The sequence below is a fragment of the Streptomyces sp. NPDC015242 genome (assembly GCF_043079125.1).
Classification (GTDB): domain Bacteria; phylum Actinomycetota; class Actinomycetes; order Streptomycetales; family Streptomycetaceae; genus Streptomyces.
The window spans coordinates 368,979-568,237 of the sequence record NZ_JBIBUF010000007.1 but is presented as its reverse complement, the minus strand read 5'-3'; the positions used below and the strand labels follow the sequence as shown (position 1 = coordinate 568,237).

190 protein-coding genes, 1 tRNA gene and 3 pseudogenes are annotated in these 199,259 nt (G+C 72.5%); 89 read left to right on the top strand and 105 right to left on the bottom strand.

What is annotated here, in order from left to right; translation table 11 throughout:
* Window positions 1–438 precede the first annotated feature (438 nt).
* The 5 genes from ACF07N_RS25525 to ACF07N_RS25505 all read right to left on the bottom strand — a co-directional run bounded on the left by ACF07N_RS25525 (window position 439) and on the right by ACF07N_RS25505 (window position 10,725).
* Window positions 439–2,865, bottom strand: a complete 2,427-nt coding sequence (locus ACF07N_RS25525) for a Helicase associated domain protein (protein ID WP_392117011.1) — start codon at window positions 2,863–2,865, stop codon at window positions 439–441.
* A 182-nt stretch (window positions 2,866–3,047) separates the two neighbouring features.
* Window positions 3,048–3,725, bottom strand: coding sequence for a restriction endonuclease (locus ACF07N_RS25520; protein ID WP_392117008.1), 678 nt, complete (start codon window positions 3,723–3,725; stop codon window positions 3,048–3,050).
* Between the two features lie 750 nt (window positions 3,726–4,475).
* Window positions 4,476–7,490 carry an AAA family ATPase gene (locus tag ACF07N_RS25515; protein ID WP_392117005.1) on the bottom strand — a complete coding sequence of 1,005 codons (3,015 nt, stop codon included), beginning with the start codon at window positions 7,488–7,490 and terminating at the stop codon, window positions 4,476–4,478.
* Window position 7,491: 1 nt separating this feature from the next.
* Window positions 7,492–8,661: an exonuclease SbcCD subunit D gene (locus ACF07N_RS25510; RefSeq protein WP_030229525.1), complete on the bottom strand. Its 1,170-nt coding sequence runs from the start codon at window positions 8,659–8,661 to the stop codon at window positions 7,492–7,494.
* A 375-nt stretch (window positions 8,662–9,036) separates the two neighbouring features.
* Window positions 9,037–10,725: an ATP-dependent endonuclease gene (locus ACF07N_RS25505; protein WP_392117002.1), complete on the bottom strand. Its 1,689-nt coding sequence runs from the start codon at window positions 10,723–10,725 to the stop codon at window positions 9,037–9,039.
* Between the two features lie 443 nt (window positions 10,726–11,168).
* Here ACF07N_RS25505 and ACF07N_RS25500 point away from each other — a divergent pair, with 443 nt between their 5' ends.
* The gene (locus ACF07N_RS25500; protein ID WP_392116999.1) at window positions 11,169–12,188 is read left to right on the top strand and encodes an HNH endonuclease; all 1,020 of its coding nucleotides are present in this window, start codon (window positions 11,169–11,171) and stop codon (window positions 12,186–12,188) included.
* Window positions 12,189–12,615: 427 nt separating this feature from the next.
* Here the strand turns inward: ACF07N_RS25500 and ACF07N_RS25495 are convergent.
* The 9 genes from ACF07N_RS25495 to ACF07N_RS25455 form a co-directional block, all read right to left on the bottom strand.
* Window positions 12,616–12,689: transfer RNA gene (locus ACF07N_RS25495), tRNA-Met, on the bottom strand.
* 61 nt (window positions 12,690–12,750) lie between these two features.
* Complete coding sequence (locus tag ACF07N_RS25490; RefSeq protein WP_102638545.1) at window positions 12,751–13,323, bottom strand: transcriptional regulator; 573 nt, start codon at window positions 13,321–13,323, stop codon at window positions 12,751–12,753.
* Window positions 13,323–14,891, bottom strand: coding sequence for a helix-turn-helix domain-containing protein (locus ACF07N_RS25485; RefSeq protein ID WP_392116996.1), 1,569 nt, complete (start codon window positions 14,889–14,891; stop codon window positions 13,323–13,325). Before ACF07N_RS25485 ends, ACF07N_RS25490 begins: the two co-directional genes overlap by 1 nt.
* Window positions 14,888–15,175, bottom strand: coding sequence for a helix-turn-helix domain-containing protein (locus tag ACF07N_RS25480; protein ID WP_073729847.1), 288 nt, complete (start codon window positions 15,173–15,175; stop codon window positions 14,888–14,890). The genes ACF07N_RS25485 and ACF07N_RS25480 overlap by 4 nt, the downstream gene beginning before the upstream one ends.
* 118 nt (window positions 15,176–15,293) lie before the next feature.
* Window positions 15,294–15,695, bottom strand: a complete 402-nt coding sequence (locus tag ACF07N_RS25475) for a hypothetical protein (protein WP_073729848.1) — start codon at window positions 15,693–15,695, stop codon at window positions 15,294–15,296.
* 169 nt (window positions 15,696–15,864) lie between these two features.
* A complete protein-coding gene (locus ACF07N_RS25470) occupies window positions 15,865–17,343 on the bottom strand; it encodes a UvrD-helicase domain-containing protein (protein ID WP_392117052.1) in 1,479 nt (492 codons plus the stop codon).
* The gene (locus tag ACF07N_RS25465; RefSeq protein WP_392116991.1) at window positions 17,340–17,816 is read right to left on the bottom strand and encodes a hypothetical protein; all 477 of its coding nucleotides are present in this window, start codon (window positions 17,814–17,816) and stop codon (window positions 17,340–17,342) included. Before ACF07N_RS25465 ends, ACF07N_RS25470 begins: the two co-directional genes overlap by 4 nt.
* A gap of 2 nt (window positions 17,817–17,818) precedes the next feature.
* Complete coding sequence (locus ACF07N_RS25460; protein WP_392116988.1) at window positions 17,819–18,670, bottom strand: DUF6083 domain-containing protein; 852 nt, start codon at window positions 18,668–18,670, stop codon at window positions 17,819–17,821.
* A gap of 171 nt (window positions 18,671–18,841) precedes the next feature.
* Window positions 18,842–19,105 carry a helix-turn-helix transcriptional regulator gene (locus ACF07N_RS25455; RefSeq protein WP_385167294.1) on the bottom strand — a complete coding sequence of 88 codons (264 nt, stop codon included), beginning with the start codon at window positions 19,103–19,105 and terminating at the stop codon, window positions 18,842–18,844.
* A gap of 170 nt (window positions 19,106–19,275) precedes the next feature.
* Here ACF07N_RS25455 and ACF07N_RS25450 point away from each other — a divergent pair, with 170 nt between their 5' ends.
* From ACF07N_RS25450 to ACF07N_RS25440, 3 genes are all read left to right on the top strand, one after another.
* Window positions 19,276–20,307: a hypothetical protein gene (locus ACF07N_RS25450; protein ID WP_392116985.1), complete on the top strand. Its 1,032-nt coding sequence runs from the start codon at window positions 19,276–19,278 to the stop codon at window positions 20,305–20,307.
* A gap of 331 nt (window positions 20,308–20,638) precedes the next feature.
* Window positions 20,639–21,112 (top strand): hypothetical protein, encoded by a 474-nt coding sequence (locus tag ACF07N_RS25445; RefSeq protein ID WP_385167297.1) that lies wholly within the window; start codon window positions 20,639–20,641, stop codon window positions 21,110–21,112.
* 499 nt (window positions 21,113–21,611) lie between these two features.
* Complete coding sequence (locus ACF07N_RS25440) at window positions 21,612–22,172, top strand: hypothetical protein (RefSeq protein WP_392116982.1); 561 nt, start codon at window positions 21,612–21,614, stop codon at window positions 22,170–22,172.
* Between the two features lie 33 nt (window positions 22,173–22,205).
* On the opposite strand, the gene ACF07N_RS25435 is transcribed toward ACF07N_RS25440, so the two are convergent.
* Window positions 22,206–24,557: a Helicase associated domain protein gene (locus tag ACF07N_RS25435; protein WP_392116979.1), complete on the bottom strand. Its 2,352-nt coding sequence runs from the start codon at window positions 24,555–24,557 to the stop codon at window positions 22,206–22,208.
* Window positions 24,558–24,823: 266 nt separating this feature from the next.
* Here ACF07N_RS25435 and ACF07N_RS25430 point away from each other — a divergent pair, with 266 nt between their 5' ends.
* From ACF07N_RS25430 to ACF07N_RS25415, 4 genes are all read left to right on the top strand, one after another.
* Entirely contained in the window at window positions 24,824–25,846 is a 1,023-nt protein-coding gene (locus tag ACF07N_RS25430; protein ID WP_392116976.1) for a TniQ family protein, read from the top strand.
* A gap of 209 nt (window positions 25,847–26,055) precedes the next feature.
* Window positions 26,056–26,763: a hypothetical protein gene (locus tag ACF07N_RS25425; RefSeq protein WP_392116973.1), complete on the top strand. Its 708-nt coding sequence runs from the start codon at window positions 26,056–26,058 to the stop codon at window positions 26,761–26,763.
* Window positions 26,760–29,144: a Mu transposase C-terminal domain-containing protein gene (locus ACF07N_RS25420; protein ID WP_392116970.1), complete on the top strand. Its 2,385-nt coding sequence runs from the start codon at window positions 26,760–26,762 to the stop codon at window positions 29,142–29,144. Before ACF07N_RS25425 ends, ACF07N_RS25420 begins: the two co-directional genes overlap by 4 nt.
* Before the next feature lie 101 nt (window positions 29,145–29,245).
* Window positions 29,246–30,211 (top strand): ATP/GTP-binding protein, encoded by a 966-nt coding sequence (locus ACF07N_RS25415; RefSeq protein ID WP_392116967.1) that lies wholly within the window; start codon window positions 29,246–29,248, stop codon window positions 30,209–30,211.
* A gap of 267 nt (window positions 30,212–30,478) precedes the next feature.
* On the opposite strand, the gene ACF07N_RS25410 is transcribed toward ACF07N_RS25415, so the two are convergent.
* Genes ACF07N_RS25410 through ACF07N_RS25395 form a run of 4 tightly spaced genes read right to left on the bottom strand, consistent with a single transcriptional unit; the run spans window position 30,479 to window position 33,784 of the window.
* Window positions 30,479–30,955 carry a Mov34/MPN/PAD-1 family protein gene (locus ACF07N_RS25410; protein ID WP_392116964.1) on the bottom strand — a complete coding sequence of 159 codons (477 nt, stop codon included), beginning with the start codon at window positions 30,953–30,955 and terminating at the stop codon, window positions 30,479–30,481.
* Window positions 30,952–32,232, bottom strand: a complete 1,281-nt coding sequence (locus ACF07N_RS25405; protein ID WP_358853997.1) for a ThiF family adenylyltransferase — start codon at window positions 32,230–32,232, stop codon at window positions 30,952–30,954. Before ACF07N_RS25405 ends, ACF07N_RS25410 begins: the two co-directional genes overlap by 4 nt.
* The gene (locus ACF07N_RS25400) at window positions 32,226–32,810 is read right to left on the bottom strand and encodes a hypothetical protein (protein WP_392116961.1); all 585 of its coding nucleotides are present in this window, start codon (window positions 32,808–32,810) and stop codon (window positions 32,226–32,228) included. Before ACF07N_RS25400 ends, ACF07N_RS25405 begins: the two co-directional genes overlap by 7 nt.
* Window positions 32,807–33,784, bottom strand: coding sequence for a hypothetical protein (locus ACF07N_RS25395; protein ID WP_392116958.1), 978 nt, complete (start codon window positions 33,782–33,784; stop codon window positions 32,807–32,809). Before ACF07N_RS25395 ends, ACF07N_RS25400 begins: the two co-directional genes overlap by 4 nt.
* 401 nt (window positions 33,785–34,185) lie before the next feature.
* Between ACF07N_RS25395 and ACF07N_RS25390 the strand changes: the two genes are divergently transcribed.
* On the top strand, window positions 34,186–34,329 hold the full coding sequence (locus ACF07N_RS25390) for a hypothetical protein (protein ID WP_358484752.1): 144 nt from the start codon (window positions 34,186–34,188) through the stop codon (window positions 34,327–34,329).
* Window positions 34,330–34,344: 15 nt separating this feature from the next.
* Here the strand turns inward: ACF07N_RS25390 and ACF07N_RS25385 are convergent, their stop codons facing one another.
* Complete coding sequence (locus ACF07N_RS25385) at window positions 34,345–35,814, bottom strand: SAVED domain-containing protein (RefSeq protein WP_392116955.1); 1,470 nt, start codon at window positions 35,812–35,814, stop codon at window positions 34,345–34,347.
* A gap of 388 nt (window positions 35,815–36,202) precedes the next feature.
* Between ACF07N_RS25385 and ACF07N_RS25380 the strand changes: the two genes are divergently transcribed.
* The 15 genes from ACF07N_RS25380 (at window position 36,203) to ACF07N_RS25310 (ending at window position 46,632) form a co-directional block, all read left to right on the top strand.
* Window positions 36,203–36,544 carry a hypothetical protein gene (locus tag ACF07N_RS25380; RefSeq protein ID WP_392116952.1) on the top strand — a complete coding sequence of 114 codons (342 nt, stop codon included), beginning with the start codon at window positions 36,203–36,205 and terminating at the stop codon, window positions 36,542–36,544.
* 153 nt (window positions 36,545–36,697) lie between these two features.
* Window positions 36,698–37,879: a DUF932 domain-containing protein gene (locus ACF07N_RS25375; protein ID WP_392116949.1), complete on the top strand. Its 1,182-nt coding sequence runs from the start codon at window positions 36,698–36,700 to the stop codon at window positions 37,877–37,879.
* A gap of 307 nt (window positions 37,880–38,186) precedes the next feature.
* A complete protein-coding gene (locus tag ACF07N_RS25370) occupies window positions 38,187–38,675 on the top strand; it encodes a hypothetical protein (protein WP_392116946.1) in 489 nt (162 codons plus the stop codon).
* A gap of 47 nt (window positions 38,676–38,722) precedes the next feature.
* Window positions 38,723–39,136, top strand: a complete 414-nt coding sequence (locus ACF07N_RS25365; RefSeq protein WP_392116943.1) for an SsgA family sporulation/cell division regulator — start codon at window positions 38,723–38,725, stop codon at window positions 39,134–39,136.
* A gap of 148 nt (window positions 39,137–39,284) precedes the next feature.
* Window positions 39,285–40,352 (top strand): hypothetical protein, encoded by a 1,068-nt coding sequence (locus tag ACF07N_RS25360; protein ID WP_392116940.1) that lies wholly within the window; start codon window positions 39,285–39,287, stop codon window positions 40,350–40,352.
* Window positions 40,353–40,438: 86 nt separating this feature from the next.
* A complete protein-coding gene (locus ACF07N_RS25355; RefSeq protein WP_392116937.1) occupies window positions 40,439–40,798 on the top strand; it encodes a hypothetical protein in 360 nt (119 codons plus the stop codon).
* 16 nt (window positions 40,799–40,814) lie between these two features.
* Window positions 40,815–41,009 carry a hypothetical protein gene (locus ACF07N_RS25350; protein WP_392116934.1) on the top strand — a complete coding sequence of 65 codons (195 nt, stop codon included), beginning with the start codon at window positions 40,815–40,817 and terminating at the stop codon, window positions 41,007–41,009.
* A gap of 21 nt (window positions 41,010–41,030) precedes the next feature.
* Window positions 41,031–41,636, top strand: a complete 606-nt coding sequence (locus ACF07N_RS25345) for a hypothetical protein (RefSeq protein ID WP_392116931.1) — start codon at window positions 41,031–41,033, stop codon at window positions 41,634–41,636.
* Window positions 41,637–41,789: 153 nt separating this feature from the next.
* Entirely contained in the window at window positions 41,790–42,134 is a 345-nt protein-coding gene (locus ACF07N_RS25340) for a hypothetical protein (RefSeq protein ID WP_392116928.1), read from the top strand.
* 58 nt (window positions 42,135–42,192) lie between these two features.
* Window positions 42,193–42,432 carry a hypothetical protein gene (locus ACF07N_RS25335; RefSeq protein ID WP_392116925.1) on the top strand — a complete coding sequence of 80 codons (240 nt, stop codon included), beginning with the start codon at window positions 42,193–42,195 and terminating at the stop codon, window positions 42,430–42,432.
* Window positions 42,433–42,494: 62 nt separating this feature from the next.
* Window positions 42,495–43,184: a hypothetical protein gene (locus ACF07N_RS25330; protein WP_392116922.1), complete on the top strand. Its 690-nt coding sequence runs from the start codon at window positions 42,495–42,497 to the stop codon at window positions 43,182–43,184.
* A 126-nt stretch (window positions 43,185–43,310) separates the two neighbouring features.
* Complete coding sequence (locus tag ACF07N_RS25325) at window positions 43,311–43,799, top strand: hypothetical protein (protein WP_392116919.1); 489 nt, start codon at window positions 43,311–43,313, stop codon at window positions 43,797–43,799.
* A gap of 145 nt (window positions 43,800–43,944) precedes the next feature.
* Entirely contained in the window at window positions 43,945–45,456 is a 1,512-nt protein-coding gene (locus ACF07N_RS25320; protein ID WP_392116917.1) for a ParB N-terminal domain-containing protein, read from the top strand.
* A gap of 85 nt (window positions 45,457–45,541) precedes the next feature.
* Window positions 45,542–45,916: a hypothetical protein gene (locus ACF07N_RS25315; RefSeq protein ID WP_392116914.1), complete on the top strand. Its 375-nt coding sequence runs from the start codon at window positions 45,542–45,544 to the stop codon at window positions 45,914–45,916.
* Window positions 45,917–46,035: 119 nt separating this feature from the next.
* Window positions 46,036–46,632, top strand: a complete 597-nt coding sequence (locus tag ACF07N_RS25310) for a hypothetical protein (RefSeq protein ID WP_392116911.1) — start codon at window positions 46,036–46,038, stop codon at window positions 46,630–46,632.
* Between the two features lie 151 nt (window positions 46,633–46,783).
* Here the strand turns inward: ACF07N_RS25310 and ACF07N_RS25305 are convergent, their stop codons facing one another.
* From ACF07N_RS25305 to ACF07N_RS25295, 3 genes are all read right to left on the bottom strand, one after another.
* A complete protein-coding gene (locus ACF07N_RS25305) occupies window positions 46,784–47,035 on the bottom strand; it encodes a hypothetical protein (protein ID WP_392116908.1) in 252 nt (83 codons plus the stop codon).
* Between the two features lie 183 nt (window positions 47,036–47,218).
* On the bottom strand, window positions 47,219–47,374 hold the full coding sequence (locus tag ACF07N_RS25300; RefSeq protein WP_383334803.1) for a DUF6131 family protein: 156 nt from the start codon (window positions 47,372–47,374) through the stop codon (window positions 47,219–47,221).
* A gap of 93 nt (window positions 47,375–47,467) precedes the next feature.
* Complete coding sequence (locus ACF07N_RS25295; protein ID WP_392116905.1) at window positions 47,468–47,950, bottom strand: ATP-binding protein; 483 nt, start codon at window positions 47,948–47,950, stop codon at window positions 47,468–47,470.
* A gap of 174 nt (window positions 47,951–48,124) precedes the next feature.
* On the opposite strand from ACF07N_RS25295, the gene ACF07N_RS25290 reads away from it, so the two are divergent.
* The 11 genes from ACF07N_RS25290 (at window position 48,125) to ACF07N_RS25240 (ending at window position 60,333) form a co-directional block, all read left to right on the top strand.
* Window positions 48,125–48,490: an STAS domain-containing protein gene (locus ACF07N_RS25290; RefSeq protein WP_383588037.1), complete on the top strand. Its 366-nt coding sequence runs from the start codon at window positions 48,125–48,127 to the stop codon at window positions 48,488–48,490.
* An 866-nt stretch (window positions 48,491–49,356) separates the two neighbouring features.
* Window positions 49,357–49,884: a hypothetical protein gene (locus ACF07N_RS25285; protein WP_392116902.1), complete on the top strand. Its 528-nt coding sequence runs from the start codon at window positions 49,357–49,359 to the stop codon at window positions 49,882–49,884.
* 405 nt (window positions 49,885–50,289) lie between these two features.
* Window positions 50,290–52,419 (top strand): hypothetical protein, encoded by a 2,130-nt coding sequence (locus tag ACF07N_RS25280; protein ID WP_392116899.1) that lies wholly within the window; start codon window positions 50,290–50,292, stop codon window positions 52,417–52,419.
* 102 nt (window positions 52,420–52,521) lie between these two features.
* Window positions 52,522–54,042, top strand: coding sequence for a GT4 family glycosyltransferase PelF (gene pelF, locus ACF07N_RS25275; RefSeq protein ID WP_392116896.1), 1,521 nt, complete (start codon window positions 52,522–52,524; stop codon window positions 54,040–54,042).
* Window positions 54,039–55,451 (top strand): hypothetical protein, encoded by a 1,413-nt coding sequence (locus ACF07N_RS25270; protein ID WP_392116893.1) that lies wholly within the window; start codon window positions 54,039–54,041, stop codon window positions 55,449–55,451. Before pelF ends, ACF07N_RS25270 begins: the two co-directional genes overlap by 4 nt.
* Window positions 55,452–55,495: 44 nt before the next feature.
* Window positions 55,496–56,497, top strand: a complete 1,002-nt coding sequence (locus ACF07N_RS25265; RefSeq protein WP_392116890.1) for a GDP-mannose 4,6-dehydratase — start codon at window positions 55,496–55,498, stop codon at window positions 56,495–56,497.
* Between the two features lie 33 nt (window positions 56,498–56,530).
* Window positions 56,531–57,244, top strand: coding sequence for an NDP-sugar synthase (locus ACF07N_RS25260; RefSeq protein ID WP_383334787.1), 714 nt, complete (start codon window positions 56,531–56,533; stop codon window positions 57,242–57,244).
* Window positions 57,245–57,251: 7 nt separating this feature from the next.
* On the top strand, window positions 57,252–58,145 hold the full coding sequence (locus ACF07N_RS25255) for an NAD-dependent epimerase/dehydratase family protein (protein ID WP_392116887.1): 894 nt from the start codon (window positions 57,252–57,254) through the stop codon (window positions 58,143–58,145).
* Entirely contained in the window at window positions 58,142–58,804 is a 663-nt protein-coding gene (locus ACF07N_RS25250; protein WP_383334783.1) for a spherulation-specific family 4 protein, read from the top strand. The genes ACF07N_RS25255 and ACF07N_RS25250 overlap by 4 nt, the downstream gene beginning before the upstream one ends.
* Window positions 58,801–59,595: an endo alpha-1,4 polygalactosaminidase gene (locus ACF07N_RS25245; RefSeq protein WP_392116884.1), complete on the top strand. Its 795-nt coding sequence runs from the start codon at window positions 58,801–58,803 to the stop codon at window positions 59,593–59,595. Before ACF07N_RS25250 ends, ACF07N_RS25245 begins: the two co-directional genes overlap by 4 nt.
* Before the next feature lie 39 nt (window positions 59,596–59,634).
* Window positions 59,635–60,333, top strand: a complete 699-nt coding sequence (locus ACF07N_RS25240) for a 2-phosphosulfolactate phosphatase (protein WP_392116881.1) — start codon at window positions 59,635–59,637, stop codon at window positions 60,331–60,333.
* Window positions 60,334–60,378: 45 nt separating this feature from the next.
* On the opposite strand, the gene ACF07N_RS25235 is transcribed toward ACF07N_RS25240, so the two are convergent.
* A complete protein-coding gene (locus tag ACF07N_RS25235) occupies window positions 60,379–61,905 on the bottom strand; it encodes a substrate-binding domain-containing protein (RefSeq protein WP_392116878.1) in 1,527 nt (508 codons plus the stop codon).
* Between the two features lie 192 nt (window positions 61,906–62,097).
* Window positions 62,098–62,415 (bottom strand): helix-turn-helix transcriptional regulator, encoded by a 318-nt coding sequence (locus ACF07N_RS25230; RefSeq protein WP_392116875.1) that lies wholly within the window; start codon window positions 62,413–62,415, stop codon window positions 62,098–62,100.
* An 84-nt stretch (window positions 62,416–62,499) separates the two neighbouring features.
* Between ACF07N_RS25230 and ACF07N_RS25225 the strand changes: the two genes are divergently transcribed.
* On the top strand, window positions 62,500–63,261 hold the full coding sequence (locus tag ACF07N_RS25225) for a ZIP family metal transporter (protein WP_392116872.1): 762 nt from the start codon (window positions 62,500–62,502) through the stop codon (window positions 63,259–63,261).
* Window positions 63,262–63,447: 186 nt separating this feature from the next.
* Window positions 63,448–64,014: a hypothetical protein gene (locus ACF07N_RS25220; RefSeq protein ID WP_392116869.1), complete on the top strand. Its 567-nt coding sequence runs from the start codon at window positions 63,448–63,450 to the stop codon at window positions 64,012–64,014.
* Window positions 64,015–64,044: 30 nt separating this feature from the next.
* Here ACF07N_RS25220 and ACF07N_RS25215 read toward each other — a convergent pair whose 3' ends face one another.
* Window positions 64,045–64,635 (bottom strand): TetR/AcrR family transcriptional regulator, encoded by a 591-nt coding sequence (locus ACF07N_RS25215; RefSeq protein WP_383587286.1) that lies wholly within the window; start codon window positions 64,633–64,635, stop codon window positions 64,045–64,047.
* Window positions 64,636–64,812: 177 nt separating this feature from the next.
* Here ACF07N_RS25215 and ACF07N_RS25210 point away from each other — a divergent pair, with 177 nt between their 5' ends.
* Window positions 64,813–65,763, top strand: coding sequence for an alpha/beta hydrolase family protein (locus ACF07N_RS25210; protein WP_392116865.1), 951 nt, complete (start codon window positions 64,813–64,815; stop codon window positions 65,761–65,763).
* Between the two features lie 22 nt (window positions 65,764–65,785).
* On the opposite strand, the gene ACF07N_RS25205 is transcribed toward ACF07N_RS25210, so the two are convergent.
* From ACF07N_RS25205 to ACF07N_RS25195, 3 genes are read right to left on the bottom strand one after another with little or no spacing between them, the layout of a single operon-like run.
* Window positions 65,786–66,622 carry a MerR family transcriptional regulator gene (locus ACF07N_RS25205; RefSeq protein WP_392116862.1) on the bottom strand — a complete coding sequence of 279 codons (837 nt, stop codon included), beginning with the start codon at window positions 66,620–66,622 and terminating at the stop codon, window positions 65,786–65,788.
* A gap of 58 nt (window positions 66,623–66,680) precedes the next feature.
* Window positions 66,681–67,007, bottom strand: a complete 327-nt coding sequence (locus ACF07N_RS25200) for a nuclear transport factor 2 family protein (RefSeq protein ID WP_392116859.1) — start codon at window positions 67,005–67,007, stop codon at window positions 66,681–66,683.
* A gap of 16 nt (window positions 67,008–67,023) precedes the next feature.
* Window positions 67,024–67,797, bottom strand: a complete 774-nt coding sequence (locus tag ACF07N_RS25195; protein WP_392116856.1) for an SDR family oxidoreductase — start codon at window positions 67,795–67,797, stop codon at window positions 67,024–67,026.
* Window positions 67,798–68,013: 216 nt separating this feature from the next.
* Here ACF07N_RS25195 and ACF07N_RS25190 point away from each other — a divergent pair, with 216 nt between their 5' ends.
* The 6 genes from ACF07N_RS25190 to ACF07N_RS25165 all read left to right on the top strand — a co-directional run bounded on the left by ACF07N_RS25190 (window position 68,014) and on the right by ACF07N_RS25165 (window position 74,985).
* Window positions 68,014–69,663: a glycoside hydrolase 43 family protein gene (locus ACF07N_RS25190; RefSeq protein WP_392116853.1), complete on the top strand. Its 1,650-nt coding sequence runs from the start codon at window positions 68,014–68,016 to the stop codon at window positions 69,661–69,663.
* Between the two features lie 64 nt (window positions 69,664–69,727).
* Window positions 69,728–70,693: a glycoside hydrolase family 6 protein gene (locus ACF07N_RS25185; RefSeq protein WP_392116850.1), complete on the top strand. Its 966-nt coding sequence runs from the start codon at window positions 69,728–69,730 to the stop codon at window positions 70,691–70,693.
* A gap of 585 nt (window positions 70,694–71,278) precedes the next feature.
* Window positions 71,279–72,145, top strand: coding sequence for an ABC transporter permease (locus ACF07N_RS25180; RefSeq protein WP_383334753.1), 867 nt, complete (start codon window positions 71,279–71,281; stop codon window positions 72,143–72,145).
* Between the two features lie 62 nt (window positions 72,146–72,207).
* Entirely contained in the window at window positions 72,208–73,260 is a 1,053-nt protein-coding gene (locus ACF07N_RS25175; RefSeq protein ID WP_392116846.1) for an ABC transporter substrate-binding protein, read from the top strand.
* A complete protein-coding gene (locus ACF07N_RS25170) occupies window positions 73,247–74,065 on the top strand; it encodes an ABC transporter ATP-binding protein (RefSeq protein WP_392116843.1) in 819 nt (272 codons plus the stop codon). Before ACF07N_RS25175 ends, ACF07N_RS25170 begins: the two co-directional genes overlap by 14 nt.
* A 35-nt stretch (window positions 74,066–74,100) precedes the next feature.
* Window positions 74,101–74,985, top strand: coding sequence for a TauD/TfdA dioxygenase family protein (locus ACF07N_RS25165; RefSeq protein ID WP_392116840.1), 885 nt, complete (start codon window positions 74,101–74,103; stop codon window positions 74,983–74,985).
* A 73-nt stretch (window positions 74,986–75,058) separates the two neighbouring features.
* Here the strand turns inward: ACF07N_RS25165 and ACF07N_RS25160 are convergent, their stop codons facing one another.
* From ACF07N_RS25160 to sfnG, 10 genes are all read right to left on the bottom strand, one after another.
* Window positions 75,059–75,517 (bottom strand): SPW repeat protein, encoded by a 459-nt coding sequence (locus ACF07N_RS25160; RefSeq protein WP_392116837.1) that lies wholly within the window; start codon window positions 75,515–75,517, stop codon window positions 75,059–75,061.
* A 171-nt stretch (window positions 75,518–75,688) separates the two neighbouring features.
* On the bottom strand, window positions 75,689–76,372 hold the full coding sequence (locus ACF07N_RS25155; protein WP_392116834.1) for a DUF3618 domain-containing protein: 684 nt from the start codon (window positions 76,370–76,372) through the stop codon (window positions 75,689–75,691).
* Window positions 76,348–76,782, bottom strand: coding sequence for a phage holin family protein (locus ACF07N_RS25150; protein ID WP_392116831.1), 435 nt, complete (start codon window positions 76,780–76,782; stop codon window positions 76,348–76,350). Before ACF07N_RS25150 ends, ACF07N_RS25155 begins: the two co-directional genes overlap by 25 nt.
* 1 nt (window position 76,783) lies before the next feature.
* Window positions 76,784–77,380: a hypothetical protein gene (locus ACF07N_RS25145; RefSeq protein WP_392116828.1), complete on the bottom strand. Its 597-nt coding sequence runs from the start codon at window positions 77,378–77,380 to the stop codon at window positions 76,784–76,786.
* A gap of 131 nt (window positions 77,381–77,511) precedes the next feature.
* On the bottom strand, window positions 77,512–78,753 hold the full coding sequence (locus ACF07N_RS25140; protein WP_392116826.1) for a vanadium-dependent haloperoxidase: 1,242 nt from the start codon (window positions 78,751–78,753) through the stop codon (window positions 77,512–77,514).
* A 44-nt stretch (window positions 78,754–78,797) separates the two neighbouring features.
* Window positions 78,798–79,955: an LLM class flavin-dependent oxidoreductase gene (locus ACF07N_RS25135; RefSeq protein ID WP_383346192.1), complete on the bottom strand. Its 1,158-nt coding sequence runs from the start codon at window positions 79,953–79,955 to the stop codon at window positions 78,798–78,800.
* A gap of 33 nt (window positions 79,956–79,988) precedes the next feature.
* A complete protein-coding gene (locus ACF07N_RS25130; protein ID WP_383346195.1) occupies window positions 79,989–81,185 on the bottom strand; it encodes an SfnB family sulfur acquisition oxidoreductase in 1,197 nt (398 codons plus the stop codon).
* Window positions 81,182–81,739, bottom strand: coding sequence for an NADPH-dependent FMN reductase (ssuE, locus tag ACF07N_RS25125; protein ID WP_383346198.1), 558 nt, complete (start codon window positions 81,737–81,739; stop codon window positions 81,182–81,184). The genes ACF07N_RS25130 and ssuE overlap by 4 nt, the downstream gene beginning before the upstream one ends.
* A gap of 12 nt (window positions 81,740–81,751) precedes the next feature.
* Window positions 81,752–82,969, bottom strand: a complete 1,218-nt coding sequence (locus ACF07N_RS25120; protein WP_392116821.1) for an acyl-CoA dehydrogenase family protein — start codon at window positions 82,967–82,969, stop codon at window positions 81,752–81,754.
* 36 nt (window positions 82,970–83,005) lie between these two features.
* Window positions 83,006–84,133, bottom strand: a complete 1,128-nt coding sequence (sfnG, locus tag ACF07N_RS25115; RefSeq protein WP_392116818.1) for a dimethylsulfone monooxygenase SfnG — start codon at window positions 84,131–84,133, stop codon at window positions 83,006–83,008.
* 394 nt (window positions 84,134–84,527) lie between these two features.
* On the opposite strand from sfnG, the gene ACF07N_RS25110 reads away from it, so the two are divergent.
* Complete coding sequence (locus ACF07N_RS25110; protein ID WP_383334726.1) at window positions 84,528–85,442, top strand: LysR family transcriptional regulator; 915 nt, start codon at window positions 84,528–84,530, stop codon at window positions 85,440–85,442.
* Between the two features lie 27 nt (window positions 85,443–85,469).
* Here ACF07N_RS25110 and ACF07N_RS25105 read toward each other — a convergent pair whose 3' ends face one another.
* Genes ACF07N_RS25105 through ACF07N_RS25060 form a run of 10 tightly spaced genes read right to left on the bottom strand, consistent with a single transcriptional unit; the run spans window position 85,470 to window position 95,816 of the window.
* Window positions 85,470–86,660 (bottom strand): LLM class flavin-dependent oxidoreductase, encoded by a 1,191-nt coding sequence (locus tag ACF07N_RS25105; RefSeq protein ID WP_392116815.1) that lies wholly within the window; start codon window positions 86,658–86,660, stop codon window positions 85,470–85,472.
* Window positions 86,653–87,753 (bottom strand): LLM class flavin-dependent oxidoreductase, encoded by a 1,101-nt coding sequence (locus ACF07N_RS25100; protein WP_392116813.1) that lies wholly within the window; start codon window positions 87,751–87,753, stop codon window positions 86,653–86,655. The genes ACF07N_RS25105 and ACF07N_RS25100 overlap by 8 nt, the downstream gene beginning before the upstream one ends.
* Entirely contained in the window at window positions 87,750–89,123 is a 1,374-nt protein-coding gene (locus tag ACF07N_RS25095; protein WP_392116810.1) for an NtaA/DmoA family FMN-dependent monooxygenase, read from the bottom strand. The genes ACF07N_RS25100 and ACF07N_RS25095 overlap by 4 nt, the downstream gene beginning before the upstream one ends.
* Before the next feature lie 21 nt (window positions 89,124–89,144).
* Window positions 89,145–90,347 carry an LLM class flavin-dependent oxidoreductase gene (locus tag ACF07N_RS25090; protein ID WP_392116807.1) on the bottom strand — a complete coding sequence of 401 codons (1,203 nt, stop codon included), beginning with the start codon at window positions 90,345–90,347 and terminating at the stop codon, window positions 89,145–89,147.
* Window positions 90,348–90,371: 24 nt separating this feature from the next.
* Entirely contained in the window at window positions 90,372–91,364 is a 993-nt protein-coding gene (locus ACF07N_RS25085; protein WP_392116804.1) for an ABC transporter substrate-binding protein, read from the bottom strand.
* Window positions 91,365–91,402: 38 nt separating this feature from the next.
* Window positions 91,403–92,167 carry an amino acid ABC transporter ATP-binding protein gene (locus ACF07N_RS25080; RefSeq protein WP_383334714.1) on the bottom strand — a complete coding sequence of 255 codons (765 nt, stop codon included), beginning with the start codon at window positions 92,165–92,167 and terminating at the stop codon, window positions 91,403–91,405.
* Window positions 92,164–93,183, bottom strand: coding sequence for an amino acid ABC transporter permease (locus ACF07N_RS25075; RefSeq protein ID WP_392116801.1), 1,020 nt, complete (start codon window positions 93,181–93,183; stop codon window positions 92,164–92,166). Before ACF07N_RS25075 ends, ACF07N_RS25080 begins: the two co-directional genes overlap by 4 nt.
* Window positions 93,184–93,205: 22 nt before the next feature.
* Window positions 93,206–94,159 carry an ABC transporter substrate-binding protein gene (locus tag ACF07N_RS25070; RefSeq protein ID WP_392116798.1) on the bottom strand — a complete coding sequence of 318 codons (954 nt, stop codon included), beginning with the start codon at window positions 94,157–94,159 and terminating at the stop codon, window positions 93,206–93,208.
* Window positions 94,156–94,692, bottom strand: coding sequence for a GNAT family N-acetyltransferase (locus ACF07N_RS25065; protein WP_392116795.1), 537 nt, complete (start codon window positions 94,690–94,692; stop codon window positions 94,156–94,158). Before ACF07N_RS25065 ends, ACF07N_RS25070 begins: the two co-directional genes overlap by 4 nt.
* The gene (locus ACF07N_RS25060; RefSeq protein WP_383586339.1) at window positions 94,689–95,816 is read right to left on the bottom strand and encodes an LLM class flavin-dependent oxidoreductase; all 1,128 of its coding nucleotides are present in this window, start codon (window positions 95,814–95,816) and stop codon (window positions 94,689–94,691) included. The genes ACF07N_RS25065 and ACF07N_RS25060 overlap by 4 nt, the downstream gene beginning before the upstream one ends.
* A 593-nt stretch (window positions 95,817–96,409) precedes the next feature.
* Between ACF07N_RS25060 and ACF07N_RS25055 the strand changes: the two genes are divergently transcribed.
* The 4 genes from ACF07N_RS25055 to ACF07N_RS25040 all read left to right on the top strand — a co-directional run bounded on the left by ACF07N_RS25055 (window position 96,410) and on the right by ACF07N_RS25040 (window position 98,998).
* Complete coding sequence (locus ACF07N_RS25055; RefSeq protein WP_392116792.1) at window positions 96,410–97,429, top strand: amino acid ABC transporter permease; 1,020 nt, start codon at window positions 96,410–96,412, stop codon at window positions 97,427–97,429.
* 236 nt (window positions 97,430–97,665) lie between these two features.
* Window positions 97,666–97,842, top strand: coding sequence for a hypothetical protein (locus ACF07N_RS25050; protein WP_392116790.1), 177 nt, complete (start codon window positions 97,666–97,668; stop codon window positions 97,840–97,842).
* Window positions 97,843–97,981: 139 nt separating this feature from the next.
* Window positions 97,982–98,326, top strand: a complete 345-nt coding sequence (locus ACF07N_RS25045) for a class F sortase (protein ID WP_392116787.1) — start codon at window positions 97,982–97,984, stop codon at window positions 98,324–98,326.
* A gap of 270 nt (window positions 98,327–98,596) precedes the next feature.
* Window positions 98,597–98,998, top strand: coding sequence for an STAS domain-containing protein (locus ACF07N_RS25040; protein WP_392116784.1), 402 nt, complete (start codon window positions 98,597–98,599; stop codon window positions 98,996–98,998).
* A 10-nt stretch (window positions 98,999–99,008) separates the two neighbouring features.
* Here the strand turns inward: ACF07N_RS25040 and ACF07N_RS25035 are convergent, their stop codons facing one another.
* Together ACF07N_RS25035 and ACF07N_RS25030 are read right to left on the bottom strand one after the other, a co-directional pair.
* Window positions 99,009–99,392, bottom strand: coding sequence for a VOC family protein (locus ACF07N_RS25035; protein WP_392116781.1), 384 nt, complete (start codon window positions 99,390–99,392; stop codon window positions 99,009–99,011).
* A 51-nt stretch (window positions 99,393–99,443) separates the two neighbouring features.
* Entirely contained in the window at window positions 99,444–100,415 is a 972-nt protein-coding gene (locus tag ACF07N_RS25030; protein ID WP_392116778.1) for a helix-turn-helix domain-containing protein, read from the bottom strand.
* A gap of 110 nt (window positions 100,416–100,525) precedes the next feature.
* Here ACF07N_RS25030 and ACF07N_RS25025 point away from each other — a divergent pair, with 110 nt between their 5' ends.
* A complete protein-coding gene (locus ACF07N_RS25025) occupies window positions 100,526–101,554 on the top strand; it encodes a saccharopine dehydrogenase family protein (protein WP_392116775.1) in 1,029 nt (342 codons plus the stop codon).
* 69 nt (window positions 101,555–101,623) lie between these two features.
* On the opposite strand, the gene ACF07N_RS25020 is transcribed toward ACF07N_RS25025, so the two are convergent.
* Complete coding sequence (locus tag ACF07N_RS25020) at window positions 101,624–101,992, bottom strand: hypothetical protein (RefSeq protein ID WP_392116772.1); 369 nt, start codon at window positions 101,990–101,992, stop codon at window positions 101,624–101,626.
* A 473-nt stretch (window positions 101,993–102,465) separates the two neighbouring features.
* On the opposite strand from ACF07N_RS25020, the gene ACF07N_RS25015 reads away from it, so the two are divergent.
* A complete protein-coding gene (locus tag ACF07N_RS25015; RefSeq protein ID WP_392116769.1) occupies window positions 102,466–103,515 on the top strand; it encodes a hypothetical protein in 1,050 nt (349 codons plus the stop codon).
* A gap of 1 nt (window position 103,516) precedes the next feature.
* Window positions 103,517–104,629: a hypothetical protein gene (locus ACF07N_RS25010; protein WP_392116766.1), complete on the top strand. Its 1,113-nt coding sequence runs from the start codon at window positions 103,517–103,519 to the stop codon at window positions 104,627–104,629.
* 232 nt (window positions 104,630–104,861) lie between these two features.
* Here the strand turns inward: ACF07N_RS25010 and ACF07N_RS25005 are convergent, their stop codons facing one another.
* The 3 genes from ACF07N_RS25005 to ACF07N_RS24995 form a co-directional block, all read right to left on the bottom strand.
* Window positions 104,862–105,323, bottom strand: a complete 462-nt coding sequence (locus ACF07N_RS25005) for a LuxR C-terminal-related transcriptional regulator (protein ID WP_392116763.1) — start codon at window positions 105,321–105,323, stop codon at window positions 104,862–104,864.
* A gap of 421 nt (window positions 105,324–105,744) precedes the next feature.
* Entirely contained in the window at window positions 105,745–106,077 is a 333-nt protein-coding gene (locus tag ACF07N_RS25000) for an AzlD domain-containing protein (protein WP_383334682.1), read from the bottom strand.
* Window positions 106,074–106,763, bottom strand: coding sequence for an AzlC family ABC transporter permease (locus ACF07N_RS24995; protein WP_383346240.1), 690 nt, complete (start codon window positions 106,761–106,763; stop codon window positions 106,074–106,076). Before ACF07N_RS24995 ends, ACF07N_RS25000 begins: the two co-directional genes overlap by 4 nt.
* Window positions 106,764–106,809: 46 nt before the next feature.
* Between ACF07N_RS24995 and ACF07N_RS24990 the strand changes: the two genes are divergently transcribed.
* Window positions 106,810–107,403 carry a helix-turn-helix domain-containing protein gene (locus ACF07N_RS24990; RefSeq protein WP_392116759.1) on the top strand — a complete coding sequence of 198 codons (594 nt, stop codon included), beginning with the start codon at window positions 106,810–106,812 and terminating at the stop codon, window positions 107,401–107,403.
* A gap of 29 nt (window positions 107,404–107,432) precedes the next feature.
* Here the strand turns inward: ACF07N_RS24990 and fabG are convergent, their stop codons facing one another.
* From fabG to ACF07N_RS24945, 9 genes are all read right to left on the bottom strand, one after another.
* Window positions 107,433–108,152, bottom strand: a complete 720-nt coding sequence (gene fabG / locus ACF07N_RS24985; protein ID WP_392116756.1) for a 3-oxoacyl-[acyl-carrier-protein] reductase — start codon at window positions 108,150–108,152, stop codon at window positions 107,433–107,435.
* 50 nt (window positions 108,153–108,202) lie between these two features.
* Window positions 108,203–109,285 (bottom strand): branched-chain amino acid aminotransferase, encoded by a 1,083-nt coding sequence (locus ACF07N_RS24980; RefSeq protein WP_392116753.1) that lies wholly within the window; start codon window positions 109,283–109,285, stop codon window positions 108,203–108,205.
* 28 nt (window positions 109,286–109,313) lie between these two features.
* Window positions 109,314–110,903, bottom strand: a complete 1,590-nt coding sequence (locus tag ACF07N_RS24975; RefSeq protein WP_392116750.1) for an acyl-CoA carboxylase subunit beta — start codon at window positions 110,901–110,903, stop codon at window positions 109,314–109,316.
* Complete coding sequence (locus ACF07N_RS24970; protein ID WP_392116747.1) at window positions 110,900–111,835, bottom strand: fumarylacetoacetate hydrolase family protein; 936 nt, start codon at window positions 111,833–111,835, stop codon at window positions 110,900–110,902. Before ACF07N_RS24970 ends, ACF07N_RS24975 begins: the two co-directional genes overlap by 4 nt.
* A gap of 1 nt (window position 111,836) precedes the next feature.
* A complete protein-coding gene (locus ACF07N_RS24965) occupies window positions 111,837–112,259 on the bottom strand; it encodes an acyl-CoA thioesterase (protein ID WP_383334668.1) in 423 nt (140 codons plus the stop codon).
* 7 nt (window positions 112,260–112,266) lie between these two features.
* Window positions 112,267–114,099 (bottom strand): acyl-CoA dehydrogenase, encoded by a 1,833-nt coding sequence (locus ACF07N_RS24960; RefSeq protein WP_392116744.1) that lies wholly within the window; start codon window positions 114,097–114,099, stop codon window positions 112,267–112,269.
* A gap of 56 nt (window positions 114,100–114,155) precedes the next feature.
* The gene (locus ACF07N_RS24955) at window positions 114,156–115,379 is read right to left on the bottom strand and encodes a beta-ketoacyl-[acyl-carrier-protein] synthase family protein (protein WP_392116741.1); all 1,224 of its coding nucleotides are present in this window, start codon (window positions 115,377–115,379) and stop codon (window positions 114,156–114,158) included.
* The gene (locus ACF07N_RS24950; RefSeq protein WP_392116738.1) at window positions 115,376–115,618 is read right to left on the bottom strand and encodes an acyl carrier protein; all 243 of its coding nucleotides are present in this window, start codon (window positions 115,616–115,618) and stop codon (window positions 115,376–115,378) included. Before ACF07N_RS24950 ends, ACF07N_RS24955 begins: the two co-directional genes overlap by 4 nt.
* A gap of 95 nt (window positions 115,619–115,713) precedes the next feature.
* A complete protein-coding gene (locus ACF07N_RS24945; RefSeq protein WP_392116735.1) occupies window positions 115,714–116,733 on the bottom strand; it encodes a beta-ketoacyl-ACP synthase III in 1,020 nt (339 codons plus the stop codon).
* A gap of 235 nt (window positions 116,734–116,968) precedes the next feature.
* Here ACF07N_RS24945 and ACF07N_RS24940 point away from each other — a divergent pair, with 235 nt between their 5' ends.
* On the top strand, window positions 116,969–118,276 hold the full coding sequence (locus ACF07N_RS24940; RefSeq protein ID WP_392117049.1) for an FAD-binding oxidoreductase: 1,308 nt from the start codon (window positions 116,969–116,971) through the stop codon (window positions 118,274–118,276).
* A gap of 25 nt (window positions 118,277–118,301) precedes the next feature.
* Here the strand turns inward: ACF07N_RS24940 and ACF07N_RS24935 are convergent, their stop codons facing one another.
* Complete coding sequence (locus tag ACF07N_RS24935) at window positions 118,302–119,267, bottom strand: NAD(P)-dependent alcohol dehydrogenase (RefSeq protein ID WP_392116732.1); 966 nt, start codon at window positions 119,265–119,267, stop codon at window positions 118,302–118,304.
* A 98-nt stretch (window positions 119,268–119,365) separates the two neighbouring features.
* Here ACF07N_RS24935 and ACF07N_RS24930 point away from each other — a divergent pair, with 98 nt between their 5' ends.
* The gene (locus ACF07N_RS24930) at window positions 119,366–120,049 is read left to right on the top strand and encodes a TetR/AcrR family transcriptional regulator (protein ID WP_392116729.1); all 684 of its coding nucleotides are present in this window, start codon (window positions 119,366–119,368) and stop codon (window positions 120,047–120,049) included.
* A gap of 12 nt (window positions 120,050–120,061) precedes the next feature.
* Here ACF07N_RS24930 and ACF07N_RS24925 read toward each other — a convergent pair whose 3' ends face one another.
* The 13 genes and pseudogenes from ACF07N_RS24925 to ACF07N_RS24865 all read right to left on the bottom strand — a co-directional run bounded on the left by ACF07N_RS24925 (window position 120,062) and on the right by ACF07N_RS24865 (window position 134,743).
* A complete protein-coding gene (locus ACF07N_RS24925; protein WP_392116726.1) occupies window positions 120,062–121,075 on the bottom strand; it encodes a hypothetical protein in 1,014 nt (337 codons plus the stop codon).
* A gap of 111 nt (window positions 121,076–121,186) precedes the next feature.
* Window positions 121,187–122,350: an oxygenase MpaB family protein gene (locus ACF07N_RS24920; RefSeq protein WP_392116723.1), complete on the bottom strand. Its 1,164-nt coding sequence runs from the start codon at window positions 122,348–122,350 to the stop codon at window positions 121,187–121,189.
* Window positions 122,351–122,455: 105 nt separating this feature from the next.
* Window positions 122,456–123,508: a polyprenyl synthetase family protein gene (locus tag ACF07N_RS24915; protein WP_383334650.1), complete on the bottom strand. Its 1,053-nt coding sequence runs from the start codon at window positions 123,506–123,508 to the stop codon at window positions 122,456–122,458.
* Window positions 123,501–123,779 carry a polyprenyl synthetase gene (locus ACF07N_RS24910; RefSeq protein ID WP_392116719.1) on the bottom strand — a complete coding sequence of 93 codons (279 nt, stop codon included), beginning with the start codon at window positions 123,777–123,779 and terminating at the stop codon, window positions 123,501–123,503. The genes ACF07N_RS24915 and ACF07N_RS24910 overlap by 8 nt, the downstream gene beginning before the upstream one ends.
* Window positions 123,780–123,993: 214 nt before the next feature.
* Window positions 123,994–124,683, bottom strand: coding sequence for a GAF and ANTAR domain-containing protein (locus ACF07N_RS24905; protein ID WP_392117046.1), 690 nt, complete (start codon window positions 124,681–124,683; stop codon window positions 123,994–123,996).
* 266 nt (window positions 124,684–124,949) lie between these two features.
* On the bottom strand, window positions 124,950–126,236 hold the full coding sequence (locus tag ACF07N_RS24900; RefSeq protein ID WP_383334646.1) for an ABC transporter substrate-binding protein: 1,287 nt from the start codon (window positions 126,234–126,236) through the stop codon (window positions 124,950–124,952).
* Window positions 126,233–127,378: a branched-chain amino acid ABC transporter permease gene (locus ACF07N_RS24895; protein WP_392116716.1), complete on the bottom strand. Its 1,146-nt coding sequence runs from the start codon at window positions 127,376–127,378 to the stop codon at window positions 126,233–126,235. Before ACF07N_RS24895 ends, ACF07N_RS24900 begins: the two co-directional genes overlap by 4 nt.
* Window positions 127,371–128,270 (bottom strand): branched-chain amino acid ABC transporter permease, encoded by a 900-nt coding sequence (locus tag ACF07N_RS24890; RefSeq protein WP_383346279.1) that lies wholly within the window; start codon window positions 128,268–128,270, stop codon window positions 127,371–127,373. The genes ACF07N_RS24895 and ACF07N_RS24890 overlap by 8 nt, the downstream gene beginning before the upstream one ends.
* Window positions 128,267–129,070: an ABC transporter ATP-binding protein gene (locus ACF07N_RS24885; protein WP_392116713.1), complete on the bottom strand. Its 804-nt coding sequence runs from the start codon at window positions 129,068–129,070 to the stop codon at window positions 128,267–128,269. The genes ACF07N_RS24890 and ACF07N_RS24885 overlap by 4 nt, the downstream gene beginning before the upstream one ends.
* Window positions 129,067–129,918 carry an ABC transporter ATP-binding protein gene (locus ACF07N_RS24880; RefSeq protein ID WP_392116710.1) on the bottom strand — a complete coding sequence of 284 codons (852 nt, stop codon included), beginning with the start codon at window positions 129,916–129,918 and terminating at the stop codon, window positions 129,067–129,069. Before ACF07N_RS24880 ends, ACF07N_RS24885 begins: the two co-directional genes overlap by 4 nt.
* A gap of 414 nt (window positions 129,919–130,332) precedes the next feature.
* Window positions 130,333–131,628, bottom strand: a complete 1,296-nt coding sequence (locus ACF07N_RS24875; protein ID WP_383346285.1) for a PucR family transcriptional regulator — start codon at window positions 131,626–131,628, stop codon at window positions 130,333–130,335.
* A 175-nt stretch (window positions 131,629–131,803) separates the two neighbouring features.
* A pseudogene (locus tag ACF07N_RS24870) lies at window positions 131,804–133,411 on the bottom strand (LuxR C-terminal-related transcriptional regulator); the annotation flags it as partial.
* A gap of 387 nt (window positions 133,412–133,798) precedes the next feature.
* Window positions 133,799–134,743, bottom strand: a complete 945-nt coding sequence (locus ACF07N_RS24865) for an alpha/beta hydrolase (protein WP_383346288.1) — start codon at window positions 134,741–134,743, stop codon at window positions 133,799–133,801.
* A gap of 592 nt (window positions 134,744–135,335) precedes the next feature.
* On the opposite strand from ACF07N_RS24865, the gene ACF07N_RS24860 reads away from it, so the two are divergent.
* Both ACF07N_RS24860 and ACF07N_RS24855 read left to right on the top strand, forming a co-directional pair.
* On the top strand, window positions 135,336–136,307 hold the full coding sequence (locus ACF07N_RS24860; RefSeq protein ID WP_392116706.1) for an alpha/beta hydrolase: 972 nt from the start codon (window positions 135,336–135,338) through the stop codon (window positions 136,305–136,307).
* 38 nt (window positions 136,308–136,345) lie between these two features.
* Window positions 136,346–137,062, top strand: a complete 717-nt coding sequence (locus ACF07N_RS24855) for an alpha/beta fold hydrolase (protein ID WP_383346291.1) — start codon at window positions 136,346–136,348, stop codon at window positions 137,060–137,062.
* Window positions 137,063–137,099: 37 nt separating this feature from the next.
* Here ACF07N_RS24855 and ACF07N_RS24850 read toward each other — a convergent pair whose 3' ends face one another.
* Window positions 137,100–139,163, bottom strand: a complete 2,064-nt coding sequence (locus ACF07N_RS24850) for a discoidin domain-containing protein (protein WP_392116703.1) — start codon at window positions 139,161–139,163, stop codon at window positions 137,100–137,102.
* A gap of 358 nt (window positions 139,164–139,521) precedes the next feature.
* On the opposite strand from ACF07N_RS24850, the gene ACF07N_RS24845 reads away from it, so the two are divergent.
* Window positions 139,522–140,550 (top strand): AI-2E family transporter, encoded by a 1,029-nt coding sequence (locus tag ACF07N_RS24845; RefSeq protein ID WP_383346303.1) that lies wholly within the window; start codon window positions 139,522–139,524, stop codon window positions 140,548–140,550.
* Between the two features lie 145 nt (window positions 140,551–140,695).
* Window positions 140,696–141,370, top strand: a complete 675-nt coding sequence (locus ACF07N_RS24840; RefSeq protein WP_392116701.1) for a pyridoxamine 5'-phosphate oxidase family protein — start codon at window positions 140,696–140,698, stop codon at window positions 141,368–141,370.
* Window positions 141,371–141,512: 142 nt separating this feature from the next.
* On the opposite strand, the gene ACF07N_RS24835 is transcribed toward ACF07N_RS24840, so the two are convergent.
* Window positions 141,513–142,127: a DUF998 domain-containing protein gene (locus tag ACF07N_RS24835; protein ID WP_392116699.1), complete on the bottom strand. Its 615-nt coding sequence runs from the start codon at window positions 142,125–142,127 to the stop codon at window positions 141,513–141,515.
* 134 nt (window positions 142,128–142,261) lie between these two features.
* On the opposite strand from ACF07N_RS24835, the gene ACF07N_RS24830 reads away from it, so the two are divergent.
* From ACF07N_RS24830 to ACF07N_RS24805, 6 genes are all read left to right on the top strand, one after another.
* The gene (locus ACF07N_RS24830) at window positions 142,262–143,260 is read left to right on the top strand and encodes an anion permease (protein ID WP_383334616.1); all 999 of its coding nucleotides are present in this window, start codon (window positions 142,262–142,264) and stop codon (window positions 143,258–143,260) included.
* Window positions 143,261–143,278: 18 nt separating this feature from the next.
* Window positions 143,279–143,878, top strand: coding sequence for a hypothetical protein (locus ACF07N_RS24825; RefSeq protein WP_392116696.1), 600 nt, complete (start codon window positions 143,279–143,281; stop codon window positions 143,876–143,878).
* A 28-nt stretch (window positions 143,879–143,906) separates the two neighbouring features.
* Window positions 143,907–144,722, top strand: a complete 816-nt coding sequence (locus ACF07N_RS24820) for a DUF817 domain-containing protein (RefSeq protein WP_392116693.1) — start codon at window positions 143,907–143,909, stop codon at window positions 144,720–144,722.
* Window positions 144,723–144,802: 80 nt separating this feature from the next.
* On the top strand, window positions 144,803–145,660 hold the full coding sequence (locus tag ACF07N_RS24815) for a PP2C family protein-serine/threonine phosphatase (protein WP_392116690.1): 858 nt from the start codon (window positions 144,803–144,805) through the stop codon (window positions 145,658–145,660).
* 59 nt (window positions 145,661–145,719) lie between these two features.
* Window positions 145,720–146,721 carry an MASE1 domain-containing protein gene (locus ACF07N_RS24810; protein WP_392116687.1) on the top strand — a complete coding sequence of 334 codons (1,002 nt, stop codon included), beginning with the start codon at window positions 145,720–145,722 and terminating at the stop codon, window positions 146,719–146,721.
* A 42-nt stretch (window positions 146,722–146,763) separates the two neighbouring features.
* The gene (locus ACF07N_RS24805; RefSeq protein ID WP_392116684.1) at window positions 146,764–147,261 is read left to right on the top strand and encodes a molybdenum cofactor biosysynthesis protein; all 498 of its coding nucleotides are present in this window, start codon (window positions 146,764–146,766) and stop codon (window positions 147,259–147,261) included.
* A gap of 10 nt (window positions 147,262–147,271) precedes the next feature.
* Here ACF07N_RS24805 and ACF07N_RS24800 read toward each other — a convergent pair whose 3' ends face one another.
* From ACF07N_RS24800 to ACF07N_RS24790, 3 genes are all read right to left on the bottom strand, one after another.
* Entirely contained in the window at window positions 147,272–147,934 is a 663-nt protein-coding gene (locus tag ACF07N_RS24800) for a YceI family protein (RefSeq protein ID WP_392116681.1), read from the bottom strand.
* A gap of 173 nt (window positions 147,935–148,107) precedes the next feature.
* Window positions 148,108–148,935 carry a transferase gene (locus ACF07N_RS24795; RefSeq protein WP_392116678.1) on the bottom strand — a complete coding sequence of 276 codons (828 nt, stop codon included), beginning with the start codon at window positions 148,933–148,935 and terminating at the stop codon, window positions 148,108–148,110.
* Complete coding sequence (locus tag ACF07N_RS24790; protein ID WP_383346325.1) at window positions 148,932–150,194, bottom strand: glycosyltransferase; 1,263 nt, start codon at window positions 150,192–150,194, stop codon at window positions 148,932–148,934. The genes ACF07N_RS24795 and ACF07N_RS24790 overlap by 4 nt, the downstream gene beginning before the upstream one ends.
* A gap of 218 nt (window positions 150,195–150,412) precedes the next feature.
* On the opposite strand from ACF07N_RS24790, the gene ACF07N_RS24785 reads away from it, so the two are divergent.
* Both ACF07N_RS24785 and ACF07N_RS24780 read left to right on the top strand, forming a co-directional pair.
* On the top strand, window positions 150,413–152,125 hold the full coding sequence (locus ACF07N_RS24785; protein ID WP_392116675.1) for a VanW family protein: 1,713 nt from the start codon (window positions 150,413–150,415) through the stop codon (window positions 152,123–152,125).
* Between the two features lie 126 nt (window positions 152,126–152,251).
* A complete protein-coding gene (locus ACF07N_RS24780) occupies window positions 152,252–153,643 on the top strand; it encodes a Tat pathway signal sequence domain protein (RefSeq protein WP_392116672.1) in 1,392 nt (463 codons plus the stop codon).
* A gap of 46 nt (window positions 153,644–153,689) precedes the next feature.
* Here ACF07N_RS24780 and ACF07N_RS24775 read toward each other — a convergent pair whose 3' ends face one another.
* From ACF07N_RS24775 to ACF07N_RS24760, 4 genes are all read right to left on the bottom strand, one after another.
* Window positions 153,690–154,472, bottom strand: a complete 783-nt coding sequence (locus ACF07N_RS24775) for a carbonic anhydrase (protein WP_392116669.1) — start codon at window positions 154,470–154,472, stop codon at window positions 153,690–153,692.
* 176 nt (window positions 154,473–154,648) lie between these two features.
* Complete coding sequence (gene katG / locus ACF07N_RS24770) at window positions 154,649–156,874, bottom strand: catalase/peroxidase HPI (protein WP_392116666.1); 2,226 nt, start codon at window positions 156,872–156,874, stop codon at window positions 154,649–154,651.
* Window positions 156,875–156,924: 50 nt separating this feature from the next.
* Complete coding sequence (locus ACF07N_RS24765) at window positions 156,925–157,362, bottom strand: Fur family transcriptional regulator (protein ID WP_383334590.1); 438 nt, start codon at window positions 157,360–157,362, stop codon at window positions 156,925–156,927.
* A 161-nt stretch (window positions 157,363–157,523) separates the two neighbouring features.
* Window positions 157,524–158,486, bottom strand: a complete 963-nt coding sequence (locus tag ACF07N_RS24760; RefSeq protein ID WP_392116663.1) for a hypothetical protein — start codon at window positions 158,484–158,486, stop codon at window positions 157,524–157,526.
* A 159-nt stretch (window positions 158,487–158,645) separates the two neighbouring features.
* Between ACF07N_RS24760 and ACF07N_RS24755 the strand changes: the two genes are divergently transcribed.
* Complete coding sequence (locus ACF07N_RS24755) at window positions 158,646–160,091, top strand: glyceraldehyde-3-phosphate dehydrogenase (RefSeq protein ID WP_383334586.1); 1,446 nt, start codon at window positions 158,646–158,648, stop codon at window positions 160,089–160,091.
* Between the two features lie 187 nt (window positions 160,092–160,278).
* Here the strand turns inward: ACF07N_RS24755 and ACF07N_RS24750 are convergent, their stop codons facing one another.
* Window positions 160,279–160,452, bottom strand: coding sequence for a CsbD family protein (locus tag ACF07N_RS24750; RefSeq protein ID WP_383336325.1), 174 nt, complete (start codon window positions 160,450–160,452; stop codon window positions 160,279–160,281).
* Between the two features lie 214 nt (window positions 160,453–160,666).
* On the opposite strand from ACF07N_RS24750, the gene ACF07N_RS24745 reads away from it, so the two are divergent.
* Both ACF07N_RS24745 and ACF07N_RS24740 read left to right on the top strand, forming a co-directional pair.
* The gene (locus ACF07N_RS24745; protein ID WP_392116660.1) at window positions 160,667–161,725 is read left to right on the top strand and encodes a methyltransferase domain-containing protein; all 1,059 of its coding nucleotides are present in this window, start codon (window positions 160,667–160,669) and stop codon (window positions 161,723–161,725) included.
* A gap of 85 nt (window positions 161,726–161,810) precedes the next feature.
* The gene (locus ACF07N_RS24740; protein ID WP_392116657.1) at window positions 161,811–162,455 is read left to right on the top strand and encodes a hypothetical protein; all 645 of its coding nucleotides are present in this window, start codon (window positions 161,811–161,813) and stop codon (window positions 162,453–162,455) included.
* A gap of 10 nt (window positions 162,456–162,465) precedes the next feature.
* Here the strand turns inward: ACF07N_RS24740 and ACF07N_RS24735 are convergent, their stop codons facing one another.
* Window positions 162,466–164,139: a hypothetical protein gene (locus ACF07N_RS24735; protein WP_392116654.1), complete on the bottom strand. Its 1,674-nt coding sequence runs from the start codon at window positions 164,137–164,139 to the stop codon at window positions 162,466–162,468.
* Between the two features lie 276 nt (window positions 164,140–164,415).
* Between ACF07N_RS24735 and ACF07N_RS24730 the strand changes: the two genes are divergently transcribed.
* Window positions 164,416–165,240 carry an SAM-dependent methyltransferase gene (locus ACF07N_RS24730; RefSeq protein WP_392116651.1) on the top strand — a complete coding sequence of 275 codons (825 nt, stop codon included), beginning with the start codon at window positions 164,416–164,418 and terminating at the stop codon, window positions 165,238–165,240.
* Between the two features lie 57 nt (window positions 165,241–165,297).
* Here the strand turns inward: ACF07N_RS24730 and ACF07N_RS24725 are convergent, their stop codons facing one another.
* The gene (locus ACF07N_RS24725; RefSeq protein WP_383336330.1) at window positions 165,298–166,212 is read right to left on the bottom strand and encodes a helix-turn-helix domain-containing protein; all 915 of its coding nucleotides are present in this window, start codon (window positions 166,210–166,212) and stop codon (window positions 165,298–165,300) included.
* A 142-nt stretch (window positions 166,213–166,354) separates the two neighbouring features.
* Entirely contained in the window at window positions 166,355–166,585 is a 231-nt protein-coding gene (locus tag ACF07N_RS24720; protein ID WP_383336364.1) for a DUF397 domain-containing protein, read from the bottom strand.
* A gap of 272 nt (window positions 166,586–166,857) precedes the next feature.
* On the opposite strand from ACF07N_RS24720, the gene ACF07N_RS24715 reads away from it, so the two are divergent.
* From ACF07N_RS24715 to ACF07N_RS24695, 5 genes are all read left to right on the top strand, one after another.
* Complete coding sequence (locus tag ACF07N_RS24715) at window positions 166,858–167,331, top strand: ATP-binding protein (RefSeq protein ID WP_392117043.1); 474 nt, start codon at window positions 166,858–166,860, stop codon at window positions 167,329–167,331.
* A gap of 28 nt (window positions 167,332–167,359) precedes the next feature.
* Window positions 167,360–167,905 carry a hypothetical protein gene (locus ACF07N_RS24710; protein ID WP_383336332.1) on the top strand — a complete coding sequence of 182 codons (546 nt, stop codon included), beginning with the start codon at window positions 167,360–167,362 and terminating at the stop codon, window positions 167,903–167,905.
* 144 nt (window positions 167,906–168,049) lie between these two features.
* Window positions 168,050–170,785, top strand: coding sequence for a SpoIIE family protein phosphatase (locus ACF07N_RS24705; protein WP_392116647.1), 2,736 nt, complete (start codon window positions 168,050–168,052; stop codon window positions 170,783–170,785).
* Between the two features lie 147 nt (window positions 170,786–170,932).
* On the top strand, window positions 170,933–172,297 hold the full coding sequence (locus ACF07N_RS24700; protein ID WP_392116645.1) for an FAD-dependent oxidoreductase: 1,365 nt from the start codon (window positions 170,933–170,935) through the stop codon (window positions 172,295–172,297).
* Between the two features lie 154 nt (window positions 172,298–172,451).
* Window positions 172,452–172,955: a lamin tail domain-containing protein gene (locus ACF07N_RS24695; RefSeq protein ID WP_392116642.1), complete on the top strand. Its 504-nt coding sequence runs from the start codon at window positions 172,452–172,454 to the stop codon at window positions 172,953–172,955.
* 21 nt (window positions 172,956–172,976) lie between these two features.
* Here the strand turns inward: ACF07N_RS24695 and ACF07N_RS24690 are convergent, their stop codons facing one another.
* Window positions 172,977–173,576 (bottom strand): TetR family transcriptional regulator, encoded by a 600-nt coding sequence (locus ACF07N_RS24690; RefSeq protein ID WP_392116639.1) that lies wholly within the window; start codon window positions 173,574–173,576, stop codon window positions 172,977–172,979.
* A 115-nt stretch (window positions 173,577–173,691) separates the two neighbouring features.
* On the opposite strand from ACF07N_RS24690, the pseudogene ACF07N_RS24685 reads away from it, so the two are divergent.
* A pseudogene (locus tag ACF07N_RS24685) lies at window positions 173,692–175,136 on the top strand (FAD-dependent monooxygenase).
* 293 nt (window positions 175,137–175,429) lie between these two features.
* Here ACF07N_RS24685 and ACF07N_RS24680 read toward each other — a convergent pair.
* The 5 genes from ACF07N_RS24680 to msrA form a co-directional block, all read right to left on the bottom strand.
* Window positions 175,430–175,804 (bottom strand): hypothetical protein, encoded by a 375-nt coding sequence (locus tag ACF07N_RS24680; protein ID WP_383336339.1) that lies wholly within the window; start codon window positions 175,802–175,804, stop codon window positions 175,430–175,432.
* 179 nt (window positions 175,805–175,983) lie between these two features.
* Entirely contained in the window at window positions 175,984–176,550 is a 567-nt protein-coding gene (locus ACF07N_RS24675; RefSeq protein WP_392116636.1) for a roadblock/LC7 domain-containing protein, read from the bottom strand.
* Between the two features lie 38 nt (window positions 176,551–176,588).
* Entirely contained in the window at window positions 176,589–177,467 is an 879-nt protein-coding gene (locus ACF07N_RS24670; RefSeq protein WP_383336341.1) for a hypothetical protein, read from the bottom strand.
* A complete protein-coding gene (locus ACF07N_RS24665) occupies window positions 177,464–177,868 on the bottom strand; it encodes a hypothetical protein (RefSeq protein WP_383336342.1) in 405 nt (134 codons plus the stop codon). The genes ACF07N_RS24670 and ACF07N_RS24665 overlap by 4 nt, the downstream gene beginning before the upstream one ends.
* 250 nt (window positions 177,869–178,118) lie before the next feature.
* Entirely contained in the window at window positions 178,119–178,634 is a 516-nt protein-coding gene (msrA, locus tag ACF07N_RS24660; protein ID WP_383349515.1) for a peptide-methionine (S)-S-oxide reductase MsrA, read from the bottom strand.
* 454 nt (window positions 178,635–179,088) lie between these two features.
* On the opposite strand from msrA, the gene ACF07N_RS24655 reads away from it, so the two are divergent.
* From ACF07N_RS24655 to ACF07N_RS24640, 4 genes are all read left to right on the top strand, one after another.
* On the top strand, window positions 179,089–180,231 hold the full coding sequence (locus ACF07N_RS24655; protein ID WP_392116632.1) for a hypothetical protein: 1,143 nt from the start codon (window positions 179,089–179,091) through the stop codon (window positions 180,229–180,231).
* Between the two features lie 91 nt (window positions 180,232–180,322).
* Window positions 180,323–180,853 carry a (2Fe-2S)-binding protein gene (locus ACF07N_RS24650; RefSeq protein ID WP_383336345.1) on the top strand — a complete coding sequence of 177 codons (531 nt, stop codon included), beginning with the start codon at window positions 180,323–180,325 and terminating at the stop codon, window positions 180,851–180,853.
* Complete coding sequence (locus ACF07N_RS24645; protein WP_392116628.1) at window positions 180,850–181,854, top strand: FAD binding domain-containing protein; 1,005 nt, start codon at window positions 180,850–180,852, stop codon at window positions 181,852–181,854. Before ACF07N_RS24650 ends, ACF07N_RS24645 begins: the two co-directional genes overlap by 4 nt.
* On the top strand, window positions 181,851–183,953 hold the full coding sequence (locus tag ACF07N_RS24640) for a xanthine dehydrogenase family protein molybdopterin-binding subunit (RefSeq protein WP_392116625.1): 2,103 nt from the start codon (window positions 181,851–181,853) through the stop codon (window positions 183,951–183,953). The genes ACF07N_RS24645 and ACF07N_RS24640 overlap by 4 nt, the downstream gene beginning before the upstream one ends.
* Before the next feature lie 60 nt (window positions 183,954–184,013).
* On the opposite strand, the gene ACF07N_RS24635 is transcribed toward ACF07N_RS24640, so the two are convergent.
* On the bottom strand, window positions 184,014–185,789 hold the full coding sequence (locus ACF07N_RS24635) for a hypothetical protein (protein ID WP_392116622.1): 1,776 nt from the start codon (window positions 185,787–185,789) through the stop codon (window positions 184,014–184,016).
* Window positions 185,790–186,034: 245 nt separating this feature from the next.
* Here ACF07N_RS24635 and ACF07N_RS24630 point away from each other — a divergent pair, with 245 nt between their 5' ends.
* The 3 genes from ACF07N_RS24630 (at window position 186,035) to tgmB (ending at window position 187,673) form a co-directional block, all read left to right on the top strand.
* Complete coding sequence (locus tag ACF07N_RS24630; protein ID WP_392116619.1) at window positions 186,035–186,346, top strand: YkvA family protein; 312 nt, start codon at window positions 186,035–186,037, stop codon at window positions 186,344–186,346.
* A gap of 132 nt (window positions 186,347–186,478) precedes the next feature.
* On the top strand, window positions 186,479–186,670 hold the full coding sequence (gene tgmA / locus ACF07N_RS24625) for a putative ATP-grasp-modified RiPP (RefSeq protein WP_383336350.1): 192 nt from the start codon (window positions 186,479–186,481) through the stop codon (window positions 186,668–186,670).
* Between the two features lie 16 nt (window positions 186,671–186,686).
* A complete protein-coding gene (gene tgmB, locus ACF07N_RS24620) occupies window positions 186,687–187,673 on the top strand; it encodes an ATP-grasp ribosomal peptide maturase (protein WP_392116614.1) in 987 nt (328 codons plus the stop codon).
* Window positions 187,674–187,760: 87 nt separating this feature from the next.
* On the opposite strand, the gene ACF07N_RS24615 is transcribed toward tgmB, so the two are convergent.
* Complete coding sequence (locus ACF07N_RS24615) at window positions 187,761–187,964, bottom strand: hypothetical protein (protein WP_383336352.1); 204 nt, start codon at window positions 187,962–187,964, stop codon at window positions 187,761–187,763.
* 139 nt (window positions 187,965–188,103) lie between these two features.
* Window positions 188,104–188,577, bottom strand: a complete 474-nt coding sequence (locus ACF07N_RS24610; protein ID WP_392116611.1) for a hypothetical protein — start codon at window positions 188,575–188,577, stop codon at window positions 188,104–188,106.
* A 183-nt stretch (window positions 188,578–188,760) separates the two neighbouring features.
* On the opposite strand from ACF07N_RS24610, the gene ACF07N_RS24605 reads away from it, so the two are divergent.
* Complete coding sequence (locus ACF07N_RS24605; RefSeq protein WP_392116608.1) at window positions 188,761–189,759, top strand: GlxA family transcriptional regulator; 999 nt, start codon at window positions 188,761–188,763, stop codon at window positions 189,757–189,759.
* Window positions 189,760–189,761: 2 nt separating this feature from the next.
* Here the strand turns inward: ACF07N_RS24605 and ACF07N_RS24600 are convergent, their stop codons facing one another.
* The 3 genes and pseudogenes from ACF07N_RS24600 to ACF07N_RS24590 form a co-directional block, all read right to left on the bottom strand.
* Entirely contained in the window at window positions 189,762–190,013 is a 252-nt protein-coding gene (locus tag ACF07N_RS24600) for a DUF5133 domain-containing protein (RefSeq protein WP_383336355.1), read from the bottom strand.
* A 114-nt stretch (window positions 190,014–190,127) separates the two neighbouring features.
* Window positions 190,128–190,554, bottom strand: a pseudogene (locus ACF07N_RS24595) (ATP-binding cassette domain-containing protein); the annotation flags it as partial.
* A gap of 147 nt (window positions 190,555–190,701) precedes the next feature.
* A complete protein-coding gene (locus ACF07N_RS24590) occupies window positions 190,702–191,559 on the bottom strand; it encodes an aldo/keto reductase (RefSeq protein WP_383349490.1) in 858 nt (285 codons plus the stop codon).
* Between the two features lie 261 nt (window positions 191,560–191,820).
* Here ACF07N_RS24590 and ACF07N_RS24585 point away from each other — a divergent pair, with 261 nt between their 5' ends.
* Window positions 191,821–192,051, top strand: coding sequence for a hypothetical protein (locus tag ACF07N_RS24585; protein ID WP_392116605.1), 231 nt, complete (start codon window positions 191,821–191,823; stop codon window positions 192,049–192,051).
* A gap of 122 nt (window positions 192,052–192,173) precedes the next feature.
* Here ACF07N_RS24585 and helR read toward each other — a convergent pair whose 3' ends face one another.
* Window positions 192,174–194,333 (bottom strand): RNA polymerase recycling motor ATPase HelR, encoded by a 2,160-nt coding sequence (gene helR / locus ACF07N_RS24580; RefSeq protein WP_392116602.1) that lies wholly within the window; start codon window positions 194,331–194,333, stop codon window positions 192,174–192,176.
* A gap of 203 nt (window positions 194,334–194,536) precedes the next feature.
* On the opposite strand from helR, the gene ACF07N_RS24575 reads away from it, so the two are divergent.
* Window positions 194,537–195,430, top strand: coding sequence for a Gfo/Idh/MocA family protein (locus ACF07N_RS24575; RefSeq protein ID WP_392116599.1), 894 nt, complete (start codon window positions 194,537–194,539; stop codon window positions 195,428–195,430).
* 17 nt (window positions 195,431–195,447) lie between these two features.
* Here the strand turns inward: ACF07N_RS24575 and ACF07N_RS24570 are convergent, their stop codons facing one another.
* Window positions 195,448–196,353 carry a GNAT family N-acetyltransferase gene (locus tag ACF07N_RS24570; protein WP_392116596.1) on the bottom strand — a complete coding sequence of 302 codons (906 nt, stop codon included), beginning with the start codon at window positions 196,351–196,353 and terminating at the stop codon, window positions 195,448–195,450.
* Window positions 196,354–196,727: 374 nt separating this feature from the next.
* Here ACF07N_RS24570 and ACF07N_RS24565 point away from each other — a divergent pair, with 374 nt between their 5' ends.
* Both ACF07N_RS24565 and ACF07N_RS24560 read left to right on the top strand, forming a co-directional pair.
* A complete protein-coding gene (locus ACF07N_RS24565; protein ID WP_392116593.1) occupies window positions 196,728–197,924 on the top strand; it encodes a glycoside hydrolase family 64 protein in 1,197 nt (398 codons plus the stop codon).
* An 82-nt stretch (window positions 197,925–198,006) separates the two neighbouring features.
* The gene (locus tag ACF07N_RS24560; protein ID WP_392116590.1) at window positions 198,007–199,116 is read left to right on the top strand and encodes a PP2C family protein-serine/threonine phosphatase; all 1,110 of its coding nucleotides are present in this window, start codon (window positions 198,007–198,009) and stop codon (window positions 199,114–199,116) included.
* Window positions 199,117–199,259 lie beyond the last annotated feature (143 nt).

Here is a 199,259-nt window from a genome sequence, read left to right as displayed (position 1 = left end):
CGCGCGTCCTGCTCCGCAGGAACGACGCGCCGACGCTACGCGTCGGTTCAGCACCCGCTCCGCGGGTGCTGGGCTCGGTCCCTCCGGGACCGGATCCGCTCCGCGGATCGAGTTGGGTCGTCGGTGCGGTGTCCCGATCGCTCCGCGATCGTGCCTCCTCCCCGACTCGCCTTCGCTTTTCAAGTCCAACATGACTGGGGTGCAGGTTAATTCAGCTAGCAGCAGGGGGCGGCGGGCGTTGACCTACCCGACTGGGTGCTTGGTGACGGCTCGTCAGTTACGACTAGAACGTCGAGCCGTGCCAATCCTGTGTGCCGCTGCTTCCTTGTCTCCAAAACTTTGGAGTATTCGAGTTCTGCCACTCCCCCGCTCACTGGAGAATGGGACCCTGGAGCGGGCGAACGCGTCTGCTGTCGCACTGAGCTCAGCGGCCAAACCTCAGCCGCTTGATGGTCCGATGGTCCCAGGAGCACGGACCAGATCGATGCCGTGCTCGGCAAGGGTAGCGGACACCAACTCTTCTTGCTCTGAGGGGAGTTGATCATTGGTCAGCTTGGTGCGGACCTTGGCGAGCCAGGGACCGATCATGACACGGTCGCCGTCCACCTCGATCCACTCCCGGGCGCCGGGGGTGCGTCCCCACCGTGCCACGAAGAGCCCGAGGATCTCGGTGGTTTGCGCGAACGTGCGCCGCCGCGATGTGCTCGGCCTGCCCGCGGCGTGTTTCTGTTCCAGGAGGGCGCGGTCGGGGGTGATTCCCATGCGGGCGAGCAGGTCGCGCTGGCCGGGGTCGAGGTCGGGCCAGTTGGTGAGCTGGCGGTGTAGCCAGCTGCCCGCCTTCACTCCGTGGATGACCGTGTCGCGGCGCAGCGTGCTGGGGTGGTTGCCGGCTTCCAGGTGGCGGCGCAGCAGATGGTACTTGCGATGCCAGTCGGGGCCGTAGGGGAGTTTCCAGTCTGGGTCGAGGGCTGTGAGCTGGTTGTCGCGGTCGAGGGTGAGGCGGTCCTTTCGGGCTAGGGCGCGCTGGTCGGCAAGGAACTGGCCGCCGGGTAGTTGGGTGGGGATGGCAAGGTGGCCGTGTTCGGCGTGGAAGGCCTCGACGGTGGCCAGGTGGCCTTGCCAGGTGGCCTCGTGGTCGTCCCAGATCATGCCGAGATCCTCGAGCTCGGCGATCCATGCCGGATCGAGGGCGCCTGCCTGGTAGGCGGAGCGTTGGCCGGTGATGAATTGCCCCAGCCGGTAGCCGTAAGCGTCCTCGTAGTCGGCGCTCACGCGCAGGTGGCTGTGTTCGCTTTGGTAGCGGATGGCGGCGGCTAGGCCAGCGCGGCGGGGAGCAGACAGGACGGCGCCGCTGGCGGGCCACACCACCAGGTCGAGGGCGCGGGCGATCGCGGTGGGGTCGAGGGTGTGGTCGAAGCGGAAGCGGCGGGTGATGTAGGTGTGGGAGTCGCGGGCGGGATGCTGGTTCTTGGCCCGGGGGGCGCGGGCGGCGATGGTCTGGTCGTGGTGGCGCAGGGCGGCGGTGACCAGCCAGAGGGCTTCGTAGGGGGTGCCGAGGAGGTCGGTGGGGTCGGTGCCGGGCGGGATGTAGGCGGGGATGACGAGGCTGGCTGTCTTCGTCTTGAGGGTGGGTGGTTTGCGCAGGGCGCGGCCGAGCGCTTGGACGATGCGGCGGACGCTGGCGGTGCGGTCGGCGAAGACGACGGCGTCGACGGCCGGCAGGTCGACGCCTTCGCCTAGGACCTTGGCGTTGGCCAGCACGCCTCGCTCGGCGTTGCTGAAGCGGGAGATGGTGTCGGCGCGCCGGTGGGGGCTGTGGGTGCCGTCGATGGACTGCACGACGACGTCGTCCGCCCAGTCGGGGCGCAGTTCGTTGGGGAGGGTGCGCAGGGTGTGGGCGAACTGGCGGGCGAAGTCGGCGGCGTCGGCGATCTGCTGGAAGTAGACGAACACGTGCCGCAGGTCCTGCTCGCGCATGGCTTTGAGGATGGCCAAGTGCAGGGCGGTGGTGCGGCGCGCGGTGGGCCCGGCTTCAAGATCGGTGAGCGCGTTGTGCAGTTCAGTGTCGGTGACGGTGGGGACGACGAGCTGGTAGTCGGCGAGGACACCGTCATCGATGGCGTCGGCGTGGGAGTAGGTGTGCAGGCGGGGGCCGAAGATCTGCGGCTGGTCCATGGTCGCCAGCAGGGCTGGGTCGTCCCAGGCGGGTGCGGTGGCGGTGGTGCGCTTGGGTTGCGCTCTGGTGGTGGGCGGCTCGGTCAGGCGGGGGGCGTCCCACACATAGGGGGTGGCGGTGAGGTAGAGGCGGCGCTCGGCAGGGATGCGCTCGTTGTCGTGCAGCGCAGTCCAGTTCTTCTCCCAGGTGCCAGCCGTGGCGTGGGCTTCGTCCACGACCAGCAGGCCGAAGAGGGGGGCGGGGAAGATCGCGGAGTGCTGGGCCTCTTCGATCTTGGACAGCGAGTCGTAGGTGAAGAAGACCGTCGCTTTGGGGTGGCGGCCGAGCCAGTAGGCCAGGTACTCCCCCGCGTTGGCCGAGTCGACCTCGGCCTCGGCGAGCAACGGGTGGGAGGCGGCGCGTAGCGAGGAGACGGTGATCATCGGCTCGCGGCGGCCGTCTGCGCGGGCGGCCGCTGCCCACTGTGCGACCAGGTCCAGGCTGGGCACCGCCACTGCCAGGTGCCGCACGCCGAGTTCCTCGGCTACGCGCAGTGCGAAGAGGGTCTTGCCGGTGCCGCAGGCCGAGACGGCGTGCCCGCGGGTGCGCGGGCGGCGCAGGTGGCGAACCGTGTTGGCGAGGCCCTCCTGCTGGTCTGTGCGCAGGACCAGACGCCCGGGGTGTTCTGTTGCGGTGGGACTGGCGGTCATCGCGCGTTTCCTCGGCATGCAGGAGGGGCTGACTCGCGTTCATTCTCGCGTACAGCAGGGGTGCGGCGCAGTGTCTCTGCTCTGGCGGGGGCGCGCTGCGAGCCCATGCGCGCCCCATAATCAGTGTTGTCGGATGCGGATAGGGGGCGACGGCTCGGGGCTCGGGCTTTCTCCGCTTGGTTTCAGGCAGCCCGGCGGAAGGCTGTCTTGCGTGGCGTGGGCAGGCGCAGAAGGTCTTGCAGGGGCGTGCCGTGTTCGGCCCACCGGCGCAGGCGGTCCCGGTCGATCCAGTGCACTTGGTGGCGTTCGCCCCATGTTTTGGCGTCCCGGGTGAAGGAGCCGTTGGTGACCACGACTGCGATATCAGCTCCGTGCGCGGGGCCTGCGGTGCCTTTGACCTGGTACATCACTGGGGAGCCGACCTTGCCGGCGACGGTCGTGTGCTTGGCCTGCAGGACGATTCTGCCGCGTTGGCGGTCTTCGCCGATGACGTCTGCGGCCTGGTCTCCTTGTCGGCCGACCTGCCGTGCGTTCCAGCCGTCCCGGAGGAGCAGGTCACGTAGGGCGAACTCGAAGGCCCGGTCGTCCATGGCGTCGAGTTGCGCGAGCGTGATCCGGAGCCGGGCCAGCGTCTGGGCCCGCACCTTCCGGGCCTGCAGTTCACGGATGAACCGCCAGGCTGCGTAGCCGAGGGCGAGAGCCGCGAGGACGGCGAGCCATGGCCAGATGCGGACGGCTGCCTGCCATGTGGCTATGGCGATCTTGGCCAGCAGCCAGAGTGCGGCGCAGGCGACGGCCGCGGCGGCGGCCTGCTCCCTGCCGCCGCGGGGTGGGCGTAGCCGGGGCGCGCGGCGGGGCATCAGTGGCCCACGCTCGCTGACACTGATGGTGTAGGGGTTTGCGGTGTTGTCGGGGAGGCCTCTCCGAAGCCGATGAACTGGCTCCATAGCCACACCACCGCGATCAGCCCTGCGATCGACCAGCCGCTCAGTTTCTTCGCGCTGGGGCGGGGTTTGCGTCGGTAATGACTTCGCACCTTGTAGTAGCCCTCGGGCGGCTTCGCCACTGCTTCCTCCTCCGTGTCGTCAGGCCGCCAACTGCGGTCTGATCTCTGGGAATTGGTGTAGCAGCGGGCACTGACAAATCCGCCGGTTTGATCAGCGGAGGCCTTGGCAGTGCCTCGAAAACGCGCCGTGACGCGGTCACGGGTCCGGCGGTGTTCGAACATGCGGGACAGTGGTTCTCGGATCTGCGGAAACTCCTGTCATGCGGACTGGACTGGCGTGTTCTGGTACGGCTGCGGTGGCCGATGCAGGTGCTCATGCACCGCAGTGCTCTGTTTCCGTCACTTCGATCACATGCAGAAATGGCATGAAGCAGTACGTGTTCGATGCGCTCCTTCTGGGAGGCAGGTCGGATGCCTTCAGGGATGGGCGGCTTTCGACGCGGGAGCGCTGTGGGGCTGCCTTTCTCGGCGGGCCGAGAGGGGTACAGGCAGCCCCGGCGGTTGTGGCTACGCCTTGGGCCGACCGCAGGTTGAAGATCAGTGAGTGTGCGCGCCTGGGGCTTGCGTTTCGTCGGCGAGGGCGGGTCCGGCGTCCGTCGTGGGGTCATTCGGCCGCTTCGGTCAGGTGGGTGAGGGTGGAGCCGTCGATGTTCTTGGAGATGTGCAGGCGTTGGGTGATGCGGCGGCGGAGTTCGGGGACGTGGCTGATGAGTCCGACGGTGCGGTCGTGGGCGCGTAGGGAGTCCAGGACGTCGAGGACTTGGTGGAGGGTGTCTTCGTCGAGGGTGCCGAAGCCTTCGTCGATGAAGAGGGTGTCCAGTGCCTGGCCGCCGGCTTCGGCGGTGACGATGTCGGCCAGGCCCAGGGCGAGGGCCAGGGAGACGTAGAAGGATTCGCCCCCGGAGAGGGTGTCCGTGTGGCGTTTGTGTCCGCTCCAGGCGTCGAGGACCTTGAGGTCCAGGCCCGATTTGGCGCCTCGGGCAGCTCTGTCGTCGGAGTGGACGAGGGTGAAGCGGTGGTGGGACATGCGTGACAGGCGGGTGTTGGCGGCGTCGACGACGTCTTCGAGACGGGCTGCCAGGACGTAGGACTCCAGTTGCATGCGGAGCTGGTTGCTGGGGGAGCTGCCGCTGATGAGGCCGTGGAGGTGATCGACGATGCGGTAGGCGTCCTCGAGGGGTTCCAGGCGCTGGATCTGGGTGTCCAGCTGAGCGGTGAGGGCGGCCAGGGTGGTTGTCCGGTCGGCGGCCTGGGTGGCGAGGGCTGCCGTGCGGGTGTGGGTTGTGGTGGCGGTGTTCAGTTCGGTGACGGCGTGCTCGAGGTCGGCGGGTGGCTGGGTGATGGCTGCCTGCAGTTCGGGTTCGGCGAGCCGGGCGGTCAGTACGAGGCGCTGTTCACGCCAGTGGGTGATCTCTTTGTCGATCGCGGTGAGTTCGTCGTCGGGCAGGCGGGCGGCCGAGGCTTCGGCCGGGGAGGTGAAGCCTGCCGCGTGGGCTGCCTGCTCGGCGAGAGCGGCGGCGCTGTAGCGGTCTGTGGCGGTTGTTGTCACGGTGGCGGCGCACGCGGCGGCGGCCTCGAGGCGGCTGGCGTGCTGGGTGAGGGCGGTGATGCGGTCGGCGACTGTGGCGTGCCCGTTGAGGGCGGTGGCGAGGCGGTGGGTGAGCTCTTCGCGCTGCGTGTGCAGGCTGTCGTAGGTTGCGTCGGCGGCGCCCAGGCGTGCGGTGGCGGTGTTGCGGGTGTGCTCGGTTTCGGCCTGTTCCTTTTCCAGAAGGGCGAGTTGTTCGCTGGCCGGTCCGGCGTCGGATGCCTGGGAGAGGGCGTCGGCGAGGTGTTGTTCGAGGGCGGTGCGGTGGGCGGTGAGGTCGGCGAGGGGGGTGTCGCCGCCGGCTTCACCGCGTGCCGTGGCGGCCTGTTCGTTCAGGTGGGCCAGGGCCTCTTTGGCGTTGTTCTCACTCTGCTGGGCGCGGGTGTGGGCTGCTTCGGCGGCCTGTTCGTCGGCGGCGGTGGGCTGGCCTGGCTGGGCAGTGGCGGGTGCGGGGTGGGTGGGGGAACCGCATACGGGGCAGTCTTCGCCGTCGACGAGCCGGTCGGCGAGTTCGGCGACGATGCCGTCCGTGCGGCGGCGTCGGATGTCGATGTACGTTTTCGCGGCTTGCTCGGAGTCCTTCTCGGCCTGGCTGAGGACTTTGTGGGCGACGCTGATCTGCTGGTCGAGGGCGTCACGGCGCCTGGCGGCTTCCAGCTGCTTTTCAACGAGGTTGAGGGTGGGGGTGAGTTCGCGGCTGGTTTCCTGCGCGCTGCGGGCGGCTTCCAGACGTGCGGCAAGGTCGGCGCGGCGTTGTGGAAGGGCGTTGAGCCATTGCTGGGCGTCGGTGAGGGTTTCGGTGAGCTGCTGGCGCTCGCGGTCGAGTGCGGCCAGTTCTGCCGTGTGGCGCTGGAGGGTGGCCTCGTCGGGCAGCAGCGCCTGGACAGCGCCGGTGTCGGCGTGCAGCTGCTGCGCGGCGTGAGTGAGGCCAGCGGCGTCGAGGGATGTGTGTTCGGGCGGCAGCAGGGCGCGGGCGCGGCTGTCCTCGTCCAGGGCACGGGTGTGCTCGCGGTCGGCGGTGTGCGCGGTCTCCAGGACGGATTGCAGTTGCTGGGCTTTCACAGCGCGGTCGCGGCGTTCGGCAAGGAGGTCGTGGCGGGTGGCCTCCTCGTGGAGCAGGTCGAGCTCGTGTGCGGTGGTGCGGTGGGCCTGCTGGAGACGGTGGAGGTCGCGGACGGCCTGTTCTGTCAGGCGGGCTTGCGCCAGCTGCTGCTCGGCGGTCTCGGTGGCGGCGTCGGCGGCGTACTGGCGGGTGAGGGCTTGGTGGTGCAGGGCGCTGGCCCACGCGCGGGCGGGTGCGGTGAGGGTGGCGGGGTCGTCGGCCCGGGGGGCGTTCTGGGCGGGTTCGAGGTCGTCGCCGGCTGCCTGCTTGATGCGTTCGGCCAGGCGCAGGACGTCGGCGCGGGCCTCGTCGCGCGTCTTCGCGGTGAGGGTTTTGCGGTTGGCGAGGAATTCTTCGATGAGGCCGAAGCGGCGGGTGCCGAAGAGGGTGCCAAGCAGGATGCGGCGTTCAGATGCGTCGGCACGCAGGAACTTGGTGAACTCGTTCTGCGGGAGTAGGACGACCTGGCAGAACTGCTGCCGGGTCAGGCGCAGGAGGGACTTGATCTCTTCTGCGGCTTCCCTGTGGGACTTGATGACGCCTTCCCACCGGCCGTGTCCGTGTTCGTCGAGGACCCACTGGTGCAGGTGGGTTTCGGCCTTCTGGTCGACGAGTTCTGCGCTGTTGCGCAGGTGGGGTCGCTTCTGGGCGGGGATCCTGCGGATCTGCAGGCGCTTGCCGGCCAGGGTTAATTCCAGGGTCACTTCGGTCAGCAGGTCCGCGGGAGCGTGATCGCTGCGCAGCCGCATGTTGCGTTCGTGAGGCGGCAGGCCATACAGGGCGAAGCAGATGGCGGCGAACAGGGTGCTCTTGCCGGCGCCGGTGTCGCCGTGCAGGAGGAACAGGCCGTCGGCGGACAGGGCGTCGAAGTCGACGGTGTGCCGGCGGGCGAAGGGGCCGAAGGCCTGCAGGCGCAGGGAGTGCAGACGCATGTCAGACGGTTTCCTTCTCCTGGGCGCGCACGCGCATGTCGTCGACGGCCTCTTGCAGGAGGCCTGCCTCTGCGGTGGTGGGTGGGGTGCCGCGCACGGCGGTGATGAAGTCGTGGGCGATGTCGAGGTCGCCGCGGCCGCGTACCCGTTCGCGGTAGGTGGGGCTGTCGGTGGCCTGTGCCGGGATGCCAGCGGGTACGTGCCGCATGTCCAGCGTCTTGGAGAAGCGCTGTCTGAGTCGTGCCATCGCCTCGTACGGCAGGGCGGTGTCGGTGAGGGTGACCTGCAGCCAGGCTTCGCTGAGAGCTTCGTGCGCGGGGTCGGTCAGCAGATCCTCGATGCGGCCGGTCAACCGGGCCAGCGGCAGATGGAGGTCGGCCGGGATGTTGTGGCGGGTGATCGTGGGGGCTCCGGCGGCCGGCAGGTCGGCCAGGGTGATCGATTTGGTGTGGTTGGCCTCGGAGAAGGAGTAGGCCAGTGGGGAGCCGCTGTAGTGGATGCGGTCGTTGACGCTCTGCGGGCGGTGCAGATGGCCCAGGGCGGTGTAGTCGATGCCGTCGAAGAGGTCGGCGCCGGCGTGGGCGACTCCGCCGACGCTGATGTCGCGTTCGCTTTTGCTGGTGGTGGCACCGGTAATGAAGGCGTGGGCGAGGACGACGGAGCGGGCGCCCGGACGGGTGGCGAGGTCAGTCCGGATGCGGTCCAGTGCCGAGGTGAGAACGGCCTGGTGGGAGGCTGTCTCTGCGTCCAACTGTGTGCGTACCAGGGCGGGCTCGAGGTAGGGCACTCCGTAGACGGCGACGGGACCGTGCTCGTCGTCGAGGAGGACGGGGCGGGCAGCGTCGGCGGGGTCGGTGCGCAGGTGAACGCCGGATTTGGCGTACAGGCCGGAGCCAGTACCGAGACGGTGGGCCGAGTCGTGGTTCCCGCTGATCATGACGGTGGGGATACCAAGGTCGGCAAGCTGGTGCAGAGCCCGGTCGAACAGACGTACCGCGTCCAGGCTCGGAATGGCACGGTCGTAGATGTCGCCCGCGATCAGCAGGGCGTCCACCTTCTGGGTGCGGGCGGTGGCGCAGATGTGGTCCAGGACCTTGCGCTGGTGGTCGATCAGATCTTCCCCGTGGAACCGGCAGCCGAGATGCCAGTCCGAGGTATGCAGGAACCTCATGGGCCCAGACCGTAACCAGAGTGGTGGGAGCTACGGGCGGTTTTCCCGATAAACGGTCTTGTTTCGGGGGCTTGGGGCACGTAAGGGAAAGGTTTCTTCGTATGCGCCGCCGGGTGGCGGAGCCGGACGCGGCTCGCAGAGTGATTGTCAGTGGCAGGAGGCAAGATAAGCAGTGGGGGAAGGAGGATGTGATGTCGTTATCGCGTTCTGCCAGGACCGAGCACACTGTGGCGCCCGGGGGCTGCCGGTGGTGCGGAATCGAAGCCCGCGCGCACGCGCGGCAATGGACTGCGGAGGCCGGATGGCACGCCTGGACGGCGCCGACCACTGAGCAGCGCAAGGAGCGCATGCTGCAGCGGCGAACGCAGCAGCAGGTCAGCAGGCGAGGGCCTGCACCTCGGTGAAGATGTCCCGTAGCTGCTGGGGGACCTCTTCGGGGGTGGTAAGCATGGACACCAGTGCGTAGAGCATGTCGGCCTTGCCGTTGGGGCTGCTCTCTGCGGCCTGCTGTTTGATCATGTAGAGGATGCGCTCGCTGAACTTGCCGCCCCGGTGCTCGCTGAAGTCGTCGGCGCTCCAGGGCTGGCCCTCGGGGCGGGGCCAGTGGGCGTTGGCGGCGGCTGCCCACTGGAGGTCGCTGAAGAGCTCTTCCAGTTCGTTGTAGCCCTGGCTCTCGCCGACGTACGAGACCTGCTTGGTGAGGTCGAGACCGGCTTTGATGAGTTTCTCGGTTTTGAAGTGCTTATTTGCGCGGCTGTCGGCGTCGACCATCAGCATGACGGTGCGATGGTGCTTGACGAGGTAGCCCGCGAGGTGGAGTGCTCCCTCGTTGTTGTCGCAGGCCCACAGGGCGATGCCGGCCGCCTGCAGGGGCAGTCCCTGCGAGAGGCGGAAGAGCAGGGGCACGCACTGCTGCTCGGTGGGGCCTTCGACTGCCAGGAAGCAGCGTTCGTGCAGCAGGACGGAGTTGCGCAGTCCCACCGCGGCGGCGATCTGTCCGAGGTGGAAGTCGCTGCCGTCGTGGGTGTCGCCGTCGAGGCGCTCGACGAGGGTGCGGCCGCTGTCGCTGAGCTTGAGGTGGACGACGTCGGCGATGTCGACGCCGTCGATGAGGTTCATCGAGTGGGTGGCGACGATGACGCTGACGTGGGGCAGGGCGCACTGCTTGCGGATGATGTCCATGACGGTGCGCTGGTGGCGGTAGTCGAGGTGGGTGTCGGGCTCGTCGTAGACGACGATGGTCTGGGTGGGCTGCGGCTCGTCCTGCTCCCCCGTCGCGGCGAGTTCACTGCTTTCGAGGAGGCTGCTGGTCCACTCCCACACGGCGAGGGCGATGCGCCGGGTGCTGCCCTGGCCCGAGCGGGTCAGATCCACAGGCTCGCCGTCGGCCTTGGAGACCTCCAGCGGCGCTCTCTTGAAGCCGCCCTTGAAGGAGACCTCGGGCTTGACCTCCACGCCGACGAACTCACGGCAGTGCTGGCGGATGTGCCGGCACAGGGAGTCCGCTTCCTTCTCCAGCCGCTGCGTGATCTCCTTCTCGATCTCCCGGACCTGTCCCTGGAGGGTCTCGTCCTCCAGGTGGGTCTCGTAGCAGCTGCTCAGCGCGGTGCGCACCGCGTCGTCCGGGCTCTCGTCCTTGCCGCCGAACGCCAGCAGCCGCGGCAGCCGTGCCTCGAGGTCTTTCGGCAGCGGCTGCCACTGCTCGGTCTGCGGGACGGTCGCGGCGTGTGCGGTGAGCGCGGCCAGCAGGTCTTCCTTCAGCGTGCCCGACGGGGCGAGTCCGAACTCGGCGACCAGTTCGGTCAGGTCCTTCTTCATCAGCCGACCCAGGCCCTGCAGACGGCTGTCGGCGGGCTGCGATCCGAAGAACTCCCAGCACGCCGCCTCACCGGCCCGTGAGCGGCGCCGGATGCGGAGCTCCGCCGGTAAGGGGGCGGCGGCCTGCTCGACGGTGTCCAAGCGGAAGACGCCCTCCACCCATGTCTCCGCGCAGCGCTGTCCCTTGACGCCCTCGTCCTGCTGGTAGGTGCGGTCCTCGTCCGTCAGACGGTGCTCGCCCAGCAAGGAAGGCCAGCGCGGCCAGGACCGCGCTCTTGCCGCCGTCGTTGCGGCCGGCCAGGATCGTCGGGCTGCTGACCGGGATGTCCTGCACATGGGTCAGCGAGCGGAACCCGCACGCGGAGAAGCGGATGAGGTGCACGGTCGAGCTGCTCCGTATCTCCCCGCTCCGCCGGGCGACGGGCAGGGGCGTGGCGTGCGGGCGTTACGCGTGCGGATGAGGCACCTGAGCACTCATCGCGGGCAGTCATCCTAGAGGGATACAAAGCAACAGCTCCCCCTTTTGCGCCAGTTAGCGTCTCCCTGCTGTGAGGCTCACGGTCGGGTGATCACTGTGCGTACAGGCCGGGCGCATGCCACACGGTGGTCATCTCACAGGACAAGTCATCAGGACCACACCGTACGGCTGGACGGGCGTGACCTATGGTGGCCGAGGGAGAGGGGGCCAGGTGGGGAACGACAACGCCTACTGGGACTGGCGCGATGAGCAACTGAAGGCCGGCGAGCGCGCCAAGGGCGGAGAACCGTGTCAAGTCTGCGGGGAGCCGGTCCCGGCCAGGGCGCACTGGAAGCACCGCGACCGGCACGTGTGCTCGCCCCGCTGCAATCTGACTCTCAATCGGCGCTTCAACCGCCGCATCGAGCGCGGGGAAATCACCCGGCCGCCCGTGTTCTCGCCCGATCCTCAAGGCGCCCGGCCTGCGCGGGCGTTTCGCACTCTGCCTGCTGGCTCGCTCTTTCCGTATGAGATCCAGGGCTACTCGCCCAAGCCGGGCGACGTGGTGGAACGGCACGGTTCCGTCATCGCCGTCCACCGCGCCGTCGATCTGCCGGATTACGCCATCCCCTGGCAGGTGAGACCGCACAGCGGCAGCAGCTGGCAACTGGAGCAGGTGGCGCTGTCCGTCCACATGCAGACCGGCGCGGCGTTCTACTACCTGACTGACCATACGTGGACTCCGACGTCTTTGATCCTGGGAGCCTTCCTGGGCCTGAAGCCACTGGATGACACCTTCGGGCCCTTCGAGGCAGAGGGCGGGACGTGGCGGTGGTACACGGAAATCATCCGTGATGTGGACGAGACGGACCAGGAGTACACCTGGACAGCCTTCGTATGCGGCAAGGAGTCCGTGCCTCGGCTGTGGACACCCGCCTACGCAGCCCGGTCCGAGCGCCTGCAGCGCGTGTCGCGTGCGGCCGGCAGCTACGCCGCCCGGATGCGCGAGCTGGGCCTGGAGGCCACCGTCGAGCGTCTGGATCCTCTCGCGGTGTACGAACGCGACGGCTGGATCTGCCAGATATGCAAGACGGCCGTCGAGCGTGAACGGGCCTGGCCCGACATGTGGTGCGCAACCCTTGATCACCGCATCCCGCTCACCGCAGGGGGCGAGCACACGCTGCTCAACGTCCAGCTCTCCCACTGGATCTGCAATCTCCACAAAGGCGACTACTTTCCAGTGGACTTGTAGTCCGTCCGTCTGCCGGACGGCAGTCGGCCGGGCACGGCCAAGGAGGCCGACCAGTTCGCCTGGCGGCGACCGGAGCGGATCGCGTACCAACGTCGTTCGCAGAGGTCCGAACTGTACGACAATTCAGTGCCGGGCCTCTCGTGCAGCCCATCGAGTTGCGGACGGCGCGGGGGTCGTGCCGACGCTCAGTCCGCGCACCTGCCACCCCCGGTCCCCGAAGCAGCCACGCCGACCACACCCCACCACCTTCTTCACTGTGTGCAGGGCTGAGCGGCCGCTGAGGGAATGTCATGGCCCCGACACGCCCGCGTATCCATGGTGACCTGTGCCGACGCGGCGGCGCCAGGCGGGAGAAAACAGATGGCGCGAGGATCGTCCAGGGAACGCGAAAGAGCCCGGATCGTGTAGATCCGGGCTTCTTCGGCAGTAGCGGGGACAGGATTTGAACCTGCGACCTCTGGGTTATGAGCCCAGCGAGCTACCGAGCTGCTCCACCCCGCGTCGGTGTCCCCCACCGTACGCCATCCCAGCAGGCGCCGAAGACCACGTTTCGGCGCCGGCTCTATGCGGCGAAGCCGACGTTGGTGACGTACTCGTACTGGCCCCACTGCGAGCCGAGGTCGACGATCGTGTCCTGCCACGCTGCGTCGAGGCTCTGGTGGTCGCCGGCCGCCCAGGAGCCGACGATGCGGTCCCAGCGGCGCACGTTCATCGTCCGGTACTCCACCACGCGCTGCAGCTGCTGCGGCACCTGGGACTGGTTGAGCGGGTGGATCTCCACCCGGGTGCCGCGTCCGTCGCGGTTGAGGCGCCTGAGGAGGTGGCGGGCGACGTTGTGACGGCGCACCGTCCGATATGCCTGCTCGATGCGTTCCAGGCTGGTCTTGGAGGGGCGGCGTTTGCCCTCCAGCCAGGCCTTCAGCGTCCGGTGGGTCACGGTGAGTCCGGCGTCCTGCGCGGCCTTCAGGGTCGGGGTCGACTTCGTCAGGTAGTGCAGGCGCGCCATCCAGCCGCGCTTGGCGGTCACGGGAGTGGCGATGCCGCCCGCGAGTTCGTCGAGTTTGCGAGCGACGGCGTCGCTGCCCTTGATGCCCCGGGCGCCGAACCGTCCGAAGTCGATGTTCTTCCCTGGCACTACTCCCCCTCGTCTGCGTGCTCAGCGACGTCGCTTCCGGCGGTGTACGTGTCCTTGACCTTGACCTCGGTAACAGCTCGGCCTTCGGCGAAGACACGGCGCCAGTCACCAATGACATGGAGTTCGTCGGTGCCCATCGCCCGGACGACGGCCAGGCCCTCGTCATGGGCCTTGAGCGCCTTGAGCCACAGATTGGCGAAGGCCTGGCTGCGGATGAGGTGCATCCAGTCCGGCCGGTAGAGCTCCCGGTTGTAGTTCGACTCCCCCATCGTGGAGACGAACTTCGAGTACATCGCCTTCACGTACTCCAGCGTCACCGTGTCGCCCTGCTCGATCGCCGTGTCGCGGGCGTCCTTCAGGGCGATGCGGAACTTCTCCAGCAGGTTCTCCGTGGCCCCGGAGGTGTACGACTCGTGGATCTGAGGAGGGTCGCACAGCTGGTGCTTGGGGCCAGACAGGCGCAGCAAGAGGCGGAGCGTCGGCTCGGTGACCCACAGGGGACCGGGCTCGTCCCGCTGGCCGATCGGGTTGGGCAGCACCGCCTCGTGCTCCCACTCGGGCGGGGTGATCAGGTGGACTCCGGAGCGGCGGCGGTCGTGGGCGAGGCCGGTGGAGTGCTCGAGCTGGCCCAGGGGGAGGTGCGTCTTAAGGGCGGAGAGGTAGGCGCCGTTGATGTCGAGCGCGGTCACCTGATGCCGGCCGGGCGGGAGTTCGTGACGGGTCCACTTGGGGCGGGCTTCCCAGATCTGGTCCGCGCCGCGCGCGGTCTGCTTCTTGAGGATGTCGGGGATCCAGGGGTGCGCGATCATGTCGTATCGGGCGCCCTTACGGGTCTCGTCCAGCAGTCGCATCGCGTCCGGGATGGCCCGCTTCACCAGCGCCGCCGTGGCTGCGTCGACGTCGCCCTGGTGCTCGGCGAGCGCGCCCTGCACGGCCTCGCGGATCAGGTCGACCGGGCCGGACGTCTCCTGGAACGCGTGGCGGGCCGGGCCCTTGGAACGCTCCGTCGCACGCGCCGGACGTGTCGTGCGCAGCGGCGCCTTCGAGGTGTGCGCGGTGGGCTGTCCGGCTAGCGGGGCAGCTGGGGCCCCGGTGGCGGTGGGCTGGCAGTCGGCCGGGGTCAGGTGCTGAGCGAACCCCGCCACGCGTTGTCCGGCGGGACGGTCGCACAGCACACAGGGCTCAGGGGCGACGAGCAGCTCCACGTCGTCCCCTTCCTCGTCCTGGCCGAGGTCGAGCGAAGACAAAGGGGTGACAGTCGCGGCCGTGCCTGACGTGACGGGCTGCTCCGCAGCCGGCGCCGCCTCGGTCTCGGTCTCGCTCTCGGTGGCGAGCTTGGCGTTCAGCCCGTCCAGCAGGTAGGCGTATTTGGTGCGGATCTCGCCGGCCGGGTCCCGGCCGCTTTCCCATCCGCTGAGGGTTGAGGGGCTCACGCCGAGCGCGCGTGCCACCTGTGCCTTGGACAGCCGAGCCCGCTCCCGCAGCTCGCGGCGCACGTGGCAGGGCGGGAGTTCGGCCTGGGGGCCGACGGCGTCAAGTAGCGAGTCGATCGCGTCGAAGTCGCTCACCGGCCCGTCCCCCTTGCTTCGGTCCGCGCGGTACGGCGCCTGTCGGCGGGCAGCGCCTCGCACGCTCTGGTCGGACCCGCCAGGAGATCCAGCGCGCCGATGCCGTAGTGCTCGGCCAGGACGTCGACGTCGCGCAGGCTCCAGGAGATGGTGCCCGACTGCCGGCGCGACACCTGTGTCTGCGTCAGTCCCAGCACCCCTGCGACCGACCGCTGCGATTCACCCGTTACCTGCATCAACGCGGCCACCGTCAGCCGCAGCGACTCCTCCAAGCGCAATCCCATGCCACCATCTTACCTGAATCCATGCAACTTCCGCATCTGCATCAGCTTTTCACTATCATCAATGCAGAAAAGCTTTCAGCGTTCTGAGGGAGCTGAAAGTTCTCGGGCACCCGGTGTGTCAGCGATCCATGCCGCCGGGATCACGCGGAAGCCGTCGGGCCGCGCGCCGGGCTTCCCGATTCGCCTGGCGCGCCTGTTCCACCGCACGATCGGACAGGCACCGCGGGCACACGAGGTCCACGACACGGCGGTGCAGGGCCCGGCGCAGCCGGAGCCCGGGCGGTGGCGGCCACCCACGGCAGTGGCGGCGCACCGTACGCACTCCAGTGCCCAAGAGCGCGGCGACCAGGGAGGCGTTGCCGGCGTAGTTGGCCAGGAGGAACGCCATCTGCGCCTGGTGGCCGGCCGGGAACCGGGCCGCGAACTCGCTGAGCTCCTCGGCCTGGAGGAGGGTGTCGTGGCGTTCGCAGCGCGGCGTCTTCTTGTTGTTCCGGGCGATGCCCGGCGAGCTGATGTCCATAGCTCAAGAAGCCTGCCGGGGGCTGTCTGTGGACAGCGGGCTGCCATTGAGGGCTTCTCGCCTGCGCCGTCACCGACAGAGGCAGCCGCCCGTCCCTTGCAATCCGTAACGCTGCTCCCCGTGCATCTTCCCGGCGGAGGCTCCAAAGGCCCGGAACCCGCCCTGGGCATCACCGCGGTGGCTGAGGACCGGCCGATGTTTCTTGCGGATGCTCGTTGATCCAGGACAGGCCGCCGATGTCGAGGCGGTGCCGGGTACGGGTGACGGCTACGTAGGCCAAGCAGGCCTCCTTGTCGTCGATCCGGCGGACGGTTCCCTGCCCCGTGTCGTGCGGCGGCCCGTCGGAGGGTGGGGTGAAGTCGTCGGCGATCTTCACCTGCGCCCATTCCCGGCCTTTGGCCTTGTGCGCGGTGGAGACGGTCACCTCGGCCTGGTCTTCGGGCGCGAGATGGGCCACGGCGGCCAGGATGGCGTCCGCGCCGTGGGTGTCGACCAGGTCGACCAGGGGTTGCAGATCGCGGCCGGCGGGGTCGTAGGCGGCGTAGTCCTGCAGATCGCCCCAGGTGGTGAACAGAACCAGTTCGGGGTGGGTGGTGCGGCGTCCTTCTTTGAGGTCGCGGGCTGCCAGGGCCAGAGCACGCAGGCTGTCTCCTCCCCCGGCCAGCGCGACCCGGTGTCCGTCGGACAGCAGCTCCATGACCTGGGCCATGGCGCCGACGTTGGTACGGCACAGGACCGCGTCAGGCCGGGTGACGGGGCCGAGTTCGGTGGGCACGGTGTCGGCGCCGGTGAGACGGATGGGGGCGTCGGCCAGGTACAGCCAGCGGTTGGCTTCCTCGGCGAGGCGGGGGCCGAAGCGGAAGGACCGGGAAAGGGCAAGCTGGGTGCCGTCGAAGCCGGCCATGACGTCTTTGGCGCCGCGCCAGTGGTAGATGGCCTGAGCGGAGTCGCCGACCATGACCAGCTGGGCGTGGTCGCGTTGGGCAAGGAAGATCTTCTCGACGACGGGGTTGGTGTCCTGGGCCTCGTCGAGGAGCAGGAAGTCGGCGTCGATCTTCGGCTGGGTGAAGGCCCAGATCTTGAGGTAGTGGTCGTGGTCGAAGCGGACGGCGCCGTCGTCGGGGTGTTGCAGGTCCAGCCATGCCTTGCGGGCGAACGGGACGAGGTGCGCGGCGAGTTGCGCGTGCAGGCCGGGCTCTTCCAGGCCGCGCAGCTGGGGGATGTGGTGGCGGGTGATCGTCGCGTCGGCGGTGTGGCAGAAGCGGGCCACGGTGCGCAGGGTGACATAGGAGAGGGTCTTTTGGGACAGGTCGCGTTCTCCGACGCGGATGGCTTTGGTGATGCCGAGCGCTTGGCCGGTCTGCCAGGCGGGGCGGCGGGGGGCGCCCAGGCGGCTGGCGTAGCGGTGACCGACGGCGGCGTAGGCCAGGGCGTGGGCGGTCTTGCACAGGACGCTTTTGGGGAAGCGCCTGGTGGCGTCCTGGGCGATGGCCCGGTTGTAGGCGAGGTAGCGGCCGCGGCGCTGGGTGGCGTGGGCGAGCTGGGTCAGGGTGGTGGTCTTGCCGGTGCCCGCGCCGGCTTGCAGGGCCAGGTGTTCGCCGGCGTGGAAGGCGTCGGCCTCGGCAGCCTGTTCGTCGGTCGGGTTCAGCACGGCGCGGCTCCGGAGGTGCGGGTCAGGCAGTGCCCGACGGCCGCGAGGAGATGGGCTGGGGTGGTGTGGGCGAGCAGGTGCGGCAGGGCTCGTTCGAGGCGGTCGGCCTCGGCGTCGGCGTGCTGGGCTAGTGCCCGGTGAATGGCCAGCTCCAGGAAGCGCTGAGGTGTTTGTGCTGCTTGGTCGGCCGCTGCCCTGAGGGCGGTGTGTGCGGCGGGCGCGAAGGCGACGTTGAGGAGGACCTTGCCGCTTCGGTCGGGGTAGTGCGTGGTGAGGACGTCGACGGGCAGCCGTGTGCCGATCTGGCGACGCAGTCCGGTGAGGGCTTTTCCCGGGGTCTTGGCGCGCACGACGGTCATGAGCCGGGTGGCGTCGCGGTTGGGGGCGAGCGGCATCGTGCGGGCGGCGTGGTGGAGCTCGGCTGCGGTGAGGGGCCGGGTCAGGGTGATTTCCAGGGCATGGTGCGCCATCGTCACGCCTGGTCGCCGGGGGCGTGCGGGAGGCGGGTGCGGATGTGGGCTGCGTGCAGGAGGGGGTCGAAGACCTGCCATCCGTCCAGGGCGAGGTCGGCGGCGTTCGGCGCTGCGGCATGGGCGGGGCAGTGCTGGGTGCGCCAGCGCAGCTGCTCGCCGTACGGCATGCGGCTGAGGTCGTAGACGGCCATCGGTCCGGTGGGCATGGTGAGTTGGCCTCGCTGGGGGCCGGCGGGCAGGAGCTTCCAGACTCCTTTGGGGGTGCCGGGAGCCAGTACAGGCAGCGGACAGCGGCGACGGTGCCGGGTCTGGGCCACACACCGAATGTCCTCGATCGGACGGTCGGCGAGATAGCGGCCCAGCAGCAGTTGTACGACGGGACGGGCAGGCCGGGCGCTGCTGGCTTCCGGCTCGGGCGGGGGCAGCGCGGCCGGGGCGAAAACCCCTGAGTCGATCAGGCGGCGGGACCGGACACCGAGTTGGCGGCGCATCTCCTCGACGTGGGAGGTCAGGCGGAGCGTCGGGATGCGGGCCGGGCAGAGCACGGCGTGCGGGATGCGGCACCATGCGCTGCCGTCACCGTGCGGGTGGGCGATGCCGCAGCTCAGGTGCCAGCGGCAGGGAACGGGGACGAGGGCAGCGGCCAGTTCGGCGGGGTGCAGGGCGATGGGGCGCTGGTCTGCGCGCTGGTAGAAGTCGATGGGGCTGCCGCACGCGCGGCAGCGGCTGCTCTGGCCGGTGCGTAGCAGGCGGCTGGGGCTGGTGGCGGCCACGCGCAGCGGGCGTCGGGGCCGGGTGTCGCGGGGGCTGCCGTCCCAGCGGCATGCGGTGGAGGTGGAGTTGGGGCACATGGCGGTGAAGGTGCCAGGCGGCGCGCCGCCGCACCGGGACAGCTGCTCACAGTGTCCTGCGGATGGCGCAAGCCCAGGGAACACCCGCACGAGTGAGCGAACCTGTGATCGAGGACGGGTCGCCTGTTCAGGTGATGTCGCACCGGGCGAAGGAGGTGCCCGACGGGCGGTTCACAGTTGCGTCGGGCCGGGTGGGGTGTGGTCTGCGCAGAGGGAGCCGAGGAGCTCGTCGATGGGGACGCCGAGGGCGTGGGCGAGGGCGTGCCAAGTGGTGACGCTGCCGGTGGTGCGGCCGTGTTCCAGGTCGATGAGGGTGCGCCGGGCCAGACCGCTGCGGCGGGCGAGTTCGTCGAAGGTCCAGTTGCGCTCGACCCTCAGGCGCGCGAGCGTCACCCGCAGCGCGGCGAGGTCGGGGTCGGGCGGCAAGATCGTCATCCCACCATCCGACGGTGCAGAACCCTGCCCTGTCAGTGCAGACCTCTGCACTATTTGCTAGGGAAGGGGTGACAGTGGCGGTGCGGGGATCGCCGCTGCGAGGCGCTCCCCTCCCGTCTTCCGGGACGCGCCCGTTCGACGGCCCGCAGATCGGAGGGACAGCGAGCCCGATGAGGCTCCCCACGCACGAAACGGTGCAGCGCATCTGGACGGTTCAGTTGCACCCGCAGCCGGGCGGGCCGGTGCTGACCTGCCCTCAATGCACGCTGCACGGCTACCGGCTGCAGGCCGCCTCGGCCCGCTCCGTCGCCCTGACGCACCTGGCCCGCCACGCCCGGCGCGATGTGCTGCCCGGGCACTTGCGGACCTGCCAGTGCCGGGCGCGCAACTGCTCCTGGCATCCGCGCCACCGCGGCTGCGCCGGCCCCGTTCTCCTGGCGCTGACCTGCGACCGCAGCGGGCGCTGGTGGCGCCTCGCGGACGCATGCGCCGCCTGCGCGGCCGCCACCACCAACACCGCCGTCGTACCCGACACCCTGCCGGCCTCCGCACGACCACGGCCGGCCGGTGCAGCCGCCAAGCGCACTCGTTCCCCGCACGGACCGGGCGAACGGTTGCGCGTGCGGGAAATGCTCACCTACCTTGGGGTGGCGCTGCCCCGCTTCTCCTCCCCCGCCGCCCGGCTGCTGGCCCTGCAATGCGCCCTGCGCGCCGACGGCCGAGGCCGCGTCCGGCTCCCCAGAGGTCTTCTGCGCAGCATGCGGCTGCACGACCGTGCCGAGCTCTGGGCCGAGCTGGAACATGCCGGGTGGCTGCGCTGTTCCCTCCCGCGACGTGCCCACGTGGAAGCGCATCTGCTCGATGCGGACATGCAGACCCAGACATCCGGTCGTCGCGTCCGCGCCCGCGCATCCCACTGGGCCCTGCGCCCCATCCCGCTGGTCGCGCCGCGCGGGATGTCCCCCACGGTGCAGCTCACCGCTCTGGTCCTGGCAGCCCACACGTCCGACGGCTTCGGAAGCGCGGAAGTCGACGTCCTTGCCCGGCTCGGCGGTCAGTCCCCGCAGCAGGTGGAGGATCTCCTCGACCAACTGGTCCGCTGCCGTCTCCTGGCTTCCTGGCAGCACCTCAGGGAACACGACGAGATCTGCTGGCGCCTGCCCGAACGCTGCGCACCGAGCAATGCCACGCCAGGAAGGTGATCACCTGGCAGCCCTCGTCTCCCGCCGAAACGGCGCGGAAGGCAGCACGTTGAAGCCCCGTCCCGCCACGGTGAGACGAGAGACGCACGGCAGGTGGGCCGCAGCTCCCGGCCTACGGCGGCAGGAGTCAGATCCGGTCATGTTGTTTCGAGGCAGAGTGAGACACCCTGAGACGCGGGGAGACACCGGCGGACACCCATGAACGCCACTGAACGACAACGACCGCCAACACCCCTGGCCAGGAGTGTCCGAGACGGGACACCGGGTTGTTTCGACCTTGAGGAGGAGAGCAACACTTGCCGTTATGCCGAGCTTTCAGCAAAGGAAGGCCGTGGGCGACGCGCACGAAAAACGTGTCGCTGAGGAACTCGCCCTGCGCGGATGGGACGTCAGCCCCTGGGGCCAGGGCGTGCTGACCGAAGCGGTGCGAGTCGCCCTGCGGGGCACCGGGAGTTCGCTGCGGTGGACACCCGATCTGGTGGCCGCCAAGGACCGGCAGGTGTTTCTGATCGACTGCAAGAGCCGCATGACCAGCCGCATCACCCAGCGCCATGCGGTGGAACGGGCCGCCGTCATGGCGCACCTCCAGCTCGCCGCATGGACCCAGCTGCCGATCTGCTACGTCTTCGACAACCTCGACGTCCTCACTCCCCTGGACGTCCTGATGCTGGGCCGCACAGGTCCGCAACCTGCCGCAGGCTCAGGCTCCCCCTACCACCTGGTGCCCACGAGACGCTCCCTCGCATTCGACGAGGTGTTCGGAACCACGCAGCAGCTACACACCCCCGAACTCGGCGCCGCCTGACCCGGTCGGCATGCAGCTGCCAGCCAGGGCGCCCCGGTCTCCTGCGCCGTGCCCATCACACCCGAGCGGTTCACCACTCGGCCCGCCGCAGCAGACCAGATGGATCAGGCCGGCGAAGGCAGTGGGCCGCCTGGTGGTCAGGGAACGGCACGGGGCGGCAGTACCCAGCAGTTCCCAGCCCGGCCTGAGGTCCCCTCGCAGCTGGACGGCCCCTTGCCTTGCTCTCCGCTCTCACCCACAAGGATTCGCGTGGTTCACGTGTCCAGAGGCGCGACAGGCTGGTCCCTGCTGTTGCTTGCACACACCGTGCCGGTCCACCGGCTCACCGCTCGCGCGGCTCATGGGAAATGTGGAACCAGTCGCATAATGACGACAATTGACCACGTGCGCACATGGTCGGGTAAAGATCGGTCCCTTCTCGTTCACAGTCGCCGGGCAGCGCCGTGCGGACGCTAACGTCCACCGGAGTGCGCACTGCTGCGGGAGGCTGGCCGTCATAGTGGAAGCGACCCCGGAACTTCTCACCCTCAGAACGAACTACGCGGCCAAGATCGATGCCGACCTGGAGCTCGTCGAAAAAGACCGCGAGCGTGTCCGTACGGAAATCGACGCGTTGCAGGATCAGCTGCACACCCTGGAGGACAACCACGCCCTGCTGCTGAGCATACGGGAGGCCCTGTCCGGTCATTCCCCCGCCGCCTGCCCCGAACCAGGGCCGGACCGTGCAGCCACGACCGGCAGCGGTCCTGCCGCTGCGCCCGTGTCCGACGGTGCCGCTCCTGGTGGTCGCCGGGATGCCGGGGCACCGGATGAAACGCCGGCGGCCGCGCAGCAGGCACCGACGCTGCGGGATCTGGTGGCCGATGAGCTGAAACGGCGGGGCGAGCCCTGCTCGTCGCACGATGTCGCCACCGCGCTGGCCCGGGCGCACCCCGGCCGAAGGATCAAGGAGCCTGCGATGCGTCACGCGCTGGAGGCGCTGGTCGAGCAGGGGCGGGCGGCGCGGTCCAAGCGCGGCTCGCGCGTCTTCTACTTCGCGGCCGGCACGGGTAAAGGCTGACCTCCGGCCGCCCGGCGGAGCGTGGTCGCTGGTTCAGGCAGCTGCGTCGCGAAATGGCTGTGCGGGCGGCAGGAAGATGGGCATCGTCTCGAAGCCGAGAGCCGCCAGGCCCGCTTGCTGGCGGGGGGTCATCTGGGCGCTGTCCCTGCGCCGCCGCGCCAGCCAGGCACCGAGGTGCACGGGGTAGTCGCCGAAAACCTCTTCGGTGTGGTCCTTGGGCATGTCGAGGTGCCCGTGGCGTTGGTGGTACTGGCGTGCCGCGCGCAGGCCGCGGTTGAAGGCCCGCTCGCGCAGGCCGGTGGGACGGGTCAGCAGCATGGCGTGGGGGTGGGCGTCGGGGCAGGCGCCGGCCAGGGCGGCCAGGAGATGCCTCTGCTGGGGATCGAGCAGGTGGAAGTGGGTGATCTGGCGGTCCAGCCAGCTGTCCCAGGCGGAGTCACGGCTGTCGTGGCGGTGGTAGGTGCACCGCCAGGTGGTGGTGGTCAGACGGCGTCTGATCTGCGCGTAGGTGTACTGCCAGCGCAGGCTCCAGGGCGGGTTCCAGAAGGGGTCGACGGCGTTGAGGGAGGCGATGCGGGCAGGGGCGAGCTGGCCGGTGTCGGCGCGGCGGCGCATGGTCTCCAGCCAGGCGGCCAGGCGGCGGTCGCCGCCGTGGGCGTTCTTGCCCAGGGCGAGGGTGCCGTGGCGGGCGGCGCAGGCGGTGATCTGGGCCAGGTGGTGTTCGAAGCTTTCGGGGGGATGCGGCCAGGACAGTCCCATGCTGGTGAGGGCGGCGATGCGGTCGGCCGGCAGGGCGTCTGCGGCGTAGAGAGAGCGTTGCTGGCCGATCCACTGGCCCAGGGCCAAGCCGTCGCTGGTGACGTGTTCGCTGGGGATGTTCAGGTGATGGTGGCGGGTGCGGAAGGCCTGGGCTGCCTGCAGGCCGTCGTTCCAGAAGGCGTTGTTGGGGGCTTTGTGGGTGCGCAGTTTCAGGGTGCGGGTGATCTCGCGGGCACGGTGCGGGCGAGGTGCAAGGGGTTGTGGCCGCGCTTTCAAAAAGGGGCCGAAGCGCTGGTACGCCTTGGTGTCGTAGACGGCGAGGCCGTTGAAGAAGCGCCAGAAGTCCGAGAAGGAGGAGGATTCCATGGCCTGCCGGGTGGACTGGCCGGGTGCGATGTAGACGGGGATGAAGATGGAGGCGCACTTGGCCTGGCCCGGGGGTTTGCGCAGGGCCCGGCCGATGCTCTGGGCGATGTGGTTGGGGCTGCGGCGCGGATCGGCGATCAGGATGCCGTCGGTGTCGGGGGCGTCGACGCCTTCGCTCAGCACGCGGACGCTGGCGAGTACGGCGCAGTCGTGGCTGCCGGCGGTGCTCCCTGGGGTGTGGGCGGAGAAGTGCTCGAACTCGTGGAAGATCTGCTGGCGTCGCCAGGGCGCCTGGTGGCAGTGCAGGGCGTGTGCCCAGGGGTTGCGGATGCCGGTGCGGTCGGCGAGCACGTCGGCGGTCTCGGGCAGAGAGGCGACGAAGCCGCGGGCGGCGGCGATCCGGCCGTGGAAGGACAGTACCCGGCGCGCGTCGTGCTCGGCCATGGACATCAGCAGGGCCGCCTGCATCGCGGCCAGACGTAGCCCGTCCTGATGGGGGGTGGGCAGGGGGTCGTGGAGGATGTCGCGCAGCATCCTGTCGTGGACTTCCGGCACGATGAGCTGGTAGTCGGCGAGGATGCCGCGTTCGATCGCCTCGGCCAGGTCCAGGCGGTAGACGACGGGGCCGTAGATGGTGGGGTCGTCCATCGAGGCGAGTCGTTCGATCCGGGTGCGCGCCTTCGGGTTGGGTGTGGTGCGCCAGTTGCGGGGCGTGGCGGTCATGTAGAGGCGGTGCGCGGCCGGGATGGCGCGGTCGTCGTGGATGAGCGCCCAGCGCTTGTCCCAGTCGCCGCTGGTGCGGTGGGCTTCGTCGGCCAGGGCGAAGGCCCAGGGCGGCAGGCGTTCGCCGCGGTGGGCCTCGGCGATGGTGGGCAGGGAGGCGTAGGTGGCGAAGACGGCGATGCGTCCTCCCTCGGCGACGCGGCGGGCCAGGACCCGGGCGTCTGCGGTGAGCAGCAGACGGCCGCGCAGGCTGCGGTCGTGAACGCCGGGCAGTGAGCACACGCCGATGAGCTGGTCGAAGCCGCCGTCGGCCAGCCAGCGGGCCGCCGTCTGGGTCAGGAGTTCAAGAGTCGGGACGAGGACGAGGACGGGGCCCCGCGCAGCGAAGTGCTCGGCGACGCGCTTGCCGATGAGGGTCTTGCCGGTGCCGCAGGCGGCGATGATGGTCGCGGCCGCGTGTCGCGTGCCGCCCAGGGCGTCCACTCCCGCAGCGACGGCTTCTCTTTGGTGGGGGCGCAGCTGAACACGGCCGGACATGTGACGCGCTGACTCCCTTGCCGCGGAACTCCGTGCCCGCAGGGCACCTTCACCAGCCTTTTTGCAGTGGAGAGCCTGGCAGCTTTCCAGCAAGGTCCGGCCGACGCTGATCGAAGCTGCTCGTTGTTTTCTTCGCGTGTGCGTAAGGGGTCGCCTCTGGGACCGGGTGTAGGCCAGGTGGGACCATTTCGTGAGCCTGGGCTGCCTGCCGGGTGCGGCGGCAGTTAGATGAAGCCGCAGCCGGACATCCCGGAAGGAGCGCCGTCGTGGCGGAGAAGCGGGACCAATGGCTCGGGCGGCGCCGGATGCATCTGCGGCTGCGGTTCCTGCAGGGCGAGTCCACCGGCTCGTACGTGACGCGGCTGGCTGCCCGTAACAACCGCCCTACGGAAGAGGTGCTGCGGAGCATGGGCACTGGCCCGGTGCCCGTCGATCCCCAGTACACCGAGATGTATGTCAGCCGCTACGCGCGCGAGCGGCTGGCCACCCTGGCCGGCCACACCGTCGCCGAGATGCAGGAGCGTCTGATCGGGCTGCGCGACGAATTCCTCATGCCCAAGAACGCCAAGGACGACTGGGAATGGCCCTGGGACGCGCGGGCTGGCTACATCGTGCAGGCCTGCTCCCTGTGTGCGGCGCGCCGCGGCACCCGCTCGCCCGCCTGGCTGATCCTTCCCGACCCTTGGCAGGTGTGCCTGCGCCACCAGCGCTGGACGGACAACTCCCGCAGCACCGATCCCCCCTACGTCGATCTGAGCGAGCTCGCGGAGGTCGTGCGCGCGCAGCAGCGCTTGAACCGGGTGCGCAAACGCCTGGGCCCTGCCGGACGGTGGGTGTTCGCGGACGCCTGTTCCATCCTCGTGCGCTCCGGGTATCTAGAGGATCCCGCGCAGACGAAGCAGTGGGGTGTCCTTGCGGCGCAGCTGGGCGAGCAGCGGGTGCGGCCCCTGGCGCAGTTCAGCCGGCTTTCGCTGCTGACCCGGGACCTGGCCTGGCTCGAGGTGCGCCGCCTGAACGGCGTACTGTGCAGCACCGAGTACCAGGACTGGCTGCCGCGGACAACGCACCGGCACGGCTACCGGTTTATCGAGCCACTGACCGTCTGGCACCGTCAGCACCGGCCTCTGCAGCGGGGCATTCCGCAGCTTTCCAACGGGGAAGTGCCCGCAAGCGTCGACGTCCGAAGGGCGACAGGTCATGCCCTGCCCTCCCCTTTGGCGCCGGTGGAGGAACTGACATGCTTGCCGTGGGTGCGCATGCCCAACTCGATGGACCGGCTGTTTCTGTAGTCGTCCACGCCGCGTACGCCTGCTGTGGCATTGCCTGATCAGCGCCCAGCGGCTATCCAGCAGCAGGCAAACGCCGTCAAGGAAGCAAGGGCATCTGCATCCTTTCGGGTGAACCCCTGCGGCTGTGTCCCACGAGGCCGCAGGAGGCCCGGAGCCTGGTGGACATCTGCCGCGCAGCACGGCACGGCGCGGCACGAGGGGAGCAGCTCGTGGACTTACAGGTGCGCTACCGCGACGACATGGGCCGCGAGCGCCTCAGCATTCCACGGGCGCTGCGCGGACTTCCGGTGGAGGAATGGCCGGTGCTGCACGAGCAGCGCGCCTACCGGGGACGGAAGTCGAAGGTGCGCCAATGGTGGTCGTCCACCACAAAGAAGGACGTCAGCTGCCGGTCCCGGGAACACGCGTATGCGGCCATGTTCCTCGACCGCGATCCGTGCATCGTCTACCTGGCTGCACCGTCGCTGCAGGTCGAATGGCGCGAGGGTGAGCGTGCGGGGGTGGTGAACCCGGCGTTCATGGCACGCACCGTCGAGGGGCAGCAGATCATCTATCTGCACTCCCCCGACAGGAGGGAGCCGGACGATCAGGAATGGTCGGTGGCCCAGGCAGCCGCCGCGCAGGCGGGATGGCAGGTGGATGTCGCCCGCGCCCCGGGCGGCCAGCTGCGCCGCAATGTGTACATCGTCTCGCAGTTCCGTCACGACGAGTTCGCCGACGCCAGCGCCAGGGCCGTCCTGCTGGAGGCATTCGCCCGCCCTCTGCCGCTGAGCAGGGGCGCCGACGCGGTGGATCTTCCTCCGGGACAGGGCCGTGCCAGCAGCTGGAACTTGCTGTGGACGCAGGACCTGACGACGCACTGGGATGAGCCCCTGACCCCCGACAGCCTGGTGTGGGCGGCCGGAGCGGCAGCATGAGCGCCGTCCTTTCCCTGCCAGTCGACGCCCCGGACGCGCCAGCCGGGACGCTCCGGCCGGGAATGACGGTCCAATGGAAGACAGGCCGCTATCTGGTGGGCGCCTTGCAGGGTTCCACCGTGCACCTGGCGGCGATGGACGACGGCGGCCAGGACGCGCTGGTGGTGGTCTGCGTCCTTGTATCCGCCCCGGACTTCGCCGTGTTGAAGGCCGACGGGATGGCGCAGGAGCCGGGAGCGGTGCCGGACCTGTCCGTACTGGAGCGGCTGGATGAAGAACAGCTGAAGGACGTGCGCCGCTGGGAGGAGCACGTCCGGGAGGTGCTGACCGGCCGCCCTGTCGGCGCCCGGGACGGCGCCTTCACTGCGCGGCGCGGCTACGATCTGGCGACCACCACCCGCACCGCCCGCTACGCCCTGAAGGCGGCCGAGCTGAAGGCGGCCGGCCTGACCGGGTCGGTCGCTACCGTGCAGCGCAAATGCCTGGCCTACGAAGCACACGGGCTGCTCGGTCTGGTCGACAAGCGGTGGCTGCGCACGAGCACCGTCCACGGCAACGTCGACGAGCGGGTGGTGGCGCTGATCCAGCAGGAGGACAAAGCCCAGCGCGGCGCGTCGGCGGGCACCTTCTCCCGGCTGTACAAACGGGTGCGCGCGACGCTGCGACGCGCGCATCCGGATGAGTACCGCGACCTGATGCCGGCCCGTACCACCTTCTACGACCTGCTCAAGCGGCTGGGGATCTCGGCGGAGTCGCTGAAGGCGGCGCCCGGGCGGGGCAGTGATGCCACCGCCCCGCCCGAGCCTCCCTACCATCCGGCGCCGGTGTCGTTGCTGGGCGAGCGCGTGGAGATCGACGGCACCGGGCTGGACGTCCTGGCGCTCGGCGACGACGGGCGTCCCGTGGCAGTGGAGTTGACCTATGCCTTGGACGTTCTGAGCCGCAGCTTCATCGCCGGGATGATCGTTCCCAAGGCTTCGGGCCGGAAGAAGGGGCCGGGCAGCCGGCGCCGCGGCGGCCGCGGCACCAAGTCGCTGGATGCCGCGCTGCTGCTGGGGCAGGCGATGGCGCCGCTCGCGGCGCGCCCCGGTTGGTCGCCGCAGGCGCTGGCCGCCAACTCGGACCTGCCCTACGCCAAGATGCTGGCCGGCGATCCGCGGATGGCCGGTGCCGCGGCGCGGCCGGTGATCCGCCCGAAGACGGTGGTCGTCGACAACGCCAAGATCTTCAAGGCCCGGCACTTCAAGGACGTGTGCAGCATGCTGGGCATCGAGGTGGAGTCCGCCCGGGAGCGCACCCCCACCGACAAGGCGGTCATCGAACGCACCAACGCCTCGGTCAAGAGCATGTTCTCCCAGTTCGTTGCCGGCTACACCGGCAACAGCCTGGCCACGCGCGGCGACGACGTCGACAAGGAGCGGTTGTGGACGCTGAACGAGCTGCAGGATTTGTGGCACGAGTGGGTGGTCACCGAATGGCAGCGGCGGCCGCACGAAGGACTGCGCTCCCCCTTCCTTCCTTCTCTGGTCCTCACCCCGAACCAGATGTATGCGGCGGCGGTCGCCGTGGAAGGCGCCGTGCCGCGGCCGGTCACACCGGATGAGAGCCGCAAGCTGCTCCTCCAGGCGAAGCGGACCGTGACCCGCGACGGCATCAAGATCGGCAACCGTACGTATGTCAGCCATCGCATCCGGGAGTTCAAGAACCGGCACACCGGCATCAAGGGACAGGGCCGGCGCTGGCCGGTCTACTACAACCCCTACGAGCCCAGCCGGGTGTGGCTGTACGACCACACGGTCGAAAAGGACCCCGCCCGCAGTCCGTGGGTGCCCTTCGATTTCAAGTGCCAGCACCTGATCCGCGACTCGTGGACCCAGTACCTGTGGGAGAAGGCCGCCGACCTCGTCGCCGGTCTCGTCGGCCGGGAAGGCGGCGAGGAAGAAATCGCCCGGGCCGTGGACGATCTCCTGACCCGCGCACGGCGCGGCCCCTCCCCCACCTCCACCTCCGTCAAGCCGGTGGCCGCGTTCGTTCCGCAGCCCCTGGAGATCGCCGAAACACCGGCCAACCCGTATGCAGGGATCACCCGGGCCGAACCCGGCAGCGTGACGCCCGCACCGTCCCTCAACGTCGATGCCAAGGACCTCTTCCCGGGCCGCCGTGCCGCGCTGCCGGCCGCTGTGCCCGAACCCGCCGCCCCGCCGACGTCGCCGGGCCGGCCCCGGCCCCCGCGGCGCCGTCCCGCTCCGGCGGGAGCGCACAGCCTGGGCGGATCAGCCGGCGACATCTTCCGGGAACTGGCAGCGGATCCGTCCGAGCGGCCTGCGCCGCGGCCCCATCAGGACCCGCCCCCGCCCAGCCAAGACCCGCAGGAGACGTGATGGACGCTGCGCGCACCGCCCCGAAACCAGCCGCCCCCGCAGCTCTCGCTGCACGGTGGTCGCCGCTGGATCCCGAACTGCTCACAGTGCGGGAGGGGTTCATGGACTTCGTGCACCGCAAACTCGAGCCGCCGGACTTGCAGGACTGCGCCCCCAAAGGCACGAAGGTCACCGACACCGACCCGCGGATGATCTACCACGGAGAGATGATCCCCGTCTCCACCCCCGATGTGACCCAGGGGCTGAAGGACGCGCGGCGCACCCTGCGTACCAACCGATTCCGCCCCACCGGAAAACGCATGAGCATGATCATCGATGGATGTGCCGGCAAGACCACGCTGCTGCTCCAGATCGGCCGCGCCTACCAGGGACTACTGGAAACCGAGCGCAGGCCGGACAGCGAGTGGACCCCCGTCGTCTACATCAACGTCCCTCCGCGCCATGAAAGCAACATGGACTGGTCCCTGCCGCTCGCGGACTTCTTCGGCATGGACCACACCGTCAACATCGACAAGCGGACCTACCGCAGCACCGACATGACCGAACCGGTCATCCACGCCATGCGCGAAAGCCGTACCTCCCTGCTCCTCATCGACGGACTCGACCGCATCCACGACAGCGACCTGGCCGGTGCCTTCGACTACTTCGACTGCCTCCAGGCCCGCCTGCGCCTCTCGGTCATCTACAGCGGTCGCGGCGCCACCGACATCGTCAACGAGGGCCTGCACAACCGCCGCCGCACCGAACGGCCCCGCACCTCCGAGCAGTTCCGCAGCAGCCTGCCTGTCATACGGATCAACCCCATCCCCTTCCACGCGGGGCAGGAGGAGGGATGGCGCACCGTGCTGCGGGCCTACGACTCCAACCTCCGGCTCTATGACCACGAGCCCGGCTCGCTCCTGGACCTCGAGGAAGAACTCCACGAGCGCACCGGCGGCTACATGGACACCCTCGACCAGCTCATCTGCCAGACCGCCCAGCAAGCCATCGAAGACGAGACCGAAGCCATCACCAAAGAAACCCTCGACGACATGTTCGTCGGCCGCAACGACCCCGACGACGACTGACACCGCGCCGGTAAGGCGCGCCGTCCTGTGCAGCGTGCACGACCAGCCCGGCTGCCGCGGGCAGCCTGCTGCTTCGGCGTCGAACCATCGGGGGTGTTCGGCGGCCCCGCATCCGTGGCGCCGCCGACGGCCGGGACGCCGACGGTGAGAGCCCTGCCGCAGAGGCAGCCGTCGCCTGAGAGCTCTACGGTGCGGCTGGCCAGCCACCGGTGAACGGTGACGTGCTCTGCCGCCCCCGTTCTGAGCACCCGAGCTTCTTTCGGCGTCTCATCCGACAGAGCGGGAGAGCTGCAGTTGCACCGGCTCGATGCGGCCGAGGCGGCATGCCCAGGCTGCGCCCTCCCAACGGCCTGCCCGGGGAGCGAAGATCACCGCGATGACGCTGTGGAAGCCCAGTACCGGATCGTTGAGAAGTTTCCTGTAGGTGGCGGCGTCGCGAGCGCTCGGGATGGGGCGGCTGGTGGGGTGGGTGTGCCATTCGCCGACCCAGACGCTGCCGTCGCTCGCGAATGCCTCGTCGGCCAGTGCCTGGGCGTGTGCCAGGTCGCGGAGGAAGTAGGTAGGGGTGCGCACGGCGGCAGGTCCGGGGGTTCCGGCGTGGTGGACAGTGACGGTGTCGTGAGTGTGGTGTCCCAGCAAGATGCCTCCGGTCTCCGTGCTGTGGTCGGCCGTGCGCAGTTCGGTGGTGACGATCCGGGAGGCCTGTGCGGTGAGGTGCACGGTGGTGACGGGCTGCTGGGTCATGGGGCTTCGCAGGTGGGGCAGCCGGATCTCGGTGGTGTGGCGGGCAGCCAGCGCAGCTCGGCGGTGTGGCCGAGGTCGAAGGGTGGGGCCCAGTCGGGTTGGCGACGCAGGCCGAGCAGGGCATGCTCTCCCGGCAGTCGCTGGTCGGGGTGTCCGGCACGTTGGAGGACGGTGGCGACGGCGGTTTTGGCTGCGAGCTGGGCCACCAGGTGCAGGTCGGAGCCGACGGCGGTCATCGGCCGGTGGCGGGTGCCGGTGCCGTACCCGGCGTCCAGGGCGGGCTCGGGGTCGAGGCCGCCTGCCTCGGCGAGGGTCCGTCGTCTGCAGGTGAGGCAGCCGTGCTGGGGCCAGGGGCGCAGTCGCAGGATTTCGCCGAGGGCGCCGTCCTGCAGGACGCACGCGAACACTGCGGTGAGGCCGGCGCGGCGGGCCAAGTGGCCGGTGACGCGGCGCGGGGCTACTCCGTCTGCCGTGCATACGACGAGGTGGGTGTCCGCGAGGAGGGCCCGGATGTGGTCGGCGTGCTCGATGACATCGAGGGCCAGAGCGCTGACGGTGGTGTCGGGGCGCAGTGCGGCGAGTTCCTCGGCGAGGGCGGTGACTTTGTGCCGGCCGATGTGTCGGCGGGCGCTGGTGTGCCGGACGAGGTTGTGCCAGTCGAGGCGGTCGGGGTCGACGAGGGTGAGATGGCCGACGCCGTAGCCGGCCAGAGCGTGGGCGGTGGCCGAGCCGATGCTCCCCGCTCCGACCAGCATGATGCGGGTGTTCTGCAGTTCCTTTACGGGCCAGTGACCGCCGAGTTGCCGAATCCCGGTGGTTTCGGGCTCAGCCGACGCCTCGATGGGCTGGAAGCCCGCGCGGGTGACGTGCCAGGCGACGAGGTCGGGCAGACCGCTTTCGGGGAAGGCGTCCTTCACGCCGGGGGCGTGGGTGATGGCCACATAGCCGCCTTCTCCCGGCGTCTTGAAACCGCTGGGCACCGCGTCCTTGAACGCGTCCAGCTTCATGGACGTGCCCCGCCGTGCCCGCAGGAGGTACCAGAGCGCGTGCAGTTCACTCTTGGCCTGGTACCAGTAGCCAGTAGGACGGGAGTCGCAGCCAGCGAGCAGGCGAGGGGCAGGGGGCGGCGGGTCGACCGAGATGATGGAGCCGCCGCCCTCGGAGATGCCGCCCACCACCGCTAGGTCGTCCGGATGGCTGATACGCAACGACAGTCGGCCCCACGCGCCCGAGGCGCGGAGTGTGGTCGCGGCGTCCTGCGGGATGAGGATCAGCACGAGCAATCGTCCTGTCCGCCGGTGTCCAGCTCAGGGTGGTCAGTGGTGTCCTCGGGTGACGGGGGCTGGGCCAGGAAGTGGTCGAGGCGATCGTCGGTTACGATGCCGCTGCCGGTCATCTGCTCGATCGCCTGATGTTTCATCAACGCATACTCGATCCGCCAGCCGGCGGCCTTCAGCAACAGATCGACAACCGACTCGCGGCCCGTCCATACGTCGTCCCGCAGAAGGCACAGGCTGGCGTCGCCGTTGACGTGCCAGCGGTGCTGGGTCCATTCAAACGGTTCGGGCAGTGGATCCACGGGAACGAGCCGGGGCGCCACCATGGGGTAGGCCTGGCTGTACTCCAGACGCACAAGGAGCCCTTCCTCGCCGATCCAGGCGGTGAGATGCTCGGGCTCGGGCCTCTCGAAAGGCCAGCGGGGCAGCCTGCCCTCCCAACTCCCTGCTCCGGCCTCGTTCCAGAGGAGGCCGGGGAACTGAGCGGTGATCTCCTCATGGTCACGGTGCAGTCGGCGCGGTTCGCACGCCCACCAGGTGTGGTGGGTGCGGCCGTTGGGCGTGTGTGCGGTCGTCATCCCTGGGGTGCATCCTTGATGGGCCGCGGAGTGATGAGCGCGGGGGTCCCGGTGATCAGTGAGGCTGGCTTGGCCGGCGCGGCAGGGGCCGGGAAGTCGCCGCCGAAGATCCTCTGCCACAGCCGCAGCGCGTTGTCGGTGTCTCCCTCGGCAGCAGCAACGCAGGCCCGCTCCGCGAGGTCTGCGGCGTCGGCGAAAGCATCAGACAGACCTGCATGGTCCAGGTCCGGCTGGATCTGACCACACAGCCCCGCCGGGTCCCACACGCCCTCGTGGACGCGGACCGCGGCGGCGGTGAAGAACGTCCTCAGTGCCTGGGAGCGGTTGCCGGACCTGGGCATGCAGTTGAGGGCGAGGACCTCCATGACGAGAGACTTGATGCCTCCCTGGACCGGGGCGGTGAGCCGCCACTGTTTGAGGACCCTGACCAGAGGCCGGAAGTGCGGCCAGTCCCGCTGGTGATCGGCGACTTGGCCGATGAGGTATTCCGGGTTGGCCGGCACCCACCGGGTGTTCAGCTTTTCGGGGATGAGCAGCGAGCCGTCCTCCTGGCGCAGGGCGGCCATGACGTCGACGGTGAAGGCCTCCGGGTCCTCGGGGTCGTCCAGGAAGCACTTGACTGCGTGATTGCGCACGAGAGTGTGCCGGACCTCGTTGGCGTGGGTGCCGTTGGTCTGGCTCAGCAGCCGGTTGACCTGGGTGCGGACGTGCTCGAGAGCGTCCTGGGCGCTCGGGCCGTCGTTCCCCCACTCGGGGTGCTCGTCGGGGTCGTAGACGATCACGACATCGACGTCGTGGATGGGCTTGAGCTGCGTGCTGCGGCTCAGAGAACCCGAGCCGAACGTCTCCAGGACGTCCGGCTCGCTCAACAGCGCGGTTTTGAACAGGTCCCTGCGCTCGCGGGCCAGTCTGGTTTTGTCTATGTCTTCGTTGACGGTCTTCTGGAACGCGTCGAATGCGTCGTCGATCCCCATGCGGTGTGCCTCCTCGGGCGCGTCGTCCAGCCCGGGTGCACGCCGCGGCCGCCGACCCCGGGCTGGGGCACGGCGGCCACAAACAGGCATCTATGGCTGCTCGTTCACCACAGTAAGACCCACCACTGACAAACCCTCCTGCACCAGGACTAGTTGATCATTTACGGCAGCGGCCATCCGCATCGGAGCCGCGTGCTTGATGCAGGTGAGAGGGACCGTCTGAGCTGCTGCCTCGCATCGAGGACCCGCCGGGCCGGGCCCAGGCCCGATGCAAACCTCGGCTAACGGCAGGGGGACGAGACAGCCGGCCAGGGAAGACACACTCCTCGCATCTCCGGCGGGCATACCCCGAAGGGACAGCCCGGGGAGAGGGGGCTCAGCGTCTGGGCGGGACCGCTGCGGTGGAGGGGCTGTTGTTCTTCCACGGCCCGCTGCCGGTCGCCGTCGCGCTGGGCTGGCTCACGGCCCGCGACCGCCTCGCCCGGCTCCACCATGACATGCGCTTGGCACGCGGCACCACGACGCCTCCGGCGGCGGGACCGTAGGGGCTTAACGAGCCCTCATGCGTCGATGACGAAGGCCTTCTCATACACCTGCTGTGCGTTGACGTCCTCGTACACGGTGGTGGGGCGCAGCCGGTTCCACCGGTTGCCCAGCAGCAGGGCCAGGCCCATGGGGCCGGCCTGGAAGAGGTGGATCGCGGGATGTGCGCGGCAGGCACGGCGCAGCAGGTCCCGGATACCGACGGCCAACGCGCTGGCCGTCGCGGCATCCGGGATGGAGTTGTCCTTCGCCCCTCCGGGCGGGCGCAAGACCAGCAGCCGGGAGACGGGCACCCGATGCTCGCGCAAAAAGTCCAGCACGTCCTGCGTGGGGTCCGTGGCGACCGCGACGGCCACGGCGAGATCCGTTCCAAGGTCAAGGGTGTGCTCATCGACGGCTGGCGTCAGCGGAGAGTCGTACGCTGCGGTGGATGACCACAGCTGTTCACGCTGAGCCACGGCAAGGTCGGAGCCGGCCACCATGCGGAAGGCAGCACCGACCACGAAAGCGGGTGCCAGACGCAGGCTGCCGGTGACAGCGACCGTGGTGGTGCCCGGCGGCATCCGGTACGGCGCGGCCTCAATGTCCGCCTGCAACTGCGCCCAGGTGGCCGGGGCCAGCGGACGCCGCTTCACATACGGTGAGGCTCCCTCGAAGCGATCCACCCAGTCCAATGCGTAATCGGCGTCCTCCGCCATGGGATCCGGCTTCAGGGTGGCGATGGACAGCACCGGACGCGATGAGCCGGTTTCCAGGCCCAAGGCCCGGATCGCCTCCCTGATATCCGCCAGGGACAGGCGGCGCTGCCCGTCGGCGACTTGACGGGCCACCCAGTCCGCGCCGGAGTGCATGGCCTCCTCGCTGAACCGCAGCCCTGCGGCGAACATCAGCATCTGCAAGTGCTCATGCAGGTGCATCACGTCTCGTGCCAGGTCGAAGCGCAGCACCTTCAGCAAGTCCAGCAGCCTGTCCTCACTCAGCCCGGCACCGTCGGCCCAACGCCTGCGTGCCTCACCCTTCTTGGAGCCCGGGCCCTGCTGCGCCGCCTTCGGAACCAGAAGCTGAGTGCGGGAGTCCCTCAGCGAGATCAGCGGGTCTTCCGCATCCGGGGACCGGTTGCTCAGCAACGCGAGATCGACCGGAGTGCCGCCCTCGGTGAGCTTCTCCCAGGCTTGCGCCATCTTCCGCAGGATCGACGGGCCGCCGCGATCGCTGAGCTTGAGCAGGTAGTCACCGTTGACCGGGGTAGAGCTGTCCGCGGCGTACTTGACCTGCATGTAGGTGTGCGGCGGCACCTGCCGGTACAAGACGACATCGTCCAAGTTCCCCGCGTCGTCGACCTCGACGCCCACCGCCACCACCGGGTTGGACGCACGCAGCGCCGCATCCCGGACAGCGGCGACACACCCCTGCCACGCAGCCAGCCACTGATAGCGGTCACCAGCAATACGGACACCCGTCGAGCTCGGGGCAGGCAGGTCTCGCACTGAAACGATCTCCCAGGCGTCGGGCCGCCGCGCTTACGGCCATCGGCATGCTCAGCCGATCATCGCCGCAAGCAAGGCCAAGTGGGAAGCCCTCGCACCCACCGGCAGTCGGGCGGGGCCACAGGCTCTCGCCCGCTCACCGGCACACCGCCCAGGACCCCGAAAGCCTTCTCGGTCGCTGCTCCGCGTCCGAGAGCAGTTGATGTGTGTCCGGATCAAGTTGCGGCGTGCCAGGTCAGAGGACCTCGAATCAGAGAAGCAGCAGGTCAGACGTTTCAGAGAGTCGTCCGGCCCTAGTCGAGATCCCGCAGGCCAGAGGCTCTCAAGTCGTCGACGCAGGCCTCACCTCTGGCTGGTCGTGACACGCACCGGGCATACGGGCCCGGCGATGGCCGACGTGCCGGTCGACCGGGAGACGGTCGCGCGCGCGTTCGGGTTCCTGCTGATGGCCGAGCGGATGGCCGACCCGGTGCTTATCGCCGTGGCGCGGAGTCTGGACCCGCATCGCTCGGCTCCGGTGCTGTGGCAGAAGGTGGACTATCACGGCAGTGTGACCAGTCGTCACGGTAGCTACTGGGTGTGCGCGATTCACGCGCACGCCGACCCGTTCAGTGAGGTACCCGAACTCCGCTACGACCTGTGCGAGTTGCGCGGCATCATGGCCGTGGCGGTCAGGAACGTGCGTCGGGTGAGCATCACCCCCCTGTCTGAGTACCACAGGATGGAGTGAAAGGCCCAGGTCAGATGGGGATTCACACACCTCAGGAAAGGTCTATTATTTGATGTGTTGAGGGGCGGTGGCCCCGCCCCTCGGCTCCGCAGAAGTCAACGCAGCGTCCCGGGGGCGGTGGCCCCGCCCTCGTGACGCAACGAAGGGGAGAGCATGACTCAGCAGTTCGCCGAGCGCGCCGTGAACGTCGCCGCCCCGACCGGGGCCCGGAACGCGAACCTGGCCGATCTGGCCCGCATCCTGGAGGACCAGAACCGCCGCAAGCTGGACGTGATCGCTCCGGCCGCCGCGCTGCGCTTCCGTGAGGGCAACCTGCACGTTGAGGGTGTGGAGTCGCTGATCACCGAGGACGGCGTGACGGACGTGGACGGCGTCTACCGGCCCACCGCCGTCGCCGACGAGGGCATCGCCGACAAGCTGAAGATCCCGCTCGCCTACCTGCGCCGCATGCGCGCCGACAACGTCCCGCTGCTGGACGAGAACGTCAACGCGTGGCTGCGCACCGCCCCCGAGCGGCGTTTCATGCTCCGTGCGTTCCGGGGTGAGCACGGCCCCGGGATGCGGCCGGCCGAGGGCGTGGCCCGTGCGCTGCTGTCCGACAGCTACAAGTTGATGGACAACCTGGACATGCTGTTGGCCGCGCTGGACGGGGTGAAGCAGTCCGGGCACCCCACCCAGGTCACCGGCTGCGACCTGACCGACCGGCGCATGTACGTGCGGGTGGAGTCCGAAGCGGTCGCCGTCCAGGCCCGCACGCTGCTGCGCGGCTACCGCTCGCCGTTCGACGATCGCAGCGGTGACGAGCTGCCGATGATTTCGGCCGGGTTCGTCATCACCAACAGCGAAGTCGGGGGCGGGGCGTACACGATCACCCCGCGCGCGGTGGTCCAGGTCTGCCGCAACGGTATGACGATGGCCAAGGACGTCATGCGCGCCGTCCACCTGGGGGGCAGGCAGGATGAGGGCGTGGTGTCCTGGTCCGGGCAGACCCAGCGTAAGACGCTGGAGCTGATCACGTCCAAGACCGCCGACGCCGTGCGCACGTTTCTGTCGCGGGAGTACGTCGAGGCGAAGGTGCGTGAGATGGAGGACGCGGCCGGTAAGCCGCTGGCCGACCCGACGAAGACGATCGAGCACGTCACCAAGACGCTCAGCATCGGCGCCGAGGCCAAGGAGACCATCCTGGCGCACTTCATCCGGGGCGGGCAGATCACGGCCGGGGGTGTCATGCAGGCCGTCACGTCGACCGCGCAGACCCTCACCGACGCCGACCAGGCCGCCGCCCTCGAAGCGCTCGCGCTCCCGGCCCTCACGGCCGCCGCCGCACACGGCTAACCCACCAAGCCCCCGCGCGGGCCGGGGCATCCCCCCGCCCTCCCCTCCCCGGCCCGCGCGGGCCCAGCGCGCAGCGCCCCACCCGAGCTAGGGGCGCGCAGCGCGCCCGCCCCCTCCCTGCCGCACCAGGCGGCTGCGCAGCAGCCCGCCCGCCGGTCCCCGAAGCGCAGCGCAGGGGACCCCACCCCCGGCGAGCGCAGCGAGCCGCCCCCACTGCCCCGGGGCGCAGCCCCGGGGCCACCCGCTGCGCGGGGAGAGAGAAGCCGTTGTTGCGCCCCGGCCCATCACCCTTCAGGAGTGACACGCCATGTCTGCCCGCCCGGAGCTTGTCCGTCCCGACGACGCGGCCATCGAGGCCGCCACGGACCGCGCGATGACCGCCCTTGCCGCCGTGTTCGAGGCACTCGGCGACGGCATGCACACGCTCAACTTCGCAGTCGAGCGCACCGACAACGCGTTCGTCACGGGCCGCGCCGACCTCAGTCTGAACACCGACCCGGCCCGTCTGGCCGTGGTCGACGACGCCGAGTTCTACGCCCTCAGTGCGCTGTTGGTGTTCGCGCTGGAGGGCAGCACGGTGCGCCGTGCCGTCCTGGTGGCCACCACGGCCGCCGAGCCGCGCCCCCGGGCGTGCGGCTGGACCGTGCGTGACGGATGGCTGCACCCCATGAACACGGACGACGTCCGCCGCGCCGTCACCCCCTGCCCGGGCGTCAACGCCGTCCAGCGCGAGGTCTACCCGGCCCCGCCCCTGCCCCAGATCACCGACACCGGCGAGGAGAGCCACCACGGCTGAGAAGCCTGCCGTCACCAGCGCACACCGAGCGAAAGGCCCTGCCGCTCATGGACACCACCGTCAGCCGCGAACTGCACCTGCGGCTCATTCTGGCCGGTGACTCTTCCCTACCTGTCCGGACCGGTCTGCGATATGACACGGCCGACCCTTACGCCGTGCACGCCACCTTCCACCTCGGAGCCGAGGAGACCGTCACGTGGGTGTTCGCTCGCGAACTCCTCGCCGAGGGACTTCACCGCCCCACGGGCACCGGGGACGTCCGCGTCTGGCCGTCGCGCAGTCACGGTCTGGGCATCGTGTGCATCGCCCTGAGCACACCGGAGGGTGAAGCCCTGCTGGAGGCCCCGGTGAGGGCCCTGGAGTCCTTCGTGAAGCGCACCGACGCCGTTGTGTCACCCGGTACGGAACGCGACCACCTGTGTCTCGACGAGCAGCTCACGCGTCTTCTGGCGGAGAGCTGAGGCAAGACGCCCGCCCGTGCCGTCGCCGCAGGGTGACGGCACGGGCCGCGCAACAGCACGCCAGCGCCCCCGCCCTCTCTGCACCGGGCCCCGGCTCTGCTCGGGGCCGTCCAGGAAGCCAACCCCGGAACGACAGGAGACAGCGCCCATGACCGGTCCGAGCCTGACCGTAGAGACGCCCGCCGGCCGCGTGCACGCCACCGCCGGTCCCGTCCAGGACGACGCCGTCGTGTTCGAGCTGGGCGGGGCGATGCGCGGCAGCGTGTACGTCACCGGCACTCACGACCCCCACTACTGGGACCGGTTCACCGCCGTGCGTGCGTGTCTGGGTCCGGTGAACTCATTCCGGGCCACCGCCCCGGCCGAGGACGTGCCGCGGCTTGCCCGCAGCCGCACGGGCCACCGGGGCAGCCTGACCCTCTACCGCGACGACTTGGACCACCCGCAGGTGACGGTGTATCCGATGGAGTCCGCCGCCGGGCACGAGCCGTCACCGAAGACCGAGGCGACGCTCACCGCCGTCCTGCGCGGCTGCGCCGAGCACGTCGCCCAGCGCGAGGACCTGTTCGTGATCCTCGAGGGCGCCCGGCGCCGGGACACTCCGGCCCTGCTGCGCTTCCTGACGTGGTCGGTCGCCCACCACCAGGCCGAGGCGGCCCGTCTGGAGCGTGAGGCCCGCGCCGCCATGCCCGCGTGTCGGGCCGCCGTGGCCGCGTGGTGGACCGCAGCGCGCTGGTTCATCGCATGCCCGCACCCGGTACTGCTGCTGGTGCTGGGTGACTACCCCGGGTCGCTGTCCCGCGCTGTGGCCGTGGAGCAGTGGCGGGGTCCGTACTGCCGCACCGCGGCCGTGCGCGAGCGCGAGTACGCCCGCCGTGCTCAGGCCGAGGCCGACTCGCTGCGCGCCGCTCAGGCCCAGTCCCGCAGCCGCCGACCGGCTCCGCACGGTGCCGCGCCCGAAGGGGCGGAGCGCGCCTACTTCGTGGTCGGTCAGTGGAAGGGCTGCGGAGAGGTCGACGTGTGGCACGTGGAGGAGGCCCCGGACGATCCTGCCGCCCGGGCCGAGGCCCACGACCGGCATGCGTGCGACGCCGAAGACTCCTTCGGCAGCGTCGACGTCGTCTACGCCACCAGCCCTCAGGCCGCCGCCGAGCAGGCCCGCCGCGAGGCACGCCAGACCAGCGAGCGCATCCACCGCGACCTCACCCGCCCCTGACCTTCCCTGGGGGTGGCCCCACGCCGGGCCACTCCCGGCATCCCCGGCACGCATCGATGAGAGAGGTTCTGATCATGGGTTGGCTGATGAGTCTGGGCGAACGTACCCGCCCCGACGTCCCCCGGTTCGCCGAGTGCCCCGCTCCCGACGAGGCCCGCGCGCTGGCCCTGGCCGACGACTTCGGCCAGCTGCTGTTCATCCTGCGCCAGTGGCGCCAGGTCTACGGCGAGGAACTGACCGCGTGGGCAACCCGGGTGGAGGCCGACGACCTCAGCACCCTTCCCGCCGACCTGCTCGCCACATGGGAGTGGCAGCACGACTTCATCCGGCTGGACACCGAACCCGGCGGCTACGTGCGCGTGTCCGACTACCGGGACGTGCCGGCAACCCCACGCATCACCGCCCGCACCCACACCGGCCTTCAGGTGTGGACCACCGCCTCCTGAACCGAGAGGTGAAGCCGTGACCGGCCAGCCGCGCCCGTGGCGCCCCGAGGACTTCGACGAGCACTGCGAAACGTGCGGCGCCGCACCGGGCGAGCTCTGCAAGCCGTGGTGCGACACCGGCTACACCGCCGACGACTACCGCCGCGACGCCCAGCGCCGCGAGGGGAACGCCCCCGCCCACCGCCCCGCTGCGGGTCGACCACCCGCCTGAGGACGTAGAGGAGCCGCCGCCATGGCGCAGCAGTTGACCACGCAGAACGAGATGGACGCGTTCGCCGAGCAGGTGGCGCGCGAACTGGGCACGCACTGCCGCACCCGCCCCGGCTATCCGCACAAGATGGGACGGATCATCATTGACGACGAGAACCGGGGCCTGCGCCTCTACCAGTACGACCCCCGGCGCCCCGACCGGCTGCAGATCTACGCCGGACTGCCGGACGAGACCCAGGTTCAGGCGCCGTCCATCAAGGTAACGGCCATCAGCCCGGCCCACGTGGCACGCGAGATCACCCGGCGGCTGTACCCCCTGCACGCCCAGGCACTGGCGCAGGCCGCCGAACTCACCGCCCGCCAACACGCCGAAGCACGCGCCCGCCGCGCCGTCGCTGAGACCCTCGCCACCGCGCTCCCCGGCGCCCGCATCGAGGAGCAGCACCGGCGCAGCCGAATCATCTGGCAGCACACGCCCGAGCCCACCGGACAGCACCACCCCGCCCCGGTCGACAGTCTGTCCGTCACGGTCGGCCCCTCCGGGGAGCGAGTCCAGGTCGAGGCCGGCGGCCCACCCGACGCGGTACTCCCCATGCTCGCCGCCTTCACCCGAGCGCCCCAGGAGTAAAACAGCAGGTCAGGGGCGGGTTCACACCAACCAGCGAAGCACTATTATTATAAATGCGAGAGGGGGAAGCCCTCGGCCCCCTCTCGCACCCTCACGACGGCGGCACCCGCCCTCCCCTCTTGCTGCTTCAGCCCTCCCTCCTCAGGAGTTGCCATGCTGCGATCAGTGCGCCGCGCCCTGCGACCGGCCCGTCTGCGCATCCCCACCCGCCGCTTCGACGCCGGGATCGCCGCCCTGCCGCCCACCGCCCGCGAAGCGTTCGGCACCACCGTGAGCGCGGAGGAGGCCGTCGCCTACAACCGCAGCCGGGTCGCCACTGCCACCGCCGTCGCCCTCTACCGCAGCGGCTACCGACTGCCGATGCCGGACGAGCACCTGAACGACGCCGTGCGCGCCCTGGAGTTCCAGTACTCGGTGCCCAGCCCGGAGACCCGTGCCGCGATCCGCGCCGCGCTCGCCGTCCTCGACGCTGACTACACCGTCACCGTCACCCGCTGACAGGCCACCGCCATCGGGCCGCCCCAGGCGGGCGGCCCGCAGTTCCCGAAGGAGACCCGTGTTCCTGGTCGTACCGGACCCCGCTCACGGGCTTGTCGCCGCCCCTGAGTCTCCCTGTGACCTCACACCCGTCACCACGCAATTCCTCACCGGCCAGGGGTTCGCCTGGAACGGCGACATCGAGGCGTACACCCGTCGGACCGACCAGAGCCCCGCAGCCGTAGACCGCATCGCGGGCGTGCTGCGCGACCTCGGTCACTACGTCTTCTGCGCCCACCGGCCGCTGCCCACCCGCTGAGCGCGGCGCTCGCCCCAGTCAGGCAACTACCCCTGCTTCGACTGCACCGACGGAGGTCCGCCATGTCCCGGCACCACCGCCCCAAGTCGCCCGTCCGGTACGCCGCCGCCGAGCACGCGGGAGCGCACCAAGTCGTGGACCAGCTCCACGGGTACGCGCTCAGCAGCCACACCACCCGCGAGGCCGCCGAGGCCGCGGCGCGCGAGCTGGCCGCCGACCCCGCCGCCGCCATCGCGGCCGTGGAGGCACTCGACGCCGCCCAGAGCGGTCCCGCGGCCGCGGAGCGGCGCATCCTGCGCCGGTACGGCTACGCCTGGAGCGTGCGCCAAGACGAGATGCTGGATCTGATGCGGGAGTTCAGCTACCGCCGGCTGGAGACTCTCGTCTGCGCCGGCCATCTGGCTCTGGTGTTCAGCCCGGCCGGGCAGCCGTACTACACCACGCCCGAGCGCTTCGAGCAGCTGTCGCCGCGCTGGATCCGCGACGGGCAGGAGTCCTTCCCGGCCGCCGAACTGAGCCGCCTGGAACGCCCCCGCCCCGCACGGCAGGCCCTACCCCCGCGCGAGCGCTACGCACCATGCGAGCTGCACGGCATCACCCTGTGGCGATGCATGCTGTGCGGGCCACGCGAAAACTTCGAGTGCCAGTGGGGCGCCTGCACCGCCAACCGCATCACCGCCTACTGCGAGCAGTGCGCGCGACTCGACCCCCGGCGCCGCTTCACCCTGCCGCCGCTCCGCGACCACGACTAGCGGCAAAAGAGCAGTTCAGGGGATGGGTTCACACCAGACAGAAAAGGTCTATTATTTTAGTTGGGGCGAAGTGAAAGCCCGTCCGGCGTGTCTCGCCACCACCTCACATCAGGAGGGATGCCACCCATGAAGCCTCTGGAATTGGCCGGACTGCTGGCCGCACCGACCAAGCAGCCGATGCGTGACGCACTCCGCCACCTGCCACCCAGGCAGCTGGATGCACTGATCATCGAAGCTCTGGCAGTCACCGAGGAGGCATGGCGTCAGGTCGTGGTCGATCGAGTCGCGGTATTTGCGGCCGGGCAGGAGGGAGACCGTCCGGCGGTGGCTGCCTACTTCACGCCCATCGAGAGGGCGGAAGACGGCATGCGCGTCAGGTGGAGTCCGTTCATCGCAGCACTCACCAGCAGTGAGAACATCCCCGACCTACGGCACGCCACCACCACGGCCACCTTCGTACCGGTGGGCGAGGCGTCAATGGCCGAGGAGATGTTCGCCGACCCGGAATTGACCACCGCACTCAACCGACTCTCGGCACTGGACCCTCCGGGGAGCGAAGACATCCTGCGCGTCCACCTGCCCACCCGGCAGGTCGTCCGCCTGACCTCGACCTGACCTCACTCGCCTCATTACCCACGCTTCCGCAGCTCAATGGGTATCTAGCCCTCACAGCAAGAAGACCTAGTATTTGATTTAGGTCGGGAGGGAATCCCTCCCGACCGCGCTCATTCGCCACTACGGCAGGGAGAAGGAGAGCCTCATGGCTACCGCCGTCTCGACCCCGACCGAATCGCCCGCTCCTCCCGAGGAGAACACCACGCAGGTGGTGTGGCTGGACGCCGCACTGCTGGTGCGTGACGAGTGCAACGCCCGTGAGCACGACACCGAGCCGGACGAGAAGCTGATCGCTTCCGTGAAGGAGATCGGCGTCGAGGAGCCCATCAGCGTCCGACCCAAGCCCGACGGCACCTATGCCGTGTTCAAGGGCTGGCGGCGCGCGCAGGCCCAGCAGGCCGCCAACGCCACCGCCGAGGCGGAGAACCGCCCCGTGCGGCCCGTGAAGGCGTACGTGCGCGAGGACCTGGTGGGCCGCGACGGCTGGACGCGGTTCCTGTCCCTGGTGGAGAACGACCACCGCGAGGGCATGAGCGAGCGCGACACCCTCAAGGCGAAGGAACTGGCGCTGATCGGCATGGACGAGGTCGACCGGCGCAGGGCCGCCAAGGCGCTGGGGGTCGGGAAGAACGCGGCCAAGCAGGCGAAAGCGGCGCAGAAGCTGGACGACGCCGCGCTGCGGCGGGCGGCGGCCGGTGGGATGGATCTGGAGCAGACCGCTCAGCTGGCCGAGGTCCAGGACGTGGCGAACGCGGAGCGGCGGCTGCTGCGGGCGCTGGAGCGCGACCAGGCGGAGGGCAGCGGCGGGCGCGGTCACTGGGATCAGGAAATGGCCCTGCTGAAGGCCGAGCAGGCCGACGCCGCGAAGCGTGCCAAGGTGCTGGCGGAGCTGGAGGAGGCGGGCATCCCGCTGCTGACGCGGCCGTCCTACGGTCAGAAGGACCCCTCCCATCCCCTGTCGGAGCTCACCACCGGTCTGGGCAACCCGCTCACCGAGGACAACCACAAGGGCTGCCCCGGCCACAGTGCCCGGCTGGACGACGAGCACCGGCCCGTGTGGCACTGCTCCGACCCGGCCCAGTACGGCCACAAGGTCCGCCCCAAGCCGAAGAAGCCGCGCACCGAGCAGGACGAGAAGGCGGCTGAGGAGCGCCGGAAGGTCATCGCCTGCAACCGGGCGTGGAAGGCCGCTGTCGGGCCGCGCCAGGACTTCGTCACCCGGCTGGTGCGCATGAAGACCCTGCCGGACGCCGCGCGCGTCTTCGCGCAGGAAGTGCTGCTCACGCTGCCCTACTACTACAGCTCCTGGACCGACAAGCAGGAGTCGCAGACCCTCGCGCGGTTCCTGGGCATCAAGGAGCCCGAGAAGGCCGACCTGGCCGAGACGGCGGCGCAGCTTCCCAAGGCCCGCCTGGCCAACGCCCTGTTCGCGCAGGTCGCCGCCGCCTGCGAGTACGGCATCCGCGAGCCCAAGACCTGGTCCCACCTCGCCACCTGGCAGGCCCGCTACCTGCTCCTGCTGGAGTCCCTGGGCAAGGCCGACAACGGCAGCTACCAGCTCTCCGAGGTCGAGCAGCAGGCCGTGGCCAGCCACCGGCCCACCCCCGACAGCGCCTCCAGCGTCGAGGCCAACAGCGACGCCAGCGTCGACGCCTGACGCTCCCTCACCTGCCCGAAGAATCCGGCCGGGCACGCCCGGTGCCCGGCCGGTCGTCCCCTCCCCTCAGAGAGGAAGAACCACCATGTCCATCGGTATCGACGACGTGCGCACCTTCATCCGGCAGCTGCCGGATGCGGCCGCCGTCGCGCAGGTTCAGGAGGCCGCCGCCCGGCGGCTCGGCGAGATCGACAAGGCCGCCTACAGCGGCATCGTGGCCGGTCGCCGCGCCCGCATCAACGACTCGCTGCGCCCCGCCTTCCTGCGCCGCCTGACCGGCACGGTTCAGGAGCGCAACCGCACCGGCAGCCGGGCGGGCTTCCTGCTGGACGAGGAGTCCACCCGGCTGCTGCGCACCGACCCGCGCAACAACCGCTACCGCATCCCGGAGGGGACGACGCGCTACCGGCTGCCCGGCAGCGGCATCCCGGTCTCCTGCCTGGACCTGATCGAGGACTGACCGTCCCCGCGCTCGCCGGGCAGGGCAGGGCCCACGGCCCTGTCCTGCCCGGCGGCCCCGACAGCCGCCGGAGCGCGGCCGTTCCTTCCCTCAGACGTATGAGAAGCCGGAGAGCGACCATGGCCATCTCCTTGCGCACCGTTGCAGCCGCCCGGGCCTACGCCCGCGAGATGAGGGGCGCGCCCGTGCCCGAGCCGCCGAGCAGCGAGGCGGACGACGGCCCGCTGAAGCCGGCACACGAAGCGGCCTACTACCTGGCAGTGGCCGAGACGTTCCGCATCCACACCCGGCCCGGCGAGCCCGCCAGGCCGGACACCAAAGAGCTGCGTGCGGCCGTGCGGACCACCCCCGGCGGGGGCGCGTGGTACCGCCGCGGTGACGAGGCGGCCCGGCGGATCATCGCCTCCGACGACCGCATCCGCCAATTGCCTCAGGACCCCGACCAGCTGTGGGCGCTGCTGGCCGACGTGCTTCAAGCCCTGGACCAGCTCGGCCAGGCGCCGCAACTGGACGGCAGCAACCTGCGCCGTGACCACCTGCCCGGCCACCATGCAGCGATCCGCCGCACCTGTCCGATCGGCGGCTGGGGCCCGGTGCGGGTGACGTGGAATCCGAACGGCGCCCGCCGCTGGACCGACCTCCACCACGGCACCTGGCAGTGGCCCGTCCCGACAACCGAACCGGCCGCGCCCACACCGGCGACACCCCGCCCCTGACCGCCTGGTCAGCTCCGCACGGCCTGCGGGACCGCATCTCCGGCAACGCCGTCCGCGCCCGCCCTGGTGCTCTACCCGCTCAGCTGACCTCGTCGACGAGCACGGCACGTCCCGCAGAAGGCTGACCACGGCCCGGCGGCTGTGGCTGTTGCTACTCCCAGCCCATGTTCCGGGCGACGATCTCCCGGGCCCGTTCCAGGTCGCTCTCCGTCGTTCCAAGCGCCCACTCGTCGAGCTGTGCCAACAGATCGGTCAACGCCTGCTTTTCCGCTTTGTGGTTGACCGGCAGCCGGTCGAAGTCCAACTCCATGAGCCAGTGGAAGAGCACCACCACATCGGGCGCCCAGAGGCTGATATCGACATGAGAGTCAAGGTCCAGCGGGCCGGTCGCATCGTCGGTCATGACCGAACCATACGGCCGGCCGCGCCAACCACGATCTGCCTTTGCGGGGGGGCGGGGGGGGCGGCGCGCGGCCCGCGGGGGGCGCCGGGCGGCGCCGGGGGTGGGCGCGGGGGGGGGGGGGGGGCGGCCGGGGGGCGCCCCCCCCCCCGGCCCCCCCCCCGCCGCCGTGGATCACGGAGCAGTTCACCAATAGTGACGGCGGCCGGCGACGGCATGTCCCATGGAGCCCATGATCCACAGGATGGCGCCGATGACCGCGAGGATGATCCCGATCGTCCACAGGATGGACACGCCGGTGACGAAACCGATGACCAGCAGGATGATGCCGAGGAGGAGCATGATCGCCTCCGATGCCGAACGGTGTTGACTTCACTGTGTACCCCGGTTCGGCGCCGGGGAAGTGTCGGCGGGCACCTATTTACGGAGCGGCGGTCACCTTGAGGTGGTGCGGGCGGCGGCGCCGCTGCGGCTGGGCTCCGACAGGGCGATCCGCGCCGTGATGCGTTTGCCGACCGGCTCCTGCTCCATGAGGAGTTCCTCGGTGACCGCCTTGACGATCTCCAGGCCGTGCTGGCCGATTCTGCCGGGGTCGGCCGTCCGCGCGGCGGGGACCGTGGGGTCGCTGTCCCAGACGACGATCTCCACGGCCCGGGAGGTGAGCCGCAGTTCCATCAGGACCGGGCCGGGCGCGTACTTGCGGGCGTTGGTGACGAGCTCGCTGACCACCAGCTGGGTGAGGTCCCTCGCCCGGGCCGGGACGGGCAGGTGATGGTCACCGCCGGCCCGGTCCAGGAACGCGGCGGCGTGATGGCGGGCGTCCGCGATGCAGTGATCATCCTCACCCAGGGCGTACCCGGCGCGCATCACCTGCTTCTCCGGACCCGTACAGTCGTCACCGTCGGCATCAGATCCCATTGGCCTCGTCCTCGTTCCCCGTCATGGGCGCGCCAGTACCCCTCTGCCGTCGTGGCATGCAGCACGGATGGAGCGCTAATCGGTCACGTGGGTGCATCCGACCCCGTCCGTGGGGCAGAATCACCCGCGCGACCTGCCCCGAGGGGGCAAGCCTAGATTGCAGTCGAGGAGACCGTGGCCCACACCGAGCAAGCTGACCGGCCGAGCCGGCTCTCTACGGACCATCGCGTGGTCGAGGGGGTCCGTGTCGTCACCCTGCGGGGTGAGATCGACCACGACGTCCAGGACGTCCTCAGGGGCGCCCTGCTGGGTGAGGACGGCACGGGGCCGGCACGGATCGTCGCCGACCTCAGCGGTGTGACCTTCATGGACTCCAGCGGCATCAACGTCTTCGTGGCCGCTCACCAGCAGGTGAGCGGCGAGGACGGGTGGGTGCGCATCGCCGGCGCGCAGCAGTCCGTGCTGCGGGTGCTGCAGCTGGTCGGCGTCGACACGCTCATCCCCTGCCACCCCACCACGGAGCAGGCCCTGACCGCCTGACCACTCCTGGGCCGCGCGGCGTACCGCCCGAACGCCCCGGCTCCGGCGGCACCCGGAGTGGGTCATGTCCTGCGCCACTGGTCGATGACGGGCCCGAGGCAGTCCGTCGGAGGGGTGCGGGGACCTGCCACCCGTGGCGGACGTGGCCGAGTGCGGTCCCGTCGATCAGGGGGTACCCGTCGGGCCGTTCCAGGCTGTCCGTGACGAACTGCGGATCCGCGGCGGAACCCGGACGGGCTCCGCCGCGCCGCGTGCAGGTCGGCGACGCTCTCCGCGTTCGCCTCGTAGCCGGGTTCCCTGTCCCGGTCCTCCTCGGCGAACCGCCGGAACGTCATGGAGCAGCCGTCCCGCTGCACGGGCCCGGGCGGCACGAGCGGGCTCGGTGCGATCACCGGGACCGCCTCGCTCGTCGAGTCAGCGAGTGACGTCCGGTTCGCCCTGCCGGCGGCGGGCGAGGACTCGCCTCCACCCGTGGCCCGGCTCCGGCCATGACTCCCCCGCACGCGATCGCCGCCGGCGCGCCCGTCCGGCGTGCTCACGCCCGCGCGCGCCGCCGCGCAGCCGAAGGTCCCCGCGACCGGAACGCGGCGGACGGCCGAGAATCCCCGTGCGCTCACGGGCAGCGCCGGCGCCCGCCTGATCCGATCCACGCCAATGTCGTCCGCGCACCCGGCCCGAACGGCCGGCGGCACCCGCCCCGCGTGACCGCCCCGGCCCACCCGGCCCGCCTGGGCCGACGCGCCCCCGCCGCACCTCCACGTATCCATTACGTCACCTTCACGTGAGGAGCACTTCCAGCCGAGGTGCCGGCGGGGCCCGCGTCCCGGGGCAGACGCCCCGGGTGCCCGGTGCCTAGCCTCCCGGCCATGCGATCACCCCTGATGAGACGCCTCGGCCTCGGTGCCGTCCTCGCCCTCTTCCTCGCCGTGTTCGGCCTGGCCCCGGGCGCGAGCGCGGCCGACCCGGCCCGGGCCGAGCTGAGCTTCGCCACCGACAGCGCCACGACCACACCGGGCGGCACGGTCAGCCTGTCGATGACCCTCACCAACCACCACACGCACGACGTCTGGTTCGTGTACCAGACGATCGAGCCGACCTGGCTCACCACACAGCGCCCCGACCTCAAGTACGGCTTCTCCGGGTGCAGTCTGGCCACCGCGAACGGCGCCACGCCCTGTACCGGGACCGGCCCGGCCAACCTCGGCGCCAACTACGGCGCCACGATCCCGCCCGGCCAGAGCCGTACGGTCACCCTGCAGCTGGACATCGCCGCGGACTCCGGCTGCAACGGCAACATCGGCTTCTACTCCTACTTCTACGCCGAGTTCAGCGACTCCACGAACGTCAGTGGCGGCCCGGTCTACACCCCCGTGACCCGCGTGCTGTGCGCGTGACGCCGCCCGGCGGCCCGGCGGCACGGTGGCCGTGACCTGAAAGACGCTGCGCCCGGACATCCGGTCCGGTCTGGACCACTGGCATGACGACCGGCGGGCCCCGGGGGCCCGCCGGTGCGCCGCACAGGGCCCGGACCAGCGCCGGGATCCCGCGCAGGCATCGCAACCGGCTCTGGCCGGCGACCGGGAACGGGGCATCTCGCTTCCGGAAGCACCCGGTTCGACACCTGCGCTTTTTCGTCATGTTGCGCAACATGACCGCGAAATCTCCACACAGACATCACTATGTGACGCGAACGGATGCGTGACGAACCGGCTTCTGAGGGGGACGCCGGCGGCACGCAAGGGGGTGCGTCCGCTCCACGGGAGCCGTGCTCATCCCTGCCCGGGAGGGGACTTCACCGCATGAAGCGGACCTTACGCACCACCGTGCTCACGGTGGGCGCGCTCATCGCCGCACTGGGCCTGCCGGCCGGCCCGGCACAGGCCGACCCCACACCTCGCGTCGACCTCCGGGTGCTGGTGGTGAGCGACGGCGGCCCGCCCACCGACGCGATCGCCGCCGAACTGGCCGCGGCCGGCACGCCGTACACCCGGATCGACCTCACGCAGTCCGGCCGGACCGTGATCGACGCCGGCTTCCTCGCGGACACCGTCGACGGCCGGCCGCGCGCCAGGTTCCAGGCCGTGGTGCTGCCCAACGACAACCCCTTCCCGGCCGGTTCGGCCGAGATGGCGGCCCTCGCGGCGTACGAGCGCACCTACGGCATCCCCCAGGTCGACGCCTACACCTACGCGCGCCCCGAAGCCGGCCTGCAGTACCCGGTCCACGGCGGCTACTCCGGCAGCGTCGACGGCGGGCGGGCGGAGGTGACCGCCGCGGGCAGGGCGGGGCCCTTCGGGTACCTCGACGGGCCGGTGCCCTTCGAGGACAACGACCCGGCGATCGGCGAGAGTTACGCCTACCTGTCCCAGCCCGTGGCGGGAGCGGACTTCACCCCGTACGTCGAGGCGGCGATCCCCGGGCGGTCCGCCAAGGGCACGCTGGTGGGCGAGTACCGGCACGACGGGCGGCGCGAGCTGGTCGTCACCTTCGTCTACAACCGGTACCAGCAGCAGTTCCGGCTCCTGGCCCGCGGCATCGTGGAATGGATGACCGGCGGCGTGCACCTGGGCGCCTCCCGGAACTACTTCTCCGTCCACGTGGACGACGTCTTCGCGGCCGACGACCGGTGGAACAGCGCGCTCGACTGCACGCCGGGCGACGTCGACTGCACGGACCCGAACGCCACGCCCGACCCGATCCGGATGACGCCGGCCGACGTCGACCACGCCGTCGGCTGGCAGAACGACAAGGACTTCACCCTCGACTTCGCCTACAACGGCGCCGGCAGCGTCGACCACCGGCAGGACAACGGCGGCGCCGACCCGCTCGCCGACCGGCTGATCGCCCGGCGCGGCGAGTTCCGGTGGATCAACCACACCTACTCGCACCCCTTCCTGGGCTGCGTGCAGGACACCACCGTGGTGCCCTGGAAGTGCGCCGTGAACGCCGACGGCAGCACCCGGTGGATGAGCCGCGACGCGATATCCGACGAGATCGCCACCAACCGGGTCTGGGGCCGCGGCGCCGGACTGCCGCTGGACGACGGCGAGTTGGTCACCGGCGAGCACTCCGGCATGAAGGTGCTGCCGCAGCAGCCCGAGGACAACCCCAACCTGGCGCTCGCCCTCGCCGACAACGACATCGCCTGGCTCGGCTCCGACAACTCCCGTGAGCCCGGCCAGCGCCGGGTCGGCCCGGCCACGACCGTCCCCCGCTACCCGGTGAACGTCTTCTACAACGCCGGGCGGGCGGCCGAGCAGGTCGACGAGTACAACTGGATCTACACCAGCCGCGCCCAGGGAGGCAGCGGCATCTGCGAGGACCACCCGGACACCACCACCTGCCTGCCCGCGCCCCTGGACACCGCCACCGGCTACGCCGCCCACATCGTGCCGGTGGAGACGCGCATCGCGCTCGGGCACGTCCTGGCCAACGACCCCAAGCCGCACTTCATCCACCAGTCGAACCTGGCCGAGGACCGCATCGCGTACCCGGTGCTCGACGGCGTCCTGGACGGCTACGCGGCGCTGTTCGCCGCGAACACGCCTCTGGTGAACCCGCGGATGAAGGACATCGGCGCCGAGCTCGAGCGCCGGGCCGAGTGGCAGGACGCGCTCCGCGCCGGGCAGGTCACCGCCTACCGCGTCGGCGGCACGGTGACCGTCGAGGCGCCGGACGGGCTGGCGGTCACCGCGACCCTGCCCACCGGCACCACCCTGGCCGGCGCCGCGTACGGCGAGGCGTACGCGGGAGCCGTGTCCGGGTGGACGCCCTCCACGGGCACGCCGCTCACCCTCACGCTGCCCGCGTCCGCCACGGCTCCCGCCGCCGGCGGCACCGCCGGGCCCGCTTCCGCCACCGGCCCCGCGCCCCGCACCCGGGTCCCCGCGGGCGTCACCGATCCGGTGGGCCACTCCACGGACGGCTGAGCGGACGGCGCCTGCGCGCCCCGCCCGACCGGACGTCCCGGCCGCCCCGCGGCGGCCGGGACCGGCCCGAACCACCCCACACCTCAGCCGTGGAGCACAACGATGCCCGTTCCCCACGGCGCGCGACGCACCGCGACGACGCGCGTCACCCTGCTCACCGAAGGCACCTACCCGCACAGTCACGGCGGTGTCAGCGTCTGGTGCGACCAGCTCGTCCAGGGCATGCCGGACCTGTCCTTCGACGTCGTCGCCGTCACCGGCACCGGACGCGAGCCGGTCGTATGGGACCTGCCCGCACACGTCACGAGCGTGCGGTCCGTGCCCATGTGGGGCGCCCCGCCCGAGGGCCGCCCGCCCCGCGGCCGGGCCCGCAACCGGCTCGCCGCCGCCTACGAGCGGTTCGTCGCGGCCCTGCTCGACCCACGCGCCGAGGACGGCTTCGCGCCCGCCCTGTACGCGCTGGCCGGTGCGGCCCGGGACGGCGCCCTGAGTGCCTTCCTGCGCGGGGACCGGGCCATCGGCATCCTGACGGCGCTGTGGAACCGACCCGGTCTCGCCGTCCGCGAGGCGCGGCCGACCCTGCACGACGCGCTGACCGCCACCGCCCTGCTGGAGCACGCCCTGCGCCCGCTGGCCGCGCAGCCGCCCGACAGCGGGGTCGCGCACGCGGTCAGCGGCGGCGTCGCCGTCCTGCCGGGACTCGCCGCCCTCCAGGACCACGGGGTGCCCCTGCTGCTGACCGAGCACGGCGTCTACCTGCGCGAGCGCTACCTCGGCTACCGCACCGCGCCCTACCGCTGGCCGGTGAAGGCCGTGATCCTCGGGTTCTTCCGGCTGCTCGCGCGGGAGAGCTACCGCCGGGCGGCCCTGATCACCCCGGGCAACCGCTACAACCGGCTCTGGGAGGAGGAGGGCGGCGCCGACCCGGAGTCGATCCGCACGGTCTACAACGGCGTCGATCCCGCCGCCTTCCCGGCGGCCGGGCCCGAACCGGACACGCCCACGCTCAGCTGGGCGGGCCGCGTCGACCCCATCAAGGACCTGGAGACCCTCATCCGCGCCTTCGCCCTCGTCCGGGCCCGGATCCCGCAGGCGCGGCTGCGGCTGTTCGGCGGGACACCGCGCGGCGGAGAGGCCTACCGGGAGCGCTGTGAGGCCCTGGCCGCCGAACTCGGGCACGCGGACGCCGTCACCTTCGAGGGGCGCGTCGACGACATCAAGGACGCCTACGCCGCCGGCAGCGTCGTGATGCTCTCCAGCATCAGCGAGGGCTTCCCGTTCACGCTGATCGAGGCGATGTCCTGCGGACGGGCGACCGTCTCCACCGACGTGGGCGGGGTGCGCGAGGCCGTCGGCGACACCGGGCTCGTGGTGCCTCCGCGCGATCCGCGGGCGATGGCCGCGGCCGCCCTGGAACTGCTGGACGACCCCGGGCGGCGCCGGGCGATGGGCGAGGCGGCCCGGCTGCGGGTCATCGAGCAGTTCACGCTCCGGCAGACCGTCGACACCTTCCGCTCGGTCTACCGGGAACTGGCCGGACCGCAGCGGGAGCCTGCGGTCGCGCCCCCGCGGGTCACGGTGGCCGCCCCGGCCGCCGACGGCGCCGGAAGCCTCGCGCTGTGAGCGGGCCGATGTCCCTCGAACCCGCAGGCTCCGAACAGGACACGCTGGCCATCCGCCTGGCCGGCACCCGCCCGCCGCGCCGCCGCCCGCGCTGGGCCCTCGACGAGGCCACACTCGCCATCCGGCTCCCCCGGCGCGGCCCCGACGAGGAGGCCGTCAGCGAACTGGCCGCCGAACTCGCCGACCGCATCGGCCCCGCCGTCCACCCCTACGAGGTGGCCGCCCTGCTGGAGGCGGAGGGCCTGTCCGCCTCCGTGATCCACCAGCGGTACGGACACCCGAACCTGTTCTCTCTCGCCTCCGCGCTGTACGAACGCGTGCCGCGCACGTTCCCCGAACCCGCTCCGGCGGCCGACCCGTGGCGCCCCGACACCGTGCGCTGCCTGCTGCGCGGGGTGCTGTTCGCCCTGCCGGGGCTCGCCTACCTGCTCCTCGCGCCGCTGGGGGACGCCACCGGGTACGCCCCCGCGTTGATCGTGGCCGGACTCGTCTCCTGGGCGTGGGGGCAGGCGCTCGGCCACCGCGCCCACCTGCAACTGGCGACCGGACGCCGGGAGGCGGGCCGGACGCTCCTGGCGGGCGCGCCCGCGGGGGCGGCTCTGGCCACGGCGGTCGCCGCGCTCACCGGCGGCGGAGCGGTGACGCCGGCCGCGGCCGCGCAGTCCGTGTACCTGGCGGCCGCCGGCGTCCTGCTGGTGCTGGGCCGGGAGCGGCTGCTGCTGGCCGCGCTCAGCCCGCTCGCGGGGGCCGCCGTGCTGCCGTGGTGGGAGCCCGGCCCCGCGCTGCGGATCACTCTGCCCCTGCTGGCGCTGGCCGCCACGCTCACCGTCACCGGCCGGGTCCTGCGCGGCGCCCTCGCCGTCCCGGCCGTGGCCGGCGCGACCCGGCCGCGCCTGCTGGGGTCCCTGCCGTACGGCCTGTTCGGGCTGGCCGCCGGGGTGCTGGTGCTGCTGGAGGGGCGCGAGGAGCCGTACGCGGTGATGGTGCTGACCCTCAGCATGGGGCCGGCGGAGTGGCTGCTGTACCGCTACCGCGGGCTGTCGGTCGCCGCGCTGCGCGCCACCGCCACACCGGCCGGCTTCCTGCTGCGCTCGGCCGGCGTCCTCGGCCTGTGTCTGCTGGCCTATCTCGCCCCGCTGCTGCCCGCGGCCCTGCTCACGGGCGCCGACCCGGCCGCCCTGCTGCCGCTCGCGGCCGTGCTGTGGACCGCGCTGCTGCTCCAGGCGTTCGGGGCGGCGTGGCCGTCGGCCCTGATCTGCCTGACGGCGGCCGGCGGGGCCGGAGCCGTCGTCCTGTTCCGGCTGCCGCCGGGCACCGCCCCGGCCCTGCCGCTCGTCTGCGGCGCCGCCGCCCTGTGTCTGACGGCGTGCGCGCTGCGGCTGCTCGGCCGGCCCGCCCCGCACGCCTGACCCCGCACCCACCGACCGCCCGACCTCATGGAAGGACACCGCAGTTGACCTCCGCACCGCTCGCCGCCGTCACCGGAGCCGAGGGCTTCATCGGCTCGCATCTCACCGAGGCCCTGGTCGCCTCCGGGCACCGCGTGCGCGCCATGGCCCAGTACAACTCCTTCTCGTCCTACGGCTGGCTGGAGACCCTGCACCCGGACGTGCTGGACCAGGTGGAGATCGTCCTGGGCGACGTCCGGGACCCCGGCTCCGTCCGTGGTCTCCTCGAAGGCGCCGGCACCGCCTACCACCTGGCGGCCCTCATCGCGATCCCGTACTCCTACCAGGCCCCGCACAGCTACGTGGACACCAACGTCACCGGCACCCTCAACGTGCTGGAGGCGGTGCGCGCCCTCGGCACGCCCCGGCTGGTGCACACCTCGACCAGCGAGACGTACGGCACCGCCCGGACCGTGCCCATCACCGAGGACCACCCGATCAACACGCAGTCCCCGTACGCCGCTTCGAAGGCGGGCGGGGACCGGCTGGCCGACAGCTACCACGCCAGCTTCGACACCCCGGTCGTCACGCTGCGGCCCTTCAACACCTTCGGGCCGCGTCAGTCGATGCGGGCGGTCATCCCCACCGTCATCGGGCAGGTCGCGGCGGGGGAACGCACCATCACCCTCGGGGACCTGCGACCCACCCGGGACTTCACCTTCGTCAAGGACACCGCCCAGGCCTTCCTCGCCGTCGGCACCGCGCCCGCCGAACGGGTCGTGGGCCGCACCTTCAACGCCGGTACGGGCGGGGAGATCTCGGTCGGCGACCTGGTCGCGCTGATCGGCAAGGTGATGGACACGCCGCTGGACGTGCGCGAGGACGAGGCGCGCATCCGCCCCGCCAACTCGGAGGTCATGCGCCTCGTGGCCGACGCGAGCCGGCTCGCCGCCGCCACCGGCTGGCGGCCCGCGCACTCCCTGGAGGAGGGCCTCGCCCAGACCGTGGCGTTCTTCCGCGAGCCGGCCAACCTCGCCCGCTACAAGACCGGCATCTACAACATCTGACCCCGGCGGACCCCGTCACGAAGGAGGAGCCCCATGCACGCAGTGATCCTCGCGGGAGGCAAGGGCGTCCGGCTGCGGCCGTACACCACGGCGCTGCCGAAGCCGCTCGTCCCCATCGGCGACCAGCACGCGATCCTGGAGATCGTGCTGCGCCAGCTCTCCGCGGCCGGCTTCACCAGCTGCACCCTCGCGATCGGCCACCTGGGCGAGATCATCCGCGCCTATGTGGGCGACGGCTCCCAGTGGGGCCTGGCCGTCGACTACGCCACCGAGGAGAGCCCGCTGGGCACCATGGGCCCGCTGCTGGCCCTGCGCGACCGGCTGCCCGAGACGTTCCTGGTGATGAACGGCGACGTCCTGACCGACCTCGACTACGCCGACGTCCTGCGGCGGCACCGGGACTCCGGCGCGCCGCTGACCATCGCCACGTACGCCCGCAAGGTGCACATCGACTTCGGGGTGCTGACCACCGACGCCAGCAGGGTCGTGGCGTTCACCGAGAAGCCGAGCATGGACTACCGCGTCTCGATGGGTGTCTACGGCCTGTCCCGCGCCACGCTGGAGGGTTACACGCCCGGACTGCCGCTGGGATTCGACGAGTTGGTGCTGGACCTGCTGAGAGCGCGGAACCAGCCGCACGCCTACGAGTTCGACGGCTACTGGCTGGACATCGGCCGCCCGGACGACTACGACCAGGCGAACGCCGAGTTCACCACCCGCAAGTCGCTGCTGCTCAAGGGAGCCTGAGCACACCATGCGCATCCTCGTCCTGGGCCACACCGGCTATCTCGGGGCTCATGTCGCCGGACGGCTGCGCGCCCTGCCGGGCGCGCTGGTGCTCGGCGGCGGCCGGTCGCCGGACGCCGACCTCGACGTCGACCTCGCCGGTGTCCGCCCGGAGCAGCTGGCGAAGGCCCTCGCGGCGGCCGCGCCCGACACCGTGATCAACTGCGCGGGCGCCACCGGGGGTGACGCCGTCACCCTCGCCGAGGTCAACGCCCGCGGCCCCGCCGTCCTGTGCGCCGCGCTGCGCGAGGCGGCGCCGTCGGCCCGCCTGGTGCATCTGGGGTCGGCCGCCGAGTACGGTCCCGGTGTCCCGGGCGTCCCGGTGACGGAGTCGGCGCCCACCCGCCCGGTCGGCCCGTACGGTGCGACCAAGCTCGCGGGCACGGTCGCGGTGACCTCGTCCGGCCTGGACGCGGTGGTGCTGCGGGTGGGCAATCCGGTGGGCGCCGGAGCGCCGTCCACCGGTCTGCCCGGGCGGATCGCCGTGCTGCTGCGTGAGGCCGGCCAGGACCCGGAGGCGGTGCTGCGGCTCGGCGACCTGTCCGCCCACCGGGACTTCGTCGACGCGCGTGACGTGGCGCGGGCGGCGGTCCTCGCGGCGACGGCCCCCGGCCCGCTGCCGCCGGTCCTCAACATCGGCGGGGGCCGGGCCGTCCCGGTGCGCGACCTGGTGCGGGAGCTGTGCGAACGGGCCGGGTTCCGCGGCCGGATCGAGGAGAACACCGGGGGTTCGGTCCGTTCGGCGCCGGTGTCCTGGCAGTGTTCCGACATCACCGCCGCCGAGGAGGCGCTGGGCTGGCGCCCGGCTCGCACGCTCGACGACGCGCTGGGCGCACTGTGGGAAGGCGGGCGCACACCGTGAGCCTGCTGATTCCGCTGTACGTCCATCCGGCCGAGGACCCGGGCGCCTGGCACCGGCTGATCACCGCCGCGGCCCGCACCTACGGTGTGGTCCTCAACCCGGCGAGCGGCCCGGGCGAGGCGCCCGATCCGGCGTTCACCGCCGCCGCCGGTGCGCTGCGGGCGGCGGGGGCGCGGCTGCTGGGGTACGTCGACACCGACTACGGGGTCCGCGACCCGGCGGGCATCGCGGAGGACGTGCGCCGTCACCGGGAGTGGTACGCCGCCGACGGCTGCTTCCTCGACCGGGTGACGGCGACCGCGGACGGGCTCGCGGCCTGCCGGCGGCTGGTGCGGACGGTGCGCCGGCTGGGCGCCGGGACGGTCGTCCTCAACCCCGGGGTGCATCCGGCGCCGGGGTACGCCAGGCTGGCCGACCTGACCGTCACCTTCGAGGGTCACTGGTCGACGTACGTCTCCGCCTTCAGCCGCCCCGCGTGGACGGCGCGCCACCCGCCCGGGCGGCTGTGCCACCTCGTCTACGGCGTGCCCGGCGCGCTCGTTCCCCTGGCCGTGCGCACCGCGCACGAGCGCGGTGCGGCGGTGTGCGGCCCGGTCACGGGCGAACCGCCCAATCCCTGGGCGCGGTTGACACCGGCCCTCACCGGGGCGGAGCGGTGATCAGGAGTCTTCTGCGCCGCGTGGTCTGGCTGACCGTGCCGGCGGCCGTGGCGCTGACGAGCTGTTCGGGCGGCGGCCCCGGCCCGGCCGGGCCGCGCTGGACGCCCCGTCCGGGTCTCGCCTGGCAGTGGCAACTCGACGGCAGGGTCGACCCCTCGGCCGACGTGCCGGTCTACGACATCGACGGCTTCGAGAACTCCGCGGCGGACGTGGCCCGGCTGCACCGCGCGGGCCGGAAGGTCATCTGCTACGTCAACGTGGGCGCGTGGGAGGACTTCCGGCCGGACCGGGACGCCTTCCCGCGCTCGGTGCTCGGCGAGCCCAACGGGTGGAAGGGCGAACGGTGGCTGGACATTCGCCGGCTGGACGTGCTGCGGCCGATCATGGAGCGCCGCTTCGACATGTGCCGCGACAAGGGCTTCGACGCGGTGGAGCCGGATCTGGTGGAGGGATACGGCAACGACACCGGCTTCCCGCTCACCGCACGCGACCAGCTCGCGTACAACCGCACGATCGCGGCGATCGCCCACGAGCGGGGGCTCTCGGTCGGCCTGAAGAACGACCTTCCCCAGATCCCCCAGCTGGTGTCCCACTTCGACTTCGCGGTCAACGAGGAGTGCGCCCAGTACGACGAGTGCGACGCGCTGTCCCCGTTCATCGAGGCGGGCAAGGCGGTCTTCCACGTGGAGTACGCGGAGCCGCGGAGCGGTTTCTGCGCCGACTCCCGCCGGCTGGGTCTGTCGTCGATGCGGAAGAAGCCGGAACTCGGGGTGTGGCGAAGCCCGTGCTGAGGCGGTGACGGTCGCCTCCCCGTGCCGGAGACTGGTGTGATGGAGCATCAGTTCGTCGGCATACCGGAGTTGACCGCCGTTCCGCGTGTCGCGGTCGTCATCGACGTGATGCGCGCCTTCACCGTGGCGGCCTGGGCCTTCTCGCGTGGCGCCGAGCGCATCGTCCTGGCCTCGACGGTGGAGGAGGCACTCGCCCTGAAGGAGAGCGGTCCGGGCCGGCTGGCGCTGAAGGACGGGGCTCCGGCTGCGGGCTTCGACGCGGTCAACTCGCCCGCCCTGCTCCGGTCACGTGACTTCACGGGGCGCACGCTGGTGCAGAAGACGACGGCGGGGACCGTCGGCGCGCTGGCCGTCGCCGGGGCGCCGCTCGCCCTGTGCGCGAGTTTCGTGGTGGCCGGGCCGACCGCGCGGTTGCTCCGGGCGCGGGGGTGCGGGCCGGTGACGTTCGTCGTCACCGGCGAGGACGGCCGGGCGGAAGAGGACCTGGCCTGCGCCGAGTACATCGGCCACCTCGTGGCCGGGACCGACGTCGAGGCGGCCCCCTACGTCCATCGCGCGCGGACGTCCCGGGCGGCGGCGGAGCTCGCCGGCGCCCTGCGCGCGGGGAGCCACCCGGACGACGTCGCTCTCTGCCTGGAGACCGACAGGTTCCCGTTCGCGATGACGATCGGCCGGGAGGGCCCGCTGACGGTGGTCCGTCCGGTCACGGTGCCCGGCTCGGCCCCGGCCGGCGGGTAGGGAGGGGGATCGGGAGGCCCGCCCGCCGGCGGGACGCGTGTGCGGTCACCGGCACTGCCGCGGTTCGCGCAGGCACGGCAGGTGGCCCTTGCCGCGGATGGCGTTCTGGCTCGTCGACTCGTCGAGGTAGGCCAGGAAACCGGCGGCGAGGGAACCGGCGGGAGCGGGGCCGTAGGTGTAGGCGTACTCGATGTCCTTGTACGGGTAGTGGCCGGCGCCGAGGTCGATCCGTTCCTCGTGCGGCCAGTCGCCGTCCAGGGGCACCGGGCGCACCTTCCCGCCCCGCGCCCTGGCGAGTCCGACCTCGCTGTAGCCGATGGCGCCGGGCTGTTCGGCGACCTTGTCCAGCACGGCCCGGGTGGAGCCGAGTTCGCAGCGCGTGACGGTGTCAGCGGCGGCCCGGGCGGGCGGTACGCAGTCCAGGGACGTGCTCGGCGCCCGCTCCCAGCCCTTGAGCACCCGGTCCTGGAAGATCTGCCGCGTCCCCGACTCGTCCCCGCGGCTGACCAGGACGATCGGCAGGCCCGCGAGTTCCTTCCGGCCGGGGACGACCTCGCCCCAGCTCTGGTACTCGCCCGCGTAGATGTCCCGTACCTGCTGGGGGGTCAGCCCGCGCGGACCGAGGTCGACACCCCGGTGGACGACGAGGGTGAAGAACGACAGCGCGACCTCGCTGCCCGTGAGGTTCCAGCGCTCGCCCATCGGCCCGTCCGAGAAGGCGATCACGGACCGGGCGGCGCCCGGCGAACGCTCCCCCAGCTCCGCGAGCCCGGACACGCCGTCCTCGCTGCCCCGCGCCTCGACGGAGATGTCGGCGCCGGCGCACTTGTTCTCGTACTGGTCGGCGATCGTCCGGACGACGGGCTCGAAGGCGGTCGAGCCCGTCAGGGTCAGCTCGCCCTGCTCGCACCCGATCGGGTTGCCGTCCCGCAGCACGATGATCCCGGCGAGGGCGAGCACGGCGAGGGCCAGGGCGCCGCTGAGCAGCCGGGCGGGGAGGCTGAACGTGCGCTGCTTCTCGTCCGGCTTGGGCGCGCTGTTGCGGTGGACCCGGCCGTCCCTGAGGCCGCCGATCAGCTTGACCTCGCCCTCGGCCGGACCGCCGGAGAGCAGCACCAGCAGCTTGAAGTGGTCGCCCGGGTTGAGCGGGACGCGTGGGATGGTCACCGTGCCGCCGACGTGCTCGAAGCCGTTGGCGCTCGTGAAGTGACTGTTCAGGTGCTCGATGCCGGACGGCTGGGTGACCGCGACGGCCTGGACCGTGCGGCCGGTGAACTCGGCGGTCAGGCCGTGCACTTCGGAGGAGGTGTAGTCGTTGTCGGCGACGCTCTGCGAACCGTCGTTCTCGATGCGCAGCAGGACGAGCGACGCGTCGGCCATGTTGGGCACGTCGAAGTCACCGAGGCGGGGGTTGGACGACCCGTCGCCTATGGGGCTGTCCATCTGCACGCGGTAGCCGATCAGCTTGCGGCGTGGCACCCGGCGGTCGTAGAGGAACATCGCGACGGGCACGAGGAGACCGAGGACGGACGTGCCGACGGCGATGACGTTCTCGGTGTTCAGCCACTCCACTGGTGGTCCCCCGCCACTCCCAGAGCTCCGATGGTGGGGTCACCGTATGTGTGTCCGAACAGCCCGTCACGGCAGTGACGCCAGTGTTCGCTTGACGTTCAACTTCACCGGCGGGCTGGCCGGTGCGGGCCGCCGCGAGGACGGCGCCGTGCTCGCGCCGCGGGCGGTCGCGGCGTTCGAGGCGCCGGCGCGTCAGCCCGTCTCCTCGCCGGGCCGGCGAGGTTCCGGCGCCGCCGCCGTGTGAGCGCGGCGGAAGCTGCCCGGGGCGGTGCCGAACTCGCGCTTGCAGGCGTTGGCGAAGGCGGACTCGGAGCCGTAGCCCACCGGCCGGGCGACTGCGGCGAGCGGCGCCGCGGTCTCCCGGAGGAGCCGTGCCGCGGTGCTGAGGCGCCACCAGGTGAGGTAGGCCGCCGGCGCGCGGCCGACGTACGTCCGGAAGCGGGCCGCGAACGCCGTGCTCTCTGGGACGCCCCCGGCTGCCAGCCCCTCAAGGCGCTGCGGCGCAGGCACTCCACGGTGAAGGTGGTCGTGGCCCGGCCCCGCTGATCGGCGGTACCGGGTGGGAGGGGCCGCTGCCGGGGTAGACGAGGCAGCATGCCTGAAGTGATCCAAGCGGGCGGCTGGGGCGCCGTGGCCGGTTCCGCCCTGCTGCTGGGAGCGGTGCTCGGCTACCGGCTGCGCGTCCCGCAGAAGGTCATCGCACTGGTGATGGCCTTCGGCGCGGGCGTGCTGCTCTCGGCCGTCTCCTTCGAACTGGTCGGTGAGGCCTACGAGGAGGGAGGGCTGGCCCCGGCTGCCCTCGGAACGCTGGGCGGGGCCCTGGCCTACACGGCCGGCAACCTGTGGCTGGCCCGCCGCGGCGCCCGGCACCGCAAGCGTTCCGGCCACCACCCCGGGCAGGCGCAGCCCTCCGAGGCGGAGAACAAGGGCTCGGGGCTGGCCCTGGCGCTGGGCGCGTTGCTCGACGGCGTCCCCGAGTCCGCGGTCATCGGGGTGGGTCTGCTGCACGGAGGTTCCGTCAGCGCGGTCACCGTGACCGCGGTGTTCATCAGCAACATCCCCGAAGGGCTGTCCAGTGCGGCCGGGATGAAGAGGGCCGGACGCGGCAAGGGCTACGTCTTCGGCGTGTGGGGGGTGATCGCCGGGGCCGCCGCGCTCTCCGCCGTCCTCGGGTACGCCGTGGTCGGGGGCTTCTCCACGGCCGTGGTGGCGGCGGTGACCGCCGTGGCGGCGGGCGCGATCCTGGCCATGGTCGCCGACACGATGATCCCCGAGGCGTTCGAGGAAGCCCACCTGGCGATCGGGCTGGCCACCGTCAGCGGCTTCCTGGTCTCGTTCGCCCTGTCCCACGCGTGAGCCTTCACCTTCAGTCATTGCAATGCACAGCGCGCCCGCGTCATTGCGTTACCGATGCTCCCATTGCAACGAATCACCCGCCTCCACCTGCCCCTCTAGCCCAGAAACGCAATAATTGCTTTGCGGGATCCCTGAATGCAACGTAGCGTTTCGCAATGTAGAAACGAGGCCGCCAGGGGGGACATCATGGAGACAGCGCAGGCCGGGCACCAGGCGCCGCCCGGTACCCTCACGGCCTTCGCCCGCTTCGTGCTGTGCGGCGGCGGGGTGGGACTCGCCGCCGGCGTCGCCGTGGCCGCCCTCGCGTCCTGGATGCCCTGGATGCTGGCCAACGCCCTGGTCACCACCGTCTCCACGCTCCTCGCCACCGAGTTGCACGCCCGCTTCACCTTCGGTGCGGGCGGGCACGCGACCTGGCCTCAGCATGTGCAGTCGGCCGGGTCGGCGGCGGCCGCCTACGCGGTGACCTGCGCGGCGATGCTGGCCCTGCACCGACTGACCGCGGCGCCCGGCGCGCTGCTCGAACAGGCCGTCTACCTGTCCGCCTCGGGCGCCGCGGGAGTCGCCCGGTTCGCCGTCCTGCGCCTGGTCGTCTTCGCCCGGCGGCAGGCGCGGAGCGCGGCAGGCGGCCGCGCCGCCGTCCCGTGCTCGCCGGTGGCCCGCGGCAGGACGTCGGCCGTCCCGGCGCCGGCCGCGACGGCTCCGGTCGGGACGGCTCCGGTCGGCCCCGCCGCGCTCTGCCGCATCGCCTGAGCGGCGGGGCGGCGGCGTGCGGCTCGTCGCTCAGTGCGCCCGGCGCAGCCCCGCGACGAGGAACGCGACCATCCGGCGGGCGTCGTAGCGGGTGTCGCTGTCGGCCCCGATGCACAAGTTGCCGATGCCGCGCATGAGTGGGTAGGCGTCGAGGCCGGGGTGGATCTCGCCGGAGGCGGCCGCGGCGTCGAGGAGCCGGGCGCACACCGGCAGCAGACGGTCGAGGAAGTAGGCGTGCAGGGTCTCGAAGCCGGCACTGTCCCCCTGCATCGCGGCGGCCAGACCGTGCTTGGTGACCAGGAAGTCGACGAAGAGGCCGACCCATCGCTCCAGGGCGGCGTACGGTGTCGGACCGGCCGCGAGCAGGGCCGGACCGGCTTCGGCGCAGGCGTCGACCTGGTGGCGGTAGACGGCGATGACGAGGTCCGCCCGGGTGGGGAAGTGACGGTAGATCGTGCCCGTTCCGACACCGGCCTCGGCCGCGATGTCGCGCACCGGCGCCTCGACGCCCGAGACGGCGAAGACCGCCGCGGCCGCCTCCAGCAGTGTCCGCTGGTTGCGCCGGGCGTCCTTGCGCTTCGGCTTCGCCGGGCTCACCGCGCGCCCCTCGCTCTCGTCCACGACGGCTCCTTCCTCGCTCCTTGAAAAACGGAACGACGTTCCGTATCGTAAGTGGAACAACGTTCCGCTTCTCTCATCATGACAGAGCCGGACGCGGTTCGCCCATGCCGCCGCGGCGGCACTCCCGGACGCCCCGACGAGCGTCCGTCGCCACCCCTTCCGAGAGCAGGCACTCCCATGCCCGAATCCCGCCTCACGCACCCCCGCACGGCACCCGACGCGCCCGGCGCGCCCGCGACGGTGCTGTCCGCGAAACCCGTCGTCCTGCCCGCGCCCGGCCGCGGCGAGGACCTCCGGGTCCGCGTCTCCGCTCCCGCCACCGGTGACGGCCTGCCCGTCATCGTCTTCTCGCACGGCTTCGGCTCGTCGCTGGACGGCTACGGGCCGCTGGCGGACTTCTGGGCCGCCCACGGCTTCGTCGTCGTGCAGCCCACCCACCTCGACTCCCGCACGCTCGGTCTCGCGCCCGACGATCCCCGCACGCCGCGCATCTGGCGCTTCCGCATGGAAGACCTCACACGCGCGCTGGACGGACTCGACACGCTGGAGGCCTCCGTGCCGGGTCTCGCCGGACGCGTCGACCGCGACCGTGTCGCCGTGGCGGGGCACTCCTGGGGAGCGCAGTCGGCCAGCGCGCTGCTGGGCGCGCGCGTCCTCGACTCCGCCGGCGTCCCGGGCGAGGATCTGTCCGACCCGCGCGTGCGGGCCGGTGTGCTGTTCGCCCTGACCGGCCTGGGCGACAGCCTGACGCCCTTCGCCGCCGAGCACTTCCCCTTCATGAGGCCGGACTTCGCCACCATGGCCGCACCGGCCCTGATCGTCGCCGGGGACAGCGACCAGTCCCGGCTGTCCACGCGCGGACCCGACTGGTTCACCGACCCCTACACCCACAGCCCGGGCCCCAAGAGCCTGCTGACCCTGTTCGGGGCCGAGCATTCACTCGGCGGGATCTCCGGCTACGAGGCCGCCGAGACGACCGACGAGAGTCCCGCACGTGTCGCTCTCCTCCAGCGGCTCACCACGGCCTACCTGCGCGCCGCCCTCGGCCTGGAGGACACCGGCTGGAAGGCGGCGGCCACGGCCCTGGAGGAGGACCCCGAGCCGCTGGGGAAGCTGCGGAGCAAGTAGGCGGCACCCGGGCAGGGAGACGTCAGGCCGGTTCCGCTGCCGGCGCGACCAGCCAGGCCACCAGCGTGCGCCAGTGGTCCGGACGGTCGGTGTCGCGCGGGCCGATGAGGTACACCTCCTCGACCAGTTCCTGCGAGGCCAGGCCCGTCCGCCGGGCGTAGGAGCCCGCGGCGGCGTAGGCGAGGTCGAGGTTGTCGTGCGGGCCCGTGTGGGTGGTGACGACGGCCGTCCGCTCCGGCAGCCGCAGCTCCCTCACCCGGCCCGGCGCGCCCGGTGGCAGCGGTGTATCCGCGGGCAGGTAGACGGTGGCGCGGCCGTGGCCCTCGGTGAAGAGGGTGTGCTGGTAACGGCCGCCCGGCGGGAGGACCGGACGGGGGCCGGCCACCGCGTCCAGTTCCCGCATGGCCTCGTCGTACCAGTCCAGCCCGGCGCCGGGCGCGACGTCGAGGGACACGGCGAGGACACGCCGGGCCGGCAGGACGTCGAGGCCGACGGTCCGCGCGGCCTCCGGGTCGAGCAGTTCGCGCAGGGCTTCCACTGCCCGCTGCGTGCGGCCGAGCCGGTCCTCGAGGCGCCGCAGGTGGCCGGCGACGATGTCCTGCGCGCTGCGGCCGCCGGGCTCCCCGCCGGCGGACGCGGCTCGCAGGTAGCTCCGGAGATCCGCCAGCGGGAGGTCGAGCTCCCTGAAGCGCCGGATGGTCAGCGCCGGTCCGACCTGGGCGAGCGCGTAGTAGCGGTAGCCGGTGACGGGATCCACCTCGGCCGGCACGAGGAGGTCCTGCTCGTGGTAGCGCCGCAGCGCCCGGACGCTGAGGTGCGTGAGGCGGGAGAACTCCCCGATGGTCAGTCGCCGGTCCACGCCGGTCTCCTCCTCGTCGGTGTCCGGATCCGGTCGGGCCGGATCCGGACACCTCATGTCAGGGTGCGGGTTCGATGTCGAGCAGGGTGATCTTCCCCCGGGCATCGCGCTCGAAGGCGAACCGGAGGGTCACCGGGCTGCCGGGGAAGTCCCCGGAGACCGCGGCCACGGCCCGGCAGGCACCGGCGGTGCCGGTGACCTCGCGCAGGTCGTACGCCACCGCCGGAACCTCACCGCGCCAGCGGCGCACGGCCGCGAGCCCCCGGTGGGTGCGGCCGTCGTCGCGGACGACGGCGTCGTCGGCGAAGAGGGCGGCGTAACGCTCCTGATCGCCGTCCGCCGCCGCGGCGAAGTAGCGTGCGGCGACATCGCGTGCGTCGTTCATCTGTCACTCCTCGGGCTCACAGGGTCCGGACGGTGCCGCCGTCGACCACGACTTCGCTGCCGGTGACGGAACTCGCCCGGTCGGACACCAGGAAGGCGATGGCCTCGGCCACCTCCTCCGGCTCGGCGGGCCGACCCAGCGGAATGCCGCCGAGGACGCGCATGAGGTCGGCCAGCGCCGCCTCGCGGGTGATGCCGGCCTCGCTCATGCGACGGCTCAGCAGGCGCTCGGCACCGTCGGTGCGGATGAAGCCGGGGGCGACGGTGTTGACCCGGAGGCCGGCCGGCGCGACCTCGTTGGCCAGCCCTTTGCTGTAGGCGGCCAGGGCGCTCTTGGCGGCGGCGTACGCAAGGGTCGACTCGTGCAGCGGCATACGGCGCTGGATCGACGTCACGTGCACCACGGCGCCCGTGCCGCGAGCCGCCATGGCGGGCACCAGCGCGCGGTCCAGCCGCACCGCGGACAGCAGGTTGAGCGCGAGTTCCTCGCTCCAGGTGGCGTCGTCGAGCGCCGCGTAGCCCCCGGCGGGGGCGCGTGACCCGCCGACCAGGTGGACGAGGACGTCCGGCGCGCCGACGAGCCGGTCCACGGCCCGGGCGGCCGTCTCGGCACCCTCCGGGGTGCCGAGGTCGGCCTGGACCGACCGGACGTCCGGCTCCTCCACCGGGGTGCGGGCGATGGCCACGACCCGCGCCCCCGCGGCCCGGAGCCGGCGGACCGTGGCGAGACCGGCCCCCTTGCTGCCGCCCGCCACCACCGCGGTGCGACCGTCGAGTTCTGTGCTGTTCATGCGAGCGACCTTGGACTCTCCCCCGGGGAGAGGGTCAAGGACGACGCTGCGTGCCGAAAAGTTTCGCAGGGCATGCCGAATATTGCGAGGGCCCTTGACGCCGCCGGTCGGCCTCCTATGATCCAGGATGCTCGACGCGCCGATCGGTGTTCGTAATGTCGAACAGACCTGAGCCACCACCCCGGACAGCGGCACCCCCACCCTGAGGAGACGGACATGTCATGCCCTCGTCATCCTGTGAGCCGCCGGCACGCACTCACCGCCGCCACCGGCCTGGTCACCGGAGCCATGCTCCCGTTCGCCGCGGCCCCCCGGGCCTCCGCCGCCCCGGCATCCCCCCAGGCCCTCGATCCGGCGGCCGCCGCCACCTACACCAACCCGGTGATCTGGCAGGACTTCGCGGACCTGGACGTCATCCGCGTCGGCGACACGTTCTACGCCTCCGCCTCGACCATGCACTACTCGCCGGGCGCACCCGTGCTGCGGTCGTACGACCTCGTCAACTGGGAGATCGCGGGACACTCGGTGCCCGTCCTGGACTTCGGGGCCAAGTACGACCTGAACGGCGCGCGCGGCTACGTCCGCGGCATCTGGGCGTCCACGCTCGCCTACCGCCCGGGCAACCGCACCTTCTACTGGCTCGGCCAGATCGACTTCGCCCGCACCTACGTGTACACGGCGACCGCAGCCGAGGGCCCGTGGAGCCGGCTCACGACCATCGGCACGCCCTACTACGACGCCGGACTGCTCGTCGACAGCGACGACACCCTGTACGTGGCCTACGGCAACACCACCATCCACGTGGCCCAGCTCTCGCCCGACGGCCGCAGCCAGGTCAGGTCGCAGCAGGTGTTCTCGACGCCGTCGAGCATCGGCACGCTCGAGGGCGCCCGCTTCTACAAGATCAACGGGCAGTACTACATCTTCCTCACCCGCCCCGCCAACGGTCAGTACATCCTCAAGTCGTCGAGCGGCCCCTTCGGTCCGTACACCTTGCGGCAGGTCCTGCTCGACCTGCGCGGACCGATCCCCGGCGGTGGTGTGCCGCACCAGGGCGGGCTGGTGAGCACGCAGAGCGGCGCCTGGTACTACCTGGCCTTCGTCGACGCCTACCCCGGCGGCCGGATGCCCGCCCTGGCGCCGATCACCTGGACCGCGGACGGCTGGCCGGTCGTCCAGCTGGTCGACGGCGCCTGGGGCACGTCGTACCCGAGCCCGGCCGTGCCCGCCCCACCCCGTCAGGTCGCTCCCCTGACCGGCCCCGACACCTTCGACCGCGCCGCGCTCGGCCCGCGGTGGGAGTGGAACCACAACCCGGACAACACCAAGTGGTCGGCCGGCAACGGCCTGACGCTGCGGACCGCCACCGTCACCCACGACCTGTACGGGGCCCGCAACACCCTCACGCACCGCATCCAGGGCCCGACGTCCACCGCCACGGTCCAGCTCGACCACACCGGCATGCGGGACGGCGACCGGGCCGGGCTCGCGCTGCTGCGCAACTCCTCCGCGTGGATCGGCCTGAAACGTGACGGCGGCACGACGCGCCTGGTGATGGTCGACGGGCTGACCATGGACGGCAACTGGAACACCACGGGCACCGGCATCGAACGCGCGAGCGCGCCCCTGCCCGCTGGTGGCCGGATCTGGCTGCGCGCCCACGCGGACATCCGCCCCGGCTCGGCCCGCCCCGGCACCTTCTCCTACAGCACCGACGGCACGACCTTCACCCGCCTCGGCCCGGTCTTCTCCCTGGGCAACGACTGGCGCTTCTTCATGGGCTACCGATTCGCCCTCTTCAACCACGCCACCCAGGCGCTCGGCGGCGCGGTCCGCGTCACGCGGTTCGACCTGTCCACGCCCTGAGCGACGCGTGGAGCGCACCACCGCTCTCGCCCCACCCCCCCCCACCAGAAATCGAGGTTCCGTCTTGCGCCGCACACTCGTCGCCCTGGCCGCGGCCGTCTCCGCCGTGCCGCTGGCCCTCGCCGCCGCGCCCTCCGCGCACGCGGCCGACCCCACCACCCTGACCAACGGGTTCTATGTGGACCCCGACTCCAGCGCGAAGAGGTGGGTGGCCGCCAACCCCGGTGACGGCCGCGCCGCCGCGATCAACGCCTCCATCGCCAACACCCCGACGGCCCGCTGGTTCGGCTCCTGGAGCGGCACCATCGGCACCGCCACGGGCGCCTACGTGGGCGCGGCGGACCGCGTCGACAAACTGCCGCTCCTGGTCGCCTACAACGTCTACCACCGCGACTACTGCGGCGGGCACTCCGCGGGCGGGGCCGCCTCACCGGCGGCCTACGCCGACTGGATCGCCCAGTTCGCCGGCGGGATCGGCAACCGCCCGGCCCTCGTCATCCTCGAACCGGACTCCCTCGGGGACTACGGCTGCATGACCCAGGCGCAGATCGACGAACGCGAGGCCATGCTCAGCGGTGCCCTCACCCAGTTCAGCCGCCAGGCCCCCAACACCTGGGTGTACATGGACGCCGGCAACCCGCGCTGGGCCGACGCGGCCACCATGGCCCGGCGCCTGCACGAGGCCGGACTCCGGCAGGCGCACGGTTTCTCGCTCAACATCTCCAACTACATCCCCACCGCCGAGAACACCGCCTACGGCAACGCCGTCAACCGCGAACTGAGCTCCCGCTACGGCTACACCAAGCCGTTCGTCGTCGACACCAGCCGCAACGGCAACGGCTCCGACGGCCAGTGGTGCAACCCGGCGGGCCGCCGCATCGGCACCCCCACCCGGCTCGGCGGAGGCGCCGAGATGCTCCTGTGGATCAAGGTGCCCGGTGAGTCGGACGGCAACTGCGGTGTGGGGCAGGGCTCCACGGCCGGACAGTTCCTGCCCGAGGTCGCGTACAAGATGATCTACGGCTACTGAGAGCCCGGATCAGCCGCCCGGTGTGAACCGCCGGGCCACCGCCCTTTCCTGCCGGCGCCCCGGGCGCCGGCAGGCCCGTGTCGCCGTCCCACGGGCCGTGACCTGCGGGACGCCAAGGGAAAGGGCCGCTTCGACCTCCCCAGGTGTCGCGGCCCTTCCCGTCCAGCGGCAGGCGAATACCCCGCCGCGCGGGTTTCACGCCTCCCCGGCAGAAACCATTCTGCTGCGGGACGGCCCCCTTGCCCGGGATCCGCCGACGACATGACGGGCCGCCGTTCCGAGGAGTGGACGCCTGTTGGTGCCGGGCCGCCCCTGCGGTAGAAATATGCCTCATGAATTCCGAGTCCTTGGTGCGACGCCTGGTCATCGACCTGTGCCGGCGCCCGGGCTCGTGTTGTCGCTGACGCCGCTCAGCTGACGCGCCCCACCGTGCGGTGACACCACCCGCACCGGGGCGGTCCCCGCGCCCTGTCGCGCGACCGCGCGCTCGCTCCCCTTCGTTCGGCATGACTCTCCCCCGGGGCCCGGCCACCCGTGCCCGCAGGGGGCAGCCGCTCATGTCCCGGCGCCCCTGGAGGACGCCTCGTGTCCACAACTCCCGCTCTCCGCAAGCCCGCCGGCCCAGCCGGTGCACCGCCCGGTCCGAGCGCTCCGGCGCGCGCCGTACGGGCACGGGTGCGCCGGGCCGCGCTGCCGCTCGGCTCGCTTCTGCTCTTCCTCGTCCTGTGGCACCTGCTCGCCGCGAGCGGGACGTGGAGCGAGACCCTCGTCCCCCCGCCGACGACGGTCTGGGACGCGTTCGTCGACGTCTCGACCACCCACGACGGCGTGCGGGGCTACAACGGCACCACACTCGTCGAGCACCTGGGCATCAGCCTGCGGCGCATCGCGCTGGGCGCCGGTGCCGGCATCCTCGCCGGCGTGCTCCTCGGACTGCTGATGGGCACCGTCGGCTGGATGCGCTCACTGTTCGAGCCGTGGATCACGTTCCTGCGGACGCTGCCGCCGCTGGCGTACTTCTCGCTGCTGATCATCTGGCTGGGCATCGACGAGGAACCCAAGATCACGCTGCTGGCCGTGGCGGCCTTCCCGCCCGTGGCGGTGTCCACGACCGCGGCCGTCACCGCCGTGCCGAAGCACCTGGTCGAGGCCGCCCGCGCGCTCGGCGCCTCCCGCCGGGACGTGGTCCGGGACGTGGTCGTCCCGTCCGCCCTTCCGGAGACGCTCACGGGAGTGCGGCTCGCCGTGGGCGTGGCCTACTCGTCGCTGGTCGCGGCCGAGCTGGTCAACGGCCTGCCCGGCATCGGCGGCATGGTGAAGGACGCGGCGAACTACAACAACACGCCGGTGGTGCTCGTCGGCATCATCGCCATCGGGGTCTCCGGCCTGATCATCGACGGTCTGCTGCTACGGCTCGAACGCGTGGCCGTCCCCTGGCGCGGTCGCGCGTAACGCCCTCCCTGTCTCTTCCCTCCGCACCTCACCCCTCCCCTTCGCACAGAAACGGCTCCGCCATGTCCCCTGCCCCGTACGGCCCGTCCCGACGGCTCCTCCTCGCCGGCGCCCTGGCGGCGGTCTCCGCCGCCGTCACCGGCTGCTCCTCCGGCAGCGAGGCGTCCGCGTCCGGCGGCTCCCGGCGGCTGCGCATCGGCTACTTCGCCTTCCCCAGCGGCGACCTGCTCGTGAAGCACAGAAAGCTGCTGGAGAAGGCGCTGCCGGACCATGAGATCACCTGGATCAAGTTCGACTCCGGCGCGAGCGTCAACCAGGCCTTCCTCGGCGGGTCCCTCGACATCGCCGCGCTCGGCTCCAGTCCCTTCGCCCGCGGGGTGTCCGGCAGTTCACCCATCCCGTACAAGGTCGCGTGGATCCTGGACGTCGCGGGCGAGAACGAGGCGCTCGTGGCGCGCAAGGCCACCGGCGTCACCGACGTGGCCGGGCTCAAGGGGAGGAAGATCGCCACTCCCTTCGCCTCCACCTCCCACTACAGCCTGCTCGCGGCGCTGGAGACGGCCGGGCTGGAACCGTCCGACGTCGAACTCGTCGACCTGCAGCCGCAGCCCCTCCTCGCCGCCTGGCAGCGCGGCGACATCGACGCCGCCTACGTCTGGCTGCCGACCCTGGACGAACTGCGCGAGACCGGCACCCAGCTCACCAGCAGCAAGGAGATCGGCGCGGCGGGCAAACCGACCCTCGATCTGGCCGTGGTCTCGGACGACCTCATCGCCAGGGACCCCGGGGCGATCGACGCCTGGCGCGCGGCGGAGGCCGAGGCGCTGCGTCTGATCAGGTCCGACCGCGACGGCACGGTCGAGGCCGTCGCCGCCGAACTCGGCATCAGCCGCGAGGACGCCGAAGCCCAGCTGGCGCAGGGCGTGTTCCTCACCCCCGAGCAAGTGGTCTCCGCCGACTGGCTGGGCGTGGACGGCAGCCCCGGCAAGCTGCTCACCTACATCACCGACACCGGCGCGTTCCTGGCCGATCAGCGGCAGATCCCCGCCGCGCCGCCCGAGGACGTGGTGCGCAAGGCCTTCTACCTGAAGGGGCTGCCCGATGTCCTCAAGTGAGACGACCGTGGCCGCGGCCGGGGCGGACACCGCTGGTACCGGATCCGTCCGCCTGGACCGCGTCACCCACCGCTACGGCCGGGGCGGCGCCGCCTTCACCGCCGTGGGACCGGTCGATCTGACCGTGCCGGCCGGGGAGTTCCTGGTGCTGGTCGGCGCCTCCGGCTGCGGCAAGAGCACGCTGCTGCGGCTGATCGCCGGTTTCGAACGGCCCACGCACGGCTCGGTGCGGGTCTCCGGCGCCGAGCCGCAGCCCGGCCGGGCGGCCGGTGTGGTGTTCCAGACACCGCGCCTGTTCCCGTGGCGGACCGTACGGGGCAACCTCGACCTCGCGCTGCGCTACGCGGGTGTGGACCGTGCCCGATGGCCCGAGCGACGCGCGGAGTTGCTCGCGCGGGTCGGCCTGGAGGGCACGGAGGAGCGGCGCACCTGGGAGATCTCCGGCGGCCAGCAGCAACGCGTCGCCATCGCCCGGGCGCTCGCCGCCGAGAACCCGCTGCTCCTGCTGGACGAGCCGTTCGCGGCGCTGGACGCGCTGACCAGGGAGCGGCTCCAGGAGGACGTCCGGCGGGTGACGGACCGGACGGGGCGGACCGCGGTGTTCGTGACGCACTCGGCGGACGAGGCGGTGTTCCTCGGTACCCGCATCGTGGTGCTGACCAGGAGCCCCGGGACGGTGGCCCTGGATCTGCCGATCCCCCTGCCGCGCGGAGACGTCGACGCCGAGGAGCTTCGCGCCTCGGACGAGTTCGCCGAGCTGCGCGCGCGGGTCTCCCACGCCGTCAAGGCCGCAGCGGCGGCCTGACTTACCCTCTCGCACTCACAGAAAAGGACGGACGGATGAGCGTTCTCAGCGAGCGGCCCGCCGTGGCCCGGCTGCCCCTGACCCGCCTCGGGCCCCGTTTCGGCGCCGAGATCGACGGCATCGACCTCGGGCGCCTCGACGACGAAGGGGTGCTGGCGCTGCGTGAGGCACTCGTGGCGTACAAGGTGCTGTTCGTGCGGGGCCAGCACGGCCTCGACGACGCCGCGCAGATCGAGTTCGGCAGGCGCCTGGGCGAGGTCACCGCCGGGCACCCGGTCCACGACTCCGGGGACGTCGCCCCGGAGGTGTACTCCCTGGACAGTCAGGACAACGGCTTCGCCGACGTGTGGCACACGGACGTGACGTTCGTGCGGCGGCCGCCGGCGATCTCCGTCCTGCGGGCGGTGGTGCTGCCGCCCCACGGTGGCGACACCAACTGGGCGGACAGCCAGCTCGCCTACGAGTCGCTGTCGCCGGGCCTGCGGAAGTACGTCGACACGCTCACCGCCGTGCACGACGGCAGCCGCGAGTTCGGCTACTACCTGGCCCAGCGCCGTCAGGGCCGGGGGAACGTGTGGGACGGCGAGGTGTTCACGGCCCTGGAACCGGTGGAGCACCCGGTGGTGCGGGTGCACCCGGAGAGCGGCCGCAAGGGCCTGTTCGTGAACCCGGGGTTCACCTCGCACATCGTGGGCGTCTCGGAACACGAGAGCCGGGGCATCCTCGACATCCTGTACGCGCACCTCACCAAGCCGGAGCACGTCGTACGGCACCGCTGGCAGCCGGGTGACGTCGCGCTGTGGGACAACCGCAGCACGGCCCACTACGCCAACCGCGACTACGGCGACCAGCACAGGGTGATGCACCGCATCACCCTGCGCGGAGACACTCCGGTCGGTCCCGCCGTTCCCGGCCGCTGAGGCGTGGAACCGGGCCCCGTCCGCGGCGGACGGGGCCCGGTTCGCTCGGCCGGAGGCCGGGAGGTGTCGAAGATCAGCGTTCCGCACCGCCGAATCCGCCGCGTCCCCCCTTCGCGGAGCGCTTGGCGGCCCCAGCGCTGGCGGCCAGCGCGAGCAGCAGGGCGAGCGCACCGGTGATGATGTTGTTCACTACCGTCCGTGTGGTGTCGACATCGCCGGCCACCACCCAGGGAGCGACGATCGTCCACGCGCCGAGGACGCACGCGGCCCAGGCCATGCTGTGCATGCGGTCGTACGCACGGCCGAACCCACCGCTCATCAGCAAGGCGTAGCCGATGCCGGTGATCAGGTTGGTGACGGCCAGCCTGGTGAAACCGCCGCCGTTGAATCCCACGATCCAGGGTGAGGCAGCGAGGTAGAGGCCCGTGAGCAGGGCCAGCATCTCTATCGCCTGCGCCCTCGGGGTGGTCGCGGCGCGCTCGGCCGCCTCATGACGCTGCCGTATGTCGATGATGTCGGGATGGGTCTCCATGGTCGACCCGGGACCGGGTGATGTCACTGCGATCGCCTCCGAAGACAGCTCGGGCCGATGCCCGGACCGCGCTGGTGGGTGAGGGGGGAAAGCGGGCGAGGCGGCTGGGCCGCGGGCCCGGTGGGTGTGCCTGCCGCACGGGTGGACAGGCCCGCCCGTGCGGCGGTGCGTCTAGGGCTCGGGGCTGCGCCCCTGGCCGCGGGCCTCCTGGACCGTGGTCTGTGCGGACCGGCGGGCCTGGTCGGTGACCTGACCGGCCTGTCCGGCGGCCTCCTCCTTGGTGGTGCGGGCGGCTTCGGAGGCGGTGTCCTTGACCTCCTGGGCGGCCTGGCGGCCGGCCTGGGCGGCGTCCTCCTTCAGCTGCTGCGCGGACTCCAGCGCCGCCTGCTTGACCGGCTCGACGGCCTGCCCGGCCCGGTCCGCCACCTGCTCCTCGGCCTGCGAGGTGGGCAGCAGCGAAGCGGTGAGCAGCCCCGCGCCGAAGGCGATCAGACCAGCCGCGAGCGGGTTGCCCTCGGTCTGCCGCATCGCCTGCTCGGGGGCCTGCCGCACGGCCTCGCCCGCCTGTCCCGCGGCCTGACGGGCGGTGTCGGTGACCGTCCCGGCTGCCTGGCCGGTGGTCTCCTGCACCGACCGGGCGGCCTGCCGGGTGCGGCCGGCGGTCTGCCCGGTGATCTCCGAGGCGCTGCCCATGACCCGCTCCCTCACTCCATGGAGCGCGCCGCGGGCGCGCCGGGTGCGACGCCGTACCATCTGGCGGGGGCGGGCGTGGTCGGCCAGCCGGGAGACGTCCTCGGACAGTCGCTCCCGCGTGGATTCGATGTCGGCCCTTATCCGGTCGGGTGCCGTGCCCATTGCACGTCCTCCTTGAGTGTCTCCATCGTCTGCGTCGGCTTCGGCGAGACGGTCCGCATCCGCGCGCGGCCCCGGCTGTAGAGGATCAGGCCGATCACGGCCCACACGGCGGTGACGATCAGCGCGGCCCAGGCCAGGTCCATGACGTTGGCCAGACCGAACATCGCCGCCAGGGTCAGCAGGACCGCCACCATGTAACCGGCGAAACCGGCGCCGCCGAACATCCCGGCGGCCTTGCCCGCCTTGGTGGCCTCCTCCCGGATCTCGGCCTTGGCCAGCTCCACCTCCTGGTGGAGCAGGTGCTGCACATCGGACGTCACCGTCGACAGCAGCTCTCCCATGGAGGCGTCCTCCTGCCCCCGGTGCTTCGCGGCGTGTGTCCGCGGGGCGTGGTGCATGAGCGACGCCATCTCAGGCCTCCCTGAAGTCCGGCAGCTCCGCCGGCGCCACGTCCCCGGGCGGGCCCTCCGGCCCGGACGGGTCCGGCCGCGCGGACGGGTCCGGGCCGGAGCCGCTCGCCTTGCTGCCGGCCTTGGCCAGCCGCCCGACCGCGAACCCGGCCAGGACGGCCCCGCCGAGGAAGGCTCCGGGACGCCGGCGGGCGAAGTCCTGCAGGTCGCCCACCAGGCCTCCCACGCCCCGGGAGTCCAGGTAGTCGGCGGCCCGGTGGCCGCGGTCCGCCGCCTGCGCGACGAGACTCCTCGCGGGTGAGTCCGTGTCGGCGCCGTCCGCGAGACCGGACAGGTCGTCCGCCCACTGCCGCACGGCCCGCGCTCCCCGTCGCGCCTGGTTGTCGGCCTCCTCGGTGACCCGGGTCCGCAGGTCACCGGCGACCGCACCGGCCTGCGCCCTGGCCTCGCCGGTGACGGCCCTGAGCTGCTCGGCGGCCGTTCCGGCGACTTCGCCCGCTCCTTGTCTGGCCTGGTCCGCGGTGGCCGCGGCCTCCTGCTTCGCCGTCTGCCCGGCCTGCTGAGCACGATCGGTGCTCACCTTCGCCATGTCGCTCATGAGTCCTCTCCCTCAGGCACCGCCCGTGGATCTGCTGCGGCCCCCGTCCCGCACGCACCCTCCTCGATTAACCACGCCTGACATGACAAAACGGCCCTAAGGCGTATTTTTCGGACTGATCGCGGATCGGCTCAGGACGGGTCGGCCAGCAGGCGCCCCGCGTCGCTCAGCACGTACCGGGCCACCTTCTTGCCGAGCGTGATGCCGGCTTCGTCGGCGGAGCGGGTGTGGATGCCGGACAGGACGCGGGCGTCCACGTTCTCGTCCGAGAGCTGCCGCCACGCGGTGTAGGTCCGGGTCACCCCGGGCGCGGTGGGGCTGGTCAGGCCGAACGGGGCGGTCCGCGGGCCCACGAGCGCCGACAGCACGGTCTCCGCCGCCCCCGCGTAGGTGTTGTGACCGCTCGGGTAGTCCGGGTGCGCCGGGGTCGTGTGCAACGGCGCCCAGTCAGGGTCGGGGTCGAGGGTGCCGGTGCGGATCGCCGTCACCGGACGCCAGCGCTCATGGGCGTACTTGCTGTCGGCGGTGGCGATCTGCGTGTCCACCAGCGCCACGTGGAAGAGCGCCACCAGCCGCGCCTGCCCGGACGGTCCCTGGCTCGTGCGGGAGAGGGCCACACGCAGCGGCTCGGTGTAGAGGGTGAGGGAGGAACCGAGCCAGAAGGTGGCGGTCTCGGTCTGCCGGGCGCTGCGCACGGTGCTGTCCGCCGCGCCGTACGCCCGTACCTCGGCGAGGTCGGCGGCGTAGCGGGCGGAGTCCAGCGCGGGTGGCGGGCCGAGCCGGAACCGGCTCGGGGTGGTGAGCGCGAACGGTTCGGCGACGCGGTTGCCGTACTGGGCCGCCGGAGCGTAGGCGGGTGGGGTCGGCTGCCACACACCGGGCGCCGCCGGCCGCACGGGATAGGGGGCGTTGACCGAGCCGGGGTCGAGGCCGTCGCCCTCCCGCGAGGCGAGCAGGAGGCGGGCCTGCCGCTCCCCCGCCGCGACGCCGCGCTGCTCCGCCGGGCCGTCGGGGACGGCGTCGAGGCTTTCCCGGTAGGTCGCGTCGAGTTGCTCCGTGCGGCCCGGGACGAGCGTGACCAGCGCGCGGTGCACGGCGGCGGCCAGGGCCGCCCGTTGGTAGGGGCCGCGCTCCACGCCGGCCGGCACGCTCCGGGTGGCGCGCGCCGCGGCGAGCCAACCGATCGCCCAGGTACGGCTGTTGGTGATCTGGGTGGGCGCCCCGGCGGCCGCGACGGTCTCGGCCGTCGCGTCGTACCAGGTGAGTGCCGTGTCACGGTCGGCGGCGGCGGCCCGGGGTACGGCCACGGACGCGGCCAGCAGCACCGCCGCGCCCAGCGCGACGGCGGCGGGGCGGGATCTGTACGGGCTCACGCGTTCTCCTTCGGTCGCGGTGGTGCGGGTGGGGGGTGAGGCGTTCACGGACGTCCCGCGCCGGCGAACGGCACCTGCGCGGAGGGGGACGCCTGCAGGCCGAAGGGGTGCCGCCACAGGCCGCGCGCCCGCAGCCGGGGCAGGACGCCCTCACCGAACCAGTACGCCTCCTCCAGGTGCGGATAGCCGGAGAGCACGAACTCCTCGATGCCGAGGGCCGCGTACTCCTGGATGCGCTCGGCGACCTCGTCGTGGCTGCCGACCAGGGCGGTGCCCGCGCCACCGCGCACCAGGCCGATGCCGGCCCACAGGTTGGGGTGGATCTCCAGGCGGTCGCGGCTGCCGCCGCCGTGCAGGGCGAGCATGCGCCGCTGTCCCTCCGACTCGCTGCGGGCGAGCCCCGCCTGGACCGACGCCACGGTCTCCTCGTCGAAGCCGGCCAGGAGCCGGTCGGCCTCCGCCCAGGCCTGCTGGGAGGTGTCGCGGGTGATGACGTGCAGCCGGATGCCGAAGCGGAGGGTGCGGCCCTCCCGGGCGGCCAGCGTCCGTACCCAGGCGATCTTCTCGGCGACCTGGGCGGGCGGCTCGCCCCAGGTGAGGTACACGTCGGCGTGCCGGGCGGCGACCTCCCCGGCGATCGGTGAGGAGCCGCCGAAATACACCTGGGGGACGGGGTCGGGCACCCGCGCCAGGCGCGCGTCCTCGACCTGGAGGTGCTCGCCGTGCAGGTCGACGGTCTTTCCGGCCCACAACTCCCGTACCACCTGGAGGAACTCGCCGGTACGGCGGTAGCGGGCGTCCTTGTCGAGGAAGTCGCCGTAGGCCCGCTGCTCGTGGCTCTCGCCACCGGTGACGACGTTGAGCAGCAGGCGTCCTCCGGTCTGCCGCTGGTAGGTGGAGGCCATCTGGGCGGCGAGCGTCGGCGAGACGAAGCCGGGCCGGAAGGCGACGAGGAACTTCAGCCGCTCGGTCCGCTGGCTGACCATGGCCGTGGTCAGCCAGGCGTCCTCGCACCAGGCGCCCGTCGGGGTCAGGGCGCCGACGAAGCCGAGGTCCTCGGCGGCCCGGGCGATCTGGCTCAGGTAGCCGACCGTCGGCGGGCGGTCGCGGCCGGTCTCCGTCGCCGGGGTGCCGTGGCCGCCGCCGACGACATGGCGGCTGTCGCCGTTGGTGGGCAGGAACCAGTGGAAGGTGAGGGACACGCGGGGCTCCGATCGGGTGCGCTGGGGGGTCGGTCAAAGAAGTCCGTGCCGGGGCGGCCTGGTGCCGTTCAGCACGTAGCGGCCGATGTGCTGGACCTTCCAGCGGGCCGGGTCGTGCAGGGAGTGGGTGCGGGCGTCCCGCCAGTGGCGGTGCAGGCCGAGGGAGTCGAGCGCCGCTCGGGTCCCGGAGACCTCGAAGAGGGCGCTGCCGAGTTCCACGGCCGCCTCCGCCGCGGCCACCTTGGCGGTGGCCACGGCGACGGAGGCGGCGGCGGCCGAGTCGTCGGTCAGGCCGGCACCGGCCGTGTCGACCGCGCGGGCGGCCTCGCGCAGCAGCGCCTCGGCCGCGCGGACCCGGATGGCCAGTTCGCCGAAGCGCTGGATCAGCAGCGGGTCCTCGGCCGCGGTGGCGTGCCCCTCGTCGACGCTCTCGAACCACGGACGGCTCTTGGCGCGGACGAAGTCCACCGCCTCGGCCAGCGCACCGGCGGCGATCCCGGTGTCGATGGCCGCGTGCAGCAACTGGGCCACCGCACCGTGGAGTTGGGGGCCGCGGAAGGTGAGGTGGTGCGGGACGACCCGGTCGGCGGGGACGCGCACCGACTCCAGGCGGACGGTTCCGCTGGCGGTGGTGCGCTGCCCCATGCCGTCCCAGTCGTCGGTCACGGTGAGCCCCGGGGCGTCCCGCGGGACGTACGCGACGTGCAGGGTGCCGTCCCCGGCGCGGGCGAGGACGGGGATCCAGTCGGCGAACAGGGCGCCGGTGCAGTAGTGCTTGACGCCGTCGAGGACGTACGAGCCGTCCGGGCGCGGCGCGAGCCGGGTGCGCAGGTCCTGGACGTGCCGGGTGCCCGCCTCGGACTGGGCGTTGCCGAAACGCCGGCCGGCCAGCACCTCGCCGAAGAAGAACCGCTGCTGCTCCGGCGTCCCCTGGCGGCGCAGCACGTTGACGTACACGAAGTGGCTCTGCGGGATCTGGGCGAGGCTGGCGTCCGCGGTGGCCAGCAGCCGGAAGATCTCGGCGAGGGTGGTGGCGCCGACGTCGGCGCCCCCGGACTCGGCCGGCACGGTCACGGCGAGCAGCCCCGACGCCGAGAGCCGCTCCACCTCCGCGTGCGGCAGCCGGCGGTTCGCGTCCCGCTCGGCGGCGCCCTTGCGGAACTCCGCGGCGAGTGCCGCGGCGACGCTGAGCGCCTCGGCGTCGTCGGCGATCACGTGCGCGGCGCTCACCCCGTGGCCGCCAGTACCGTCGTGCGGCCGCCCAGGGCGGCGGAGAACTGGTCCGTGACCTGCGCCAGGGCCTCCGCCGAGCCGGGTGCGACGGTGAGGGTGCCGTCGTCACCCGCCGTGATGTCCTTGTCGAGGGTGAACCAGCCCGGGACGATGTGCGTGGCGCCCATGGAGCTGAGGACGGGGCGCAGCGCGTAGTCGATGGCCAGGACGTGGGCGACGGAGCCGCCGGTGGCCAGCGGGAGGATGGTCTTGCCGGCCAGCGCGTACTGCGGGAGCAGGTCGAGCAGGGACTTCAGCAGCCCGGAGTAGGCGGCTTTGTAGACGGGGGTGCCGACCACGACCCCGTCCGCCCGCTCGACCAGCGCCGTGGCCTGGACGATCGCCGGGTGCCGGAAGTCGGCCCCGAGCAGGGCCTCGGCGGGCAGGTCGCGGACGTCGAGGGGGATCACCTGGTGTCCCTGCGCGATGAGCCGCTGGTCCAGGTGGCGCAGGAGGCGCGCGGTGCGGGAAGTGGCGGAGGGGCTGCCGGAGACGGACAGGATCGTGGCCATGGCAGGGACCTTTCAGGAGTACCAGGTGGGCTGCGGCAGTTCGCCGGTCAGGACGTGACGTCCGACCTCGCGGCGCTTGTAGGCCACGGGGTCGTGGAGCGTGTGGGTGCGGACGTTGCGCCAGAAGCGGTCCAGGCCCTCGGCGGAGGCGGTGGCGCGGGCCCCGGTCACCTCGAAGATGCGGTTGGTGATCTCCAGGGCGACGTCGGTGGCCCGGGCCTTCACGGCGGCCACCCGCACCTCGAACTCGCCGCGGGCCTGCTCGGTGACCGCGTCCGGGTCGTCGTGCAGTTTCTGCCCCTCGGCGGCCACGGCGTCGGCCAGGGCCTCGACGGCCCACAGCTTGGCGGTGAGGTCGCCGTAGGTGTCGATCACGTACGGCTCGTCCACGGCCCGGTCGTGGCCGCCGTGCAGCCAGGGGCGGGACTTGGCACGGGTGTAGGTGGCGGCGGTCTCCAGGGCACCGGCCGCGATGCCGAGGTAGAAGCTGACGAAGACCAGCTGGATGGTCGGCACGTTCAGCGTGTTGTACACACGGGGCCGGAACCGCTTGTCCACGTACCCGGCGGCGGCCGACCAGGGGACGCGCACGGCGTCGAGGGTGACGCCGCCGCTCTCGGTGAGCCGCTGGCCGATGTTGTCCCAGTCGTCGTGGAAGGTCAGGCCCTCGCTGTCGGAGGGGACGATCGCGAAGACGTGGTCCTCGGTGCCCTCCAGGACGCCTTCGAGCACGGTGACGTCGGAGACCTTGCTGCCGGTGGAGAAGGTCTTGCGGCCGGTGAAGGTGAGGGTGTCGCCCTCGTCGCGCACGACGACGTCGGCGTCGCGCGGGTTGACGGCGCCGCCGAAGAACCAGCGGTGGCGCGCGGCTTCGGCCTCGACGTGCTCCCACTGCTCGCGGGTGCCGACCAGGCGGGCGGCCCAGTTCCACAGGTAGTGGTAGCCGAGCAGCTGGCCGATGGAGCCGTCCGCCTTGGCGACCTCGCGGACGACACGGTAGGCGGTGGGCCAGTTCTGGCCCCCTCCGCCGTGCTCGACGGGTCCGAGCAGGGTGACCAGGCCGGAGTCCTTCAGGAGCCGGACCTCCTCGTGGGGTGTGGCGCCGGCCTTGTCCCGGGCCGCGGCATCGGTGGCGAGGACGGCGGCGACCTCCGAGGCGCGGGCGATCCAGCCCTCGGCGTCCTGCGGGAGCGGTGCGGTTCGCCAGTCGGTGCGGGCGACGGTGCTCATGGGGGTGATCCCTTTCGTTTCGGTGGGGCGGAGCGGTCAGGCGCGGGCGGCGACGGGTTCCGGTGCGGGCTGCTGCGCCTCCAGTTCGCGCACCAGGGGCAGCACCCGCTTGCCGAAGTACTCGACCTCTTCGAGGTAGTGCAGGAAGCCGAGGAGGAAGAGGTCGACGCCGAGCCGCTTGTAGGCGACGATCCGCTCGGCGATCTGCTCGGGTGTGCCGATCAGGCCGGTGCGGAAGCCGTCGTTGTACTGGACGAGGTCCTCGAAGGTGGAGTCCTGCCACATGCCCTTGCCGTCGGCGGTGGACTGCCCGGCCTGCCGGACGGCGTCGCGGAAGCCGTGGACGGCGGGCGTGTCGGCCTTGGCGACGATCTCGCGGAGCGTCTCACGCGCCTCGGCCTCGGTGTCGCGGGCGATGAGGAAGCCGTTGAGGCCGAACTTCGGCGGTGTGCGGCCCGCTTGCGCGGCGGAGGCGCGGACGTCGGTGATCTGCTCGACGACGCCGTCGAAGTCCTTGCCGTTGCTGAAGTACCAGTCGGAGACGCGGCCGGCCATGGCCCGCGCCGCGGTGGAGTTGCCACCCTGGAAGATCTCCGGGTGCGGGCGCTCAGGGGTGTTGAGCGGCTTGGGCTTGAGGGAGAAGTCACGCAGCCGGTAGAAGTCTCCGGCGAGTTCGGCGTGGTCCTCGGTCCAGATGCGGCGCAGCGCGGTGATGAACTCCTCGGCGCGGCGGTAGCGTTCGTCGTGCTCCAGCCAGGGCTCGCCCAGGGCCGTGAACTCGCCCTTGAACCAGCCGCTGACGACGTTGACGGCGAAGCGGCCGCCCGAGAGGTGGTCGGCGGTGGCGCCGAGCTTGGCGAGGACGCCCGGGTGCCAGAGCCCGGGGTGGACGGCGGCGATGACCTTCAGCCGTTGCGTGGCGAGGAGCAGGGCGAGGCTGAAACTGGTCGACTCGTGCTGGTACTCGGCGCCGTAGCTGGCCATGTAGCGGACCTGGCTGAGGGCGTAGTCGAAGCCGTTGTTCTCGGCGAGCACGGCCAGTTCACGGTTGTAGTCGTAGCCCCAGTCGGTGCGCTGCTCGATGGTGCTGGTGACGAGGCCGCCACTGACGTTCGGCACCCAGTAGGCGAAGCGGACGGGGTCGGTTCCGGGGAATTCGGGCATGGGGAAACTCCTGGCCTGCGAATGCTGCGCGAAAGCGTGACGAGGGACTTCCGTGAATTCACGCGTGCCGAAGCGGCGTTCCCGGGTGAACCGCTGTCACAGGAGGAAGCGGCCGGGACGGGAATTCACGGAAGGGAGGGACGGGGGGCGCGGATGCGAGGGTTTCCCTCGGAGCGCTCAGGCCCGACAGCGACAGCGGGAGCTGCAGACACGCGCGAGATCGACATGGCGTCGCCGCGTGAGATCCTGTCGCTTCATGCCTTCGATCAAAGCAGCGCGACGTCCGGACGGTCAAGAATGCCAGGCCTGATTTCACATGCTGGGCCTCGGTATTCACGAGGTTGTGACAGGGATTCCCTTGAACCCGGCCCGGTGCGGTCGGCAGTCTCCTGTCGTGCGTATCGAACAGCTCGAATACATCGCCGCCGTCACCCGGCTCGGGTCGCTGCGGCGGGCCGCCGAGGAACTGCACGTGTCCCAGCCGGCCCTCAGCGAGACGGTGCGCAACCTGGAACGGGAACTCGGTGTGGACCTGCTGGAGCGCAAGCGGTCCGGCGCGAAGATCAGCGACGAGGGGCGGGAGCTGCTGCCGCACATCATGAGCGTGCTGGACGCGGTCGACCGGCTGCGGGGCGCGGCGGACGACCAGCACCGCATCAGCCGCATGGTGCGGCTCGGCACGGTCAACACGGCCACGGTGCCGCTGGTCATCCCGACCGTGCGGGAGTTCCGCTCCTCGCACCCGCTCACCCAGGTCGAGTTGGTGGGCGCGCAGCAGTCCCGGATCCACCGCGGGCTGCTGGAGGGCTCGTTCGACCTGGGTCTGGTGAACTACCTGGAGGGCGACGACCTGCCGCCCGGTTTCGAGACCACCGAGCTGCTGCGGGGCAGGCCCGTGGTGTGCGTGCGCCCCGACAGTCCGCTCGCGGCCCTGGAGACGGTGGACACGGACAGTCTGCTGGCCGAGCCGCTGGTCGTGATGCGGTCCGGCTACGTCATGCACCGCTTCCTGCACCGGCTGCTGCGTGGCCGGGCCCCGGCCTTCTCCTACTCCACCGACGGCGCCGAGATGGGCAAGCTGATGGTCGCGGAGGGACTCGGGGCGACGGTGCTGCCGGACTTCAGCGTCGTCGGGGACCCGCTGGAGCGGCGGGGCACGATCACCGTGCGGCCGCTGGCGGAGGAGGCCACCGAGGTGCTGCTGGTCCTGCAGCGCCGGCACGCCGGTTCCGTCCCGCGGGCCGTCCGCGACCTGCAGGAGCTGTTCGTGCGCAACGCGGGTGCCTACCGGGCCGCTTCGGGCCCGTGAGGGGCCGCGGGCCGGGGCCCGCGGCCGTCACCGGGCGGGCGTGCGCGGGGCCGGGACCGTGGCGGACGCACCGGTGGGCGTCCCGGGCAGGTGCCCCCGGCGGCTCCATTCCCGGGCGAGCAGTTCGTAGGAGCGGACCCGGTCCGCGTGTCCGTGCGTGATGGTCGTGATCAGCAACTCGTCGGCATCCGTGGCCTCCTGGAGTTGCTCCAGCTGGTCCGCGACCCGGCCCGGGGAGCCCACGAACCGGGTGTCGACGCGGTCCCGCACGAGTTCGCGGTCCTCGTCGCTCCATATGTGGGCGCGCGCCTGGTCGGGTGTCGGGTAGGGGATGGCGCCCTCGGCGGTGCGGATGCTGCGCACCCACAGGTCGTAACCGGTGGCGAGTTCCCGGGCGGTCGCGTCGTCCTCGGCGACGACGACGTCGGCGGAGACGCTGACGTAGGGCCGGTCGAGGAACGCGGAGGGCTTGAAGAAGGAGCGGTAGCCGTCCACCGCTTCCAGGACGGTGGCGGGGCTGACGTGGTAGTTCGCGGCGAACCGCAGACCGCGGGCGCCCGCGACCTCGGCGCTCGTGCCACCGCTGCTGCCCAGGATCCACACGTCGACGTCGGCGCCCTCGCCCGGCACGGCGTGCGCCTCCAGGCCTTCCGGGGAGCGGTAGGTGCCGGCCAGCAGGGCGAGGATGTCGTCGATCTGCTCGGCGTAGTCCTGCGACTCGGCGTTGGGCAGTTGCAGCAGGGTGCGCTGCAGGGCGACGCGGGGTGAGCCGAGCAGGTGGGTGAAGGAGAACCGGGGCGGGATGAGCAGCCCGTTCGGGGCACGGCCGGCGGTGGCCGGGGGGTCCTGCGTGACGGTGGCGCTCTCCCCCGGCGGGCGGCCGCCGGAGCGGCCCAGGCCCAGGTCGAGGCGGCCGGGGTGCAGGGCGTCGATCAGGCCGAACTCCTCGACCGTGGACAGGGCGGTGCGGTGACCGAGCTGGACGGCACCGGAGCCGAGCCGGATGGTGGAGGTGGCCCCGGCGGTCAGGGCCAGCACGACCGCCGGGGAGGTGCCCGCCACGCCGGGGTTGAGGTGGTGCTCGGCGAACCAGTAGCGGGCGTAGCCGAGTCGCTCGGCGTGCCGGGCGAGGTCGATGGAGTGGTGCAGGGCCTCCGCCGCCGTGGATCCGGAGGAGACGGGGACCAGGTCGAGGACGCCGAGGGGGATGTCAGGCATGGGCCAGCCCTTCTTGTGGACGAGCGGTCGGTGGTGCCGGCAGGACGGGGGCCCACGCGAACGGCGGGTCGGGGATGCCGGCGCGCAGCACCGGCGCCACCGCGGACTGGAACAGCTCCAGCGAGTGGCGGTGCCGGGACTCGGTCAGGCCGCCCGCGTCGGCCTGGACGTGGAGCACCGTGTGGCCGAACCGCTCGTGGTAGCGGTGCACCTTGTCGATGACCTGCTCGGGGCTGCCGATCAGGGCGGAGCTGCGCTCGGCGAAGTCCTCCAGGGTCTCGAACACCACGGGGAGCCCCGTCCGCCGGGCGAAGGCGAGGTTCGCCTCGAAGACCGGCCGGTAGGCGGCGAGGGCCTGCTGGGAGGTCGGTGCCACGTGGAGGCCGGCCGTGCCGGCGCCGACCGCGATGCGGGCCGGGTCGTGGCCGTAGTGCTCCCAGCGCTCGCGGTAGTGGCGGATCAGCTCGGCGTACGGCTCGACGGGGTGGGTGACGTTGGCGGAGAACAGCGGGTCGCCGTAGCGGGCGGCGAGGTCGACCGACTCCTTGCTGGTCGCGCTGCCGTGCCAGACGCGCACGGGCCGCTGGTACGGGCGAGGGTGCACCTCGGCGTCGGTCAGCGGGGGGCGGAAGCGGGTCTGCGCGGTCACCTTGTCCTCGCGCCACAGACGCCGGAACACCTCGTAGCTCTCGGCGTTGCGGTCCCACTGGTCCTCCGGCGTGACGTGGAACAGCTCGCGCTGGGCGGTGCCGTTGCCCTTGCCGATGATCAGGTCCAGCCGGCCCTCGCTGAGGTGGTCCAGGGTGGCGTGGTCCTCGTAGGCGCGCACCGGGTCGAGCAGGCTGAGGGTGGTGACGGCGGTGAAGAGCCGGATGCGGCGGGTGAGTGCCGCGACGTGGCCGAGGACGACGGTCGGGGAGGAGGACAGGAACGGCCGCTCGTGCCGCTCGCCGACACCGAAGCCGTCGAAGCCCAGTTCCTCGGCGAGCACGGCGTTGCCGAGGACCTCCCGGAAGCGGTCGTGCGGGGAGGCGAGGGCACCGGTGACGGGGTCCGGCCGGTGCGCGATCAGTGTGATGGCGAGGAACCTCACGACGCCACCGGTTCGTCGCGGAGGCCGTCCGGGTGGGCCAGGCCGAGGTGGTCGCGCAGGGTCGTGCCCGTGTACTCGGTGCGGTACACGCCCCGTTCCTGCAGCAGGGGGACGACCTTGTCGGCGAACTCGTCGAGGCCGGTCGGGGTGAGGTGCGGGACGAGGATGAAGCCGTCGCTCGCGTCGGTCTGGACGAAGTGGTCGAGGGTCCGGGCGATGGTGGCCGGGGAGCCGACGAAGGTCTGCCGGTTGCCGGTGTGGATGACCAGGTCGCGGATGGACCACCCGTGGGCCGCGGCCAGTTCCCGCCACTCACGGGCGGTGGCGAGCGGGTCCCGGTACATGCGGACCTGGGCGCGTCCCTGTGAGATGTGGTCCTCCGTGACGTCCGGGTCGATGTCGGGGAGCGGGCCGTCCGGGTCGTAGGCGGACAGGTCCCGGTTCCAGACGAACTCCAGGTGTCTCAGGGCGGTGGCTCCGCTGACCTGCTGCCGGCGCACCTCGCGCGCGAGTTCCTCGGCCTCGGCGTCGGTGTCGGCGAGGGCGAAGGTCGCGGCGGGCAGGATGAGCAGCTGGTCGCGGCGGCGGCCGTACCTGGCGAGGCGGTTCTTGACGTCGGTGTAGAAGGCCCGGCCCGCTTCCAGGGTGCCGTGCCGGCTGAAGACGGCGTCCGCTTCGGCCGCGGCGAACTCGCGCCCCTCCTCGGAGTCACCGGCCTGGAAGATGACGGGACGGCCCTGTGGGGAGCGGGGGACGTTGAACCGGCCGTGGATGTCGAAGTGCCGGCCGGAGTGCGCGAAGGAACCGGCCTTGGCGTCCGACAGGAAGCGGCCGGTGGCCTGGTCGGCGAGGATCTCGTCGCCGTGCCAGGAGTCGAACAGTTCGTGGGCGGTGGCGAGGAACTCCTTGGCGCGGGAGTAGCGCTCGTCTTGCGGCAGGAAGCCGCCGCGGCGGAAGTTCTCACCGGTGAAGGCGTCCCAGGACGTGACGACGTTCCAGGCCGCGCGGCCGCCGGAGAGGTGGTCGAGGCTGGCGAACTGGCGGGCGACCTCGTAGGGCTCGTTGAAGGTGGAGTTGATGGTGCCGGTCAGCCCGAGGCGTTCGGTGACGGCGGCGAGCGCGGCGAGGACGGTGAAGGTGTCGGGGCGTCCGACCACGTCCAGGTCGTAGATCGCCCCGCCCTGTTCGCGCAGGCGGAGCCCTTCGGCGAGGAACAGGAAGTCGAACTTGGCGCGTTCGGCGGTGCGGGCGAAGTGTGCGAAGGAGCTGAACTCGATGTGGCTGCCGGCCCGGGGGTCGCTCCAGACGGTGGTGTTGTTGACGCCGGGGAAGTGCGCGGCCAGGTGGATCTGCTTCAGGGGCTTGGTCATCGGTTCCGGGATCCCTCCGGCTCAGACGGCGGCGTAGCGGTTGGCGGGGCGGGCCAGGCCCAGCAGGCCGCGCAGGGTGCCGGCCTCGTAGGCGCGGCGGAAGACGCCGCGGCGCTGCAGCTCCGGGACCAGGCCGCGGGTGATCGCCGGCAGGTCGTGGGCGACGGCGCCGGGCCGCAGCCGGAACCCGGACAGCCCGGAGTCCGCCAAGTGCTGCAGGAGGTCGGCGAGTTGGGAGGGCGTTCCGGTGAAGACGGGAGCGTCGCTCGTGAACGGCCCGCCGGCGAGCGCGTCGAGCCGCTCCCGGCGTGCCCGCGCGGCGTCCGGGTGGCCGTCGAGGAAGACGACGAGGTCGCCGAAGACGTGCAACGGCTCCGACGCCCGCCCGGCGGCGGCCTGTTCGGCGCGGATCCGGTCGACGACGGTGCGGGCCTCGTCGCCGTCGTGGGGGGTGACGTAGCCGACGTCGGTGGCGCGGGCCACGAGCCGGTAGGGGACGGTGTCGTGGGCGAGGGCGCTGACGATCGGCTGGCCCTGGGGCGGACGGGGCGTGATGGAGGGCCCGCGGACGCTGAAGTGCCTGCCGGTGAAGTCGATGTAGTGCAGCTTGTCGCGGTCGATGAAGCGGCCCGTGGCGGCGTCCCGGATCTCGGCGTCGTCCTCCCAGCTGTCCCAGAGGCGGCGCACGACCTCCACGTGGTCGGCGGCCTCGTCGAACAGGTCGGTCACCGTGGCCAGGGCGTCGGGGCTGTCGTAGGCCTCGATGCGCGCGACGGTGCGCCGGCCGAAGTGGGCGGCCTCGTTGGGGCGTGCGGTGATCTGCACCCGGAGGCCCGCGCGGCCGCCGCTGACGTAGTCGAGGGTGGCGATCGCCTTGGAGACGTGGAAGGGCTCCGTGTGGGTGGCGACGACCGTCGGGACGAGGCCGATGTGCCGGGTCAGCGGTGCGACGCGGGAGGCGACGAGGACGGCGTCGAGGCGCCCGCGCACCTGGTCGGTGCGCTCGTCCGGGTCGAACGGATGGGAGGACTGGGGGCCCAGGCCGTCTTCGAAGGTGACGAAGTCGAGCAGTCCGTGTTCGGCCTCGGCTACCAGGTCGGCCCAGTAGGCGGCGGTGAACAGGTCGCGGGGCCGGGCTCCGGGCTCGCGCCAGGAGGCGGGGTGCCAGCCGGTGCCGTCCAGGGCGACGGCGAGGTGCAGGGGTGACGGTGTGGTCGAGGACATGAGAGGCCTTCCTGCGCTGGTCGCCTACTTGTTGGTCCTGGGCAGGCCGGGGGGGTTGATCTCGGACGTGGTGACGGCCTCCTCGGACAGGCCCCAGCGCCGCAGCACCTTGGCGTAGGTGCCGTTGGCGATGACGTGGTCGAGGGCGTCGGCGAGCGGCTTGACCAGGCCGCTGTCCTTCTTGGTGGTGGCGGCGATGAGGCCCTGGAGGGTGGCGCCGGCGCCGGAGTAGGTGCCGACGACCTCCGTCTTGCCGCTGGTGGCCGCGTGGTAGGCGGCGGTCGGGTTGGGACCGAGGTAGAGGTCGATGCGGCCGGACTGGAGGGCGAGGTAGGTGTCGCTGTCGTCCTGGTAGTACTTGATGTCCACCGGTTCGCGGCCGGCCTTCTCGTTCTCCTTGCTCCACTCGATCAGCAGCTTCTCCTGGTTGGTGCCGCTGCTGACGGCGACCGTCCGGCCCGCCACGTCCTCCGGACCGGTGACCTTCAGGCCGCTGCCCTTCTTGGCCTCGAAGCCCAGGTTGTCCTCACGGTAGGTGGCGAAGTCGTACTTCTCCTTGCGCTCCTCGGTGACGGTGATGTTGCTCAGGGCGGCGTCGTATTTGCCGCTGTCGAGGCCGACGAAGATGTTCTCCCAGGAGACGGTGTTGATGCGCGGCTTCAGGCCCAGGACGTCGGCGACGAGGTGGGCGAGGTCGGGTTCCACGCCGATGACGGTCTTGTTGTCGGTGGCGTAGAAGGTCAGCGGGGCGGCGGAGCCGGAGGAGGCGACGAGCTCCAGCGTGCCTCTCTTGCGGATCCGCTCCGGGACCTCGGCGGCGATGGAGTCGACCTTGCCGGTGGTGACGCGGTTCTGGTCCGGACTGGTGTTGATCTTGACGGTGGTCCTGCCGCCGGGTGTGGCCGCGACCTCGGCCGTGCCGCCGTCGGTGGGGTTGGCGCAGCCGGCCAGGACGAGGGCGGTGGTGAGGGCGACGGCTGCCGCGGTGGTGCGGCGGGCGGTGAGGGTGAGGGCCACGGTGGTGCTCCTTGCGATGCGGAACGGGCGGGGGGAGGTCAGAGGACCTTGGACAGGAAGGCGCGGGTGCGCTCGTGCTGCGGGGCGTCGAGGACGGCCGAGGGCGGGCCCTGTTCCACGACGACTCCGTCGTCCATGAAGACCACGGTGTCGGCGACCTCGCGGGCGAAGCCGATCTCGTGGGTGACGACGATCATGGTGGTGCCGGTGCGGGCCAGGTCCTTGATGACGTCGAGGACCTCGCCGACCAGTTCGGGGTCGAGCGCCGAGGTGGGTTCGTCGAAGAGCAGCACCTTCGGTTCGAGGGCGAGCGCGCGGGCGATGGCCACGCGCTGCTGCTGGCCGCCGGAGAGCTGCCGCGGGTAGGCGCCGGCCTTGTCGGCGAGGCCGACCCGGTCAAGGAGCCGGCGGGCCGTCTCCTCCGCCTCCCCGCGCGGGCGGCGCAGGGCGGAGACCGGTGCCTCGACGAGGTTGTCCAGCACGGTCAGGTGGGGGAAGAGGTTGAAGTTCTGGAAGACGAACCCGATGTGGGTGCGCTGCTTGAGGACCTCCTTCTCCTTCAGCTCGTGCAGTCTGCTGCCGGAGCGGCGGTAGCCGATGAGTTCGCCGTCGACGCTGATCCAGCCTCGGCTGACCTTCTCCAGGTGGTTGATGGTGCGCAGCAGCGTGGACTTGCCGGAACCCGACGGGCCCAGGATCACGGCGACCTCGCCGGCCCGCACCCGCAGGTCGACGCCGCGCAGCACCTCCAGCGGGCCGAAACTCTTGTGGACGCCGTGGACGTCCACCATCACCTCGCTCATCGGCTCTCTCCCACGGTTCCCAGGGCGGTCAGCGGTACGACGGGCCGGTCGCGCCGGGCGGCCGCGGCGCGCAGCGTGCGCACGAAGCGCCGGGCGCGCTGGAGCGGGGTCGGCGGAGGGGTGCGGTCGGCTCCCCTGGCGTAGCGGCGTTCGACGTAGTACTGGGCGAGGGACAGCAGGGAGGTCAGCACCACGTACCAGGCGGTGGCGACCAGGAGCAGCGGGATCACCCGGCCGTTGCGGCCGTAGATGACCTGCACCTGGTAGAACAGCTCGCCGATGGCCATGACGTAGACCACCGAGGTGCCCTTGAGCAGGCCGATGATCTCGTTGCCGGCCGTGGGCAGGATGGCGCGCATGGCCTGGGGCAGCACGATGCGCCGGATCTGCCGAAGCCGGGGGATGCCCAGCGCCGCGGCGGCCTCCAGCTGCCCGTGGTCGACGGAGAGGACCCCGCCCCGGACGATCTCGGCGGCGTAGGCGGCCTGGTGCAGCGTCAGCCCGATGATCGCGGCGCCGATGGTGCCGATGAGGGTGTTGCTGTCGAACGACCAGAAGACCGGGCCGAACGGGATGCCGACGCCCAGCTCCTGGTAGAGGGCGCTCAGGTTGAACCAGAACACCAGCTGCACGATCATCGGGATCGACCGGAAGATCCAGATGTACGTCCAGGCGACGGTCTGCAGCACCGGGCTGCGGGAGAGCCGCATGAACGCGAGCACGGTGCCCAGGACGAAGCCGAGGACCGTGGCGCAGGCGGTGAGCTGCAGCGTCACCCAGACCGCCTGCACGATCGTCTCCGACAGGACGTAGTCGCGGAAGACGCCCCACTCCCAGACCGGGTTGGTGGCCAGTCCGTGCACGAACTGGGCGACCAGCACGACCACGGCGAGGGCCGCGGCCCAGCGGGCGTAGTGGCGGGCGGGGACGACCTTCAGGGTGGCGGGATCGTCCGGGGCGGGTGGGACCTGGGGGCGGGTGGCCGCGGGCGGCGCGGCGTCGGTGGTGGATGCCATCGTGGTGTGTCCTGCTCGACTCTTACGCGTGCTCGGGCGGGTTGATGCGCGACGTCTCGATCGCGGAGGCGGAGGTGCCCCATTTCTTCAGGATCCGGGCGTAGGTGCCGTTCTTGATCAGTTCATTGACGGCGGCCCGGAAGGCCTTGGTGAGCGGGGAGCCCTTCTTGAAGGCGAAGCCGACGTCGAGGCGGTGGTACTCGCCGAGGAACGTGGTCTGCGCGGCGGGCTGAGCGGCCTGGTACCGCAGGCCGTTGATGGTCGACATGATCACGTCGATGCGGCCCTGCTGGAGTGCCGTGAGGGTGGCCCCGTTCTCGGAGTAGACCTTCACGTCGTAGGGCTTCTTCCCGGCCTTGGCGCACACCCCCTTCTGCGCGGTGAGGGTCGTCTCGAAGGTGGTGCCGGCGCCGGTGCCGACGGTCAGCCCGCACAGCTGGGTGAGGTCGGTGACCTTCTTCAGCGCGGTGTTGCCCTTCTTCACCGCGAAGCCCTGGCCGTCGTTGACGTAGGTGACGAAGTCGATGGTCTTCAGGCGTTCGGTGGTGACACCGAAGTTGCCGGTGCCGACGTCGTACTTGCCGCTGCCGAGGGCGGGCAGGATCGTCTCGAACGAGGCGTCCTGGCGGCGCAGTTTCACGCCGAGGACCTTGGCGACGGCGTCGGCGAGGTCGATGTCCTGGCCTGCGGGCGCGCGGTCCGGCCCGTTCGGGTAGTACGCCCCCGGCGGGAATCCGATCGAACTGCCGACCCGCAGCGTGCCCGACCGGCGGACGTCGGCGGGCAGCAGGGCGGCGACCGCGTCCACCTTGCGCACGGAGGCGACCGGGTCGCTGGTGGGTGCGGGGGAAGCCTGGGCACCCACGGCCGCGGTGCCGCCGGAGCCGCCGGAGCCGCACGCGGTCAGCGCGAGCAGCGGCAGCAGCGCGAGGACGGCGGGGGCGCGGAGGCGGCCTCCGGGAGCGGGGAGTTTCACAGGTCCGTGGCCTTTCCGGGGGACGGGGGGACGGGCAGGTGCTTCTCGAAGGGCAGCGGGCCGATGGTTTCCGGGTCGGCCTCGGTGTCGAACAGCGGCGTGTAGCCGGTGCGCAGGTACAGGCCGCGGGCTTCCGGCTGGCGTGGCCCGGTGGTGAGGTAGATCCGGCGGTAGCCGCGCGCGGCGGCCTCGCGCTCCAGCTCGGCGAGCACGCGGCGGGCCAGCCCGCGCCGGCGGTGCGCGGAGTGCGTCCAGATCCGCTTGAGTTCGGCGGTGGCCGCGTCGTGACGGCGGAACGCACCGCCCGCGACGGGTCTGCCGCGTTCGAGCAGCAGCAGGAGCAGGCCGCCGTGCGCCGGGGTGAACTCCTCGTCCGGGTAGCGGGAGATCTCGGCGTGCGCGTCCTTGCCGTAGCGCGTGGAGTACTCGTGGCCCAGTTCGCGCAGGAGCGGCCCGACGAGCGGGTGGGAGACGGGAACGTGGACGACGGTCACGTCAAAGGCCCGCTCCGGCGTCTCGGTCACGGACGTCATGCGCCCACCGCCGGCAGGGTCCGCTGAGCGCGCGCCGCCCGTTCGGCGTCGCGCCTGGCGACCTCCTCACGGACGAGGGGGATCACGTACCGGCCGAAGTCGATGGCGTCGCCCAGCAGGTCGTAGCCGCGGGCGGAGAGGATGTCGACGCCGAGGTCGTAGTAGTCGAGGAGGGCCCGGGCGACCGTCTCGGGGGTGCCGACCAGGGCGTTGGAGTTGCCCGCGCCGCCGGTCGCCGCGGCCGTCGGGGTCCACAGGGCGCGGTCGTAGCGCTCCCCCGCCTCGGCGATGGCGAGCAGCCGCTGGGAGCCGGTGTTCTGCGGGGCGCCGGTGCGGTGGCGCCGTTTCAGCCCGGCCGCGCCCTGCTCCCGGATGGCGCCGACCGTGCGGTGGGCCTTCTCCCAGGCCAGTTCCTCGGTCGGGGCGATGATCGGGCGGAACGCCACCTGGATGCGCGGCACGTCGGTGCGGCCCGCGGCCTTCGCGGCGGCCCGCACCGCCTCGATCTGCTCGGCGGTCTTCTCCAGCGGCTCGCCCCACAGGCAGTAGATGTCGGCCTCCGCGCCGCCGGCGGCATAGGCGGCGGGCGACGAGCCGCCGAACGACACGCCGGGGCGCGGCTGCTGGACGGGGAAGACGTCGCTGACGAAGTCGTGGAAGCGGTAGTGCTCGCCCTCGTGGTCGAAGGGCTCGTGCGTGGTCCAGATCTTCTTGACGACGCGGATGTACTCGCGGGTGCGGGCGTAGCGCTCGTCCTTGGTGAGGGTGTCGCCCTCGCGGCGCTGTTCGTGGTCGTTGCCGCCGGTGATGAAGTGGACGGTCAGCCGGCCCTCGCTGATCTGGTCGAGGGTGGCGAAGGTCTTGGCGGCGAACGTCGGGTACGACACGTTGGGGCGGTGGGCGAGGAGGATCTGCAGGCGCTCCAGGCGGCTCGCGACGTACGCGGCGGCCGGGGCCGGGTCGGGTGAGCCCGAGCCGTAGGCGAAGAGCACGCGGTCCCAGCCGTGGTCCTCGTGGGCCCGGGCGAGCCGGAGGGTGTAGTCCTTGTCGAAGGCGGCGCCGGAGCGCGGGGTGGTCTCGGAGCCGTCGTTGGTGGCGGCGATGCCGAGGAATTCCACAGGCATGGCAGTGGCCCTTTCGGGAGCGAGCGCACGCGGGCAGGACGAACCGCCCCGCATGGAAACAGAGTTGACGAAGCGTCAGGGCAGCGGGCGATGAGGGTGTGACGACGCCGTGCGTCGGGAGAGACGGGGGTGCGGCGGCAGCGCGCAGGGGGAGAACTCGGCCCGCGACGGGGTCACCGAGGGAGGGAAGGGCCGGTCAGACGGCCCGCTGCCGAGTCAGACGCAACACGCCGCGGACCACACCCGACCGAAGTCGATGTGGTCGCGCGAGACCAAGCGCTGCTGGGCATTCATGCGATTAATTGAGCAGTACAAGGTGCTTCACGTCAAGCAGCGCCCGTATGCCGGACCCGCCTGATCCCCGTGCGCGGATGTGCTGTTGACACATCCGCGCCCCGGGCACATACGATCGTCGGCGGACGGCTCCGCCCGCGCGGCAGCCCTCCGGCCGCGTTGAGGGACGCGGCGATCGTGACGACGCGGATTCCCGGCCGCGCACCGTGCCCGGGCAGCGGTTTTCCGCTGCCCGGCGCCGCGCGCGCCGCCGGATGGTCGCCCCCCGCCCGTGATTCCCTCCCCCGGAGAGCCTCCCCATGGTCACACCTTCCGACCTCGCGTCCGCCCCCGTCACGCCACCCCCGCGGCGCGCCGGTGCCGCCGATCCCGACCTGCCGCGGATCGTGCCGCGCCGGCGCCTCGGACGCTGGGCGGCCGCCGCCGTCGCGCTGCTGGCGTTCGCCATGGTGCTGCACTCGGTCGTGCGCAACGAGGCGTTCCAATGGTCCGTCGTGGGGCGGTACTTCACGACGCCCGCCGTGCTCGACGGGCTGCTGCTGACCCTGTGGCTGACCGGAGCCGTCATGATGCTCGGGTTTCTGCTGGGCACCGGCCTGGCGGTGATGCGGCTGTCGGGGAACCCGGTGCTGCGGACGCTGAGCTGGGGCTACGTGTGGATCTTTCGTTCCACTCCCCTGCTGGTGCAGCTGCTGTTCTGGTTCAACATCGGCGCCCTCTACCCGACGCTCGGTCTCGGCATCCCGTTCGGCCCGGAGTTCGTCTCCGTCAAGACGGTCAACCTGCTCGGCCCGACCCTCACCGCCGTCATCGGCCTGACCCTGCACGAGAGCGCCTACGCCGCCGAAGTGGTGCGCGGCGGCATCCTGTCCGTCGACCCCGGCCAGACCGAGGCCGCCCAGGCACTCGGCCTGAGCCGGCTCCGCACGCTGCGCCGCGTCGTCGTCCCGCAGGCGATGCGCTCCATCGTGCCCACCGCGGGGAACATGCTGATCGGCACCCTCAAGGGCACCAGCATCGTCAGCGTGCTGGCCGTGCACGACCTGCTGTACTCGACGCAACTGATCTACAACCAGACGTACCAGGTGATCCCGTTGCTCATGGTCGCGACCCTCTGGTACGTCGCCGTCACGAGCGTGCTCAGCGCGGGTCAGTACTACGTCGAGCGCCACTACGCACGGGGCGACTCCCGCGCGCTGCCGCCCACTCCGCTGCGACGGCTGCGCCTGCTGCTGCGACAGCGGCCGGCCGCCGTCCGCGCCCGCCTCAGCGCCGCGACGGCCGCCGACGCCCGCCCCGCGATCGACCGCGAGCGGTGAGCGGACCGCTCCGCCTCGGAGGGCCGGCCGACGGGAGCCCGGGCGAGGCGCTCGGGGGGGGGAGTCCTCGGCGATCCCGCCCAGCGGCTCTTCGAAGGCGGCGCGGACCGGGCCACCGTCGCCGCGTGTGTACGCGTACTCAGGTGAGCGGCACGTCCCGCCCGGGCCGGTTCCGGACGGGACTCGTCGAATATCCGCGGACGGGGCACCCGGGTGGTCGACGGGAAGGAGCCGACATGACCAGCAGAGACCCTGATCTGTCCCATCCGCTGGAGCAGGTCACCGGAGAGAAGGACGTCCACCCGGAGGAGGAAGAGGGGGCGCAGCCCGGCGAGCGCGCCGACGAGGCCGGCAGCGGCGGGGAGCACGGCGGCACACCGCCGGAGAACCCCGACGGCGCGCAGACCCCCTGAGACCGAGGCGCCGGGGCGGGGTGCCGGAGGCCGGCACCCCGCCCTGGCCCGTGCTCGCGCGGGGATCGCCGCACTCGCTTCTTCACCGGTCAGCCCTCCCTCCCCTTGTTCGCCGGGTGGGTGAGCGCGCCGCGGCCCGGTGGGCGCGCCGGCCGGTACGGTCCTGATCGCAGGGCACGTCGACACCCGCGAAGGGCTCGGACCTTTCGCCGCGCTGCACGTCATCCGCGTGGGTGCCCGTACCGAGGTGACCGGCGCGGACGGCGCGGTGCGTCCCTACCGGGTCACCGCGCGCCGCACGGTCGCGCAGCACCGGCTGCCCGCCGGCCTGTTCACCCGCGGCGGCCCGCACCGGCTCGCCCTGGTCACCTGCGCCGGCCCCTACGACCGCGCGTCGGGCCGCTGCGCACGCAACCTCGTCCTGTACGCCGCTCCGGCCGGCGCGCCCGCCGGGGACGGTCCCTCCCCCGGGTCCCCGCCGTGACACCCTTCACGGCGGCCGGCTTCCGATCCGTGTCAGGATGTCCCGACGCGGGCGGCCCCGGGGCAGCGGTACGTGACCACCGTCGCCACGTGAGGGCGGCCACAGCGGGCAGACGAAAAGACGCGAGAGAAAATCGATCAGTAGCCGGTAGTTCTTCCATCATCCATAGGAAAGATCATGATCATCCCGCTTAGGAAACAGGCGGCAGATGAGCACCATCGGGTTGCCGCCGGGTCCCTCCTCCCCCACCCCGTCCGGTAGGTGACACTCGTGCTCCAGCTCATCGAACGCGACGGGGACCTGGCCGTGGCCGCACTGGTGGACGACGTCGACTTCTTCACCAGCTCCGACCTGCGCACCGCCGGGCACCGGCTCCTGGACGAAGGCTGCCGCTACCTGGTCCTGGACACCTCGTCCCTCAGCTTCATCGACTCCAGCGGCATCACGGTGCTGCTGGCCTTCTGGCAACGCCTGCACGCCGCGGACGGCGCGCTGGTCCTGGCCGTGCCCGACACGGCCCTGCGCCGGCGGATGGACGTGCTCGGCCTGGACACCGTCCTGACGATCACGCCGGCGCTCGGGGAAGCGGTCGACCGGGCCCGGCGGCTGCGCGCGACCGACGGGTTCCCCAGCCGGGCCTCCACGCTCCCGGCCGAACCGGAAAGCGCGTGAACCCGCCCGTTCAGAGGTGCGCCGCGGCTCGCTCCGACTCGCTGCGCAGAACACAGAACTCGTTGCCCTCCGGGTCGGCGAGGACCGCCCAGCCGGAGCCGTCGGGCTCGCGGTGATCGGCGACGAGGGTGGCCCCGAGCCCGAGCAGCCGTTCCACCTCCTGCTCACGGGAGGTGTCGGGACGCAGACACAGATGGATCCGGTTCTTGGCCGTCTTCGGCTCGGGCACCTGGTTGAAGTACAGCGCCGGACCCTCGTCCGGCATCACCTGCGTCTCCCGGGCCCCCGGCCGGTCCTCGGGGTGCAGGGGCCGGCCGGTCACCCTGCTCCAGAAGAGGGCCAGCGCGTAAGCGTCCGCACAGTCGATCGCCACGTTCTGCACTACCGAGACCATGCGGGCGAGCCTTCCCGATCACCCGGCCGGACGCCACCGTTTTTCGGCAGCTCATCGCTCCGGCGCGTCGGGCGCGCCGGACCGGTCGCGGGAGCGGAACGTGCGGCGGTAGGCATCGGGCGGCACGCCGACGGTGCGGTGGAAGTGCCGGCGCAGGGTCGTGGCGGTGCCCATGCCGGTGGCCGTCGCGATGGCGTCGACGGTGGCGTCCGTCGTCTCCAGCAACAGCTGCGCCCGGCGGACGCGTTGGGTCAGCAGCCACTTCAGCGGACTGGTGCCCGTCACCGACCTGAAGTGGCGGCCCAAGTGGCGTGAGCTCATCCCGGCGCGACGGGCCAGGTCCTCCACGGTGAGCGGGCGGTCCAGCCGCTGCATCACCCAGGGGAGGAGTTCGGCGAGCGGATGATGGTCCGGCGCCGGGACCGGCGTGGTCACGAACTGGGCCTGGCCGCCGTCCCGGTGTGGCGGTACGACCAGACGCCGGGCGAGCGTGTTGGCGGCCGACGAACCGTGGTCGAGGCGGACCAGGTGCAGGCACAGATCCATGGCCGCGGCCTTGCCCGCCGAGGTGAGCACGCTGCCCTCGTCGACGTACAGCACGTCCGGGTCCACCTTCACCCGTGGGTGGCGCCGGGCCAGTTCGCCGGTGTGCGCCCAGTGCGTGGTCGCGCGCCTGCCGTCCAGCAGGCCCGCGGCGGCCAGCACGAACGCGCCGGTGCACAGGGAGGCCACGCGCGCGCCCGCCTCGTGTGCCGCGCGCACCGCCTCGACCAGGTCGCCCGGCGGGTCCCGGTCGATGTCGGCCCAGCCCGGGACGATCACAGTGTCGGCGCCCGCGAGACGGTCGAGTCCATGGTCGGGCTCCAGGCGGAAGCGGCCCGCCCGCACGGAGCCCGGCCCGCACAGCGACAGGCGGTACGGGGAACCGTCCTCGTCGCTCGCGTCGGCTCCGAAGACCTCGCACGCCAGGGCCAGTTCGAAGTGCAGCATGCCGTCGGTGACGGCCAGGGCGACCTGGGTCATGTCCGGAAGTGTATGGGGCGTGGCGTTCCGGACACTCGTGGTCCGCACCCGCACGTCGTCAGGATGGGCGTGACAGACAGCGACTGATCGTTTCGAGTGCGGGGGGACCCATGGAATCGGGCCACAGGGTGACGGTGTTCGGCGCGTACGGGCACACCGGGCGGTTCGTGGTGGCGGAGGCGAGGCGGCGCGGGTTCGTGCCGGTGCTCTCCGGCCGCGACGCCGGCCGGCTGGAGGCGCTGGCCCGGGAGACCGGGCTTGAGGCCCGCCCCGCCTCCGTCGGCGACGCGGCCTCACTCGACCACGCGCTGGCCGGCACGGCGGCCGTGATCAACTGTGCCGGGCCCTTCGCCACGACGGCCGCCCCCGTACTCGAGGCCGCCCTGCGCGCCGGGATCCCCTACCTGGACGTGGCCGCCGAGATCGAGGCCAACCTCGACACCTTCACGCACTTCGCGGAGCGCGCCCTGGAGGCGGACGTGGTCGTCGTCCCGGCGATGGCCTTCTTCGGCGGCCTGGGCGATCTGCTGGCCACCGCGGCGATGGGCGACTGGACCACGGCGGACGAGGCGCACATCGCCTACGGGCTGGACAGCTGGCACCCGACCGAGGGGACCCGCAGCGCGGGCGCGGTCTCCCGCCGGCGCCGGGAGGGACGGCGTGTGCGCTACAGCGGCGGACGCCTGGAGCACCGCGACGACGCCCCGCCGGTCCTCCGGTGGGCCTTCCCCGACCCGATGGGCCCGCGTGCGGTCGTCGGGGAGTTCACGATGGCCGACGTCGTGACCATCCCCCGTCACCTGCCGATCCCCGAGGTGCGCACGTACATGACGGTCGAGGCGGTCCGCGACATCGCCGCCCCGGACACCCCGGCGCCGGCCGCGGTGGACGAGCACGGACGGTCCGCTCAGACCTTCCTCGTCGACGTCGTCGTGCGCTCGGGCGGTGCCGAGCGGCGCGCCGTGGCCCGCGGGCAGGACATCTACGCCGTCACCGCACCCCTGGTCGTGGAGGCCCTCGACCGCGTCCTCGGCGGACGCACGCACGCCGTCGGCGTCGTCTCCGCGGGAGAGGCCTTCGACGCGCCCGGCTTCCTGCGCGCCCTGTCCGGCCACCTCTCCGTGGAACTCCCGGGGTGAGGCCCCGCCGCCTGCGGCGCGACGGCCGCTCGGCGGGGCCCGGGGTCATGCGGTCGGACGGTCAGCGGGTCAGCGGGTCGACTGGTCGGAGTAGCTGATGTCACCCACCGTCCACGCGCTGACGTCCTCGATCGCGACGCGGTACATGCCGCCGGTCTCCGGGATGCCCACCGTGCCCTGGAGGATGCGGGCGACGTGGAAGTGCAGGTGTGTGGGCGGGCCGTCCTTCTTCCCGGGGGCGTCGAACGCGGCGGAGAACTCCCCCAGGCGGGCGGAGTCCGTCAGCACCTCCGACACCCTCTGCCGCCACACGGCCTCCGGGGCCAGGCGACCGGTGATGACGGCGCCACCGGTGACCACCGTCAAGGACATCTGATTGCTCTGCCCGGACTCCACCAGGGAGGCGATGGCAACGATCAGCTCGTCAGGCTTCGACATGGGATCGAATCTTATGCACTGGCCCGCCCGGGAGGCCCGGCCACCTGCCCCATGGGGCAGGACGCGCCGGGTATGTGATCCAAGTCACAGCGAAACCGGGGTGGTGGCGACGGCTTTCGCCGCGGTGACCGGTCATGACAGCGACCGTATCCGCACACCACCACGGAGTTCCCCATGACCCCTCCCTCCCCGACCGTTGTCGTGACCGGCGCCGGCCGCGGCTTCGGGCGCGCGATCGCCGCCGCGCTCGTCGCCTCGGGCACCCGCGTCATCCGGGCGACACCGTCGCCCGCATCACGGCCTTCAACAACCCCGGCCTCGTGCCGGTGTTCGGTGCTGCCGGGCCCGTGGACCCCGGGTGAGGACCCTGGTGCGCGGCGGCACCGGCGGAGTCGCTGTTCGGCCGGATGACGTCTGTTCACGCGTGGGCCGGGGCCTCTAGCGTGTGCGGCCCTCGCGTTGATGGGAGTCCCGTGAACGCTCTCCGTGCGGTTGTCGTCTCCTTCGTGGTCGTCTGCGTGGCCGCGGTGTCGCCCGCCGCGGCCGTGGCACCGGGTTGGTCGGCGCTGCCTGTGCCGGCGGCGGCCGCGCCGGTGACCGTGTCCGATCTCGTCGCGCGCGGGCCCGGTGAGGTCTGGGCGAGCGGGTACGAGCACGCCGGCGACGGACCGCGGCCGATGCTGTACCGGTGGGACGGCGCGGCATGGAGCCGGGAGACGTCCTTCCCCGGAGCCGGTGACCCGGGCTGGGTCGGCGAGGCGCAGGCCGTCGGCGAGGAGGTGTGGTTCCTGCGCGACCGCCTGGGGGCGAAGGAGCTCCTGCGCCGGTCGGCGGCGGGATGGAGTGCTGTCCCTCTGCCGCAGGCCCTGTCGGCGTACCAGGACTTCGCCGCCGTGCCGGGTGCCCTGTGGGTGGTGGGCGAGGACGCCACGGGACCGAAGGTTCTGCACCACGACGGCTCCCGGTGGACCGCGCAGTCCACCCCGGACGGCGTGCTGTACCTGATGGGGATCACCGCGCGGACCGCCACCGACGCCTGGGCCTGGGCGGACACCGCCGACGGGCCCGTCGTGCTGCGCTGGGACGGCACGGCGTGGCGGGACGCCCGGGTGCCGCTGCCGTCCGGCGGCAGCGTGCACACCATCCTGCTGGAGGCGTCCGGCCGCATCACGATCGGCGGCGGCCAGTACACCGACGGCGTCTCCCGCACCTACCTCATGACCGGCGACGGGCGCGCCTGGCGCACCGTCCGTCCGCCGCTGGGCGACGCGTCCACCGAGGCCCTGGTGCGCGGCCCGGACGGCGCGCTGTGGCTGCCGGTGCGCAGCGACCGCGCCTTCCAGGCCAGGTACGCGCGCGTGGACGGGTCGCGCACCACCTTCGCCTACGGCCCGGAGCGCGAGGACGCCATCGAGGTCAGGCCGCGGGTGCTGGAGCGGGCCGGGTCCTCGCTGCTGTCCTTCGGGACCGTCGAGATCTACGGCTCGAAACCGAACCTGATGAGCGAACGGCGGGGAGACTGACATGGCGCGCCGGTTCCTCGTGACGGCACTCGCCGCCGTCCTGGCCTTCCTGGCTCTCGCGACGGGCCCGGCCGCGGCCGGTGACCGGTCCTGGCAGCACGTGCCGGTTCCGGACCGGGTGCGTCCGCAGGCCGGGCTGAACGAGGCCGTGGCGCTCGGGCCGGACCTGGCCTGGGCGGTGGGCGCCGACGCCGTCGGCCGCGAGGCTCCGGGCTTCCCGCTGGTGCTGCGCTGGGACGGAGCCGTGTGGCAGCGTCAGGAGCTGCCCGGCGCCGGCTGGCAGGGGGAGCTGGTGTCCGTCGCCGCGACCTCACCGACGGCCGTCTGGACGGTGGGACGCGACGCGGCCGGCGGTACCCGTCTGCTCCGCTTCGACGGCCGTGACTGGCGCGAGGCCCGGGCGCCGCGCGGTGTCGTGCTGACCAAGGCCGTCGCGGGCGGCGGTGAGGTCTGGCTGATCGGTTCGCGCGACGGCGCGCAGGCACTGCTGCGGTGGGACGGCCGTGGCTGGCGGGACGTGCCGGTGCCGCCGGGTTCCGTGTACGGCCTGCACGTCCTGGCGGGCGACGACGTGTGGGCCGCGGGTGCCACCGACGCGGGTGCGGCCGTGTCCCACTGGGACGGCCGGGCGTGGCGGCAGACGGTCGTGCACGGGTTCCCGCGGGCGGCCGTGGGCAGTGTGCTGGCGGTCTCGCCGACCGAGGTGTGGGCGGGCGGCACGGCCGGGTTCATCGGCGGACCGGCCGGCCGTCCGATCCCACCGCTGCTGGTCCGCTTCGACGGGCAGGCGTGGAGTGCGGTGGACCTGCCCGCCGACTTCGGTTCCGTCACCTCGCTGTCCGCCGCCGCGTCCGGCGCGCTGGGCTGGGTCGCGGTGTCCCGCTCGCAGAAGTGGGGCCCGCCCGGCAGCACGCCGCCGCTCGTCCCCGGGCCGGACTTCCTCGCGTGGGACGGTCGGTCGTTCACCGAGTACGGCGAACCGGCCGTGCCCGGGGAGGGCGCGTCCCAGGTGCTGCGGCTGGCGCCGGTGCCGGGCACGGAGACGGTGTGGTCGGTCGGCCGGGCCGCCGGCCCCGAGAACACCTTCGCCCCGCGCATCCAGCGGTTCGGCTGAGACGAGCCCCCACGCCGGTGTCCTCCGGCCCGCCCGTCCGGCCGCGGATCTCAGCGGTGGCATCGTTCGCAGCCTCGCGGCCACCGACGCCGACCCGGTCACGCAGGCGTGACCGGGGGTGCCGGGCCGGTCAGGGCGGGGGGAGAGAGCCGCCGGGCACCCGGAAGGATCACGGCGGAATGGTCCCCGGGCCGGGCCGGCCACCGCCTCGCGGCCACCGGCACCGACGCGATCAGGGCGGCGTGACCGCCCGCGGCTGTGCGGCGTCCCCGGCCGGGGGCCTGCCCGGTGGGACCGGTCCGAGGCCCGTCACCGCCCAGGGGCGTGGATGCGGGGAGCGGGCCGCGGAGTGCGCCGCCTCCCCGCAGCAGCCCTCGTGGAGCACTTCCCAGGCGAAGCCCACGATGCCGGCCTGCAACCGTGACTCGACCTCCAGCTTGGCCAGGATCTGCGCCACATGAGCCTTGGCCGTGCGTTCGGTGATGGCGAGCCGGGCTGAGATCGTCCGGTTCGACGCTCCTTTCGCCAGCAGCCGGAAGACGTCGAGTTCGCGGTCGGACAGCACCGGGACCCGGGCCATGGCCGCTTCCCAGGCCCCCTGGTGGGTGAGGACCGCCTGCCGGTCGGGGCCGTCGTGCCGGTCGTCGGGCGTGGGTCTCGATAAGGGCGGGCACATCGTCTCCGCGATGGTCATAGAGGTGTCTCAGGGCTCCTTGACGAGGGGGCACATACCTTGGCGCAGCGAGAGCGAGCCGGGCGGAGGCGGAGATCACCGGACTCGAGACACGTGTCACCTCCGCGGCACTCCGGCGAGTCGGGGACGAAAGGAAACAGGTGAGGAATCGGCTGAACGCGAAGGGCTTTCGGCAGCCCTGAAAGGCGGAACGAAGAATTCAGGCAATGCACGCGCGGCTTGCAACATCATCTTCGTGAGGGACGCTACTCGACCCGATCAAGCGCGAGCAACGGCCGGTCCAGAATCCGAGATGCCCAGGCACGTGAATTCGCCATCACGCGCGAGTCACTCAGGTTGAAAGGCGAAATAAAAAGGGCACCGTCCGGTATACGAAAAGCCCGCCGAGCGGAGCCGGCGGGCCGCTTTCCGGTGAGCCGGGTCACGGAACTCCGGCGAGCCGGAGCAGCGCGGCGGATCCCGCCGCCGCCAGCACGACGACGAGGAATGGCGCCTTGCGCCAGGCCAGCAGGCCGCCGATCAGCACGGCGATCGGGCGGGCCGGGCCGGCGAACGACTCCCCCTCGGCGAGGGAGGACGTGGCCGCCAGGGCGGCGAGAAGGAGAACCGCCGAAACCTCGAGCAGTTTTTCGGCCCGTGCCGGGAAGGACACTTTGGCCCGAAGGGCAGGGCCGGAGAGGCGCAAAAGGAAGGTACCGGCCGCCAGGGCGAACATGGCCGCGAGCGCGGGCAGCAGAGGTACGGCGTGATTCATCGCACGGCCTCTTCCTTCTTCTCGGTCCGGACGGTGAAAAGGGGCAGGGCGATCAAGGCGAGCAGGACGGGCAGGCCCGCCGGCAGGAACGGGGTCGCGACCAGGGCCACGGCCGCACCGGCGAGCGCCGTCCGCGGCATCGACCGCTCCTTCATCGCGGGGAGGATCAGCGCCAGGATCACGGCGGGGAACATCGCGTCCAGGCCGAGCGCGTCGGTGTCCCGGACGACGCTGCCGAGCAGCGCGCCCGACGCGGCCCCGGCCGGCCAGGAGACGAGGATCCCCAGGCCGCAGAGCCAGTACGCGGCCCGCTTGCGCTGTGGCTCGTCCTGGGCGAGGGCGAACACGACCGTCTCGTCGTTCATCAGGTGGGTGCCGAGGATTCCGCGCCAGCCGCGTCCGAGCACGTCCGGTACCGCCAGACCGAACGGCAGGTGGCGCGCGTTGACCAGCAGTCCCGCCAGGAGCGCGGCGATCGGGCTGCCCCCGGCCGCCAGGATTCCGACGAAGAGGAACTCGGACGACGCCGCCAGGACGAGCGCACCCATCAAGACCGGGAACCACCAGGGGAAACCGGAGGTCACGGCGATGGCGCCGTAGGACACGCCGATCACGCCGACGGCCAGGCACACCAGCGCGATGTCCCGCAGCAGCGCACCGTCCAGTGTTCTGTAAAACGAACGCATGAGCTTTATACTGAACAGAGGCAGCAGCGTTCGTCAAGGCGAACGGATGACCATTGGAGCGAACACCCCCGTGTCCCACACCGAACCGGCCGTCAAGCCACCCATCCAGATGATCGCGGCGTCCCTGCGAGCGGAACGCGTCCGGGCGGGGCTCTCCCTGACCGAGGTCGCCCGCCGGGCCGGGCTCGCCAAGTCCACCCTGTCGCAACTGGAGTCGGGCACCGGGAACCCCAGTCTGGAGACGCTGTGGGCGCTGTGCGTGGCCATGGAGATCCCCTTCGCCCGGCTGCTGGCGACTCCGCGCCCTCAGGTGCAGGTGATCCGTGCGGGGGACGGGCCCGCCGTCGGGTCCGGGCAGGGCGACTACCGGGCCACCCTGCTCGCCGCCTCACCGCCCGGTGCCCGGCGGGACATCTACAACGTCGCCGCCGAGCCCGGAACCCGGCGCTCCTCCGCCCCGCACATGCCCGGCGTCGTGGAGCACGTGGTGATCAGCGCGGGCCGCGCCCTGGTGGGCACGGCCGACGAGCCGGTGGAACTCCTGCCGGGCGACTACATCTGTTACCCGGCCGACGTGCCGCACGTCTTCGAGGCACTGGAGCCCGGCACGCACGCGGTCCTCGTCTCCGAGCACCACTGACCGGCCGACGCCCGCGCCGGACGAGGACCCTAGTGCCCCATCCCCATGCCGCCGTCCACGGGCAGTACGGCGCCCGTCACATAGGCGGCCTCCTCCGAGGCGAGGAAGCGCACGGCCGCCGCCACCTCCTCCGGGCGGGCGCTGCGCCCCAGCGGTACCCGGCCCAGCAGGGCGGCGCGCTGCCGGTCGTTCAGCGCCTTGGTCATGTCCGTCTCGACGAAACCGGGCGCCACCACGTTGCAGGTGACGCCCCGGCCGCCCAGCTCGCGCGCCACGGACCGGGCGAAGCCCACCAGGCCGGACTTGGACGCCGCGTAGTTGCTCTGCCCGGCCGCGCCGAGCATGCCGACGACCGACGAGACCAGCACGATCCGGCCCCGGCGCGCCTGCACCATCTCCCCCACGGCCTGCCGGACGACCCGGAAGACACCCATCACGTTGGTGTCCAGCACGTCCAGGAAGTCTCGCTCGGACATCCGCAGCAGCAACTGGTCCCGGGTGATGCCGGCGTTCGCCACGAGCACCTCCACCGGGCCGTGGACCGCCTCGGCCTCCTTGAACGCCCGCTCCACCTGCTCGGCGTCGGTCACGTCGCACCGGACGGCGAGGCAGCCGGGCCCGGTCGCGGCCGGCGGCGGACCGCCCGTGCGGTAGGTCAGGGCGACCTTGTCGCCGGCCTGCGCGAAGGAGCGGGCGACCGCGAGGCCGATGCCCCGGCTGCCACCCGTCACGAGGACCGATCGGCCCATGATGTCCCACTCACCCTTTCTCCACGGTGACCCGGCCCGGACGGCGCCGGTCAGACGATCTTGTGGACCCAGCCGAACGGGTCCGGCCTGGTCCCCAGCTGAATGCCGGTCAGTTCCTCGCGCAGCCGCGAGGTGACCGGCCCCGGGACGCCGCCGCCGATCGTCCAGTCGCCGCCCGCGCTCCTTACGGAGCCGACCGGCGTGATCATGGAGGAGGTGCCGCAGGAGAACACCTCCGTCAGTGCGCCCGACTCGGCGTCGGCGCGCCACTGCTCCACGCTGACGCGGTCCTCCTCCGCGCGGTAGCCGAGGTCCGCGGCGAGGGCGAGCACCGAGTCCCGGGTGACACCGGCCAGGAACGCCCCGGACAGCCGGGGGGTGACCAGACGCGTGCCGTAGACGAAGAACAGGTTGCTGGTGCCCATCTCCTCCACCCAGCGGCGTTCCGTGGAGTCCAGCCACACGACCTGGTCGCAGCCCTTCTCCCGGGCCTGCGTCTGGGCCACCAGGGTGCCGGCGTAGTTGCCGCCGCACTTGGCCTCGCCGGTGCCTCCGGGAGCCGCCCGTGTGTAGTCCCGCGAGAGCCACACCGTGAGCGGTCGGGCTCCGGCCCGGAAGTAGGCGGCCGCCGGAGAGGCGATCACCATGAACCGGTAGGCGGCGGAAGGGCCGTAGAAGCCGATGGTGTGCTGCGTGGCGATCATGAAGGGCCGCAGGTAGAGGCTGTGCCCGGGCTGGTCCGGGACCCAGTCCCGGTCCGCGGTGATCAGGAGCTCCAAGGCCTCGACGAAGGTCTCCTCCGGCAGCTCCGGCATGGCCATGCGCGCGCAGGAGCGGTTGAGGCGGGCCGCGTTGGCGTACGGACGGAACGTCACCACCGTGCCGTCCGGCCGCCGGTAGGCCTTCATGCCCTCGAAGACCTCCTGGCCGTAGTGGAAAACCTGGGCCGACGGGTCGAGCGTCAGGGGTCCGTAGGGGTGCAGCCGGGCGTCGTGCCAGCCGCGTTCCCGGTCCCAGTCGATGCTGATCATGTGATCGGTGAACACCTCGCCGAAGGCGGGCGCCCGCAGCAGCGCCGCCCGCCGCTCGGCGGACAGCGGCACGGCCGGCTCGGTGGTGAAGGTGAGGGTCATCGGGACTCCGAGGCAGGAGGAGGACACGTCACAGGGGGTTGTTGGCGTGTTTGCGGGCGGGCTGCTCCGCGTGCTTGGTCCGCAGCATCCGGAAGCTGCGCGCCAGCACCGACCGGGTCTCCGCGGGGTCGATCACGTCGTCGACGAGCCCGCGCTCGGCCGCGTAGTAGGGGTGCATCAGCTCCGACCGGTAGTCCTTGACCAGCCGGGCGCGCAGCGCCTCCGGGTCGTCGGACGCGGCGATCTGCTTGCGGAAGATGACATTGGCGGCGCCCTCGGCACCCATGACCGCGATCTCGTTGGTCGGCCAGGCGTAGGACAGGTCGGTGCCGATCGAGCGGGAGTCCATCACGATGTACGCCCCGCCGTAGGCCTTGCGCAGGATCACCTGGATCCGCGGCACCGTGGCCTCGCAGTACGCGTACAGCAGTTTCGCCCCGTGCCGGATCACCCCGCCGTGTTCCTGGTCCACGCCCGGCAGGAAGCCCGGCACGTCCACCAGGGTCAGCAGCGGGATGTTGAAGGCGTCGCACATGCGCACGAAGCGAGCCGCCTTCTCGCTGGCCCTGATGTCCAGCACGCCCGCCAGGGCCATCGGCTGGTTGGCGACCACGCCCACCACCTCGCCGGCGATCCGGGCCAGCCCGCACAGGATGTTGCGGGCCCAGCGCTCGTGGACCTCCAGGAACTCGCCGTGATCGACGATCTCCTCGACGACCCGGCGCATGTCGTACGGCAGTCTGCCCTCGGCCGGGACGAGTCCGAGCAGGTTCTCGCCGCGCCGGTGGGCCGGGTCCGTGCCCGGGGCGGAGGGCGGGAGCTGCTGGTTGTTGGACGGCAGCAGGGACAGCAGGTAGCGGACCTCGCTCAGACAGGTCCTCTCGTCGTCGTGGACGAAGTGCGCCACTCCGGAGAGTTCGGCGTGCGTGTCGGCGCCGCCGAGCCGCTGCTGGGTGACGTCCTCGCCGGTGACGGCCTTCACCACGTCGGGGCCGGTGACGAACATCCGGGAGGTGTCACGCACCATGAACACGAAGTCCGTCAGTGCCGGCGAGTACGCCGCGCCGCCCGCGCAGGGCCCCAGGATCACCGAGATCTGCGGGATCACCCCGGAGGCCCGCGCGTTGCGCCGGAAGATGCCGCCGTACCCGGCCAGGGCCAGGACGCCCTCCTGGATCCGCGCCCCCGCGCCGTCGTTGAGCGACACCAGGGGCGCACCGGCCGCCACGGCCATGTCCATAATCTTGTGGATCTTCTCCGCGTGCCCCTCGCCGAGCGCCCCGCCGAAGATCCGGAAGTCGTGCGCGTACACGAACACGGTGCGGCCGTCGACAGTGCCCCAGCCCGTGATCACGCCGTCGGTGTGCGGCTTCTGTTCCTCGATCCCGAAACCGGCCGCCCGGTGCCTGCGCAGCTGCTCCACCTCGGTGAAGGACCCCTGGTCCAGCAGCAGTTCGATGCGTTCACGGGCGGTCAGCTTGCCCTTGGCGTGCTGCGCCCGGGTGGCGCGTTCGCTCGGGCCGCGGCGGGCCAGTTCCCTGGTGGCGTGCAGCTCGGCCACCCGTGCCCCTGTGCTCGGGCCCGGGTCCCGGCCGCTGCGCTCCGGACGTACGGTCATCCGCTCTCCCCCTTCCGTCCGGCGCCCGCGGGCAGGCCGGTGCGTGGCCCGGTCACAGCAGGGGCCTTCGCCGGAACGGCCGCCCGGCACACCTGACGGTGCGCGCCGAGTCCGCTCACCTCGGCCTCCACCACGTCACCGGGCCGCAGATAGGGCTGGTCGGGGCGGCCCAGCGCGACCCCGGCGGGTGTCCCGGTCAGCACCACGTCACCGGGGTGCAGCACCATGAACTGGCTGAGGTACCAGACCAGACGGGTCACGTCGTGCACCATGTCGGCGGTGGACCCGTCCTGCATCAGCCGGCCGTTGACGCGGCAGGTCAGCCGCAGCCGCTGCGGGTCGCCGGCCTCGTCCGGCGTGACCAGCCACGGGCCCAGCGGGCTGAACGACTCGAAGGACTTGCCCTTGATCCACTGGCCGCCGCGCTCCAGCAGCCAGGTCCGCTCGGAGACGTCGTCGGCCGTGGCGAAGCCCGCGATGTGCGCCGGGGCGGCGGCGGGGTCCGGCAGGTACTGGGCGCGCCGGCCGATCACCACGGCCAGTTCGACCTCCCAGTCGGTCTTCTCGCCGCCCGGTGGCAGCAGCAGGTCGTCGTAGGGGCCGACCAGGGTGCTGGGCGCCTTGCTGGAGACGATCGGTTCGTCCGGCAGCTCCAGTCCGGCCTCGGCCGCGTGCATGCGGTAGTTGAGGCCGATGGACAGCAGGTGGCCGCCCGGCCGGACGGGCGGGCCGATCCGCTCGGCGGCCGGGTCGGCCAGGGGCAGCGCGCCGGCCTCCCGCCGCAGCCGGGCGGCCAGCTCCCGCAGCACGTCCGGGTCCAGGGCGGGGCCGGTCCAGTCGGGCACCCACGCCGACAGGTCCCGGACCTCCCCTCCCGGACCCACGGCGCAGGGCCGTTCCTCGCCCGGCCGGCCGATCCTCAGCAGCCGCATGTCAGCCTGCCGCCGGGGTGTCGTCGAGGTACTTCTCGAAGAAGCGGATCTCCTCGTCGGTGAGCCGCCGGGGCCGGCCCGCCGTGTAGTCGAACGGCGCCATGACCGTCGAGGCGGTGGCGTACACGGTGTCCCCGTCCTTGACGACGTAGTCGATGGCCACCGTCGCCGTCTGCAGGTCGGAGACCCACATCTCGATCTCCACCGGCTCGTGCCGGTGCACCAGCTGGCGCCGGTAGCGGATGGCGTGCTCGACGACGACCGAGCCGTCCCGGAAGAAGGCGTCGCCCTCGGTGGGTGCCATGCGGAAGATGAAGTCGACCCGGGCCTCCTCCAGATAGCGCAGATAGGAGACGTTGTTGACGATCCCGTAGACGTCCATGTCGGACCAGCGGATGGGGCAGTGGTAGCTGTGCCGTGCCATCGCTCGCTCAGCTCCCCTCGGCCGTGCGGACCGGGGCCGCGGCGCCGGTCCGGTCCTGGAAGGCCGCCACGTAGTCGTCGGCCGCGATCGGCGCGCGCAGCAGGTCCGGAGACAGGTGGAACGCGTCGACGAGCGTGCCGGCGACGGGCAGCAGGCGTGCGCACAGGGCCTCCGTCTCCGCCGCCGCCCGGTCCACCTGCCCGGCCGTCAGCGCGCCGCGTGCCAGGAACCAGCCGGCGTCCCGGCGCACCTCGGTCAGGCCGTACAGGGCGGCCAGCGGGGCGAGAGCGGCCCGCGCGGTGCCGTCGCGCGTCTCGTCCACGGCGGCGGCGAAGCACTCCAGGGCGGTACGCGCCCCGCGCGTCCGGGCCATGTCCAGGCCCAGGTTGATGGTGCCGTTCCACGCGTCGAAGTAGGTGCGGTCACCGGAGTCGTCCGCCATGGCCACCCGCGCCGCGCGCAGCAGTTCCGCCTCCCGGTACCGCAGGAGCTCCACCAGGAACCGGGGGTCCGTCAGCTCACGGCCCCGGGGGTCGGGCACGGCCTCCGGCTCCTCGTCGCCGGCCTGGGCGATGATCTGGCCCGCCGTGGTGGCGAGCAGCACCTGGTTGTCGCCCTCGGCGGTGACCAGGCCCTGCAGCAGCGACCCGTAGTCCGCGATCCGGTTGGCGCTGAAGATGCCCTGGGCGCCGCAGCGTTCCCGGCACACGGCGACGACCTCGGTCATCTCCCAGGTGGACAGGGCCTTGGTGATCGAGACCAGGTGGTTGAGCTCGGACGGCACGGTGTCCCGCGCCTCCTGGGTGAACCGGCGCTTGGCGTGGTTGAGCAGCAGGGTCATCGCGTACGTCTTCGCCAGCGCGGTGAACAGCGCGAGCTGGTGGCTGCGGTACTCGATGACGGGCAGGTCGTTGCGGCCCGGCGCGTTGGTGAGCCGCTGCGCCGCGTAGCGCAGGGCGATGTAGACACCGGCCCGGCCCGCCCCGGTGGCCGCGCTGGAGACGCAGAGCCGTCCGGGCAGGATCCGGCTCATCGCGCGCAGGAACCGTTTGCGCTGGTTGCCGGAGGCCGGGCGGAACACGCCCCGGTCGTCGAAGGCGCCCATGTCGCCGTGCAGCAGGTGGCGGCGGGGAACGCGGACGTGGTCGAACCAGGTGAGTCCGTTGTCCAGGCCCTGCACCGGTTTCTCCGGGCAGGGCACCGCGTGCACGCCCTCGCACAGTCCGTTCCCGTCGCTGATGCGCACCAGGAAGGGGAACACACCGTGGTCCTTGCCGTCGGCCTTAAGCCGGGCCATCACGACGGCCAGTTTGGGGATGTCGCGGAATCCGCTGTAGGACATGTACTTCTGGGCGAGCGCGTCGGGCGTGTTCAGCACGAACGTCTCGGTCCCGGCGTCGTAGACGGCCTCGGTCCGCAGGGCGGCCACGTTGTTGCCGTAGCCCAGCTCGGTGGCCATGTACGGGCTGAAGGAGTCCAGCCTGTCGAGTTCGTCGAAGAGGTCTTTCACGTCGTCCCGGGCGCCGTGCTCCACGACCGTGCCGAAGGCGAGGTTGTAGTGCACCATGAGCAGCGAGAACGTGGAGACGTCCACCAGTGAGGGCCACTCGGCGAGCGCGAACAGCCGCCAGGGGTCGGCCAGGATCTCCCGCGGGCGCTCCAGCCCCGCGTGCACGGCCCGCGAGCGCTCGTAGGCCAGCTTCCCGGCCTCGTCCATGGTGAGCCCCTCACGGGGGTCGAACAGGGGGTCGAGCAAGAGGTCGCGGATGTCCTGGTGGGTCTGCTCGTACCTGCCGTCGAAGAGCAGCCGGGACAGCTCGGCGGAGGCCGACGTGGTCATCTGGGGTCCTTTCCTGCGGTTCCGTTCTGGGGACCGGCCGGGGGGGACAGGCCGCGTCAGGCGGAGGCGATCAGCAGGGCGGCGTTCTGGCCGCCGAAGCCGAAGGAGTTGCTCAGGGCGACCTCCACCCGGTCCTTACGGGCCCCGCCGTGCACGACGTCCACCTCCACCCTCGGGTCGACCTCGGTGGTGCTCGCCGAGGGCGGGATCACCCCGTGGTGCACGGTGAGCGCCGCGAAAGCGGCCTCGATGGAGCCGGCCGCGCCCAGGGGGTGCCCGGTGACGCCCTTGGTGGAGCTGACCTGCACGTCCGTCCCCGCCACCCGGCGGATCACGCCGGCCTCGATGACGTCGTTGAGCGGAGTGGAGGTGCCGTGGGCGTTGACGTAGCCGATGTCCCGGCCGGTGAGCCCCGCGTCCGCCAGGGCGGCCCGCACCGCGAGTTCGGCGCCCTTGCCCTCGGGGTGCGGCGAGGTCACGTGGTGCGCGTCGGCCGACGCGCCGTAGCCGATGACACGGGCCACCGGGGTCACGCCACGGGCCCGGGCGTGCTCCTCCGACTCCAGGACGACGACACCGGCGCCCTCGCCGAGGACGAACCCGTCGCGATCCGCGTCGAACGGGCGGGAGGCGGTCCCGGGGCTGTCGAGCCGCCGCGACAGGGCCCGCATGCGGGCGAACGACGACACGTACAGCGGCGTGACGGGCGCCTCGGCACCGCCCGCCACGACGATGTCGGCCAGCCCCGACCGGATGAGGTCCCGGCCCAGGCCGATCGCGCTCGCACCGGCGGCACACGCCGTGCAGGGCGCCATGCAGGGCCCGTTGGCCCCGATGTCGATGGCCACCTGGCCCGCCGCCATGTTGAGCAGTCCCAGCGGCAGCGTCATCGGGGAGACCTCCGAGGGCCCCTCCTCGATCAGCGTCCGGTGCTGCTCCTCCAGCGTCGCGGTACCGCCGGCGCCCGAGCCGATGATCACGGCCACCCGGGCGCTGTCCGCCCAGGCTCCCCGGGTGAGCCCGGCCTGCTCCAGGGCCTCGCGGGTGGCGACGAGGGCGAACTGGGCGTAGCGGTCCCACTGCCACGCCCCGGCGAGCCCCGAGGCGACGGGATCGAAGTCGGGCACCTGGCAGGCCATGGTGACCGGCAGGCCGTCGAGGGCGCGGTGGTGCGCCGCCGTCGGCCTGCCCTCGACCACGCGGTCCCAGCTCGCCTTGGTCCCGACACCCGCCGGAGTGACCAGCCCGATCCCGGTGATGGCGGCGGCGGTCCCGGTCATCGGACGGCGGCGCCCTTCTGCTCGACCAGGGCCACGATGTCCCCGACGACGGAGATCTCCGACAGTTCGTCGTCGGTGATCACGACGCCCAGGCGCTTCTTCAGGGCCGTGGCCAGTTCGATCTGGGACAGCGAGTCGAGACCGAGGTCGTCGAAGGTGGCGTCCGGCTGGACCGCTTCCGGGTCGAGACCGAAGCGGGCGACGAAGACCTCGACGACGGACTCGTGGGCGAAGCTCATACGGGTTCCTCCTGAAGGGGGTGGGTGAACGGGTGTGATGGGCACGGTGGTCGGCGGGAGGGGCGGTGGTGGAGGCGGGCCGGTCCTGCGCGGGGTCAGTCGACGGGTTCGGCCTTGACGTCCGGCCAGACCAGGACGGTCGAACCCCAGGACAGTCCGGCTCCGAACGCGGACAGCAGCACGCGGTGGCCCGGCCGGAGCGCGCCGCCGGCGGCGTAGTCGTTCAGCAGCAGCGGCACCGAGGCGGCCAGGGTGTTGCCCACCCGGTCGATGTTCACCGCCACGCGTTCCCCGGGGAGTTGCAGTTCCTCGGCGACGGCCCGCACGATGCGGAGGTTGGCCTGGTGACCGACGAACCAGTCGACGTCCGTGACCGGCCACGCGGCCCGGTCGAGGACCCTCGCCGCCGACTGCGCCATGCGTTCGACGGCCTGCGTGTACAGCGGGCGGCCCTCCATCCGCAGGTACCAGTCCGCGGCCGGCACCGACGCGTGCCCCAGGCCGGCGTCGGCGGAGCGCTGCCGGGAACCGCCGGCCGGGATGGCCAGCAGGTCGGCCAGGGCGCCGTCGCTGCCGAGGTCGAACGGCCCCAGCGCGCCGGGCTCCTCGGGCGCCCCGCGGCGCAGGACCACCGCTCCCGCCCCGTCGCCGAAGATCGGCGCCGTGGTCCGGTCGTGCTGGTTCACCAGCGTGGTGAAGGCTTCCGAGCCGATGAACAGCACGGTGTCCGCGGTACCGGAGTCGATCAGACCGGCCGCGGTGGCGAGGCCGTACAGAAATCCGCTGCAGGCCGACGTCACGTCGAAGGCGGCCACGGTGCCGAGGCCCAGCCGGGAGGAGACCTCGGGGGCCACCGCGGGGCAGAGCCGCTCGGGCGAGGTGGTCGCCACGACCACGGCGTCCACCCCGGTCACCCCGGCCGAGCGCAGGGCACGGGCGCCGGCCTCGACCGCGAGGCTCCCGGTCGACAGGCCCTCCGAGACCATCCGGCGCTCCCGGATCCCGGTCCGGGTGCGGATCCACTCGTCCGAGGTGTCCAAGGTGCGCGAGAGGTCGTCGTTCGTGACCGCCCGGGGCGGCAGGAAGCCTCCGATTCCCGTGAGCACCGCCGTCATTGCCCCACCCTCCTGATGGCCGTCCCTGGCCTGACCTGGCGCCCACCAGGCTTGCCGACGGCAGGTCAGACGGACAATTGGCCCTTGGTACACCCGGGAGTTCGACCACCGGACGCGTGTACCAACGGCCAATTGACCGCCTCCACGGACCGGGACGAGGCTCACGGGGGTGACGACAACACTTGATCTCGCGGGGCTCCCGCTGACCGGACGGGTGATCACCGATCCGGCCCGGATGGCGTCCTTCGCGCGTGACGAGGCGGCCGGCGCGCCGCACGGGTTCCCGTCCGCCGTGGTCCAGCCCGCCGACACCGCCGATGTCGCCCGGGTGGTCGCGTACTGCGCCGAACGGGGTGTGCCGGTGGTCGCGCGGGGCGCGGGCACCGGCCTGTCCGGCGGCGCCAACGCCATCGACGGCTGCGTCGTCGTCTCCTTCGCGGCGATGGACCGCGTCCTGCGCATCGACCCGGACGAACGCCTGGCCGTGGTGCAGCCCGGCGTCGTCAACGACCGGCTGCGCGCCGCCTGCGCGGCCCGGGGCCTGTGGTACCCGCCGGACCCGGCGAGCGCCCCGTGGTCGACGATCGGCGGGAACGTCGCCACCAACGCCGGTGGTGTGTGCTGTGTGAAGTACGGCGTGACCCGCGACTACGTGCTCGGGCTGGAGGCCGTCACCGGCCGCGGCGAGATCGTCCGGCTGGGCCGGCGGACCGCGAAGAGTTCCGCCGGCTTCGCACTGGCCGGTCTGCTCGTGGGGTCCGAGGGCACCCTGGGGCTGGTCACCGAGATCACCCTGCGGCTGCGGGGCGAACGCGCCCGGGAACACACGGTCGTCGGCTATTTCGACGACCTGCCGAGCGCGGGCCGGGCCGTCGCGCGGGTGGTGGCCGGAGGCGTCGAACCCAGCGCCCTCGAACTCGTCGACCGCTCCTGCCTGCGGGCCGTCGACGAGTGGAAGCACATGGGGCTCACCGACGGCGGGAACGTGCTGCTGCTGGCCCGCTGCGACGCGCCCGGGGCGGCCGGGGCGGAGGAGGCCCGCACGGTACTGGCCTGCTTCGAGGCCGCCGGGGCCACCTGGACCGCCCGGTCCGGCGACCCGGCGGAGGCGGACGCCCTGTTCGCGGCGCGGCGCCTGGTCTACCCCGCGCTGGAACGGCTGGGCCTGGTGCTCAGCGAGGACGTCTGCGTCCCGCGGACCCTGGTTCCCGAGATGCTGGCCCGGCTGGAGCGCACCGGCGAGCGGCACGGCGTGCACATCGCCGGCCTCGCCCATGCCGGGGACGGCAACCTGCATCCGATGCTGGTGGTGCCGCGCGGTGACGGGCGCGCACTGGCCCGGGGCCGGGCGGTGCTCGAGGAAGTGGTCGACCAGGCGCTGGAGCTGGGCGGCACCGTCACCGGCGAGCACGGCGTGGGCCTGCTGAAGATGCGCGGCCTGGCCCGGGAACTGAGCCCGGCCGCACTGGAGTTGCACCGCGGCATCAAGCGCGTGTGGGACCCGGCGGGCATCCTCAACCCGGGCAAGGTCTTCGCCGCCTGACGGTCCGCCGGCCTCCGCAGACGTTCTACGCGACCCTGACCACGTACTTGCCCTGGACGCCGCCCGCCTCCAGCGCCCGGTGTGCCGCTGCTGTCTCCTCCAGGGGGAAGACCGTGTCCACCGCAGGGCTCAGTTTGCCCTCGGCCACATGGCGGGCGAGGTCGTCGAGGTCCGCTCGGGTGGGGTTGCCGCTGAAGAAGCGCACCCTGCCGCGTCCGTGGAGCGTGCCGGCAGCGAGGTAGCCGAGCGACGCGGCGGGCCGTTCCAGGTCGAAGGCGATGGTGATCATGCGCCCTCCGGGACGCAGCAGGCGCCGGAAGGCCCGCAGGTCGGTCCCGACGGTGTCCAGGACCACGTCGAAGCGGCCCAGTTCCGCCGGCCGCACGGTCCGGTGGTCGACGGCCTCGTGCGCGCCCAGCCCCCGGACGAAGTCGAGGTTGGTCGCACGTGCCAGGGCCGTGACCTCGGCGCCGTAAGCCCGTCCGAGCTGTACGACGGCGTTGCCGACACCGCCCGCCGCGCCCCGGACCAGGAGACGCTCGCCGGGGCGCACCTCGGCCTTGTCCCGCAGGGCGGTGATGGCCGTGGTGGCCACCGGCAGCGCGGCGGCCTCCACCAGGTCGAGGCCGTCGGGGAGCCGGCCGACCCGCTCGACGGGCACGGTCACGTACTCGGCGGCGCTGCCGAACCCGGAGGTGCGGCCCAGCACCCCCCATACGCGGTCGCCGGCCGCGAACCGCGTGACTCCGGCACCCGGTGCGGCGACCTCTCCGGTGAAGTCCAGGCCGACGCGCTTGGGGAATCTGCGGCCGCTCAGCAGGCGGAGACGGCCGGCGCGGACCGCCAGTTCGCCGCCGTTGACGCTGAACGCGCTCACCTTCACCAGGACCTCGCCGGGGTCCGGCTCGGGGCGTGGCACGCGACCCGTGTAGAGCACCTCGGGGCCGCCGTAGCGGTCGTAGAGCACTGCCTTCATCATGCGGTCGTTCATCGTTCTTCCTTTGCCGACGGGGGCCGTGAAGGGATCTGGCACCGACCGTAAGCTCTCAAGTGGACGCGATCGTCCACTTGGAGCGGAAGCGAGAGACAGTGACGGCGGAATCCTCTCGGATCACAGCCCGGGACGAGGTGCGGGCGGACGCCCGGCGCAACCGGGAGCGCCTCCTCGTCGCGGCCCGTGCGGTCTTCGCGGAGCACGGCATCGACGCCCCGATGGCGACCGTGGCCCGACGGGCCGGGGTCGGCGTGGCGACGCTGTACCGGCATTTCCCGACGCGGGACACCCTGGTGAGAGCCGCGTTCGCGCAGCAGATGGAGACCTGCGCACGGGCGCTCACCGAGGCTCTGGCCGCCCCCGACCCGTGGCAGGGCTTCCAGCAGCTGGTCGAGACGGTCTGCGCTCTGCAACGGGAGGAACGCGGGTTCCCGGCCGCGTTCCTCGCCGCGTTCCCGGACACCGCGTCCGGGCACGCGCAGTCACGGCGACGGGCCGAGCGGGACTTCACAACCCTGGTCCGCAGGGCCCAGGCGTCGGGCGCGCTGCGGGCCGACTTCCACCCTTCCGACCTCGCCGTGGCCCTGGTCGCACACTGCGGTCTGGTGACGGCCCTACCGGATGATGCTGCGGCGTCCCGGCGTCTGGTGGCCTATCTGCTCCAGTCGTTCCGCACCGACACGGCCGGCGAACCGCTGCCCCCGCCGGCTGCGCTGACCCTGCGCAGTCTCCCGATCGCCACTCAGGCCCCTCAGGGGCAGCGGCTTCCGAGAGGCTGACGCGAAATGCAGTCACCGGACGAAGGACCGGACGGAGGTGAAGACGTGACCCAGGAAGACGAGGAGGAAGCTGCCCACCGCCGGCAGCAGGTGGAGCAGGCCGGGCTCGTGCCCCAGCATCGTAGGGCTCCAGCCCCAGAACACCGCCACCGCCAGCGCGGCGCGGACCGTCTGGAGCGGAGCCGATTCGGCCAGTCGCTGCAACGCGCCGGCCTGCGGGGCGATGCTGAAGACAGCGCCCACGATGCCGAAGACGAGGGCGATGAGCACGAAGGCGACCAGTGAGCCGGCGCCCAGCTCGTCGTCGGCGAAGGCGTTCCAGCGCGCCTCGGCGAGGACGCCGAGGTTCTTGCTCTCGTTGACGTAACCGCCCAGTTCCGGCGCCGACCTGGCCCACAGCACGTCGACTTCCGTACCGGCGCGGGGCCGGTCGTAGGTGTACGCGCCGCGCACCGGGAGCCGGCCGGGGCCGCCGGGCACGGAGACCACGAACCGGGAGACGTACCCCTTCACTACGTGCCGGCTGGTCAGCTCCTCTCGGACCGCCTCGGGCCCTGCGACGACGGTCGCCGTGCTGACCTCGGCTCCCGCCGTGCGCAGGCCGTCGAGCTTCTCCCCCGCGTTGGCGGACGTCAGCAGGGCGACGAAGAAGGTGCCCGAGGCGAACGCGACCAGGGCCCAGACGGCGCCGGTGCGCAGCTTGATCCAGATTGGGGAGCGGTGCAGATCGGCGAAGGAGAACCCGAGGGCCTCGCCGAGCGAGGCGGGGCCCGACGCGGACCGCCGGCGGGACGGCTCCGGCACCGGTGCGGTGCGTGTCCCGTCGTCCTCGGGCAGCGCGCGCAGGCCCCACAGGGCGAGCACGCGTACCACCGCGCAGGCCACGGCGACGGCACCCCAGGCGAACGCCTCGGTCCACGGCCGGGGCATGGCGGTCGCGCCCAGCAGCCAGAAGCAGGCGACCGCGGTCGCGCCCCACCCCGTCACCGCGCACAGGCGCACCAATCGGAGCAGCACAGAACGCATGACCATGTCCCCCTCGTCGTCCGGCGAACGCCGCCGGCCCCCCGCTCGACCGTGTCACCTTACGTGGCGGGTGTTTTCAGGGGGACAGCGGCTCCGGACGGCGGTCGGGCGTCAGGGCGTCGTCGGTGCCGGCGGGGTCCAGCGGCGGGTGCGGGGCACCGTGCCGGGGACGCCGTAGTCCCGCTTGAGCTGTTCCGGGATGGCGTAGTGCATGACGCGGCCGCGGGTCAGGGAGGACAGTTCGAGCACGGTCGTGAGGTGGCCGAGGCGGTCCAGGGCCCAGGCGGCGAGCGGGGAGCGGTCCTCGATGGTCTCCAGGACGCCGAGGAGGTGCGGCACGGCCTTGACGACGGTGTCCCAGGGGGTGCGCGGCACGTCGAGCCAGTCGGCGCAGGTGTCGCCGACGAGATGGCGGATCAGGGCGGAGACGATCGGGTCGAGGAGGGTGCCGGGGACGACCTCCTCGTAGAGGTCGATCAGCTGCCGGGTCAGGTGGGCTCCCTCGTCGGAGGGGCCCATGTGCCGGATCATGTACAGGTCCAGGAAGGCGCGGGCCTCTTCCAGGGTCCGGGGCACGGCCTGCTGGTCCACGCCCAGCATGGCGCCGACGACGCGCCAGGCGTAGTAGTAGGCCTCCGCGCCCTCCTGGGACATGTGGATGCCGAGGCGGTGCAGGCTGTCGAGGACGAGCAGCGAGAAGAACATCTGCCCGCCGATCATGTCCTCCTGGCAGATCGGGGTGCCCAGTGCGGCGGTGTCCCACCGGTTCTCGCGCCGGAGGTGGTGGCGGATGGAGGCGTGCAGCAGGCGCACCTTCTGTGCCGCGGGGATGAAGCGGCTGCCCGCCTCGAAGGCGTCGGGCTGCATCAGGTGGACGGTGAACTGGCCTGTCTCCGCCATGCGTTTGGAGGGGTACTCCAGGCCGTGCGTGGCGGACAGCAGCCTGGCCACGTGCGGGACGACGTAGCACGCGGGCATGGCGGCGAAGGACAGCGCGGTGGAGATGTGCACGTTGTTGTCGATGAAGAACAGCCGGGCCTTCTCCATCTGCGCCCAGTCGACCCAGGACGGCGGTGCGCTCGTGGCCCTCAAGTAGTCCCGGGCGACGTCGGGGAGTCCGTCGGGCAGCGGGGCGCCGACGGTGGAGACATGGCGCATCAGGGTGTTGAACGTGCCCACCTCCCCGCGCTCGAAGAGGGTGGCGACGGTGGCGTCGGCGAGTTCGTCACCGGCCTGCCGCAGGGCGTCCAGGGAGGCATCGGTGTACGTCGTCATACAAGGCTCCTTGCTGCGTTGCGGGAGGGTGGACGGCCGGCCGGCGGGCGGCAGCGGCACGGACGCGGGGTGCCGCCGCACTGCCGCCCGGGGAGGCGCCGGAGGTCAGGACAGCCGGTGGGTGGCGGAGCGTGCCAGCGCGGTCAGGGCGCTGCCGGCGTGCGCGGGCACGTCGAGTGCGTGCAGGGCGTCCAGTGCCTGCCCGACCCGTGCGTCGATCATGTCCTCGATGCGGTCGGGCGCCTTCAGCCGGCGCATCACCGCCCGCACCTCGTCCAGGGCCGCCGCGTCCGGGCGGCGCCGGCCCAGCAGGGCGCGCAGGCGCTCGCGGTCGGCCTCCCCGGCGAGCCGCCAGGTCTCCGCCAGCAGGGCCGTGGGGCGGTTGCCGCGCACGTCGTCCGCGGCCGCCTTGCCGGTGGTCTGCGGGGTGCCGAAGAGCCCGAGGAGATCGTCCCGCAGCTGGAACGCCTCACCCAGCGGCAGACCGTAGGCGGAGTAGCCCTCGCGCAGCCGCTCGCCGGCGCCGGCCAGGGCGCCGCCGATCAGCAGGGGCTGCTCGACGGTGTACTTGGCGGTCTTGTACCGGATCACCTTCAGCGAGGTGGCGGTGTCGGGTCCGGTGCCGGTGCGCAGGATCTCCAGGCATTCCCCGGCGATCAGTTCGCGCGCCATCACCGACCACAGGGGCCGGGCCCGGGCGAGGTAGGCCGCGGGCAGGCCGCTGGTGGTGAACAACTGCCCGGCCAGCGCCATCAGCAGGTCCCCCACCAGCATGGCCAGGGACCTCGCGGCGGCGTCGGCGCGCGGCCGGCCGCGCACCGCGCCGCGCAGGGCCGTGTGCGCGGTGGGGCGGCCGTGCCGCAGCGGGCTGTCGTCGATGAGATCGTCGTGCACGACCGCCGCGGCGTGCACCAGTTCCATGGAGGCCGCCGCGCGCACCAGGGCCTCGCTGTCCGGTTGTCCCACCGCGCGCCAGCCCCAGTAGCAGAACGCCGCCCGCAGCCGTTTGCCGTCCGCCACCGCCGCTTCCAGCTGCCCGGCCACGGGTGCCAGCAGGGGGTCGATCTCCGCGAGGCGGTCGGCCTCCTCGGCGACGAACCGGCGCACCGCCTCGTCCACGCGGGTCTTGAACGCGGCCGGATCCCACCGGTCAGACATCGTCGGCGGCCCGCCGGGCCAGGGCCTGCCGGGCGAGGATCTCCAGGTGGGCCGGGGGCGCGGCCGCGTACCGGTCCAGCGCCAGCCGCCCCCGGGCCACGAGGTCGTGCTCGGCCTGCGCCGCCAGGTCGCCCGTGTCGGCACGGCGCAGGAGACCCTTCACGGTCCCCACGGCGGATCCCAGCGTGCTCACGGCCAGATCGGCCAGTCCCGCCACCAGCAGCACCACCTGCGCGTCCGCACCGCCGCGCTGCCCCGCCCCACGTGTCATCGTCTCCCCCAGCCCCGTAACGCCCGGGCGGCACCGGTCGTGTGCCGCCCGTGCGAGCATCGCCCGGGACCGGCCGCGGGAGCGGCGGAATTCACGGTCGAGTGATCACACCGCACGTCTGCGCGATTCGCCGGGGCGGGGGACGGGCCGGGCGGGGTGCGGTGGGGGCCGGGGGCGGGATGAGGTGGGGCGGGGTGCGGTGGTCAGGGGCGGGTCAGGGACGGGGGCGCAGGCCGGGGTCGTCCGGACGGCGGCCGGTGAGGTTGGTGATCAGTTCCGTGCACAGGTCGCGGAGTTTGATGTTCCGGTGCTGCGAGGCGGAGCGCAGAATGGCGAAGGCCTCGTCCGCGGTGCAGCCGCGCTGGCCCATGACGACGCCCATGGCCTGATCGATGACGCCGCGGGAGCGCATCGCCTGCTGCATCTGCTCGGCGAACGCCTCCGCGTCGGCGATGCGCTGCGCCAGCGCGATCGCCCCGGTGGCCTGCGCGGCCAGGGAGCGCAAGGCACCCAGGTCGGCGTCGTCGAACGCGTGGGCCGGGCCGCCGTAGATGTTCAGCGCGCCGACGGTGTGCGTGCGGGCTGCGATCGGCAGGGAGACGGAGGAGCGGATCCCGCAGGCCGCCGCGTAGGCCGGGTAGTCGCCCCAGCGCGATTCCGCGAGCATGTCCCCGACGAGGACCTCTTCGCCGGTGCGGGCGGACTGCAGGCACGGGCCGTCGTCCTGGCCGTACTGCTTCTCGTCCAGTTTGGGGGCCGGCGGGCCGGCGCTGGCCACGGTGAGGGGCCGGTGATCGCGTTCCAGGGTGACGCCCGTTCCCTCGGCGCTGGAGAGCTCCAGCGCCGCGTCGGCCAGGGTCTGCAGAAAATCCTCCAGCGACTGGGTCTGCAGCAGCCACTCCATCAGGGAAGCGCTGACGGAAGCGTCGTCGTGGACGTGGTCAGAGGTCACCGCGTGCTCCTCCAGGTGGCCGTCGGCCCCTCGTTGGTCCGAAGTGGTGGGCCAGGCCTCTCCTGCCACCCTACAGACCCGCGCGGCGGATGACGGCGGCGGCGGAGGCGGCGACGCCCCGTCCGTCACCCGGATCGCGGCCTCCCGGCCCCCGCCGCACTCCGGCCCGGCGGCCGCGGGGCGTCACCCCGCGGCCGCCGTGCGGGCCGGGTCTGCCGTCACGACGTCCGGGAGGCCAGGTACTCCTCGACGCCCGGCGCGGTGTGCGCGTCCTCCACGTTCACCGCGGCACCGACCGCCTTGGCGTCCGGCTTGTGCACGTACGTCGCGGTGCTCGCCGGCTGGGCCTTGTCGGAGAAGTCCTGCGCGGTGCCGAGGCCGACGTCGACCGCCGACTGGGAGCGGTGGGCCTTGATCACGTCCTCGCGGGCGAGGCTGCCGTTCTCGCAGGCCTTCTTCAGGTCAGTGCCCATCAGCTGGGCGGCGTTGTAGCCGGACAGCACGCCGGAGTCGACGAGGGAGCCCGGGAACTTCTTCTGGTACGCGGCGACCATCTTGCGCACCCCGGGCAGGTCCGAGCTGACCGCGGGCGCGGCGCTGACCACGTTCAGCAGGGCGGCGAGCGCGGGGGCCGCCGGGGTCTTCATCAGCTGCGGGGCGTAGCCGGGGGCGCTGCTGACCACGGGCACCTTCAGTCCGCGCGAGGCCGCGACGCCGACCAGGGAGGCGGTCTGCGCCGGTCCGGCGCTGACCAGGATCGCCTTCACGCCTTCCTTGCGCAGGGCGGAGACCTGCGCGGACAGGTCGGTGTCCGTCGCCTTGATCTTCTGTCCCACGACCTTCACCCCGGCCTTCTTCCCGGCCCACTGGGAGCCTTCGAGCGCGTTGGCGCCGTAGTCCCCCTCGAAGTAGACGTGCCCGACGGTGTCGCCCTTCTTCAGGCCCTTGGCGCGGGTGAGGAAGTCGACCGCGGCGATCATGTCGATGTCGTAGGTGGTGCCCAGGACCTGCACGGAGTCCCGGTCGAGCAGGGAGGCGGCCCAGGCCTGCGGGAAGGTGAGCACCTTGTCCCGCTCGATGTCGTCGAGCAGCGCGGCCATCACGGGCGACCCGATGACCTGGGGCAGCGCCACGACGTCCGCCGAGAGGTCGGCATAGGCGGTGACGGCCTTCTGCACGTCGTAGCCGTGGTCCTTGACGACGATCTCGACGCGCCGGTCGCAGATGCCGCCGCGGGCGTTGACCTCGTCCGCCCACATCTGCTGGGCCTGCACGATGCTCTTGCCGAGGGTGGCGTAGGGGCCGGTGAGGTCCGTCAGCGCGCCGAGTCTGATGACCTTGTCGGTCACACCGGGACCGGACTTGACGCCGTCGGCGCCGTCGCCGGCGCTGCCGGAGGAGTCCGCTTTGGAGCTGCATCCGGTGGCCGTGAGCAGCAGGGCGGCGAGGGCCGCGGCCAGGAGCGTCCTGGGGCGTGCGGGGTGCGTGTGGTGCGTGGACTTCACGGGGTGGGCTCCTTGGCTCGTGCGGAGGGCGCGGGTGAGGGTGTCGCGGGGGCGGTGGCTCGGGGTGGCGGGGCGGATCGCCGGTGGCGCAGGCGGGCACGCAGGCGGCGGACCAGGCCGTGCAGCCCGTCGGGGGCGAACAGCAGGATCAGGACGATGGCCGCTCCGTAGAGGTAGCGGGCCGCCTCGGTGGGGCCGACCGTGCCGCCGGTGGTGCCGGGGGCGGCCACGAGGGGCAGTTGGTCGGCGTAGCGGGTCATCAGCAGGGGCAGCGCGGTGACGAAGACGGCGCCGGCGGTGGCTCCGGCGACCGAGCCCAGACCGCCGATGACGATCATGGCGAGGTAGTCGACCGACAGCACGAGGCCGAAGTAGTCGGGCACCACGCGGCGGAAGGACAGGGCGATCATGACCCCGGCGAGGCCCGCGTACATCGACGAGACGACGAAGGCGGCCGAGCGGTAGCGGGAGACGTCCACGCCCATGACGGCGGCGGCGGTCTCGCTGTCGCGCAGGGCCACCAGCGCGCGCCCGGGACGACCGCGGAGCAGCCCGCGGGCGGTGAACCAGGTGAGCGCGAACACGGCGAGCCCCAGGTACCACAGCCGCTCCTCGGCCCCGAACGGCACGCCGAGCAGGGTCAGTTCGGAGTCGGCGGAGAAGGAGAAGCCGCCCACCTCCAGCGGCGGCACCGAGCGGCCGTTGAAGCCGCCGGTGACGGAGTCCGCGGTGAGCAGGACGTGGTGGCCGAGGAAGACCAGGGCCAGGGTGGCGACACCGAGGTAGACACCGCGCACCCGGCCGGCGACGGGACTGAAGAGTCCGCCGGCCGCCCCGGCGAGCAGGACCGCGAGCACGGCCGCCACGGCGGTCGGCAGCCCGGGGCCGGGTTCACCGGCCAGCCAGACGTACCCGTAGGCGCCCACGGCGAGGAAGAAGGCGTGGCCGAGGGAGAGCTGGCCCGCCGTGCCGGACAGCAGGCCGAGGCCGATCGCGCCGACGGCCGCCGCCATCGAGAACAGGCCGATGCGCAGCCAGAACGCGTCGAGGTAGAAGGGCAGCGCGCACAGGACGGCGACGGCCGCGAGGGTCCACCACCCGCGCGCGGTGCCGGTGCGGATCCCGGAGAGCCGGTCAGACACGGACCGCCGCCTTTCCGCCGAACAGGCCGGTGGGCCGCACCAGCAGGACCAGCACCATCACCGCGTAGGGGGCGACGTCGCCGAAGCCCTCGCCGAGGACGTGCAGTTCGGACTGGTAGCCCGCGACGAGCGCCTCGGTCATGCCGATCAGCAGGCTGCCCGCGAGGGCTCCGGGCGGCGAGGCCATCCCGCCGAGGATCGCCGCCGGGAAGGCCTTCAGGGCGATCTGACCCGTGGTGCGCTCCAGGCCGGGCGCGGGGAACGCGGCGAGGAAGACCGCCGCCAGGGCAGCCAGCGCCCCGGCCAGGCACCAGGCGAGCATGCGGATGCGCACCAGGCGTACGCCCATCAGCGCGGCCGCCTCGACGTCCTCCGCCGAGGCGCGCAGCGACAGGCCCCAGGAGGTGTAGCGGAAGAGCGCGAAGACTCCCGCGATGACCAGGGTGGAGACGACGATCGCTGCGATCCGGCTGTCCGCTACGGTCACCGGGCCCAGCCCGCTGACCGAGTCGCCCCAGGGGTCGCCCAGCGCGAGCAGGTCGCCGCCGATGCGCCGGGACAGGTCGGTGAGGATGAGGATGTCGACGCCGATGGTGACGATGGTCTGCACGTGGGCGGCGTGCGGGTCGGCCCCGCCGCCGGCCTGCAGCAGGAAGCGGTCCATGGCGCCGGCCACGGCCGCGGTCACCAGTACGGACACCGCCAGGGCGGCGGCGAAACCGAGGTCGTCGTGGAGCACGGCGGTGAGGTAGCCGCCGAGCAGGAGCAGCGAGCCGTGGGCGAAGTTCATGACGCCGGAGGCCTTGAAGATGATGACGAAGCCGAGCGCGACGAGGGCGTAGACCGCGCCGAGGGCGAGGCCGTTGAACACGTTGTCCAGGAAGGTCGTCATGCCGCCGCCTCCTCCCCTTCGGCGCCGGTGCCGAGGTAGGCGCGCAGCACCTCCGGGTCGCGGCGGACCTCGTCCGGGGTGCCGTGGGCGATGGCGCGGCCGAAGTCGAGGACGGTGACCTCGTCGGCGAGCCGCATCACCAGTCCCATGTCGTGCTCCACCAGCACGACGGACAGGCCGAGTTCGGCGCGTACGGCGTGCACGACCTCCACCGTGCGGGCGCGTTCGGCCGCGTTCATCCCGGCGACCGGCTCGTCGAGGAGCAGGACGCTGGGCTCCAGGCAGAGCGCGCGGGCGAACTCCACGCGCTTGCGGTCGCCGTAGGAGAGCAAGGCCACGGGGTGGTCGAAGTGTGCGGCCAGGCCGGTGAGTTCGGCGATCTCGCGGGCACGGTCGAGATGGACGCGTTGTTCGCGGCGCGCGTGCGGCAGGCGCAGGGCGCTCGCGGCGAACCCGGCCCGGGACAGGGCGTGGCGGCCGAGCATCAGGTTGTCGGCGACCGTGCCGTGCGTGGTGACGATGTTCTGGAAGGTGCGGGCGACGCCGAGGGCGGCGATGCGGTGCGGGGCGAGCCGGGTGAGGTCGGCGTCGCCCAGGCGTACGGTGCCCGTGGCCGGGCGGCACAGCCCCGACAGGACGTTGAAGCAGGTGGACTTGCCCGCTCCGTTCGGTCCGATGAGCGCGTGGACGGTGCCCGGGGCGACGGTGAAGGACACCGTGTCCAGGGCGGTGAGTCCGGCGAACCGGACGGTCACGTCCGTCACGGTCAGTTCGGGTGGTGCGGTGGTGCGGACGCTCACGCGGCTCCCTGCCCCTCGGTTCTTGCGGCGGTCTGTGCGGTGCCGGCGCCGGTCGCCGCGGTGTCGTCGGTCGCCGCGGTGTCGTCGGTGGTCTCGCCGAGGTAGAGCCGCTTCACGGCGTCCGTGCGGGCGAGTTCGCCGGCCGGGCCGGAGAGCCGGACCTCGCCCACCTCCAGCACGTGGGCGGTGTCGGCGAGGGAGAGCGCCATGCCGGCGTTCTGCTCGACGAGCAGGACGGCGGTGCCCTGGGCGTTGATCTCGCGGACGACCTCGGCGATCCGGTGGACCATCTGCGGGGCGAGGCCCAGGGAGGGCTCGTCGAGGAGCAGCAGGCGCGGCGCGGCCATGAGGGCGCGGCCGATGGCGAGCATCTGCTGCTCGCCGCCGGAGAGCAGGCCTGCGGCCTGCCGGGTGCGTTCGGCCAGGCGCGGGAAGAGCGTGAACACCCGGTCCCTGGCCTCCGCGACCTGGTCCGGGCGGCGCCGCCCGAGGCCGAGGCCGCCGCTGCGCAGGTTCTCGTCGACGGTGAGCCCGGCGAAGACCCGGCGTCCCTCCGGGACCTGGACGACTCCGGCGCGCACCGCGGCGACCGGGTCGCGCCCGTCGAGTTCCGTGCTGCCGTAGCGGATCCGGCCGGCCGTGATCGCGCCGCGGTGCAGGCGCAGGGTGCCCGACACCGCCCGCAGCAGGGTCGTCTTGCCCGCGCCGTTGGCGCCGAGGAGGGCGACGACCGTGCCGTGCGGAACGGTGAGGCTCACGGAGCGAAGGGCGGACAGGGCGCGGCCGTAGGTCACGTCGAGGCCCTCGACGTGCAGGGCGGGCTCTTCGTCCGGTGGTGCTTCGGGCATCACGGCTCCTCGTCCGTGCCGTCGGGCACGGGTGCTTCGGGGGAAGGGCAGCCCACGACAGCACGGGCGCGGACGCGCGGTACAGGTGTCCGGGCCGGGTGGCTGCGTGGTCCCAACGCCGGTCGGGCGGGATTGTGCGGCTGCCCAGGGGGCCGGGGGGCGGTCGTCGGTGCGCGGTCGGCGGAGGGCGGTCGTCGGCGCGCCGGCGCGCGGTCGTCGGCGCGCCGCTGCCAGGGGTGTCCGCCGGGCGGGCGGAACAGCCGGGCGGCGGGCAGAGGGAGGAGCCGGCGGTGCCGGTGGCACCGCCGGAAGCCGGTGGCGCGGGGCGAGTCCGGGGCACGACGAAGGCGCGCGTGGGACGAGCAGTCGCGCGGTCGCGCCGGGCGATCACGCCGGGCGGTCGCCCCGGGCCGGTCAGCCGCGCAGGAGGCGGCGTGCGGTCAGCGCGAGGTTGATCTCCACCACGTCCAGCGGGCGGGCCAGGGAGCGGCCGATGAGCTGCTCGCAGCGGCGCAGCCGGTTCAGGACGGTGTTGCGGTGGCAGTACAGCCGTTCCCCGGCGCGCTGAGCGGACCCCTCGGAGGCGAACCAGGCGACCAGGGTGTCCAGCAGGACGTCCCGGTCGGCCGGTTCCAGCCGCAGCACGGGTCCGAGCACCTGCTCGGTGAGGCCGGCGCCCAGCTCGGGACAGGAGATCACCAGCGCCTCGGGCAGATGCTCGGACAGCCGGACCGTGCCGCCCTCGGGCGGGCAGATGCTCAGGGCCAGGTCGGCGAGGCGCCGGGCGTCGCCCACGGCGGCGAGTCCCGTGACGGCGCTGCCGACACCGATCCGGCACCCGGCGTCCGCCCCGTCTCCGGGCAGGTCCAGCGCCGCCGCGGGGTCCCGGTCGTTCTCGCCGTCCCCTCCCTCCCCCACCAGGACGATGCCGTAGTCCACGTCCACGCCCGCGTGCCAGTACGCGTGCGGACCGGACGGACGCGCGCAGGCCCGGATGCCCGTGGGCCGCTGTGGCCGGACCCCGGCCACGGCCACGACGACGTACCGGCCGTGCTCCGGCAGCCCGAGTCCCTCGGCCGTCTCGGGCAGGTCGGCGATCCGGCTGGTGCCGTCCAGCAGGGCGGCGGCCAGCAGGCGCAGCCGGTTCTCACGCCGCCAGGCGAGCTGCCGCTCGGCCTGCCGGTAGGCGTCGGCCACGAGGGTGCAGTGCTCGTCGACGAAGTTCCAGACGTCGGTGGCCACGTGCACCAGGAGACGGATGTCGTCCGGTTCCGCGCGGGCGGTCTCCTCGACCAGCCGCTGCCACACCAGGGACCCGCCCAGCCGGAACGCGTGCAGCAGGGCGTCGAGCGGCAGCCCCTGCTCGGCGCGGGCCACACCGATCCGCCAGGTGCAGCGGTGGGCGGCCTCGCGGGTGCCGCGCGGGTCGATCAGCGAGGTCACGCTGTGCCGCAACGAGCGGTGCGCCTCCTGCCAGGTGGCGGCGTGGTCGGTGTCCAGCGCCGTCCGGTACGCGGGCTCCTGCTCGCGCAGGACCACCAGCAGCCGGTCGGTCAGCTCCGGCAGTTCGCCGAGCAGGACGCGGGCCGCCCGGTGCAGGACGCGCAGCGCGTCCGCGTCGATCAGCGACCGGATCCGCCGTGTCCGCGGCTGCGGAACCGGCACCGGCCCGGTGCGGAACATGGTGCGTGTGCGTGCGGCAGGATGCATCGCGGTCCTCCCCCAACTTCGACGGCCCTCGTCACCCCTACGGTCCTGCCCCGAAGAATGGCATACCGTCCGGTCGGTCCCCAGAGGTGTGCGGCACTCTTCTGCAGCGGAGCGGCAGTCCCGGGGTGGGGGCCCGCGGTGATCGGCGGGCGTTCAGCGGCTTTTCCGGCCGGGCTCAGCGACTCTCCTGGTCGACCATGCGGGCCAGCTCGACGCGGGAGCGCACGCCCAGTACGGCGAAGACGTTGCGCAGGTGGTAGTCGACGGTCCGGGTGCTGACGGCCAGGCGCTGGGCCACCTCGCGGTTGGTGGCGCCCTCGGCCACGTGGCGGGCGATGCGCAGTTGCTGCGGTGTCAGCCGGGACAGTTCCCCGGCCGGCTCCGTCTGGGACGCGGCCCCGTTGGCCCGCAGCTCGGCACGTGTCTGCTCGGCCCAGGCGCCGGCGCCGCAGCGTTCGAAGCCGACCAGGGCGGCCCCCAGCCGGCCACGGGCCTCGCGCAGCCGTCTGCGGCGCCGCAGCCATCTGCCGTACAGCAGTTCCGTACGGGCACGCTCGAAGTCGCCGCCCGACTCGTCGTGCAGCGCGAGTGCGCGCAGGTAGAGGTCGTCGGCCTCACCGTCCTCGGCGGCCAGCAGGGCGCGGCAGCGGGCGAGCTGGGCGGGCGCGTGCGGGTCGGCGCCGAAGGCCGCCCACTGGGCGAGGTCGTCGACGACACCCCGGGCGTCCTCCGGCTGCCCGGCGAGCACCGCCGCCTCGACGAAGCAGGGCACGGCGAGCATCCAGACGGCGAAGTGCCCGCGCCGGGGACCGGGGCCGACGAGCGGACCGAGCCGGTCGGCGGCGTCCAGGGGGCGGCCACGGGCCAGGTCCGCCCGGGCGATGGCCCACTCGGCCAGGGTCGCCGCCTGGGCCAGACCGTGGCGGCGGGCGGTGCGCAGGGCGGCGGCGGCGTATCCGGCGACCGCTGCCGTGTCCCCCTCGATCGAGGCGGCCAGGGCGAGCATCGCGTGGTGGCTCGCCGCCGTGTTGCGGCGCCCCGCCGCGAGCGCCGCCCGCACACCCTCCTCCGCGTGGGCGCGCGCCTGCGCGTGGCGGCCGGCCCGCAACTCGCCGTAGGCCAGGTACTCCAGGGCGCGCGCCTCGGCCCCGGTGCACTCCGCGTTGCGGGCGGCCGCGAGGGCGCGGGCCCCGGCCGCGCGGGCCGCGTGCACGTCGCCGAGCAGCAGCGCGGCGGCTGCGGCACGCAGCAGCCGCTCCGGCCGGCCGTCGCTCCTCGCCTGTTCCAGCACCCGCCGCAGCGGCTCGGCGGCCTCCTCGGGCCGCCGGGCGAGCAGGGCACGCATGCCGTCTCGGTAGTCCCGGACGAAGGGGTCGCGGGGCCAGGCCGGGCCGGGTCCCGCACCGCCCGGCCCGAATCCGCCGCGGGCCGGCCCGCCCCGGTCACCGGCCGGCCCCGACCGGCCTCGGGCCGCACCCGGCGCAGCCCCTCCCGCCGCAGCCGTCGCCGCCGTGGCGGCGTCCGGGATGACGTCCGGGAGGGCGTCCGGGAAGGCGTATCCGTCCGCCCGCTCCGCGGTGTCCGTGCCGTCGAGGGTGGCCAGGCAGGCGAGGGCATCGCCCGCCGCCCAGGCGGCGTCCACGGCGGCGAGGCGTGCGGCCTCGGCCACGTCCGGGGCGTCTGCGGCCGGCAGGGACGCGGCCAGCAGCAGGGACGCACGCGCGTCGCCCACCGGCCCGTCGTACAACTGCCTCAGGCCGCGCGCGAGTTCGGTCCGGCCACGGTGCTCGGCGGCGGACCGGGCGGCCTCCTGTCGCTGCGGGCTCCCCGTGCGGGAAGCCGTGCGCGCCCAGCTGCTGTCTGCGGTCACCCCAAGAAGGTTACTTGCGCGTAAGGAAGACCGGAAGGCTTACGTCCGCCCTGCGAGACGCGCGGAACCCCGTCGGCACCTGCGGGTTTGCCCGCGAGTGCCCGGTGGTGGCCTCCGGTCGCGGGGGGCGCGGATTGTGCCGCGGCCCAATCACCGGGCCCCTCGGCCGTGCTCCTGCACGACAACGGCGGCGGACGCGTGGTGCGCGTCCACCGCCGGTCGCCCCCCGTCACCCCGGTCGCCCCGGTCGCGCCGGCTGCCGCGGCTCCGCGACCGGGGCGCCGGGCGTGGGGTGTGGCGTCAGGAACCGTGCGGGCAGTTGCCCCGGTACTCCTCGATGGTCAGGCTCGGCCGGGGCAGCGGGCACAGGAACTGCTCGTAGCGGGTGTCGTTGTCGATGAACCGCTTGAGCCAGGAAATGCTGTACTTCGCGATCGTCGTGTTCGACGAATTGGGCGTGAAGTGCGACGCCGAGTTCAGCTCCAGGTAGGCGCGGTCCAGCGAGGAGGACAGGCTGGAGTAGAACGGTTCGGCGTGCGAGGAGACCGGGGCGATCGTGTCGCCGTCGGCTCCGAAGATCAGGGTCGGCGTGGTCAGCTCGGACCAGCTCTTGTCCAGGTTCCACGGCGTCAGCGGGATCGCCGCCTGCAGGGCCGGGCGCGACTTGGCCGCCTCCAGGCTGCCGCCGCCGCCCATCGAGTGGCCCATGACGCCGAGGCGGGAGGCGTCGACACGGCCGCGCACCGAGCTGCGCTGGGTGAGGTAGTCCAGGGCGGCCAGCAGCTGGCGGCCACGGGAGTCGGGCTGGTCGAGCGTGGTGAGGGTGTCGATGGTGAACACCACGAAGCCCTGCGAGGCCAGGCGCGGTCCGAGCCAGGCGATGGACGACTCGTAGGCGGTGTAGCCGGGCGAGATGGCCACCGCGCCGAAGGTGCCGTCGCTGGTGCTGGTCGGGTAGTAGATGGTGCCGCCGCCGAAGCCGGTGACGGAGAGCGAGGAGACGGACGTCTGCGACACGGCGTACGGGCCGCGGCTCGCCTCGATGCTGGACGTGGTGGGAGCCGGGCCGCGCTCGTAGGGGTTGTCGGCGGCGTGGGCGCCCGGGCTGGTCAGGGGTCCCAGTCCGACGACGACGGCGAGCGTCGCGGCGGCGGCGGCCAGTCGGCCGGTCCGGCTCCCGGTCCGGCTCCGGCGTGAGCCGGACCGGGTGCGGGGGTGCGGATCGGTGTGGGGGTGGAGATGCACGACGAGTCGTCCTCTCTGTCGTGGCGGGCGGCCCGTGCCGCGGGCACGCGGGACCTGGGGCGTCCGCCGCGTGCCCGCGGGGCCGGGCACCGCCGTTGGGCTGGCCGTGCCACTGTCGGGCACCGGGCCCCGCGCGCGGACCGGCAATGTCACCGGTCTTGTGCGGCCGCTGTGAGGGGCTGTGTCCCGAGGCGGTCGGACAGCGGCCGTCGTGTACGGCCTGACAGAGAACGCGCGACGGAGACGGAAGCCGTCCGTACCCGCCGTGCGCGGGCGCCACAGCAGCCGTGCGCGAGCGAACCAGCAGCCGGACGCAGGCGGGACAGCGGCCATGCGCAGACGGGACAGTGGCCGGGCGCGGGCACCACAACAGCCGGACGCAAGCGGGACAGCAGCCGTGCACGGTCAGGACAGCGGCCGTGCGCGGGCGCCACAACAGCCGTGCGCGGGCGGGACAGCAGTCGTGCGCGGGCGGGCAAGAGCCGCTCGCTCCCGGTTCTAGCGTGACCGCGGGCGGCCCGGCGGGATCTGTGATGCCGGGGCGGGCCGCCTCGCCGGAGATACCGGCGAGCAGAGAGTCTCAGGAGTCCGTATGTCCCACACCTTCGAGCCGGCCGAGCCGGTTCTCGAGCCGGCCGCGGCCGCGTTCGCCGAGGCGACCGCCAACCCGCCCTACCTGTTCGACCTGGCCCCGGCCGAGGGCCGCAAGGCCGTCGACGAGGTGCAGTCGGGCGACATCGCGAAGCCCGCCGTCGACGAGGAGTGGATCACCGTCTCCGGCGGTCCGACCGGCAGCGTCCGCGCCCGGATCGTCCGCCCCTCCGGCGCCGAGGGCACGCTGCCCGTCGTCCTCTACATCCACGGTGCCGGCTGGGTGTTCGGCAACGCCCACACCCACGACCGCCTGGTCCGCGAACTCGCCGTGGGGGCGAACGCGGCCGTGGTCTTCCCCGAGTACGACCTCTCCCCCGAGGCCCGCTACCCGGTCGCCGTCGAGCAGAACTACGCCGTCGCCGAGTGGATCGTCGCGCAGGGCGCGGCCAAGGGCCTGGACGCCTCCCGCCTGGCCGTGGCCGGTGACTCCGTCGGCGGCAACATGGCCGCGGCCGTGACCCTGATGGCGAAGGAGCGCGGGGGCGTCCCCCTCGTCCAGCAGGTGCTGTTCTACCCGGTGACCGACGCGAGCTTCGACACCGGCTCGTACCACCAGTTCGCCACCGGCTACTTCCTGCGCCGCGACGGCATGCAGTGGTTCTGGGACCAGTACACGACCGACGAGGCCGAGCGGGCGCAGATCACCGCCTCGCCGCTGCGCGCCACCACCGAGCAGCTCACCGGCCTGCCGCCCGCCCTCGTCATCACCGCCGAGGCCGATGTGCTGCGCGACGAGGGCGAGGCCTACGCCGGCAAGCTGCGCCAGGCGGGCGTGCCCGTCACGGCCGTGCGCTACCAGGGCGTCATCCACGACTTCGTGATGCTGAACGCCCTGCGCGAGACGCACGCCGCCGACGCGGCCATCCGCCAGGCCTCCGCCGTCCTCCACGCCGCCCTGCACACCCGCTGACGCGGCGCGCGGCCTCGATCGTCCCAAGGAGCACAGACATGGTCACCACCCCGACCGCCCTGCTCGTCCACGGTGCCTTCGCGGACGCCGGCAGCTGGTCCGGCGTCATCGCGGAGCTGCAGAACCACGGCATCCCCGTGGTGGCGCCGCCCAACCCGCTGCGCGGCCTGGCGTCCGACGCCGCCTACATCGCCTCGCAGGCCGCCCAGATCGACGGCCCGGTCGTCCTGGTCGGCCATTCCTACGGCGGTGCCGTCATCTCCGTCGCCGGCACCGCGGAGAACGTGGTGGGTCTGGTCTACGTCGCGGCCTACATACCCGAGGAGGGTGAGAGCCTGGGCGAGCTGCAGGGGCGCTTCCCGCTCTCGCCGCTGGTGAGCAACCTGCAGGAGAAGACGTACCCGGTCGACGGCGGGCGGAGCGCGGTCGAGGTCACCATCAAGGCCGAGGCCTTCCCGGCCGTCTTCGCCGCCGACGTGCCGCCGTCCGTGACCGAGGTCCTGGCGGTGGCGCAGCGTCCGCTGGCCGCCTCGACGTTCACGGAGACGGCGTCGGCAGCGGCGTGGAGGACCAAGCCGTCCTGGGCGCTCGTGGCGGCCGCCGACGAGGCGATCAACCCGGAGGTGGAGCGCTTCGGCGCGAAGCGGGCCGGTGCCACGGTCGTCGAGATCGAGGGCGCCTCGCACGCGGTCGCCGTGTCCCGTCCGAAGGACGTGGCCGGCCTGATCCGCGACGCGGTGCGCGCGACCGCCTGAGCCGGCCGCGCGCGACGCGTCGCCGAGCGCCCGTGCGTCAGCTGCCGTGGACACCGACCTCCAGGAGGGAGTAGCCCCAGCCAGTGCCCCGGGCGAGTCCCTGCACGCGGACGTATCTGGCCGGCGTGGCGGTGAAACGGGCGGTGTCCAGGCCGCCGTCGCCCGCCGTCGTGGACCAGGCGGTGCGCCAGGCCGTGCCGTCGGTGGACAGTTCGACGCGGTACGCCTTCGCGTAGGCGTGCTCCCAGTCGAGGGTGACCCGCCGGACGGTCTGCACGGAGCCGAGGTCCAGCCGGTACCACTGGTCGTCGCTCCAGTCGCTCGCCCAGCGGGTGCGGCGGTCGCCGTCGACGGCCCGGTGCGGCTGGTAGCTCGTGAACAGGCTCCACTCGGAGGAGCCGGCCGAGGCGGTGGAGCCGGTGGCGAGATTCGCGGCGGGCTCGTGGTTCTCGGCGGCGCCCCAGGTGTCGAGATAGGACTCGGCGCCGCGCATCAGGTCGTCCACCACGTCCTGGCCCCCGACCCGGCGGATGTCCTCGATCCAGTCCGGGACGAGGCCGTAGTGGGCGGCCCCGTCGGTGTTGAGGTCCCAGGTGCGCTCGCCGGTGGTCTGCCGGTCGATGACGGACCCGCCGTCGGCGCTCCTGAACGGGTAGACGACCTTGTTCGGGGCGTCGGCTCCGCGCGGGGCCGGCCAGCCGCCGACGCCGTTCATGTCGGTGCCGTAGCCGTAGCCGACGCCGTACTTGTCCCGCAGGGCCTCGGTGCGCCGGGCCTCCGCGACGAAGCCCTCGGAGCCGTGCATGTACTGGGCGATGAACCCGCCCAGCCCGTAGACGCGTTCGGTCCACTCCGCGTCCATCCAGCTGTGCGAGGAGAGGACGCCCGGGTAGGACGCGGCCTCGAAGAGGTCGAGCACCCGGCCGGTGGCCTTGACGCTCATGTGGTCGATCTCCAGCATCATCCCGCGCCGCATCATGCCGCGTACGGCGTACTCGCCGAGGTCCGTCAGACCCCGTACGTTGCACCGGGCGTCCGCGCTGTAGCCGGGGACCTCCACGCCGGCCGGGAGCTTCGCCTCGGCACCGGCCGCCGTGGCGCTGCCGATGGAGTTGTCGGCCTGGGGCCCGGCGCACTTCTCCGTCTTCCAGAAGGTGCCGGTCGACAGGAACTGGCCGACGTTGATGGCCGTTCCGAGGGAGCCGGAGTCGAAGCGGACGCCGCACAGCGCGTTGTCGAACTTGTGGCAGAGGAACATGCTGCGCACGCCCAGGTCGTACAGCTCGTCCAGGCCCTTGTCGATGTCGGCCCTGCTGCACTGCGCCACGTCGAGGATCTGCTTGCAGCCGAACGGCTCGGACGTCTCGACGCCCAGGACGACCGCCAGCTTGCCCTGTTCGATGACCTCACGGGCCTGGGCGCTGTCGGTGACGATCCGGAAGAAGCCCTTGCCTGGCCCGCCGTACAGCCGGTCGATGTAGGCCTGCATGTCGTACGTCAGCCTGGCCTGGAGCCGGATGGACGTCATCTCGTCGCAACTGCGGTCCTTGAAGAAGTACACGGAGCAGATCACCCCGTTGGTGACGAGGTCGTTGACCAGCACGCGCTGGCCGCCGCGCCAGGCCCGCTCCACCCAGGCGTAGTAGTTCTGCTGGTGGGTCAGCGAGTCGTGGGCCGGCCAGTCCTTGAAGGTGGGCCAGCCGACCGGGTCGTGCTTGCCGTCGCCGCCGCGGGTGATGAAGTCGAAGATCGCGAGCGAGCCGTCCGGGTAGTGCTCGGGACAGTCCTTGAGCGCGTCGGCCACGCCCTGCTCGGAGAACGGCTTTCCGCAGATCAGGCGCCCGCCGAAAGCCTCGTTGGAGAAGATGTGGTCGTGCGCGTCGACGAAGCCCCGGACCTCGCCCCGGGCGTCGGTGCCGGTGAAGGGCTCACCTGTGACGTTGATCTGCGAGTCGGGCGCGGGCCGCGCGGTGGGGTCCCACCAGCCGGTGCCGGCCGCCGAACTCGGCGTCGGGCCCAGCGCGACGGCCAGCACGAACATCAGGAGCGACACCACCGTCACGCGCTTGCGTGTGCGGTACGGGCGTTCGGCTCTGGTCACAACCCACGTCCCTCGGTCGGCGGGGGGCGAGGCCGGCGGCGGGGGTCACCCGTTTGTCATGACCTCGTCCAAGATGCGACGAGAATCGCCCCTGCCGCCGCACGAGTCAATACACCGGAGCGCATGACCTACTGACAGGTAATCACTCCTCGTGCAGCGGCCTTCGGGGGGAATCGCGGGGAGGGAGTGCGGGCCGGAGAGCGCCGGGTGGTACCGGGAAGAAATGCCCTCACCTCCCGGACCGTCCCAACCGTCTGATCCCTCCGATCCCTCCGAAACACCCGAACCACCCGATCCTCCCGATCCGCCGGTTCCACCCGTTCGGCCGCTCGGCCGTCCCGCCGGCGAGGACGCGCGCGTGCCCGCCCTGCTGCGCACCGCCGCCGCCTACGCGTGGCGGCTCATCGCGGTCGGCGTCGTCGTCCGCGTGACCTTCTCCGTGCTCGGGCAGTTCCACCGGATCGCCGTCGCCGTCTTCCTCGGCCTGGTCGTCGCAGCCGTCCTGCGGCCCGTGGCGGGTCTGCTGGCCCGGTTCCTGCCCCGGCCGCTCGCCGTCGCCGTCGCGGTCGTCGGCGGCATCGCCCTCGTCCTCGGCGCGCTGGCCCTGGTGGGTGAGACGGTGGCCCGTCAACGTGGTGGGCTGGAGAGGGAGTTCGTCGCCGGGATCGACCGGATCGAACGCCGGCTGGAGGAGCCTCCGTTCCGGCTTCCCGCGGATGCCTTCGCCGATCTGCAGTCCCGCGTCGGCACCCTGCTGTCGGAGCACCGCTCCACCCTCATCAGCACGGCGCTCAGCGGCGCGAGCCGGCTGGTGGAGGTGCTGACCGTCCTCGCCCTGGCCGTGTTCTGCGCGGTCTTCTTCACCCACTCCGGCGAGCGGCAGTGGCAGTGGGTGTGCGACCAGCTCCCCGAGGGGGCACGGCAGCGCGTGGCGGTGGCGGGCCGGGCCGCCTGGCGCACGTTCACCGGTTACACCCACGGCATCCTGCTGGTGGCGGGGACGAACGCCGTCCTGGTGGGTGTCGCGCTGTTCGCCCTCGGGGTGCCGCTCGCGGTGCCTCTGGCGCTGCTGGAGTTCCTGGCCGCCTTCGTCCCGCTGATCGGCTCGCCCATCGCCCTGGCGGTGGCGGCGGTGGTCGCCCTGGCCACGAAAGGGCCCCTGATCGCCCTGGTGGTCGTGGCGCTGATCGTGGTCATCGGGCAGCTCGAGGGGCACGTGCTGCATCCCCTCGTGATGAGCTGGGCCGTCCGGCTGCACCCGGTGGTGGTCGCCCTGGCGGTCGTCGGCGGCGCGGTCGCCGCGGGGGTCATCGGTGCCGTGGTGGCCGTCCCGCTGGTGGCCGTGGTCTGGTCGGTGTGCCAGGCGTCGCGCGGACGGACCGCCTGACCGGGAACGTCCCCCGGCCGGACGCGACTTGCGTGCCCCGGCCACCGACCTGGTCCTCCCCCGGCTGCTCTAGTCTCATGGGCGCGGCCCGTGGCGCTTTTCGGCCGGCGGGACGACCGCATGCGCATGCTCGTCAGGAGGACCGTTGTACGACGATGACCGGGCCGACCGCCCGGGAAGCCACGGAGAACACCGGATCCAGCAGGAGCTGGGGACGACCGACCGCGCCGACCGGTTCTACGACGAACAGGTGCTGAACCGGCTCAACGCGCGGATGCGGGATTTCGTGGCCCGCCAGGAGATGTTCTTCCTCGCCACGGCGGACGGCAACGGGGAGTGTGACAACACCTTCCGCGCCGGCCCGGCCGGTTTCCTCCACGTGCTCGACGACACGACCCTCGCCTACCCCGAGTACCGCGGGAACGGCGTCATGGCCTCGCTCGGCAACATCCGGGAGAACCCGCACGTCGGCCTGCTGATGATCGACTTCGCCGGGGACCGGATCGGCCTGCACGTCAACGGCCGGGCCGCACTGGTCCCGGACGACGCCATGCGCCGCGGTCACCCGGGCCGCCTCGCCGTCGACCCCGTGCCCGGCCGGCGTCCGCAGACGTGGGTGCGGATCGAGGTCGAGGAGGCGTATATCCACTGTTCGAAACACATACCCCGGCTCGTCCCGGCCCAGCGGCGGCGCAGCTCCGGGGAAGAGCGGGCCTGGGGCACCGACGACGTCCGCCGCAAGGGCGGCGACTACTTCGGAGCGGCGGCCGAGGCCGGCCGGCGGCTCACAGATCGCACTCCGGGTGTGCCACGCCCGTGAACTCCACCAGCGGGCCGCGGGCGCGGCGGCCGCGGAAGCGGTTCTCCTGCGGCCCCTCCGCCGCGACGCCCCGCGGCTGCCGCTCGCCGCGGCCGGCATCCCGGCGCACCGTACGGCGCACATCTCCCGCGGGGAACAGGTACTAACGGCGTACGAGCCGGGCCGGCCGGTCCTCCCGGGCGGCGCTGCGGAAGCAGGAGAGGACGACCACGAAGGGCCACACCGACTGCACGGTCGTCACCGCGCGCTCGGCCACGCCGGCCATCCCGTGCTGGTGCAGTTCGATCATGAACCAGGCCGCACCCAGCGCCATCACGGCGGTGGCCCCGAGTGAGGGGACGGGACGCAGGGCCCAGGGGACGGCGTCCCCGGTACGGGCGGCCAGAAGGGGCCAGAGCGCGAGGACGGTGAAGCCGACGGCGGCCACCGAGCCGTGACCGAGGGAGCCGCCGCTGCTCGGCGCCGGGACCACGGCCACCGCCAGCGCCGACACTCCCCCGGCCGCCAGGGCCACCCGTCCGGGCGTCGCGGCCGGGCGCAGTCCCCAGGCGGTGAGCAGGTGACAGACGCCGAGGACGACGAACGCGCCCGTCATCACCCAGTAGCCCGAGGCGCCGGGGGCCGCCAGCACGCTGATCGTCTGCGCTGCCGGGTCGTAGGGGGACCCCTGGAGCGACGCCGCCACCAGCCAGCCCAGGATCAGGGCGACCGGGGCGCACCCCGACGAGACGAAGACCCATTTCGGTACAGATCGCACCGGAACACCGTAAAGGCGGCTCACTCTGTGCCCCGTGGGAGGCGTCCGCCTCGCGTGGCGTAGTCGCGGGGACCACCCGGCCCAGCGAGGCGCAGGATGGAAGCGTGCGGGTGCGCGGCGAAAGGTGACCGGTCATGGAGCTCACGCTGGTGGTGCTGATCATCGTCGTGGGGCTGACGTTCGACTTCACCAACGGCTTCCACGACGCCGCCAACGCGATCGCCACCTCGATCTCCACCCGGGCCCTGACGCCGCGCGTGGCCCTGGCGATGGCCGCGGTGATGAACTTCCTCGGCGCCTTCCTGGGCACCGAGGTCGCCCAGACCGTGGGCAAGGGCATCATCGGGGCACCCGAGGCGGTCTCGGGCCTGCTGCTGGTGCTGTGCGCGCTGCTCGGCGCCATCGGGTGGAACGTCTTCACCTGGTGGCGGGGGCTGCCGACCTCCTCCTCGCACGCCCTGATCGGCGGGCTGGTCGGCGCCGCGCTCGCCGCCTCGGCGACGGTGCACTGGTCCGGCATCCTGGACAAGGTCGTGCTGCCGATGCTGCTGTCCCCGCTGGTCGGTGTGGCGCTCGGCTACCTGCTCCACACGGCGATCCTGTGGCTGTTCCGCCGTGCCGCGCCCCGGCGCGTCATGCGGCGCTTCCGCATGGCGCAGACCGTCTCGGCCGCCGCCATGGGGCTGGGGCACGGGCTTCAGGACGCGCAGAAGACCATGGGCGTCATCGTGCTCGCCCTGGTCACGGCGGGCTGGCAGGACGACTTCTCCGTGCCGGTGTGGGTGATCGTCGCCGTGGCCCTCGCCATGGCCGCCGGTACGTACAGCGGCGGGCGGCGCATCATCACCACCCTGGGGCGGCGGATCGTGCACCTGGACCCGCCGCGCGGGTTCGCCGCCGAGACCTCCGCCGCGGCCGTCCTGTACGCCACCGCCTTCCTGGTGAAGGCCCCCATCTCCACGACGCAGACGATCACCGCGGCCATCCTCGGTGCCGGTGCCACCCGGCGGGCCTCGGCCGTACGCTGGCAGGTGGCGCGGTCCATCGTCACCGCCTGGGTACTCACGTTCCCCGGCGCGGGGATTCCCGCCGCCGCGCTCTATCTGTTCCTGCACGCCGTCACCGGCGTGTGAGGCCGGCCGGAGGCCGTCATGAGTCCTTCCTCCGTTCCTCCCCGGCCCGGGCCACCGGGCGGGACGGTGCCGGACGGCCTTCCGCTGCCCGGCCGTTTCGCCCATCTGCACCCCGGGGACGGCGCCTGCCTGATGGAGGCCGCCTCCCTCCTGTCGGGTGACCGGTTCACCGACGATCCGGCCGGGACGCATCCGGTGCTCGCGGCCTTGGCCCGCGCGGTCGACGACAGCGTCGGCGACGCCACCCGGTTCGCCCTGTGGCCGCTGGCGGCCGAGCTCGCCGACGCCCGCCCCGCGGACCGGGCCTTCGCGCCGCTGCTCGTAGGCTCGACGGTCGGCGCGGCCCTGCGGGTCCGCCCCGCCTCGCGGCGGCTGGCCCGGCGCGAGGCCGCGTGCCGCCGGCGGGCGGAGCGTCTGGCCCGCTCCCGCGCGGCCGGTCTCGCCGGCCGGCTCTCCGATGCGCTGTGGTGGCGCGGCCCGGGGCACCGGTGTCTCGAACACGCGGTGCGGGTGCTGAGCACCGCGCCCGACGCGGACCAGCGACTGTCCGGGCTGCTGCGGTGGGCGGTGGCCCGGGCCCGGGCAGGAACGGCGGCGCGGACCGGCTGCAACCGCTAGGAGGCGGGAGCCCGTCCTACAGGGCACCATGATCCCTCCCAGCACCGACGGCCCGTGGGCCGTACCGGCCGTCCGGCACCTGCTCGACTTCGCGTGGACGCAGACGCGGGCGTGCTCCTTCGCCATCGCCCTGCTGTCCGGCGTCGCCGTGTCCGCCCTGCTGCCCGGCCTGCCGGTCGCGCGGTACGACCTGCTGGTGGTCTACGGCGTGCTGCTCACGCTGCTGTACCGGCTGCGCGGCTGGGAGGACGGCCGGGACGTCGCCGTCATAACGGCCTGTCACGTCATCGGCCTGGCGTTCGAGCTGGTGAAGGTGTCGCTCGGCTCGTGGAGCTACCCGGAGCCCGCCGTGCTGAAGTTCGCCGGGGTGCCGCTCTACGGCGGGTTCCTGTACGCGGCGGTGGGCAGTTACGTCTGCCGGGCCTGGCACCTGTTCGACCTGGAACCGGTGCGCTACCGGCCGCGCGCGACGGCGGTGGTGGCAGCGGCGATCTACGTCAACTTCTTCAGTCACCACTGGCTGCCCGACGTGCGCTGGGTGCTGGCCGGGCTGCTGGTGGCGGTGACCACGGGGACGTGGGTGCGGTTCACCGTGCGGGGTGTGCGCAGGAGGATGCCGCTGGCTGTGTCGTTCGTGCTGATCGGGTTCTTCCTGTGGGTGGCGGAGAACCTCGCCACCCTCGTCGGCGCCTGGCGCTATCCGTACCAGCAGCACGGGTGGGAGCCGGTGGGGATCGAGAAGTTCGGCGCGTGGGCGCTGCTGATCAGCGTGACCTTCGTCCTGGCGGCTGCCGTACGGAGGCCACGCGCCGGTGGTGGAGTCGGCGACGCGCCCCCTAACTAAGTATCATCCTATGAACGCATTTTGACTGATTTACCTCGGAGGATCGTCACCGACCGTGGCCATCCTCGCCGGAGTGATCCATGGCCCGCACCGGCACGACCGACGACGGCGACGAGCTGCTGACCCGGCTCGGGGCCCTGACGGCCCAGGCACGCGCGCAGGCCGAGATGCAGCGCTCCCGCGTCGAGCTGGCGCTCGCGCTGCAACGCGGCATGCTCCCCCGGGACCTGCCCGTGGCGCGGCGGCTGCACCTGGCCGTGCGGTACACCCCCGCGTGCCAGGGCCTGAACGTGGGCGGCGACTGGTACGACGCCTTCACGCTCGGCGACGGCAGGATCGGGCTGTCCATCGGTGACGTCCAGGGCCACAACATCGAGGCCGCCGCCTTCATGGGGCAGGTGCGGGCCGGGCTGCGGGCCCTGGCCTCCGTCAGCAGTGAGCCGGGCGAGGTCCTGGCCCGCGCCAACGACCTGCTGCTGGCGCTCAACTCGGACCTGTTCGCCACCTGCACCTTCCTGCGGCTCGACCCCTGCGCGGGGGTACTGGAGAGCGCGCGGGCGGGGCACCTGCCCTGCGTCTGGGCCACCGCCGACGGGACGTCGGGCGTCACCGAGGACGAGGGCGGTCCCCCGCTGGGAGTCCTGGCGGGCATGTCCTACCCCGTGACCCGGTACGAACTCACCACCGGCGGCGTGTTCGTGCTGCTCACGGACGGTGTCGTGGAAGGACCCTCGATGCGGCTGGAGGAGGGCCTCGGCCAGGTGACGCGGCTGGCGGGCGTCGCTGCGGTGGCGGGCATGGACGTGGACGCGCTGGCCGCCGCCGTGATCAAGGGCGCCGAGCGGGTGGGGCACGACGACGACGCCGCCGTCCTGGTCGTCGGGCTCGACGGACCGGACGTGTCACACGCCGGGCAGGCGCGGGCTCCTCAGCCATAGGGCCGCACGGCCCCGCTCCCGTCTCGCCGTCACGGCGGCCCCGGTGTCTCATGGCTGCTGTGGTGGCTAGCCAGGATCTGCGCAAGCCGGCCGTCCTCGCTCTGCAGACGGCGGCCGTGGCCGCCTGCTACTACGGGTCCGGGCAGCTGGGCCTGCTGCGCGAGCTGGTCGTCGAGGGCGCGGTCGTCACCCCGATCTGGCCGCCCACCGGTGTCTCGGTCGCCTGCCTGCTGCTCCTCGGACCGCGCTGCTGGCCGGGGATCGCCCTGGGTGCCTTGTTCGTCATCATGTCCCTGACCTCCTTGTCACCGTCGGTGCTGGTCGTCCTGGCGGGCAACACGGCCGCGCCCGTGGTGGGCTACCTGCTGTTGCGCCGGGCGGGCTTCCGCACCGATCTCGCCCGGCTGCGCGACGGTCTCGCCCTGGTGTTCCTGGGCGCGTTCACCGCGATGCTGATCAGTGCGACGGTGGGCGCCGGTCTGCTGCTGGTCACGGACCGGATCGCCGGGGAGGGGTTCTGGGCCGTGTGGCTGGCCTGGTGGGTGGGCGACGCCATGGGCGTGCTGATCGTCACGCCGGTGGTGCTCCTGCTGGCCCGGATCCGCCGGCCGCTGCGGCTGACGCGCTGGAAGGAGGCCACCGGGCTGGCGGTCATCGTCTGCTGTGTCGTGCCGCTGGCCACGCACAGCCGGCTGAGTCTGCTGTATCTGGTGTATCCCCTGCTGATCTGGGCGGCTCTCCGTTTCCAGCTGGCGGGCAGCATGGTGTGCGCCCTGTTCGCGTCGGTCATGACCACGGTGGCGGCCACCGACCGGGTGGGACCGTTCGAGCGGCTCACCCGGGTGGAGGTGATGCTGAAACTGCAGGCCTTCAACGGGGCGATGGCCCTGACGGCGCTGATCCTGTCGGCCGTGATCACCGAGCAGATCCACACCCGGCGCTCGGTCGAGCAGGCGTGCCAGGAGCTGGTGGAGGTCCTGGAGCACCTCACCGCGGGCGACGCCATGGAGGGGCGGGCGCCCGTGGAGGAGAGCGGGCCGGGGCGGCGGCAGGACGAGTGAGGGGCGACGACCGGGCGGTCACCGCACCGTAGGGTGAGCCCCATGAGCGAGGTGGAGATCCTGCAGCTGCTGGTGTCGCCCGCGCACCGGCTGGCCGGACGGCCCGCCGACGGACCCGCTCCCGGCCCGGACGACGAGCGCGTCCCGCGGGTGGAGGTACGCGACGGCCTGGGCCTGGTCGGCGACCGCTACTACGCGCGGCCCGCGCACCGGAACGCGGCGGTGACCATGATGGCCGCGGAGAACCTCCCGCCCGGCGCCGACCTCCGGCACACCCGCCGGAACATCCTGCTCAGGGGCGTCGACATCGACGCGTACACCGGCACGACGGTCTCCCTCGACTGCGGCACCGGGCCGGTGGTGTTCGCGGTGCGGCGCCCGGCCCGGCCGTGTGCCTGGATGGACGTGACCGTCGGCCCCGGCGCGCAGCGGGCGCTGCGCGGCCGGGGCGGGGTGCGGTGCACGCCCCTGAGCGACGGAGTGCTCACGGTCGGCCCGGCGGTGTTCCGGGTCGTGACCGGGGCCGATGCCGCGTCCTGAGGAACCGGGGTCAGCGCGCCCCGGGCGCCGTGCGGATGGCGGCGATGTCGAACTGCAGCCGCACCTTCTCGCTCACCATGGCACCGCCCTCGGCCAGCCTGCTGTCGTACGTCAGGCCCCAGTCCGAGCGGTTGATGGTCGTGGTGCCGTCGAATCCGACCCGCTCGTAGCCGAACGGGTCGGTGACATACCCGATGTAGGTCATCTCGAGTACCACGGGCCGGGAGATTCCCTTGATGGTCAGCTCGCCGGACATGCGATACAGGTCGGCTCCGGCCTGTTCCACGCCGGTGCTGGTGAAACGCATCCGCGGATAGGCCGAGGCGTCGAGGAAGTCGCGCCCGACCAGGTGGGCGTCGCGCTGTTCCACCCCCGTGTCGACGCTGGCGGTGAAGAGCGTGATGTCGGCCCGTGACCGGGACGGATCGTGGGCGTCGAAGTAGAGCCGGCTCTCGTACTCCAGGAAACAACCGCGCACGGTGGTCACCATCGCATGCCGGACGGAGAAGCCGATCCTGCTGTGCGCGGGGTCGACGACCCATTCACCGGTGAGATCCGTCTGGCCCGGATCAGGCAGGACGGTGGTGGGGGAAGCCGGCGCGCCCATGGGGCGCTGTGGGGGGACGGCAGGCGCGTGCCGCCGGGACGGCACGACGCGGTTGAACAGATTCATGTTTCATCTAGGTACTTGAGTTTGGTTATTGCCGCAAGCCCCGTTCCGTTTTGCGGGTGTTGAGGACGAGCTCCCGGCCTGTTCTCACCACTGTTTTGCACAAAATCCACACACCGGGTTCGCGGGCGCACCACCGGAATACGCATCCGAAACCCCATGCTTTTTCATTCCGGTCATTTCGGGGAATCGGCCGGCGTCTCCTCGATCGCCAGGTCGTTGTCGACCGTGTAGTAAGGGCGCAGCACGGACCCTTCCGTGGTGATCGCCGGAAAGACGTGCACGTGCTTGCGGTCCGCCACGTCGTCGAGGAGACGGCCGAGCCGCACCGGCGGCGCCTCGGCGGCGGGCCGGACGAAGACGTCCCACACACGGCCGGCCGGGGCTGCGCTGTCCGCGAGGTCGCGCGGCCCGACGGTGAAGGAGAAGTCCCGCCCGTCGCCGTCGATCCGGGGGCGCACGTCCCGTACGGTGTCCGTGCCCCGCAGGCGCAGCCGCGCGGTGGCGCTCTCGTCCAGGTCCGTGCCGTGCAGGCGGGCGGCGACCGTGATCGTCCCGTCCGTGACCTGGAGGGAGCGGGCCTCCGCGTGGGCGGTGCGCAGCCAGGTCCGCAGGGCGAGGAAGCCGTCCTTGGTGACGTACGGGATCCGGACGGCCACCGGTGCGGGACGGTCACGCAGCTGTCCGTCGACGAGGGCGCGCAGGTCCCGCAGGCCGGGGCGCAGTCGCTGCGGGTCGGCTTCGGGTTCCGGCAGCAGGTACAGGTCCCAGCGGCCCTCCGCCAGCGCGGGGTGCGGTTCCAGTACGGCGTGCGGGCGGCCGTCGGCCGCGTCGGCTGCCAGGTCGAGGTGGAGCGGGGTCTGCTCGGGCCGGCCCTTGCGGGGACGCGGGCGCAGCAGCAGCCGGGGCCGGCCGTCCGGGACGGCGGTGAGCCGGAAGGTGATCCGGCCGTCCGCGTCGCTCGCGCAGTCGGCGCGCGGGATGGTGTCCTGGTGGGTGGTCATCGACGGCCCTTCCGTATCGCGCGCAGGGCGCCGGCGGCAGCGGCGTGGGCCGTGTCCCGGGCGGCGTGGACCCGGCCGGTCAGCGGGCTGCCGGTCCGGGAGGTCTCGGTGGCGGCCCGGCCCGTGGTGCGGGCGGCGACGGCCTCCTCCAGGATGCGTTCGGCCTGGGCGACGACCGGCCCGGGGGCGAAGCGGTGCGCGTTGCGCCGGGCGGCGGCGCCCATCCGGCGGCGCAGCTCGTCGTCGCCGACGAGCTGCAGGAGGGCGGCGGCCAGGGCGTCCCGGTCCCCCACCGGAACCAGCCGGCCGTCCACTCCGTCCTGGATGATCTCGCCGGGCCCGTAACGGCAGTCGGTGCTGACGACGGGCAGGCCGCAGCGCATCGCCTCGACGATCGTCATGCCGAACGGCTCGAAGTTCGACGTGGCCGCGCCGATCGAGCCCTTGACCCACTCGGACTCCATGGGGGTGGCGGCCCCCATCAGGAAGACGTTGTTCCACAGGCCGAGCCGCTCGACGAGCGCGCGCAGCGCGGGCTGTTCCTCGCCCTTGCCGTAGATGCGCAGCTGCCAGTCGGGGTACGCGGCCGCGACCGAGGCGAACGCCTCGATCAACAGGTCGTAGCGCTTGACCGGGACCAGGCGCCCGGCGGCGACGACGACCTTCGCGGTGCCGTCGGCGGGCGGCAGCACCGGGTCGGGGACGCTGTTGGGCAGGGCCTCGACGTGGACGCCGGGCAGCCACATCGTGCGCCGGTAGGCGGCGGCGTCCGCTTCGGTGACGGTGGTGACCACGTCGAGCCGACGGTAGGCGCGCCGCAGGACGGTGCGCAGCCGCGGCGAGTGGTTGTCCAGGGTGAGGTGCTCCTGGCCGACGCGTACGACGTGGCGCGGGGCCTGGTGGGCGATGTGCACGTTGAGGCCCGGGCGGGTGCCGATCACGACGTCGGCGTCGAGCGCGGCGAGGTGCTCGCCGATGCGCTGGTCGGTGAGCTCGCTGTACTGGCGGTGGCGGTACTCGGCCGCCGGGAAGATCCTCGCCGGTTTGCGGTGCAGGGGATGGTCCGCCTCCGTGCGGAGGTCCACCAGGGCCCGCAGCCGTACGCGGGGGTCGGGGGTGAGGTTGGGGTCCTCGCGGTGCCGCAGGGCGGAGACGATCTCGACCTCGTGCCGCGCGGCGAGCGCTCCGGCCAGGTTGAACGTGGTGGTGATCGTGCCTCCGATCCCGTAGGCATTGTGGATGAGGAAAGAGATCTTCATGGTGGCCTAGACGGGGCCAACGGGCGGACAGTTGTTCGTTGTTACCACTTCGTAGCTCTGTGGCCCGGCGAGGCCGGACCGGACGATTCCGGAATGATCTCGGACATAAGTGGTCTGGGCCATAGTGCTCCACCACCGGAGTGTGCGTAGCTTGATCTGTTTGCCCGCAGCAGCGTCGCGTCACGGGTGCACCGTCCTCGTCGATCCCCAGGAGAGCCATGCGCCCCCGAATAACCTCCGTCCCGCGCCCCAGGTCCCTGCCGCCCCTCGCCCTGGCCGGGGGCGCGCTGGCCGTGGGCGTGGGCGGTCTCTACCTGGGCGGGCTGCTGCTGACGGGCGGGGAGATCGACGCGGGGACGACCGTGCGCGGCGTGGGGATCGGGGGTCTGAGCCGGGCCGAGGCCGTGCGGAAGCTGGAGCGGCACCTGGACACCGCCGGGGCGCGGGCGCTGCCGGTGAAGGTGGGCGACCGCACCGGCACGGTCGACCCCCGGCGCGCCGGGCTCTCCTACGACGTCCCGGCGACCGTCGACCGGGCCGCGCGCACCGGCGCCGACCCGCTCAGCGTGTTCGGCGGGCTGTTCCGCTCCGGCGGGGCGATCGAGCCGGTGGTACGCCTCGACGAGGACCGGGCCCGGGACGCCCTGGGACGGCTGGGGCTGGACCGCGAGGTCAGGGACGGCGCCGTCGCCTTCGACGGCGGGCGCGTCGAGCAGGTCACGCCCCGCACCGGACAGGCACTGGACGTGGCGGCGGCGGTCGGCCCCCTGCGTGAGGCGTTCCGGCGCGGTGAGGCCGGCACGGTGACGGCCCTGCCCGTACGGGAGACCCGGCCGAAGGTCACGGCCGAGGAGGTGCGGCGCGCGGTGCGCGCATTCGCCGGGCCGGCCGTCTCGGGCCCGGTCACGCTCACCGCGGCCGGCCGGCGGATCACGGTCGGCCCCGAGGTGCTGGGCGAGCACCTGACGATGCGGCCGGACGACGACGGCACCCTGAAGCCGCGGCTGGACGCGAAAGCGCTGCGCGACGACCCGGCCGTGGCCGGGCCGCTGAACGGCGTCACGACCACGGCCAGGAACGCCACCCTGCGTCCGGACGGTGACCGGGTGGCCGTCGCCGAGGACGCCGTGCTCGGCCGGGAGATCACCGACAAGGCGCTCGGCAAGGCGGTGCTGCCCCTGCTCACGCGGACGGGCGAGGCCCGCACCGGCGCGGTCGACGTGCGCACGATCCGGCCCGAGGTGACCCGGGAGAACGCGGCGGAGCTGGGTCTGACGGAGACGATGTCCTCGTTCACGGTGAACTTCGAGCCCGCCGAGTACCGCACGAAGAACATCGGCCGGGCGGTCGAGCTGATCAACGGCTCCCTCGTGCGGCCGGACGAGACGTGGAGCTTCAACCGCACCGTCGGGGAGCGCACCGAGGCGAACGGCTTCGTCGAGGGCATCATCATCCTCGACGACCAGTTCACGAAGGCCTCCGGCGGCGGGGTCTCCGCCGTGGCGACGACGGTGTACAACGCGCTGTTCTTCGCCGGGGTCAAGCCCGTGGAGCACGGCGCGCACTCCTTCTACATCGAGCGCTACCCGGAGGGCCGCGAGGCGACGGTCGCCTGGGGCAGCCTGGACCTGCGGTTCACCAACGACTCGGGCAAGGCGATCTACATCCAGGCGGAGTCCACGGACACGTCCGTGACCGTGTCCTTCCTCGGCACCCGGAAGTACGACGAGATCAAGTCGGTCAAGGGCCCGCGCACCGAGGTGAAGAAGCCGGCGAAGAAGGTCAGCGACGACAAGGAGTGCGTCCCCCAGACCCCGCTGGAGGGGTTCGACGTCACGGTGGAGCGGGTCTTCTACGACGACGGCCGGGAAGTGCGGCGCGAGCCCTACCGCACGCACTACACACCGCGGGACGAGATCGTCTGCGAGTGATCCACTCGCCTCCCGCCCGGGCGTCCGCCGGATCCGGCACCCTCCCTTCTCGCTCAGGCCGTTGACCCGCCCCGGGGGCGCCAGCACAATGAGCGCGCAATTGAGAGCGCTCTCAAGGGGAGATCCATGACTGGCAGACAAGGCCCGGCGCTCAGCCGGCGTTCGCTCATCGGTGCCGGCCTCGGGGCCGCGGGCCTCGTCGCGGCCGGCTCCGGGCAGGCCGTCGCGGCCGGTCCCGCGGGCACCCGCCCGGCGTCGGCCCCCGCCCGCGGGCACGCCTTCCTCACCGCCGCCATGGACGCCTACCCCGACCACGGGGAGCTCCGCCTGACCCAGAGCTACACGGACCAGGCCGGCCTCTTCAGCACCGCGTTCACCTACGACAACGCCCTGGCCGTCCTGGCCCACCTCGCGACCCGCACCCCGGACGGACTGACCCGGGCCACGGCCCTGGGCGACGCCCTGCTCTACGCCCAGCTGCACGACCCGGCCCACGACGACGGCAGGCTCCGGCAGGCCTACAACGTCGGGCCGTACACCTTCTACGACGGCTCGCCGCAGCCCGACGGCTTCGTCCGGCCGGACGGCACCGTCAACGTCGGCACGCAGTTCGGCTTCACCGGCACGGCCGTGGGCGACATGGCCTGGGCGGGCATCGCGCTCAGCGCCCTGGCCCGCCGCACCGGGGCGCGACGCTTCCTCACCGGTGCCGTGCGGATCGGCGAGTGGATCGAGCGGACCGGCCGGACCGACGAACCGCTGGGCGGCTACAAGTTCGGCGTGGACGGGGCGAACCAGAGGCTGCCGTTCACCTCGACCGAGCACAACACGGACCTGATCTGCCTCTTCGGCCGGCTCGCCCGGCTCACCGGGGACCGGGTGTGGCGGGAGCGGCGGGGCCGGGCCGAGGCGTTCGTACGGCGGATGTGGGAGCCGGACGGCGGCTTCTTCTACACCGGCACGAACGACGGTGTGACGGTGAACAAGGCCCCGGTCCCCGAGGACACCCAGACCTGGACCCACCTCGCCTTCGGCCTTCGCACGCGCGGGTACGCGCGCTCACTCGACTGGGCCGCCGCCGAACTGGCCGTCGTCGATCACTCCGGCCGGCCCAACAGCACCGTGCCGCCGGGCCAGAACTACGAAGGGGTGACCTTCAGTTCGGCGAGCCTCGTGGCGAACGAGGACGCGCCGATCGCCGCCGGGCAGCCCAAGCCGGACCGCAACGGCGTGTGGTTCGAGGGAACGGCCCATCTCGCCCTCGCCCTGCGGGACCGCGGCGCACGCGGCGACGAGACGCGGGCCCGGCGGCTGCTCACCTCACTGGAACGGGCACAGGACCTGCTGGGCGGCGGCCAGACCGTCGGCGGCCGGGACCTGCCCGGGCGCGCCGGTGTGGTGTCCGCGAGCAGTCCGCTGGACACGGGGTTCGGCTTCGGTTACTACCCCTACCGGCACACCGGGGCGACCGCCTGGTACCTGATGGCGGCGCTGCGGTACAACCCGCTGCAGGCGTGAGCGGGCGGCCCGGTCCGCCGCCCCCTGCGGCGGACCGGACGGCGTGTCAGACGAGGCGGTGCACGGCCTGGTCGGTCAGTTCGTACCGGGCGCCGACGATCGCGAGCCGGCCGGTGGCGATCCGGGCGGCGAGGTCGGGCTCCGCCACGAGCCGGGAGCGGACGAGCCGGACGTTGGCGTCGACGGTCGCGTCGATGCGCGCGTCGCCCTCCTCGCCGTGGTCGATGGCCGGGCGTATCTGGTCGGCCAGGTACTGGATGTGCGCGGGCAGCCGCTCCCCCGACTCCTCGGCCTCGACGGCGGCCCGCACGGCCCCGCACGACTGGTGACCGAGCACGACCACGAGGGGGATGCCGAGTTCCAGCACGCCGTAGGCGACGCTGCCGAGCACGGCTTCGTCGAGGACCTCGCCGGCGGTGCGGACGGTCATCAGGTCCCCCAGGCCCTGGTCGAAGACCAGCTCCGGGGGCACGCGCGAGTCGATGCAGCCGAGGACGACCGCGAAGGGGTGCTGGCCGGTGGTCAGGATCTGCCGCACCGCCGGGTCTTCGTGCGGGTGGCGTTCCCGGTAGGCGCGCCAGCGGCGGTTGCCCGCGACCAGCTCCCGCCAGGCCTCGCCCGGGGTGCCGGGGCGCGCGGACGTGCCCCGGGCGGGGGCGACGGCGGCGGCCGGCCCGGCGGCGGCGAGGCCCGCGCCGAGGGCGGTGGCACCGGTCAGTGCGGTGCGCAGCAGGGTGCGGCGGCCGGGGCCGCCGGTGGCCGGCCGGGATCCGGCGAAGGAGTGCGGTTCACGGCCGGCGCCTCTGTGGGCAGCGGAATCTGTGTTCACGGCCAGAACGTATGCCCGAATCGGTGGCCGGGAGTGTTCCTTGCCGTTTCATGGTGCTGGTTGGGTGAGTGATGTCCTTGCCTTGAACGGTTTTTGACGATCCCTCAGGCAACGCGGGACGCCCCGGGCCACTTGCGGCCCGGGGCGTCCTGTCACGCGGATTGATCAGGTGGTGGTCAGACCAGGTCGAACCGGTCCAGGTCCATGACCTTCACCCACGCCGCGACGAAGTCCTTGACGAACTTCTCCTTGGCGTCGTCGCTCGCGTACACCTCGGCCAGGGCGCGCAGCTCGGAGTTGGAGCCGAAGACCAGGTCGGCGCGGGAGCCGGCCCACTTGACCTCGCCCGTGGCGGCGTCACGGCCCTCGAAGGTGGTCTGGTCCTCGGACGTCGACTTCCACGTGATGCCCAGGTCGAGCAGGTTCACGAAGAAGTCGTTGGTCAGCGAGCCGGGCGTCGTGGTGAACACGCCGAGCTGGGACTTCTGGTAGGTGGCGCCCAGCACGCGCAGGCCGCCGACCAGGACGGTCATCTCGGGGGCGCTCAGCGTGAGCAGGTTCGCGCGGTCGAGCAGCAGGTACTCGGCCGGCAGGCGGTTGCCCTTGCCGAGGTAGTTGCGGAACCCGTCGGCGGCCGGCTCCAGCGCCTCGAAGGACTCGGCGTCGGTGTGCTCCTCCGTCGCGTCCACCCGGCCGGCGGTGAAGGGGACCTCCACCTGGAAGCCGGCTTCCTTGGCGGCCTTCTCGACGGCGGCGGAGCCACCGAGGACGATCAGGTCGGCCAGGGAGACCTTCTTGGCACCGGCACCGGCGTTGAACTCCTGCTGGATGCCCTCCAGGACGCGCAGCACCTGGGCCAGCTCGTCGGGCTCGTTGACCTCCCAGCCACGCTGCGGCTCCAGGCGGATCCGGGCGCCGTTGGCACCGCCGCGCTTGTCGCTGCCGCGGAAGGTGGAGGCCGAGGCCCACGCGGTGGTCACCAGCTGCGAGACGGTCAGACCCGACTCCAGGAGCTTGGTCTTGAGGGTCTTGACGTCCTCGGCGTCGATGAGCTCGCCCTCGGGCTCCGGCAGCGGGTCCTGCCAGATCAGCGTCTCCTCCGGGACCTCCGGGCCGAGGTACAGCGACTTCGGGCCCATGTCGCGGTGGGTCAGCTTGAACCAGGCGCGGGCGAAGGCGTCCGCGAACTGGTCGGGGTTCTCGTAGAACCGGCGGGAGATGGGCTCGTAGATCGGGTCGAAGCGCAGCGCCAGGTCGGTGGTGAGCATCTTCGGGCGGTGCTTCTTCGACGGGTCGTGCGCGTCCGGCACGATCTCCGGGGCGTCCTTGGCCACCCACTGGTGGGCGCCGGCCGGGCTCTGCTCCAGCTCGTAGTCGAACTCGAAGAGGTTCTTGAAGAAGCCGTTGCTCCACTGGGTGGGCGTGGCCGTCCAGGTGACCTCCAGGCCGGAGGTGATGGCGTCACCGCCCTTGCCCGTGCCGTAGGTGCTGCGCCAGCCGAGGCCCTGCTCCTCCATGGAGGCGGCCTCGGGGTCGGCGCCGACGTGGTCGGCCGGGCCGGCGCCGTGGGTCTTGCCGAAGGTGTGGCCGCCGGCGATCAGGGCGACGGTCTCCTCGTCGTTCATCGCCATGCGGCGGAACGTCTCACGGATGTCGCGGGCCGCGGCGAGCGGGTCCGGGTTGCCGTTCGGGCCCTCGGGGTTGACGTAGATGAGGCCCATCTGGACCGCGCCGAGCGGGTTCTCCAGCTCGCGGTCGCCGGAGTAGCGCTTGTCGTCGAGCCAGGTGGTCTCGGGGCCCCAGTAGACGTCCTCCTCGGGCTCCCAGACGTCCTCGCGGCCGCCGGCGAAGCCGAAGGTCTCGAAGCCCATCTGCTCCAGGGCGACGTTGCCGGTGAGGATCATGAGGTCGGCCCAGGAGATGCTCTGGCCGTACTTCTTCTTGACCGGCCACAGCAGACGGCGGGCCTTGTCGAGGTTGCCGTTGTCCGGCCAGCTGTTCAGCGGCGCGAAGCGCTGCTGACCGGCACCGGCGCCGCCGCGGCCGTCGCTGATGCGGTAGGTGCCCGCGCTGTGCCAGGCCATGCGGATCATCAGCGGGCCGTAGTTGCCGAAGTCGGCCGGCCACCAGTCCTGCGAGGTGGTGAGCACCTCGGCGATGTCGCGTTTGACGGCGTCCAGGTCCAGGGCCTGGAAGGCCGCGGCGTAGTCGAAGTCCTCCCCGAGCGGGTTGGCCACCTCGGGGTTCTTGGCGAGGATCTTCAGGTTCAGCCGCTCGGGCCACCACTGGCGGTTGCCGCCGCCCTGGGTCGGGTGCAGCGCCCGGTCGTGGGCCACCGGGCAGCCGCCTCCTGCCTCCTCCGACTTCGGGTCGGTGACGATCGCGTCGTGGTTCTCAGTCATGGAAATCCTTCCGGACGGGGTGGATCACGGTGCTCGGGTGGATCACGTGCTCAGGAACTGCTGGCGGTGGAACAGCCGGGGCACAGGCCCCAGTAGATGACCTCGGCCTCGTCGACGGCGAAGCCGCGGTCGTCGGACGCGGTCAGGCAGGGGGCGTGGCCGACCGCGCAGTCGACGTCGGCGACGGCTCCGCAGGACCGGCACACGAGGTGGTGGTGGTTGTCGCCGACCCGTCCCTCGTACAGGGCCGGGCTGCCGGGTGGTTCGAGGCGGCGTATCAGTCCGGCAGCGGTGAGCGCGTGGAGCCCCTCGTAGACGGCCTGGACGGAGATGTGGCCGACGCGGCCGCGCACCTGGGAGGCGATGGCCTCGGCGCCCAGGTGGTCGCCGTCCCGCACGGTCTCGAGCAGCGCGACGCGGGCGGCCGTGACCCGCAGGCCGGCACCGCGCAGCTCCTCGGCGGTGGTGGGGGTCCGGGGTGCGGTCATGCCCACAACCTAGCCACACAAACACGACTGATTCAAGAAAACGAATGGTTCAATTTTGGTGTCGCGTGTGTGAGCCCCGGGATACCGGTCCTCCCGTGGGGTGTGACGCGCGGCACAACGTACGGAAAGTCCGGCCCGCCGGCCCGCCGTGCGGGGGACCGTCAGGGCTTCGACGAGGTCAGCCGTTCGAGCCGGGCGGCGGCCGCCGAGGCCCGGCGGCCGGCTTCGCGGACGCGGCGTTCGGCGGCACGCGCCTGTTCCCGGGCGGTGCGTTCGGCGAAGCGTGCCTGCTGGTGCTCGCCCTTGGTGCGCTCGAGCTCCTCGGCGAGGTCGGCCACGCGCCGCTGCAGCCGTTCGGCCTGCTGCTCCGCCTCCTCCGCCGCCCGGCCGGCGTCCGCGGCCTCGTCCCGCAGCGCCCGCAGTTCACGCTCGGCGGCCTCGGCGTCCTGCCGGGCCTCGGCCAGGCGCCGCCGGTACCGCTCCTCGGCTTTCCTGGCCTCGGCTTCCCTGGCCTCGGCCTTCCTGTCCCCAGCCTTCCCGTCCCCGGGCGGCCCGCCCTTGGCCGGCCTGCCCCTGGCCGGAGCGCTCCGCCCGGTCCCTCCCGGCTCCGCCGCCTCCCGCCCGGCCCGGGGGCGGCCACCCCCGGTGACGGCCGGGAAGCCGACGGCGGCGCTCAGCGGCTTGGCGAGCCGGCCCGTCGCCCAGGCGTCGGCGGCCTCCGGGTCGGCCAGGACCGCGTGCAGGGTGTTCTCGACCTCCCGCTGCACGCTCTCGCTGATCGGATGCCCGGCCTGCGCGGCGAGCTGTCTGGCCTGGAGCGACAGCGCGCGGATCAGCGCGTGCTGCCGGCGGCTCAGCTCCCGCAGCTGGGTGCCGTCCAGGTCCTGGTGGGCCCGGCGCAGGCCCTCGCCGAGCCGCAGGAGGGGCTCCACCTCGCCCGGGCGGCTGCGGACCAGGAGGTTGCTGACCCAGGCCGCGAGGCTGGGCTTGCGCAACGCGCCGATCCGCGAGGCCAGTTCCCGGTCCCCCGCGGTGCGTGCGGCGGCCACGGCCGAGGCGCGGGCGGAGGTGAACTCCTCCGGCCGCAGGGCGTACAGCTCGTCGGCCACGGCGTCCAGGTCCATGGGCGTGCCTTTCGGACGGGAGGCTCCGTCCCGATCGTCTCAGGCCGGGCCGCGCGGCGCGCGGAAAGCCGCAGCCGGACAGCGGCGGGACCCCCCGTTCATGATCGGGAAAACCGTCGGTTTAACATATGAGCGCCGCCTAGCTCGAAAGATGGACTCGTGACTGTCAACGACGACTCGTTCACCAACTGGAAGAACCGCGAGGAGATCGCGGAGTCGATGATCCCGATCATCGGGAAGCTGCACCGGGAGCGGGACGTGACGGTCCTGCTGCACAGCCGCTCCCTGGTGAACAAGTCGGTGGTCAGCATCCTCAAGACCCACCGGTTCGCCCGGCAGATCGCCGGTGCGGAGCTCTCCGTCACCGAGACGCTGCCCTTCCTCGAGACCCTCGCCGAACTCGACCTCGGCCCCTCGCAGATCGACATCGGCATGCTCGCCGCGACGTACCGCGAGGACGACCGCGGCCTGTCGGTCGCCGAGTTCACCGCCGAGGCCGTCGCCGGCGCCACCGGCGCCAACAAGATCGAGCGCCGCGAGGGCCGGGACGTCGTGCTGTACGGCTTCGGCCGCATCGGCCGGCTCGTCGCCCGGCTGCTCATCGAGAAGGCCGGTTCCGGCAACGGGCTGCGCCTGCGGGCCATCGTCGTGCGCGGTGGTGGGGAGCAGGACATCGTCAAGCGCGCCTCGCTGCTGCGCCGGGACTCCATCCACGGCCAGTTCCAGGGCACGATCACCGTCGACGAGGCGACCAGCACGATCGTCGCCAACGGCAACGCCATCAAGGTGATCTACGCGAACGACCCGTCCGAGATCGACTACACGGCGTACGGCATCAAGGACGCCATCCTCATCGACAACACCGGCAAGTGGCGCGACCGCGAGGGCCTGTCCCAGCACCTGCGCCCCGGTGTCGACAAGGTCGTGCTGACCGCGCCCGGCAAGGGCGACGTCCCGAACATCGTGCACGGCGTCAACCACGACACCATCAAGCCGGACGAGCGGATCCTGTCCTGCGCGTCCTGCACCACGAACGCGATCGTGCCGCCGCTGAAGGCGATGGACGACGAGTTCGGCGTGCAGCGCGGCCACGTGGAGACCGTCCACTCGTTCACCAACGACCAGAACCTGCTGGACAATTACCACAAGTCCGAGCGCCGGGGCCGGTCTGCTCCGCTCAACATGGTGATCACCGAGACCGGCGCCGCCTCCGCCGTCGCCAAGGCGCTGCCCGAGCTCAAGGCGAAGATCACCGGCAGCTCCATCCGGGTGCCGGTGCCGGACGTGTCCATCGCGATCCTCAACCTCCAGCTGGCCCGCGAGACCACCCGCCAGGAGGTCCTCGACTACCTGCGCGAGGTGTCGCTGACCTCGCCGCTCAAGCGCCAGATCGACTTCATCAGCGCCCCCGACGCGGTCTCCAGCGACTTCATCGGCTCGCGCCACGCGTCCATCGTCGACGCCGGCGCCACCAAGGTCGAGGGCGACAACGCCATCCTCTACCTCTGGTACGACAACGAGTTCGGCTACTCGTGCCAGGTGATCCGGGTCGTTCAGCACGTGTCGGGCGTGGAGTACCCGACGTTCCCGGCTCCCGCGGTCTGACCGCGGCGAGCACCGGGAAGGCGCGGGGCGTGCGGGCCCCGCGCCTTCCCCGTTCCACCGGCGGGCCGACCCGGGCCGGGTGCGGCCCGGGCCCGGACAGGACGGCGGTGCCGCGCCCTCGTGGGACGCGGCACCGCCGGGATCCGCCGCCCCGGCACGCGCTCACCGCGTGCCGGGGACCACCTGCTCAGTGCTTGAAGACGTCCTTCGTCTTCTCCTTGGCCTGCCGGGCGTCGCCCTTCGACTGCTGCGCGCGGCCCTCGGCCTCCATGCGCTCGTCGCCGACCGCACGGCCGATCGTCTCCTTGGCCTTGCCCTTGGCCTGCTCGGCCTTCGCCTTGGCCTTCTGCTCTCCAGCCACGTTCGTTCACTCCCAGTCGTGTCCGACGGCGGGGTCACAGTCCGGGTGACCTTGAATCGGGGGGCCGAAACCTGCCGGGCCGATTACACTGCCGCCCATGACGTACTTCTTCCACCTCCGCTAGGCACCGTCGGCGAAGCGAGGACCCCCCGTCGCCGACGACGCGGGGCAGCGGAGCGCTGCCCCGAGTGCCGACGTGGAAGAAGAACACCCCATGCACACGCCCCTCGTGGCGCGCTGCCTCCGCGGCCTGGAGCCCGTGGTCGCGGCCGAGGTCCTCCGGTCCGGACTCGGCGACGTCACCGACCTCAGGCACCGCGAAGTCCACTACCGCGCCCGCCGGTCCGCCCCGGCGCCCCGCACCGCGGACGACATCTTCGTGCTCGCCGCCCAGCGCCCCGACATCGGCGCCGCCCGGCAGGCCCCGCGGGAGCTCGCCGCACTCGCCGCGCTCACCGACCCCGGCCGCCTGCTGGCCCTGCGGCACGACGCCACGGCTCCCACCTGTGTCGACGTCTCGGCCTCCTTCCTGGGCCGGCGCGCCTTCACCCGCTATGACGCCGAGGACGCCGTGGGCGAGGCCCTCGCGCAACGCCTCGGCCTTCCCTACCACTCGCGCCGCACGGGCACCGCTCCCCCGCCGGGCTCCTGCGGCTGGCGACTCACCCTGGACGGCACCCGGGCCACCCTGATGCTGCGCACCGGCGACCGCCCCCTGCACCGCCGCGCCTACAAGCGGCACACCGTCCCGGGCACCCTGCACCCGCCGCTCGCCGCCGCCATGGCCGAGCTGGCCGGCATCCAGCCGGGACAACTCGTCCTCGACCCGTGCTGCGGCGCCGGGACCCTGCTCATCGAGGGCGCGCTCGCCCGGCCCGACGCCCGCTTCCACGGCTTCGACCGCTCCGCGGAAGCCGTCGCGGCGGCCCGCGCCAACGCCGGGGCGCTGCCGGTGTCCGTCCGGCGCGGCGACGCGGGCCGGCTCCCGCTGCCCGCCGGGGCCGCCGACCGTGTGCTGTGCAACCCGCCGTGGGGCGCCCAGGTCCCCGCCGGCGGTCTGCTCGCCGATGCCCCCGACCGCTGGTGGACGGAACTGCGACGCGTCCTCTCCCCCGACGGCGCGGCCGTCCTGCTGCTGCCCGGCCGTGACGACCTGGCGGCCGCGATCCGGCACGGCTTCACGCCCGTGCACGCCCAGCGGCTGCGTCTGTCCGGGGCGCAGCCGTTCCTCGTGCGCCTGGCACCGTCGGACGCCCGCCGGGGCCGCCGCTGAGGAGAGGGAAGTCCCGGCCGGGAAGCCCGTCCCCCGTGAGAACCTTGGCCCCGATCATGAGCAGTCGGACGAACGAGGACAGGGCATGACGATCAACCGGCCGGGGCGGCCCGCCGACCTGCCGCCGGCACCGGTGCTGTGGGCGCGCTGGGCGCTCGTCGCCGTACTGGAAGCCACCACGGAGGGCGAGCGGAGGGCTCATCACCGCACGGGCACCTGGGCGGACGGGGACGGGCTGCACCTGGACGACTCCGGCAGCACCTGGTGGAGCCTGGCGGCCCGGGGCGAGGGACGGTGGGTGCTCTACGGCGAGGACGAGTCGAGCGGCTGCAAGTGGCACGAGCCGCCGGTCGACCTGCTCGCCGGAGCCCCTTCCTGGCTGCCGCACGCGCGACTGGAGGATCTGCTGGGCGGAGCCGAACTGGGCTGTGTCTACTGGTTCGAGGGCGGAGCCTGGGCCCGGGCCCCGTACCCGGAGACCCTGGACGACGACGGGCTGGACTGCGGGATGAGCCGCTTCGCGGACCGCGCCGATGTGCTGCGCACGGTCGCCGACGAGGACCACGGCGCCACGTCGGCCGCCGACGCGGAGGCCCTGCTGGCCCACGCCGAGGCGTACCGGCTCACGCCCGAGTTGCTGATGTCCCTCACCCGGGATCCCCAGTGGCGGCGGCGGGACCGGCCGGCCATGACCCGGGCGCTGGAGCACGCGGGCCTGGACCGGCCGTGATCCCCGCCGGTCAGTGACAGCACCCGCCGGCGGCCGGCGCGACGTCCAGGCGGCAGAAGCAGGACGCCTCGATCGGCACGTCGGCCAGCGCGGTCGCCGTCTTGAGCCGGTGCGCCACGAGGGCCGCCTCCCCGGTCTTGCCGTTGCGCAGCAGGCACTCGTGGAAGCCGTGCAGCGCCCAGACGTTGTCGGGGTGCTGCAGGGGGCGGGGCAGGGTGTCGTCGAGACCCAGGTCGGCGCGGTAGACGGCCTCGGCCTCCGCCACCCGGCCCTGCTCCAGCAGCAGGGCCCCGTAGGCGTGGCGGGTGGGCTGCATCCAGCCCCAGGGCTCGTCGTAGGGGAGGTTGTCGTCGAGCTCGATGGAGCGTTCCAGGGCGGCGAAGGCCAGGTCGTGGTTGCCCCTGCGGTATTCGAGTTCGCCGTCCAGCATGGCCGCGGCGATGGCGAGGATGTCGTGGCAGGTGTTGTTGAACAGCATGCGCGTGGCGGGCACGCGGCTCACCGCCTCGTGGAACAGGGCCCGTTCGCGCTCCGCCCGGTCGACCTCGCCGGTGGCCGAGAGGGCGACACCGCGGGCGTAGTGGCGCATCGCGGTGGTGACCGCGTAGAGCTCCGGGTCGGCGGGGGCGGGCAGTTCGAGGATGTCGGCCCAGCGGCCGAAGCGGATCAGGACGTGGACGCGCATGGCGAGGAACGCTTCGAGCCAGTCGGCCATCGGGGGGCTCTGCACGCGCAGCAGGTCCTCCGGGACGGCGGCCTCCAGTGCGGCGGCGGTTTCGAGGGCGACCCGCGACTGGCCGAGGAACATGGCGCCGTAGATCTTGAAGTGGTAGTTGTGCGCCCGGTAGAGGGTGTAGAAGTTCATGGCGCCGGCCCGCCGGTGGTACTTCTCGTCGGCGGCGATCGCGGCGGAGTTGGCCGCGACGACCTGGCGGTAGTCGCCGCACAGGACGTCGAGGTGCGAGGGCATGTGCAGCAGGTGGCCCGCGTCGGGCACGATGCCGCGCAGCCGGTCGGCGACGGTGAGGGCCCGTTCCGGGGCCGGGGACATCTCCATCAGGTGGATGTAGAGGTGCAGGACTCCGGGGTGCCGGGCCCCGGCCTCGGTGGCGAGGGCGTCCTCCAGCACCTGCCGGACCTCCACGGTGCGGGAGCCTTCCGCCGGCTGCCCGGCCCGCAGGTCCCACAGTTGCCACGGGGTGAGGTTCATCGCGGCGTCGGCGTGGAGCGTGGCGATGTCCGGGTCGTCGGGCGCCAGGGCGTACACCGCCCGCATGGCGTCCGCGTAGGGCTCGTTCCACACCGAGCAGTCCTCCACCGCCTGCGCCTGCGGGTAGCGGGCCCGCAGGGCACCGATGAGGGCCCGTTCCACCGGGGTCGCCGCCGCGGCCTCCGCGTGGGCCCGTTCGACGGCGGCGTGCGTGCGCTCGACCGTCCGCGCCAGTTCGTCGCCGTCGAAGAATTCCCAGGGCTTGTTGTAGTTCGGGCCGAGCGCGTAGGCGATGCCCCAGTACGCCATGGCGCATCCGGGATCGGCCTCGGCCGCTGCCTCGAAGCAGGCGACCGCCTCCTCGTGATGGAAGGCGTACGTCCAGACCAGGCCGCGGTCGAACCAGAGCTGGGCTTCGGCGGACGAGGTGGTGACGGGACGGCTGTGCGTCCCGAGGTCGTAGTAGTCGCCCATGGGACTCTCCTGGAGAAGCGGCCGGGGCCGTGAGAATAGCGGCTGCGGCCTCACCCTCGATTTCCGGCCGAACACCACTATTCTCGTTTTTCCATATTGCCGCATTTCTGGTGACCCGGGTCGCCGGCGCCCGTCCCGCCGCGGCAGCCGGACCGATCATCGGGTCGTTCGATCGTGGGCAGCTTCGCCGACGGGCTGGCACCTGCCAACTCCCGCTCCATAGGATGTACTTCCTGTCCAGCCAGTCCGTTGGCGCGGCACCCTGCAGGGGGAACGATGCACTCCGAGAAGCTGTCCACCGAGATCGACGCGAACGTGCCGACGGCGGCACGTATGTACGACTACTACCTGGGCGGCAAGGACAATTACGCCGCCGACCGCGCCGCGTGCGAGGAACTCGACAAGGTCGTCCCGAGCACCCGCCGTCTGGCCCTGAACAACCGCCGCTTCCTCCAGCGCGTCGTGCGGACCCTCTCCGAGGAGTACGGCATCCGCCAGTACCTGGACCACGGCTCCGGCCTGCCGACGCAGGACAACGTGCACCAGGTCGCCCAGCGCATCGACCCCACCACCCACGTGGTGTACGTCGACAACGACCCGATGGTGCTGGTGCACGGCCGCGCACTGCTGGAGCAGGACGAGCGCACCTCCGTCATCCACGCGGACATGCGCGAGACCGACCTGATCTTCGACCACCCCGACACCAAGCGCCTGATCGACCTTTCCGAGCCGGTGTGCGTGCTGTTCAACTCGGTCTTCCACTGCATTCCGGACAGCGACACCGACGGCCCGCTGGCGGTCGCCCGCCGCGTCCGGGAACGGCTCGCGCCGGGCAGCTTCATGGTCATGTGCCAGCTGGTCAGCGAGGACCCGGAGGTCCGGGAGTTCGTCACGAACTTCATGGACCAGGCCACGCAGGGCCACTGGGGCCGCGTCCGTGAGCCGAAGGACGTCGAGACGTACTTCGAGGGGCTGGAGATCCTGGACCCGGGCCTGGTGGAGGTCTCCACCTGGCGTCCGGACACCGAGGTGGCGCCGCGCCAGCTCACCCACGAGTGGATCGAGTTCGGCGGCGTGGGCCGCATTCCGCTGGAGAAGTGACGGCACCGCGGGTGCCGCTCGCGGGACGGTGGGCGTCCCGCGGGCGGCACCGGCGCGTCAGGGGTAGCGCTGCCGCATCGTCTGCCGCAGCAGTTCCATCGACTCACGGGGCTTGAGCGCCTCGTCCGCGAGCCGGTCCAGCGCGATCCGGTACTCCTCCGTCTCGTCGCGGTCCTCGAGGAAGTTGGCGCTCCTGATGTGCTCCAGGTAGACCACGTCGGGCAGGTCCAGGCCGCCGAAGCGCAGATAGGTCACCGGGATGGCGGGGGCCGAGGCGTTCGTGACGCTCAGCGGCACGATCTGCAGGGTCACATTGGGCCGTTCGGCCATCTCGACGAGGTGGGCGAGCTGTTCCCGCATGACCTCGGGACTGCCCAGAACACGCAGCAGCACGGACTCGTCGATGATCGCCCACAGTTGCGGGGCCTCGTCCCGTGTGAGCAGCCGCGCCCGGTGCCTGCGCAGTTCGACACGCCGCTCCACCTCGCCGGCCGGGGCGTTGGGCAGGCCTCGCTCGACCACGGCCCTGGTGTAGGCGGGTGTCTGCAACAGGCCGGGCACGTACTGGATCTCGAACGTACGGATCGTGGCCGCGGCCTCCTGGAGGCCGACCAGCCGGTCGAACCACTCGGGCATCAGCCGCTTGTCGTAGCGCTGCCACCAGCCCGGCTCGCCTGCGCGCTGCAGCAGCTTGAGCAGCACCGAGGCCTCGTAGTCGTCGGTGCCGTACAACTGCAGCAGCGCACGGACGTCGTTCTCGGTCGGCGGGCGACGGCCCTTGCCGGACTCGATGCGGGACAGCTTCGCGGCACTGAACCCGACTGCGCGCGCCGCCTGGTCCTGGGCGAGCCCGGCATCCTCACGGAAGCCTGCCAGCTGCACGCCGACCAGCATCTTCAGCAGGGTCGGCGCCGGCTCGGGCCTGTCCAGGTAGGGTTCCAGGCGGGAGATGCGATGCGACGCGGCGGACATCCTGACTCCCAGCAGACCGGCACAAGGGCGATTTACACTATCGCACTCGGCGGGGACTGTGCGCATCCGTCCGGAACGGCAGCAGGAAGTGGGAAGTTGGACTCCGCTTCTTCACCGCCGCGGGTTTCGCACCGCGCCGCCCTCAGACCAGGTGATCGAACTCGCCGTCCTTCGCACCGGCCAGGAACGCGGCCACCTCGGCGGCCGTGTAGACGAGCGCCGGCCCGTCGGGATCACGGGAGTTGCGCAGGGCGATGCCCCCGTCGACGAGCGGGGCGACCTCGACGCAGTTGCCCTCGGCGTTGCTGTGCCGGCTCTTGATCCAGCAGGCGTCCAGTGAACTTGCCTGCACTCCGTTCCGCACTGGTGGCACCGCAGTCTCCTTGCTCTCCGCCGAACCCGTCCCGGCTCGCGTACCCGCGACGGCTTGAAACTCACGCAATTTCTCGTGCAATTGCACGGGAGCGCCGTCAGCGTGGATAATAGCCGCGGCGTCAACCCCCGTGCTGACGCCCCGTCCTGACGTCGCATCGGGGAGATGCCGTGTCATCACCTGCGCAGCACGTGCTCCGGCCGTCGAGTGAGGTGCCGGCGCACGCAGGCGCATCCAGGGCGCCCGACGGCTTCCCGGCCGGCCGGCGTGACGTGCCGTCCGACGGAACGCCGTGGGCCGCGCCGGCACCGCCCACGGCGCCCGTGCTCGGCCCGCTGTCCCCCTCGGTCGCGCTGCGCGTCGAGTGCAGCCGGGAAGGGTTCGCGCGGGCCCGGTCCTTCACCCGCCACACCCTGCGCGTCTGGTCGCTCGACCACCGCTGCGACGACACCACGCTCGTCATCACGGAGCTCACCGCCAACGCCGCGACACACGCGGCACGGGCGGCAGCGGGGGCGCCGGAGATCCGGCTGGGATTCCGCCTGGATCCGGCCCATCTGCTGGTCACCGTCTCCGACCCCGACGACCGTCCGCCCGTGTACGCGCCCGGCACCGGCTCCGGCCTGGAGGAGCACGGCCGGGGCCTGTGCATCGTCGACGCCCTGTCCGAGGAGTGGGGCTGGTCCCCCAGTCCTCCCGCGGGCAAGACCGTCTGGGCGAGGTTGTCGACCTGTCCACCCATCTGACACGACTGCCGCGGAAAGGCCCCTCGCCATGCGCAGCGCTTCGACGGAACACCCGAGCAGCGAGCGCCCACAGCGCCCCGACGCCCCGGCCGGTCTGGCCCGGAAGACACCGCTCACGGCACTGGACCGCGTGCCGTGGGGCGAGATCCAGGACTCCACCGGTTCGGCGGCGGCCATCCCCGTGCTGCTCAGCGGCATCGCCTGGGGCGACGCCGACACCGCCCGCTCGGCCCTCGACGACCTGAGGAAACGGATCTGCCAGTTCGGCTTCGTCGTGGAGCAGGCCACCGCCGCCACGGTGCCGTTCCTGTGGGAGCTCGCCAAGCAGCCGCAGGTGACCGTGCGCGCCCAGATCATCCAGCTGCTCAAGAGCATCGCCGACGCGCGGCAGTGGGAGAGCACGGCCGCCGTCTATCCCAAGCTCATGAACCACCGGGAGAACCCGGTGGTGTGGGAGCGGGCGGCGCGCCAGGCGGTGCGGGCCCGCAGCGGCGAGCTGGGCCGTCTCCTGGCGGACGAGGACACGGAGATTGCGAGGGCCACGACCGAGCTGGCCCGGTCGCTGGGGGCCTGACAGCGCGTGCGGGTCCCCGGCCGGGACCCTCGGTGGCTGCCCTGGCGCCACGGTGTTTCCCTGACGTGACGAAACGGTGAGGGCCCCTTGCCGCCCCGGGTGACGCCCCTCGCCTCCGGGGGCCGGGCAGTGTAGACATGGCACATGGTCCGACTCATGGGTCGATCCGGGACTCGATCGCCCCTGCGGCCCGGCCCCGCGCCGTCCGCACGGCAGCGGGGGGAGCCGGGTCCGTCACGGTGGCGTCCGGTGGCGGGGCTGCGGTCGGTGCTGGGCGGGCGCAGCGTCGCCGGTCAGGTGTTCCTGCTGGTCGTGGTGATCGTGCTGCTGCTGGTCGTGGCGGCCGTGGTGGCGCTCGTGCTGCAGGTGCGGCACGACACGACGCAGGAGGCCCGCAACCGCTCGCTCGCCGTCGCGGAGACCTTCGCCAACGCGCCGGGCACGGTCGAGGCACTACAGGGCCCCGACCCCTCGGCCGTGCTGCAGCCGCGCGCCGAGGCCGCCCGGAAGCGTTCGCAGGTCGACTTCGTCGTCGTCATGAACACCGACGGCATCCGCTACACCCACCCCAAGACGGATCGCATCGGCAAGAAGTTCGTCGGGACGACCGCCCCGGCGCTGGCCGGGAAGGCGGTGACCGAGGAGATCGAGGGCACCATCGGTCCCCTCGTCCAGGCCGTGGTGCCGGTGAAGGACCCGGACGGCCGGGTGGTGGGGCTGGTCTCCGCCGGCATCACGACGAAGAACGTGGGCGGGACCGCCGACCGGCAGCTGCCGCTGGTGCTGGCGGCCGCCGCCGCGGCGCTCGCGCTCGCGACCGCGGGTGCCGCCCTCGTGAGCAGGCGGCTGCTGCGCCAGACCCACGGTCTCGGGCCGCACGAGATGACCCGGATGTACGAACACCACGACGCCGTGCTGCACGCGGTCCGGGAGGGCGTGCTGATCGTCGACGACCGGGGCACCCTGGTCCTCGCCAACGACGAGGCGCACCGCCTGCTCGGGCTGCCCGACGACGCCGAGGGCCGGTCCGTGCTCAGCCTGGGCCTCGACCCGGGCACCGCCGAACTGCTCGCGTCGAACCGCGTCGCCACGGACGAGGTGCACCTGGTCGGGGACCGGCTGCTCGCCGTCAACCAGCGGACCACGGACCGGGCGGGTGTCGCGCCCGGCAGCGTCGCCACGCTGCGCGACTCCACGGAGCTGCGCGCCCTGTCCGGCCGGGCGGAGACCGCGCGGGAACGGCTCAACATGCTGTACGACGCGGGCGTGGCGATCGGCACCAGCCTGGACGTGACCCGGACGGCCGAGGAGCTGACCGAGCTGGCCGTGCCCCGGTTCGCCGACTTCGCCACCGTGGACCTGTTCGACGCGGTCCTGGGCGGCGGACAGCCGGACGCCGCCGCCACGCTCAGCCGCACGGCCCTCAGCGGCATCCGCAAGGACGCTCCCCTCTATCCGGTCGGTGAGCGGATCCGGTTCGTGGAGACCTCCCCGCAGGGCCGCAGCCTCGGCACCGGCCGGCCCGTCCTGGAGCCGCGGCTGGGCGAAGCACCCGGCTGGCAGGCGCAGGACCTGGAGCGCTCCGCGCAGATCGTCGGCTACGGCATCCACTCGCTGATCACCGTGCCGCTGCGGGCCGGGGCGCTGGTGCTGGGCGTGGTCAGCTTCTGGCGCCACGAGAAGCCGGAGCCCTTCGACGAGGACGAGCTGGTCCTGGCCGAGGAGCTGGTCGCACGGGCCGCCGTCTCCATCGACAACGCCCGCCGCTACACGCGCGAGCACAGCATGGCGGTGACCCTCCAGCGGAGTCTGCTCCCCCGCAACCTGCCCGAGCAGGGCGCCCTGGAGATCGCCTACCGCTATCTGCCCGCCCAGGCCGGCGTGGGCGGCGACTGGTTCGACGTGCTGCCGCTGTCCGGGGCTCGGGTCGCACTCGTGGTCGGGGACGTGGTCGGGCACGGGCTGCACGCCGCGGCCACCATGGGACGGCTGCGCACGGCCGTGCACAACTTCTCCTCCCTCGATCTGCCGCCGGACGAACTCATCGTTCTGCTGGACGAGTTGGTGGGGCGGATCGACCAGGACGAGACGGAGGACGAGGGCAGCGCCCCGGTCACCGGCGCGACCTGTCTGTACGCCGTGTACGACCCGGTCTCCCGGCGGTGCACCGTCGCCCGGGCCGGGCATCCGCCGCCGGCCCTGATCCACCCGGACGGCAGGGTCGAGTTCCCGGACGTGCCCGCCGGTCCCCCGCTCGGGCTCGGGGGGCTGCCCTTCGAGACGGCGGAGCTGGAGCTGGCCGAGGGCAGCCGGCTCGTGCTGTACACCGACGGACTGGTGGAGGACCGGGAGCGGGACATCGACGTCGGTCTGGAGATGCTGCGCGAGGCGCTGGGCCGGGCCGGTGAGTCCCCGGAGGACACCTGCCGGGTCGTGCTCGACGCGCGGCTCACGGCCCGTTCCAGCGACGACATCGCGCTGATCGTCGCCCGGACGCGGGCGCTCAGGGCCGACCACGTCGCCGAGTGGCCGGTGCCGGCCGAACCGGCGGCCGTGGGCGAGGTGCGGGCGGCGGTGACCCGGCAGCTGGCCGCCTGGGGCCTCGACGAGCTCACGTTCGCCACCGAGCTGATCCTGAGCGAGCTGGTCACCAACGCGCTGCGCTACGGCGACGGGCCGATCCGGGTCCGGATGCTGCGCGACCGCAACCTGATCTGCGAGGTGTTCGACGGCAGCAGCACCTCGCCGCACCTGCGGTACGCGGCCATGACGGACGAGGGCGGCCGGGGGCTGTTCCTCGTCGCGCAGCTCGCCGAACGCTGGGGGACGCGCTATCTGCCGACGGGTAAGGTCATCTGGGCCGAGCAGCCCCTGCCGTGAGGCCGGTGGACGGCCATAAGCCGGACCGGGGACTTCTCATAAAGTAGCCTTATGGGCCCATAGACCGGACCCGCGTACCAAGTAAGGCATGCCTTAGTTTAGGCTTCCCGTCGAGATCGCTTGTCGCCGCTCGAAGGGAACCTGACCATGCCCCGCCCCCTGCGGGTAGCCATCGTCGGATCCGGCCCCGCCGGGATCTACGCCGCCGACGCCCTGCTCAAGTCCGAGGTGGCCGCCGAGCCCGGCGTGTCCATCGACATCTTCGAGCGCATGCCGGCGCCGTTCGGACTGATCCGCTACGGCGTCGCCCCCGACCACCCGCGGATCAAGGGCATCATCACGGCCCTGCACCAGGTGCTCGACAAACCGCAGATCCGGCTGTTCGGCAACGTGGACTACGGCACCGACATCAGCCTGGACGACCTGCGGGCGTTCTACGACGGCGTGATCTTCGCCACCGGCGCGATGGCCGACCGTTCGCTGTCGCTCCCCGGCATCGACCTCGACGGCTCCTACGGCGCCGCCGACTTCGTCTCCTGGTACGACGGCCACCCCGACGTGCCGCGCACCTGGCCGCTGGAGGCCGAGAAGGTCGCCGTCCTCGGCGTCGGCAACGTGGCGCTCGACATCGCCCGCGTCCTGGCCAAGACGGCGGACGAGCTGCTGCCGACCGAGATCCCGCCGAACGTCTACGAGGGCCTGAAGGCCAACCGGGCCAAGGAGATCCACGTGTTCGGCCGCCGGGGCCCCGCCCAGGCGAAGTTCAGCCCGATGGAGCTGCGCGAGCTGGACCACTCCCCCAACATCGAGGTCATCGTCGACCCCGAGGACATCGACTACGACGAGGGCTCGATCGCCACCCGGCGCGGCAACAAGCAGGCCGACATGGTCGCCAAGACCCTGGAGAACTGGGCGATCCGCGACGTCGGCGACCGCCCGCACAAGCTCTTCCTGCACTTCTTCGAGTCGCCGGTGGAGATCCTCGGCGAGGACGGCAAGGTCGTCGGCCTGCGCACCGAGCGCACGGAACTCGACGGCACGGGCAACGTCAGGGGCACGAGCACCTTCAAGACCTGGGACGTCACCGCCGTCTACCGGGCCGTCGGTTACCTGTCCGACAAGCTCCCCAAGCTGCCCTGGGACATCGACTCCGGCACGGTCCCCGACCAGGGCGGCCGGGTCCTGCAGGAGTCCGGCGAGCACCTGCAGTCGACGTACGTCACCGGCTGGATCCGGCGCGGCCCCGTGGGCCTGATCGGGCACACCAAGGGCGACGCCAACGAGACCGTGGCCAACCTGCTGGACGACTACGCCAACGGGCGGCTGCAGACGCCCGCGACCCCCGCGCCGGAGGCGGTGGACGCCTTCCTCGCCGAGCGCGACATCCGCTTCACCACCTGGGACGGCTGGTACAAGCTGGACGCAGCGGAGAAGGCGCTGGGCGAGCCCGAGGGCCGCGAGCGCGTGAAGATCGTCGAGCGTGAGGACATGCTGCGCGCCAGCGGCGCCTGACCTCTCGCCGCACCTCCATACACCCGCGGGGCGGGTCCGGTGGCCATGTCACCGGACCCGCCCCTGCGCGTGCTTGAAGCCTGTACGATCCCTCTGCTTCACCAAATCATCACATCGCCTTCATCGCAAGGCCATGCAGGGGGGACGAACGTCCATGCGCATACGCCTCACCACCACCACCGCCATCGCGGCCGTCGCCGCCGGGGCCCTGACCGCCCTGAGCGCGGTTCCCGCCCAGGCCGCCGAGTACAGCTCCGCGCTGAAGATCCGCGGCATCCAGTACGACGCTCCCGGCAGCGACTCCAACCGGTGTTCGGGAGGGAACACCAAGGAGGAGTACCTGTCCATCAAGAACTACTCGAAGTCCACGACGGTCAACCTCAAGGGGTACGTCGTGAAGGACGCCGCGGGGAACACGTTCACGTTCACCGCGAGCCACACGCTCCAGCCGGGCGACTACGTGAAGCTGCGCGGCGGCAACGGGACCGACTCCGACGCGGGCAACGTCGTGTACCGCGACAACTGCAACTTCATGTGGAACAACGACAAGGACACGATCTACGTGTACAAGCCGTCCGGCGCCCGCGCCGACGTGCACTCGTACACCAGGAGCGGCTCCGACCCGGACGGCAACGGGTACATCACGTACCACGGCTGAGCCGGACCGGCCCGGGTCCCGTCAGGGGCTCGGTGCCGTGAGGTAGCGCTGCAGCGTCGGGGCCACCCAGGCGACGATCTCCTCACGGGCCAGCGACACCGCCGGCGGAAACCTCAGGACGTAGCGCGTGAGCGCCAGTCCGAGGAGCTGCGCGGCGCACAGTCCGGCCCGTGTGGCCGCCTGCTCGGGATCGGGGCAGACCGCGCGGGCGACCGGGACCAGCTGGTCGCGGAAGACCGCCTGCATCCGTTCGGCCCCGGCGCTGTTGGTCGCCCCGACCCTGAGCAGCGCCGTCAGCACCTCGTTCTCCTCCCACATGCCGAGGAAGTGCGTCACGAGCGCCCGCCCCGCCTCCTCGCGGGGCAGTGCGGCCAGGTCCGGCATGGACAGGTCGATGGAGACGGCCGCGGCGAACAGGCCCTCCTTGTTGCCGTAGTAGCGCATGACCATGGAGGGATCGATGCGCGCGTCCTTGGCGATCGCGCGGATGGTGGCCCGGTCGTAGCCGTCGGTCGCGAAGCGCTCCCGGGCGGCTGTGAGGATGGCGCCTCGGGTGTCCTCCGAGCGGCGGCGCGTGCCGCCGGGGCCCGGTTCCACACCCTTGCTGTCGCTGACGTTCATGCCGGCCAGCGTAGGCCAACACCTGTTTGCCAACAACTGTTGACCGTAGGCGCATTGGGCTCTACGTTGGTCAACAAGCGTTGGCCCATGTGTGTTGGCAACAGGAGGTCACCTCGTGCAGACCCAGCAGTCCTCCGTGATCGTCGTCGGCGCCGGTCCCGCCGGTCTTCTCCTGGCCGGCGACCTCGCCGCCGCCGGGATCCCCGTCACACTCCTCGAGAAGCGCCCGGACCGGATCAGCAACCTCTCCCGCGCCTTCGTCGTGCACGCCCGCACCCTGGAGCAGCTCGACGCCCGGGGCCTGGCGGACGAACTGGAGTCCATCGGCCGCCCCCTGGACAGCCTCCGCCTCTTCGGCCGTCTCACCATCGACCTGAGTTCGCTCCCCTCCCGCTTCGACCACCTGCTCGTCATCCCGCAGTACGAGGTCGAGAAGGTCCTGCGGCAGCGGGCCGTCGAGGCCGGCGCGGTGCTCCGCCACGAGACCGAGCTGACCGGACTGACCCAGGACGCCGGCGGGGTGACGGTGGAGGTCCGCACGGCGGGCGGGGAGACCGAACGGCTGCGGGCGGCCTACGTGGTGGGCACCGACGGCCTGCGCAGCACCGTACGGGAGGCGATCGGGCTGCCGTTTCCCGGCCGGTCCGTCATCCGCTCCGTGGTCCTGGCGGACGTGCGGCTGGCCGAGGAGCCGGAGAACCTGCTCACGGCCGACGCCACCGGTGACGCCTTCGCGTTCCTCGCGCCGTTCGGGGACGGCTACCACCGGGTCATCGCCTGGAACCGCGCCCGTGACGTCCCCGACAGCGCGCCGCTCGCCCTCGACGAGGTCAAGGAGGTCACCGGCTCGCGCTCGGCCGCGACTTCGGCATGCACGACGCACGGTGGATGTCCCGCTTCCACAGCGACGAACGGCAGGTGCCCGCCTACCGGGTGGGCCGCGTCTTCCTCGCCGGGGACGCCGCGCACGTCCACACCCCGGCCGGCGGCCAGGGCATGAACACCGGCCTGCAGGACGCGGCCAACCTTGGCTGGAAGCTGGCCGCGGTCGTCCGGGGCCACGCGGACCCCGCGCTGCTCGACAGCTACCAGCTCGAACGCCACCCGGTCGGCCGGGCGGTGCTGCGCAGCAGCGGCGGCATCGTCCGCGTCGCCATGGCCAAGTCCCCGTGGGCGCTGGCGTCGCGGGCCGTGCTCACCGGTTTCCTGAACGCGGCCGGCCCGGCCCGGCGCAAGGTGGTCGGCGAGATCACCGGCATCGGCTACCGGTACCCGGCGCCCCGCGGAGCCCACCGCCTCACCGGCCGGCGGGTCCCGGACGTCACCCTGGAAGGCGGCCGCCTGTACGAGGCCCTGCGCGGCGGCCGGTTCGTGCTGATCACTCCTGAGGCGTACCGGGACGGCGGCACCCGTGAGGACCGGCTGGCCGTGGAGCGCTGGAAGAGTGCCCGGGGCACGACCGTCCTGGTCCGCCCCGACGGGTACGCGGCCTGGGCCGCGGACGCGGCGGACACGGCGGCGATCGAGGAAGCACTGGCCGCCCACGTGGGCACCGGCTGAAGGGGCCGCCCGCACGGATCGGTGATGTGCCGAACCGGCAACAGCCCACATCCTCGACGGCTGCGGCCACTTCGTGCAGCGGGAACGCCCTGCCGAGACGAACCGGCTGCTGATCGAGTGGCTCGCCGATCCGGCCGTTGAGGCGTTCGGCAGCCGGCGCGTGAGGTAGTCGCGCCGGCCGGTGCCGCCCGCCACGCACCCCACGGGCCCGTCGGGCCGGATCAGGGTGTCGGGTGTGCCGGGGCCCTCCGCCGCGTGCAGGTGGCGGAGGGCTCCCGTCCCGTGGTGCCGGTTCAGACCTCCAGGTCGGCCTCGATCCGGCGGAGCTGGTGGCGGGCCATCGCGAGGTTGGCGCGGCTGCCGTCGAGCACGAGGTAGAGGAAGAGCCCGCTGCCCCCGCGTCCCTTCAGCAGGCGGATGAGGTGGTACTGGGTGTTCAGGGTGATGAGGATGTCCTCGATCTCCTCCTTCAGGCCCAGGAGTTCCATGGTGCGCAGCTTGGACCGTACGACGTCGGTGTTGCCGGCGGCGGCGACTTCGAGGTTGAAGTCCTTGCCGCCGCCGAGGGTGCCGAGGGCCATGCCGCTCGTGTAGTCCACGAGGGCGACGGCCGTGGCTCCGTCGATGGAGCTCAGGCATTCCTTCAGCGCGGTCTCGGTGTTGGCCATGGGGTCGGTTCCTTTCCTCGGGTCTTTCTTCGGTCGGTCTGTGGGGGTCGGGAGGTGCGGAGCGGCTCTGCGGTTCAGGCGCGAGCCGTTCGGTGCCCGGCGGTTCTGGGCCGGGCCGTTCGGTGCCGGGCGGTTCTGGGCCCGGCCGCTCGGTGCCGGGCCGTTCGAGGCCGGGCCGTTCAGGTGCCGGGCCGGGGGCGCGGCTGGTGGGCGGGGCGCTGTGGGGTGCGTACCGGGAGGGTGCCGATGGGGCGGGCGGTGGTGACCGGGGATTCCGCGGGGAGGTGTTCCTCGCCGGTGCCGGGCGGGAGCTGCGGTGCGGACGTGGTGTGCGGAGGTGCCGCACGCTCGGCGTGGCGGCCGGTGCCCGGGCCGACGCGCGTGGCCACCAGGTCCGCGATCCTGGCCCCGCTGCGCCGGCCCTCCAGGTGGAGGCGGCCGACGTTGACGCGGTCCTCGGCGAGCAGGGTGAGGACGGCGGTGGCACCGGCCGCGTAGGTCGCGACGTAGCCCGCCGAGCCCCGTACCAGGAGTTCGCGGAAGTCGCCCCGGGCGGCGGCGTCGGTCATGCGGTGGGCGACGCCGAGGGCGGCGGCGGTGAGGGCCGCGAGACCCTCCGGTTCCGTGTCGGGCACGTCGTGGGCGAGGACGAGTCCGTCGACGGTGGCCGCGAGCGCGCCGGTCAGCCGGGGTACGCGGGTGCGCAGCCCACGCAGTTCGTCCAGGACGTCGGTCTCGACGGCCATGAGCAGTCTCCTTTCGGCACGCTGTCGTCGCGCGCGGATCACAGTGCCTCCAAGGCGTGCAGGAGCCGTCGCAGCAGAGCGGTCTCGGGCTCGTCCGGGAACACCGGGCCAGGGGCGGGCCCCGGCGCGGCGGACGCGGCGAGCGGCCCGCCGGACGGTCCCGGGGCCTCGAACGCCGCCGGCGCGGCGGATGTCACCGGCGCCCCGGGCATCGCGGCGGCCGGCGGCGCCGGGGCCGGCGCTGCCGGGGCGACCATCCCGGCGGCGGCCAGACGGCGGAGTTCGACCAGGGTGTGGAAGGTGCGGCAGGCGAGGGCCGTGGCGATCTGGGCGGCGGTGCGGACGCCGTCGACCTGGGCGAGGATGCGGCCGCGGCGGGCGGGCAGGTCCGTGGTCCCGGCGCCGGGCACACGGGCGAGCGGCGCCCGGTCGACGTCGGGCTCGGGCCATATGCGCTGCAGCAGTTCGCGGCGGCGTCTGGACTCCCGCAGGACGGCGTCCACCGGTACGGGGCGGACGGCGCCGAGCCAGTGCGCGACTCCGGGGCGGAAGCGCAGGGCCGGTCCGTCGTGGGCGAGGACGAAGTACGCCGCGTCGAAGAGGGCGCCGAGGTGGCACAACTCCAGTGCGCCGACGGCCAGGTGCCCGCTGTCCACGAGCTGCCGTCCGACCCGGCAGCGGCGGCCCGCCCGGTCGATCGCCTCCCACCAGCCGTCCGCTGCCAGCGCACCGCTGTGGGTGAGCAGGTCGCCGAGGGCGGGCGTGAGTGCGGACTCCACGTGGACGACGTGTCCGGCCGCCAGGTAGACGATCCCCGCCTCGGTGGACAGGGCTCCGCTCGCGCGCCGCGCCGCCAGGGTGGCGAGCTGGGCCGAGGCCGGTTCGTCGGTGCGTGAGCCGAGGATCTGGGCGATCATCCGAGCACCAGTCTGTCCGCGATCTCGGCCAGCCGTATGCGGGCCAGGGCCAGGTTGCCGTCCGTGCGGTCGACCCATAAGTGCAGGAACACGGTGCTGTCGAAGGTCGTGGTGACGAACCTCAGCAGGTGGTACGAGTCCGTGTTCGTGAGGATGAGGTCCTGCACGGGTGGCTCCTTGCCCGAGGCGCCGCCCGCGTCGCCACCGGCCGGGGCGAGCACGCCGCTCTCGGTGGCGAGCCGGGCGAGTTCGGCGGTCTCCGCCGCCGTCGCCTCCGGGTCGCCGCCTGGAGCGTCACCCACCGCGCCCAGGGCAAGACCGCTGATCCAGTCGACGACCGACGCCCCTCGGGCACCGGGCAGCCGCATGGCCTCCAGCAGACTCTCGTCGATTCCGGGCACGCCGAATCCCCTCCCCCTGCACGGACGTTCCCGCGAACGTGAGCACGACACTACGGTGCGTGCTCGACCCAGGTGAACGCTTTGGCATTTTCCAAAGGAATGTGCAGGGAAGCGGGCGGAGGGTGAGCGTGGACGAACGGAAGCGGGCAGGATACGACGCCCTGACGGGGACCCTGACCGGAGATGCTGGAAACGACGAAGCGCTGCCGGGGAAGAGGCGTTTCCCGGCAGCGCTCGTGGATCTCGTGGTTCAGGACTCCGCGCGCTTGGGCAGCCGCCAGTTCGGGCGCGGGAAGTGGCAGGTGTACCCGTCCGGGTAGCGCTGCAGGTAGTCCTGGTGCTCCGGCTCGGCCTCCCAGAACGCGCCGGCCGGCACGACCTCGGTCACCACGGGCCCCGGCCACAGTCCGGACGCCTCGACGTCCGCGATGGTGTCCTCCGCGACGCGCCGCTGCTCGTCGTCCAGGTAGAAGATGGCGGAGCGGTAGCTGAGCCCCACGTCGTTGCCCTGGCGGTTCCTCGTGGTCGGGTCGTGGATCTGGAAGAAGTACTCCAGGATCGCGCGGTAGTCGGTGGCCGTGGGGTCGAAGACGATCTCGATCGACTCCGCGTGCTTGCCGTGATCCCGGTAAGTGGGGTGGGGCTTGTCGTCGTCGCCGCTGTACCCCACCCGGGTACGCACCACTCCGGGCAGCGACCGGATCAGCTCCTGCATACCCCAGAAGCAGCCGCCCGCCAGCAGCGCCCTCTCCTCGACGTCGCTCATGGCGCATCCCCTTTCTGTCATGCGTCGATCCACGCGGGTCCAGCCTCGCACACCGGCCGGGAAACCCCCGCCGCAGGTCACCGGCGGCCGAGGACGGGTGACGGAGCCGGTGACGGCCCGGTGGGGAGCCCCCGGGCGCACGGGGAAGCGAGCAGGACCCGCCCCGATGCGGATGGTGGGCGGGCCCTGCTCGTGCGCACCATTGTCGGGACCGCGTACCGGCCCGGCCACGAGTGAGCGCGCCCGATGTGCGCGCGGCGCGCACACCCCGCGCGGGGAGTACGTCCCGCGCCTCTCGCTCCGCCGCTGGGCGCCGCCGTGCACCGCGTCACGCCGCCCTGGGGACACATGCCCCGGCGCGGCCCGGGTAGGGACTGCGTGACCCCGGGTTATACCCACCTGCCTGCGGCGACGATACTGGCAGGCGCACGTGCCCCCGCTCACGGATGGACTCATGCCGACATCCGACACCGCCCGCCCGACGACCCCCGCCACCGTGTGGCTGGCGCGCGGCCGCCATGCCTCAGGCGCCGCGGAAGACGTTCTGCGGCGCTCGCTGCAGCAGCGCAAGGACGACCAGGACATCGACGACTTCCTGGAACTGCCCGAGACCGGGACCGGTCCGGCCGAGCGGGTCTTCGAGGCCCGCTGGCGGACCGGCGACGGCGTGACGGTGCGCGCGCGGCTGAGCGTCACGACCGGGGCGGACGGCCGGCAGGAGTGGCTGCTGGCCGCCGAGGCCGAACAGCCGTGGAGCGACGACTGGCCGTCCCCGACCGCCCTGTTCTGGCCGGACGAGCCGGAGACCGCCTGGGACGAGGACGCCACCGCGCGGCTGACCCTCGGGCGGATCAACCCGCTCCCCCGGGACGACAGGGAGGTCCGGCGCCTGCTCCGCGGCGCGGTACGGGGCGGCTGGCACATCCACGTGGTCGTCCACGAGGCGATGACCACCGACGAACGCGGCCGGGTGCCGCTGGTGCGCTGGCTGCCGCCGGGGCTGCGGCACCGCGTGGTGGAGCACCGCGCCGCCCCGCAGCAGTTGCGCGGCCTGAACTGGGCGCTGCGGGACACGGGTGTGGAGGTGCCGCGCGGCGGTGCCGTCGTGCTGCCCGGGACCCCGGCGCCGGAGGGCTACGCACCCGGGGACTTCTCGGTGCGGGCGGTCTTCCTCGACGGCTCGGAGCCAGCCGACCTGGTGGACGCGGTCAGGCGCTTCGCCGCGCTGCCGCGGCCCCTGCCCGACGGAGCCGAGGACGCCCTCACGGCACTCCGTGAGGACTGGCACCTGCTGACGCTGCACGAGGAGCTGGACCGCCAGCGCGGTCTGGTGGCCATGTACGCCGAGGCGCTGGAGGCCATGACGAAGTCGCGCGACCTGTACCGGGAGGCGGCCGAACGCGCCCATGAGGCGCTGGCGGCCTACCAGGAGACGGCCGGGGCCGCTCCCCCGCGCGAACGGCCGTCCGACACCTCCGCCGCCTCCCCGCTCCAGCAGATCACGCGTACGCTCGAACGCTTCAGGGCGATCCTGCCCGCGACGCCCTCCCGGGACGGCGAGAGCGCCGACGCCCCGCGCGTGGGTTCGGAACGCTGACGGCTTCCTCACGGGACGCACGTGTCAGCCGGGGCCCGGTGGATACGCGGTCCGTACGGCAGTACGGCCCGCCCGGGAAGGTTCTCCACGCATGGGCAACGACCAGCACCACTCGGAGACGACGCTCCGCGTCAACGGCAAGCCCCACACACTCACCGTCGACCACCGGCGGGTCCTGCTGGACCTCCTGCGCGAGGACCTGGACCTGACCGGCGCCAAGAAGGGCTGCGACCACGGCCAGTGCGGTGCCTGCACGGTCCTGGTGGACGGGCGGCGCGTCAACAGCTGTCTGCTGTTCGCCGTCGCCCTGGACGGCTGCGAGGTCACCACGGTGGAGGGCCTGGCCGGCGACGGGGACGAACCGCATCCGCTGCAACGGGCGTTCCTGGAGCGCGACGCCTTCCAGTGCGGCTACTGCACCCCGGGCCAGATCTGCTCAGCGGCCGGCATGCTCGCCGAGGCGGCGGCCGGGCACCCCTCGCACGTGACCGACCCGGCGACGCCCTCCGGTGCGGCCGTGGCACTGGACCGCGCGGAGATCCGGGAGCGGCTGAGCGGCAACCTGTGCCGCTGCGGCGCGTATCCGAGGATCGCCGAGGCGGTCGAGGACGTGATCCCGTGAAGGAGTTCGCCTACGTCCGCGCCGGCAGCGTCGAGGAGGCGACCGCGGCCTACGCCTCGCACCCCGGCGCCCGCTATCTCGGGGGCGGCACCAACCTGGTCGACCTGATGAAGCTCGGCGTCGAGACGCCCGCCGCCCTCATCGACGTCACCCGCCTGCCGCTGGACGCCGTGGAGGAGCTGCCGGACGGCGGCCTGCGGATCGGGGCGCTGGTCCGCAACAGCGACCTGGCGGCCCACCCCCTCGTCCGCGACCGGTACCCGGCGCTGTCCCAGGCGGTCCTCGCGGGCGCGTCCGGGCAGCTGCGCAACGCCGCGACGACCGGCGGGAACCTCCTCCAGCGCACCCGGTGCCCGTACTTCCAGGACCTGTCGAAGCCCTGCAACAAGCGCGAGCCGGGCAGCGGCTGCGGCGCGCGCGAGGGCGTCCACCGCGATCACGCGGTGCTCGGGTACTCGGCGCACTGCATCGCCACCCACCCCTCGGACATGGCGGTGGCGCTGGCCGCTCTCGACGGGCGCGTCGAGCTGTCCGGGCCCGAGGGCACGCGCAGCGTCGCGGCGGCCGGCTTCCACCGGCTGCCCGGGGAGCAGCCGGAGCAGGACACCGAGATCCGCCCGGGCGAACTGGTCACCGCGGTGGTACTGCCGGCCGCGACGGCCGGACTGCCGTCGGCGTACCGCAAGGCGCGCGACCGCGCCTCGTACGCCTTCGCGCTCGCGTCCGTCGCGGTCGTGCTGCGGCTGGAGCAGGGCGTCACCGGGCAGGTGGGCATCGCCTTCGGGGCACTGGCGCACCGGCCGTGGCGGGCCCGGCGGGCGGAGGAGGCACTGACCGGCGCCGCGCCCACCACCGCCGCGTTCGAGCACGCCGTCGAGCTGGAGCTGTCCGCCGCGCGGCCGCTGCGGGACAACGGCTACAAGGTGCCGCTCGCCCGGAACCTCGCCGTGGACGTGCTGTCCCGGCTCACGGACACCGCGCAGACCAGGAGGGCCTCATGACCGGCAGCGCGGGCGCTCCCGTCGAGCGCCGGGAGGGACGGGAGAAGGTCGGCGGCACCGCCCGCTACGCGGCCGAGTTCCACCATCCCGGCCGCGTCCAGGCCTGGCCCGTGCCCGCGGCCGTGGCCCGGGGGCGGGTGGCCGGCGTCGACACGGCGGCCGCCCTGGCCGTACCCGGTGTGCTCGACGTCCTCACGCACGAGAACGCGCCGCGCCTCGGGGAGCCGGACGACGCCACGCTCGCCGTGCTGCAGAACGACCGGGTCCCGCACCGCGGCTGGTTCGTGGCCCTGGTGGTGGCCGAGACCCTGGAGGCCGCGCGGGCGGGCGCCGCCGCCGTCCGCGTCTCCTACGACACCGAGCAGCACGACGTCGTCCTCGGCACATCGCATCCCGGCCTGTACGTGCCCGAGGAGGCCAACGCCGGCCAGCCCGCCGTGCGCGAACAGGGCGATCCCGACGGCGCGTTCGGTGCCTCGGCCGCCCGGGTCGACGTCGCCTACCGGGTGCCGCCGCTGCACAACCACCCCATGGAGCCGCACACCAGCACCGCACGCTGGGAGGACGGGCGGCTCCTGGTGCACACCTCCAGCCAGGGCGCCCACGCCGTCCGGGCCGTGCTCGCCCGGCTGTTCGCCCTGCCCGAGGAGCGGATCGTCGTCACGGCCGAGCACGTCGGCGGCGGTTTCGGTTCCAAGGGCACCCCGCGGCCCGACGTGGTGCTCGCCGCGATGGCCGCGCGACGGACCGGCCGGCCCGTCACGGTGGCCCTCCCCCGCCGCTTCCTGCCCGCCGTCGTCGGGCACCGTGCCCCCACCCTGCACCGGCTGCGGCTCGGGGCCGACGCGGACGGGCGTCTGGTGTCCCTCACGCACGAGGTCGCCACGCACACCTCGCGCGTCAAGGAGTTCGTCGAGCAGGCTGCGGTGCCCGCGCGCGTGATGTACGCCGCCCCGCACCGCCGGACCCTGCACCGCGTCGCGGCGCTGGACGTGCCCTCCCCGTCCTGGATGCGCGCGCCGGGCGAGGCACCGGGCATGTACGCGCTGGAGTCCGCCATGGACGAACTGGCCGGCGAGCTCGGCCTGGACCCGATCGAGCTGCGCGTCCGCAACGAGCCGGACGTCGAGCCCGACAGCGGCAGGCCGTTCAGCAGCCGGCACCTCGTCGAGTGCCTGCGCGAGGGCGCCCGGCGCTTCGGCTGGGCGGCACGTGATCCGCGTCCGCGCGCGCGGCGGGACGGGCCGCTGCTGCTGGGCACGGGCGTGGCGGCGGCGACGTACCCCGTCATGGCGAGTCCGTCCACGGCCGGGGCCCGCGCGCTGCCGGACGGGACGTTCCTGGTGCGCATCGACGCCACCGACATCGGGACGGGCGCCCGGACCGTGCTGGCGCAGGTGGGGGCCGACGCGCTGGGTGTGCCGCAGGAACGGGTGCGGATCGAGATCGGCAGCACGGAGCTGCCGTCGGCGCCGCTGGCCGGCGGCAGCTCCGGCACCGCCTCCTGGGGCTGGGCGGTGCACGAGGCCTGTACCCGCCTGGCGCGACGGCTGGCCGAGCACACCGGGCCGCTGCCCGAGCGGGGCCTCGACGTCCACGCGGACACCACGGGCGCGGCGGACGCCGAGAGCGCGTGGGCGCGGCACGCCTTCGGGGCGCACTTCGCCGAGGTCACCGTCGACGCGGTCACCGGCGAGGTCCGGGTCGCCCGGCTGCTCGGGGTCTACGCCGCCGGGCGCATCCTCAACGCCCGGACCGCGCGCTCCCAGTTCGTCGGCGGCATGACGATGGGGCTGGGCATGGCGCTGACCGAGGGCAGCACGGTGGACGCGGCGTTCGGCGACTTCGCCGAGTCGGACCTGGCGTCGTACCACGTGCCGGTGCACGCCGACGTGGCCGGGATCGAGGCGCACTGGCTCGACGAGGACGATCCCCGGCTCAATCCGATGGGCAGCAAGGGCATCGGGGAGATCGGCATCGTGGGGACGGCAGCGGCGATCGGCAACGCGGTGCACCACGCCACGGGCGTCCGCTTCCGCGAACTCCCCCTCACCCCCGACCGGGTACTCACCGGGCTGCTCGCCCACCGCGCGTCGTGACACACGGGCCGGACCGGAGCCGCGCCGAGCGGATCCGGTCCGGTACGAGGCCCACGGGGGTCACTCCGCCGTGCGGGGCGCCTCCGGTGGGGGCACGGCCGCCCACTGCCGGCCGGCGATCGGCGCCAGCACACGGAAGACGAGGGCGACGAGGGCCAGCAGCGCCGCGCACACCGCGGTCGCGGCGGCGAGCCACGGCGGGGCGAGCGCGAGGTCCACGGCCCGGGGCAGCGACGCCGACGGGAAGCTGTTCCCGTACGCCTGGGCGCCGGCCAGCACCGTGGGCACCAGCACCGACCCGGCCAGCACCACGGCGACGGGGCGCAGGGCCAGCAGCAGCGCCAGGACGGTGCACAGCACCGACAGGCCGAGCGCGAACGCGTGCAGGCGCAGGGACGCCTCACCGCGCTCGAGCGGGAAGTGGGCCACCGCGCACACGGCCAGGGCCAGGGCGGCGAGCCAGCCCGTCCAGGACACGGACCGGGCCATCCGCTCGGTCGCGCGGTCCCCGGTCCCGGCCGGGGCCGCGTCGAGCGTGCGCCGGGTCTCCCCGTTCGACGGGGCACGTGCGGCGCGGCGCCTGCCCGGGCGGTCCGGCTTCTCGGGCTCGGCCGGGTCGGCCTCGGGGCGCGGAGTGCCGTTCGGCAGGCGGCCCTTGCGGTCCAGACGTTCCAGGCCGAGACGGTCGATCAGTTCGACCAGCTCCCCGACCGACCGGCCGGTGGCGGCCGCCCGCAGGGCCTCCTCGCGGACGTGGGGCTCCTGCGGCTCCTTGTGCAGCAGGGTCACCAGCCGCGTCACCTCCTCGACCGGGCGGTGGGCGGCCGCGGCCCGGATCGCCTCGTCCGCGCAGTCGGCGTCGCGCGGGGGCTTGGTCAGCAGGGCGATCAGCCGGGACACGTCCTCGACCGGCCGCGCCACACCGGCGGTGCGGAGCGCGTCCACCCTGGCCTGGCTGTGGTCCGCCGACTCCTCCAGCGAGGTGATGAGGTCGACGACCTCCTCCAGCGGCCGGTCGGCGACGGCCGCGTGCACGAGGTCGCTGACCGCGTCGCCGTACGGCACGGCGCCGGTGCCCGTGCCGGGCCGGAGCTCCACCGGGTTGTCGTCCAGGGAGCGGATGACGAAGGGCCGGGCGGCGGCCGTGGGCTCGGTCCCGTCCGGGCCGGGGCGGGTGGGTGCGGCAGGCTCGTCCCGGCCGGGCGGGGAGGCCTGAGCCGCGGAGGGCCCGGACGGACCGGCCGCGGCGGACCGGCCGGGTCCGGCCGGCACGTCAACCGGCTCGCGACCGGCGTCGGGCCGGGCCTCGGCGGGATCGGTCCACTCCTGCCCGGGACCGGCGGGCCGCGCGTCGGCGGCGTCCGCCCGGTCGTGCCCGGGAGCGGCGGGCCGGGACTCCGCCGGATCGATCCAGTCCTGCCCGGGACCGGCGGGCCGGGACTCCGGGGGGCGCGGGGGCTCCACCACAGGGGCGGGCGGTGCCTCGGCGGGATCCGTCCACGCCCGGTCCGTCGGAGCGGGCCGCGCCGGCGGGCGGTACGGGTCCGGGGCCGCGGGCTCCGCGGGGGGCCGGCCCGGCCGTTCCGGCACGGCGGCGGGCGGCGGACCGGCCGTGGCCGCCGGGTGGGAACCGGGGGCGGCGGGCCCTGGACCCGTCGGGGCGGCCTGGGGGGAGCCGTACGCCTCGTACGAGCCGGCGGCGGGCTGCGTGCTCGTCTGCTCCACCTGGTGCGTACCGGTGGCGGCGGTTGTCTCGGCGGACGGCTGGGCGGACCCGTTCGGCTCCTGGGATATGGCGGGTTCGTTCGAGCGGGGTGATGAAGAGCAGGTGGTCATACTCGCCTCCAAGGGAAGAGTGCGGCCGCTCCTGCGCCCCCCGTCGTGTGACGAGCGACGTTACGCTGACCATTACTAGGCGCCACCGTCACCCCGTGCCACTCGGGTGAGCCACCGGGATGACCACCCGCGGGGAAAGTCCGCCGACACGCCGACATGTCCGGCCCCGGCCGCAATACAGCCGCCGGAAACGGGAATCCAGAAGGTGACACCCCGGGTCGCGGCACGCCAGGAGGGGGCAACCCGTGGATACGACCACAACGGTGATCACCGTGGCCGCGGTACTCGCGGCGATCGTCCTCGTCTGCGCCGTCACCGTCCTCGTGCGGCTCGTACGGACGCGCCGCGAACTGCGGCGCGCGGGACTGCCGACGGGACCGCGCTGGGTCTTCTGGGGCGCGGTGCTCTATTTCGTGCTGCCCGCCGACGTGCTGCCCGACCCGGTCTACCTGGACGACATCGGCGTCCTGCTGCTCGCTCTGCGCACCGTCCGCGGCTCCCTCGGCGAACGGGAGCGCAGCACGGCATCCCCGCCGGACCGGCAACCGGCGCGATGACTACGGAAAGTAAGGAAACCAACCACCCGTTCGATTCGTATAAGTCTCTGGAAGCCGAAACGAGCCGGCGGGCCGGGTGGCCGCACCGCCGGGCCGCCGCTTGATCGGCGCAGTACCGACGAGGGAGAGACGATGCAACCGTTCGCGCTCAACTACGCGCGCCCGGCAGTGGAGTCGGACGCTGCCGTGCCGTACGTGTACGACGCCGGACTGCAGTTGAACGTGCTTCGCGACGGACGGGTCGCGGCCTCCGACTTCGCCCTGCTGAGAGAGTTCGGCACCACCACGTCCACCGCCGGTTCCAAGACGCACTTCGACGACTGACCGCGGGCCGCCGAAGATGACCGTGCTGATCCTCACCTGTGAGGAGGACGTGACCGCGGACATGGTGGTCGTGCACCTGAACGCGACGGGGGTCCCGGTGGTCCGCGTCGACCCCGCCGATCTGACCGGGGGCGTCGCGCTGTCCGGGGAGTACGCGCACGGCCGGTTCCGCGGCCATCTGTCCGCCGGGGGGCGGCTGGTGAGCATCGGGGGACTCCGGTCCGTCTGGGTGCGCCGGCCCGGGACCCCGGCCGGGCGGGCGGCCCAGCCGTCCGCCTGGCTGACCGAGGAGGCCGAGCAGGCCCTCTACGGCATGCTGCGGGGCTGCGACGCGCGCTGGATGAACCATCCCGACGCGGCCCGCCGGGCCCGGCACAAGCCCTGGCAGCTGCGGCTCGCCCAGCGGTGCGGCCTGCCCGTGCCGGCGACGCTGATCACCACGTTCCCGCGCGCGGCCCGGGAGTTCGCCGAGCGCTACCCGGACCTGGTGGTCAAGCCGGTGTCGGGCGCGCATCCGCAGGACCCGCCGCGGGCCGTGCCGACCAGCCGGGTCGCGCCGGACACGGACTTCTCCGCCGTGGCCTTCGGGCCGACGCTGCTGCAACGGCGGATCGCCAAGCGGGCCGACGTCCGGCTCACCGCAGTCGGCGAGCGGCTGCTGGCCGCCCGCAAGGCGGTCCCGGCGGACGCGGACCCCGAGGAGGTCGACGTGCGGTTCGCCGCCCCCGGCTCGCCGTGGCGGCCGGTGGAGGTGCCGCCGTGCGTCGCACCGGCCGTCCACTCGTATCTGAAGGAGGCCGAACTGGCCTACGGGGCTTTCGACTTCGTGGAGGACGCGGACGGGACCTGGTGGTTCCTCGAATGCAACCAGTCGGGGCAGTTCGGGTTCGTGGAGGTGGAGACGGGTCAGCCGATCGCCCGCACGATCGCCGAGTGGCTGGCCCGGCCCGTTCCGGAGGAACCGTCGAGCCGTGTCAACGGTATGGACTCCACGGTTCGTTGAGCACGGGGCGCCCGGTGCAGGGGCCCTCACGGGTCAGGCCCGGCCACCGGGCCCGACCCGGTCCACCGGTCAGGCCCGGCCCACCGGTCACTGCGGTCGCGGGCCGGGGAGCATCGCCGTGCGCTGCCAGCCGGCGCCCGGGGAGTGCGGGCGGTCGTAGCCGAGGGACGGAGAGGGCCGCATGACCAGCTCCAGTTCCCTGCTCACACGTTCGGCCTCGCGACGCACTTGTCCGGGTACGTCACCGCGCTCCGCGATGAGTCGGTCGTAGATGGGGGAATCCTGGAACACCCGTCAACGTGCCTTTCTGCTCGTCGGCCCCGAGCGGGGGCGAGACTGCGAGTGTAGGCGGCACGGTGTCCCGGAGTGTGAATTCCTCGGGATGACTTGACTCGGACCGGACATCTGTGACGAATGAGTGTGCGGCCGTTCAGGCTCCCGTCGTGGAACCGGGCCGGACGATCATCAGGACGGTGACCGTGGCCCACAGCAGGTTGAAGACGCCTGTGAACATGGCGAGTTGCGCGGTGTTCCGGTGCTCCACGGCCTGGGCGCCCTTGAGTTGACCGAGGAGTTCCTCCTGGCGGGGCAGGACGAAGGCGGCCAGGACGCCGGCGGCCGCGGCGGTCAGGGCGATGGAGGTGACGAGCCAGCCGCTGCCCAGCACGCCCATCACCGCTCCGGTGGCGAGACCGAGGACCGGGACGCTCACTCCGACACCGGCGTAGACACGGCAGACGCGGTGGAGCAGCGCGACCGTGCCGACCGCCGACGGGTCGGGGGCGCCGTCATCCGCCGGGGCCGCGCGCCGGGCCGCCGGCGGGAACATGCTGGCCGCGACGGTCACGGGGCCGATGGCGACGATGGCGGCCAGGACATGGAGGGACAGCAGGAACTTGGTCACCGGGGCTCTTTCCACGAAGACGATCGACGGCGCTCACGTTAGGGAGCGTCGCCCCGGCCGCCCATGGGCTGGAACGACAGCTTCCGACGGATTCCCGCCAACTGCCCGGCCTGCTGCTCCGGCCCCGGACCACCGGGACACCCCGCTCACGGGACTGGCGGGAACCCGCCTAAGGTGGCCGCCATGCACTCAGTGGCGATCCTGGTCCTCGATCATGTGGTGCCGTTCGACATGGCGGCTCCCCAGCAGACGTTCGCCTGGACCCGCCTGCCGGACGGGCGGCCCGCCTACCGGGTCCGGCTGTGCGCCGAGACGCCGGAGGTGCGCGCGGACGGCGGTTTCACGCTGCGCGTCGAGCGAGGGCTGGAGGCACTGGCGGAGGCCGACACCGTCATCGTGCCGGGCTGCTCCCCCGACGCCGCGCCGCCCTCCGCCGGGGTGCTGGCGGCCCTGCGGCAGGCGGCCGCGTCCGGTACGCGGATCGCGTCCGTGTGCGTGGGCGCCTTCGTCCTGGCGGAGGCGGGGCTGCTGGACGGGCTGCGCGCCACCACCCACTGGGCGGCCGCGGGCGAACTGGCCCGGCGCTTCCCCCGGATCGAGGTGGAGCCGGACGTGCTGTACGTGGACAACGGGCAGATCCTCACCTCGGCCGGCGCCGCCGCCGCACTGGATCTGTGCCTGCACATGATCCGCCGCGACCTGGGCTCGGCGGTGGCGGCCAACATCGCCCGGATGTCGGTCATGCCGCTGGAACGGGAGGGCGGGCAGGCCCAGTTCATCGTGCACGAGCACCCGCCCGTGCCCCGGGGGTCGGAACTGGAGCCGGTGCTGGAGTGGATCGAGGACCACCTCGCGCACGAGGTGACCCTGGGCGGCCTGGCGGCGCGCGCCGGGATGAGCGAGCGGACGTTCAGCCGCCGCTTCCGGGAACAGACCGGCACCACGCCGTTGCAGTGGCTGCTGCGGGCGCGGGTGCGGCGCGCCCAGTACCTGCTGGAGAACACCGACCACCCGGTCGAGCGGATCGCGCGGCAGGCCGGTTTCGGTTCCCCGACGGCGTTCCGGGAACGGTTCCGCAAAGTGGCCGGCACCACGCCGTACGCGTACCGCTCGGCGTTCCACGGGAAGACCGCTGCCCCGGCGGCCCGTACCCGGACCACCGGGGCAGTCGCCGGCCCCTGATCTCAGCCGACCAGCTTCAGGCCGTTCTCCCCGTCCGTGTCCGCGGCAGCGGACCGCTCCTCGGTGAGCAGCAGCACGTCCGCCTTGGCGATGGCGTCGCTGATGTCGGACGTGCCCATCATCACGCACAGCGTGTAACTGACGTCGTCCAGCTCGCGTGCCGCCGCCGGCGTGTGCCTCTCCGCCTGAGCGATCCTCAGCGACGCGTATCGCGTCAGCAACTCCCTGACGGCCTTCCGGTCCGGTACGAGCACGTAGCGCCCCTCTCTGTGGGTTTGCGCTGCGTATGCCCGAACCACGCGCAAACATTCACACCTTTTCCGCGGCGGGGGCAGAACTGACGGAAATTGACCGCCTGATGATCGCCGTCAGGCGAGCTGGCCGCTGTGCAGGGCCGTGTAAGCCCCGCCCCGGCGCAGCGGTTCCTCGTGCGTGCCGACCTCCTGCACGCGGCCGTCGCCCATCACCACCCGCCTCGTCCAGGACCAGCACCCGGGGGTCGCGGATCAGGGCCCGGGCGATGGCGAGCCGCTGCCGCTGCCCGCCGGAGAGCCGGGCGCCGTGCTCTCCGACCAGGGTGTCCAGGCCCCTGGGAAGCCGGTCGACGAACTCCTGCGCGTTGGCGTCGCGCAGGGCCGCGCGCACCGTCTCCTCGTCGGCGTCGTCCATGCCGTAGGCGACGTTCTCGCGGACCGTGCCGTCGAAGAGGATCGACTCCTGCGGCACGACCGACAGGAAGCGCCGGTAGGTGCGCAGGTCGAGGGTGTTCATGCCGGTGCCGTCGAGCAGCAGCCGGGGCGGCCGTCTCGCCGGGCCGCACCTTGAAAGCGCTTACTGCCGGCGCGGTTGCGGAGTACACCAGGGCCGGGGCGGTACGGCCGCGGGACGCCCGCGGCGCGGGGCCCGGGGCGGCGCACGTCCGTCCCGGGCCCCGTGATCCGCTCAGGCGGCGTCCAGCTCCGCCAGCTCCTCCGGCGTCAGGGTGAGGTCGGCGGCGGCGAGCGAGTCGCGGATGGTCTCGGGCCGGCTCGCGCCCGGGATCGGCACCACCACGGGCGACTTGGCGAGCATCCACGCCAGGCACACCCGCTGCGGGCTCACGCCGCGGGCGTCGGCGATACGCGCGAACGCCCCGTGGGCCGAGCCCAGTTCGCCGGCCTTCGCGATACCGCCGAGCGGGCTCCAGGGCAGGAAGGCGATACCCAGCTCGTCGCACAGGCGCAGCTCCGGCTCGCTGGAGCGGAAGGCCGGGGAGAACTGGTTCTGCACGGAGACCAGCCGGCCGCCGAGGATCTCCCGTGCCTGCCGGATCTGTTCCGGGTTGGCGTTCGAGATGCCCGCCATACGGATCTTGCCCTCGTCGAGCAGGTCACGTACGGCACCGACGGACTCGGCGTAGTCCACCTTCGGGTCGGGCCGGTGGAACTGGTAGAGCCCGATGGCCTCCACGCCGAGACGGCGCAGCGACGCCTCGCAGGCCTCCTTGAGATGGCGGGGGCTGCCGTCCAGGGTCCAGCTGCCGTCGCCGGGCCGCAGATGGCCGCCCTTGGTGGCGACCAGCACCTCGTCGCCGCGGTCGTGGGAGGCGAGGGCCTTGGCGACGAGGCTCTCGTTGTGTCCGACCTCGTCGGCGTGCAGGTGGTAGGCGTCCGCGGTGTCGATCAGGGTGACACCGGCGTCGAGCGCGGCGTGCAGGGTGGCGAGGGAGCGTTCCTCGTCCGGGCGCCCCTCGATGGACATGGGCATCGCGCCCAGGCCGATCGCGCTGACGTCGACGTCACCGATGCGGCGGGTGTGCATGGGTTCGTGACCTCTTCCGGCTGTCGTTTCGGCTGTTCGGGCGATGGTCGTCTCCAGCCTGGACGCCGCGTGGCCCGACGTCCAATAGAAGAAGGAGAACGCATTCAGCAGTCACGGAACTGAATCCCGGACGGAGTTGTGTTCCCGGCGGGGGCGGGCGGTGACGGACAGACCCTCAGGGGGTCCCGCTCCACCGGCTCCCGTACCGCTTGTGGACGCGATCGAGCTGCGGAGCGGCCGTTTCGGGCGCATGGTGGGGCTATGGACGGTCAACCCCCTGTGGTCGTGCAGCCGCCCGCGTCGGACGGCGGACGGCTGGTGACCATCCGCGGCGAGGACAAGGGCGTCGCCTACAGCCTGTTCGACGTGCTCGATCTGGTGCACCGTGAGGGCCTGCCCACGGCCGACACGGCGGTCGACGACACCGAGCTCATCGAGTGGCGGGGCGGCGGCCCGTACGACTGGGTCGGCGGGGCGCCCGAGGAGGCGTGAGCCGGGGCGCGCCGGCAGCCTCAGCCGGACCGGGTGCGCGCTTCCCCGGCCGGCCCCTCGCTCCGCGGCTCCCCGCAGCGTGCCCACCGGACACCTCCCGGATCAGGGACCGGGGGCGGTCGTCAGGAGCTCCTGAGGACGACGAGCTGCCGGGTGGCCCTGGTCATCGCCACGTAGTGGTCGACCGCCCCCTGGACGCCGGTGCCGAAGTCCTCCGGGTCGACGAGCACGACCAGGTCGAACTCGAGGCCCTTCACCAGCTCCGGCGTGAGCGACCGGACCCGCGGCGAGGGCGGCCGGAACGCGGGAGCGCCGACGACACACGCGATGCCGTCGGTGTGCCCGGCCAGCCACGTGCCCACGATCGCCTCCAGGTCCGCGACGCGACCGTGGCGGACGGGAACGCCCGCGCTGCGCACGGAGACCGGCACGTTGGCGTCCGGCAACACCGCCCGGATGACCGGCTCGGCCTGTGTCATGACCTCCTCGGGCGTGCGGTAGTTGACGCTCAGGGACGCCAACTCGACCCGGTCGAGCCCGACCCGCGCCAGCCGCTGACGCCACGACTCGGTGAAGCCGTGCCGGGCCTGGGCGCGGTCCCCGACGATGGTGAAGCTGCGCGACGGGCAGCGCAGCAGCAGCATCTGCCACTCCGCGTCGGTCAGTTCCTGGGCCTCGTCCACGACGACGTGCGCGAAGGGCCCGGCGAGCAGGTCGGGGTCGGGGGCGGGCAGGACGGACTCGTCGGCCAGGGAGTTCCGCATGTCCTGTCCCCTCAGCATGATCAGCACCCCCTCGCCGTCGTCGTAGGTGTGCGCTTCGAGGAGGTCGTCGACCACGTCGGCCATGAGCTCGCGATGGGCGGCGGCGGCGGCCTCCCCGCGGCGCCTGCGGCGGGACGCGTCCGGGTCGCCGAGCCGCTGCCGTGCCGCGTCCAGCAGCGGCAGGTCGGACACGGTCCAGGCCCGGGGATCCGCGCGCTGCAGCGTGCGGACCTCGTCCGGACCGAGCCACGGGGCGCACATCCGCAGGTAGGCCGGCACCGACCACAGGTCCCCGACCAGGTCGGCCGCCTCCAGGACCGGCCAGGCGCGGTCGAAGGCCGTGACCAGCTCCCGGTCCCGCGCCAGCGACGTGCGCAGCAGGTCCTCGGAGATGTCGCCGTCGTGCTTGCCGGCGGCGAGGGCGAGCAGTTCCTCCCAGACCTGGTCGCGGGCCTCGTTGTGCGGGGTGCCGGGTTCGGCCGCCGCGAACGCGGCGGCCCAGTCGGCCGGGCCGAGGTGGACGTCGGCCCAGTGGGTCGTGACCGTCAGGCCCTCGGCGGGGGGCTCCTCGTAGAAGGCGACGGCCTTCTCGATGGCGCGCACCATGCCCACGGACGACTTCAGCCGGGCCGCCTCCGGATCCGTCTCCTCCCCGGCCGTGGCGCCTTCCTCGACGAGGTCGCGCAGGACGCAGGTCTGCACGCCCTCCTCGCCGAGGCTGGGCAGGACGTCCGCGACGTAGGACAGGTAGGGCCGGTGCGGGCCGACGAACAGGACGCCGCCGCGCCGGTGCCGGGCCAGACGCGGGTCGGAGTGCAGCAGGTAGGCGGAGCGGTGCAGGGCGACGACGGTCTTGCCGGTGCCCGGACCGCCGTCGACGACGAGGGCACCGCGCGAACCGGCGCGGATGATGGCGTCCTGGTCGGCCTGGATGGTGCCGAGCACGTCCCGCATCCGGGGGGAACGGTCGGCGCCCAGGCTGGCGATGAAGGCGGACTGGTCGTCGAGGGCGGCGTGCCCGGTGATGCCGTCGGGAGTGAACACCTCGTCCCAGTAGTCGCTGATCCTGCCGTCGGTCCAGCGATACCTGCGGCGGGCGGCCAGGCCCATCGGGTTGGCGTGGGTGGCGCCGAAGAACGGTTCGGCCGCGGGGGACCGCCAGTCGACCAGCAGCCGCCGGCCCTCGCGGTCGGTCAGGCCGAGCCGTCCCACGTAGACGGGCGGCGAGCCGTCCGCACCGGCCATGTGCCCGAGGCACAGGTCGAGTCCGAAGCGGCGCAGGGCGCGCAGCCGGGCGGTCAGCCGGTGGATCTCGGCGTCGCGGTCCATCGCCTGCCGCCCCTTGCCGCCGGGCGCCCTGCGCTGCGCGTCGAGGCGCTCGGTGAGTTCGGTGATCGTCTGCGCCAGGCAGTCGGCCACGGCGGCGAAGTGCCGCTCGTCCCGGGCGATCAGCTCCGGTGCCGCCTTGTGGGCGAGGCGGTCGGGAAGGTCGAACGCGCTCGTGGTCTGGGGGGTCACGTCATGCTCCCGTTTCCGCAGGTCGTGGGCTCAGGCGGGACAGTGTGCGGGAGACGGGGGGCCTTGCCGCAAGGCCCCCCGTGCGCTATACGTTGAGAGTGGCGAGGAGAAGGCTCCTCGCCTTCGCTGTCCGCGCACCCCGTCGTCCGCCGGCCGTTCCGGTGTGTCAGGCTCTTCGCCCAGGCACGTGGAGAGGCGGCAGCATGCGCACAGGACTTCTCGGCACCGGACCCTGGGCCCGGATGGCCCACGCACCCGCGCTGAGCGGGCACGACGAGCTGGAGTTCGCGGGGGTGTGGGGCCGTCGCCCCGAGGCCGCGAAGGAGCTGGCCGAGCTGCACGGCGTGCGGGCGTACGACGACGTCGACGCGCTCCTCGCCGACGTGGACGCGGTCGCCGTGGCGCTGCCGCCGCAGGTGCAGGCCGATCTCGCCGTGCGGGCGGCGCGGGCCGGGTGCCATCTGCTGCTCGACAAGCCGCTGGCGCCGACGGCCGAGCAGGGGCGGGCCGTCGTCGAGGCGGCGCGAGCCGCCGGTGTCGCCTCGGTCGTGTTCTTCACGACCCGGTTCCAGCCGCGGCAGCAGGCCTGGATCGCCGAACAGGCCGCACAGCGGGGCTGGTTCACGGCCCGGGCGCAGTGGCTCGGTGCCGTGTTCACCGGCGAGAGCCCGTTCGCGACGCCGTGGCGGCGGGAGAAGGGCGCCCTGTGGGACGTCGGCCCGCACGCCCTGTCCGTGCTGCTGCCGCTGCTCGGCGACGTACGGCGGGTGACGGCGGCGGCGTACGGGCCCGGGGACACGGTGTACGTGGTCCTCGATCACGCCGGCGGCGCCTCCAGCACCCTGACCCTGAGCCTGACGGCACCGCCGGCGGCGGCCGGTGCCACCGTGGAACTGCGCGGCGAAGCCGGGGTCGCGGTGCTGCCGGACGGGGGCGACGGGGCGGTCCCGGCCCTGATGCGGGCCGCGGACGCCCTGCTCGCCGCCGTCCGGACGGGCCGCCCGCATTCCTGTGACGCCGCGTTCGGGCTCCGGGTGACGGAGATCCTCTCGGCGGCCCAGGAGGTGCTGGACGGCGGTGCGGGCCGGGCGGACTGACCCGCCGGGCCGTCGCGTCAGGACGTGACGGCCTGCCGGGGCGGCTCGAAGTCGATGCGCTCGCGGACCACCGGGTAGCCGGCCTTGGCGAAGTTCGCGGCCATCGGGACGTTCCCCCGGTCGGTGGCGCTGGCGACGAACTCCGCGCCCTGTTCGACGAGGAAGTGCGTGCACTCGGCGAGGAGGTCGTAGGCGTATCCCCGGCCCCGCTGGTCCGGCAGGACGCCGATGAAGCCGACGCAGGGGCCGGAGGGGTTGTGGGCCGGGATGTGGATGCCGGCCGTCTCGCCCTGCGGGGTGTACGCCACCTGCCACCACGCGCGGGGGGACGGGCACCAGTGGAAGAAGTCGAGTTCCTCCTGGGCCGCCCGGTCGGGTCCGCCCTGCTCGATCGCCTTGAGCGCGTGGGCGTCCAGGGTGACGGAGTGGATGCGGCGGAGCGCGTCGAAGAAGACGGCGTCGTCCGGTTCGGCGCGGAACTCCAGGCGTCCGGGCCGCTCCGGCAGGCCGAGCCCGGGGGTCCAGCGGTACAGGAGACGTTCGGCCAGGAGCCGGTACCCGGCCTTGCGGGCCGCGGTGAAGCGCGTCTCGGCGGCGCCGCGCAGCGCCGGGTCGTCGCGCCAGCCGGTCGGCAGGTTCAGCTCCAGTTCGACCTGCCAGGGGGCGGAGCGCAGGAGCGCGGCGCCCGCGTCCTCCTCGCCGTCCGCCACGTCGAACCAGTTGAGGTTGACGGGCTCGGTGTCGTCCGGGCCGCCCCACCAGGCGCCGCGGGCGACCACACGGCCGTCGCGCAGCGCCACGCGCTTCCATTCGGGGCGGTGACGGGTCAGCCGGTGGCCCTCACGGGCGCCCAGCGGGTCGGGCAGGGTGTCGAAGAGTGCGGCGTCGCTCGCGTCGAGCGCGCGGATGACCGGTTCGGTCATGGGATGTCCTCCGGGACGGATGCTGCGAGGAGCGCTCCCGGTCGGTCAGCGACGGCACGCCAGGGGAAGGGGGAGGGAGCGCGGGAACGGTGTGAACTGCACGGCTCTGCCCTCCTTCCGTCACGTCTCGGGCGTGGCGGGCTTCACGCTACGCGATCACCCGCCGCCCCGTCCACGCATTTCGCGGCCGCGCCCGGCCCGTCCTTAAGAGCGGCTTAAGCGACTCCTAAGAGCAGCCAAGTGGGCGCCGTTACGGGCGATTTGGGGGTGAGAGGCGGGTTGGCCGACGCGGCGCTCGTCCGTAGCATCCCTGGCGACCCGGAAGAGAGCGCTCTCATCCGGTCTCCCCACCCGCACAACCGGAGGCCCCCCACATGACTCCTCGTCACCACCGCCCCGTCACCCGCCGTAAGCTCCTCGCCGGACTCGGCGGTGCCGTGGTCGCCGCCCCGGCCGTCGCCGCGCTCGCCCCCCACGCCCTCGCGGAGACCACCCCGGACGCACCGAAAGCCGCGGGCGCGCTGCCCGTGACGCTCGTCAACAACAGCGGCTCGTTCGGCAACGCGAGCGTCCACGTCTACGTCGTGGGCAACGCCGACGGCCGTCAGGTGCGGCTGCGGCCCGACGGCACCCTCGCCCCGGTCGCCCTGTCGGACAACGGCCCCGACGGCTTCACCGACTACGCGATCCCCCTGGCCGGCAGCGGTGAGACGCGGCTGTCCCTGCCGTACATGTCGGGCCGGATCTACGTGTCGCTGGGCGCGAGGCTGAAGTTCAAGGTCGTCACCGACGGCGCCGGCAACCCGGCCCTGCAGTACCCGGCCGGCTGGGTGTCCTCGGACCCCAACTACGGGGTGCTGCACGACTGCGCCGAGTTCACGTACAACTCCGCGGGCATGTTCTGCAACACCACCATGGTCGACATGTTCAGCGTGCCGATGAGCATCCGGCTGACCGGCGCCAAGGACCAGACGACGGGCACGCTGCGCGACGGCGGCCGGGCGGCCGCGTTCGCCGCCGTCCGGCAGGTGCCGGAGTTCGCCCGGCTCGTGGTGGACGACACGCGGATCATCGCCCCCGGCCACGGCCTGGACGCCGGGCTGTTCGCCAAGGACTACTTCGCCCCCGCCATCGACGAGGTGTGGAGCACCTACACCGGCCGGGACCTGAAGGTGACCACCAACGCCGGTACCTTCACCGGCCGGGTGCGCGGCGAGCGGCTCACCTTCACCGGACCGGCGGAGGTCTCCTTCGGCAAGCCGTCCACACGGGACGTGCTGTTCTGCGACGGCGCCCTCGCCGCCCCCAACGACGGCACGACCGGCCCGGTCGCCGCGATCCTCGGGGCCGGGTTCAACCGCTCGACGCTGCTGGACTCCGCCGCCCAGCCGACGACCGACCCGGCCTCCTTCTACCGGGGCGAGCTGACCAACCACTACGCCAAGGCCCTGCACGCGGCCGCCGAGGACGGCAAGGCGTACGGGTTCGCCTTCGACGACGTGGCCGACTTCGCCTCCTACATCCAGGACACGGCGCCCACGGGCTTCCGGCTGACGCTCACGCCCTTCTAGGAGGCGCACGCCCTTCCGGGCGGATCACTTCCCGCCGCGGCCCCGGCGTGCGGCGGGGGGCCGGGCGTTGCAGCGTAGTGGTGTGAGAGTGACGCGCCGGTCCCGTACGGCCGCCGACCGGGACCGGCCCGGCTGGCTGCGCGGCGCACCGCCGCCCGGGTGGGCCCGGGTGCTGCCGGCGGCGCTGCTGGCGGGCGTGTGCCTGGCGGAGCTGGTCAGCCCGGAGCCGCTCGACATCGGCTTCCTGCTGGGGGCCATCCCGCCGCTGGCCGTGCTGGCGCACGGGCCGGTGGCGACGGCGGTGCTCGGGACCCTGGCGGTGCTGGTGCTCACCGTCCCGCTCTTCGACCTGGACGATCCCGGCAGCACCGACGTCCTGACCGTGTGCTTCGTCGCGGTGCTGAGCGTGCTGCTGTCGTACGTGCGCAGCCGGCGCGACGCGCAGCTCGTCACCGAGCGGGCCGTGGCCGAGGCCGCGCAGCGGGCCGTCGTGCCGCCGCTGCCGCGACGGGTCGGGCCGGTGGAGTGCGCGGGCCTGTACCGGGCCGCCCAGCGCGGGACGCTGGTCGGGGGCGACTTCTTCGACGTACGGGCGGGTCCCTACGGCGTCCGGGCGGTCATGGGAGACGTCCAGGGGCACGGTCTGTCCGCCGTCGCCACGGTGACGTCGCTGCTGGGGGCCTTCCGGGAGGCGGTGCTGGACCAGCCGGACCCGGAGGCGGTGGCGGCCCGGCTCGACCGGAGGCTGGTGGTGGACTCGGCGGCCGAGCCGCACGCGGAGCTGTTCGCGACGGCGGTGCTGCTGGACTTCTCCGCCGACGCCAGGGTGGTGCGGATCGTGGCGTGCGGGCAGTCCGGCCCGCTGCTGCTGCGGGACGGGAAGGTCATGGCCCTCGACGTCGAGCCCGGGACTCCGCTCGGGCTGGGCCTCGCCGAGGCCACTCCGCCCCGGGCGGTCGGGATGCGGTTGCGCGCCGGTGACCGGCTCTTCCTCGCGTCCGACGGCGTCACGGAGGCCAGGGACGCGGACGGGACCTTCTACCCCCTGGCCGAGCGGCTGCCCGGCCTCACCGCCGCCGACCCGGCCGCGCTGGCCGAGCGGGTGTGGTCCGATCTCGTGCGGCACTGTCCGGACGTACGGGACGACGTCACCATGCTGGTCCTGGCGCCGTGCCCGCGGCCGGGGCCCTGACGGCGGCCGGCGGGGGGGCCCCCCCCCCGGGGGGCCCCCCCCCCCCCCCGGCCGCCCCCCCCCCCCCCCCCCCCCCGCGCCCCACGTGGGGGAAACCCCCGTGTTCCCCGGCGCCGAAAATGTGTAGTATTGGCCCCCCCTTT

Excerpts from the sequence above, each read along its gene's own strand:
- ACF07N_RS25525 (WP_392117011.1), bottom strand. The coding sequence starts at position 2,865 with ATGACCGCCAGTCCCACCGCAACAGAACACCCCGGGCGTCTGGTCCTG.
- ACF07N_RS25520 (WP_392117008.1), bottom strand. The coding sequence starts at position 3,725 with ATGCCCCGCCGCGCGCCCCGGCTACGCCCACCCCGCGGCGGCAGGGAG.
- ACF07N_RS25515 (WP_392117005.1), bottom strand. The coding sequence starts at position 7,490 with ATGCGTCTGCACTCCCTGCGCCTGCAGGCCTTCGGCCCCTTCGCCCGC.
- ACF07N_RS25510 (WP_030229525.1), bottom strand. The coding sequence starts at position 8,661 with ATGAGGTTCCTGCATACCTCGGACTGGCATCTCGGCTGCCGGTTCCAC.
- ACF07N_RS25480 (WP_073729847.1), bottom strand. The coding sequence starts at position 15,175 with ATGGGATTGCGCTTGGAGGAGTCGCTGCGGCTGACGGTGGCCGCGTTG.
- ACF07N_RS25475 (WP_073729848.1), bottom strand. The coding sequence starts at position 15,695 with ATGGACATCAGCTCGCCGGGCATCGCCCGGAACAACAAGAAGACGCCG.
- ACF07N_RS25465 (WP_392116991.1), bottom strand. The coding sequence starts at position 17,816 with ATGGCGCACCATGCCCTGGAAATCACCCTGACCCGGCCCCTCACCGCA.
- ACF07N_RS25460 (WP_392116988.1), bottom strand. The coding sequence starts at position 18,670 with ATGTGCCCCAACTCCACCTCCACCGCATGCCGCTGGGACGGCAGCCCC.
- ACF07N_RS25455 (WP_385167294.1), bottom strand. The coding sequence starts at position 19,105 with ATGACGATCTTGCCGCCCGACCCCGACCTCGCCGCGCTGCGGGTGACG.
- ACF07N_RS25450 (WP_392116985.1), top strand. The coding sequence starts at position 19,276 with ATGAGGCTCCCCACGCACGAAACGGTGCAGCGCATCTGGACGGTTCAG.
- ACF07N_RS25435 (WP_392116979.1), bottom strand. The coding sequence starts at position 24,557 with ATGTCCGGCCGTGTTCAGCTGCGCCCCCACCAAAGAGAAGCCGTCGCT.
- ACF07N_RS25420 (WP_392116970.1), top strand. The coding sequence starts at position 26,760 with ATGAGCGCCGTCCTTTCCCTGCCAGTCGACGCCCCGGACGCGCCAGCC.
- ACF07N_RS25415 (WP_392116967.1), top strand. The coding sequence starts at position 29,246 with ATGGACTTCGTGCACCGCAAACTCGAGCCGCCGGACTTGCAGGACTGC.
- ACF07N_RS25410 (WP_392116964.1), bottom strand. The coding sequence starts at position 30,955 with ATGACCCAGCAGCCCGTCACCACCGTGCACCTCACCGCACAGGCCTCC.
- ACF07N_RS25400 (WP_392116961.1), bottom strand. The coding sequence starts at position 32,810 with ATGACGACCGCACACACGCCCAACGGCCGCACCCACCACACCTGGTGG.
- ACF07N_RS25395 (WP_392116958.1), bottom strand. The coding sequence starts at position 33,784 with ATGGGGATCGACGACGCATTCGACGCGTTCCAGAAGACCGTCAACGAA.
- ACF07N_RS25380 (WP_392116952.1), top strand. The coding sequence starts at position 36,203 with ATGGCCGACGTGCCGGTCGACCGGGAGACGGTCGCGCGCGCGTTCGGG.
- ACF07N_RS25375 (WP_392116949.1), top strand. The coding sequence starts at position 36,698 with ATGACTCAGCAGTTCGCCGAGCGCGCCGTGAACGTCGCCGCCCCGACC.
- ACF07N_RS25370 (WP_392116946.1), top strand. The coding sequence starts at position 38,187 with ATGTCTGCCCGCCCGGAGCTTGTCCGTCCCGACGACGCGGCCATCGAG.
- ACF07N_RS25365 (WP_392116943.1), top strand. The coding sequence starts at position 38,723 with ATGGACACCACCGTCAGCCGCGAACTGCACCTGCGGCTCATTCTGGCC.
- ACF07N_RS25360 (WP_392116940.1), top strand. The coding sequence starts at position 39,285 with ATGACCGGTCCGAGCCTGACCGTAGAGACGCCCGCCGGCCGCGTGCAC.
- ACF07N_RS25355 (WP_392116937.1), top strand. The coding sequence starts at position 40,439 with ATGAGTCTGGGCGAACGTACCCGCCCCGACGTCCCCCGGTTCGCCGAG.
- ACF07N_RS25345 (WP_392116931.1), top strand. The coding sequence starts at position 41,031 with ATGGCGCAGCAGTTGACCACGCAGAACGAGATGGACGCGTTCGCCGAG.
- ACF07N_RS25340 (WP_392116928.1), top strand. The coding sequence starts at position 41,790 with ATGCTGCGATCAGTGCGCCGCGCCCTGCGACCGGCCCGTCTGCGCATC.
- ACF07N_RS25330 (WP_392116922.1), top strand. The coding sequence starts at position 42,495 with ATGTCCCGGCACCACCGCCCCAAGTCGCCCGTCCGGTACGCCGCCGCC.
- ACF07N_RS25325 (WP_392116919.1), top strand. The coding sequence starts at position 43,311 with ATGAAGCCTCTGGAATTGGCCGGACTGCTGGCCGCACCGACCAAGCAG.
- ACF07N_RS25320 (WP_392116917.1), top strand. The coding sequence starts at position 43,945 with ATGGCTACCGCCGTCTCGACCCCGACCGAATCGCCCGCTCCTCCCGAG.
- ACF07N_RS25315 (WP_392116914.1), top strand. The coding sequence starts at position 45,542 with ATGTCCATCGGTATCGACGACGTGCGCACCTTCATCCGGCAGCTGCCG.
- ACF07N_RS25310 (WP_392116911.1), top strand. The coding sequence starts at position 46,036 with ATGGCCATCTCCTTGCGCACCGTTGCAGCCGCCCGGGCCTACGCCCGC.
- ACF07N_RS25305 (WP_392116908.1), bottom strand. The coding sequence starts at position 47,035 with ATGACCGACGATGCGACCGGCCCGCTGGACCTTGACTCTCATGTCGAT.
- ACF07N_RS25300 (WP_383334803.1), bottom strand. The coding sequence starts at position 47,374 with ATGCTCCTCCTCGGCATCATCCTGCTGGTCATCGGTTTCGTCACCGGC.
- ACF07N_RS25295 (WP_392116905.1), bottom strand. The coding sequence starts at position 47,950 with ATGGGATCTGATGCCGACGGTGACGACTGTACGGGTCCGGAGAAGCAG.
- ACF07N_RS25285 (WP_392116902.1), top strand. The coding sequence starts at position 49,357 with ATGCGATCACCCCTGATGAGACGCCTCGGCCTCGGTGCCGTCCTCGCC.
- ACF07N_RS25280 (WP_392116899.1), top strand. The coding sequence starts at position 50,290 with ATGAAGCGGACCTTACGCACCACCGTGCTCACGGTGGGCGCGCTCATC.
- pelF (WP_392116896.1), top strand. The coding sequence starts at position 52,522 with ATGCCCGTTCCCCACGGCGCGCGACGCACCGCGACGACGCGCGTCACC.
- ACF07N_RS25260 (WP_383334787.1), top strand. The coding sequence starts at position 56,531 with ATGCACGCAGTGATCCTCGCGGGAGGCAAGGGCGTCCGGCTGCGGCCG.
- ACF07N_RS25255 (WP_392116887.1), top strand. The coding sequence starts at position 57,252 with ATGCGCATCCTCGTCCTGGGCCACACCGGCTATCTCGGGGCTCATGTC.
- ACF07N_RS25240 (WP_392116881.1), top strand. The coding sequence starts at position 59,635 with ATGGAGCATCAGTTCGTCGGCATACCGGAGTTGACCGCCGTTCCGCGT.
- ACF07N_RS25225 (WP_392116872.1), top strand. The coding sequence starts at position 62,500 with ATGCCTGAAGTGATCCAAGCGGGCGGCTGGGGCGCCGTGGCCGGTTCC.
- ACF07N_RS25220 (WP_392116869.1), top strand. The coding sequence starts at position 63,448 with ATGGAGACAGCGCAGGCCGGGCACCAGGCGCCGCCCGGTACCCTCACG.
- ACF07N_RS25210 (WP_392116865.1), top strand. The coding sequence starts at position 64,813 with ATGCCCGAATCCCGCCTCACGCACCCCCGCACGGCACCCGACGCGCCC.
- ACF07N_RS25200 (WP_392116859.1), bottom strand. The coding sequence starts at position 67,007 with ATGAACGACGCACGCGATGTCGCCGCACGCTACTTCGCCGCGGCGGCG.
- ACF07N_RS25195 (WP_392116856.1), bottom strand. The coding sequence starts at position 67,797 with ATGAACAGCACAGAACTCGACGGTCGCACCGCGGTGGTGGCGGGCGGC.
- ACF07N_RS25190 (WP_392116853.1), top strand. The coding sequence starts at position 68,014 with ATGTCATGCCCTCGTCATCCTGTGAGCCGCCGGCACGCACTCACCGCC.
- ACF07N_RS25175 (WP_392116846.1), top strand. The coding sequence starts at position 72,208 with ATGTCCCCTGCCCCGTACGGCCCGTCCCGACGGCTCCTCCTCGCCGGC.
- ACF07N_RS25170 (WP_392116843.1), top strand. The coding sequence starts at position 73,247 with ATGTCCTCAAGTGAGACGACCGTGGCCGCGGCCGGGGCGGACACCGCT.
- ACF07N_RS25165 (WP_392116840.1), top strand. The coding sequence starts at position 74,101 with ATGAGCGTTCTCAGCGAGCGGCCCGCCGTGGCCCGGCTGCCCCTGACC.
- ACF07N_RS25160 (WP_392116837.1), bottom strand. The coding sequence starts at position 75,517 with ATGGAGACCCATCCCGACATCATCGACATACGGCAGCGTCATGAGGCG.
- ACF07N_RS25155 (WP_392116834.1), bottom strand. The coding sequence starts at position 76,372 with ATGGGCACGGCACCCGACCGGATAAGGGCCGACATCGAATCCACGCGG.
- ACF07N_RS25150 (WP_392116831.1), bottom strand. The coding sequence starts at position 76,782 with ATGGCGTCGCTCATGCACCACGCCCCGCGGACACACGCCGCGAAGCAC.
- ACF07N_RS25145 (WP_392116828.1), bottom strand. The coding sequence starts at position 77,380 with ATGAGCGACATGGCGAAGGTGAGCACCGATCGTGCTCAGCAGGCCGGG.
- ssuE (WP_383346198.1), bottom strand. The coding sequence starts at position 81,739 with ATGGCCACGATCCTGTCCGTCTCCGGCAGCCCCTCCGCCACTTCCCGC.
- ACF07N_RS25120 (WP_392116821.1), bottom strand. The coding sequence starts at position 82,969 with ATGAGCACCGTCGCCCGCACCGACTGGCGAACCGCACCGCTCCCGCAG.
- sfnG (WP_392116818.1), bottom strand. The coding sequence starts at position 84,133 with ATGCCCGAATTCCCCGGAACCGACCCCGTCCGCTTCGCCTACTGGGTG.
- ACF07N_RS25105 (WP_392116815.1), bottom strand. The coding sequence starts at position 86,660 with ATGCCTGACATCCCCCTCGGCGTCCTCGACCTGGTCCCCGTCTCCTCC.
- ACF07N_RS25095 (WP_392116810.1), bottom strand. The coding sequence starts at position 89,123 with ATGACCAAGCCCCTGAAGCAGATCCACCTGGCCGCGCACTTCCCCGGC.
- ACF07N_RS25090 (WP_392116807.1), bottom strand. The coding sequence starts at position 90,347 with ATGTCCTCGACCACACCGTCACCCCTGCACCTCGCCGTCGCCCTGGAC.
- ACF07N_RS25080 (WP_383334714.1), bottom strand. The coding sequence starts at position 92,167 with ATGAGCGAGGTGATGGTGGACGTCCACGGCGTCCACAAGAGTTTCGGC.
- ACF07N_RS25075 (WP_392116801.1), bottom strand. The coding sequence starts at position 93,183 with ATGGCATCCACCACCGACGCCGCGCCGCCCGCGGCCACCCGCCCCCAG.
- ACF07N_RS25065 (WP_392116795.1), bottom strand. The coding sequence starts at position 94,692 with ATGACGTCCGTGACCGAGACGCCGGAGCGGGCCTTTGACGTGACCGTC.
- ACF07N_RS25060 (WP_383586339.1), bottom strand. The coding sequence starts at position 95,816 with ATGCCTGTGGAATTCCTCGGCATCGCCGCCACCAACGACGGCTCCGAG.
- ACF07N_RS25055 (WP_392116792.1), top strand. The coding sequence starts at position 96,410 with ATGGTCACACCTTCCGACCTCGCGTCCGCCCCCGTCACGCCACCCCCG.
- ACF07N_RS25050 (WP_392116790.1), top strand. The coding sequence starts at position 97,666 with ATGACCAGCAGAGACCCTGATCTGTCCCATCCGCTGGAGCAGGTCACC.
- ACF07N_RS25035 (WP_392116781.1), bottom strand. The coding sequence starts at position 99,392 with ATGGTCTCGGTAGTGCAGAACGTGGCGATCGACTGTGCGGACGCTTAC.
- ACF07N_RS25030 (WP_392116778.1), bottom strand. The coding sequence starts at position 100,415 with ATGACCCAGGTCGCCCTGGCCGTCACCGACGGCATGCTGCACTTCGAA.
- ACF07N_RS25025 (WP_392116775.1), top strand. The coding sequence starts at position 100,526 with ATGGAATCGGGCCACAGGGTGACGGTGTTCGGCGCGTACGGGCACACC.
- ACF07N_RS25020 (WP_392116772.1), bottom strand. The coding sequence starts at position 101,992 with ATGTCGAAGCCTGACGAGCTGATCGTTGCCATCGCCTCCCTGGTGGAG.
- ACF07N_RS25010 (WP_392116766.1), top strand. The coding sequence starts at position 103,517 with ATGGCGCGCCGGTTCCTCGTGACGGCACTCGCCGCCGTCCTGGCCTTC.
- ACF07N_RS25005 (WP_392116763.1), bottom strand. The coding sequence starts at position 105,323 with ATGACCATCGCGGAGACGATGTGCCCGCCCTTATCGAGACCCACGCCC.
- ACF07N_RS25000 (WP_383334682.1), bottom strand. The coding sequence starts at position 106,077 with ATGAATCACGCCGTACCTCTGCTGCCCGCGCTCGCGGCCATGTTCGCC.
- ACF07N_RS24995 (WP_383346240.1), bottom strand. The coding sequence starts at position 106,763 with ATGCGTTCGTTTTACAGAACACTGGACGGTGCGCTGCTGCGGGACATC.
- ACF07N_RS24990 (WP_392116759.1), top strand. The coding sequence starts at position 106,810 with ATGACCATTGGAGCGAACACCCCCGTGTCCCACACCGAACCGGCCGTC.
- fabG (WP_392116756.1), bottom strand. The coding sequence starts at position 108,152 with ATGGGCCGATCGGTCCTCGTGACGGGTGGCAGCCGGGGCATCGGCCTC.
- ACF07N_RS24980 (WP_392116753.1), bottom strand. The coding sequence starts at position 109,285 with ATGACCCTCACCTTCACCACCGAGCCGGCCGTGCCGCTGTCCGCCGAG.
- ACF07N_RS24975 (WP_392116750.1), bottom strand. The coding sequence starts at position 110,903 with ATGACCGTACGTCCGGAGCGCAGCGGCCGGGACCCGGGCCCGAGCACA.
- ACF07N_RS24970 (WP_392116747.1), bottom strand. The coding sequence starts at position 111,835 with ATGCGGCTGCTGAGGATCGGCCGGCCGGGCGAGGAACGGCCCTGCGCC.
- ACF07N_RS24965 (WP_383334668.1), bottom strand. The coding sequence starts at position 112,259 with ATGGCACGGCACAGCTACCACTGCCCCATCCGCTGGTCCGACATGGAC.
- ACF07N_RS24960 (WP_392116744.1), bottom strand. The coding sequence starts at position 114,099 with ATGACCACGTCGGCCTCCGCCGAGCTGTCCCGGCTGCTCTTCGACGGC.
- ACF07N_RS24955 (WP_392116741.1), bottom strand. The coding sequence starts at position 115,379 with ATGACCGGGACCGCCGCCGCCATCACCGGGATCGGGCTGGTCACTCCG.
- ACF07N_RS24950 (WP_392116738.1), bottom strand. The coding sequence starts at position 115,618 with ATGAGCTTCGCCCACGAGTCCGTCGTCGAGGTCTTCGTCGCCCGCTTC.
- ACF07N_RS24945 (WP_392116735.1), bottom strand. The coding sequence starts at position 116,733 with ATGACGGCGGTGCTCACGGGAATCGGAGGCTTCCTGCCGCCCCGGGCG.
- ACF07N_RS24940 (WP_392117049.1), top strand. The coding sequence starts at position 116,969 with ATGGCGTCCTTCGCGCGTGACGAGGCGGCCGGCGCGCCGCACGGGTTC.
- ACF07N_RS24935 (WP_392116732.1), bottom strand. The coding sequence starts at position 119,267 with ATGAACGACCGCATGATGAAGGCAGTGCTCTACGACCGCTACGGCGGC.
- ACF07N_RS24925 (WP_392116726.1), bottom strand. The coding sequence starts at position 121,075 with ATGCGTTCTGTGCTGCTCCGATTGGTGCGCCTGTGCGCGGTGACGGGG.
- ACF07N_RS24920 (WP_392116723.1), bottom strand. The coding sequence starts at position 122,350 with ATGACGACGTACACCGATGCCTCCCTGGACGCCCTGCGGCAGGCCGGT.
- ACF07N_RS24915 (WP_383334650.1), bottom strand. The coding sequence starts at position 123,508 with ATGTCTGACCGGTGGGATCCGGCCGCGTTCAAGACCCGCGTGGACGAG.
- ACF07N_RS24910 (WP_392116719.1), bottom strand. The coding sequence starts at position 123,779 with ATGACACGTGGGGCGGGGCAGCGCGGCGGTGCGGACGCGCAGGTGGTG.
- ACF07N_RS24905 (WP_392117046.1), bottom strand. The coding sequence starts at position 124,683 with ATGGAGTGGCTGCTGCAGACCCAGTCGCTGGAGGATTTTCTGCAGACC.
- ACF07N_RS24890 (WP_383346279.1), bottom strand. The coding sequence starts at position 128,270 with ATGACGACCTTCCTGGACAACGTGTTCAACGGCCTCGCCCTCGGCGCG.
- ACF07N_RS24880 (WP_392116710.1), bottom strand. The coding sequence starts at position 129,918 with ATGCCCGAAGCACCACCGGACGAAGAGCCCGCCCTGCACGTCGAGGGC.
- ACF07N_RS24875 (WP_383346285.1), bottom strand. The coding sequence starts at position 131,628 with ATGCATCCTGCCGCACGCACACGCACCATGTTCCGCACCGGGCCGGTG.
- ACF07N_RS24860 (WP_392116706.1), top strand. The coding sequence starts at position 135,336 with ATGTCCCACACCTTCGAGCCGGCCGAGCCGGTTCTCGAGCCGGCCGCG.
- ACF07N_RS24855 (WP_383346291.1), top strand. The coding sequence starts at position 136,346 with ATGGTCACCACCCCGACCGCCCTGCTCGTCCACGGTGCCTTCGCGGAC.
- ACF07N_RS24830 (WP_383334616.1), top strand. The coding sequence starts at position 142,262 with ATGGAGCTCACGCTGGTGGTGCTGATCATCGTCGTGGGGCTGACGTTC.
- ACF07N_RS24825 (WP_392116696.1), top strand. The coding sequence starts at position 143,279 with ATGAGTCCTTCCTCCGTTCCTCCCCGGCCCGGGCCACCGGGCGGGACG.
- ACF07N_RS24820 (WP_392116693.1), top strand. The coding sequence starts at position 143,907 with ATGATCCCTCCCAGCACCGACGGCCCGTGGGCCGTACCGGCCGTCCGG.
- ACF07N_RS24815 (WP_392116690.1), top strand. The coding sequence starts at position 144,803 with ATGGCCCGCACCGGCACGACCGACGACGGCGACGAGCTGCTGACCCGG.
- ACF07N_RS24805 (WP_392116684.1), top strand. The coding sequence starts at position 146,764 with ATGAGCGAGGTGGAGATCCTGCAGCTGCTGGTGTCGCCCGCGCACCGG.
- ACF07N_RS24800 (WP_392116681.1), bottom strand. The coding sequence starts at position 147,934 with ATGAATCTGTTCAACCGCGTCGTGCCGTCCCGGCGGCACGCGCCTGCC.
- ACF07N_RS24795 (WP_392116678.1), bottom strand. The coding sequence starts at position 148,935 with ATGACCACCCACCAGGACACCATCCCGCGCGCCGACTGCGCGAGCGAC.
- ACF07N_RS24790 (WP_383346325.1), bottom strand. The coding sequence starts at position 150,194 with ATGAAGATCTCTTTCCTCATCCACAATGCCTACGGGATCGGAGGCACG.
- ACF07N_RS24785 (WP_392116675.1), top strand. The coding sequence starts at position 150,413 with ATGCGCCCCCGAATAACCTCCGTCCCGCGCCCCAGGTCCCTGCCGCCC.
- ACF07N_RS24780 (WP_392116672.1), top strand. The coding sequence starts at position 152,252 with ATGACTGGCAGACAAGGCCCGGCGCTCAGCCGGCGTTCGCTCATCGGT.
- katG (WP_392116666.1), bottom strand. The coding sequence starts at position 156,874 with ATGACTGAGAACCACGACGCGATCGTCACCGACCCGAAGTCGGAGGAG.
- ACF07N_RS24765 (WP_383334590.1), bottom strand. The coding sequence starts at position 157,362 with ATGACCGCACCCCGGACCCCCACCACCGCCGAGGAGCTGCGCGGTGCC.
- ACF07N_RS24760 (WP_392116663.1), bottom strand. The coding sequence starts at position 158,486 with ATGGACCTGGACGCCGTGGCCGACGAGCTGTACGCCCTGCGGCCGGAG.
- ACF07N_RS24745 (WP_392116660.1), top strand. The coding sequence starts at position 160,667 with ATGCACACGCCCCTCGTGGCGCGCTGCCTCCGCGGCCTGGAGCCCGTG.
- ACF07N_RS24740 (WP_392116657.1), top strand. The coding sequence starts at position 161,811 with ATGACGATCAACCGGCCGGGGCGGCCCGCCGACCTGCCGCCGGCACCG.
- ACF07N_RS24735 (WP_392116654.1), bottom strand. The coding sequence starts at position 164,139 with ATGGGCGACTACTACGACCTCGGGACGCACAGCCGTCCCGTCACCACC.
- ACF07N_RS24730 (WP_392116651.1), top strand. The coding sequence starts at position 164,416 with ATGCACTCCGAGAAGCTGTCCACCGAGATCGACGCGAACGTGCCGACG.
- ACF07N_RS24725 (WP_383336330.1), bottom strand. The coding sequence starts at position 166,212 with ATGTCCGCCGCGTCGCATCGCATCTCCCGCCTGGAACCCTACCTGGAC.
- ACF07N_RS24710 (WP_383336332.1), top strand. The coding sequence starts at position 167,360 with ATGCGCAGCGCTTCGACGGAACACCCGAGCAGCGAGCGCCCACAGCGC.
- ACF07N_RS24705 (WP_392116647.1), top strand. The coding sequence starts at position 168,050 with ATGGTCCGACTCATGGGTCGATCCGGGACTCGATCGCCCCTGCGGCCC.
- ACF07N_RS24700 (WP_392116645.1), top strand. The coding sequence starts at position 170,933 with ATGCCCCGCCCCCTGCGGGTAGCCATCGTCGGATCCGGCCCCGCCGGG.
- ACF07N_RS24695 (WP_392116642.1), top strand. The coding sequence starts at position 172,452 with ATGCGCATACGCCTCACCACCACCACCGCCATCGCGGCCGTCGCCGCC.
- ACF07N_RS24690 (WP_392116639.1), bottom strand. The coding sequence starts at position 173,576 with ATGAACGTCAGCGACAGCAAGGGTGTGGAACCGGGCCCCGGCGGCACG.
- ACF07N_RS24680 (WP_383336339.1), bottom strand. The coding sequence starts at position 175,804 with ATGGCCAACACCGAGACCGCGCTGAAGGAATGCCTGAGCTCCATCGAC.
- ACF07N_RS24675 (WP_392116636.1), bottom strand. The coding sequence starts at position 176,550 with ATGGCCGTCGAGACCGACGTCCTGGACGAACTGCGTGGGCTGCGCACC.
- ACF07N_RS24670 (WP_383336341.1), bottom strand. The coding sequence starts at position 177,467 with ATGATCGCCCAGATCCTCGGCTCACGCACCGACGAACCGGCCTCGGCC.
- msrA (WP_383349515.1), bottom strand. The coding sequence starts at position 178,634 with ATGAGCGACGTCGAGGAGAGGGCGCTGCTGGCGGGCGGCTGCTTCTGG.
- ACF07N_RS24655 (WP_392116632.1), top strand. The coding sequence starts at position 179,089 with ATGCCGACATCCGACACCGCCCGCCCGACGACCCCCGCCACCGTGTGG.
- ACF07N_RS24650 (WP_383336345.1), top strand. The coding sequence starts at position 180,323 with ATGGGCAACGACCAGCACCACTCGGAGACGACGCTCCGCGTCAACGGC.
- ACF07N_RS24640 (WP_392116625.1), top strand. The coding sequence starts at position 181,851 with ATGACCGGCAGCGCGGGCGCTCCCGTCGAGCGCCGGGAGGGACGGGAG.
- ACF07N_RS24635 (WP_392116622.1), bottom strand. The coding sequence starts at position 185,789 with ATGACCACCTGCTCTTCATCACCCCGCTCGAACGAACCCGCCATATCC.
- tgmA (WP_383336350.1), top strand. The coding sequence starts at position 186,479 with ATGCAACCGTTCGCGCTCAACTACGCGCGCCCGGCAGTGGAGTCGGAC.
- tgmB (WP_392116614.1), top strand. The coding sequence starts at position 186,687 with ATGACCGTGCTGATCCTCACCTGTGAGGAGGACGTGACCGCGGACATG.
- ACF07N_RS24605 (WP_392116608.1), top strand. The coding sequence starts at position 188,761 with ATGCACTCAGTGGCGATCCTGGTCCTCGATCATGTGGTGCCGTTCGAC.
- ACF07N_RS24590 (WP_383349490.1), bottom strand. The coding sequence starts at position 191,559 with ATGCACACCCGCCGCATCGGTGACGTCGACGTCAGCGCGATCGGCCTG.
- ACF07N_RS24585 (WP_392116605.1), top strand. The coding sequence starts at position 191,821 with ATGGACGGTCAACCCCCTGTGGTCGTGCAGCCGCCCGCGTCGGACGGC.
- ACF07N_RS24575 (WP_392116599.1), top strand. The coding sequence starts at position 194,537 with ATGCGCACAGGACTTCTCGGCACCGGACCCTGGGCCCGGATGGCCCAC.
- ACF07N_RS24570 (WP_392116596.1), bottom strand. The coding sequence starts at position 196,353 with ATGACCGAACCGGTCATCCGCGCGCTCGACGCGAGCGACGCCGCACTC.
- ACF07N_RS24565 (WP_392116593.1), top strand. The coding sequence starts at position 196,728 with ATGACTCCTCGTCACCACCGCCCCGTCACCCGCCGTAAGCTCCTCGCC.